Here is a 227337-nt window from a genome sequence, read left to right as displayed (position 1 = left end):
GGCAATGCCACTGGCGTGACAACCGGAACACCAGAGGTTCGTCCACTCCGGTCCTCTCGTACTAGGAGCAGCCCCTCTCAAATCTCAAACGTCCACGGCAGATAGGGACCGAACTGTCTCACGACGTTCTAAACCCAGCTCGCGTACCACTTTAAATGGCGAACAGCCATACCCTTGGGACCGGCTTCAGCCCCAGGATGTGATGAGCCGACATCGAGGTGCCAAACACCGCCGTCGATATGAACTCTTGGGCGGTATCAGCCTGTTATCCCCGGAGTACCTTTTATCCGTTGAGCGATGGCCCTTCCATACAGAACCACCGGATCACTAAGACCTACTTTCGTACCTGCTCGACGTGTCTGTCTCGCAGTCAAGCGCGCTTTTGCCTTTATACTCTACGACCGATTTCCGACCGGTCTGAGCGCACCTTCGTACTCCTCCGTTACTCTTTAGGAGGAGACCGCCCCAGTCAAACTACCCACCATACACTGTCCTCGATCCGGATAACGGACCTGAGTTAGAACCTCAAAGTTGCCAGGGTGGTATTTCAAGGTTGGCTCCACGCGAACTGGCGTCCACGCTTCAAAGCCTCCCACCTATCCTACACAAGCAAATTCAAAGTCCAGTGCAAAGCTATAGTAAAGGTTCACGGGGTCTTTCCGTCTAGCCGCGGATACACTGCATCTTCACAGCGATTTCAATTTCACTGAGTCTCGGGTGGAGACAGCGCCGCCATCGTTACGCCATTCGTGCAGGTCGGAACTTACCCGACAAGGAATTTCGCTACCTTAGGACCGTTATAGTTACGGCCGCCGTTTACCGGGGCTTCGATCAAGAGCTTCGCGTTAGCTAACCCCATCAATTAACCTTCCGGCACCGGGCAGGCGTCACACCCTATACGTCCACTTTCGTGTTTGCAGAGTGCTGTGTTTTTAATAAACAGTCGCAGCGGCCTGGTATCTTCGACCGGCATGAGCTTACGGAGCAAGTCCTTCACCCTCACCGGCGCACCTTCTCCCGAAGTTACGGTGCCATTTTGCCTAGTTCCTTCACCCGAGTTCTCTCAAGCGCCTTGGTATTCTCTACCCAACCACCTGTGTCGGTTTGGGGTACGGTTCCTGGTTACCTGAAGCTTAGAAGCTTTTCTTGGAAGCATGGCATCAACCACTTCGTCGTCTAAAAGACAACTCGTCATCAGCTCTCGGCCTTAAGATCCCGGATTTACCTAAGATCTCAGCCTACCACCTTAAACTTGGACAACCAACGCCAAGCTGGCCTAGCCTTCTCCGTCCCTCCATCGCAATAACCAGAAGTACAGGAATATTAACCTGTTTTCCATCGACTACGCTTTTCAGCCTCGCCTTAGGGACCGACTAACCCTGCGTCGATTAACGTTGCGCAGGAAACCTTGGTCTTTCGGCGTGGGTGTTTTTCACACCCATTGTCGTTACTCATGTCAGCATTCGCACTTCTGATACCTCCAGCAAGCTTCTCAACTCACCTTCACAGGCTTACAGAACGCTCCTCTACCGCATCACTTACGTGATACCCGTAGCTTCGGTGTATGGTTTGAGCCCCGTTACATCTTCCGCGCAGGCCGACTCGACTAGTGAGCTATTACGCTTTCTTTAAAGGGTGGCTGCTTCTAAGCCAACCTCCTAGCTGTCTAAGCCTTCCCACATCGTTTCCCACTTAACCATAACTTTGGGACCTTAGCTGACGGTCTGGGTTGTTTCCCTTTTCACGACGGACGTTAGCACCCGCCGTGTGTCTCCCATGCTCGGCACTTGTAGGTATTCGGAGTTTGCATCGGTTTGGTAAGTCGGGATGACCCCCTAGCCGAAACAGTGCTCTACCCCCTACAGTGATACATGAGGCGCTACCTAAATAGCTTTCGAGGAGAACCAGCTATCTCCGAGCTTGATTAGCCTTTCACTCCGATCCACAGGTCATCCGCTAACTTTTCAACGGTAGTCGGTTCGGTCCTCCAGTTAGTGTTACCCAACCTTCAACCTGCCCATGGATAGATCGCCCGGTTTCGGGTCTATTCCCAGCGACTAGACGCCCTATTAAGACTCGCTTTCGCTACGCCTCCCCTATTCGGTTAAGCTCGCCACTGAAAATAAGTCGCTGACCCATTATACAAAAGGTACGCAGTCACCTAACAAAGTAGGCTCCCACTGCTTGTACGCATACGGTTTCAGGATCTATTTCACTCCCCTCTCCGGGGTTCTTTTCGCCTTTCCCTCACGGTACTAGTTCACTATCGGTCAGTCAGTAGTATTTAGCCTTGGAGGATGGTCCCCCCATATTCAGACAAAGTTTCTCGTGCTCCGTCCTACTCGATTTCATGACTAAGAGATTTTCGCGTACAGGGCTATCACCCACTATGGCCGCACTTTCCAGAGCGTTCCGCTAATCTCAAAGCCACTTAAGGGCTAGTCCCCGTTCGCTCGCCACTACTAAGGGAATCTCGGTTGATTTCTTTTCCTCAGGGTACTTAGATGTTTCAGTTCCCCTGGTTCGCTCCATACACCTATGTATTCAGTGCAAGGTAACCATCTTATGATGGCTGGGTTCCCCCATTCAGACATCTCCGGATCAAAGTCTGTTTGCCGACTCCCCGAAGCTTTTCGCAGGCTACCACGTCTTTCATCGCCTCTGACTGCCAAGGCATCCACCGTATGCGCTTCTTCACTTGACCATATAACCCCAAGCAATCTGGTTATACTGTGAAGACAACATTCGCCGAAAATTCGATCATACTCAATTAAGAGCGACTCACAAATTTTACCTTAGCCTGAGCCGTTACCAGTGAAAGTAACGTCCAGTCTATCTTTCTATCACATACCCAAATTTTTAAAGAACGAACTAGTCAAAGACTAGAAATCAACATTCACCATCACAACGATGGAATGCTCATTTCTAAGCTTTCTACAAACAGAAGCAGTAGTGGTGGAGCCAAACGGGATCGAACCGTTGACCTCCTGCGTGCAAGGCAGGCGCTCTCCCAGCTGAGCTATGGCCCCGTATTTCTACAGGCGTTTCCCACACAAAATTGGTGGGTCTGGGCAGATTCGAACTGCCGACCTCACCCTTATCAGGGGTGCGCTCTAACCAACTGAGCTACAGACCCAATTTCGGGCTGCTTCTTTTCGTCTTCTTCAATGAATCAAGCAATTCGTGTGGGAACTTATGGAGCAGCTGATGTCGTCGATTAAGGAGGTGATCCAGCCGCAGGTTCCCCTACGGCTACCTTGTTACGACTTCACCCCAGTCATGAATCACACCGTGGTAACCGTCCTCCCGAAGGTTAGACTAGCTACTTCTGGTGCAACCCACTCCCATGGTGTGACGGGCGGTGTGTACAAGGCCCGGGAACGTATTCACCGCGACATTCTGATTCGCGATTACTAGCGATTCCGACTTCACGCAGTCGAGTTGCAGACTGCGATCCGGACTACGATCGGTTTTCTGGGATTAGCTCCACCTCGCGGCTTGGCAACCCTCTGTACCGACCATTGTAGCACGTGTGTAGCCCAGGCCGTAAGGGCCATGATGACTTGACGTCATCCCCACCTTCCTCCGGTTTGTCACCGGCAGTCTCCTTAGAGTGCCCACCATAACGTGCTGGTAACTAAGGACAAGGGTTGCGCTCGTTACGGGACTTAACCCAACATCTCACGACACGAGCTGACGACAGCCATGCAGCACCTGTCTCAATGTTCCCGAAGGCACCAATCCATCTCTGGAAAGTTCATTGGATGTCAAGGCCTGGTAAGGTTCTTCGCGTTGCTTCGAATTAAACCACATGCTCCACCGCTTGTGCGGGCCCCCGTCAATTCATTTGAGTTTTAACCTTGCGGCCGTACTCCCCAGGCGGTCAACTTAATGCGTTAGCTGCGCCACTAAGAGCTCAAGGCTCCCAACGGCTAGTTGACATCGTTTACGGCGTGGACTACCAGGGTATCTAATCCTGTTTGCTCCCCACGCTTTCGCACCTCAGTGTCAGTGTTGGTCCAGGTGGTCGCCTTCGCCACTGGTGTTCCTTCCTATATCTACGCATTTCACCGCTACACAGGAAATTCCACCACCCTCTACCACACTCTAGTCAGTCAGTTTTGAATGCAGTTCCCAGGTTGAGCCCGGGGATTTCACATCCAACTTAACAAACCACCTACGCGCGCTTTACGCCCAGTAATTCCGATTAACGCTTGCACCCTCTGTATTACCGCGGCTGCTGGCACAGAGTTAGCCGGTGCTTATTCTGTCGGTAACGTCAAAACAATCACGTATTAGGTAACTGCCCTTCCTCCCAACTTAAAGTGCTTTACAATCCGAAGACCTTCTTCACACACGCGGCATGGCTGGATCAGGCTTTCGCCCATTGTCCAATATTCCCCACTGCTGCCTCCCGTAGGAGTCTGGACCGTGTCTCAGTTCCAGTGTGACTGATCATCCTCTCAGACCAGTTACGGATCGTCGCCTTGGTGAGCCATTACCTCACCAACTAGCTAATCCGACCTAGGCTCATCTGATAGCGCAAGGCCCGAAGGTCCCCTGCTTTCTCCCGTAGGACGTATGCGGTATTAGCGTCCGTTTCCGAACGTTACCCCCCACTACCAGGCAGATTCCTAGGCATTACTCACCCGTCCGCCGCTCTCAAGAGAAGCAAGCTTCTCTCTACCGCTCGACTTGCATGTGTTAGGCCTGCCGCCAGCGTTCAATCTGAGCCATGATCAAACTCTTCAGTTCAAACATCTTTGGGTTTTTAAGAAACCCTAAACTTGGCTCAGCAATCGTTGGTTACATCTTTGATTTCTCGCGGAGTAACTTGTGATGCTGATAATCTTGTTGACTATCAGTCTGACCCCACAAGCACCCACACGAATTGCTTGATTCAGTTGTTAAAGAGCGGTTGGTTAAGAGCTATTCGTCTCAACCGAGGCGCGCATTCTACAGCAGCCTCATTTGCTGTCAAGCGGTTATTTTCAGAAGTTTTCGAAGAATTCTTCAATAACTTCAACCACTTGCGCTTGCGATCTCTCGTAAGCGGGAGGCGAATTCTACAGCGTTACACGCTGCTGTCAACACCTCTTTTTCAACTTCCTTTTGGCTTCGATGAACTGAAGCGGCTTGCTGTCGAAAACCACTTAACTCATTGTTTACCAAGGAGTTTTCCGTTTCGACTGCGCCGGAAGTGGGGCGAATTATAGGCGCACAGAATCTGCCGTCAACGTTTAATTTGAATTTCCTATCAAACAGCCCGAAACCCTTTAAATCCTCTGCACTTGAGCAGTATATTGCGCAGTGCGTGCCCCTTAAGCGCATCAGCGCTCTGCCCTTTATATGAAAGACTTCGGACGAAAACCTTCAATGACCACCCCACCCCGCAGCCTGGCCTCCAGACTGTTCCCTGTTGGCCTGCTGTTAATAGCGATGGCGTCCATCCAGTCCGGCGCCTCGCTGGCCAAAAGCATGTTCCCTGTCATCGGCGCGCAAGGTACCACCACCCTGCGCTTGATTTTCGCCAGCGTGATCATGCTGCTTCTATTACGCCCATGGCGCGCCAAGCTGACGGCCAAGTCCCTGCGCACGGTAGTTGTCTACGGCATGGCGCTGGGCGGCATGAATTTTCTCTTCTATATGTCGTTGCGCACCGTGCCCCTGGGTATTGCGGTAGCGCTAGAATTCAGCGGCCCGCTCGCCGTCGCCCTGTATGCATCGCGCCGGGCAGTGGACTTCTTGTGGATCGCGCTCGCAGTCGTCGGTTTACTCCTGCTGATACCGTCGGGCGAAACCAGCAGTGGCATCGACGCGATGGGTGCCGCCTATGCTCTCGGCGCTGGTGTCTGCTGGGCGCTTTATATTCTGTTCGGCCAAAAGGCAGGTAACGATAACGGTGTGCAGACCGCCGCGCTCGGCGTCATGATTGCCGCTTTGTTCGTCGCGCCAATCGGCATCGTGCACGCGGGGACCGCGCTGCTGACTCCCGCCTTGATCCCCATCGCCATCGGCGTCGCCATTTTATCGACAGCGCTGCCCTACACACTGGAAATGGTTGCGCTCACCCGCCTGCCCGCGCGTACGTTCGGCACCCTGATGAGTATCGAGCCGGCGTTCGGCGCCCTCTCCGGGCTGTTCTTCCTGCATGAACACCTGACGCTCGCGCAATGGCTGGCGATCACCTGCATCATTCTGGCCTCCGTTGGGGCCACACTGACAATGCGCAACGAATCCAAACCGCTGGTGCACGCCGACTGAGCTCTTTAAAAAGGCAGCACTGGTATTTACTGCTCATTTAGGCCATGTTTAGGCCGTAAATGAATGTCTTTCATGGAGAAACTCGACACGGACAGCATGAACGCTACGCTCGAGAGCGAGTAAAGGCCGGCTTCGTTTCTTTTGCGAAGCGGCTATTTAAGGATGGGAATGAAACGAATTTTGATACTGTTGCTGGTCGTAGGCATTGCCGGCTGTGCCGCGACCACGAAAACAGAAGTGAAACGAGGCAAGAAAGGGCTGCATATCAACTGCTCGGGCCTGTCCTCCTCCTGGGACCAGTGCTACACCAGTGCGGCTGACTCCTGTGGCACCAAGGGCTATCGGGTTATCGCCAAATCCGGCGATAACGCCGAAGAACCCGGCGATTACCCCTTCGGCCTCAATCCTGCCGGCTACACTAGTCGCAGCATGATCGTCATTTGCAAGTAGCCGCCTGAGTGCTGCCTTGATCGCTCGCGATCAAGGCAGCACAGCGCGAAGCCCTCAGTCAGCCCGCGATCAAATCGCCGCTGTGCGCACCTGTAACCACGTGAGCGCCTCGCCACTGAGTAGCGGGCTCAGGCGTTCACGCACCTGGGCGTGATAAGCGTTGAACCACTCGCGCTCATCCGCCGTGAGCAAGGAAGGCTCCAGGCAACGGGTGTCGATCGGGCACAAGGTCAGGGTTTCGAATCTGAGGAACTCACCAAATTCGGTGGTCCCCGCTTCACGGTTCAACACCAGGTTTTCGATGCGCACGCCCCAACGTCCAGGGCGGTAGGTGCCCGGCTCAATCGACGTGATCATGCCCGGCTGCATCGCCGTTTGCGGTGCAGCTGCAGCCTGGTAGGCGATCACCTGCGGGCCTTCGTGCACGTTGAGGAAATACCCTACACCGTGACCCGTACCGTGGCCGTAATCCACGCCCTCGGCCCAGATCGGCGCACGCGCGATGGCGTCCAGCAACGGCGACAGGATGCCCTTGGGGAAATGAGCGCGGGACAAGGCAATCACGCCCTTGAGCACCCGCGTGCAATCGCGTTTCTGCTCTGCACTCGGCGTACCGATGGGCACCATCCGCGTGATATCCGTGGTACCACCCAGGTACTGGCCGCCGGAATCGATCAGCAATAAGCCATCGCCTTCGATCACAGCATGTTCTTCTGGCGTGGCGTGGTAGTGCGGCATCGCGCCATTGGCATTGAAGGCCGCAATGGTATTGAAACTCAGCGACACATACCCCGGACGGCGGGCACGCGCTGCCGTCAGATGCTCATCGATAGTCAGTTCAGTGATGCGTTCACGTCCCAGGGCCGACTCCAGCCAGGCGAAAAATTCGCACAAGGCGGCGCCATCCTGTTCCATGGCCTGACGGATATGTTCGGCATCGGCCAGGCTTTTACGCGACTTGGCCAGCGTGGTGGGGTTCAAGCCCTCCACCCGTTTCACGCCGGCGTCGAGGTGCTCCAGTAAACCGGCCGTCACGCGGGCCGGATCAATCTGCAGGCTTGCTCCGGACGGTACGGCTCGCAGCGCATCAGCCACATCACTGTAGTCGCGCACGCTCACGCCATCGCGCTCAAGCGCAGCGCGCAACTCGGCATCGACCTTGCTCAGCGCCACGAACAAGGTGGCCTGCTGTTGGTTGATCAGGGCAAAGGATACGAACACTGGGTTGAACGATACATCGCCACCGCGCAGGTTGAACAACCAGGCGATGTCATCCAGGGTCGCGATGAAATGCCAGTCAGCGCCTTTTTCTTTCAGGCTGGCGCGCAGGGCCGTGAGTTTTTCGCTGCGGCTGAGGGTAGCCTGCGGCGGCAGGTGCTGATAGATCGGCTGGTTCGGCAGCGCCGGGCGGTCGTGCCAGACGGCATTGAGCAGATCGATGTCCGTACGCAAGCGCGCGCCACGCTGCGCCAGCTTGTCACCCAGGGTGCGCGCCGAGGCCACGGCCATTACCGCGCCATCCACCGCCACAACGCCGCCTTCCGGGGTTTGTTCAGCCAACCATTCCAGCGGTCCGGGCTGGCCCGGTTGCAGTTTCACCAGTTCGATGCCGCTGCCCTTGAGCTCCTTGTTCGCCTGTTCCCAGTAGCGGCTGTCGGCCCACACCCCGGCAAACTCCGCAGTGACGATCAGCGTCCCCACCGAACCATGGAACCCGGACAACCATTGGCGGCCCTGCCAGTATCCGGGCAGGTACTCGGACAAATGCGGGTCCGCAGACGGCACCAGCAGGGCATGAATCCCCTCTCGGCTCATCAGCTCACGGGTTTGCGCCAGGCGCTGGGGAACCGTTCCATGGGTCAAAGGCTGCGTAGTCATTGTGTCTCCTGCTAACCGCTAATAATTGTTATGCACTGCGAATGAAGTTTCAGACGGCCCAGAACGCCGGTGCGCTGGCCAGTGCCGACTTGATCAGTTGTACCGCTTCGTCGATATCCCGCTCGGTGGTAAACCGGCCCAGGCTCAGGCGAATGGTACGGCCGGCGCTGCGAGCGTCATGCCCGAGGGCCAGTAGCACATGGGACGGCGCGTTGCTGGCCGAATTGCATGCTGAAGTCGCCGAAAAGGCAATTCCTGCACTCAACGCAGCCGCGTTGAACTCGCCTTCATTGAACGTAAGGCTAAGGGTATGGGGGATTCGCTGTGTGGGGCTGCCGTTGAGGCGCACACCCGCGATCGACGCCAATTGATCCAGCAGACGCTGACGCAAGGCTACGATCTGTGCCTTCTCCTCGGCGAAAGACGCTGCTGCCAGGGCGAACGCCGTGCCCATGCCCGCAATCTGGTGAGTGGCCAGGGTACCCGAACGCAAGCCGCCCTCATGCCCGCCACCATGAATCTGCGCCAACACCTTCTGCTGCGCACGCGGTCCTACATACAACGCACCTATGCCCTTCGGACCGTAAAGCTTGTGCGCGGAAAACGACATCAAATCCACCGGCCACTGCGCCAGGTCGATGGCCACCTTGCCCGCCCCTTGCGCCGCGTCCACATGAAACAACGCGCCCTGTTCACGCACCCGTGCGCCGATGGCCGGGATGTCGTTCAACGTGCCCAGCTCGTTATTGACCAGCATCAGCGACACCAGAAAGGTGTCCTCACGCAGTGCCTCACTGACCGCCTCGACACTGATCAAGCCATCGGCATCAGGCACCAGATACGTCACCGCCACACCGGCTTCCTGCAATTGCCGCGCGGTGTCGAGTGTGGCCTTGTGCTCGATCTGGCTGGTGATGATATGCCCGCCCGCCACGCCACGCGCCTGGGCCACGCCCTTAAGTGCAAGGTTGTTGGACTCGGTGGCGCCGGAGGTCCAGACGATCTGCTCGGGCTGGGCGCCGACCAGTTCGGCCACCTGGTGACGCGCCTGCTCGACCGTTTGCCGGGCCGCTTGGCCGAACGCGTGGGAACTGGACGCCGGGTTACCGAAATTGGCATTGAAACCCAGACACTCAACCATCACCTGGATGACCCGCTCATCCACCGGTGTGGTGGCGGCGTAGTCGAAATACAACGGACGTTTATTCATGGCGTTAAAACTCGCAGAGCGTGTTCCCGAGAACAGTGTCGCGGGGGCATCGAACAGAACAGAGGTCGTCAGGTTTAACTGATCAGATGCCGTTATAGAAGGACCACTTTATGAAAATGTGCGTAGGAACGCTCCTGAAATTCAGCTTAACAGGCTGAAGTCACGCCATGGAAAACAAAAAACCCGAGTTTCCTTATGGGAACACTCGGGTTCTTCACCGCAACAGCGCCGCTCAACTGGGGCGATCCTTCAGGGCTACGTTGCGCTCGGCGTTCATCTCGCCCTGGTGATCAAAACCAAAGGTTTTTTGTGGCTGGCCGGTCAATGCCGCCCGCTGCTGTTGATAGTCATCGAAGGACAATCCGCGGCGGCTCAGCGCTTCCAACGCCAGCTGTCTGGTTTCCTGTTCCGTGTAAGGACGCAATTCAGGCGCCGGATGGGTTGCACATCCAGCGAGGACAGCGGTGACAAGCAACAGCGAGATGGCGAGTGAACGGTTCATGGCGGTAGCCCTGCGAAGGAGGTGTCGGGTCAATGAACACAGGCTACTCCCGCCCATGCCCAGGGAAAAATCACCGTCCTCGATAGTGGCTATCAACCGTTGCAGCAGTCTCAATAGGCACAGCCATATATTCCTTTAAGATCTATAAATATGTAAATCGATTAATTTACGGAATATAAGAATCCCTCTATAAACACCGCAATGCTGCCCGCCCACGCCCCAGCGTGCAGGCCACAGCACTGCTCAAAGCCCGCTGGATTACAAATTCCACGCATTGCATGACTGGGCGCTGAACCCGGCCCTGCCGATTCCCACGTTCTATTCCTGAGAGAGGTGCCCATGCAGCTGTTGACCCTCCCACCCTCGCCTGCCCTCGCGACCTCGATCCGTGCCACGGCTCAGGTGTTCGAAGACCCGAAATCCCAGGCCCTGCTCGACCATATCCAGCAAGTGGCGCCCAGCGAAGCCAGCGTGCTGATCATCGGCGAAACCGGCACCGGAAAAGAACTGGTGGCACGGCATATCCACAACCTCAGCGCGCGGCGCAACCGACCCTTCGTGGCGGTGAACTGCGGGGCGTTCTCTGAATCCCTCGTCGAAGCCGAGCTGTTCGGCCACGAAAAGGGTGCCTTTACCGGCGCCCTCAGCGCCAAGGCGGGCTGGTTCGAAGAGGCGGACGGCGGCACCTTGTTCCTCGACGAAATCGGCGATCTGCCCATGGCCATTCAGGTCAAGCTGCTGCGCGTGCTGCAGGAGCGCGAAGTGGTGCGCCTGGGCTCGCGCAAGAGCATTCCGATCAACGTCCGGGTACTGGCGGCAACCAACGTGCAACTGGAAAAGGCCATCAATGCCGGGCACTTCCGCGAAGATCTCTACTACCGTCTCGACGTGGTCAGCCTGGAGCTGAGCCCCCTGCGCGAGCGTCCCGGCGATATCCTGCCACTGACCCGTCACTTCATCGAAGCCTACAGCCAACGCCTCGGCTACGGTCCGATCACCATCAGCCGTGAGGCCGAGCAAAAACTGCGCAGCTACAGTTGGCCGGGCAATATCCGCGAGCTGGAAAACGTGATTCACCACACCCTGCTGATCTGCCGCAACAGCGTGATCGAACGCGACGATCTGCGCCTGTCGAACCTGCGCATCGAGCGCCAGGACGACAGCCAGCACGGCACCGACAACAGCGCCGAAGCGTTGCTGGCGCGCGCCTTTCAAAAGCTGTTCGAGGAACAGGCCGGCGCCCTGCACGAAAAAGTCGAGGATGCACTGTTACGCGCCGCGTACCGCTTCAGCCATTACAACCAGGTGCACACCGCCAGCCTGCTGGGCTTGAGCCGCAACGTCACGCGCACGCGCCTGATCAAAATCGGCGAGCTAGCGGTCAACAAGCGCCGACCTGGGGAAAACCTGCAGGGCGAGCGGATGCTGCACCTATCCATTTAGGCGGCAGTGCAAGGCGTCGTCATGGCTGCGCTCAAAACTGCGCAGCACCTGAAACGAATCAAAGGTCACCGCCCTGGCCTGGTGCGCCCGGATCAGCGTCCAGAGGTCTTCGCCGCCATGCTCGAAGCGCCGGAACGCCGCCTCGCCATCCTCGCGGGATTGCCATTGCAGGCAGTTGAGCACCCGCCGCCCATCATCGCTGACCTGCACGCTCGCACTCAAAAAGCCGCCATGGTTCACGGCCAGTCGCTCGCTTTGGACGGTCAGGGCCGCGACCAGGGCAGATTGCTGGCGGGGGTCGATCTGAAACTCGATCAATTGCGTGAAGCTGCGATTCTTCTCTGATACCTGCATGAACACTCCCCTTTCTCTGTAGGCAGAATCTTGCGATCCAGTGCTCGGCAGGGTAAAACCTCTAGTTAAGTCAAGGTCAAGTGATGAATCGGGGTTTTTATGCTCAACAAGGAACTCAGCGTTGGCCAATTGGCTGCCCGTAGCGGCGTCGCCGTCACGGCCCTGCATTTCTACGAAACCAAGGGGCTGATCAAAAGCAATCGCAACGCCGGTAACCAACGGCGCTACCCGCGTGACGTGTTGCGGCGAGTGGTAGTGATCAAGATCGCCCAACGCCTGGGCATTCCGTTGGCCACCATCGGCGAGGCGCTGCAAGCATTACCTGAAGGCCGCACACCGACGGCCAAGGATTGGGCACGCCTGTCGGCACGCTGGCGGGAAGACCTGGATGAGCGGATCAACAAGCTGGTGCAACTGCGCGACAAGCTCAATGGCTGTATCGGCTGCGGGTGCTTGTCGATGGACGCCTGCCCTTTGCGCAACCAGGGTGACCAACTCGGTGAGCGCGGGCCGGGAGCGCAGTTGCTTGAACCCAGTTGAGGCACTACCCAGGTGGGAAGGGGCTCACCCCCTCCCACCGATCGCTATCAACGCGCGGGCGGTGTGCCCGACACGTCCGGCCGGCGTCGGTAAGCCGTGCACCCCAGCCACAGGGTCATTACCGCCAGCGCCGTCAGCGGTAGCCCATGGAACAGCACAATCACCTGGGCCGGCGTCCACGTCAGGTAGAACGGCCCGACCACCAGCATCCCCACGCCGAAGCCCGCCATTTGAATCAGGGTCAATAAACTGAACAGCGGCAGGCGCAGGCTATCCGGCTCACTTTGCGCACGCGAGACCAACGCCACTTCAGACAGCCCGTCTCCCAACCCCGCCCACACCACCAACAGCAACGCCAACCACAATTCGGTTTGCTGGAACGTCAGGATAAAGCCGCTGGACATCAGCGCCACGCCGAACATGAACAGGCGTTCCATGCTCGGCGTGCCACGGCCTTTCAACAGCGCACTGGCAATACGCGCCCCGATAAATTTGCCACAGGCCCAGACCGCCAGCAGATACCCCATCACCGTTTTGGCCGTGTCCGGGGAAATGTACTGGGACAGCACCGGCCAACCGACGTTATGCGCCGCGCTGCCAAGGGTGTCGAGCATGCTGATCAACAACATCGCGGCCAATACCGGCGCGCCGCGCAGCCCCTTGGTCAACTCGCGCCATTCGGCCGAGAGCCCGCGATGGGCGGCGATGGCGACGCAGTACAACCCGCGCAATGGCAGCACCAGGCAAGCGGCGATCACATAGGTGCCGATATTCATCGCGAACACCGCCTCGAATCCCCCGGTGGCAATCAGCAACCCCGACAGCAGACTGCCGAACACCGCGCCGGTGGCGGCCGCCGAGGTGATCCAGGCGTTGGTGTTCACCCGCTGTTCAGGGGCAACCCAGGTGGGCAACTGACTGTTGAGGCCAATGGCAAACAGCGAATTGCATAGGCCGATACCAAAGGCAATGAACGGCAACAGGCTGAGTTGATGGGTGGGAATCAGCAGCAACAGCGGCGTCAACAACAACGCTCGCGCCAGGTCCAGCCCCGCCAACGTGCCGCGCCCGGCAAAGCGCCGGAAAAACGGGATGCCAAACAGGCTGGCGACAATGCCACCGGTGACGCGGCACGCCAGGAAGATGCTGACGAACACCACGCTCTGGCTGAGCCAGTAGACATAGGTGGACAGGGCCACCAGGTTGAGAAAGGCGCCAAAGTCCGAAACGCCGCGAGCAAAAATGATCAGCCGCGCGTTGCGGGTCGACAGGTACAGCTGTTGATCGAGGCTCATGCGGGCGGCGCCTCTTGATCGGCGGGCACGCTGCGCAGGCTGACCAACAGCATATCGCGCCACGCGGGTGTCGAATCGACCTTCGGCCGTACATCCCCGGCGCGATGGTAGAGCCTGCGGTCGTTGACCACGAGGGTTTCCAGGAAGTGCTCCATGGGCACATTCAACACCCGACTGTGCTCTGCTTCACCGGTGAACACTTCCGACACCACCGGCACCGTGTTGTGCTCGCCGATAAAATGCATGAACACCCAATCCAGGCCATCTTGATGAATCCCCGACGTGGTGGGGCTGCTCGCTTGCGCATCCGCACGCACGCGGAACTGGTGGATGTCGATGGTGTAGCTCTGTTCGCCCAGGTGCGGTGCGATCACTGCCAGGTCGGTGGCCAGCAGCTTGCGCATCAGTGGATGCTCGATAAAGCCCTCCTCGCTATAGCTCAAGTGGTTCACCCCCTGTTGATAATTGACGGCGTAGGTGACCGGCGACTTGAACGCGGTGCTCCTGTCGATCTGCAACTGCCGTGAAGGTGATAAACGATAGCGCAGGATCCGCCGTTCGCGATGGGTGTACGCCTTGAACGCCTCGTCGCGCACCAGGTTGGCCCAGTAGGCCCGGAAACTTTGCTCTTCTGCGGGCTCGACATTGAGCAATTCGCCAAAGTCACGGCGATGGCAGTAATGCTGCTCGCGCAACTGCGCGCTAATTCGTGGGATGTCCATATCGCTAGCCTGCCACTGGGTTGTCGATGATAACGCGCAGATGCTGACTGACCGCGTCATGCAGCGCGTGCGCGTCGGCAGCGTCGTCGACCTTGGCCCAGCACTTGAGCAGATAGTGCTCCTCGATGTCCGCATCGATCATATGGCCCGGCTCCTGCTGGGCGTACTCCAGCACCGCTGCGTTACGGTCCAGGTACTCCATGCCTTCGATGCCCTCGAACCGGCCGCTGTGCTGCGGGTAAATCGCTAGCATCGCGTAATGCTGCCCGGCCTCGGCAACCTTGCGTGCCCCCGCCTCCAACTGCGCAGTGACACCCTGCCCGCCCGTCAACAATGAGAGATACACCTGGTAGGGATCGATACCGGCCAGGTCACGCAACGCCGCGTTCACATAGAGCCCGCCCACGCGTGGGTTGATCTCGATCACCACGGGCCCTTGCTCTGTCATGCGGAACTCGAAATGCACCACGGCGTTGGTCAGGCCGACCGCCTGCAGGCACGCCACGGCGTACTCGCGGATCTGCGCGCACTGGCTGTCGGTGAAGGACGTCGGTGGGGTAATCAGCAGGTTTTCCAGGACCGTGCCACTGCGCTCGGTCAACAGCAGCTTTTCGTTGATCAGCAGCGGGTGCACACGCTCGCCGGCCACGACACATTCCACACTGCCTTCGATACCGGGGATGTACCCCTCCAATAACAGACTGCGCCCGGGAATGTAGTCGTGCCGTTGGCCGTCGTCTTCCGGCAGGGTGTGCACACAGCCGTAGAAATCCGCATACGCGGCGCCAGCGTGATCCCTGACGAACAGCACGTAGTGGCTGCGCAGCTCGGCCCAATTGGCGCACTTCTTGATAAACGCCGAAGCCCCGCCAAACGGCGGTTTGGCGATCAGCGGGTAACCCACCCGCTCGGCATTCTGCTGGAGTTGTTGTTCGTCATTGCACAGCGCAAACGGCACGGAACGAATGGCGTGCTGTTTCAATACCCTGCGCATCAGGAACTTGTTGTTGCACGCGGCAATCGCCTCGGGACTGCTGTGCACCAGGCCCAGGCGCCGGGACGCCCGTGCCACGATGCAGCCGACTTCACCTTGCGCAGACGGATGACCGGCCTGGCAGAAAATTCCGCGAATCTGATACTGCTCATCGAGCTGGCCAACCAGGTCGAGGATGGCCTCCTCGTTGAGTGCGTCGAGCAGGAACACCGCATCACTATCATCCCTGAGCCGTTGCAGATGCCTGCGCCCAGTCACCCCCGCCGTCAGGCACACCAGGCCCTGGGCGCGTGCAACCGCAAAATGCGGCTCTCGGTAGTTATAACGGACAGCAATACTGTCATCGACATCAATAAAAAGAATGGCGTCTTGTTTCATCACTTATACCGCCTCAGTCCATACGTTGATTCAGGCATCCTGCCAACTGCACCACTGCCCTTCCCAGTTACGGAAACGATAATGGCGCTGCCCATCGCGAACTTCGAAGTACGGCAAATTCTCAGGTTTTTCAAAGTCCAACAGCGGCACCGTGAACTTGCCTTGTGCGTGCGGTAGAACATATTCAGGCAGGGCGATATTAGACACTCGCCGTTTGAGGCGATCCATGATCGCGATGGCCTGGCTGATCGATGCCTTATATTCCGACGCACCGGGTGAAAACGGCATGAAGTGATATAAGTAATACGGTTTTACGCCCAGACGATAAAGATCGATAAACAGTTTATGCAGGGTCGCTTCATCGTCGTTGACGCCGCGCAACAACGGCATATTGGAAAACACGATCGGCACCACGCCCTGAATACGTTTGACCGCCACCGCAAAGTCAGCGCTGAGTTCGAGCGGATGGCAGACGTGCACGCCGAACGCATTGACCTTGTACTTTTCCAGCATCGCGATCAACTCATCGGTCACGCGAAACGGGTTGAAGCTCAGGGCCCGGGAGTGAATACGGATCAGCAAGTCATCACTGATCCCGCGCAGGGCGGCCAGGTATTCTTCGAGCTTGCGGTCGGCCAGCATCAACGGGTCGCCGCCGCTGAGAATCACTTCTTCAATAGCCGGGTTGGCGCGGATGTACTCGACCGATTCCATGAAGGAATCCTTGCTGGCGTTGGCCTTGTCAGTGCCCACCTGCAGCGTGCGCAGCGCTTCGAAGCAAAACTGGCAATAGGCATTGCAGGTATTGGTGGTGCGCAGGATGACGCGATTGTCGTACTTGTGCTGGCAGATGGGCGTCTTCATTTCATGGCCCAACTCCCAATTTTCGGAAGTGCCATCGTAATCACCCTCGATCTGCTCGCTCCAATACGGCACCACTTGCCGCCATAGCGGGTGGTCCGTAACCGCGCCGGTGGTAAGAGAACGCTTGATCAGCTCGATGTAGTAAGGCGTGATCTGCATCTTGCGCCCTTGCAGGTTGTGTTCGATATGCGCGGTGGTGTCCTCGCCCCACCCCCCGCAGGCATCGCGAAGTGTCGGTTCATCACGCAACGCATTCTTCTGCTGCCAGCGCCAGTCTTGCCACTGTACTGAGCGATGAATGTCTTGATCGTAAATTGACATGAGTGCGTACTCTCTGTTCAGGCATATGAATGCGCGCTTTCCCTGGCGGGAACAGCGATATTCGCAACAATGACAATCGACTCGGGCGACGGGCCGCGATCAAAAGGGGTGACTCAATCAGCCGCGCGGGGACGGTATAAGTTTATTATTCCAGGGTGCGGATAAACGACTGATACGGCCATGTAATAAACTTCCTTTTAGCGTTATTTGACTTCCAAGCCGACACCTACTTAAGCGGAAGGTCTCTACGCCGTCAATACAATATCTTTGCTTTTTTTCCGACTTATACCAGCCCTGCGCTCATCTACCTGTAAACAGGGGTATCTCATGGTTAAAATGGGTTAATTTAAAATCTAAATAATACTGACAAATAATTTTCCGGTGTTTGCCGGTGCATTTTTATACTTATACAACTACGTACTCCTGCGAATTCAACTTAGCCTTCAGTTTGCGCTTCGCATGCCCTATGAACCTCGGCGCCATCACCGAAGACCATCGCCCGCGCATACGACGCCCTTGGGTCCTTGAAACATTTTCTTTCATTTCCTTCTTGGGGATTTCTCATTCTCATCCGTCTTAACTTAGATACAGCCCGTCGCGTCAGCAAAAGCTACGACTGGCCTTTTCCGGGCTTCCATCGCCCCTCCGATCAAGACCCTCATTCACATGTCGAAGAAGTCACGCTCAAAACTCTGGTTTCTGGTACACAGCTGGCTGGCGCTGCCCATCTGGTTCTTTGTACTGATCGTCTGCGTCACCGGGACCCTGGCGGTGGTCAGCCAGGAAATCGTCTGGCTGGCCAACCCGGATATCCGTGCGACCAAGCCGTCGGATGATGCCCAGCCGCTGAGCTTCGACCAGGTAATCGCCGCCATCAAGCGCGACGAGCCTCAGGTCATCGTGCGCTCGATCATCCGCCCCGACGAATCACACTTCGCGTTGACCGTCGGCCTCAGCTACCCGGACGGGCGTTCCGTCGAGGCCTATGCCAACCCCTACACGGGCGCCATCCAGGGCATCAGCCCGTCGTTCGACTTCAAGCAATTTACCCGCGCCCTGCACGGCTGGTGGCTGGTGCCGTTCACCAATGGCTACAGCTGGGGCTGGTACCTGGTGTCGGCGCTCGGCCTGCCCTTGCTGGCCTCGTTGATCACTGGGCTTGTGGTGTACAAGCGTTTCTGGAAAGGCTTTTTGCGCCCTACCCTGCGCATCCGCCACGGCGCGCGCATCTTCTGGGGTGACTTTCACCGCCTGAGCGGTATCTGGTCGATCTGGTTCATCGCCGTCATTTCCATTACCGGCACCTGGTTCCTGATCGAGGCGACCCTGGCCGACAATCAGATTTCCATCTCCAGCGAGCCCATCGTGCCGGTGATTGCGCGGGAGAAGGTGCCGCTGTCCGCCCCCGGCGTGCCGGCCCCGATGATTGCCCTGGACGAAGCGATCAAGATCGCCACCCAGCGCATTCCCGGGCTGGAAGCCACGTTTGCCTTCCTGCCGCTCAATGCCTACAGCCACCTGCAGATCGGCGGGCGCGGCTGGTACCCGCTGATGTTCCAGACCGCGCAACTGAACCCCTACAGCGGTGAAATCGCGGTCTCGCACCTGCTGTCCGACCGCACCACGCTGGAGTTCGTCACCGAGTCCATGCGCCCGCTGCACACCGGTGACTTCGGTGGCCTGTGGATCAAGCTGATCTGGGCCTTCTTCGGCCTGGTGCTGAGCATGATGGTGCTGAGCGGCTTGCTGATCTGGACCAAGCGCACCGCCCTGGCCACCCTCCACGCCCTCAAACGCGAGGCCAAGACCCAGCGCCCGCCTGTGCCCATCCCTGCCCTGCAGGCTGAAACCTCGGAGACGCACTGATGAGCAAGGTCGCGGCCAAACCCTCTTCACCGCTGCGCGCATGCTGGCTGAAGTGGCGTTTTCATATAAACATCCTGCTGTTGCTGGTGCCGCTGGGGTTCATGCCCAAGTATTTTGCCGATGCCGCGCTGTTTCGCGGCGATGCCGGCATCGGCGAGCGGGTCGCCGGGGACGTTCAAGTCGGCCCCTGGAGCCTGACCCTCGCGGAATTTCGCAACGAAGGCCCGCGCCCGGACCCGGCCGGCCCGATGAAAACCTTTAACGCCGCCCTGTGCGCCACCTGCGCCGAGCAGGTCAAGGCCACTTACCTGCGCATCGGCAAACCGCGCAGCCTGCGGGCGGCCGGGGTGATCTTCTTTGGCACGCCCTACCGCATGGGGGCCGTCCTGCCGGTGCCGGAACGCACGCCGGTCGACGCTGAACTGTGGGTCACCATGGAAGGCTGGGACGGCAGCATGCACCAGGGTTCCATTCCACTGAGCCAGGCCTCCCCCGCCACTGTTGCCTGGCTGAACAAGCAAGGAGTCAAACCATGATGTTCAAGCGCCTGATGCGCGCCGCTGGCGTGCTAGTGCTGAGCGCCGGCTTCACTGACGTGGCCTTCGCCCACAACCCGATGTGCGAATGCAAGGAAATCCCCGGCGAGCAGATCCAGTGCAAAGGGGGGTTCTCCGATGGCAGCGGCGCTCCGGGCGTGACCCTGGATGTGATCGGCTACGACGAGACCATCCTGGTGCCGGGCAAGCTCGGTGAGGATTCGACCCTGACCTTCAAGAAACCCGCAGCCGAATTCTATGTGCTGTTCGATGCCGGCCCCGGTCACGTGGTGGAAATCGACCAAGCGGATATCCAGGCGCCATGAGTACCGTACAGGTAGTGCGCCCGGCCGGCGCGGGTCATGAAACCCTTTACGTGCTGTTGCTGTGCCTGATCATCCTGGCGGTGTCGGGAACGGTGGTGGCCTTGCACAGTGAGACCCAGCAGCTCGCAGCGGTGCCAAGCCACCAACTGGATGCCCGACGCGACCTGAGCGCCGCCGAACAGGGCATCTACGCCGACCTGCGGGTAACCCTGGATGAAATCCACTTGCTGCAGCAGGAGCAAAACGCCCTGCCGACACCGGACCAGTTGGCCCAGGAGGGCTTTGCGCCGTTTGCCCAGGACGCCAGTTCCGTCAGCCGTGGCGATCATCGCTGGCAGCTGCTCGCCCCCTCGGCCTACCTGGGCTTGAGCCAGGCATCGGGCACCAGCGGTTCGCTGTTGATGCGCGTGCACGGCGCCGAGCCGGATATCTGGCTCAACCGTGGCAACGACCTGGCTGCCCCCTCCGACCTCACTGACCAGGCGCTGATTGCTGCCGGCTGGCGGCAAGTGGTCGCGCAATTCGATGCTGGCGTGACCCGCCAGCACCGCCACTGAACGAGAAGACCGATTGCCCATGTCCATTTCATCTCCCCTGTTGCGCCTGTTGCTGGTTGGCCTGTTCAGCCTGGTGCTCGCGCCCCTGGCGAACGCCGAGGCGGGTAAACGCCTGCGCATCGGCATCACCTTGCATCCTTACTACAGCTACGTGGCCAACATCGTCGGCGACAAGGCCGAGGTGGTGCCACTGATTCCGGCGGGGTTCAACCCCCATGCCTACGAACCGCGCGCCGAAGACATCAAGCGCATCGGCACCCTGGACGTGATCGTGCTCAATGGCGTGGGGCATGATGACTTCGCCGACCGCATGATCGCCACCAGCGAGCGCCCGGACATCCCGGTGATAGAAGCCAACGCCAACGTGCCCTTGCTGGCCGCCACCGGCAATGCCGCGCGCGGTGCGGGCAAGGTGGTCAACCCGCACACGTTCCTGTCGATCAGTGCGTCGATTGCCCAGGTCAACAACATCGCCCGCGAGCTGGGCAAGCTCGACCCGGACAACGCCAAGACCTACACCCAGAACGCCCGCGCCTACGGCAAACGCCTGCGCCAGATGCGCGCCGATGCCCTGGCCAAGCTGACCAGTGCGCCCAACCCGGACCTGCGCGTGGCCACGGTACACGCGGCCTACGACTACCTGCTGCGCGAGTTCGGCCTGGAAGTCACCGCCGTGGTCGAACCGGCCCACGGCATCGAGCCCAGCCCCAGCCAGTTGAAGAAAACCATCGATGAACTGCGCGCCCTGGACGTGAAAGTGATTTTCTCGGAAATGGATTTCCCGTCTTCCTATGTCGACACAATCCAACGGGAATCCGGGGTCAAGCTGTATCCGCTGTCGCATATTTCCTACGGTGAATACAGCGCGCAAAAGTATGAGGTGGAAATGACCGGCAACCTCGACACCGTGGTCCGCGCGATCCAGGAGTCGGGAACATGACGGCGGCGCAACCGCTGAACCTGGCCTGTGGCCCGACCCTCGATTTTAACCAGGTGTCGCTGACCCTGGGCCGCACCGTGATCCTCGATGGGGTGAGCTTCCAGGTACGACCCGGCAGCATTCACGCGTTGGTCGGCCCGAATGGCGGCGGCAAAAGCTCGCTGATCAAGACCCTGCTCGGGCAAACGCCGCACCAAGGCCGCTTGAGCCTGGAGTGGCCGGGCACCCCTGGCACCATTGGATATGTGCCCCAGGCTTTGGAATTCGATCGGGGTTTGCCGATGACCGTGGATGATTTCATGGCCGCCATGTGCCAGCGGCGACCGGCGTTTCTCGGCCTGTCCCGGCACTACGCCGGTGCGATTGGCGAGGCGCTGGAACGGGTCGGCATGCAGGACAAGCGCAAGCGGCGCATGGGCGCCTTGTCCGGCGGTGAGCGCCAGCGGGTATTGCTGGCTCAGGGGCTGATTCCGGCGCCGCAATTGCTGGTGCTGGATGAACCGATGTCGGCCCTCGATGAGGCTGGTATCCAGGTGTTCGAGCGGCTGTTGAATGACTGGCGACTGGCCGGGATTACCGTGCTGTGGATCGAGCACGACCTGGAGGCAGTCGGGCGCCTGGCCGACCGCGTGACCGGCTTGAACCGCCGCGTACTGTTCGACGCCATGCCGAAACAGGCGCTCACCCCCGATCGCCTGCTGACCCTGTTCTCCACCCACCCTCGGAGCCTGGCGCAATGAGTTATGAAGCGTTTCGCCTGATGGTCCAGGGCTGGGCCTCTGCCGGTTATCTGCCCGAGGCACTGGCCTACGGCTTTGTGGTCAATGCCCTGCTCGCCGGTCTGCTGATCGGCCCGGTTCTGGGCGGGCTGGGCACGCTGGTGGTGGTCAAGCGCTTTGCGTTTTTCTCCGAAGCGGTCGGGCATGCTGCGCTGACCGGCGTGGCCGTGGGCATTCTACTGGGGGAACCCTATACCGGGCCCTACGGCAGCCTGTTCGGCTACTGCCTGCTGTTCGGCATCCTGCTCAACTACCTGCGCAACCGTACCGGCCTGGCGCCGGATACGCTGATCGGCGTGTTCCTGTCGGTGTCCCTGGCGCTGGGCGCAAGCCTGCTGCTGATCCTGGCCGGCAAGATCAATGTGCACATTCTGGAAAACGTGCTGTTCGGTTCGGTGCTGACGGTCAACGGCAACGACCTGCTGGTGCTGGCGGTCGTCGGTTCGCTGGTGATGGCCCTGGCGTTGCCGCTGTACAACCGCATCATGCTCGCCAGCTTCAACCCGCAATTGGCGGCGGTGCGCGGAGTGGCGGTGAAGACCCTGGACTATCTGTTCGTAATCCTGGTGACGCTGATCACCGTCGCGGCGGTCAAGGTGATCGGCGCCATCCTGGTCGGTGCGCTGCTGGTGATTCCGGCGGCGGCGGCGCGGCTGCTGAGCCAGTCGCTCAAAGGGTTCTTCTGGGTGTCGGTGGCGATTGCGACCGTCAGCACCCTGTGCGGCATCCTGCTGCCGATCATCTTCGACCTGCCGGTGCCTTCCGGCGCCGCAATCATCCTGGTCGCCGGTATCGCCTTCGCCCTCGCCGCGATCGCACGCGGTACAGTGCCCAGCCTCAAAGGGAATCTTGGATAATGCGCCCTGACTTTCGCCCACTGGCCCTGGCCATGGCTTGCCTGATCAGCACCTCGGCGTTCGCCGTCGTGGATGGCTTTCAAACCAGGGACTTCGTCGCCAACCATGGCCTTGGCCATGCCGCGCTGACCAAGCCCAACACAGTAAAACCGGTCAAGGTGCTGGCCTCGTTGCCGATCACCTACGGCCTCGCGCAAGTGCTGCTCAAAGGCACCGATGTGCAGCTCGAACGCGCCGCCCCCGCCAACCTGCCCGGTTCGCGGCAGGTTTCGTACTTCACCGGGCGCGGTGCGCCAGCGCTGAGCCAACTGGCCCAGGATGCCGATGCCGCCATCGGTCTGCGCTCGCTGTGGGCGGACGACCCGCTCTACCCCGTGGCGCGGCGCAGCAATATCCGCATTGTCGAAGTGGACGCCGCGCGCCCGGTGGATGGCGGCTTACCGGGCATCGCCGTACAGCCGGGCGTCAGCGATGGCTTGAACAGCCAACCGTGGCAATCGGGCAACAACATGGGGCGCATGGCCGATGTATTGGCGGCCGACCTGAGCCGCCTGGCGCCGGGCGCCAAACCGCAGATCGACGCGAACCTGGCCGCGCTCAAGCAGCGCCTGCTCAAGCTCGCCGCCGACAGCGAGGCGCGCCTGGCCCAGGCCGATAACCTGAGTGTGGTCAGTTTGAGCGATCACTTTGCCTATCTGGTCAGCAGCCTGAACCTGGAACTGGTCAGTACCGATGCACGGCCAGATGCGGACTGGACGCCTGAAGCGCTGCAACAGCTCAGTGCGCAGTTGAAAACCAATGATGTGGCGACAGTGCTGCACCACCGCCAGCCGAGTGAGGCGGTGAAAACGGCGGTCACGGCTGGCGGCGCCACCCTGCTGGTGTTGAATGTGGACGGTGTCGACCCGGTGACGGAGCTGCAAACCAATGTGGATCAGGTGATCAAGGCACTCACGCCCTGAGCCCCTCGACCAGCATCAAACCACGTCCACCCCCACATGAATCGCATCATGCCGCCAGAACTCCAGGTCGCAGTCGATCAAGCGCTGGTGTTGGTCATAGTTGACCCTGGCGATCCGCAAGCCCGGGCTGCCCACCGATACGCGCAACGCAGCGGCGGCCTCCACCGGCAGTGAGGTCGGTACGATCTCGAAACGCACCCGGCCATAGTGCAAGTCGTACTTGCGCGCATACAGTTCGGTCATCGACTGATTCAGGTCGCACGCCAGGATCCCAGGAAAATACTGCGGGTTCAGGTAGTGCTCGACGTACAGCACCAGCCGCCCATCGATCCGCCGCCCCCGACAGATCTGGATCACGCTGGACAGCGCCGGCAACTGTAACCAGGCGCAGACCGCCGCCGATGCCGGTTGCAGCCGTGCAGAAATCACCTGGGTCGATGCCACCCGGCCCTGGTCGTTGACCATCGCGTGAAAGTGGCTGCGCTGCATCAGGTTGTAAGCCAAGCGAGGCGGCGAGACGAACCAGCCTCGGCGCTCCTCGCGATAGATCTGCCCTTGGGCTTCAAGCTGTAACAAGGCTTCCCGCACGGTAATGCGAGTGGTACCAAACAACTCGCTGAGCTTGCGCTCGGCGGGCAGTTTGCTGGCGGGCGGCAACAGGCCGTGGTCGATCTGCTCCTGCAGCGCCAGCCCGATGGAGGTTACCGCTTTGATTGCCTCGTCACGCATCAACGTTACCTATCTGGACTAGACCAGCACCATTCGAGTGCACATAAAGCTGCATAAACGTCCCACCTCAATGTTGCGCCAGCCTAGGCATTGCAGATGACCGGCAGATGACAGCCGCATCACCCGCGTGCACCACACCCTGCAATACATCGGCCAAGTCCAGGCGTTACGGGCACTTGGGCATGGTCTACGCTAAGTCTGCGCCGAACGACATCGGCGCCTCAAAAACGACATCGACATGAAACTGTCATCCATCGCGTCTAGATTGGCTCAGGTATTGCTCTGACCTAGACCAACCACACCGCCTGCATAAAACGCCGCGTTGAAAACGCCCAAAGGAGCTTCGGATGAAACAGCTTTTCCTGGCATCACTGTTAGGCTCGACCATTGCCATGTGCACCGCAGCCATGGCCGCTGATACCGATCTAAAAACCCTGGAAGCCGCCGCCAAGTCCGAGGGCGCCGTGAACAGCGTCGGCATGCCCGATGACTGGGCCAACTGGAAAGGGACTTGGGAAGACCTGGCCAAGACCTATGGCCTCAAGCACATCGACACCGACATGAGTTCGGCCCAGGAAATCGCCAAGTTCAAAGCCGAAAAAGACAATGCCAGCGCTGATATCGGCGACGTGGGCGCGGCCTTCGGCCCCATCGCGGTGAAGCAGGAAGTGACCCAGCCTTACAAACCGTCCACCTGGGCCCAGGTGCCGGATTGGGCGAAAGACAAGGACGGCCACTGGGCGCTGGCCTACACCGGCACCATCGCGTTTATCGTCAACAAGAAGCTGCTGCACGGCTCCGAAGTGCCCACCAGCTGGGCCGACCTGCAAACCGGCAAGTACAAGGTCTCGGTGGGTGACGTAAGCACCGCAGCCCAGGCTTCCAACGCTGTGCTGGCAGCCGCCATCGCCAATAAAGGCGACGAGAAAAACATCGCGCCGGGCCTGCAATTTTTCACCAAGATCGCCCAGCAAGGTCGCCTCTCGCTGTCCAACCCGACCATCGCCACCATGGAAAAAGGCGAAGTCGAAGTGGGTATCGTCTGGGACTTCAACGGCCTGAGCTATAAAGCCAAGATGGCCAACCCGGATGACTACGTGGTGCTGATCCCGTCGGATGGCTCAGTGAAATCCGGCTACACCACCATCATCAACAAGTACGCCAAACACCCGAACGCCGCCAAGCTGACGCGCGAATACATTTTCAGCGATGCCGGCCAGATCAACCTGGCCAAAGGCAATGCACGCCCGATCCGCGCCGAAACCGACCTGAAACTGCCGGCTGACATCGCCAAGAACCTGATCCCGGGTGAGCAGTACACCAAGGCCAACCCGCAGCCGATCAAGGATGCCGATGCCTGGGAAGCCACGTCCAAAAAGCTGCCGCAGCTGTGGAACGAGCAGGTCATCGTAGAAATGAAGTAAGCCTGTCGCCCACATTGGAAATCCACTGGAGATCCAATGTGGGAGAGGGCTTGCCCCCGATAGCGGTGTGTCATTAAACAAATGTGTTAGCTGATCCACCGTCATCGGGGGCAAGCCCCCTCCCACACTTTTGACCTCGTTCCTCCAGGGAAATTGAGTCAAGTCTATTGCTGCGGAGCGCTCTCCCCCATGAAGCACCCTGTCATCCTTGTCGTGCTCGACGGCCTGAACTTCGCGGTTGCCCGGCACGCCATGGGGCATTTGCAGGCTTACGTTGGCGCAGGACGCGCAGCCCTCTACACACTGGAATGTGAACTGCCCGCCCTGTCCCGCCCGCTGTATGAATGCATCCTGACCGGCGTTGCGCCGATCCAGAGCGGCATCGTCCACAACAACGTCTCGCGCCTGTCCAACCAGCGCAGCATTTTTCATTACGCCAGCGACGCCGGCCTGACCACCGCAGCGGCGGCTTACCACTGGGTGAGCGAACTGTATAACCGCAGCCCCTTTCTCGCCGCCCGTGATCGTCATACCGACGATCAGGCGCTGGCGATCCAGCATGGGCATTTCTACTGGAATGACCACTACCCGGACTCCCACCTGCTGGCCGACGCCGAAAGCCTGCGCCTTGCGCACGCGCCGGACTTTCTGCTGGTGCACCCGATGAACATCGACGACGCCGGCCACAAGCACGGCCTCGACAGCGCGCAGTACCGCAACAGCGCACGCTCGGCCGACATCATTCTCGCCGACTACCTGCAGGGCTGGCTCGACGCCGGTTACCAAGTGCTGGTCACCGCCGACCACGGCATGAACAACGACCGCTCCCACAACGGCCTGCTGCCGGAAGAGCGCGAAGTGCCACTGTTTGTGCTGGGCGACGCCTTCAGCCTGGATGCCAACGCCGCGCCGAAACAGACCGAGCTGTGCGGTACCGTCTGCGAGTTGCTCGGCGTGCACCACGACAAGCCTGTCTGCCGGGAGTTGCTCAAGTGAATGCCATGAATCGCGGCAAATGGCTGGCCTTGCTGTGCCTGGTGCCCTTCGCGCTGTTCTTTATCGTGTTCGAAATCGCGCCGTTGGCCTGGGTGCTGATCAACAGCCTGCAAACCGAAGACAGCGGTTGGAGCCTGGAAAACTTCACGCGTATCTTCAGCTCGAAGTTCTACCTGCAGGCGATCCAGTTCAGCCTCGAGATCAGTTTCTACTCCAGCGTCTTCGGCATCATCATCGCCACCCTGGGCAGTTACTCCCTGCGCCGGGTCGATTCGCCGCTGCGCAACTTCGTCACCGCCTTCGCCAACATGACCAGCAACTTTGCCGGCGTGCCCCTAGCCTTCGCGTTCATCATCCTGCTGGGGTTCAACGGCAGCATCACCATCATGCTCAAGCAGGCGGGGATCATTGAGGACTTCAACCTGTACTCGAAAACCGGCTTGATCATCCTCTATACGTATTTCCAGATTCCCCTCGGCGTGCTGCTGCTGTACCCGGCCTTCGATGCATTGCGCGAAGACTGGCGTGAGTCGGCCGCCCTGCTCGGCGCTAATGGCTGGCACTTCTGGCGGCATATCGGCTTGCCGGTCCTGACGCCTGCGCTGCTCGGCACCTTCGTGATTCTGCTGGCCAACGCCCTGGGTGCCTACGCCACCGTGTACGCCCTCACCACCGGCAACTTCAACGTGCTGCCGATCCGCATCGCGGGGCTGGTTTCCGGCGACGTGTCGCTGGACCCGAACCTGGCCAGTGCCCTGGCCGTGGTGCTGGTGGCGCTGATGACCGTGGTCACGGTGGTCCATCAACTGCTGCTCAAGAGGAGCTACCATGTCTCGCGCTGAAGCCGGCCCGGCGTCGCTCTACCACCGGGTGGTGGTGTACATACTGTTCCTGATCCTGGTGCTGCCGCTGGTGGGCACCTTTGTCTATTCAATCTCCAGCAGCTGGTCGGCCACCATCCTGCCCGCCGGTTTCAGTTTGAAATGGTACACGCAGCTATGGAGCGACCCGCGCTTCCTGATGGCTTTCGCGCAATCGTTGCTGGTGTGCGTGGGCGCGCTGGTCCTCTCGGTGGTGCTGATCCTGCCGCTGCTGTTCGTGGTGCATTACCACTTCCCCAAGCTGGATGCGCTGATGAACATCCTGATCCTGCTGCCGTTCGCCGTGCCACCGGTGGTGTCGTCGGTGGGCCTGCTGCAGTTGTACGGTTCCGGCCCCTTGGCGATGGTGGGCACCCCGTGGATTTTGATCGGCTGCTATTTCACCGTGGCATTGCCTTTCATGTACCGCGCGATCACCAATAACCTGCAGGCGATCAACCTGCGCGACTTGATGGACGCGTCCCAACTGCTCGGCGCCAGCACCTGGCAAGCCGCGATCTTCGTGGTTCTGCCCAATCTGCGCAAAGGCCTGATGGTGGCACTGCTGCTGTCGTTCTCCTTCCTGTTCGGTGAGTTCGTGTTCGCCAACATCCTGGTCGGCACCCGCTATGAAACCCTGCAGGTGTACCTGAACAACATGCGCAACAGCAGCGGCCACTTCACCAGCGCCGTCGTGATCTCCTACTTCTTCTTTGTGCTGGTGCTGACCTGGGCCGCCAATATCTTGAACAAGGACAAAAGCCAATGAGCTTCGTCAGCGTCCAACACCTGCAAAAAGGCTATGCCGGCACGCCGGTATTCAGTGATATCAACTGCGAAATCGCCAAGGGCGAGTTCGTCACCCTGCTCGGCCCGTCCGGTTGCGGCAAGTCGACCCTGCTGCGCTGCATCGCCGGGCTGACCTCGGTGGACAGTGGGAAAATCCTGCTGGACGGCCAGGACATCGTCCCGCTGAGCCCGCAGAAACGCCACATCGGCATGGTGTTCCAGAGCTATGCGCTGTTCCCCAACATGACCGTGGAGCAGAACGTTGCCTTCGGCCTGCGCATGCAGAAGGTCAACGCCGACGAGAGTCACAAGCGGGTGCAGGATGTACTGCAATTGGTGGAGCTCAAGGACCTGGCCGGCCGTTACCCGCACCAGATGTCCGGCGGCCAATGCCAGCGCGTCGCCCTCGCCCGTTCCCTGGTGACCCGCCCGCGCCTGTTGCTGCTGGATGAACCGCTGTCGGCGCTGGATGCCCGGATTCGCAAACACCTGCGCGAGCAGATCCGCCAGATCCAGCGCGAATTGGGGCTGACCACCATCTTCGTCACCCACGACCAGGAAGAAGCCCTGACCATGTCGGACCGCATCTTCCTGATGAACCAGGGCAAGATCGTGCAGAGCGGCGATGCCGAGACCCTCTATACCGCGCCGGTGGATGTCTTCGCAGCCGGTTTTATCGGCAACTACAACCTATTGGATGCCGACAAGGCCAGCCAACTGCTGCAACGTCCAATCAGCGGGCGCATCGCGATCCGCCCCGAAGCCATCGAACTGAGCCGCAGCGGCGAACTCGATGCGCTGGTGCGCAGCCACAGCCTGTTGGGCAACGTGATTCGCTACCGTATCGAAGCGCGTGGCGTGGAGTTGGTGGTGGATGTGCTCAACCGCAGCGCCGACGATCTGCATCCGGACGGCCAGCGCCTGGCACTTTCCATCGACCCCAGCGCCCTGTGTGAAGTAGCCTGAAGGGCGACGATTGACTGAGAGAGCAGACGGATGGCATTGGTAATTTTTGATCTGGACGACACCCTGATCCACGGCGACTGCGCCACGTTATGGAGCGCACAGATGGGCCGCCTGGGCTGGGTCGACCCTGAATCCTTCATGCGCAGGAACGACGAACTGATGGCGGCCTACAGCCGGGGCGAGTTGCGCATGGAAGATTTCATGGATTTCAGCCTGGAGCCGATGATCGGCCGCACCCCGGAAGAAATCGAACACTTGGTGGAGCCCTGGGTCGAGGACGTGATCGAGCCGCTGATCTATAGCGACGCGACCAAGACCATCGCCCGGCACCGCGCCAATGGCGACCGGATCCTGGTGATTTCCGCCTCGGGTACGCACCTGGTCAAGCCGATTGCGGCGCGCATCGGTATCGACGAAGTGCTCGGCATCGAGCTGGATGTCAGCCATGGCGTGTACAGCGGTGGTACGGTAGGCGTACTGACTTACCGCGAAGGCAAGATCACACGGCTGCTGGCGTGGTTGGAGCAGGAAGGTGAAAACCTGGAGGGCGCGTATTTCTATTCGGATTCGCGCAATGACCTGCCGTTATTGCTCAAGGTGGACCATCCGCAGGTGGTCAACCCGGACCCGGTACTGCGCGAACACGCAGAAAACGCCGGCTGGCCGATCCACCATTGGGTCTGAACCCCCCGGGATCCCCCTGTGGGAGGGGGCTTGCCCCCGATCGCGGTCTATCAGATGAAACATTCTTCACTGATACACCGCCATCGGGAGCAAGCCCCGTCCCACTCTGGAATTCAGCGCGATGAGCGTTCGCTGTCACCTCAGGGATGCGAACTTGGCCTACATCCCATGTAGGAGTGAGCTATTCCACGACTCGACATGCCCCTCAACGCCTTGCAATGCTTTCACAGTGCCTCCATAGTGAGTCCGGACTGAGCCCGTAGCAGTAGCGCCGGGCTTTTTGCATTATGCGACCGGACCATATGGAACCGGCTCCCTCAAAGACGGCCTAATATGCGTTATCAATTGCCCCCGCGTCGAATCAGCATGAAGCATCTGTTCCCCAGCACCGCCCTCGCTCTTTTCATTGGTCTCGGCTTCGCGTCGATGTCGACCAATACGTTCGCAGCCAATAGCTGGGACAACCTTCAGCCTGATCGCGATGAGGTGATTGCCAGCCTTAACGTCGTCGAGTTGCTCAAGCGCCATCACTACAGCAAGCCGCCGCTGGACGACGCGCGCTCGGTGATCATCTACGACAGCTACCTCAAGCTGCTGGATCCGTCGCGCAGCTACTTCCTGGCCAGTGATATCACTGAGTTCGACAAATGGAAGACCCAGTTCGACGATTTGCTCAAGAGCGGCGACCTGCAGCCTGGTTTCACCATCTACAAGCGTTACCTGGACCGTGTCAAAGCGCGTCTGGACTTCGCTTTGGGTGAGCTGAACAAAGGCATCGACAAGCTCGACTTCACCGAGAAGGAAACCCTTCTGGTGGATCGCAAGGACGCCCCTTGGCTGACCAGCACCGCCGCACTCGACGACCTGTGGCGCAAGCGCGTCAAGGACGAGGTGCTGCGCCTGAAGATCGCTGGCAAAGAGCCTAAGGCCATCCAGGAACTGTTGACCAAGCGCTACAAGAATCAACTGGCGCGCCTGGACCAGACCCGTGCCGAAGACATCTTCCAGGCTTACATCAACACATTCGCGATGTCCTACGACCCGCACACCAATTATCTGTCGCCAGATAACGCGGAAAATTTTGATATCAACATGAGTCTGTCCCTGGAAGGCATCGGTGCCGTCCTGCAAAGCGACAATGACCAGGTCAAGATCGTGCGCCTGGTACCGGCAGGTCCGGCGGACAAGACCAAGCAGGTCGCCCCGGCCGACAAGATCATCGGTGTGGCCCAGGCCGACAAAGAGATGGTCGATGTGGTCGGCTGGCGCCTGGACGAAGTGGTCAAGCTGATCCGCGGACCCAAAGGCAGCGTGGTGCGCCTGGAAGTGATTCCGCACACCAATGCACCGAACGACCAGACCAGCAAAATCGTGTCGATCACCCGTGAAGCGGTGAAGCTCGAAGACCAGGCCGTGCAGAAGAAAGTCCTCAACCTCAAGCAGGATGGCAAGGACTACAAGCTGGGCGTGATTGAAATCCCGGCCTTCTACCTGGACTTCAAGGCCTTCCGCGCCGGTGACCCGGACTACAAGTCCACCACCCGCGACGTGAAGAAAATCCTCACGGAACTGCAGAAGGAAAAAGTCGACGGCGTGGTCATCGACCTGCGCAACAACGGCGGCGGTTCCCTGCAGGAAGCCACCGAGCTGACCAGCCTGTTCATCGACAAGGGCCCGACCGTGTTGGTGCGCAACGCTGACGGCCGTGTCGACGTGCTGGAAGACGAGAACCCGGGCGCCTTCTACAAAGGGCCGATGGCATTGCTGGTCAACCGTCTCTCGGCCTCGGCTTCGGAGATTTTCGCCGGCGCCATGCAGGACTACCACCGCGCGCTGATCATCGGTGGGCAGACCTTCGGCAAAGGCACCGTGCAGACCATCCAGCCGCTGAACCATGGCGAGCTCAAGCTGACGCTGGCCAAGTTCTACCGGGTTTCCGGGCAGAGCACCCAGCATCAGGGCGTACTGCCGGACATCGACTTCCCGTCGATCATCGACACCAAGGAAATCGGCGAGAGCGCCCTGCCCGAAGCCATGCCGTGGGACACCATCCGTCCTGCGATCAAGCCGGCGTCGGACCCGTTCAAACCGTTCCTGACCCAGCTCAAAGCTGACCACGACACGCGCTCCGCCAAGGACGCCGAGTTCGTCTTCATCCGCGACAAGCTGGCCCTGGCCAAGAAGTTGATGGAAGAGAAAACCGTCAGCCTCAACGAGGCGGATCGTCGCAAGCAGCACGCCGACATTGAAAATCAACAGCTTGTCCTGGAAAACGTGCGCCGCAAGGCCAAGGGCGAAGAGCCGCTCAAAGAGCTGAAGAAAGAAGATGAAGATGCACTGCCCACCGAGGCAGATAAAACCAAGCCGGAAGACGACGCCTATCTGGCCGAGACCGGTCGCATCCTGCTGGACTACCTGAAAATCACCAAGCAGGTGGCCAAGCAGTAAATGATGGCAATTTAATGTGATCGCTCCTCGGAGTGTCATCATATAGACATCATTCTGTCGTGAAATAAAGGACCGCAGGCTTCACGCATGCGGTCCTTTATTTTCGCTCGAGATTGCCATGACCATGACCGAACAGCTGGATGCACTGGGCTCTATCCTGGCTCAAGGCAGTTTGCACAGCCTGTTCCAACCCATCATCTGCTTGTCTGAACGGCGCGTTCTTGGCTACGAGGCCCTCAGTCGCGGCCCGTCCAACAGCCCGCTGCATTCCCCCGTCGCGCTGTTCTCCATCGCCAGCCATGCCGGGCGCCTGAGCGAACTGGAAATGGCCTGCCGTGCGAGCGCCTGCCGACGCTTCAGCGAACAAAAGCTGCCGGGCAAGCTGTTTCTCAATATCTCGCCGGAATCCCTGATGGAGACGGCGCACCAACCGGGACGTACGTTGCAGCTGCTGCGCGACTTCGGGATTGCCCCCAGCCAGGTGGTGATCGAACTCACCGAACAAACCCCCACCGATGATTTCCAGCTGTTGCAGACCGCGTTGCATCATTATCGCGACATGGGCTTTGCCATCGCCCTGGATGACCTGGGCGCCGGTTACTCCAGCCTGCGGTTGTGGTCGGAGCTGCGCCCGGATTATGTGAAGATCGACCGGCACTTTATCGACGGCATTCACCAGGACGCCCTCAAGCGCGAATTCGTCGGCTCGATCATGCAGATCGCCAAGGCATCCCGCGCCCAAGTGATCGCCGAAGGGATCGAACTGCCGGAAGAGTTGGCGGTGTTGACCGACATGGGCGTCGATCTGGTCCAGGGCTACCTGCTTTGCCGGCCCCAGGAACAGCCGCCGCAAGAAGCACGCTTGATGCTGCCCAAGCCGGATAACGCCAATATCGCCCTCAGTGAAGAAGGCAGTGACCTGAGCGCCCTGCTCAATGAACAGCCGGCGGTGGACCAAAACACCGCAACCGCCCAGGTGCTCGAATCCTTCCGCCGCCAGGCCAATCTCAACTCACTGGCGGTGCTCGATAGCCGCGGCCACCCGGTCGGCATTGTGCATCGACACTCGCTGTCGGACGCGCTGCTCAAACCGTTCGCTACCGACCTGTTCGCCCGCAAACCGATCAGCCGCCTGATGAGCGATGACTTCCTGGCCGTGGAGTTGAGCCAGTCCCTGCAGCAGGTCAGCCGCTTGCTGACCAGCCGCGCGCGGCAACGCATTGAAGAAGATTTCATCATTACCTTGAACGGTGATTATCTGGGGCTGGGCCGGGTCATCGATGTGCTCAAGCTGATCACCGAGCTGAAAATCCAGCAGGCGCGTTATGCCAACCCGCTCACCCTGCTACCGGGCAACGTGCCGATCCAGCAATGCCTGACGCGTCTGTTGCAGCAGCAGCGTGAATCGGTGATCTGCTACGTGGACATCGACAGCTTCAAGCCATTCAACGATATCTACGGTTATGGTCGCGGGGATGAGGTGCTGTTGTGCCTGGCGCAGTGCCTGAACGACCGGGTCGACCCCAGCCGCGACTTTGTCGGGCATATTGGCGGGGATGACTTTTTACTGGTGCTGGGCCCGCAGGACTGGCGCAAACGCCTCAATCAACTGCTGGATGACTTTCACACCCAATGCCGGCGCTTCTACCGCGCCGAGCACCTCGATGCCGGCTGCTTCGTCGCACTCAACCGCCAGGGCGTACGCCAGGAGTTCGCATTACTTTCACTGTCGATTGGGGTGGTGCATTTGTATCCACAGGCCTGTGCGCAACTCGATGCCAGCCAGTTGGCGGAACTGGCGTCGCAGGCCAAGCACCATGCCAAAGCAGTGGCCGGCTACAGCATCCATGTGATCGACAGCATGGACCTGCTGCCCGCTTAGGCTTCGGCGGATTCCGGGTATTCGTACTCGAACACCCGCACCACCTCCGAAGCGTGCCAGGAGGCGGCGGCTACGCCGTCGGAAGGCCCGCTGAAACGCCCCAGGCGCTCCACACATTCAAAGAACCCCGTACGCGGCAGGCGGCTGGCGCCCTGGCTGATCACCAGCGAGCTGCGCAGCGGCTGCTCGGCCTTGGCGTCCAGCGCCGCCAGGTGCTCCAGGGCGGCGGCCAGGGTCTGCATCGCCGGCGTCGGGAACTGCAAGCGCTCGAGCAGCGCACGGTAGGTCAGCAGATGGCGCTGGCGGCGTGCCTGGTCCAGTTCGTTGAGTAACCCATCCCAATGTTGACGGCTGATACGTAGACTCACGATTCTTCCCTCCAACCTGCAACGCCCAATTCCCAGGCCAGGCTGCGGCGAATGGCGGCATCCGGCTGGCGTTCACCCGTTTCAATCAAACCCAGGTACGAGGGGCTGATACCCACCGTGCGCGCCAGGGTTTCGATGGCCAGGCCCTTGGCTTCACGCAGGCCGCGCAGGGCTGCGAGCGGGCGCAGGTCCTGGTCGGTGACAGTGGGTGCGGCAGGGGAAGGAGCGAATGTGGGGGGTTGCTGACCGGCCGCTTTTAGCAGCGCCTGGTACTGGTCCCATGGCAACACCGCATATTCGGGTTCGCCATTGCGTGAAATGATCTGGATATCCATGACTGCCCCGTAGGATAAAAACACTTACTAAGTAAGTTCTTTCCTTAGAAGTGTAATCCTAACAGCCACAGAGGTCGCAGAGGATAGTCAATAGCATTAGTTTTTTTGCGGATTTTCCCGGGCGAGCAGCTCGGGCGTGGCGGGCAGGCGCTCGACCACGGCCAGCTTTTCCGGGCGCTGCGCGTCACGCCAGGCACGAAACGCGCTCAGCTCGCCGCTCAGGGTCTTCATGACCCATGCCAGCACGGCGATGTCATCGAGCATGCCGAACATTGGGATAAAGTCCGGGATCGCGTCAATCGGACTGAGGAAGTACATCAGCCCCGCCACCACCGAGATCAACGCCTTGGGGCTGATCGCCCGATATTCGCCGCGCCAGTAGGCCAGGCACAGGGCCTGGAGCAACTTGAGATCATCCTTGAGCTGGCCCAGGCGATTGCCCTGGCTTGAGCCCTTGGCAGCGACCGCGAACAGCAGCGTTGGCAAACGGCCACGCCCGAGCAGACGTGCGGCCATAGGCAGGAAGCGGGTGAAATTGAACGGTGGTTTCATGGGTCACTCCAGTTCCATACGACAGAAAGGTTATCCACACAAATTGTGGATAACCTTGTGAACAGAGCCTTTTTTCATGGCTGAAAGCCACGGACTACAAGGCTTGCAGTCAGATCGGGCGTTTTTTGCGCACATCAAAAAAACCCAAGATTTCATTGACTTGGCAGGCGTGTGCGGCTACCCGTGCTCGAGTTTTATATCAGACTGCTTCAGGTTGCGGACGTTCGTTTGGATTTGCCCGGGCGTTGTGCGGCGGCTCGCGAGCCTCACCGGGGGTTTGCAGCGCCTCAAACTCCATAAACGACAACGCCCCGTCGAAACGGGGCGTTGTCTGTTCAAGCGCCGATTACTTCTTGGCGGCAGGTGCAGCAGGTGCAGCGGGTGCGGCAGCGGCGTCAGCCTTGGCTGGGTCCTTGATGGCCAGCAGCTCCAGGTCGAATACCAGCACAGAGTTGGCTGGAATCGTCGGGCTCGGGCTCTGGGCGCCGTAAGCCAGGTCGGACGGGATGTACAGCTCGACCTTCTCGCCTACGTGCATCAGTTGCAGGCCTTCGACCCAACCTGGGATCACACCGCTGACCGGCAGGTCAATCGGGCTGCCACGGTCTACGGAGCTGTCAAAGGTGGTGCCGTTGGTGAGCTTGCCGGTGTAGTGAACAGTCACCACGTCGGTCGGCTTGGGCTGGGCGCCGTCGGCTTTCTTGACGATCTTGTACTGCAGACCGGAAGCGGTGGTGACGACGCCGTCTTTCTTGGCGTTGTCTTCGAGGAATTTCTTGCCGGCTGCGGCCGACTCTTCGCTCATTTTGGTCATGCGCTCTTCAGCGCGCTTTTGCAGCGCGGCAAAGGCTTCAACCAGTTCGTCGTCCTTGAGCTTCTGCTCTTTCTTGCCGACCGCATCTTCAATGCCTTGGGCTACCGCTTTGGAGTCCAGGTCATCCATGCCTTCCTGGGCAAGGCTTTTGCCCATGTTCAGGCCGATGCCGTAGGAAGCTTTTTGCGCCGGGGTTTTCAGCTCTACGCTGGTCTGCGAATCACAACCCGCAAGTACCAGGCTAACCAGGGCCACCGCCGCCGCCAACCGATGCTGTTTCATGCTATTTCCTTGTTCATGCGCCAAAAGGGCATTCGAATAAAGTCGCGAGCTTATCAGGCGGCCACGACCAATGGCTACCGGCATGTGAGCAGGAAACGTCTGATAAGTTCACGTGTTTAAAAGCATTTCATCCATGATGAAGGCCCGCGACGGATCGTGGGACGGCCACTACCAGGCTCATGGCCACTTGCCGCACCCTTGGCGTAGTGGCATAACAACGTGATAACTCGACAAGGATAGTTAACTTGCGCATTTTTTCCCGTGTTTTCCTCGTGATCCTCATCGCCCTGGGCCTGATTCTGGCCGTGGTGCTCTACTACATCGTCAACCCCAAGCTGCCGGATTACGTGCCCGTGGAGCAGGTGCACTACCAGGATCAATGGAGCGCCGCCGACCGCCAGACCTACTACTTCACACCCCAGGGCACCCAGGTCAAAGGCCTGCACTACGACTGGTTCAGCGCCCTGGAGCTGCCGTTTTCCGAGCGCCGTTTTGCCACGCCTGAGTACCTGGCCCGTTTCGGTTTCCTGGTCGACCCCAAGCAAGTGCCCACCACGCAAAACCCCGGCAACCTGCCTGTAGGTTTCGCCCGGCATAAAAATGCCGGCAGCGACGTTGAATACCTGGATATCACCTGCGCCGCCTGCCACACCGGTGAGTTGCACTTCAAGGGCCAGGCCCTGCGCATCGACGGCGGCTCAGCCCAGCATGTGCTGCCGTCAAGCGTGCCGACCTTGCGCGGCGGCAGTTTCGGCCAGGCCTTGGTCGCCAGCCTTGCGGCGACTTATTACAGCCCATGGAAGTTCGAGCGCTTCGCCCGCCAGGTCCTGGGCGACCGCTACGAAGCCGAGCACAGCCAACTGCGCCGGGACTTCAAACAGTCGCTGAACAGGTTCCTCAAGGTCGCCTGGAACGATACCCACCGTGGCCTCTACCCCACCGAAGAAGGACCGGGGCGCACCGACGCCTTCGGCCGCATCGCCAATGCCAGCTTCGGCGATGCCATTTCGCCGCAGAACTACCGCATCGCCAACGCCCCGGTGGACTACCCGCAGCTGTGGGATATCTGGACCTTCGACTGGGTGCAATGGAACGGTTCGGCCCAGCAACCCATGGCACGCAATATCGGTGAAGCCCTCGGCGTGGGCGCGACCCTGGACTTCTTCGACGCTGCCGGCCAGCCTTTGCAGGGCGACGCGCGCTACCCGTCCAGCGTACGCGTGCGTGATCTGAACCTGATCGAAGAAACCTTGCAGCGCCTCAAGGCGCCCACCTGGCCCGAAGACCTGTTCGGCGCCATCGACAAACCGCTCGCCGCTCGAGGCCGCGCACTGTTCGCGGAAAACTGCGCCGGTTGCCACGTGCCCAGCGCCATCGCGGACAAAGGTCGCCCGGTGCAACAATTGAAGATGCTGGCGGTGGACTACATCGGCACCGACCCCAGCACCGCCAACAACATTGCCGACCAGCGCTACGACCTCAGCGCCCTGCAATGGGATCCAGCGGAACTGGCCACGCTCAATGTGCAGCTGCACCCCACACCAACCAAGCCACTGGACCCCAAACACCTGTCCGTGGCCCAGGGCCTGGCATATGTCACCGCGCTCGTTGAAGAACACGCCTACCGCGCCGCAGGCGTGACTCCTGCCGAACGCCCCGGCCTGGATGGGTTTGGCCTGCCCATCGGGGTCAGGGAATTACGTGCTTACAAAGCCCGGCCGTTGGCGGGCGTGTGGGCCACCCCGCCGTTCCTGCACAACGGTTCCGTGCCGACGATTTACCAGTTGCTTTCACCCCAGGATGAACGCAGCAGCACCTTCTATAAAGGCACGTTCAACTATGATCCGCGCCATCTCGGCTTTGAGACCGACGCGTTCAAGAATGCCTTTGTGTTCGATACCAAAATTACCGGCAACCACAACAGCGGCCACGAATTCCGTGCCGGCCAGCGTGGCAACGGCGTGATCGGCCGGGGCTTGCTCCCCGAAGAACGCTGGGCGCTGCTGGAATACCTCAAAGTGCTGGGCGGCCCGCTGGAGCAACAGTTGCCATGATGATCCGATCACCCCACAAGGAATCCTCCATGCTCGCGCGTATCTGGCTGCGTCTCGGCGCCTTCGTTGGCAAAACACTGCTGTGGCTGGTGGGCCTGGGCTTGCTGGTATGGCTGGCCGCGAGCCTGTGGTTCGCCTGGCAGCACAGCGGCCCGGTGTCGCCGGACGAACAGATCCCTCCAGGTGAAGCCGCCATGACCCAGGGCATCATTCAGACGGCGGTACGCATCGTCGACCAGCACCGCGAAGGCACGCGCTACCTGCGCGATGCCCATGCCAAGGCCCACGGCTGTGTGAAAGCCGAAGTCAGCGTGCTGGCCGACCTCGACCCGGCCTTGCGCCAGGGTGTATTCGCCGAGCCGGGCAAGACCTGGCATGCGACGATGCGCTTGTCCAACGGCAACGCGTACCCGCAATTCGACAGCATCCGCGATGCCCGCGGCATGGCCATCAAACTGCTGGATGTACCGGGCAAACAGCTGATGGCCGATCAGCAAGCGCGCACGGAACAGGACTTCGTGATGTTCAGCCACCCGAACTTCTTTGTCAGCGACGTGGCCGAATATGCGCAGAACATCGGGGCCCAGGCGGATGGCAAGAAAGTGCTGGCGTTCTTCCCCAAGGCCGACCCACGCACCTGGCAGATACGCCATCTGTTCATCGCCCTGGCAACCCTCGCCCCCGCCCCGGCCAGCCCGACGCAGACCACCTACTTTTCGGTTTCGCCTTACAAGTTCGGTGCGGCCAACGCCAAGTTCCGCGTCGCCCCCGACCCGCAAAGCTGCCCGGAATATACGTTGCCCAAACAGAACCAGGACCTGCCGAACTTCCTGCGCAGCGCCCTGAACCAGCAGCTCTCCACCGACCGCGTACCGGCGTGCTTCGTGTTACAGATCCAGCGACAGAACCCGCAGACATTCATGCCCATCGAAGACACCAGCATCGAATGGAAGGAAAGCGACGCACCTTTTGAAACCGTGGCCAAGGTGCGGGTTCCGGCGCAGGACTTCGACACGCCTGCGCTGAATCTCGCCTGTGACAACCAGTCATTCAACCCCTGGTTCGGCGTGGAAGAACACCGCCCCATCGGCGGCATCAACCGGCTGCGCAAGGCGGTGTACGAGGCCGTCAGCGATTATCGCCACAGCCGCAACGCACCGTAGGCTCGGTGCCTGCATGCCAGCAGAGGAAACCGATGTGAATTGCGCTTACCTGTATCGCCCGGCAACCGCCGCCGACATGCCCGCCGCCCACGCACTGTCCGTGCACCTCAAATGGCCGCACCGCGAGGAAGACTGGGCGATGGTGCAGCGCACATCCGAAGGCTTCGTCGCCGAACAGGACGGTGTCTTGGCAGGCGTCGCATTCGCCTGCCATCAGGGGGCTTATTCGTCCATCGGCCTGGTGATCGTCAGTCATCAGCACCAGCGCAAAGGCATCGGGCGTCGCCTGATGAATCTGTGCCTGGACAGCGTGGGCCCGCGCACGCCGATCCTCAATGCCACCGAGTCAGGCGCGCCGCTGTACGCCAGCATGGGGTTCGTTGAATTTGCACGGATTCAGCAACATCAGGGCATGCCGCAGACGCCGGAGCCCCTACCCGAGACCCGCCACGCGCACTGTCGCGTACTGAACCGGGCCGACTACCCAAAGGTAATCGAACTGGCCAATGCCGCCAGCGGCCTGGACCGCACCGGTGTACTCAACGACCTGCTGCCGACGGCCGAGCACGTGGTGGGCATCGAGGTAGAGGGGCACCTGCAAGGGTGCGCCCTGCTCCGCCAGTTTGGTCGCGGCCACCTCATTGGCCCCGTCGTCGCGCAACACCCGGAGCAGGCCCGACACTTGATCACTCAACTTCTTCGGTTGATCCCGGGTGCGTTCGTGCGTTTGGATATTCCCACCGCATGCGGGTTGGCCGACTGGCTGGAAAACCTGGGGCTGCCCTGCGTGGATAACTCGCCACGGATGGTGCGCGGTGTGCCGCCCCGATCAAGCGCCGGGGTCACCGAGTTTGCGCTGGTGACCCAGGCGATCGGCTGAGGCACAAAGCCTGCCGGGCGGATTCAGCAGATTAGCCCTTGCCGGGTTGAATAACGGGGTCAGGCCCCGGGATTCTTGACGTAACGCATGACCACGAAACCCGCGACCAGAATCAGCGGTGCGATGGAGAGCATGCCCATGTAGGTAGAGCCGGTCAGATCGTTGATTTTCCCCACCATCACCGGGGCAACCATACCGCTCAGTTGACCGATGGAGTTGATCGCCGCAGTCCCCGTGGCGATCGCCAGTCCCGAAAAGGTCGATTGCGGGATGGTCCAGAAAATCGGGATCGCAATAAAGGTACCCGCAGTAGCGAGTACGAGCGCTGCCATCATGGCCCAGGATGAATCCGAGAACAGGCAAGCCAACAGATAGCCGACGGCTGCCGCCGCCAGGCACAGAACAAGGTAAGTCTTGCGCTCACCCGTACGATCGGAACGCCGGGTCAGCCATATCATGCCGATACAGGCCACGATGTAAGGCAGCGCCGAAAGCATCCCTATCCAGAATAGACTCTGTACACCGGACGACTTGATCAGGTGCGGCATCCAGAAATTGAGGCCATAAGAAGCTGTCTTGATCACAAAGTAGATGAACGCCATGATCGCGACTTCCCGGGTCAGCAACACACGCCACAAGGACCCCAATACCGGCTTATCGTTGACTTTGTCATGCGCCAGGTTCGCCGCCAGCAGATCCTTCTCGCTACGGCTTAACCATTTGGCCGATTCGATGTCTCGGTCCAGCTTCCACAGCACTAGCAGGCCGAGCACCACACAGGGCAGTCCGGACATCAGGAACAGCCAGTGCCAGCCAGCCAGACCGAACACGCCGTCCATTGTGCCCAACAGAATTCCCGCCGCTGGCCCCCCGACCGCGCCTGCCAGGGGTACGGCGAGGAACCAGAGGCCATTCATCTTCGCCAGGTGCTTCTTGGGAAACCAGCACGCCAGGTAGAACAGGATCGCCGGGCCAAAACCGGCTTCCATGACGCCGATCAGAAAACGCAGGAAGTACAGGGTGTATTGCGTGTAGGCGAACATTAACGCCGCCGTTGCCAGCCCCCAGGAGATCATGATTCGGCAGATCCAGGCAGGCGCGCCATAGCGCTTGAGCCCCAGGCTGCTGGGGACTTCAAATAGTACATAGCCGAAAAAGAACATGCTTGCGGCCAGGCCGTACGCCGCGTCGGACAAACCCAACTCTTGCTGCATCTGGGTCTTAGCGAAGCTGATGTTGATCCGGTCAAAATAGGAAAAGAGAAAGCAGATAATGGCCAGCGGCATGATTCGCCAGGCCACACGCCGATAGAGCAGCAGCTCGTTGATCGTTTCTGCGTTGCGCGCAAGCGCGATCTCGCCAGTCATGGCAACCATGATGTTTCTCCATTGTTGTAATTATTGGAGAGAGGCAGGGCTCTTGAGGAACCCTGCTCAATGGGTTCAGCCGATCAGAATAAGTTTGGCCTTGTAAGCCTGACCTTTGACGACATAGTCGGCGGCGTTTCGATGCATGCCGGCAATTGCTTCAGGTGTCAGTTCGCGCACGACTTTGGCAGGTGCGCCGAGAATAAGTGAGTTGTCCGGGAACACCTTGCCTTCGGTGACAACCGCCCCGGCACCGACCAGGCAATTGCTGCCGATGACCGCGCCATTTAGCACAACAGCCTGAATCCCGATCAGCGCTCCGTCGCCGATGGTGCAACCGTGCAACATGGCCTGGTGGCCGATAGTGACGCCCTCGCCCACCGTCAGCGCAAATCCCGGATCGGCATGCAGCACCGCCCCCTCCTGCACATTGCTGTGCTGACCGATGTGAATCGGCTCGTTGTCACCCCGCAGAACAGCCTGCGGCCAGACACTGACGCCCTGCGCCAGCGTGACATTGCCGATGACGGTAGCGTCTTGCGCGATGAAAGTTTCGGCGTGAATGACAGGAATAAGGGTGTCGTATTGATAAATAGCCATGGCAGTTCTTCCTCAAGGCTGAGCGTCGGTTTTCAGGACACCGGCGGCACACAGCTCGGCAATGTGTTCGTCGCTGTAGCCCAGTTCACGCATGACGTTGTGGGTGTGCTCGCCGATGCGTGGGATAGATCGACGGGGTTGCAGTCGCTCACCATCCAGGGACAACGGCAGCAGTGGCATGGCGGTGAACGATCCGTCTTCAAGTTCAAGATTTGCCAGGCCACCGCTGTGCAGCAGATGAGGATCCTCGAACAGTTCCTCGGGCCGTCGAATCGGAGCAAACGGAATACTGTTGGCCTCAAGTTCCAGGGCCAGCGCTTGAGCGTCCATGCTGGCAAAGACTTCAGCCAAGTGAGCCAGCAGACGTGGCCGCTGCAGCACGCGATCATTGTTGGTAGCAAGGGTCTGGTCGTCCAGCAATGCGGTCTGGCCGAGCAATTGACACAGGGCGGTCCACTGACCCTCACCCGTGGCGGCGACGAACATCTGCTCCCCATTGGCAAACTCGAATACATCGTAAATGGCCCATGCACTGATACGGTTTGGCATCGGTGCAGCCGCTTGGCCGGTCACGGCGTATTGCTGCATATGCTGAGCAGCGAGCAATACGCAGTTTTCGTAAAGCGCGCTTTGCACCTCACGACCGACGCCGGTGACATGACGATCGTTGAGCGCAGCAAGCACACCGATAGCACCGAACATGCCGCCCATGATGTCGTTCACCGAACTGCCGGCACGCAGAGGCCTGCCTACCGGGCCGGTCATATAGGCCAGGCCTGCCATCATTTGCACAACTTCATCCAGGGCCAGGCGATTGTCGTAGGGGCCGTTGAGAAAGCCTTTGTGCGAGGCGTAGATAATGCGCGGGTTACGCGCTCGAATCGCTGCGTAACCGAAGCCGAGTTCGCTCATGCGGCCTGGCTTGAAATTCTCGATGAATACATCAGCGGTATCGATCAGCTCCAGTACCGCATCTCGTCCTTGTTGAGTATTGACGTCGATGGCGATGCACTGTTTGTTACGGTTGAACGTGCGAAAAAAACCGGCACCGGCGCCCAGCAGACGGCGTGTACCGTCGCCACGGATCGGTTCAATCTTGATCACCTCGGCACCGAGGTCACCCAGGATCATTCCGCAGGTCGGGCCCATCACCATGTGAGAAATTTCAACGACACGAATGCCGTCCAATGGAAGCCTGGACATTAGGGTTCTCCTTGATCGGGCAGGTTCAGACGCGACCGGCGACTGATGCGTAATTGAGTGGCAGGCCAGCTCGTGCAATGCAGCCGTAGAGCGTCTCGTGCGGCAGTGCTTCGCTGAGCACGTGGCGGGAAGCGATCAGGGCTGCCAGGTCGATGCCCGTCTCGTAGCCCATGCTCTGCAGCATGAACACCAAGTCTTCTGTAACCGTATTGCCGGATGCACCTGGTGCAAACGGACAACCGCCCAACCCGGCCAGTGACGAGTCGAGCTCGGTGATACCTTGCTGAACGGCAACCAGGCTATTGGCAAGCGCCAGGCCTCGAGTGTCGTGGAAGTGCGCGGCCCTGAGCTTGTCACCTGCGATGGCGCGAACCGCCTGCAAGGTGGTCGCCACTTGGCCAGGATTGGCGTAGCCCGTGGTGTCTCCCAGGGACACCAGATCGCAGCCGGCTTGCAGCACATGCCCGGTCAACGCGCAGAGATCGCTCAATGGCACATCACCTTGGCGGGTACAGCCGAAGGCCACGGACATGCCGGCGATCACTTGAACGTTGTGCAAGCCGGATTCAGTACGCAGCTGGCACATTCGCGCCAGCTCTTCGACCATTTCCAACGGAGTACGGCGCACATTGGCCAGGCTATGGGCTGCGCTGACGGACACGGGCGCAATGATACGGTGCGCGCCGGATTCCAGCGCATCGCGACAGCCGCGCAGGTTAGGCGCCAGGACCGTGACAACCAGATCCGGAAAACTCAAGGCATGGGCGACGACTTCTTTGGCATCGGCCATCTGCGGCAACAGTTTGGCGGGAACAAAGGACGCGACCTCCATGTACCGCACACCTGCGGCATAGGCGGCATCAATCCATTGTCGTTTGGCAGATGTCGGCATAGTGGCTTGAAGGCTTTGCAAACCATCACGCATGCCGACTTCGTTGATTGTTATTTTTTTTGTCATGAAAAAAGCTCTCACAGGCTGAAGCGCACCTTCAGATTAGAGAGCCAGGGAGTCAGCAAAAAGACGTCATTTACGCGGTGATCCATCGCCAACGGCGACGGATACAGTCAGGTGCGGGACGCAAGCGACGTCGCGCGCAAAAGCAGATGATCCAGCAATCGCCGGGCCGACAGCGAAAGTGCATCCCGATCACGGACACAGATAACAAACTCACCCAATGCCCAATCGTCGGTCAGCGGGATGATCCGCAAGTCAAACAACCGCGCATACCGCTCCACTGCTTCCAGGGGGAATACGGCAAGTCCCAAGCCGAATTGCACCAGCCGAAAAGCTGCGTCAAATGACGACACATAGGAGCGAAACCGCAGCTCGTGGCCCTCCTTCGTCGCTTCACTGCGCATGAAGTTATTCAACGTGGCGAAAGCCGACAGCCCCAAGTGATCAAAGGCCAGGGTCTCTGCGAACGCAATATGGGTACGACCGGCCAGGGCATGGTTCGCCCCTACGACGACCGCCAGGTGATCCCGGCGATAGGGCAGAAATTCCAGATCGCCCACGGCCATTGATCGTCGACAAATACCTAAATCGGCATTGCCTTCGGCTACCCCGCGCACCACGTCGGGACTGAAACGCTCTTCGATGTCTGCCTGGATTCTTGGATGCTCGATCATGAAGTCCGACAGTTCTTCGGGCAGGAACTCCATGATTGATGAGATGTTTGCCAATACCCGCACATGTCCTCGGGCGCCTTCAGCGTATTCGCTAAGCTCGCTATCGAGCCGCTCCATGGCCCGCGTCAGGGACCGAGCGTGCCGAAGTAGCGCCAACCCCGCCGGCGTCGGTTCGACCCCGCGCTTGCTGCGGTTCAGCAGCGGCGTACCAAACCGCGCCTCAATATCGGAAATACGTTTACTGACCGCCGACGGCGCAATGAATGCCCGCTCGCTGGCGCGTGCAATCGTGCCCTCTTCACAGACCAGAATGAACAAGTGCAAGGATAAGTGATCCAGGTGCTGCATGACGCCCCTCCCGTTGTTCTAACGACACAGCTTAAGTGTCTTATTAAAAACCGTGGTTGGGGATGCAATTGCAGCGAAATTGTGCAGACGAAAAAAAGCCCGCTCAATGAGCGGGCTTCTTGTGGCGACCTGGCGTTCAGCGTTCCAGGTTGCCGAATATGGCGCAGCGGACGGGACTCGAACCCGCGACCCCCGGCGTGACAGGCCGGTATTCTAACCGACTGAACTACCGCTGCGCGTAACACATGAAGCGAATGGTGGGTGATGACGGGATCGAACCGCCGACCCTCTGCTTGTAAGGCAGATGCTCTCCCAGCTGAGCTAATCACCCTTCGTTTCGGTGTGGGCGCATCATACATCAAAAAATCGTAATGTCTTGATTTAAATGCACTTTATTCAAAAAAAGTTTACCGCACGACTTTTTGCCATATTTCGCACAATAAAAAGCCCGCTCAATGAGCGGGCTTCTTGTGGCGACCTGGCGTTCAGCGTTCCAGGTTACCGAATATGGCGCAGCGGACGGGACTCGAACCCGCGACCCCCGGCGTGACAGGCCGGTATTCTAACCGACTGAACTACCGCTGCGCGTAACACATGAAGCGAATGGTGGGTGATGACGGGATCGAACCGCCGACCCTCTGCTTGTAAGGCAGATGCTCTCCCAGCTGAGCTAATCACCCTTCGTTTCGGTGTGGCGCGCATTCTACGGAGCGACCCCAGGTCTGGCAAGCACTTTCTTAAATCTTTTTTTTCAGCCCTTCCAATGGCTTACGCAGGGTTGGCCTGGGGCGTGATCAAGAGAATAATGCCCCCCTTTGTATAGAGGAGAGACTCACCCCATGTGGTTCAAGAACCTGCTTATCTATCGCCTGACCCAAGATCTGCCCGTTGATGCCGAGGCGTTGGAAGCGGCCATGGCCACCAAACTGGCGCGTCCGTGCGCAAGCCAGGAGTTGACGACTTACGGTTTCGTCGCGCCTTTCGGTAAAGGTGAAGACGCGCCCCTGGTGCACGTCAGCGGCGACTTCCTGCTGATCGCCGCACGCAAGGAAGAACGCATCCTGCCGGGCAGCGTGGTGCGCGATGCGGTTAAAGAGAAGGTCGAGGAAATCGAGGCCGAGCAAATGCGCAAGGTCTATAAAAAGGAACGCGACCAGATCAAGGATGAAATCATCCAGGCGTTCCTGCCGCGCGCCTTTATTCGTCGCTCGTCGACCTTCGCCGCCATCGCGCCGAAACAGGGCCTGATCCTGGTGAACTCGGCCAGCCCGAAACGCGCCGAAGACTTGCTTTCTACCTTGCGCGAAGTGATCGGCACCCTGCCCGTTCGCCCACTGACCGTGAAAACCGCACCGACGGCGATCATGACCGACTGGGTCACCACCCAGAAACCCGCCGCCGACTTCTTCGTGCTCGACGAATGCGAACTGCGCGACACCCACGAAGACGGCGGCATCGTGCGCTGCAAGCGCCAGGACCTGACCGGCGAAGAAATCCAGCTGCACCTGACCACCGGTAAAGTCGTGACCCAATTGTCCCTGGCCTGGCAGGACAAGCTGTCCTTCATGCTCGACGACAAAATGACCGTCAAGCGCCTGAAGTTCGAAGACCTGCTGCAGGACCAGGCCGAACAGGACGGCGGCGACGAAGCCCTGGGCCAACTGGATGCCAGCTTTACCCTGATGATGCTGACCTTCGGCGAGTTCCTGCCAGCGCTGATCGAAGCACTGGGCGGTGAAGAGACGCCACAAGGTATCTAAGCCGGGTGAAGAGCGAAATGTGGGAGGGGGCTTGCTCCCGATGGCAGAGTGTCAGCCAACGTATCTTTGACTGAACCATCGCCATCGGGAGCAAGCCCCCTCCCACATTCGACCGCATTTACAAATTTCTATAACAAGGACTACCCCATGCGCGCACTCGCCGCCCTGAGCCGCTTCGTCGGCAATACCTTCGCCTACTGGGTGCTGATTTTTGCGGTGCTCGCCTTCCTCGAACCCGCGTGGTTCATCGGCCTGAAAAGCGCCATTGTGCCGTTGCTGGGCCTGGTGATGTTCGGCATGGGCCTGACCTTGAAACTTGAAGACTTCGCTGAGGTGGCCCGCCATCCGTGGCGCGTCGCCCTCGGCGTGGTCGCGCACTTTGTGATCATGCCAGGCGTGGCGTGGCTGTTGTGCCAGGTCTTTCACCTGCCGCCGGAAATTGCCGTCGGGGTGATTCTGGTCGGCTGCTGCCCGAGCGGCACTTCATCCAACGTGATGACCTGGCTGGCCCGTGGCGACCTGGCGCTGTCGGTGGCCATTGCCGCCGTCACCACCCTCCTCGCCCCGCTGCTCACGCCGGCGTTGATCTGGTTGCTGGCCTCGGCCTGGCTGCCGGTGTCATTCATGGAATTGTTCTGGTCGATCCTGCAAGTGGTGCTGCTGCCTATCGTGCTCGGGGTGGTCGCGCAGCGGCTGCTGGGGAGTCGGGTACGGCATGCGGTCGAGGTGTTGCCGCTGGTCTCGGTGGTCAGCATCGTGATCATCGTCGCCGCGGTGGTTGCCGCCAGCCAGGCGAAGATTGCCGAGTCGGGCCTGTTGATCATGGCGGTGGTGATGCTGCACAACAGCTTCGGCTATTTGCTCGGTTACTTCACCGGGCGCCTATTCAAATTGCCCTTGGCCCAACGCAAGTCACTGGCGCTGGAAGTGGGCATGCAGAACTCCGGGCTCGGCGCCGCGCTGGCGAGCGCGCACTTCTCGCCGCTGGCGGCGGTGCCCAGTGCGCTGTTCAGCGTCTGGCACAATATTTCCGGGGCGTTGCTCTCGACCTACTTTCGCCGCATGAGCGAGAAGGAAGACCGCCGCGCGTTGGAGAACCCCCCGTAAACTTGATCGTGGGGTGCATGTTCGGCACTCTAAGCGCTTCGCGGGGACGACCCCGCGACGCCAACGAGCGTTGAATCCGGGGACGACCCCGCCTGAAGAAGCGAGGTCATCATGTCCTGGATCATTCTGTTTTTTGCCGGGTTGTTCGAAGTCGGCTGGGCTGTCGGGCTGAAGTACACCGACGGTTTCAGCAAGCCCCTGCCCACCGCACTGACCATTGCCGCCATGGCCATCAGCCTTGGCCTGCTGGGGATGGCGGTGAAGGAGCTGCCGCTGGGCACCGCCTACGCCGTATGGACCGGGGTGGGTGCCGTGGGCACGGTGATCGCGGGGATTATCCTGTTTGGGGAATCCATGGCGCTGTTTCGGTTGGCCAGCGTGGCGTTGATCATCTGCGGGCTTATTGGCCTCAAGATCTCCACCTAGGCCACTACCGCCATCGGGGGCAAGCCCCCTCCCACATTTGAATGCGTTCACAAATCAAAGTGGGAGGGGGCTCGCCCCCGATGAGGCCAGTACATCCAGCACAGAACTACCTGACACTCCCACGCAGAACACCGACCACAGCCTGCAACTGCGCAGGTGTCGCCTCCTCTACAGGAACAGGCGCCCCCGCCACCAACACCACCCGCGACCAGATCCGATGGAACAACCCCTTGTTCGGATCGCGACTGAAAAAACTCCCCCACAACCCCTGCAATGCCATCGGAATCACCGGCACCGGCGTCTCTTCCAGAATCCGCGTCACGCCACCGCGAAACTCATTCATCTCGCCATCGCCGGTCAACTTGCCTTCCGGGAAGATGCACACCAGCTCACCGTCCTTCAAGTATTCGGCGATCCGAGTAAAAGCCTTTTCGTAGATCTGGATGTCTTCGTGACGCCCGGCAATCGGAATCGCCCCCGCGGTGCGGAAGACGAAGTTGAGCACCGGCAAGCGGTAGATCTTGTAGTACATGACAAACCGAATCGGCCGACGCACTGCGCCGCCAATCAGCAGCGCATCGACAAACGACACATGGTTGCAAACGAGCAAGGCCGCACCTTCATCCGGAATCTGCTCCAAATTGCGGTGCTCGACGCGGTACATGGAATGGCTGAGCAGCCAGATCATGAAGCGCATGGTGAACTCGGGCACGATCCTGAAGATGTAGGTATTGACCGCGATGTTGAGCAGCGACACCACCAGGAACAACTCGGGGATCGACAGCTTGGCCACGCTCAGCAGCAGGATCGACACAATCGCCGAGACCACCATGAACAGCGCATTGAGGATGTTGTTGGCGGCGATCACGCGCGCACGCTGATTCTCGGCGGTGCGCGACTGGATCAGCGCGTACAGCGGCACGATGTAAAAGCCACCAAACACGCCCAGGCCGAGGATATCGAACAACACCCACCAGGCTTGGCCGTAGCCGAGCACCGCAAGCCAGTCGTTGGGCTGGACATTCTGCGCGAAGCCGCCGGAATGCCACCACAGCAGCAGGCCGAACACCGTCAGGCCGAACGAGCCGAACGGTACCAGGCCGATTTCCACCTTACGCCCGGACAGCTTTTCACAGAGCATCGAACCAAGGGCGATCCCCACCGAGAACACGGTGAGGATCAGGGTGACCACGGTTTCGTCGCCATACAACCATTCCTTGGCGTAGGCCGGAATCTGCGTTAGGTAGATCGCGCCGACGAACCAGAACCATGAATTGCCGACGATCGAGCGCGACACCGCCGGGGTCTGTCCCAGGCCCATGCGCAGCGTGGCCCAGGACTGGGTGAAGATGTTCCAGTCCAGGCGCAATTGCGGCGTAGAAGCCGCCGCCCGTGGAATGCTGCGGCTGGCGAGGTAACCCAGCAGCGCCACGACGACAATCGCCACAGCCACCACCGGTGCGTAATGGGTGGACGACATCATGATGCCCGCGCCGATGGTGCCAGCGAGGATCGCCAGGAACGTGCCCATTTCCACCAGGCCGTTGCCGCCGACCAACTCATCGTCGTGCAGCGCCTGGGGCATGATCGAGTACTTCACGGGGCCGAACAGCGCCGAGTGGGTGCCCATGGCGAACAGCGCCAGCAGCATCAATTCCAGGTGATCGAACAGAAAGCCGGTGGCCCCCACCGCCATGATCACGATCTCACCGAGCTTGATCGCGCGGATCAACGCGTCCTTGTTGAATTTCTCGCCAAACTGGCCGGCCAGCGCCGAGAACAGGAAGAACGGCAGGATGAACAGCAAGGCGCACAGGTTGACCCAGATGGAACGGTCACCGTCGAGGGTGAGCTTGTAGAGAATCGCCAGGATCAGCGATTGCTTGAAGATGTTGTCGTTGAAGGCACCCAGGAGCTGGGTGATGAAAAACGGCAGGAAACGCCGCGTGCGCAGCAAGGTGAATTGTGAGGGGTGGCTCATCGTCCGTGTTCCTGCGTGGCCTGTTATTGATCAGGCCACGACTTTACCTAATCCGGCTTACTTATTCGCTAGCCCTGCAATGCAAGGTGAAACAAAAAGCTCGCCTTTATAGGCACCCTGCACCGTGCGCGTAGCCACGATCAGCCACATCAGTGCCAGGGCCACCACCAGCCCACTGCCCAATACGCTGAAGAACCCCAGGTGCAGCAGGCTTGCAAGCTTGAGCGTGGCCAGCGCGTAAACCCCCAGCGGAAAGGTAAAGCCCCACCAGCCCAGGTTGAACGGAATACCGGCGCGCAGGTAACGCAGGGTGATCAACACCGCCAGCAACATCCACCACAAGCCGAAACCCCACAGGGTGATGCCCGCCACCAGGCCGAGCCCGTTGGCCATCTCGCCGACACCCGGCAGGCCATTGGCGGCAAAGATCGCGGGCGCATCGCCGCCAAGCAGCAACATGCCCAGGGCACCGGTGCCGATGGGCCCCAGCGCCAGCCAGCTCGAGGCCGCCATGTTGGCGTGGGGCAGTTTGTGCAAAGCCATGCGCAGCATCAGGATGGTCAGGATGCTGAAGGCCACCGGCAGGGAGAACGCCCAGAGTACGTAGCTGGTCACCAGCATCACCAGTTGCCCATGGGCATCCGCCAGGTGCGGCGCCAGCAGGCCCCCGCTGGCGGCGGCGACTTCGGCGGCCACCACCGGGAGCAGCCACACCGCGGTCATCTGGTCGATGCTGTGCTCCTGGCGGGTGAACATCATGAACGGAATCAACACGCCGCAGGCCAACGCCATGGCCACGTCCACCCACCACAGGGCTTCGGCCAGGGGGATCACAGCGTTGCCCCAGCGTGGCAGGCCAAACAGCAGCAAACCATTCAGTAGAGTCGCCAGCCCCATGGGGATGGTGCCGAAAAACATCGAGACCGTGGAGTGCGCGAAAATCCGCCGCGCCTCGTGGAAAAACATCACCCAGCGTGCGGCATACAGCGCGCTGAACAGGATGAACAGGCCGATGGTAAACATCCACAGCCCTTCGGCGACGGCATGCACGCCGGGCAGTGCCACCGGCAGTTGCGCCAGGGCCAGCGCCAGCACGCCGGTGCCCATGGTCGCGGCAAACCAGTTGGGGGTGAACTGACGAATCACTTCCCGGGGACGGGCCAGGTGACTGAAGGGTTTATAGCTGATGGGAGTCAGGCAGGTCATGATGGCAATCCTCTTCCTCGCATGAGGTTGAAGCCATCATAGAAGCGGATCGAATATCTATATAACGGGTAATATCTCTATATGTTATCTGTTATGCAGATATAGCGAGCGCTGCAAGCGCATTCCGGCCAAAGCGCCCAGGGCCAGCAGGATCAGGAGCGCGCCGTACGCATCGGTGGTGGCGATCAGACCAAACGCCCGGCTCAAGTTACCCGCCAGCAGCGCCGGCAAGCAGAACGCCAGGTAACTCAACACGTAGAACGCCGACATCAACCCTGCGCGCTCATGGGGCAATGCCAACCCCACGATACTGCGCACACTGCCCATGAACCCGCCGCCAAAACCCAGGCCGGCCACCACACTGGCGACAAAGAACAACCACAGGCTGGCGCTTTGCACAGCCGTCAGCAACAGTGCCACGCCCGCCGCCAGCAACACCGCAGACAGGCGCATGACCTTATCCGCCGGGTGCTCGCGCAGGCTGTAGATCATCACTGCGCCACTCAAGGTAATTACGGCCACCAGTCCGCCGCCGATCAGGTGCGAAGTCGAACCCGTTGCTGCCCGCACCAGGGACGGCGCCAGGGATGAATAGAACCCACCCAGTGCCCATACCGCAACATTCAACGGCATCGCCAAGCCCAGGGCCCGGCGCGCCTGCTTCGGTACATGCAGGGTCGGCGCCAGGGATTTCAAAGCACCCGGTATGCGGCTTACAGTTTCCGACAAGCGCCAGACATACAGCGCCTGAAGCACCATCAACCCGAGCAGGGCGAAGTAGATCAACTGGGTCGGCCAGGGCGCATATTCCACCAATAAACCGCTGCCCAGGCCGCCGCTGGCCATCCCCAGCATCGGCGCGAGGCTATTGAGCATCGGGCCGCGCAGGCGGTCGGTGTCGAGCAGCGTCGCACTCAACACTGCCGTCGCCGTTCCCGTGGCGAAGCCTTGCAGCCCCCGCGCAGCAATCAGGCAAGCGGTGCTGTCGGCGTTGATAAACAACAGCATCGCCACGATATTCAGGAGCAGCGCGACGAAAATCACCGGCTTGCGCCCGATGTAATCCGACAGCGATCCCACCGTCAGCAGCGCCGCCAGCAGGCTCACGGCATACACGCCGAAGATCAGCGTCAGCATCGCTGCGGAGAAATGCAGGTTGTCCTGATACACCTGGTACAACGGCGTCGGCGCGCTGGAGGCGGCGAGAAAGGTCAGTACCGTAATCACCAGAAATGTCAGGCTGGACCGTTGAGACAGGTTGCTGGGCATAGGCACGCTCCACTAAAGCTAATATTTTGCTTTTGCGGAGTGTGCTACCCGTCGGCGCTTAAAGCAAATTCTTTGTGTTAAGGTTTTATCCATGGCAATCAAAGAAGGCCTTCGCCCGGGGGGCCGTAGTGCCCGGGTACAAGAATCGGTGCATTCGGCCGTCCGCGAACTGCTGGAAACCCATGAGCGCGCCAGCGTCACCGTGCCGATGATTGCGACACGCGCAGGCGTCACGCCCTCGACCATCTACCGGCGCTGGGGTGACCTCTCTGCGCTGCTGGCCGACGTGGCCCTGGCGCGCATGCGCCCGGACAGCGAGCCGGCCACTACCGGCAGCCTGCGCGGCGACCTGCAAGCCTGGGCGGAACAATATCTGGATGAAATGAGTTCGGAGCCTGGGCGCAACATGATGCGCGACGTGCAGTGCAGCGTGACGCCGGGGTATTGCGTGAGCATTCTGAGCGGGCAGTTGCAGGTGATCGTTGACCGTTACCCGGACCAGCCAGCCCCCAGCGTGGACCGTTTGATCAACCTGCTCGCGGCGCCCACAGTGTTTCGTATTCTGTTTTCGACAGAGCCCCTGTGCGTCGAAGAGCTGCATGCCCTGATCGACCTGGCACTGCAAGTCTGAAGGCCTTACACAAAACCAAATGTGGGAGGGGGCTTGCCCCCGATGGTGGTGTGTCAGCTGCAGATGAGCTGGCTGAACACCACCATCGGGGGCAAGCCCCCTCCCACATTTTGACCGAGTAGAAGCTGTATTTACGTACGCATCCCACGCCCGCTTACCAGCAACCGCGCACAACCGATATACAAGACGATGGTGGCGACAACCATGAACGTGATCGCCACGCTGATCTTGATATCCGACACGCCCAGGATGCCGTAGCGGAAAGCGTTGACCATGTGCAGCACCGGGTTGGCCAGGGACACGGTCTGCCAGAACGGCGGCAGCAGCGTGATGGAGTAGAACACCCCGCCCAGGTAGGTCAGCGGCGTCAGCACGAACGTCGGAATGATCGAGATATCATCGAAGTTGCGCGCGAACACTGCGTTGATAAACCCCAGCAGCGAGAAAATCGTCGCCGTGAGTACCACGACCAGAATGGTGACCCCCAGGTGATGCACTTGCAGGTGGGTGAAGAACAACGACAGCAGGGTCACGATCACCCCCACCATCAAGCCGCGCAGCACGCCGCCCAAGGTGTAGCCGATCAGGATGGTGTGCGGCGACACCGGTGACACCATCAGCTCTTCGATGGAGCGCTGAAACTTGCTGCCAAAGAAACTCGACACCACGTTGCCGTAGGAGTTGGTGATCACCGACATCATGATCAGGCCCGGCACGATGTACTCCATATAGGTGAAGCCACCCATGTCACCGATCTGCCGGCCGATCAGGTTACCGAAGATCACGAAGTACAGGACCATGGTGATCGCCGGCGGCAGCAAGGTCTGCGGCCAGATCCGGGTAAAGCGCTTCACTTCGCGGTAGACGATGGTCTGCAGCGCGACGAGGTTGGGTTGCAGTTCGGAACTCATACCGCCACCTTCGCCAGATTTTTCTCCACCAGGGACACGAACAACTCCTCAAGGCGATTGGTTTTGTTACGCAGGCTCAACACTTCGATGTTCTGGGCCGCCAGTTGGCTGAACAGCGCCGTAATGCCCATGGCTTTGTCCACCTGCACTTCCAGCGTGTGACTGTCCACCAGGCGGCTCGGGTAGCCCAACAGATTCGGCGGCGCCGACAGGTTGTTTTTCAGGTCGAGCAGGAAAGTTTCCACATGCAACTGGCCCAGCAGATTACGCATGCTGGTGTTCTCGACAATGGTGCCGTGGTCGATGATGCCGATGTTGCGGCACAGCTGTTCGGCCTCTTCCAGATAGTGGGTCGTGAGGATGATGGTGATGCCCTTCTCGTTCAGCTCGGTGAGAAAGGTCCACATCGAACGACGCAACTCGATGTCCACGCCAGCGGTGGGCTCGTCGAGGATCAGCAGGCGCGGTTCATGCACCAGTGCGCGGGCAATCATCAGGCGCCGCTTCATGCCGCCGGACAACGAGCGCGAAGGCACATCGCGCTTGTCCCACAGGCCCAGTTGGGTCAGGTACTGCTCGGCGCGTTCCTTGGCGATTTTCGGCGGGATGCCGTAGTAGCCGGCCTGGGTCACGACAATGTCGAAGGTCTTTTCGAACTGGTTGAAGTTGAATTCCTGAGGCACCACGCCGATGGAACGCTTGAGCGCCGCCGGGGATTTGTCCAGGTCATGGCCGAAGATATTCACCGTGCCGCTGGTCTTGTTGACCAGGGTCGAGAGGATACCGATGGTGGTGGATTTGCCGGCACCGTTGGGGCCGAGCAAGGCGAAGAAATCACCTTCGGCGACGTCCAGATCGATACCACTCAGGGCCTGGAAACCGTTGCCGTAGGTTTTGGTTAGCTGCCGGATGGACAGAGCGGAACTCATATCGGATTACGCACCAAGGAAAAGAATAGAAACAATAGATGAGGGCACAGCGCAGGTAGTTCAACCTGCGATGTGTTCCAGCATGGTGCGTGCCCGGGCCGCACAAGTACAGTCACCCTTGTTAATAGTGTGTATCAGGTCAACGCGGTCATCACTGCCTTGCGGTAGGCCGGACGTTGCTTCAGGCGCTGGTACCACGCCTCCAGGTTGGGCATTGCCGGGCGTTCGATGGGCATCTCGAACCAGGCATAGATAAAGCAGCCCAGGGGAATATCACCGATGCCGAAGGCTTTGCCGGAAAGGTAAGGTTGCTCGGCAAGGGCCTGGTCGACCGTTTTGAGTGCATCGATGCAGGCTTGGCGCCCGGCATTGATGCTGTCCCAGTTCTGTTTTTCCGGCGGTGTACGCAGGATGCCCCAGAACACCGCCTTGAAGGGATCGGCGAGCGTGGACGTGGTCCAGTCCATCCACTTTTCGGCGCTGGCCCGGATTTGCAGGTCACTTGGGTAAAAGTCCGACGCGTGCTTGGCGCACAAGTAACGCACGATGGTGTTGGATTCCCACAGTACGAAGTCGCCGTCTTCGATCATCGGCACCCGGCCATTGGGGTTCAAGGCCCGGTATTGCGGCGTGTCGACCACACCAAAAGCGCCGCCCGCATCAATCGCCTCATAGTCCAGGCCGAGTTCCTCGGCGCACCAGAGTGCCTTCCTGACATTTGATGAGTTTTTACGACCCCAGATTTTCAGCATGACCGCGCCTTATCGTTGGTGAACATGGCTTGATGAACGTTGCAGCATACGCCGGTTCACACGCGCCTTGAATCACTCTGCCCGCCGCCCGGCAAGCCTGGGTGTTCAAGGTGCAGGGGGTGCAGGGGGTGCAGCGCACCGTCTCATGCACGGCGCCGTCGGGATTGACTATCTGGTCATATAAATCCGCGCGGGTTCCACGATGTTTCCCGGCGAACTCCACCCCCGCAGGGTGGTCACTATCGATGAAGCGGCTGGGACTCAGGTATCCCCAGTACAACTTGTAACACCCTGATCACCCCGCTTGGCCGGACGCCGTCTAAGCTCCCTGGTGGTTTCGCCCCTGGTTTCACGGAGGATTGAATATGCTGTTGTTGTGGATACTGGTTCTGGTGGTCGGCATTGCCTACCTGGCACACCGCCGCACCGCGCCCCTGCCCGCCCTGGGTGTGGTCGCCGTTTACCTGTTGGCGATGGGCGCCTGGAGCCATGCACCGGGTTGGCTGCTGCTGATTTTCTGGGTGCTGATCGCGATCGTGGCCGTGCCCCTGCTGCTGCCCGACCTGCGCCGTCAATACTTTACCAAGCCGTTGTTCAGCTGGTTCCAGAAAGTCCTGCCGCCGATGTCCGAAACCGAGCGCGATGCTATCGACGCGGGCACGGTGTGGTGGGATGGCGAACTGTTCAGCGGGCGCCCTGACTGGGACAAATTGCTGGCCTACCCCAAGGCGCAATTGACCGAGGAAGAACAGGCCTTCATCGACGGCCCCACCGAAGAACTCTGCGCCATGGTCAGTGATTGGGAAATCGGCCAGGCCATGGATCTGCCCCCCGCTGCCTGGGAGCACATCAAGACCCATGGCTTCTTCGCCCTGATCATCCCCAAGGAATATGGCGGCAAGGGCTTCTCAGCCTATGCCCACTCCCAGGTCGCGATGAAACTGGCAACCCGCAGCGGCGACCTGGCTTCCACCGTCATGGTGCCCAACTCCCTGGGCCCTGCCGAATTGCTGTTGCACTACGGCACCGACGAGCAACGCAACCATTACCTGCCGCGCCTGGCGCGTGGCGACGATATTCCGTGTTTCGCCCTGACCGGCCCGCTGGCCGGCTCCGATGCCGGTGCCATGCCCGACACCGGCATCATCTGCAAAGGCGAGTGGCAAGGCAAGGAAACCCTCGGCCTGCGCCTGAACTGGGAAAAGCGCTACATCACCCTCGGCCCGGTCGCGACCTTGCTCGGCCTGGCGTTCAAGGCCCATGACCCGGACCATCTGCTGGGCGAGGAAGAAGACCTGGGCATCAGCCTCGCACTGATTCCTACCGACACCCCCGGCGTCGAAATCGGCCGCCGCCACCTGCCCTTGGGCGCTGCCTTCATGAATGGCCCCAACTCGGGCAAAGACGTCTTCATTCCGCTCGAATTACTCATCGGCGGCCAGGAGATGCTCGGCAAGGGCTGGATGATGCTGATGAACTGCCTGTCCGTGGGCCGTTCCATCTCTCTGCCTGCGGTGGGCACCGGCGCCGCCAAGTTCACCAGCCTGGTGACCGGCCAATACGCGCAAGTGCGTGAACAGTTCAACGTGCCGCTGTCGGCCTTCGAAGGTATCCAGGAAGCCCTGGCGCGCATCGGCGGCAACGCCTGGCTGATGGACAGCGCCCGCATGCTCACCGCCAATGCCGTGGACATGGGCGAGAAGCCCTCGGTGCTGTCGGCGATCCTCAAGTACCACCTCACCGAACGCGGCCGCGAGTGCATCAGCCACGCCATGGACGTGCATGGAGGCAAGGGCATCATCATGGGCCCGAACAACTACCTGGGCCGTAGCTGGCAAGGGGCGCCGATCTTCATCACCGTGGAAGGCGCGAATATCCTTTCGCGTAACCTGATGATCTTCGGCCAGGGTGCGATTCGCTGCCATCCGTTCGTGCTCAAGGAAATGGCCCTGGCCGGTCGTGAAGACCGTGACCAGGCATTGAAGGAATTCGATGGCCTGCTGGTGCAACACATCGGATTCGCCGTGAGCAACGCCGCCAGTACCTTGGTATTGAACCTGGGCATCGGTCACTTCGAAAAAGCCCCGGGCAACCGTTTGAGCCAGGGTTATTTCCGCGCGCTCAACCGTCAGGCCGCGGCGTTTGCCCTGCTTGCAGACCTGAGCATGATGCTGCTGGGCGGCGAATTGAAACGCCGTGAACGGCTGTCGGCGCGCCTGGGTGATGTGCTGAGCCACATGTACCTGGCGTCGGCGGCGCTCAAGCGTTACCACGACCTCGATTCGCCGGATCACCTGGAACCGCTGTTCGCCTGGGCCATGGAAGAAAGCCTTGGCCAGTCCGAGCGCGCACTGGATGAATTGCTGAGCAACTTCCCAAATAAAATCCTCGGCTGCCTGCTGCGGGTGATCGTGTTCCCGTTCGGACGTCGCCATACCGGGCCGTCCGATGCCCTGGATGCCGAGGTTGCCGCCGTGATCGGCCGTGCCAAGGGCGACCCGACCCTGGAAGAGCTGCTGGCTGGCTGCTATCGCCCACAATCGGCGCAAGACCCGGTGGGCGCACTGCAACATGCCTATGACCTGCTCGGTGCCAGCCATCCGCTGCAGAAAAAACTGCACGCCGCGCTCAAGAGCGGGCAAGTCAAACCGACTGCCGGCGAGCATGCCATCGACGCCGCGCTGCACGCTGGCGTGCTGCAACCCGCCGAAGCGCAAACCCTGCGTGACGCCGAAGCGGCTCGCCGCAAGGTGATTGATGTGGATGATTTCAGCAAGGAAGAGCTGCTGCAGGCTGAAGGTAAGGTCCGCTGATACCAGCGGTCATATAAAAACGGGCGCGAGAGGCCTATACTCTCGCGCCCGTTTTTGCTTTAGAGGACTTATCTCGTGTCCAACGTCGTTGCCGATCATCTCGTCTTGCTCGACCACCTGCGTAGCATCCTGGTTGCCGTCGGCGAAGCCGAACAGGTACCCGAGGAAAGCCATTTGTTGTTTCTGGAACGTTTCGACGAACTGCGCGCCCTGCTGCCGATCGATCCGATCGAAAGCCAATACCTTGGCCAGGACATGATGAGCCAGGTCATCCTGCGCTATCCGCAAATCGCCCACCTGGTACCGCGCGACCTGCTGTGGTTCTTTGGCGGCGATTGCCTGCACTTCATGCCCGACGAAGAACTGGACCTGTACCAGGCCCTGGAAGAGCGTCGCCATGAAGCCGAGTTGAACGACGAACCGTTCGACTGGAACCAGGAAAAGCAGCTGCTGGCCATGCCGGACGACCAGAGCAAGCACTGACTTGCAGAACACCCAATCCAAATGTGGGAGGGGCGGTGCGACGATTCGACTTGCCCCCGATAGCAGTGTGTCAGTCAGCTTACCTGTCACTGATCCGCCGCCATCGGGGTGTAGAACCGTCCCACATTTTTAACGGCGGCGCAGTGTCGGCTCCTTCGCCATGCACTCCACCAGATAATCAATGAACACCCGCAACTTCGGCGGCAAGTATCGCGTCGGTGAGTGCAGCAACCACGCTTCACCATGATACGACGCAATAAAATCCCATTCCGGCAATACCTGCACCAACTGCCCCGCCTCCAAAGCATGTCGCGCCGTGAAATACGGCAAGCTGCCAATCCCCACATGCTGCAACACCGCATCCAGCCGCACGCCCGTGTGGTTCGCCGCATATCGCCCGCGTACGCCGACCGTCACCGCCTTGCCGGCCCGGCGAAACTTCCAGCGTGAATCCCCTGGGGTTTCACCCAGGTAGATGCAACTGTGCTCCAGCAGATCATGGGGGTGACTGGGCGTGCCATGCTCGGCCAGGTATTGCGGCGTCGCACACAGCAAATGTTCAATCGGCAATAGCTGCCGCCCGATCAGACCGGGTGGCGGGCTGTCGGTGATGCGGATGCTCAGGTCGACATTGTCATCGATCAAATCCACATGCCGATCCTCAAGGATCAGTTGCACATCCACCTTGGGATAGCGCCGCAGAAATTCCGGCATATGCGGATGCACCACAAACCGCCCCACCGCCTTGGGCACGCTGACTCGCACCAGGCCTTCGGCTTCATGGGTAAATTGCCCGCTGATTTCCATCACCGAGCGCGCCGCGTTGACCATCTCCTGGCACCGCTTGAACACCTCTTCGCCGCCCTCGCTAAGGCGCAGCTTGCGCGTGGTGCGCTGCAACAACCGGGTTGCCAAGGCCTGTTCCAGGCGCGAAATGCTGCGGCTCACCGCCGAAGGTGAAACGCTCAGCTGCCTCGCCGCCTCGGAGAAGCTGCCGGTTTCCACCACTTTGACGAAAATCGCCATTTCGCCCAGCAGCGGCAAAGGAAGATTGATGCTCATGACGCACAGGTCCATTGATATTTGCATGGATTATCACCTATCAGCGCAGTATTTATACTGCCCGCAGAACCTGAATGCGGATGTAGACGACCATGACCCAGCGCCTGTTTTTCACCCACGATCACCTGACTGCCGAACTGGAAGTGCTCAGTTGCACCCCGCACGCTGAGCAATTCGCCGTTGTTGTGCAGTCGACGATTTTCCATCCCCAGGGCGGCGGCCAGCCATTCGACACCGGGTGGCTCGGCGACAGCCAGGTGCTGCGCGTCATGCAGGAAGCCGAGCATGTGGTGCACTACGTCAATCAACCTGTGGAACCCGGCCCGATCAATGCACGGGTCGATGCACAACGCCGCGCGCTGCACAGCCGCCTTCACTCAGCGGGGCATTTGATTGGCAATGCAGGCGAACGCCTGGGCTGGATGCCGATCAAGGCTCACCATTGGCCGGGGGAAGGAAAGATTACTTTTATCCGCGGCGAAGCCGCACAAACCATGGACGCCGAGGCAATCCAACAGCAAGTCAATCAGTGGATCGCCGCTGACTACTCACGGCAGATGTGGCTGGATGAAGGCACACGCGAAGTCGGCTTCGGCGAACTGCCGGCCTACGCCTGTGGCGGCACCCATGTCCAGGCGTTGGGGGAAGTGGGCCAAGTGACGATCCTGGCCGTGTCGGAGAAGAAAGGCGCATTGTCGGTGCGCTACGAAATCAACTGACATGTCGAGCTCAAAATGTGAAGGAGGCTTGCCCCCGATGGCCATAAGTATCTACACAACTTTGTAGCAGCCTACGTTAACCACGAAGCGAAGCGAGCCGCTTCAACCTGCCAAAAGCCGGTGCACGAGCTCAGGCTGTGGAAAGCAAAGCGTCAATAGGATGTTACCTAGAAACCGTCGAATCTAGGAAAGGCAGGACATGGCTATTTCAGGTCTGAATGGGCTGCGTGATTTCCGCTCACCAGAACAGCATCCTCAATGCCAACATAACCACGACTATATTGAAAACTGACTCCATCCACTGGTCGCCCTTCTTTATCGCAAACTTCGCGCCGGCATTTGCACCCAATAACGTGCCAATAACCAGACAACATCCGTACTGCCAGTTAATGATGCCGCTGACGCCGAAAATGATTAGTGAACCCACGGAGAGTACTAACCCGCCGACTTTGCGGGTCCCCACCGATTCGCTGATGGTTTTCCTAAAAAAGATAATGAATAAATACGTCGAAAGTTTAGCTTGTCCACCGAATAACCCGCCGATCATGCCTACTGGGATAAAGAGGATATAACCAAACAGACGCCTGATTGCTGAGGGAGGTGTTTCGCCGCTACGAGGTTTTTTTATAAGGGACAACGCGACGAGCAGCAATGTCAGCCCGCCAATTACTTTGTGCAACAGCGCAGGATCTATTTGAAGAAGAACGCTCGCTCCTCCCAGAGCCCCAACCAACCCCAGTGCCGCAGCTGGAAAGGCCAGTGCATAATCGACCTTTCCCTGATTATGAAAGTGTCGCAGTCCTGCAACCATAGTGCCTACCGAGGCCAAGCGCGCTGTGGCGATCGACGACTGAGGCGGAATCCCCAGCCAGATCATCACCGGAACGGTTAAAAACACACTCCCACCGGTATTGGTCCCGACGAATCCCGTTATTATTCCGAGAAAAACCAGACCGACGCCTGTCAACCACTCATGACTCATCATGTTGAGATGCTCGCATAAGATTCAAGGCGCCGTTTACTCGCTCAAGTAAGCAGGGTCTATCCAGTGATAGCAATTTCTGCTTCGGGAATTGGCGGTCACATGAAGCTTTGCGGTATGTACGAAGCTGTACTCGCCAATGATCGGGCGCCGTCGATCAAAGGCGTCGCCCAGCTCTTTCGAAACGATGTTGCTGAGCTTAAGAATTTTTGAGGCTTTGCCGCTGCAAGCTATCGAGTTGAAGTGCAAATTAGTAATCAGAAGGCATGTTTCGGTGATGCCGCATCGTTCGCCAATGCCATTGACCGTGCAGGAAATAAAAGTAGCACCCGCCTGAATGGAGGCCAAGGTATTTGCCATCGCCAAACCTCTATCGTCATGGAAGTTAACTTCGAGGTCAATGTCAGGTAATGATGTCCTGATTAGTTTAATAGTCGCCTGAACCTTGAAAGGTTCGCAAATCCCTAATGAGTCTGCATAGCAAATTCGGTCCGCTCCGGCAGCTTGAACAGATCCAGATCACTCATTATCACTTCAAACAGACATGGATTTTTACCAATTATTGCAGGGCACAAATAGGCTTCCAATACTGCAAGCATTGTTTCGGGAGTATCCCCTTGGGCAGGATACCCTCTCGATATAATCCCCGATTCTCCCCACCCAATGAGTCCTGTGTCTGTCGTAAGCTTTAACACTACATGCCGGCCTTTGGCGGTTATATTGGTTGCGGTTTGATAAGGATTTTTATAGGGCACTTCTGTCAAGAACACTTCAGCTTTAGCAACGAGCATAGAGTAACTTCCTGTTGGCGACCATGGATGCTGGAACTTAAGTGAAATGTACTTGGTTGATCGGAGCAATATCAAGCATCGCGGCTCGGGTATCGCCGCCCACCAACATGAATAAAATTTCATGTTTTCGCGTATTGATTTTTTTCAAACCACTGATTGGTTTTTTCCCTATTGAATTCAAAGCAATTTTATTTATGACACTTTTTCACACCAGGCGGTTTGCTATCCGTCCTTCCCGCTCTTTATAATCACTTCCGCCTCCGTACCCGCTAAATTATAGATATTTAATCTAAAAATCCAAGATAGGTTGGCGCTGATTAAAGGCTGGCCCCCCCACTCCACTTTAATTTTACTGGATCAATCTTCGGCAGCAGCAAAAGTTTGGACGGAGTTCGGTGGTCGCTATCTGGATGCAAAGAGCGAGAGCAATTGTCTGGTCAACCGGCTTTTTTACTCTTGCGGATGCATGTGACTGAGTCTGAAGGATGGGTAAAAATCGTATGCTGCGTTTTTGAGCCGCAATAACAGTCTGCTATCCGGTCTACCTGGTGGCCAGCCCGCAACGCTACAACCCGCCCGGCGTGGGTAGGCACCAGCGGGACAGCCCCTACGCTAGAGCCTTGAACGTGACGGATGAGTACCCCGCGCCTCATCCTGGCCAGCATTGACCTAGGGCATCTGGGTAATGGTAGTGTGTAGAAATGTTTCTGCCTTATCGGTCAGAAACACCCTACTCACGCCCTGCAAAGGAATGCCTCTAACCATGCACTTTCCACTGAAAAAACTCGCGGCCGCCACCCTGTTCGCCGCCAGCCTTGCAGCCGTCACCCCAGCTGCGCTCGCCAACATCACGCCTGAACAGAACACCGCGATTCTGAAGAGTTTCAGCGACACATCGGTCAGCGATTTTCGCAGTTTCCTCGGTGCCCTGGCTAAAGGCGACCTGGGCAAGAGCGGTGACATCGCCCCGGCCATCAGCGCCTTTCTCGATAACAAAACCCTGAGTGCCGACCAGCAGAACGAGATCAACCGCCTGCTGGGCATTTACACCCGCGTGAAGTACGGCAAAGCCGCGCTCGAGACCCTGCGCGAACTGGTGGAAATCCCGACGTTCAACGTCGACGGGCTACCGCAGTATAAAAACCCGGAATTCCTCAAGATCGCCGACAAAATCCAGGCCCTGGCCAAGTCTTTCAACCTGAACTTCCGTAACGTCGATAACCGCGTGTATGAAATTTCCCTGGAAGGCAGCAGTAAAGAAGTGGTCGGTGTGCATGCCCACGCCGATGTGGTACCGGTGACGCCGGAAAATTGGGTGCTGCCGGATGGCACCAAGCTCGACCCGTTCAAGGTCACGCTGATCGGCGACCGCATGTATGGCCGTGGCACCGAGGACGACAAGAACGCGATCGTCGTGGCGATGTACGCCATGAAAGTGATCAAGGAAGAAAAGCTGCCGCTGGCGCGTACGTTCAAGCTGCTGGTGGACACCACTGAAGAAACCTCCGGTGACGCCATTCCTTATTACTTTGAACGCAACCCCGTGCCGCAATACAACCTCGCGCTGGATGGCGGTTACCCGGTGGTGATTGCCGAGAAAGGCTCGGGCACTGTCATGGCCACCTTCCCGGTGCGCAAGGGAGAAGGCACCGGCGCGGAGATCATCGCAATGACCGGCGGCAAGGCCACCAACCAGATTCCGTCGGTATCGGTCGCCACATTGGTCAGCGATAACCCTGCTGAATTAGCGGCCAGCCTGCAGCAGGCCGGGGATGACTATGCCAAGCGCAATGGCGGCAATTTCCAGGTGACCGCCAAGGTCGACGGCAAGAACGTCAAACTCACCGTCACCGGCGTGTCGGCCCACTCTTCCGAGCCCGAATCCGGGGTCAACCCGGTGGCACGTATGCTGGAGTTGATCCACAGCCTCGATGGCAAGATTGCCCTCCAGCACAACCACATCACCGATGCTGCGAAGTATGCGGCGGACAACTGGGGCCTGGATTACCTGGGCGGCAAATTGGGCGTGGGCTTTGCCGATGACTTCATGGGGCCGCTGACCACCTCGCCTACCTTTGTCGGCCTGGATGACAAAGCCTTAAAGCTGGCGGTGAACCTGCGCGCGCCGAAGGGTAAAACCCCGGAGGCACTCAAGGCACAGCTCGAGCAGAAACTGAACGCCTGGAACGCGCACGCCAAGGTCAACGTGAACTTCACCTATTCGCTGGATAAACCGATGTACCGCAACCCCGAGGGGGAATGGGTAAAAGCGTTGCTGGCAGTGGCCACTGAAAACCTGGGCATGCAGCACAAGTTCGGCACATCCGCCGGCGCCACCTCCGTGCACGACCTGCCCAACGGCGTGCAATTCGGCCTGGCCCGCCCGGAACAGAAATACACCGGGCACACTGACGGTGAGTTCAAGACCGTCGAGCAGTTCCTGCTGGACCTGCAGATCGTTACGGAAATGATGGGGCGTGTCGGCCAGTTGCCTAAACTCTGAGTCTCTAATGTGGGAGGGGGCTTGCCCAGGGCTTGCACCATCAGCATATCTTCAAAGACCCCACCGACCGCTGAGTGGGATGGCACAGCTGGATCTCCAGCACCCAGGCCATTTCACTCAGTGCAATCTCCAGGTCGGCCAGTTGCTTGCTCTCGGGACCACAGACTAGTGGTGCGCAGCGGCCAGCAGTTCTCGCCGCTGGGCCAGCCGGAAAATGCGTTGCGGTTGGCTCAGCCGGCCAACAGCCTTCAGCGCCAATGACTTCAAGAGGTGGGCGCTGTTTTTCGCAGACAAAAAAAAGCCACTCGTTTGAGTGGCTTTTTCTTTGAATTGGAGCGGGAAACGAGACTCGAACTCGCGACCCCGACCTTGGCAAGGTCGTGCTCTACCAACTGAGCTATTCCCGCAAATGGCGTCCCCTAGGGGACTCGAACCCCTGTTACCGCCGTGAAAGGGCGGTGTCCTAGGCCACTAGACGAAGGGGACACGCTACTGAAACACATGGTGTGTATTTCAGTGCCCAGAGGCCTCGTCCGAAGACGTGGTCCTGGTTTCACTCAATGCCGCCCGAGGGCCACACTGCTTGTAAATTGGAGCGGGAAACGAGACTCGAACTCGCGACCCCGACCTTGGCAAGGTCGTGCTCTACCAACTGAGCTATTCCCGCATATGGCGTCCCCTAGGGGACTCGAACCCCTGTTACCGCCGTGAAAGGGCGGTGTCCTAGGCCACTAGACGAAGGGGACACACGTACAACATTCACTCCCTACCGCGTTTCGCTGTGTGCTTTACGCTGTAAGTGGCGCGCATTCTATGGATGGATTGAAAGGTCGTCAACCCCCAAGGATAAATTTATTTAAATCAATGACTTCGCCCCGTTGAGCGGCCTGCGCGGGCATTCTGCTGCGCCCAAGCCCTGGCGCCTATATTCTGACGCGCCACAAGGCGCTATAGTTGCCATAGGCAAATGATGGCAATGTGCATCCATGCAGGATCACTTTACCTATATAGAAGAAACTACCTGGGCAACTGGTCGAACAGTCCTATCCGCCGGTTAGCGCAGTCACTACACTCCACAGCAAACCCTATAAAGAGGTCACACCGGTGACACCACTCATGATCACCCTGCTGGTAATAGCCGGGATCGTAATACTGATCGCCATTGGCTACATGAACCATGTGGTGGAAAACAATAAGCTGGAAAAGAAGCGTACCGAGATCGAGCTCAATGATCGGCTGCGTCGCTGTGGTGAAATCACCGAGACCTTTCCCGGCCAGTTGATGACGCCGGCGCTCAAGCTGTTGCTGACCCGCCTGGAACTCAACGTCAACCAACGCCTGCTGAACCTCAACAAGTCCAGCGCCGCGCTCAAGGCGCGGATCGCCGAGCTGAATGCAATGATCGCCCAGGGCGAATCGATTCCGGTGGCCAACCCGCCCGCGCCGATCCAGACCGAAGCCAAGGCCAAGGATGTGCGCTTCCTGCTCGAAGCACTGCATGGCCAGGTCACCCGTGCAGCCCAGGACGGCTTTCTGCCGACCAACGAGGCCAAGCACTGGATCAAGGAAATCCGCCATATCCTGGTGCTGCTGCACATCGAGTTTTTCAACAACCTGGGCCAGCATGCCCTGCAGCAAGGTCAGCCGGGGCAGGCGCGCCTGGCGTTCGAGCGTGGCGTGCAGTACCTGCGCAAACAACCGGAGCCCGTGCTGTACAGCGCACAGCTGCAATTGCTGGAGTCGCAGTTGGCCCGCGCCAACTCCACGGTGTTGACCAACAGCGCGCCAGCCGAGAACGAAGTCAACGAACTGACCGAAGGCCTGAAAGTCGTCGACGCCGATGCCGAGTGGAAAAAGAAAGCCATTTACGATTGAGTGCCGCTGGCCCCGTCACGGGCCGGCCTTCCAGGTGCAGGAGCGAGCTTGCTCGCTCCTGTCTGCGCCGCACATGACGGTGCCATCAGTTTGCATCTATCCCCCCGCCCCCGACTAGCGTAAAAAAGTGCCCCTCACTCCGTGAAGTTAGAGGCCTGCTATGCCTGTCGCCGTGATTGATGGACAACCGCTGCACTATATCGACCAGGGCACCGGCCCGGTCGTCCTGTTGGGTTCGAGCTACCTGTGGGACCGCGACATGTGGGCACCGCAGATCGAAGCGCTGTCGCAGCAATACCGTGTGATCGTCCCTGAACTGTGGGGCCATGGCGAGTCGGGCACGCTGCCTGCGCAAACCCTGTCCCTTGATGACCTGGCACGTCACAACCTGGCTTTGCTCGACCAGCTGGACATCTCACAGGTCAACCTGGTGGGCTTGTCGGTCGGCGGCATGTGGGGCGCCCGCCTCGCCTTGCTGGCACCTGAACGCGTCAACAGCCTGGTGCTGATGGACACCTACCTCGGCGCCGAGCCGGACGCCACGCGCCAGTATTACTTCTCGCTGTTCAAGATGATCGAAGACGCCGGCGCTATCCCGCCGCCGCTGCTGGATGTGATCGCGCCGATTTTCTTCAGGCCGGAAATCGACCGCGAATCAGCGCTGTATCAGGATTTTCGTCAGTCGCTGCAGGATTTCCCCCGGGAACGCCTGCTGGACAGCGTGGTGCCCCTGGGCCGCTTGATTTTCAGCCGCGCAGACACTCTCGATCAGCTTCATCGCCTGGATTGCGATACCACCCTGGTCATGTGCGGCGAGCAGGACAAGCCGCGGCCACCTGCGGAATCCCGGGAAATGGCCGAGCTGATCGGCTGTGCCCTGACGTTGATTCCCGACGCCGGGCATATCTCCAGCCGGGAGAATCCGGACTTCGTCAATGAGGCGCTGCTGACGTTCTTCGCCAACAACGCCTGATCGCCTTCCCCTCTGATCGCGGCGCCCCGGCCGCGATCAGAGGCGAAAGTGCCCCACCATGCCCTTGAGTTCCGCGCCCAGCTGCGCCAGCTGGATGCTCGAGGCGGCATTGCCTTGCATGCTCAACGCCGATTGATCGGCACTTGCCCGGATGCTGGTGACGCTGCGGTTGATCTCTTCGGCCACCGAGCTTTGCTCTTCAGCCGCTGCGGCAATCTGCTGGTTCATCTGCTGGATCAATGACACCGCCGCTGCAATGCTGCCCAGGGCGCTCTCGGTTTCCAACGCATCGCTGACCGCCAGCTTCACCAGTTCGCCGCTTTGTTGAATCTGCTGCACCGACGACTGCGCCGCGCTGCGCAAGGTGCTGACCAGGCGTTCGATTTCTTCGGTCGATTGCTGAGTGCGCTTGGCCAGGGCCCGCACCTCATCGGCGACCACCGCAAAGCCGCGCCCTTGCTCCCCTGCGCGGGCCGCTTCGATCGCGGCGTTCAGGGCGAGCAAGTTGGTTTGCTCGGCGACGCTCTTGATCACGCCCAGGACCGTGCCGATGTTCTGGATCTCCGCGCTGAGGCTTTCGATACTGGCGCTGGCACTGTTGCTGGACGTGGCCAGCAATTCAATGCGCTGCAAACTCTGGCGCACCACCTGTTGGCCGCTGTCGACCTTGTCATCCGCCGTCTGTGCGGCTTGCGCGGCCTCTTCGGCGTTGCGCGCCACGTCGTGCACCGTGGCGGTCATCTGGTTCATCGCCGTGGCCACCTGTTCGGTTTCTTCCTTCTGGCTGCTGACTTCGACGTTGGTCTGCTCGGTAACGCTGGACAGCGTCTGCGCCGAGCTGGCCAGTTGCTCGATACCGGCCTGCAACCCGCTGACCATATGGCTCAGGCCGTTGCCCATCTGCTGCATCGCCTGCATCAGTTGGCCGATTTCGTCGCGGCGGCTGACCTCCATGCGCCCACTCAGGTCACCGGAGGCAATCTGCTGCGCCACTGCGATCACACTGCGCAGCGGCGCCACGATCAAGCGGGTAATCACCCAGGCCGCGATCAGCCCCACCAGCAGCGCCAGGGCGGATGAACCGATGATCAGCAGCGTGCTTTTGCCCAACTGCGCCTGCATCGACTGGTCTTCGGCGTCATAGGCCTGGTTGACTCGGCTGACCACCTGATCGGCGCGATCATGCAATTGTTTGTAAACCACTTTTTCCTGGGCCAACAGGCCGGTGTACTCGCCGAGCTTTTCGCTGAACGCCGCGATATGCCCGGACACTTCATTGAGCACGGTCTGGTAGCCGGGGTCCTTGACCGAGGTTTTCAGTTGTTCGGCCTGAGCCAGCGCCTGGTCGGCCTGTTCGATCTTGCCCTGCTCGGCCTCCTCCGCATCGGCCTTGCGGCTCTGATCCAGGCGTAGCCGCGCTTCGTTCATCGCCTGCAGCATCAACCGCGACACCTGGCTCACCTGCCCTGCCTGCTCGATAAACTCGGCACCCGCCTTGCCCTGGCTTTCCTTCAGGCCATAGGCGCCATCGTCCGCCAGGCCGGCCTGCAACACATCGAGGTTATTGGCCACGCTGGACACTGACCAACTGGCCATTTCCAGGGCCAGGTCCTTGGCCTGGGTCAGTTCGACGAACTCGTCGAACGCCTTGCGGTAGGCCGCCAGGGCTTGCTCGACATCGGTCATGACCGGCACGTTGGCAGCGGACTGGGCCTTGAGACTGGCCGCCAGCGCGGCCAGCGCGTCGACACTTTCATGCAGGGCGTCAACAGCCTTGGGGTCGGCGTGCAAGGCGTAATCCTGTTCGATCAGGCGCACCTTCTGCAGTTCACTGTTGAGCGAAGACATGCGCTTGAGGCCTTCGAAGCGCTGGCCAACGGTTTGCAGCGACCATACGCCAATGGCCGCTATCACTGCCGTCAGCAGCAGCACCAGGGTAAAACCCAAGCCCAGTTTTTTCGCCATACCGAGGTTGGCGAAACGTCGTTGCGCGCCCGAAATCATTGCACTTGAGTCCTCTTGCAATGGCAGATGCCATAAACCCGCTTACCAGCAGCGAGAGTCGCAATCACGGGGCACTGAACACAAGTCGTGGGCGCCACAATAATGGCAAAAAGCTACACACCCGTCGTTTTCAGAATGGTCGAGGTCGATCTGGCGGGCCCCAGGGCACGAAACAGCGCCAGCGCTCGCGGATCAGCTGCGTAGGCCACGTTGATGCGCAACCACTCGCAGCACTCACCCGCCGGGTTGAACAGCATGCCCGGCGCCAGCAGCACACCGAGATTGCGGGCACACGCCTGCACGCGCGAAGGGTTTTGCGCGCCAGGCCGCGCCCACAGGAACATGCCGCCGGCGGGTACTGCAAACACTTGCCATTCTTCATCCTCCAGCACCTGCAAGGTGGCGGCCATTTGCGTATTCAGGCGCTTGCGCAGGCGCTGCACCCACTTGCGGTAGGCGCCGTTGACCAGCAACGTGGCCACTATCGCTTCGGCAAAGCGTGAGGTGCCGATGCCCGTCAGGGTCTTGAGTTGCGCCAGTTGCGCGATGATCGCCGCACTGGCGCTCAGGTAGCCCACGCGCAAGGCGCTGCTCAGCGTCTTGGAAAAACTGGAGACGTAGATGACACGGTCATCATGGGGCAACGCCGACAACCGCGTGCAACTGGCGTGCTGCAGATCGCCGTAGACGTCTTCCTCGATGATCAGGAAATCCCGGCTGCATGCCAGCGCCAGCAAACGCTCGGCCACCGCACGGCATAGGCTGGTGCCGGTAGGGTTGTGATAGAGGCTGTTGATGAACAAGCATTTGGGCCGATGGCATTGCAGGTGCGCCTCCAGCACCTCGATATCCGGGCCGCTGCGCGTGCGGGGCACTTCCAGCAACGTTACCCCGTGAAACGCCAGTTGCCGGTAGAGGTTGCCATACCCGGGGGTCTCGACCACCACCGTATCGCCGGCCCTGAGCAGCGTGCGGATGAGCAGGTCCAGGGCATGGCTGGCGCCATGGGTGGTGAGAATGCAGTCGAGACTGCTGGGCACGTGAATCTGGGTCAGGCGCTTGAGCAATTGTTCACGCAGGGCCGGCAGGCCCAGAGGCGTGCTGTAGTTGAACAGGCCTGCGGTGTCGGTGCGGCTGACTTCGCGGATCGCATAGCTGATGTCATCGCTCTCGCGCCAGGCGTCCGGCAGCCAGCCACAGCTGAGCTTGAGCTCGCCTAAAGGGCTGTCGGTAAACCTGCCCCAGCCCTGTTCGGCGCCTTCGTACCACTGGTTCTCCTGAATGCTCGCGGGCTGCGCCACGACGAACCCCGAGCCTTTTTTCGAGGCCAGCATGCCTTGGGCCTCCATCCGTTCGAATGCCTCGATCACGCTGGACTGGCTGAGCAGGTTGTCGAGGGCCAATTGCCGCACAGACGGTAAGCGTGTGCCGGGGCTCACCCCATGCTTGCCAATCCATCCCGCGACTGCGCTGATGATTTGCTGCACCACCGGTACCGGGGCTTGTCGATCAATCCCTAAATCCATGAGCCACTCACTTCAACTGTTTGTTATTCAACCCAAACAGTTAAGCACAGAAGCCCAATAAAACCCGCTCCAAACTTTTATTAAAGTATTGATTTTATTGGGTTTTTTACCTGGTGATACACATTCGATCGCGGCTTTGTGCCAGCTATGGAAACACCCCACAACACCCCCAGTCCTTTTCGAACAGGTTGCAGTGTGAAGTCTTAAATCGCCGTGGCACCGCCGTCCACCGCCAGGGCCTGACCGGTGGTGAAGGCCGCACCATCACTGCACAGGTACAACACCGCGCTGGCAATTTCCTCGACCTTGCCAATGCGCCCGACCGGGTGCATCGCTGCGGCAAATTCGGCCTTGCGCGGGTCAGCTTCATAGGCGCGGCGGAACATGTCGGTATCAATCACCGCCGGGCAGACCGCATTGACGCGGATTTTCTTTTTCGCGTACTCGATGGCTGCCGACTTCGTCAGGCCGATCACCGCATGCTTGGACGCCGCATAGATGCTCATTTTCGGCGCCGCGCCCAGCCCCGCCACCGACGCCGTGTTGACGATGGCGCCACCGCCCTGGGCCAGCAACAGCGGCAGTTGATACTTCATGCACAACCACACGCCTTTGACGTTGACCCCCATGATGGCATCGAACTCATCCAGGCTGCCGTCAGCCAGCTTGCCCTTCTCGATCTCGATCCCGGCGTTGTTGAAGGCATAGTCCAGGCGGCCGTAGGCGGCGACGGTCTGCGCCATCAATTGCTGCACATCCGCCTCCAGGGTGACGTTGCAGCGCACAAACAAGGCTTCGCCACCCGATTGCTGAATCAATGCAACCGTGCCCTCGCCGCCCGCCACATCGAGGTCGGCCACCACCACTTTCAAGCCTTCGGCGGCGAACGCCAACGCGGTCGCGCGGCCAATACCGGCGGCGGCGCCGGTCACCAGGGCGACCTGGCCGGAAAACGTCATGCTCATGGGAATGTCCTTTTGGGGATTGATAGCCGTCGAGCGAGTCTAGCCAATCAGGAGAGTGACGCGTCAGCACTATCAGAAGGCCGGTTGGCGCTGCATGCGTCCGGGTGATAAGGCCACCGGGCTGACTATCAACCCCGTCTATCGGCAAGCATTCGCGTGGCTCGAACAACCTTGCTCACAGGCGGTTCCTTGTCTATCACTCATACTCCCCTCTAAAGAGTTGCCGCCATGACTGCCCAGACCAACCGCCAGTTCCTGCTTGCCAAACGCCCGGTCGGCGCCGCCACGCGGGACACCTTCACCTTTCAGGAAGTCCCGGTAGGCACGCCGCAGGACGGGCAGATACTGGTGCGCAACGAGTACCTGTCTCTGGACCCCGCCATGCGCGGCTGGATGAATGAGGGCAAGTCCTACATTCCGCCTGTCGGTCTCGGCGAAGTGATGCGCGCATTGGGAGTAGGCAAGGTGATTGCCTCCAACCACCCGAATTTTGCGGTCGGCGACTACGTCAACGGCGCCTTGGGCGTGCAGGATTATTTCCTGGGCGAGCCGCGCGGTTTCTACAAGGTCGACCCGAAACTCGCGCCCCTGCCGCGCTACCTGTCTGCGCTGGGCATGACCGGCATGACCGCTTACTTCGCGCTGCTGGACACAGGTGCCCCCAAGCCCGGCGAGACCGTCGTGATCTCCGGCGCGGCCGGTGCGGTCGGCAGCATTGCCGGGCAGATCGCCAAACTCAAGGGCTGCCGCGTGGTGGGCATCGCCGGGGGCGCCGACAAGTGCAGGTTCCTGGTGGACGAACTGGGCTTCGATGCCGCCATCGACTACAAACACGAAGACGTACCCGCCGCCCTCAAGCGTGAGTGTCCCAAAGGCGTGGATGTGTACTTCGATAACGTTGGCGGCGACATTCTCGACGCGGTGCTCAGCCGCCTGGCGCTGAAGGCGCGGGTGGTGATTTGTGGGGCCATCAGCCAGTACAACAACAAGGAAGCCGTGAAAGGCCCGGCCAACTATCTGTCATTGCTGGTCAACCGCGCACGGATGGAAGGCTTTGTGGTGATGGATCACGCAGCGAACTTTGCCGCTGCCGGGCAGGAAATGGCCGGTTGGATGGCGCAGGGCAAGCTCAAGAGCAAGGAAGATATCGTTGAAGGGCTGGAGACGTTTCCCGAGACGTTGATGAAGCTATTCAACGGCGAGAACTTCGGCAAGCTGGTGCTGAAGGTCAGCTGATACAGGATAGACAAATGTGGGAGCAAGCCCCCTCCCACAGGGGATCTTCATTGTTCAGGAAATGGCGTGGGCGCAATGGCTGTGCACAGTGATAACTGACGAAACCGAATCAAAATGTGGGAGGGGGCTTGCTCCCGATGGCGGTGGATCAGCCAGTACATCTGTTGACTGTCACACCGCTATCGGGAGCAAGCCCCCTCCTACATTTGGTATCAGGCGATTTCGGCAACGACGGCTGCCAGCGCCTTGGCCGGATCGGCCGCCTGGCTGATCGGACGGCCAATCACCAGGTAGTCGGAACCGGCATCGAGCGCCTGGCGCGGCGTCAGAATACGGCGCTGGTCATCCTGGGCGCTGCCCGCCGGGCGGATCCCCGGGGTCACCAGTTGCAGCGTCGGGTGAGCGCTTTTGAGCGCCTGGGCCTCGAGGGCCGAGCAGACCAGGCCGTCGAGGCCGGCTTTTTGCGCCAGCGCGGCCAGGCGCAACACCTGCTCCTGCGGCTCGATGTCCAGGCCGATGCCGGCCAGGTCCTCGCGCTCCATGCTGGTCAGCACAGTCACGCCGATCAGTAGCGGTTTGGGCCCGCGGCGCTGTTCCAGCACTTCCCGGCAGGCGCTCATCATGCGCAGGCCGCCGGAGCAATGCACATTGACCATCCACACGCCCATCTCGGCCGCTGCCTTGACCGCCATGGCGGTGGTATTGGGGATATCGTGGAATTTAAGGTCAAGAAACACTTCGAAGCCCTTGTCACGCAGGGTGCCGACGATTTCCGCCGCGCAACTGGTGAACAGTTCCTTGCCGACCTTGACCCGGCAAAGCGTAGGGTCCAACTGGTCAGCCAGCTTCAGTGCGGCGTCACGGGTGGGGTAATCCAGGGCGACGATGATAGGAGTCTGGCAGACGGACATTGGAATGGGCTCTCAGGCAAGTCGAAATCGGCGCGTATTGTAGCGCAAGCGGCGCCGTTGCGGGATCCGATGATCGGTAAATACTGATTTCGGCGTTGATAGGCACCGGTTTCCGGCAATTATTTCAAAGCCGATACATTCACGACATGCGCCCAACACGCCCCACCGTTAGCCTCGCCGCTTGACCGAGCGTCCAGCACTTCCAGCCATGGGGCTGGGCGCCTATGCTGGCCGTAACAATCAGGTAGATGATCGCACTATGCAGACTCCTTCCGTCCCGGTAAACGACGAGCACCCAGGCGCGGTGATCGCCGACGACAAGCGCTGGAACACCCGTGCGCTGATCGTCGATGACGATGCGCCGATTCGTGAATTGCTGATCGATTACCTGGCGCGCTTCAATATTCTCGCCACGGGCGTGACCGACGGCGCGGCGATGCGCCTGGCCATGCAAGCCGAGACCTTCGATGTGGTGGTGCTCGACCTGATGCTACCGGGCGAAGACGGCCTCACCTTGTGCCGCTGGCTGCGGGCTGAATCGGACATTCCGATCCTGATGCTCACCGCCCGCTGTGAGCCCACCGACCGTATTATCGGCCTGGAACTGGGCGCCGACGACTATATGTCCAAACCTTTCGAACCGCGCGAACTGGTGGCGCGTATCCAGACCATCCTGCGCCGGGTGCGCGATGACCGTACCGAGCAGCGCGCCAACATCCGCTTCGACAACTGGCGCCTCAACAGCGTGTTGCGCCAATTGGTGGCCGACAACGGCTTGGTGGTGCCGCTGTCCAACGCCGAGTTCCGCCTGCTGTGGGTGTTTATCGAACGGCCGCGCCGCGTGTTGAGCCGCGAGCAATTGCTGGATGCAGCGCGCGGTCGCTCCATCGAAGCCTTCGACCGCAGCATCGACCTGCTGGTGTCGCGCCTGCGCCAGAAACTCGGCGACGACCCCAAGGCCCCGCATTTGATCAAGACCGTGCGCGGCGAAGGCTATCTGTTCGACGCGCGGGATATCGGTTGATGCGCGCCACCTTCAATACGTTGTTCGGGCGGCTGTTCGGCGTGTTGCTGGTGGCCATCGTGCTGGCGCATGCGCTGGCGTTCTTCTGGTTCCATCATTACGGCCCTCCGCCGCCACCGCCACCGGAAACCTTCGTCGAGCAGCCGGATGGCTCGATGAAACCGTTGGCCAAGCATCAGCGCCCCTGGTTCGGCGGCCCGGTGGTGCCGCTGACGTTTCAATTCATCTCGCTGATCATCGCCGCCTGGTACGGCGCCAAGCTCTTGAGCCGGCCGATCCAGCGCCTGAGCGCGGCTGCCGAGCGTTTGAGCCTCGACCTCGACAGCCCGCCGCTGGACGAATCCGGGCCTCGCGAGGCACGCCAGGCCGCGTCAACCTTCAACCTGATGCAAAGGCGCATCCGCGAACAAGTCAGCCAGCGCGCACGCATGCTCGGGGCAGTCTCCCATGACCTGCGCACGCCGCTCTCCCGCCTGAAACTGCGCCTGGAACAGATCGAAGACACCAAGCTGCAAGGCCAGATGCGCCAGGACCTCAACGACATGATCGGCATGCTCGACGCCACCTTGAGCTACCTGCACGAACAGCGCACCAGCGAGACCCGCCACTGGCTCGACGTGCAGGCGCTGGTGGAATCGCTCAGCGAAAACGCCCAGGACCAGGGCAGCGATGTGCAGGTGTGCGGCACCTGCGCGCCCTTGCAGGTGCAACCGATGGCGTTGCGTTCGTGCCTCAACAACCTGATCGACAATGCCCTGCGCTATGCCGGCTCGGCGCGCGTGGAGCTGGCCGACAGCCGCGGCGCCCTGGTGATTCGGGTGATCGATCACGGCCCTGGCATCGCGGCCGATAAGCGCGAAGCGGTGTTCGAACCGTTCTTTCGCCTGGAGGGCTCGCGCAACCGTAATTCCGGCGGCGTCGGCCTGGGCATGACGATTGCCAAGGAAGCGGTCGAGCGCCTCGGCGGCCACCTGAGCCTGGACGATACGCCAGGCGGCGGTTTGACCGCCGTAGTGTGGCTGCCGAGGGCTTAAAGCGGTTTGTCTTCGCGCCGCGCCTGGGCCTGGGTGGCGCTCCAGTCGGTCAACAAGCTGTAGGCCACCGCGAGCAAGGTCGGGCCAATAAACAGGCCGATAAAGCCGAACGCGATCAAGCCGCCGAATACGCCCAGCAGCACGATCACCAACGGCAGGTTGCCGCCACGGCTGATCAGGTAAGGCTTGAGCACGTTGTCGACGCCGCTGATGATGAAGGTGCCCCACACGCCAAGGAACACCGCGTAGGTGTAGTCACCCTTCCACGCCAACCAGGCCGTGGCCGGAATCCACACCAGCGGCGGGCCCATGGGAATCAGGCTGAGCAGGAAAGTGACGCCCCCCAGCAGCAACGCGCCAGGCACGCCGGCAATCAGGAAGCCGATCAGCGCCAGCACGGCCTGGGCGGCAGCCGTGCCGATCACGCCATTGACCACCCGTTGCACCGTACCGGCCACCAGTTCGATGTAATAGCTGGCGCGGTCGCCGATCAGGCGCTCCAGCAGACGGTGCACGAACATCGCCAGGCGCGGCCCGTCGCGGTAGAAAAAAAACACGAAAACCAGGCTCAAGGTCAGTTCGAGAATGCCGCCGCCGATTTGCGCACTGCGCGCCAGCAACCAATTGCCGACCTGGCCCAGGTAAGGCTTGATGCTCAGCATCAGCGCCGCGCCCTGTTGGTCGATGCTGTCCCACGTCGCCACCAGCCGCTCGCCGATAAGCGGAATCGAGCCCAGCCAGGTGGGCGCATTGGGCAAGCCGTCGACCTGGATATCCTTGATCAACACGACGGCATCGCGCACATGGTCCGCCAGGTTGAACCCCAGCCACACCAGCGGCAGCGCGACCAGCAACATCCAGCCCAATGTCAGGATACCGGCCGCCAGTGATTCGCGACCGCCCAGCCCACGGGTCAGCAGTACCATCAGCGGCCAACTGGCAAACGCCAGCACCGCGCCCCAGAACAGCGCCGACCAGAACGGCGCCATGACCCAGAAGCTGGCACCGAACAGCACCAGCAGCAGGATTTGCACCAGCAGGCGATCGTTATTGAGCATCGGGTATCTCGAAAAGAGTCATGTAGGAAGACAGCTTAGGCGAACGGCGCGGGTCCGTTCGCCCTGTGGCGCTTAGCGTATCAGATGCACATGCAGGCCTTCAGCCTTGCCTGTGCCGGTTTCCAGGCGCGCGGCGCGTACGCCACTGTCGATCAGGCCCTGGCGCCAGGCTTCGGCGCTGGGCCCGGTCAGGCTGACGCGCAGGTTGGTGTCGAGGTTCAGCCCACGGGAAATCAAGGTCAACCAGGTGGCGTCGGGCTCGGCGCCGAGCGCGGGAAAGTCCAGCTCGCCGGTGCTTTTCAGCTCACGCAACAGCGTTGCCGACGTGGGCAGAAGAGTGCCCAGCGGGGTGCTGGCATCCAGTTGCTCGACATGCAGATAGGCGCGGCGATTGCCACGGGTGATGCCGTACAGCGCCACCAGCGAGTTGTCCTGGGGGGCCGCCAGGCGCAACAGCAGGTATTCCTGCTGGCCATCGGCGCCCACCAGCTTGGCGTTGCCGAACACTTCATTGGCCCACAGGCTGCTTTCGCCGCAATCGCGGGCCTGGCACCAGAACAACAGCTGCGCGCCCTGAGCCTGCAAGGCTTCGCGGGTGGCGGTAAAAGCGGTGCTGGAGCTGTGCTCGGCGGGCAGCTCGTAGGTGATCGCGGTGGTTGGACCGCGTGCGGTGGCCTGGGCTTCGGAGCGCAATTGACCGCTGATCTTGCGGATCGCGCCCATGGGGTAGATGCGTTCCTTTTCTTCAGCAGGGCGATAGTCGACGATCTGCGCGTCCACCTGGCGGGCAATGGCCGGTAAGTCCTGGCTTCCCGGTACATCGGCGGCGAACACCAGCGGGCTGAAACAGCACAGCCCAAAGGCACGGATACAGCCTTTACCCAGGCTCATCGGATCAATGAGCCGTGGCCATGGAGGGTCGCAGCGGTTTCAAGATGGTTCATGGTTGACTCCCTTTCAATCCGCCCAGCCTCGGCAGTTGACCGCGCCAAGTCAAGGCGCGGAGAAGAACCGATTGAAACAGTCTGCAACAAGAACCGCACCGGGCTCGTCATTCAGGTGCAAATGATGGCCACCCGGCAGCGTCGTCACGGTAAAGGGCAGCTGTGAAAGCAATTCGGAATGTTTCGCCAACAGGCCGTCAGCCGCGACCACCAGCTGCGTAGGGCAACTCACGCGTCGTACGAACGCCATGGCTTGTTCATCGGTCAGGCGCATCGGTGATGCCAGGGTCAGGCGGCTGTCGCTGCGCCAGGTGTAGCCACCCGGCACCGGCATCAAACCGCGCTGGGCCAGCAGTTCGGCGGCTTCGCGGCTGACCGCGACGAGGCCGTGCATGCGCGCCTCGACCGCCCGATCCAGGCTCGCATAGACCGGCTTGCGCTTGCCCTGCAGGCTCAATTGCGCCTGCAATGCCATGCCCAGCCGCTCGGCCGCGTTCTCGCCGCGGGCGGTCGGCGGGATCACCCCGTCGATCAACCCCAGGTGCGTCACGCGCTCCGGTAACGCTCCGGCCAGCACCAGGGAAACGATGGCGCCGAGGGAATGGCCAAGTAATGCAAAACGTTGCCAGCCCAGTTGCTCGGCCACTTGCAACACATCGTGGACGTAATCCCACACGGCGTAACCGGCCCCGGCCGGACGATGGGCCGAGTGCCCGTGCCCGGCCATATCCAGCGCGACGATGCGCAACCCCTGCAGCTTCGGCGCCAGGCGCGCAAAGCTGTTGGCGTTGTCCAGCCAACCGTGCAGGGCGATGACGGGCAAGCCGTCTTCAGGCCCGAACAGATGCGCCGCCAGCTCGATATGCGGCAGGCTCAGGCGTACTTCTTCCACGGGCGCGCTCATGCGCAACTGCGCTCACGGGCCTGCCAACGGGCAAACAGGTGCTTGATCAAGGTCGCGGTGTCCTGGGGTCGCTCAAGGGGAAACATATGGCCGCCGGGCATGGTGAGCATCTCACCCATGGGCAGGCGACCTACGCCGCTGACATGATGGCGCATCACCACACGGCTCTGCTGGCCGCGCACCACCGCCAGCGGCACTTTCAACTGGCGCACCTGGCCGGGGCTGGTGTGAGGCACGCCCCGATAGATGCTGATTTCCGTCGCGGGGTCGAAACGCAGACGCAGACGGTCGCCCACTGGCAGCAGACCATGTTGCAGGTACGCCTCGAAGCACTCGGGGTCGAAACCGCGAAACAGGGTCTTACCGGCGAAGTAAGCGCGCGCGGCGTCCAGGTCGGTGAATTCCTCACGGCGGCCCAGGGTGCGTCCGGCCGGGGTCAGGCGGTCGATGAAGCCAAAGCGTTTGGCGGCGCGAATCACCCAGCGATCCGCGCGGGTCAACACCGGCGAGTCCAGCATCACCACGCCACGGTACAGCTGCGGGCAGCGCATGGCGGCGTGCAAATGCAAGACCCCGCCCAGGGAATGGCCGACGCCCCACACCGGCTCCGGTTGCTGCTGCAGATGGTGGATCAGTTCATCCACCAGGTTCTGCCAGTTATCGTCCACCGGGAACCTGGGATCGTGGCCGTGCTGCGGCAGATGCCCCACCGTATATTCGGGAGCCAGGGCCGCGAACAACTTGCCGTAGGTGGCCGACGGGAAGCCATTGGCGTGGGCGAAAAACACATGCTGCGACATAGCGGCGCGCTCTTCAGGAACAGAGGTTGATTGTCACCATGCCTGGCGTTCACGGCAATGACCGTAACCGCCAGGAATGATGACACTCACGCCATGTCTATCGCGCCGGAGGCTGTTCGCCCAGGGGCACCACGGCCACGGTCAGGCGCGATACGCAACTGGCCTTGCCCTCGTCGTTGGTCAAGCGGATGTCCCACACTTGGGTCGTGCGGCCGATATGAATGGCCCTGGCCACCGCCGTTACGCGCCCGCTGCGCACACCGCGCAGGTGATTGGCGTTGACCTCCAGGCCCACGCAATAGAATTTGCTCGCATCGACGCACAGGTAGGCCGCCACGGAGCCCAGGCTTTCGGCCAGTACCACCGAGGCGCCGCCATGCAACAAGCCGTAGGGCTGATGGGTGCGGTGATCGACCACCATGCTGGCGGTGATGGATTCGTCGTCGAAGCTTTCGAAGCGAATATCCAGCAATTCACCGATGGTGTTTTTCTGGCTCGCGTTGAGCTGTTCGATATTCGGTTGCGTGCGCCACAGGCTCATGGGACTGTCCTTATTGGTTTTATTACGATCCTAATCCTGACACACAACGGCATTCCAGATAAGCGCTATAGCTTATGGATTTTCAACGCTGACCAGGCTCATCAACCCCGCCAATGGGAAGTCACCCTCCAACAGCGCGAGGCTGGCGGTATGCATCGGCTGCGGCTGACGCGAGTGACCGTGCTGCAAAAAGCTGATCAGGTTGCCCACCAGCGGCTGATGGCTGACCAGCAGCACGTTGTCATCGGTATCGAGTTTTTCCAGCACCTGCGCCGGGCTGTCCTCTGGCGTCAGCCACGGCACCGTACGGATCTGAGGCTCGAACCCCAACACCTCGCGCACCAGTTGCGCCGTCTGCTGCGCCCTCGCATAAGGGCTGGCGATGATGGCACTGAGCGGCTGGCCGATCAGGTGCGCGGCACTGCGCAATACTTCAGCCCGGCCATGCTCGGTGAGGTTGCGCTCGGCGTCAGTTGGCGCATGAGCTTGGGCTTGCCCGTGGCGCAGGATCCACAATTTCATAGCTTGGGCTCTTCATCACGCACCGGGTGCGGTGCTGGCGGCACGCTATGCGCGGCTTCGCCTTCCGGTGCACGCGGGGTTGGCCAATCAGCGAACGGCCAGGGTTTTTGCTCGGTATGGAAGCTGCCGAAGCGACCGATCTGCGCAAGGAACTGGCTGAGGCTGTCGCCAACGTTCATCAGGCTCAGGTTCGGCGCGCCATAGATCAACCGGTAAATCAGTTGCACCACCACCAAGGCGCCGAGCACGAACTGCGCCACCTGCCACACCAAGGCAAATACCAGCATCCACAGGATGCGCAGCACAATGGACTCATACTTGGGGGCTGCTTTCGAATCGTTCATGCCGCGTTCCTCAGTTGAAACCGCTGGTGGAAATAAAGTCGACATCGGTTTTCGGCTCGGCGCGCATCAGCAGCTCGATGACCTGGTCCAAGGTGCGCCCTTCAAACAGGATCGCGTGCAGCCCGGCAACCAGCGGCATGTACACCCCGACTTCCTGAGCCTTGGCCTTGAGCACCTTGAGGGTGTTGACCCCTTCGGCCACTTCGCCCAGGCGAGTCACGGCCTCTTCCAGGCTCAACCCCTGGCCCAGCGCGAACCCGACCTGATAGTTACGGCTTTTCGGCGACGAGCAGGTGACGATCAGGTCGCCGACGCCCGCCAGGCCCAGGAACGTCATCGGGTTGGCGCCCTGATTCACGGCGAAACGGGTCATCTCCGCCAGAGCACGGGTAATCAGCATGCTCTTGGTGTTTTCGCCCATCCCCAAGGCCACGGCCATGCCGGCGATGATGGCGTAGACGTTCTTCAGCGCACCGCCCAGTTCGACGCCGAACCGGTCGGCACTGGCGTAGACGCGGAAGGTGCGACCATGCAGCACCGCCTGGACGCGCTCGCACAGTTGCTCGTCTTCACTGGCGACCACCGTGGCGGTCAGCGCATGCTCGGCCACTTCCCGCGCCAGGTTCGGCCCGGACAGCACACCAATGCGCGCCTGGGGGGCGATCTCCTGGAGGATTTCGCTCATCAGCTTGAATGTCTGCGCCTCGATACCCTTGGTCAGGCTGACCAGCAGCTTGCCCGCCAGGCGTTCGGCGTGGGGCGCCAGCACCGAGCGCAAGGCGCTGGAAGGCAGCGCGACAAAGCACAGGTCGCAGGCGGTAAGGGTTGCCAACAGATCGGTAACGGGTTCGACCGCCGGATGAATCTTGATGCCTTTAAGGTAACGCGGGTTTTCCCGATGCACGCGAATGGCCTCGGCCTGCTCGGGATCACGCATCCACTGGCGCACGGCGTAGCCGTTCTCGGCCAGCAGGTTAGCCACGGCGGTACCAAAACTTCCGCCTCCCAGGACCGCGATAGGGCGCTGTTCAGTCATATGCAATCCGTTAATCCATACCAGTGGCGATGGCGGCATTATACGGGGCGACCTGCTTGCGGCCAGCCCCCGTGTGAATTCGTGCGCTTGTCGGAAAATGCCACACTTGAATGAAGTTATTGCAGGTCTCACGACTGGCAAAAGGCCTCACCTCAGTTAACATGGGCGGCTATCCGCAATTATCAAGGCCGCGCCGTGTACCTGGGCCCTCCTCCCCGCTCATCCCTGCTGTTGATGCTGCCGTTGACCCTGGCGTGCAGCGCCAGTGCGTCGGCCGACGATCTGTTCCTCGACAGCCAACCGCTGCCGCAGGTATTGACCGCCACCCGCCTCAAGCAATCGGCCGCGGCCGTACCCGGCAGCATGACTGTGATCGACAGCGAGTTGATCAAGGCCAGCGGTGCGCGTGACATTGCCGAGCTGTTGCGCCTGGTGCCGGGGATGATGGTCGGCTACACCACCGGCAATCAGGCGGCGGTGAATTACCACGGCACCAGCGCCAGCGATGCACGGCGCATGCAGGTGTTGATCGACGGACGCTCGGTGTACCGCGCAGGCCTGGCGACGGTGGACTGGAGCGATATTCCAGTGGCCATGGAAGACATCGAGCGTATCGAGGTGTTTCGTGGCCCCAATACCGTCAGCTACGGCGCCAATGCGCTGATGGCGGTGGTCAATATCCTCACCCGTTCACCGGCCAACAGCCAGGGCACGCGGGTGAAGGTCATCCGCGGTGAACGCGGGATCAACGATGTCTATGCCAGCCAGGGCGTGGGCTGGGAAACCGGCGACTTGCGCCTGTCGCTGTCCGGGCAACAGGACGATGGTTTTGACAGCGATGCCGCCGGTGCCGACCGCCGTGACAGCCGCCGCCTCAGCCGCTTCAGCCTGGCCGTCAGCCAAACGTTGAATGCGCAACAGAGCATCGACTGGCAGCTGGATGCCAAGGAAGGCACCAATCAGCGTCCCTATACCTACACTCCGGTGTTCGCCGGGATTACCGAGGGCGGCACCAATTCCGACGTCACCGCCAAGGACTACGCGGGCTCAATGCGCTGGAATTTCGACTTCAACCCCGACCACAGCCTGTATATCCAGGGGTCGGCCCAGCAATGGAACCGTCGGCAGATCTGGAAAGCCTGTGACGCCAAGGTCTCGTTCAGCCCCGAACTGACCCAGCTGTGGCAGCTCAACCCCAACTACGCCGAAAAGCTGGCGCGGCACATGGATCAGTTCAGCCAGGGTAGCGCTCCGCCCGGCAGCGCCGCCGAGCAGGCGTTGGGCAACCAGGTACTGGACCAATGGCGCAACGGCGCCAGCCAAAGCGTGTGCGGCGATATCGACCAGAGCACCCAGGAAAGCCGCTACGACCTGGAGCTGCAAGACACCCTCAGCCTCTCCGACAGCCTGCGCCTGGTCAGCGGAATGAATTACCGCTACGACCGCGCCGACTCCGACACCTACTTCAACGGAACGCTGGACGACACCACCTGGCGCCTGTTCGGCCACTTGGAATGGCGCGCCAGCGAACACTGGCTGCTGCAAGGCGGCGCGATGTACGAAGACACCCACTTGAGCGGTAACTCGCTGACACCCCGCGTGGCGGTCAACTACCTGATCAACCCGCGCCACGGTCTGCGGGCGGTGTACTCCGAGGCGATCCGTTCACCGGACATGTTCGAGAACAACGTCAACTGGAGCTACCGCGTCACCAACCTCAGTTCGCCGGTGTATGGGCAGAATTCCGGGCAATATTTTGTGGTAACACGCGGCCCGGGCAATCTCGATAAAGAGTTGATGCGCTCGCGCGAACTGGGCTACAACGGGTTCTTTGCCGACCTCGGGTTGAATGTCGACGTGAAGCTGTTCTATGACGAAATCACCGACATGATCAGCTCGCCGTTGCGCAACAACCAATACATCGCCAGCAACGCCAACAGCTCGCGCTTTACCGGTGCCGAATCCCAATTCGACTGGCGCGTGAGCAACGCCGACCGCCTGCGCCTGACCTACGCTTACGTCGACGCGAGCACCAGCAACCCGCTGGACAAAGCGCAGACCGCACGTAACAGCGGCTCGGCCGGCTGGTTGCGCGAATGGGGCCACGGCTGGTCCAGCGCCTTGTTCTACTATGGTGACGACGCACTCAACGAGTATCGCTTCGAACGGGTCGACCTGCGGGTGGCCAAGCGCATTGCCCTGGGCAAAACCAACGTGGAGCTGGCTGGCATGCTGCAACAACGCCTCGATAACCAGCCGACCACCTGGCCCGACAACCATTATGACCATCGCCATGTGCTCTACTTCAGCGCGCAGTTAGAGTTCTGACATGGGCGACCCGTCACGGATGACCCTCCCTGTCGTTTCAAGGCTGTGGCGCAAAGGCTTGCTGCTGGCGTGCCTGCTGTTCACGAGGCCCGTGTGGAGCGCGGAAATCCTGCTGACCGCCGCCGAGGACGGTGCCGGCGTCCAAGCCTTTACCCAGGCCCTCGCGCAGCAGCGCCCCGAAGACCATGTCTCCTTCACCCTGCTGCAAAACCTGCCGGCGCCGAGCCAGTTGCCCGCCACTACCCGCCTGATCCTGCTCGACCTGCCCGGCCTCGACTGGCGCTTGCAGGACAGCCAGGGCCCGTCGACCCTGGTGCTGCGCATCAGCCGTCTGCAAGCCCAGCAACGCCTGGGCGGCGCTCACCCGGCAAAAATCAGCCTGTTGTGGAGCGATCCGCCGCTGACGCGCCAGTTGCGCCTGATCGCCAGCATCTTGCCCCAGGCCCGGCGCATCGGTGTGCTTTACGGTGCCGACAGCGAATTCCTGCTGCCCGAGCTACACCGATACGCGGCGCCGCTGGGCCTGGAAATCGTGCCGCAACGCTGGGACAACACCAATGACAGCCGCCCCCTGCAAGCCCTGTTCAAGAACAGTGACGTGCTGCTGGGCCTGGACGATCCGCAACTGTACAACCCTAAAACCGCCAAGAACCTGTTATTGAGCAGCTATGCCCAGCAATTGCCGTTGGTGGGGCCCAATGCCGGGTTTGTCCGCGCAGGGAGCCTGGCCAGCACCTACAGCGACCAGCCTGACTGGCTCGCGGTACTCGATCGGCTGCTGGACCACCCGCCTGCCAACTGGCCGCGCACGCTCTACCCGGAACATTTCAAAGTGGTGGGCAACCCGCAAGTCGCGCGCTCACTGGGCATCGAACAGGTCGACGAAGCTGCCGTCGCCGCCCGCTTGGCCGAAGGAGACAGACGCCCATGACCTTGCGCCGTCGCTGGGACATCAACACCCGCACCCAGCTCATTACCCTGGGGCCCGCGCTGTTGCTGACCTTGCTGTTGATCAGCTTCTTTACCTTCGTGCGTATCCAGGACTTGCGCCAGGAACTGGACCACACCGGCCAGTTGATCGCCAACCAACTGGCGCCGGCCACCGAGTACGGCGTTATTTCCGGCAACAACGAGGTGCTCGACACCCTGCTGCGCGCGACGCTGGCCACCCCCCACGTGCGCTTCCTGGAGATTCAGGACAGCGCCGAGAACATTCTGGTGTACGTCGAGCAGCCGTCGGAGAAACACGACCGCTCACTGTCGGTGAAGGTGTTCCAGGCACCGATCCGCTTGCAACATATCCAGTTGGGCAATGACTTTTTCCAGGACAACCTCAACGAACCAACAGCGCCGCGCGCGGATTACCTGGGCCGAGTGATCGTCGGGATGTCCAACGATGCGTTCAGCCAGCGCCAGCAGGAAATTCTATTCAAGGCCGGCATCCTGGCGCTGTTCGCGCTGTTGTTCACCTGCCTGCTGGCGCGACGCCTGGCCGCCAGCCTGTCGCAGCCGATCAGCGCCATGGGGAATGCGGTGAAGGCCATCCAGCAGGGCGACTACAAGACACCGCTGCCGATTGTCGATGACTCCGAACTGGGCGATCTGGCGCGGCACATCAACAACCTGGCCGCCGGCCTCAACCAGGCCAGCCGTGAACAGCAGCAGGCCATGGCCCAGCTGATCCAGACCCGCGAAGAAGCCGAGCGCGCGAACAATGCCAAGTCGGACTTCCTGGCGATGATGAGCCATGAGCTGCGCACGCCCATGAATGGCGTGCTGGGCATGCTGCAACTGCTGGAAACCACCGAGATGACCGAAGAGCAGGCCGAGTACGCGGCGCTGGCCTCCGAGTCCACCGAGCACCTGCTCAAGGTGATCAACGACATCCTCGACTTTTCACGTATCGAGCGGGCCGCGTTGGAGCTGGAACATATTTCCTTCAACCTGGCCGAGCTGATCAGCAGTTGCGCCCAGGCGTTCCAGCACAGTGCGCAGCAACGCGGGCTGGCCCTGGAGCTGCCGATTCCATCGGGCATGGAAGCCCTGCGGGTGCGCGGTGATCCGACCCGTATCCGGCAGATTCTGGTGAACCTGATCGGCAATGCCTTGAAGTTCACCGAGCACGGCACGGTACACGTGCAGCCCCACTGGCAAACCCTGGACCATGAACTGGTGTGGTTCACCTGCACCGTGCGCGACAGTGGTATCGGCATTTCCGCCGAGCGCCTGGAGTTAATGTTCGACGCGTTCCAGCAAGCCGACAGTTCCATTTCAAGACGTTACGGCGGCACCGGCCTCGGCCTGCCGATTGCCCGTACGCTGGCCGAACGCATGGGTGGCACCCTGCGCGCCCAGAGCGAAGAAGGCCGGGGTTCGGTGTTCACCCTGGAAATTCCGCTGGCTATCGATCAACAGAGCCTGCCCGCCATCGCCCCGGACGCCGTGGGTAAAACCAGTGCAGGCGACGGGCGGCATATACTGCTGGTGGAAGACAACCCGGTTAATCGTACCGTGGTCGAAGCCATGCTGCGCAGCCTGGGCTTCGAAGTCAGCCTGGCCACCGATGGCGCCGAGGCGATCCGCAGCGCCGAAAGCCTGATCTTCACGGCCATCCTGATGGACTGCCGCCTGCCATTGATCGACGGCTACGAGGCCACCCGGCGCATCCGCCAGCTGCCGGGCTGCGCCGATCTGCCGATTATCGCCCTGACCGCCAACGCCTTGCAGGGCGACCGCGAAGCCTGCCTCGCTGCTGGAATGAACGATTACCTGGCCAAACCGTTCAAACGCACGGATTTGCAGCAAATCCTTCAGCGCTGGGTGAACTAGCTGTGGCGTTCAAGCCAAGTCCGACTGGCGTGGAAGACGAAAGTGCGGCAGTCTTAGGCACCCGAACGGGCCGATAAACAGGTCCGGTTTAACATTTCAGTGAACAAGTGTACATTGAGTACCTTGACGCTGTGACTTTCACTACAACGCAATAGTCTATGTGTAGGCTACCGCTATGAGGCATGAACGCTTCATTCGGTTCGGGAAGATTTGCCCTACCCTGCCGCATGGGATTATTGAGGAGCTCGCATGACCAAACAAAACGCCTTTACTCGGGAAGACCTGCTGCGCTGCAGTCGCGGTGAGCTGTTCGGCCCAGGTAACGCGCAACTGCCCGCCCCGAACATGCTGATGGTGGATCGCATCACCCATATCAGCGAAGAGGGTGGCAAGTACGGCAAAGGTGAATTGGTCGCCGAGCTGGATATCACCCCTGACCTGTGGTTCTTCGCCTGCCACTTCGAAGGAGACCCGGTGATGCCGGGCTGCCTGGGCCTCGATGCCATGTGGCAACTGGTCGGCTTCTACCTGGGCTGGCAAGGCCTTCCGGGTCGCGGTCGCGCCCTGGGTTCGGGCGAAGTGAAGTTCTTTGGCCAGGTCCTGCCGACCGCCAAGAAAGTCACCTACAACATTCAAATCAAGCGCGTCCTCAAGGGCAAGCTGAACCTGGCCATCGCCGACGGTTCGGTGACTGTCGACGGTCGCGAGATCTATACTGCCGAAGGCCTTCGGGTCGGCGTATTCACTTCCACTGACAACTTTTAAGGGTTATCCGCATGCGCCGCGTCGTTATCACTGGTCTGGGCATCGTTTCTTGCCTGGGCAATGACAAAGAGACCGTCACCGCTAACCTGCGTGCAAGTCGCCCTGGCATCCGCTTCAACCCGGAATATGCCGAAATGGGTCTGCGTAGCCAGGTTTCCGGCTCCATTGACCTGCCCCTCGAAGAACTGATCGATCGCAAGATCTATCGCTTCGTCGGCCACGCTGCCGCCTACGCCTACCTGGCCATGAAAGACGCGATCGCCGACTCCGGCCTGAGCGAAGACCAGGTGTCGAACGTACGTACCGGCCTGATCGCCGGCTCCGGCGGCGCATCCACCCTGAACCAGATGGAAGCGCTGGACATCCTGCGCGAAAAAGGCGTGAAACGCGTTGGCCCGTACCGTGTCACGCGGACCATGGGCAGCACAGTTTCGGCTTGCCTGGCCACGCCGTTCCAGATCAAGGGTGTCAACTACTCGATCTCCTCGGCCTGCGCCACCAGCGCCCACTGCATCGGCACTGCCGTTGAGCAGATTCAACTGGGCAAGCAGGACATCGTATTCGCCGGCGGCGGTGAAGAAGAACATTGGAGCCAGTCGTTCCTGTTCGACGCCATGGGCGCGCTGTCCACCCAGTACAACGAAACCCCGGAAAAGGCCTCCCGCGCCTACGACGCCAAGCGTGACGGTTTCGTCATCGCCGGCGGTGGCGGCATGGTCGTGGTCGAGGAACTGGAACACGCCCTGGCCCGTGGCGCCAAGATCTACGCGGAAATCGTCGGCTACGGTGCGACATCCGACGGCTACGACATGGTTGCGCCAAGCGGTGAAGGCGCCATCCGTTGCATGCAGATGGCGATGTCCACCGTGGACACCCCGATCGACTACCTGAACACCCACGGCACTTCGACTCCGGTCGGCGACGCCAAGGAAATGGAAGGCGTACGTGCGGTATTCGGGGACAAGGCGCCGAAAATCAGCTCCACCAAGAGCCTGTCGGGTCACTCCCTGGGCGCCGCTGGCGTTCACGAAGCGATCTACTGCCTGCTGATGATGGAAGGCAACTTCATGGCCGGTTCGGCCAACATCGACGAGATCGACCCGGTCGTCGCCGATATGCCGATCCTGACCAAGACCGTTGAAGATGTAAAAATCGACACCGTGATGAGCAACAGCTTCGGCTTTGGTGGCACTAACGCCACCCTGGTGCTGAAACGCTGGCAGGGCAAGTAAGGCCTGTAGCTTGATCCAATGAAAAGCCCCGACTGGTTCGGTAATGCTGTTCACTTAAGCGGAGCAGCATTGCGATCCACTGGAAATCGGGTTTTTGAGATCTTCACCGTCCTCGGCCTTGCAGGTCTGGGGCGGTGATCCAGAAACAAGCTGCCGATACCCTTCCTTAGTTCGGCCAAGCGTCTGCCTGTGGCTGAAACCGGATTGGCTGCTGCCATCACGATCAACTGCACGGCGATATACTGGCAAACGGGCTTAAAGCGTATGTCCGACGGAGCTCGACCAAATGCTACCGCTGCTTGACCGGCCTCCCGGCGAATCACGTTGTAAGCGAGTAAGAGTCCCCAGACCTCCTGATAGACCAAGTCGATTTTTTTACTGCGCAAGGTCACGGCATTCTGCTGCATAGAGCTTTTGATATCCCTAAAGCCCAATTCGATTTCCCAGCGTTCCTGATAAAGTTTGGCAACGACCTTGGTGCTGTAGGTGCTGGCTGGTAACGACGTCATGACAGTTTTTAATCTGCCTTGGATTTCATAGCTGACTTCGCGGGCTTCCCAGTGGGTGCCAAGAGCCGGATTTCTCTTTCTGGCTTGCGGTGAGACCTTCATGCGCACCAGGCGGTCGTGCTCGCCGTAACGGACCACTTCCTCACAGACCGTGCCTTTTTTGGCGGGGATCAACCAATGACGGTGGGTTCCGGTGTTACTCAGGCTCAACAGCATTTCTGCGCCCCAAAATCCTTTATCGAATAGCGTCACGGAGTGGTCGGGGACTTGCTGCAAAAACTCGTCGGCCAAGCGCATTTCACTGCGCCGGTAAGGTCCTAACTGCGCATCCAGGATCAAGTGCGAGCGTACGTTCATCAGCGCCACCAAGCGCATCATGGGGAAGGGAGTCTGACGATCACTGGGCGTATTTCCTGACCCGAAATGATCTCGAAGCTCAGGTGTGTCCGGTGTGCGCAAGAGCGCACCGTCCACCGCGAATACCTGCAAACCGTGCCAGTCGTCCTCGTCGTAGCGCTCCGAGCCCCATTGAGTGCCGGTTTTACGGAATAACCACTCAACGGGTTCGGCCCCTAGTCGCTTGCGGGCTTCAGTGACGCCGCTTCGGGCCAACAAGTGGTCGGAGGCGAGGCCTTGAGCGCAAATGTTCAACCGTCTAGCGACCTCATGGACAGGCTCATCACGAAACAACGCCATGCCAAGCACCAACCAAAGCACCTGATCGGCGGGCAAGCGACGCCGACGAATAGTGGCCTGACTGGATAGATCCAGCGCAGACGCTACCCACTCTATGGGGATGTTTTGGGTGAAAGTGCTTAGGTCGCAGAAGTTGAAAAGGTCGCCGAGGTCGAGCAGGTCCTGTTGAACAGACATAAAAAAATCCGATGCCAGAGGTCTGGCACCGGATTTTCTAGGAAGCCCCGCTTTAGCTCAAATGCTTAAGTGAACAGCATTACGACTGGTTCGGGGCTTTTTTATGGGCCATTGAATGAGACCGGGTCACCTGCATCGGGGGCAAGCCCCCTCCCACATTTTGGTCGCGGGGCGTCAGTTAGAGAGGCTTCGGCTCCTGAGCCGTCACAGGTTCAGGAGCGTGCCAAAATTGTGTAGATACCTATGCCCCGATAGGGCCACCTCAGCCCCAGCCCTACACAAAAACCGCGCCACCGCTGTACGTTAACGGCGTCTTACGTCATTACACAAAACCAAAACCCGCTATCAGTGCGCTCCCTCATCGCGAGGCGACTTGGGCAGAATGGCCAAAAAGTTATCCCGCGCGACCTTGTGGGCAACGTCTTCAGGCAATGCATCAAGGAAGGGATCAAAGCGGCGCATTTCCTTACCCAGCTTGTTGAAGCGTCCTACCACGTCAGAGCCCAGCATAAAGCGATCCGGGAAACGCTCTACCAGCTTGACCCACTCCGGCCGGGGCTTTCCGGCATCATCCAGCAAATACGGGGTAAGCATGCTCCACGATAGGTCGATATACAGGTTGGGGTAGGTTTCCAGCAGGCGATTCAAGGTGGGCAGCAAGAACTCCATTTGCACCTGATGGCGATGGATTTCCTTGCTGGTGCCGGCGTGGGCCCAGATAAAACGCGTGTGCGGATGGTTGCGCAGCGGCTGCTCGATTTCGGCCAGGTACAACGGGTTGCGCTCGCGCTTGGAGGTGATGTTGGAGTGCACCATCACCGGCAGGTCGTTCTCCGCCGCCAAGTGATAGATGCGCGTCATGGCTTCGTTGTTGGCACGTGGTGTGTCACCCGAGGTCAGCGCGGTGAGGTCGTCGTGGCGGGTAAACACCTCGCCTATGCCCTGCCACAGCCCCGGGTTGAGGTCGAGCATGCGCTGGATGTGGGCAGCGGAGTTCTTGTCGTTTGGATTGAAACCGGCCAGGAACGGATGAAAGTGCTGGCGCTGTTCGGGGGTCAGCTTATTGACCGCAGCGGCGACGATCACATCGGTGGCGCTGTACCAATAGGCATCGGCGTCATCGCCTGCGTAATAGCGCGGACGCTTGGGTTCGTCCTCATGCCATTTCTTGGCCACGGGAATGCCGGAAATCATCACATGGTCGATGCGATTCTCCGCCATGACCCTGAGCAGCTTGGCCATGCCTGCGGTTTCCTGGAAAAAATCCACGTAATGCAGGTGCGCATCGCTGTAGGCATACTCGCGAGCCTGCGCGGCAAGGCTGCTGGCGGCGAGCATCAGGGCAAAACTCACACGGGTCCAGAGCACGGTGATACCTCGATAGGGGCTGATACGGGTAGACCCTACGCCACGCATCAGGGTTCAGCACGGACAAAAACCTGGAACGCCCCACCGTCGGCATGTTCTATTACTGCATGACCGTCATCCACAGCCTTGTGAGGTTCGCCATGCCTGTTACCGTCAATACGTTGAACGCTGAGAATTTCCGTCACAGCGTCGCTATCAACAACCACGAGCTGTTTACCGACCTGCCCAAGAGCCTGGGAGGTGACGATTCAGCGCCATCTCCCCATGATTACTTCGATGCTGCGCTGGCATCGTGCAAGGCCTTGACCGTCAGGCTCTATGCGCAGAAGAAAGACATTCCGCTCACCGGCGTGACGGTAGAAGTTACCCACGACGCCGCCGAAGAGCAAAAAGGTAAGTACAGGCTCAACGTCAAGCTGACCCTCAAGGGCGTGCTCACCGATGCTCAGCGCGATGAGTTGCACCGTGTCGCCGACAAGTGCCCGGTGCACAAACTGATGACCACCGCCGAAGTCAGCATCGAGACCACACTTTCGGAAGGCGCCTTCAGCCAATAACGCCAACTTTGTCCGAGCGGGTTATGCTCAGCGTCATCCAACCCGCTCAGACAGGGATGCCCCCATGACCACGCTCACCGTGATCCGCCCTCGCCCCGAAGATGTCGAGGGCCAGCCTATCCTGCGCCCACTGCCCTCGCGTGAATGTCGCAGCGTCGGGCCTTTCGTGTTTTTCGACCATATGCTGCCGACCCGTTACGCGCCGGGCAGCGGGATGAATATCCGCCAGCATCCCCATATCGGGCTGTCGACCCTCACCTATCTGTTCGAAGGCACCTTGCAGCACAAAGACAGCCTGGGCTCGGACCAAGTGGTGCAGGCCGGCGAGGTCAGCTGGATGACTGCCGGCAGCGCGATTGCCCACGTCGAGCGCACGCCCGAGGCGGTCAAGGCCAGTGGTTTTACGCTGCATGGGCTGCAAGTGTGGCTGGCATCGCCCAAGCACCACGAAACCGGGCCGGGCCACTACAGCCATCATCCGGCGGCCAGTTTGCCGGTCAGCGATAACCTGGGCGTGCAGGTGCGCCTGATCGCCGGCAGCGGGTTCTGTCTCAAGTCGCCCGTACCGGTGCTGTCGCCCACGCTGTACGCCGACGTGCGCATGCAGACGGCCACTACCCTGCTGATTCCGGATGAGCACGAGGAGCGCGCGGTGTATGTACTGGAGGGTGAGGCGCAGTTGGACGGTGAGGTTCTGGAGGTACGCAGCCTGGTGGTCTTACCGACTGGACAGGAGATGACCCTGTCTGCCGAGAGTGCCTGCCACCTGGTGATACTTGGCGGCGCGCCGCTGGATGGGCCACGGCGGATCAACTGGAACTTTGTGGCGAGCGACCCGGCGGTGATTGAACAGGCGCGGCAGCGATGGGCGGCTGGGGATTGGCCGACGGTGCCGGGGGAGTCTGAAAGGATTGAGTTGCCTGTTAGATAGTCATCGGGGGCAAGTCGAATCGTCGCACCGCCCCTCCCACATTTGCACTGTATTCACAATCCAAGTGTGGGAGGGGGCTTGCCCCCGATAGCGTCCGAACAGACACTAAAAAATCAGCCCTTGAACACCTCATCCAGCAAGTTATGCATCGACCGGAACGCCCGCGCTGCGGTCTTGGCGTCATACATCATCTTGCCCGGCACATTGGCTTCGGGGTCGGTAAAGGAATGCACCGCGCCACCGTAGCTGAGCAATTGCCAATCCACACCCGCCGCGTTCATTTCATCTTCGAACGCCGGCAGTTGTTCTTTCGGTACCAGCGGGTCCGAGGCGCCGTGCAGCACCAGCACTGAACCCTTGATGTTCTTCGCATCTGCGGGGTTCGGTGTGTCGAGGGTGCCATGGAACGATACCGCCGCTTTCAACGGCGCACCGGTACGGGCCAGCTCCAGGGAGCAGCAGCCACCGAAGCAGAAGCCGAAGGTCGCCAGTTTCGACGTATCCACAGCCGCTTCAGTCTGGCTTTGCAGCTGTTCGAAGGCGGCTTGCATACGCTTGTTCAGCAAGGCACGGTCGTTCTTCAGCGGCATCATCGCCGCACCGGCCTCATCGCCGTTCGAAGGGCGCACGGTTTGCCCATAGAGGTCGGCGATCAACACCACATAGCCGTGGCCGGCCACGCTCTTGGCGATCTCTTCGGCCCCTGCGCTCACGCCCATCCAGTTCGGCGCCATCAACAGCCCCGGCAGCGGGCCTTTGTGGGTCGCATCGAACGCCAAGCGGCTTTCATAAGTCTGGCCATCAATCTGATAGACCACGGAACGTAGTGTGACTTGGCTCATGATTCACTCCAGTTGAGGTGCGCTAAAACGAAAAAACCCGCCGAAGCGGGTTTTTCTACAACGGTGTTAAACCGACAGTTCAACCAACAGCTTGTTCAGTCGGCGCACATAGGCGGCCGGGTCTTTCAGGCTGTCGCCAGCGGCCAGGGCCGCCTGATCAAAGAGGATGTGCGACAGGTCGCCAAAACGCTCTTCGCTCTGCTCACCGTCGAGCTTCTCGATCAGCGGGTGCGCCGGGTTGAATTCGAAGATCGGCTTGGAATCCGGAACCTTCTGACCGCTGGCTTCGAGGATCTGACGCATCTGCATGCCCAGGTCCTGCTCGCCGATGGCCAGGATAGCCGGCGAATCGGTCAGACGATGGGAAACCCGCACTTCGCTGACGGCTTCACCCAGGGACGCCTTGATCCGCTCAACCAGGCCTTCTTTGGACTTGGCGACTTCTTCAGCGGCTTTCTTGTCTTCCTCGGAATCCAGGTTGCCCAGGTCCAGGTCGCCACGCGCCACGTCCACAAACGACTTGCCGTCGAATTCGGTGAGGTAGCTCATCAGCCACTCATCGATACGGTCGGTCAGCAGCAGCACTTCGATGCCTTTCTTGCGGAAGACTTCCAGGTGCGGGCTGTTTTTAACCTGAGCGTAGGTTTCACCGGTGAGGTAGTAGATCTTGTCCTGACCTTCCTTGGCGCGTGCCAGGTAGTCGGCCAGCGACACAACCTGTTCACCGTCTTCACCTTGAGTCGAGGCAAAGCGCAGCAGGCCGGCGATTTTTTCCTTGTTGGCGAAATCTTCTGCCGGACCTTCTTTCATGACCTGGCCGAAGTTTTTCCAGAAGCCCTTGTATTTCTCAGGCTCGTTCTTCGCCAGTTTTTCCAGCATGTCGAGTACGCGCTTGGTCAACGCCGACTTCATGGAGTCGATGATCGGGTCTTTTTGCAGGATCTCACGCGACACGTTCAGCGACAGGTCGTTGGAGTCGACCACACCCTTGATGAAGCGCAGGTACAGCGGCAGGAACGATTCCGCCTGGTCCATCACGAACACACGCTGTACGTAAAGCTTCAGGCCCTTCGGCGCTTCGCGCTGGTACAGGTCGAACGGCGCACGGGCCGGCACGTAGAGCAGCGAGCTGTATTCCAGCTTGCCTTCGACCTTGTTGTGGCTCCAGCTCAGCGGGTTCTCGTAATCGTGGCCGATGTGCTTGTAGAACTCCTGGTATTCCTCGTCCTTGATCTCGGTACGCGGACGGGTCCACAGGGCGCTGGCGCGGTTGACGGTTTCCCATTCGACGGCCGGTGTTTCTTCGCCTTCGGCAGCCGTCTGTTCTTTCGGCAGCTCGATCGGCAGGGCGATGTGGTCGGAGTATTTCTTGATGATGTTGCGCAGGCGCCAGCCATCGGCGAATTCGTCTTCGCCATCTTTCAGGTGCAGCACGATACGGGTGCCACGGTCGGGCTTGTCGAGGGTGGCGATTTCAAACTCGCCCTCACCTTTGGAAGCCCAGTGCACACCTTCGCTGGCGTCAAGACCGGCGCGGCGGCTGAATACTTCTACCTTGTCGGCAACGATGAAAGCCGAATAGAAACCCACGCCGAATTGGCCGATCAGGTGAGAATCTTTTTTCTGATCGCCCGACAGGTTCTTCATGAAGTCTGCGGTGCCGGATTTGGCGATGGTCCCCAGGTGGGTGATCGCATCGTCACGGCTCATGCCGATACCGTTGTCTTCGAGGGTGACGGTCTTGGCGTCTTTGTCGTAGCTCACACGGATTTTCAGTTCGGCGCCACCTTCCAGCAACTCAGGCTTGGACAGGGCTTCGAAACGTAATTTGTCGACAGCGTCAGAGGCGTTCGAGATCAATTCGCGAAGGAAAATTTCCTTGTTGGAATACAGCGAATGGATCATGAGGTGCAGCAGCTGCTTCACCTCGGTCTGGAAGCCCAGGGTTTCCTTTTGAGTTTCCACACTCATGGTCATCAAACTCCAATTGGATGGCAATGGCCGCGCCCGAAAGGGTTGGCGGCGGGTTGTCATCAAAGTTGGGGGCTCCAACCTGGATTTCAAGGGCGCGGCGGTTCCTCGATCTTGAAATGTGCGCGAGCGGTGGCAATTGGTTCCGCTGACGTGGTTTGCCAGGCGGTGATCGCCACGTTGGCGACACGCCGGCCCTGGCGCCACACCTGACAGGTGGCGTAGGTGTCGCGAAAATGGCCGGCGCGCAGGTAATCCAGGGAGAAGTCGATGATTTTCGGCAGGCCCGGGGCGCCGGTAAATACGAGCAAGTGCAACGCCGCTGACAGTTCCATGAAGCCGGCGATCACCCCGCCATGCAGCGCCGGCAATATAGGGTTACCAATGTTGTCCTTGTTGGCTGGCAGGCGAAACAGCAATTCGTCCCCTGAGCGCGAGCATTGGACGCCAATCAGCTTTGCGTAGGGAACCAGATCGAGCAGTGCCGCGTAATCGCCGCGCCCAAGCGCTTGCTCCAGGCCGGTCTTGAATCGATGACTCATGCTGGCAGCCCCTTGAGGTGCTTGCCCATGCGCATGAAGGTGCCTACTACATGGGCAATGGGCTGCTGCGGATCGTCCTGATAGGCCACGCCGCGGGTGAAGATCACATCGGTGGTTACCCGGTAGCATTGGGCGAAGCCATACACCGGTTTATGCGGCTCGGCGGGATGCATGTAGTCGATGCGCAAATCCAGGGTCGGGCATACCTCGAACTCGGGCAGCACGCACAGGGTGGCCATGCCGCAGGCGGTGTCCATCAACGAAGTCAGCGCGCCACCGTGGATGACGCCGCTGCGGGGATCACCGACGATATGCGCGCCGTAGGGCAACACCAGCGTCATGCCCTCCTCCGTCGCAGCATGGACCGTAATCCCCAGTACCTGGCAATGGCGAAGCGCCGAAGCAAAGCGAGTGGCGCGGTCTAACAAGGGGGTTTCGGTCATTGTTTTTAAATTCTTATTAGTGTGGGTGGGCCGGATAGGTAATAATTTGGAAAGTTCCTGGCGAAAAGCTTTATATATCTGTGGAACAAAAGGAACTAATGCTGGCCCCTTGAGTTCGAAAGGCCAGTAGATATCTTCAATAAGGAGAAACACCATGCGCAACACATTAGCTATTTCCATGATGCTGGCCGCTACCCTCGGCCTGGCTGCCTGCGACAAGAAATCCGAAGACAAAGCCCAAGACGCCGCTGCACATTCTGAGCAAGCTCAGCAAGACATGGCGAAAGCACAGGATAAAGTGAACGACGCTGCGAAAGAAAACGCCGATGCTGCCAAAGCTCAGGCCGAATCGAACGCTGCCGCCGCGAAAGAAGCTGCACCTGCCGCACCTGCAGAGCCTGCCAAGCAGTAATCGCACGGTGTAAAGCTGTAGTGCTGCAAAAGATAGCCCGCTTATATAGCGGGCTTTTCTTTGCCTGCTGTTTTATCCGGCGTTCAAGACACGTTGTCTTTTGCCGGATCCGGGACGTGCATCTCCGTCGGGGTATACACCATCACCTGTAGAACGTCGGAATGGAACTCACGGCGGTATAGCACTAGTACCACCCCGCTGCTCATCGACATGAACAACCACGGGCTGACAAACCAGGCCAGCATGGTCATGCCGAAGTAATAAGCGCGCAGGCCAAAGTTGAACTGGTTGGCCGCCATCGAAATCACCCGCGCCGCCCGCAAGGCAAACGCATTGCGCTCCTGCTCCGACACATGCCGCTCACCAATCATCGGCGCCGAGCCCACCAGCACTGCGGCAAAGTTGTACTGACGCATGCACCAGCTGAAGGTGAAGAAGGCGTAGACGAACACCAGCGCCAGGCACAGCAACTTGATCTCCGACATACCCTGGGAGGCCTGCTGCACCATCGGGATATCCGCCAGCAGCGATACCGCCCGCTCGGAGGCGCCCAGCACGGTGAGGATGCCGGCGAGGATGATCAAGGTGCTGGAGGCGAAGAACGAGGCGTTCCGCTCCAGGTTACCGATCACGCTGGCGTCGGCGATGCGGTTATCGCGCAGCAACATGCGGCGCATCCAGTCTTCGCGATACAGATGCAACACGCTGGCCAGGCAGGCCGTGTCGCGGGCCTTCCAGGTGGCGTAACGGGTATAACCGCCCCAACACAGGATGAACCATAGGGCAGCAAGCAGGTGGACTTGATTGGTTTCGACAAACGACATGTGGGCCCTTGTTCACGGTTTCCATTTGAGAAATGAGTCACCTGTTCGACGCTAGCTCAAGCAAAAAGACACTGCATGACGCCCATAAAAAATGCCCCGTATCGATTGATACGGGGCATTTCAGCAATGCGTTGAAACCGGTACTACGCGATGGCTTCGCTGCGTTTGCCCAGCATGCGATCCACCACCACCGCCACCACCAGGATCATCACCGATGGCACCAACCACGCAAGGCCCTGCTCGCTCAACGGCAGGTGCATCAGTTGCGACGGCATCCAATCCGCCAGGCCCGCGCCTTTGAGCGCATCGATGCAGCCAAAGATAAACGACACCAGCATGACCGGGCCAACGATACGGCCCTGCTCCTGCCAGAAATCCTTACAGAAGCTCAGGGCCACCAACACGATGCATGGCGGGTAGATCGCGGTGAGCACCGGGATGGAGAACGCGATCAGCTTGGTCAGGCCCAGGTTGGACACGAACAGCGAGAACAGCGCGAGGATCACCACCAGGGTCTTGTAGGACAGCGGCAGCACACGGCTGAAGTACTCGGCGCAGGCGCAGGTCAGGCCCACGGCGGTGACCAGGCACGCCAGGGAAATCAGCACCGCCAGGAAACCGCTGCCCAGTGAGCCGAAGGTATGTTGTACATAGGCGTGCAGCACTGCGGCACCGTTGCTGGCACCTGCGGCCACGGCATGACTGCCCGAACCCAGGCGGAACAGGCTGATGTACACCAGCGCCAGGCCCACGCCGGCAATCAGCCCGGCAATAATCGCGTAACGCGTGATCAGCTTGGGCGACTCCACGCCACGGGAGCGAATCGCGTTGACGATGACAATGCCAAATACCAGCGCACCCAGGGTATCCATGGTCAGGTAGCCATTGATAAAGCCCTGGGAGAATGGCGCGGCGACGTATTCCGGCGTGGCGACACCGACTTCACCGGCCGGCAAGGCAAACGCGGCGATGCCAAGGATGGCCAGGGCGATGATCTTCAGCGGCGCGAGGAAACGCCCCACGGTGTCCAGCAGGCGCCCTGGGTACAGCGACACGAAAAACACCACCAGGAAATACACCGAGCTGTACAGGAACAGCGCCAGCGGGCTTTCGCCGGTCAGCGGCGCCAGGCCCACTTCGAACGAAACGGTGGCGGTACGCGGCGTGGCGAACAGCGGCCCAACCGCCAGGTACGCCGCCGCCGCGAGCAGGCCGCCAGCGATCTTGCCGATCGGGCTGCTCAGCGCATCCATACCGCCGCCGACCTTGGCCAGTGCGATCACGGTGACGACCGGCAGGCCAACTGCGGTAATCAGGAACCCCAAGGCGGCCATCCAGACGTGTGGCCCGGACTGCAAGCCCACGATAGGCGGGAAGATGATGTTGCCGGCGCCCACGAACAGGGCAAAGGTCATAAAGCCCAACGCCAGGATATCCTGGCTTTTCAACACTTTCATTTGAGGAAATACCACACTACTGAATCGGAATTTAGAGAGGGCTTCCCTATGGATGAGGGAAAAGCTGCCGGTCCTGATCGGGACCGACCGGTCCAGCGCGGGGCTTCCTTTTGGGAGGCGCACGCATAAAGAGGCGGCTAGGGTACAGAATTAGCCTGACAAACGCACTGTTGCAGGGCGAACTGTCCGATAAGCGACATTTCAATGTCGTGTTTTCATACTTAATTTGGCAATACAGACAAAATGTGGGAGGGGGCTTGCTCCCGATGGCAGTGTGCCAGTCAATATATCAGTGACTGATTCACCTTCATCGGGAGCAAGCCCCTCCCACATGGGACCGAGTACATTTCAATAAATGGGCGGCCCAAATGCACAAAGGCCACCCGAAGGTGGCCTTTGCTGGTAAAGCGTCAGCTAAGCGCGAGGCTTACTTGACAGCCCAACCGGTCAGCTCGGACAAAGCCTTGCCGATGTCTGCCAGCGAACGCACGGTTTTCACGCCTGCGTCTTCCAGGGCAGCAAACTTCTCGTCTGCAGTGCCTTTGCCGCCAGAGATGATTGCGCCAGCATGGCCCATGCGCTTGCCCGCAGGGGCAGTCACACCAGCAATGTAGGAAACAACCGGCTTGGTCACGTGTGCCTTGATGTAGGCAGCGGCTTCTTCTTCGGCCGAACCGCCGATCTCACCGATCATGACGATCGCTTCGGTCTTCGGGTCTTCCTGGAACAGCTTCAGGATGTCGATGAAGTTGGAGCCTGGGATCGGGTCACCGCCGATGCCGACGCAAGTCGACTGACCGAAACCGGCGTCAGTGGTCTGCTTCACAGCTTCGTAGGTCAGGGTGCCGGAACGGGAAACGATACCGACTTTGCCTGGCAAGTGAATGTGACCTGGCATGATGCCGATCTTGCATTCGCCTGGAGTGATCACGCCTGGGCAGTTAGGGCCGATCAGGACAACGCCCAGTTCGTCGCACTTAACTTTAGCGTCCAGCATGTCCAGGGTAGGAATGCCTTCGGTGATGCACACGATCAGCTTGATGCCGCCGAATGCCGCTTCCAGGATGGAATCTTTGCAGAAAGGTGCTGGAACGTAGATCACGCTGGCGGTAGCGCCAGTGGTTTCTACAGCTTCTTTCACGGTGTTGAACACTGGCAGGCCCAGGTGCTCGGTGCCGCCTTTGCCCGGAGTTACGCCGCCAACCATCTTGGTGCCGTATTCGATGGCTTGCTGGGTGTGGAAACTACCTTGCGAACCGGTAATACCCTGGCAGATAACTTTGGTGTCTTTATTGATCAGGACGCTCATTATTTGCCCTCCGCAGCTTTGACAACTTGTTGAGCAGCGTCGGTCAGGCTGGTAGCCGCGATGATGTTCAAACCGCTTTCTGCCAGTACTTTAGCGCCCAGTTCAGCGTTGTTACCTTCAAGGCGAACAACAACCGGGATTTTAACGCCAACTTCTTTCACTGCACCGATGATGCCTTCGGCAATCATGTCGCAACGAACGATGCCGCCGAAGATGTTGACCAGTACTGCAGCGACGTTGGAGTCGGACAGGATGATCTTGAACGCTTCGGTAACACGTTCCTTGGTAGCGCCACCACCTACGTCGAGGAAGTTGGCTGGTTTGCCGCCATGCAGGTTGACGATGTCCATGGTACCCATGGCCAGGCCGGCACCGTTGACCATGCAGCCGATGTTACCTTCCAGGGCTACGTAGTTCAGTTCGAACTTGGCAGCGTGCGCTTCGCGCGGATCGTCCTGGGACGGATCATGGAAAGTCTTCAGCTTAGGCTGACGGTACATGGCGTTGGCGTCGATGTTGATCTTGGCGTCGAGGCAGTGCAGATCGCCGTCAGCCTTGATCACCAGCGGGTTCACTTCCAGCAGGGCCAGATCGTGATCCTGGAACAGTTTGGCCAGACCGACGAAGATCTTGGCGAACTGGGCAACTTGCTTGCCTTCCAGGCCCAGCTGGAAAGCCAGCTCGCGACCCTGGAATGGCTGAGCGCCAACCAGTGGATCGATAGTGGCTTTCAGAATTTTTTCTGGGGTTTCGTGAGCGATCTTCTCGATGTCCACGCCACCTTCGGTGGAAGCCATGAACACGATGCGACGGCTCGAACGGTCAACGACAGCGCCCAGGTACAGCTCTTTAGCGATATCAGTGCACGATTCAACCAGGATCTTGGTGACTGGCTGGCCATTGGCATCAGTCTGGTAAGTCACCAGACGCTTGCCCAGCCACTGCTGTGCGAAGGCCTTGGCGTCTTCTTTGCTGCGAACCAGCTTAACGCCGCCCGCTTTACCGCGACCACCGGCGTGGACCTGGGCTTTGACAACCCACTCGCTGCCGCCGATTTTGTCGCAAGCTTCTGCTGCTGCTTCCGGGGTGTCTACTGCGTAGCCCTTGGAAACTGGCAGGCCGTATTCAGCGAACAGCTGCTTACCCTGATACTCGTGAAGATTCATGCTTTTTACCGTCTTCGTTAGGTACTGCGCATTCGGCGCTGCGCTCATTATGAGTGCCGCGCCACCTGTGACTGCTGCTTGCGCAACTTGCAGGGCTTAAGGCCCGTAAAGCTGCGCAAGGCTGCGTCCAGCGGATATTCCGCGGTGAGTCTTGCGCGCAAGGCTCACGACGGGCAACTCCGCCGTGGTTTCTTATTATCTCGCTTAGCGCTTCTTGCGGTTGGCGATGTGGATGGCGCCGCCATTCACAGCCAACGCTGCTTCGTGCAACGCTTCGGACAGGGTCGGATGGGAGAAGACCATCATGCCCAGGTCTTCGGCGCTGGTGCCGAATTCCATACCGATAGCGCCTTGCTGAACCAGTTCTGCAGCGCTTGGGCCAATCACGTGGACGCCCAATACGCGGTCAGTCTTGGCATCAGCGATGACTTTGACAAAACCACCGGTGTCGTTGGCTGCCATGGCACGGCCAGAAGCGGCAAACGGGAAGGTGCCGACGTTAACTTCAACGCCTTCAGCTTTCAACTGCTGTTCGTTCTTGCCGACCCATGCAATTTCCGGGTGGGTGTAGATAACCGATGGAATCAGGTCGTAGTTCATCTGGGTCTTGTGACCCTTGATGCGCTCGACAACCATGATGCCTTCTTCGGAAGCCTTGTGGGCCAGCATCATGCCACGAACCACGTCGCCGATCGCGTAAACGCCCGGCACGGTGGTTGCGCAGTGATCGTCAACGTGAATGAAACCACGCTCGTCGATGCTCACGCCGCTGTCGGAAGCCAGCAGGTCGGTGGTCACTGGACGGCGACCAACGGCTACGATCAGCTTGTCGAAGGTGATGGTCTGCTCGCCTTCCTTGTCGGTGTAGGTCACGACCACTTCTTCGCCGTTGACTTTAGAACCGGTAACACGGGCGCCCAGCTTGATATCCAGACCTTGCTTGGTCAGGGTCTTGTAGGCTTCCTTGGACACGGCGGTGTCGGCAGCCAGCAGGAACGTGTCCAGAGCTTCGAGCACGGTCACTTCGGAACCCAGGCGGGACCATACCGAACCCAGCTCCAGGCCGATCACGCCGGCGCCGATCACGCCCAGGCGCTTAGGTACGGCCTGGAATTCCAAAGCGCCGGTCGAATCAACGATCACGTTCTGGTCAACCGGTGCAGGCGGGATGTCGATTGGGCGCGAACCAGGGGCCAGGATCACGTTTTCGGCTTCGATGATTTCTACCGAGCCATCCGGCTTGGTGATTTCAACTTTCTTGCCGGCCAGCAGCTTGCCGTGACCTTGCAGGGAAGTAACGCCGTTGGCCTTGAACAAGGTGGCAACGCCGGAAGTCAGGCCTTTGACGATGTTGGCTTTACGGCCGACCATCGCTGGCACGTCCATGGTCACGCCAGCATGGTTGATACCGTGAATCGCGAAGCCATCCTGGGCTTCGTGGAATTTCCAGGAGCTGTCCAGCAGCGCCTTGGACGGAATGCAACCCACGTTCAGGCAGGTACCACCCAGCGCCAGTTTGCCTTCCTTGTCGGTGTACTTTTCGATGCAAGCAGTCGAGAGGCCCAGTTGTGCGGCCTTGATGGCGGCAACATAGCCGCCAGGGCCTGCACCAATCACTACAACGTCAAATTTCTGTGTCATAAAAAGGTTCCCTTTTTAGCTGCAAGCTACAAGCCGCACGCCGCAAGTTGAAAGCACCGCTCGCCGCTTTGGGCTTGGCGCTTGCAGCTTGCGACCTGCAGCTGCTTTTTAGATATCCAGAAGCAGGCGAGCCGGGTCTTCCAGCAGGTTCTTGATGGTCACCAGGAACGTCACGGCTTCTTTACCATCGATCAGACGGTGATCGTAAGACAGCGCCAAGTACATCATTGGGCGGATCACGACCTGGCCATTGATGGCCATCGGACGCTGGATGATGTTGTGCATGCCCAGGATCGCAGCTTGCGGTGGGTTGACGATCGGCGTCGACATCATCGAACCGAAGGTACCACCGTTGGTGATGGTGAAGGTACCGCCGGTCATCTCGTCGATGGTCAGCTTGCCGTCACGGGCTTTCTTGCCGAAGCCGGCGATGCCGCCTTCGATTTCGGCCAGGCTCATCAGCTCGGCGTTACGCAGAACCGGAACCACCAGGCCACGGTCGCTGGACACGGCAACGCCGATGTCTGCATAGCCATGGTAAACGATGTCGGCGCCGTCGATGGAAGCGTTGACTGCCGGGAAGCGCTTCAGCGCTTCGGTGGCCGCTTTCACGAAGAACGACATGAAGCCCAGGCGCACGCCGTTGTGGGACTTCTCGAACAGATCCTTGTACTTCGAACGCAGGGCCATGACTTCGGTCATGTCGACTTCGTTGAACGTGGTCAGCATCGCCATGTTCGACTGAGCTTCAACCAGGCGCTTGGCCACGGTGGCACGTACACGGGTCATCGGTACGCGCTTCTCGGTACGGTCGCCGGCGGCGAATACAGGCGCGGCGGCAGCTGGAGCAGCGGCCTTGGCAGGTGCGGCAGCCGGAGCGTTTTTCTTGGCTTCAATAGCAGCAACCACGTCTTCCTTGGTAACACGGCCGTCTTTGCCGGTGCCTTTGATGGAAGCCAGGTTGATACCGTTCTCTTCAGCCAGTTGACGCGCAGCCGGTGCAGCGATTGGGTCTTCGCCACCTGCAGCCGGAGCGGCGGCCGGGGCAGCAGAGGCAGCGGCAGCCGGTGCGGCAGCAGCAGGCGCGGCAGCAGCGCTGCCCTCTTCGATCGAGCCCAGTACCTGGTTCGACAGAACGGTAGCGCCTTCTTCTGCAACGATCGCGCCCAGCACGCCGTCGGCTTCGGCCAGCACTTCCAGCACAACCTTGTCGGTCTCGATGTCGACGATCAGGTCGTCACGCTTGACGGCCTCGCCTGGTTTCTTGTGCCAGGTGGCAACGGTGCCATCGGCAACCGATTCCGGGAATGACGGGGCTTTGATTTCGATAGCCATTATCTGTAGGTCCTTAAAATTCGGTTTCAGTCAGCGCGAAGGCGTTAAACAGTGAAAGCATCTTGCAGCAGTTTTTCCTGCTGCTCGGCGTGCATCGACGCGTAGCCACAAGCAGGTGCAGCAGATGCATCACGACCGGCGTACTCCAGGCCCAAAGCCTTGTTGTGATTGCCGATGCTGCGACGCAGGTGATGCTGGCTGCTGTACCAGGCGCCCTGGTTCATCGGTTCTTCCTGACACCACACGACATTCGTGAGGTTGGTGTAAGGCGCGATGATCTCCATGAGGTCATCTTCCGGGAACGGGTAAAGCTGCTCGATACGCACGATGGCGATGTCTTCGCGGCCTTCGGCACGGCGTTTTTCCAGCAGATCGTAGTAGACCTTGCCGCTGCACAGGATCAGGCGAGTGACCTTGGCGGCGTCCAGCGTATCGATTTCTGGAATAACGGTCTGGAACGAACCTTCGGCCAGGTCTTCCAGGGTCGAAACGGCCAATTTGTGACGCAACAGCGATTTGGGAGTCAACACGACCAGCGGCTTGCGCAGCGGGCGGATTACCTGGCGACGCAGCAAGTGGTAGATCTGCGCCGGGGTCGTCGGTACGCACACCTGGATGTTGTGCTCGGCGCACAGCTGCAGGTAACGCTCCAGACGGGCCGAGGAGTGCTCCGGACCCTGCCCTTCATAACCATGGGGCAACAGCATGGTCAGACCGCACAGACGGCCCCACTTGTGCTCGCCGCTGGTGATGAACTGGTCGATAACCACCTGGGCACCGTTGGCGAAGTCGCCGAACTGGGCTTCCCAGATCACCAGCGCCTGCGGCGTGGTGGTCGAGTAACCGTATTCGAACGCCAGTACAGCTTCTTCGGACAGGAACGAATCGTACAGGTCGAAACGCGGCTGGCCTTCGTACAGGTTCTGCAACGGGATGTAGGTGCCCGCGTCTTTCTGGTTGTGCAACACGGCATGACGGTGCGAGAACGTACCGCGGCCGATGTCCTGGCCGGTCATGCGGATCGGGTGACCTTCGAACGCCAGGGTCGCGTACGCCATGGTTTCGGCGTAACCCCAGTTGATCGGCAGGCCGCCGGCTTGCATCTTCTGACGGTCTTCGTAGATCTTCGCAACCTGGCGCTGAACCACGAAGCCTTCAGGGATTTCCAGCAACTTGGCAGACAACTCCTGCAAGGTCTTCAAGTCGAAGCTGGTGTCATGGCGCGCGGTCCAGGTGTGACCCAGGTACGGACGCCAGTCGACGAACAGCTCTTTGTTCGGCTCTTTGACCAGGCTCTTCACTACATGCAGGCCGTTATCCAGAGCGTTGCGGTATTCATCGATTTTCGCCTGAACACGCGCATCATCCAGCACGCCGGCCTTGGTCAGGCTTTCGGCGTACAGCTCACGGGTGGTGCGCTGCTTGGTGATCTGCTGGTACATCAACGGCTGGGTGCCGCTTGGTTCGTCCGCTTCGTTGTGACCGCGACGGCGGTAGCAAACCAGGTCGATCACCACGTCACGCTTGAATTGCATGCGGTAGTCAACGGCCAACTGGGTCACGAACAGTACGGCTTCCGGATCATCGCCATTCACATGGAGAATCGGCGCCTGGATCATCTTGGCAACGTCGGTGGCGTACTCGGTGGAGCGCGCATCCAGCGGGTTGCTGATGGTGAAGCCAACCTGGTTGTTGATGACGATGTGAACCGTACCGCCGGTCTTGAAGCCGCGGGTCTGCGACATCTGGAACGTTTCCAGGACCACGCCTTGACCGGCGAATGCCGCGTCACCGTGGATGGAAATCGGCAGCACCTTTTCACCGGTGGTGTCGTTACGACGATCCTGGCGAGCGCGCACCGAACCCTCGACCACTGGAGATACGATTTCCAGGTGGGAGGGGTTGAAGGCCATGGCCAGGTGAACTTCACCGCCGGTGGTCATGACGTTGGACGAGAAGCCCTGGTGGTATTTAACGTCACCGGAACCCAGTTCGACCTTCTTCTTGCCTTCGAACTCGTCGAACAGCTCGCGCGGGTTCTTGCCGAAGGTGTTGACCAACACGTTCAGGCGACCACGGTGGGCCATGCCGATCACGACTTCCTTGGTGCCGTAGGAACCGGAACGCTGGATCAGCTCGTCGAGCATCGGAATCAGGCTTTCGCCGCCTTCCAGGCCGAAACGCTTGGTGCCCGGGTATTTGGTACCCAGGTATTTTTCGAGACCTTCAGCGGCAGTCACGCGCTCAAGCAAGTGGCTGCGCACATCGGCGGACAATACCGGACGGCCACGCACGCCTTCCAGACGGTGCTGGAACCACTGGCGTTGCTCGGAATCGGTGATGTGCGTGAACTCAGCGCCGATGGTGCGGCAATATGTCTGCTGCAACGCTTCGTGAATTTCGCGTAGGCTCGCTTCCTCTTTGCCGATGAACAGGTCGCCGGCACGGAAGGTCGTATCAAGATCGGCATTGGTCAAGCCGTAATGATTGATCGACAGGTCAGCAGGTGCAGGACGCTGCCAGAGCCCCAGCGGGTCAAGCTGGGCCGCCTGGTGGCCACGCATACGGTAAGCCTGGATCAGTCGCAGTACTTCAACTTGCTTCTTCTCGTGCTCACTGCTCACGCTGCCGGCGGAAACCGGTTGGGCGCGGCGCTGGTTCTTTGCCAGCAGCACGAAATGATCGCGAATCGCAGCATGCGATACATCGGTGGCAGCGTTGCCGTCTGAAGACAACGTCTGAAATTTGGTGCGCCATTCTTCTGGCACAGCGTTAGGGTCGTGCAGGTAGAGCTCATAAAGCTCTTCCACATAGGCAGCGTTACCACCTGAAAGATAGCCGCTGTTCCACATGCGCTGCATCACGCTTTCTTGCATGCTTGGTCACCCTCGATTTGGGGACACCACCGGCGAAAACACCGAGTTTGCTTGCAAAAGGCCAAGTGCAGCGACCAAAACAAGCCACTTAGGATCACGCTGATAGTTCGGGTACCAACCCGAATGCCCCTGCTTGTCTCATTTCTTCAAAATAAGAGCCGCGGCTTTGTAAGTCGCTGCTCAAGTTAAAACTACGGCGCCGGTTGAAGCCTGCGCCGCAGCATTTACGGGCACAACGGTCCTGCTTTTACGTCAGTTACACGCCGCTTTGCAGCAGCATGTTACGGATGTGACCAATGGCCTTAGTCGGGTTCAGGCCTTTGGGACATACGTTGACGCAGTTCATGATCCCGCGGCAGCGGAATACGCTGAACGGGTCATCCAGTGAAGCCAGACGCTCGGACGTCTTGGTGTCGCGGCTGTCTGCCAGGAAGCGGTAGGCTTGCAGCAGTGCAGCCGGGCCCAGGAACTTGTCCGGGTTCCACCAGAAGGACGGGCAGGACGTCGAGCAGCAAGCGCACAGGATGCACTCGTACAGGCCGTCGAGTTTTTCACGCTCTTCCGGGGACTGCAGACGCTCGATGGCCGGAGCCGGCGTATCGTTCTGCAGGAACGGCTTAACTTTCTCGTATTGCTTGTAGAAGATGCTCATATCGACAACCAGGTCACGGATAACCGGCAAACCTGGCAGTGGACGAACGATCAGCTTGTTGCCTTTGACCACGGCGGACAGCGGCGTGATGCACGCCAGGCCGTTTTTGCCGTTGATGTTCATGCCGTCGGAACCGCACACACCTTCACGGCAAGAGCGACGATAGGAAAAACCTTCGTCCTGCTCTTTGATCAGTGCCAGTACATCCAGCACCATCAGGTCTTTACCACCGGTATCGACCTGGAACTCCTGCATGAACGGCGCGGCGTCCTGATCAGGGTTGTAGCGATAAACACTGACTTTCAACATGGCAGCCACCCTTAGTAAGTCCGAATCTTCGGTTCAAACGTCGGCACCGTCTTCGGCGAGAAGTTCACGGCACGCTTGGTTACGCGCTTGTCACCCGGGAAGTACAGGGTGTGGCACAACCAGTTCTCGTCGTCGCGGTCTTCAAAGTCTTCACGAGCGTGGGCGCCACGGGATTCCTTACGAACCTCGGCGGCGATCGCAGTCGCTTCTGCCACTTCCAGCAGGTTCTGCAGCTCAAGGGCTTCGATACGAGCGGTGTTGAACGCCTGGCTCTTATCGTTGATCTTGACGTTGGCGATGCGCGTGCGCAGGTCGGCCAGCTGGGCGATGCCCTTCTGCATGTATTCGCCGGTACGGAACACACCGAAGTAGTTCTGCATGCAGCTTTGCAGCTCGCGACGCAGGGTTGCCACGTCTTCGCCGTCAGTGCGCTCGTTCAGAGCGTTCAGGCGCGCCAGGGCGGTTTCGATGTTGGCGTCGGTGGCGTCATCGTATTCGATGCCGTCGGTCAGGGCTTTTTCCAGGTGCAGGCCGGCAGCGCGGCCGAATACCACCAGGTCGAGCAGCGAGTTGCCACCCAGGCGGTTGGCACCGTGAACCGATACGCAGGCCACTTCGCCTACCGCGAACAGACCATGGATGATCTCGTCCACACCATCGGCGTTCTGGGTGATCGCCTGGCCATGAATGTTGGTCGGCACGCCGCCCATCATATAGTGGCAAGTCGGAACCACTGGCACCGGCGCAACCACCGGGTCAACGTGAGCAAAGGTCTTGGACAGCTCGCAGATACCTGGCAGACGGCTGTGCAGCACTTCTTCGCCCAGGTGATCGAGCTTGAGCAGTACGTGGTCGCCGTTCGGGCCACAGCCGTTGCCGGCGATGATTTCCTTGACCATCGAACGGGCCACGACGTCACGACCAGCAAGGTCTTTCGCGTTCGGCGCATAACGCTCCATGAAACGCTCGCCGTGCTTGTTGATCAGGTAGCCACCTTCACCACGGCAACCTTCGGTCACCAGTACGCCGGCACCGGCGATGCCGGTCGGGTGGAACTGCCACATTTCGATGTCTTGCACCGGAACGCCTGCACGCAGTGCCATGCCGACGCCGTCACCGGTGTTGATCAGGGCATTGGTGGTCGACGCGTAGATACGCCCTGCACCGCCGGTCGCCAGCACGGTAGCCTTGGCGCGGATGTAGGTGGTTTCACCGGTTTCGATGCAGATGGCGATCACGCCGACGAACTCGCCCTTGCCGTTCTTCACCAGATCGACAGCGTAGTACTCGTTCAGGAACGTGGTACCGGCTTTCAGGTTGCCCTGATAAAGGGTATGCAGCAGCGCGTGACCGGTACGGTCGGACGCGGCGCAGGTACGGGCAGCCTGGCCACCTTTACCGTAGTCCTTGGACTGGCCGCCGAACGGACGCTGATAGATACGGCCTTGCTCGGTACGGGAGAACGGCAGACCCATGTGGTCCAGCTCGAACACCGCAGCCGGGCCTTCCTGACACATGTACTCGATAGCGTCCTGGTCACCGATGTAGTCGGAACCCTTGACGGTATCGTACATGTGCCAGCGCCAGTCATCGTTCGGGTCGGCGGAAGCGATGGCGCAGGTAATGCCACCCTGGGCCGATACGGTGTGCGAACGCGTCGGGAACACCTTGGTGATCACGGCGGTCTTGTGGCCACCCTGGGCCAGCTGCAGCGCAGCGCGCATGCCAGCACCGCCGCCACCAATAATGATGGCGTCGAATGAAATAGTAGGAATGTTAGCCATGAATCAGATACCCCAAAGAATCTGCACACCCCAGACGAAGTAAGCGAACATCGCGATGCCGCATACTGCCTGGAAGAGGAAACGGACTGCGGTCGCGGACTTGCCCAGCGCCATTGGCGTCAGGTAGTCGGTCGCGATGGTCCACATGCCGACCCAGGCGTGAGCGCCCAGGGCCACAAGGGCCAGCAGACTGAAGATTCGCATCGCATTGTGGGCGAACAGGCCGTGCCATTGCTCGTAGCCGATGCCCGGGTTTGCGACGAGGTATCCGATCAGGAAAATGAAATAAGCCGCGAGAACGACCGCAGACACACGCTGTGCCATCCAGTCATAGAGGCCCGAACGCGACAGATTCGTTACGCTGGTTACCATATCCAAACTCCTGCCAGAACGATCAGCACCACGGAAATGGCGATGATGATTTTCGAGCCCAGGCGGCCGCCTTCCAGCGTCTCACCGATACCCGCATCCATGATCAAGTGGCGCACACCGGCTACCAGGTGATACAGCAGAGCGGACAGCAGGCCCCACGCTACGAACTTGGCCAGTGGGCTGGTCAAGGTTGCCTTCACCTCGGCGTAACCTTCCGCGGAACCCAGGGATTTGCTCAATGCGTAAAGCATGATGCCCAGGCCCAGGAACAGGATGATGCCGGAAACACGGTGCAGGAACGACGTAACGCCGGTGATGGGGAGTTTGATGGTCCTTAGGTCTAGGTTTACAGGTCGTTGGCTATTCACGGCTTTTTTTCACACTGAAGAGCCCCTAACAATCAGGGCAAAGTTGTTGGGGAGTGCGACTGGTCAGGTAAGCACCACCCAGGGAGTGCGACCCCCAATGAAAGCAAGCCCAAAAGCCCTTGGCGGTCGGTGGCCGAGTATAGACAGTTAGGTTACTAATGACAACGCGCACACCTCACCCTAATAGCTGATTGCGCTGACGCGATAAAAGGCGTAAATGGCAGGCAATTTCGACGAAAAAGTACGGTTAAAGCCTTCTGGAGCAAGACTTTAGGCAAATTGACATCTGAATTTATCTCACTATAGTGGTGCGGGCCCTGCGTGGGGGGTCTGTCTGATGATTTGAAGCATAAATAGGAGGCCACATGGCTGACAAAAAAGCGCAGTTGATCATCGAGGGCGCAGCCCCCGTCGAGCTGCCCATTTTAACCGGCACCGTTGGTCCCGATGTTATCGACGTACGGGGCCTGACGGCCACGGGCCGTTTCACTTTCGACCCAGGCTTCATGTCGACCGCTTCTTGCGAGTCGAAGATCACCTATATCGACGGCGACAATGGCATCCTGCTGCACCGCGGCTACCCGATCGAACAACTGGCTGAACAGTCGGACTACCTGGAAACCTGCTACCTGCTGCTAAATGGCGAACTGCCAACAGCCGAGCAAAAGGCCCAGTTCGTCAGCACCGTGAAGAACCACACCATGGTTCACGAGCAGTTGAAGACCTTCTTCAACGGCTTCCGTCGCGACGCCCACCCGATGGCCGTCATGTGCGGCGTGGTCGGCGCCCTGTCGGCCTTCTATCACGACTCCCTGGACATCAATAACGCCGAGCATCGCGAAATTTCCGCGATCCGCCTGGTCGCCAAAATGCCAACCCTGGCCGCGATGGTTTACAAGTACTCCATGGGCCAACCCATGATGTACCCGCGCAACGACCTGACGTACGCGGAAAACTTCCTGCACATGATGTTCAACACCCCGTGCGAGATCAAACCGATCAGCCCGGTGCTGGCCAAGGCAATGGACCGGATCTTCATCCTCCACGCCGACCACGAGCAGAACGCCTCCACCTCTACCGTGCGTCTGGCAGGTTCGTCGGGTGCCAACCCGTTCGCCTGTATCGCCGCCGGTATCGCCGCACTCTGGGGCCCCGCCCACGGCGGTGCGAACGAAGCCGTCTTGACCATGCTCGATGAAATCGGCGATGTGTCCAACATCGACACCTTCATCGCCAAGGCCAAGGACAAGAACGATCCGTTCAAGTTGATGGGCTTCGGTCACCGGGTCTACAAGAACCGCGACCCGCGCGCCACCGTAATGAAGCAGACCTGCGACGAAGTGTTGAAGGAACTGGGTATCAAGAACGATCCGCAACTCGAACTGGCCATGCGCCTGGAAGAGATCGCCCTGACCGACCCATACTTCATCGAACGCTCGCTGTACCCGAACGTCGACTTCTACTCGGGGATCATCCTCAAGGCGATCGGCATTCCAACCAGCATGTTCACCGTGATCTTCGCCCTGGCGCGGACCGTGGGCTGGATCTCCCACTGGAAGGAAATGCTCTCGAGCCCGTACAAGATTGGCCGCCCGCGCCAGCTGTACACCGGCTACGAGTCGCGTGACATTACCAAGCTGGAAGATCGCAAGTAAGCATTGCCCAGCTGTATTGAAAACGGCCTCCCTCAGTGGAGGCCGTTTTTGTTTGGGTCGCCTGACATACCGCTATCGGGAGCAAGCCCCTCCCACAGTTGACCGCATTCTCATGTTGGAACTCGGTCAACTGTGGGAGGGGGCTTGCTCCCGATGACCATCACCCAGACACCACTAAATCCAAGGCAAAAAAATACCCCAGCCTTTCGACCGGGGCATTTCTCATCCAGCTACAGGCTTAGTGGTTAACCGCCCCACTCGCCCCCAGGCCAGTCTGCGAACGCACAAACTGCGGGAAGTACAGCGCACGCTCTTTCTCTGCCGCCGCCGACTTGTCGGTGATGGAGAAGAACCAGATACCCACGAACGCGATGATCATCGAGAACAACGCCGGGTATTCATACGGGAAGATCGCCTTCTCGTGGTGCAGGATCGACACCCAGATGGTCGGGCCCAGGATCATCAGGCCCACGGCGCTGATCAAGCCCAGCCAGCCGCCGATCATGGCGCCACGGGTGGTGAGGTTTTTCCAGTACATGGAAAGCAGCAGCACAGGGAAGTTACAGCTGGCCGCAATCGAGAACGCCAGGCCGACCATGAACGCGATGTTCTGGCTTTCGAACAGGATACCCAGACCGATAGCCAGCACTGCCAGGGCGACCGTGGTGATCTTCGACACACGAATCTCATCTTTCTCGTTGGCCTTGCCCTTCTTGATCACGCTGGCATACAGGTCATGGGACACCGCCGAGGCACCGGCCAGGGTCAGGCCGGCAACCACCGCAAGGATGGTGGCGAAGGCCACGGCCGAGATGAAGCCCAGGAAGATACTGCCGCCCACCGCGTTGGCCAGGTGCACCGCCGCCATGTTGTTGCCCCCCAGCAAGGCGCCTGCTGCATCCTTGAACGCCGGGTTGGTGCTGACCAGCAGGATCGCGCCAAAGCCGATGATGAACGTGAGGATATAGAAGTAGCCGATAAAGCCGGTGGCATACAGCACGCTCTTACGCGCTTCCTTGGCGTCGCTCACAGTGAAGAAGCGCATCAGGATGTGCGGCAGGCCCGCAGTACCGAACATCAGCGCCAGCCCCAGGGAGAACGCCGAGATCGGATCTTTCACCAGGCCGCCCGGACTCATGATCGCTTCACCTTTGGGGTGAACCTTGATCGCCTCGGAAAACAGCATGTTGAAGTCGAAGTTGACGTGCTTCATCACCATCAGCGCCATGAACGAGGCACCGGACAGCAGCAGCACCGCCTTGATGATCTGCACCCAGGTGGTCGCCAGCATGCCGCCGAACAGCACGTACATGCACATCAGGATACCGACCAGGATCACCGCAACGTGGTAATCGAGGCCGAACAGCAGTTGGATCAGCTTGCCCGCGCCGACCATCTGCGCGATCAGGTAGAACGCTACCACCACCAGCGAACCACAGGCCGACAGGCTGCGGATCTGGGTTTGCCCGAGGCGATAGGACGCCACGTCAGCAAAGGTGTACTTGCCCAGGTTACGCAGGCGCTCGGCGATCAGGAACAGAATGATCGGCCAGCCTACCAGGAAGCCGATCGAATAGATCAGGCCGTCGTAGCCGGAGGTGAACACCAGCGCGGAAATCCCCAGGAAGGACGCCGCCGACATGTAGTCGCCGGCAATCGCCAGGCCGTTCTGGAAACCGGTGATCTTGCCGCCGGCCGCATAGTAGTCGGCCGCCGATTTGTTGCGCTTGGACGCCCAGTAGGTGATGCAAAGGGTAGCGCCGACGAACGCGACAAACATCACGATGGCCGAGACATTCAGGGGTTGCTTTTGCACTTCGCCGGTCAATGCGTCGGCCGCCCAGAGGGCCGGAGCAAACAGCGAAGCGCCGAGTACCGCTAATAGACGCCGAATCATTGCGCAGCCTCCTTGAGAATCGCATTGTTCAGGTCGTCAAATTCGCCATTGGCCCGGCGTACGTAGATGCCGGTCAGGATGAAGGCGGACACAATCAGTCCGACGCCCAGGGGAATGCCCCAGGTAATCGACGAGCCGGGGCTGATCTTGGCCCCCAGCACGTGTGGCCCGTAGGCAATCAACAGGATGAAACCGGAGTAAAGCCCTAGCATGATCGCCGAGAGAATCCAGGCGAACTTTTCTCTTTTTCTGACCAGCTCCTTGAAACGCGGGCTGTTTTGAATCGAGAGGTAAATGCTGTCGTTCATTGTTTTTATCCTCGCAGCACAGCTTTTTTATTATTGGAACGTATCCACTGTATGCGGCTGTGGAAAGGGTTCCAGACGACCTTAGTAGTAGATCGAGTGTAGCGAGGGATTGCTGGAGCACAGAAAAATTTGAGGTGGTGCAAAACTAATGTGGGAGGGGGCTTGCTCCCGATGGCGGTAGGTCAGCCAAGAATGCTCTGACTGAACCATCGCCATCGGGGGCAAGCCCCCTCCCACAGGGTATTGCATCAACAGGGAAAGTTACTTAGCGGTCCACTCAGCGACACGCTCAGGGTGCTTGGCCACCCAATCCTTGGCCGCTGCATCAGGCTTGGCGCCCTCCTGGATAGCGAGCATGACTTCACCGATTTCATCCTTGGAGGCCCACTGGAACTTCTTCAGGAAGGCCGCGACTTCCGGCGCTTTCTTCTCCAGGCCCTTGCTGCCAATGCTGTTGACGGTTTCAGCAGCACCATAAATTCCTTTTGGGTCATCCAGGAAACGCAGTTTCCACTTGGCAAACATCCAGTGCGGCACCCAACCGGTGACGGCGATGGATTCCTGCTTGTCTTCGGCGCGGGTCAGTTCGGCGATCATTGCGGCGCCCGAGCTGGCTTGCAGTTTGTAGTCGAGGCCGTATTGCTTGATGGCTTCGTCGGTCTTGAGCATCACGCCTGAACCGGCGTCGATGCCGACGATCTTGTTTTTAAACGTGGTGTCGGTCTTGAGGTCTTCGATGGACTTGGCCTTGACGTACTCCGGCACGATCAAGCCAATTTTTGCATCCTTGAAGTTGGGGCCGTAGTCGACCACTTTATCCTTGTTCTTGGTCCAGTATTCACCGTGAGTCACCGGCAGCCAGGCGGACAGCATGGCGTCGAGCTTGCCGGTGGCAACGCCCTGCCACATGATCCCGGTGGCGACCGCTTGCAGTTTCACGTCATAGCCGAGCTTCTGCTTGATCACTTCTGCCGCCACATGGGTGGTGGCAACGCTGTCGGACCAGCCGTCCACGTAACCGATGCTCAGGGTTTTGCTGTCGGCGCTGGCCAGCGTGGAGCCCATCGCAACTACCAGAGTGGCAGCTGCGCCCAAGAGTCGTCGCATCTTCATATGTACTTCCCCGAAAGTGCTGCGCCCGACGAATGCCGAGCGACGTCAACCTGTTGTTATACGGTGCACCGCGCCCCCTTCACGCGCATCGATCCGGTTGCTGAGGCATCAGTGGAGTACTGACAGTTTTATCATCAACCTGCGTAGGCCTTTGCCCTGCTCTGTCAGCGACCTTGGTTGAGCAAGAAACGACATCACATCGCCAGCAGACCACTTTGTAGGACTTGCCCACCTGTTCCCGCCCGAACTTTGCATGTCAAAAGTATGCGGCCCCACTGGAACGCGACAATTACGGGTAAGATGCGCGCCTTTGCTCCCCCAGATAAGCCGACCATGCCCGCGACTGCCCGCCTCCCTGCCCTGCCCTATGTTTTCGCCTTGATCCTTGGCTTGCTTGCCCTCGTCGGCTACTGGTATGGCCTCGGCCGGCCGGTGGTGCTGCCGGATGTGGCGAGCGCCAGCCACAAGCTGCAATGTGCGTCCTATACGCCGTTCGACAAGGACCAGTCGCCGTTCGACCAGCCATTCCAGCTGCGCCCCGAGCGCATGGACGCCGACCTGGCGCTGCTGGCCACACGCTTTGAATGCATCCGCACCTATTCCATGACCGGCCTGGAAGCCTTGCCGGGCATGGCGCGCAAGCATGGCTTGAAGGTGATGGCCGGCGCCTGGGTCAGCAGTGACCCGGTAGCCACTCAAAAGGAAATCGACGAGTTGATCACGGCGGCCAATGCCAACCCGGACGTAGTGACCTCGGTGATCGTCGGCAACGAAGCGCTGTTGCGCAAGGAAGTCACCGCCAAACAACTGGTGACGCTGATCCAAACGGTCAAGCGCCAGATCAAGCAACCGGTCACCTACGCCGATGTGTGGGAGTTCTGGCTGCAACACCCGGAAATTGCCCCGGCGGTGGATTTCCTGACCATTCACCTGCTGCCGTACTGGGAAGATGAGCCGTCCGGCATCGACCAGGCGCTCAAGCACGTAGGCGATGTGCGCCAGACCTTCGGTCACAAGTTCGCGCCCAAGGACATCCTGATCGGCGAAACCGGTTGGCCCAGTGAAGGCCGCCAGCGCGAAACTGCCTTGCCAAGCCGGGTCAACGAAGCCAAGTTCATGCGTGGTTTTGTCGCCATGGCCGAAGCCAATGGCTGGCGTTACAACCTGATCGAAGCCTTTGACCAGCCCTGGAAGCGCGCCAGTGAAGGCGCAGTGGGCGGTTATTGGGGCCTGTTCGATGCTGATCGCCAGGACAAGGGCACCCTCGCCGGGCCAGTCAGCAACGTACCGTACTGGCCGCTGTGGTTGGGCGTTGGTGGGATGATTCTGCTGGGCACATTGGTTTTAGGCGGGCGCGTGCGCACAACCCGCGCGGCCCTCGCACTGCCGCTGCTGGGTGCGATTGCCGCATGCTCCCTCGGCACCTGGGCCGAATTGACCCGCGTCACCGCGCGCTTTAATGATGAATGGGTGTGGGCCGGCTTGCTGGTGGTGTTGAACTTGCTGGTACTGGCCCACGCCGCCCTGGCACTCAGCGCCAGGGACGGCTGGCGTGAACGCGCATTCAACTGGCTGCAGCAACGTGCGGGCTGGCTGGTGGCGATTGCCGGCTTTGCCGGTGCGGTGATGATGCTGGCGCTGGTGTTTGACCCGCGTTATCGCAGCTTCCCCAGCGCGGCACTGGTGTTGCCTGCCCTGGTGTACCTGGTGCGCCCGGTGAGCGGGCCGCGTCGGGAGATTGCGTTGCTGGCCTTCATCATCGGTGCCGGCATTGCGCCGCAGCTGTTCCGGGAAGGTTTATTGAATCAGCAGGCGTGGGGGTGGGCGGTGGTGAGTGTGATGATGGTTGCAGCTTTGTGGCGTTGCTTGCGAGTGCGCAAGTCCTAACACCGCCATCGGGGGCAAGCCCCCTCCCACATTTGACCGTATTCACAAATGGAAATGTGTGAACCCAATCAACTGTGGGAGGGGCGGTGCGACGGTTCGACTTGCCCCCGATTGCCCTGTCAGGCGACGCGAGGCTTCCTGACCAACCGCAACCCCGCAATCACCACCGCAAACACTGCAAACGTGGTGTTGTACAACGCCAGCGCCGGCAGCCCAAACACCAGCCCCAGCACCGCCAGGCTCCATCCCACCCGGCCCGGCACGAAAAACGCCAGCACCGAGGTCACCAGCGCGCCCCAGCCCAGTACCTTGAAATGAATCATCAAGCCCAGGTTCGAACGCACCTGGCATTCCCAACGGCTGGCCTCATCCGCACAGATGCCGACCCACTGCCCGTCTTCCATGAAGCCGTAACGCGCGGCGTAACTGGCCGCCAACCATAACGGCAGGGCGATAAGCAGCAGGATCAACGGCAAACGACGGGACATGGGGCACTCCGATAGGCAAAAACGGCGCTCAGCTTAATCCCACGGCGGCCGTTAGCAAGGTGTCTGCGCAGATATCTGTTCATCAATGCGTGGCAAAGTGTATCTTCTGCCAGCTATTACTCCGATTCCGACGTTTTTTTCCGACTTTTCGTGCCGAGGGCTGGCACTTCGGTGGCAACGCGGTGGTCATAGCCTGCGAATTTCATTCAGCACCTTTCCTCCTAGGGATTAAGTCATGCTCCGTTCCTTGCGCTGTGCTGCCTTGCTGGGCAGCCTTTTTTTGAGTGCGTCAGCACTGGCCGTCGATATCGACCAGGCCAGCTATGGCTACCCTTTGACGAACCCGTTCGAAGCGACCATCGCCACCACGCCGCCCGATCTTCGGCCAACCCTGCCGACTGACGACCAGATCAATCAATCCGACTACACCTTGAACATGCGCCCCGAGCGCGAGTTCAGCCTGCCGGACAACTTCTGGGCGGTAAAGAAACTCACCTACCGCATTGCCAAGCAGGACCGCGCCGCGCCGCTGATCTTCCTGATCGCCGGCACCGGTGCGCGGTTTGACAGCAGCATCAATGAATACCTGAAGAAACTGTATTACCAGGCCGGCTACCACGTTGTGCAGCTGTCGTCGCCAACCAGCTTCGACTTCATCAGCGCCGCGTCGCGCTTCGCCACCCCGGGCATCACCCAGGAAGACGCCGAAGACATGTACCGCGTGATGCAAGCCGTGCGCGCGCAGAACGCCTCGCTGCCAGTCACCGACTTTTACCTGACCGGCTATAGCCTGGGCGCCCTGGACGCGGCGTTTGTCAGCAAGCTCGACGAAACCCGTCGCAGCTTCAACTTCAAGAAAGTCCTGCTGCTCAACCCACCGGTCAACCTCTACACCTCGATCACCAACCTCGACAAGCTGGTACAGACCGAGGTCAAGGGCATCAACAACACCACCACCTTCTATGAGCTGGTGCTGAGCAAGCTGACCCGCTACTTCCAGCAAAAGGGCTACATCGACCTCAACGACGCCCTGCTCTACGACTTCCAGCAATCCAAGCAGCACCTGACCAACGAACAGATGGCCATGCTGATCGGCACCTCGTTCCGTTTCTCCGCTGCCGACATCGCCTTTACCTCGGACTTGATCAACCGTCGCGGCCTGATCATCCCGCCGAAATACCCGATCACCGAAGGCACCAGCCTCACGCCGTTCCTCAAGCGTGCCCTGCAGTGCGACTTCGACTGCTACCTCACCGAACAGGTGATCCCGATGTGGCGCGCCCGCTCCGACGGCGGCAGCCTGCTGCAACTGGTTGACCAGGTCAGCCTGTACGCGCTCAAGGACTACCTGCACGCCAGCCCGAAGATCGCCGTGATGCACAACGCCGACGACGTGATTCTGGGCCCGGGCGACCTGGGTTTCCTGCGTAAAACCTTCGGCGATCGCTTGACCGTCTACCCGCTGGGCGGCCACTGCGGCAACCTCAATTACCGCGTCAACGCCGACGCCATGCTGGAGTTCTTCCGTGGCTAAATATCTTCTGCTGCTTGCCGCACTGATGTGCGCGGGCGTGGCCAATGCCGACAACAGCAAGGCCCATGAACCGGTCAAGGTCGATGCCGACGGTTTCAAGGAGCCGTTGACCAAACTCAAGTTCAACGCCGGCCTGGACCAGCGTGAATTCGAGCGCTCGTCGCTGACCGCGCTCAACGTCTACGATCCACTGGAGTCGTGGAACCGCCGCGTGTACCACTTCAACTATCGCTTCGACCAATGGGTGTTCCTGCCGGTAGTGGACGGTTACCGCTACGTCACACCGAGCTTCCTGCGCACCGGCGTGAGCAATTTCTTCAACAACCTGGGCGATGTGCCCAACCTGTTGAACAGCCTGCTGCAACTCAAGGGCCATCGCTCCCTGGAGACCACCGGACGCCTGCTGGTCAACACCACTATCGGCATCGCCGGCCTGTGGGACCCGGCCACCGCCATGGGCCTGCCGCGCCAGAGCGAAGATTTCGGTCAGACCCTGGGCTTCTACGGTGTGCCGGGCGGCGCCTACGTGGTTCTGCCGATCTTCGGCCCGTCGAACCTGCGCGATACCGCAGGCTTGCTGGTGGACTACACCGCCGAGTCGCAGATCAACTTCCTCAACGTGTCCGAGGTCAGCTCCAACCACCCGGAAATCTGGGCCCTGCGCGCCGTAGACAAGCGCTACCAGACCAGCTTCCGCTACGGCCAGATGAACTCGCCGTTCGAGTATGAGAAGGTGCGCTATATCTACACGGAATCGCGCAAGTTGCAGATTGCCGAGTAAACAGCGCCCCTTACAAGATCGTTCTCACGCTCCGCGTGGGAATGCCACCCAGGACGCTCCGCGTCCCGCTTTCAGCGCAAAATCCAGCACCTGCGCAAGAGTGACGCGGAGCGTCACGGGATGCATTCCCACGCGGAGCGAGGGAACGATCATCTCTTGACCACAAAAAAGGCCATTCGACTGAATGGCCTTTTTTATTGCACTGGCTTTACTCAATTACTTAGCTGACATTTTTATTAGGAGGTACACCGTAATCGTTATTCCCCTTATCGCCCTGAGTGAGCAACTGGATGGACACCATTATAAAACCAACGACCGGTATCAAAAACCAAAGTGCATACGCCCCCGTGATGTTCACATCATGAAGCCTCCGGAATGTCACTGACACCGCAGGGGGGATCATAAACAGCACATAAAAGCCAAATGGGACGATAAACCAAGGACTCGAAGAAACATCTGCCAGGTACGCTATCAAAATAGAGCCCCAAATCACCATGATGTCCATCACCACAAACGCCCAGTACTCTCTTCTACAGGCTCGCCCACTGAACTTGATATAGTTTTTCATCGCTTGAAAACACCAGTTCATCCTTAACCCCCTGTCGATCCATTTTTTTATCGCGCCTCTACACATGAAGAAGCGCAACGCATCCTATAAATGCCTGAAAAATCGAACTGTAGGATTAAGCTTAAACAGCGTTTCAAGCTGTACTCGATGCGAACTAATCAGCGTTTCGCTGCTCGCCATGCTTTGCCAAGTATTGATACAACCGCCAGCACGACGGCCCCTGCAATAATCCCCGCCACCGCATTCAGCAATGTCGGCATCAACCACGCCAGCGCCCCGGTGTTCTGGCTCACGGTTTCGATCCAATGATGCACCACCGGCACGCCATGAGTCAGGATCCCGCCGCCGACCATGAACATCGCCGCCGTGCCGATCACCGACAGGCTTTTCATCATGTACGGTGCCGCACTCAAGATGGCGCCGCCAATACTGCGCGCCACTTGGCCCGGCTTCTGTGTCAGCCACAGCCCAAGGTCGTCGAGCTTTACGATACCCGCGACCAACCCGTAGACGCCTGCGGTCATGACAATGGCGATGCCCGACAGCACGATCACCTGCTGGGTAAGCTGGGCGTCAGCGACGATGCCCAGGGTGATGGCGATGATTTCGGCCGACAGGATGAAGTCAGTGCGGATCGCGCCTTTGATCTTGTCCTTTTCGAAGGCCACCAGGTCCGTCGCCGGGTCGGCCACCGCTTCGCTTAACTGCGCGTGATCGGCCTGGTCTTCTGCCTTGCTGTGCAGGAACTTGTGCGCGAGTTTTTCAAAACCTTCGAAGCACAGGTAAGCGCCGCCCAGCATCAATAACGGGGTCACAGCCCTGGGGGCGAAGGCGCTGATCAACAACGCCGTGGGCACCAGGATCAACTTGTTGACGAAAGAGCCCTTGGCCACCGCCCACACCACGGGAATTTCGCGCTCGGCGCGCACGCCGGAAACTTGCTGGGCGTTGAGCGCCAGGTCATCACCGAGCACACCCGAGGTTTTCTTCGCCGCCATTTTTGTCATCAGTGCAACGTCATCGAGTACCGCGGCGATATCGTCGAGCAAAACCAACAAGCTGCTTCCTGCCATGAATCGGGTATCCGTAAAGTGAGAGATGGCGCGAGCATAGCGCGGCGCAACGCTTTGCGGGCACATTGTTGAGGCCCGCGGATGGCCGGTGCTACCATGCGCGACCGCCTGTCCTGGCAAGGAAGTTCCTGGTTTATGAGCACCATTCGCGAGCGCAACAAAGAAAAGATCCTGCGGGCGGCAAGCGAGGAGTTTGCCGACAAGGGCTTCGCCGCGACCAAAACCAGCGACATCGCCGCCAAGGCAGGGCTGCCCAAGCCCAACGTCTACTACTACTTCAAGTCCAAGGACAACCTCTACCGCGAGGTGCTCGAGAGCATTATCGAACCGATCCTGGCCGCTTCCACGCCATTCAACCCCGAGGGCGAGCCCAAGGAAGTATTGAGCAACTATATTCGCTCGAAAATCCGCATCTCCCGCGACCTGCCGTTTGCTTCCAAGGTGTTCGCCAGCGAAATCATGCACGGCGCTCCCCACCTCAGTGCCGAGCAGGTCGAACAGCTCAATGCCCAGGCCAAGCACAATATCGACTGCATCCAGCATTGGGTGGAACGTGGCCTGATCGCGAAGATCGAGCCTAATCACCTGATGTTCAGCATCTGGGCGGCGACCCAGACCTATGCCGATTTCGACTGGCAGATTTCGGCGGTGACCGGCAAGGCCAAGCTGGATGAGGCGGATTATGAAGCGGCGGCGCAGACGATTATTCGGTTGGTGCTCAAGGGGTGTGAGCCGGACTGATGCACCGCAGTGCCTGGGCTAATCGGGGGCAAGCCCCCTCCCACACTTTGATTGGGTTCGCAGATTTCTGTTTGTGAATACAGTCAAATGTGGGAGGGGGCTTGCCCCCGATGAGGTTCTGACAGTCACTCAATACTCAAGCTGACACCCCCGCATCCGCCATCAACCCCACCCCCTCGATCGCCGTGATCGCGCACTGCTCATCAATATCCGATGTATCCCCGCTGATCCCGATCGCCCCCAGCACCACACCGTCCTGATTCCGGATCAATACCCCACCCGGCGCCGGCACCACGCTGCCCTGCCCCAGGCTGTTCAGCGCCGCGATAAACGCCGGCCGCTGCTGCGCATCCAGCGCCAGCAGCCGTGAGCCTTTGCCCAGGGCAATCGCGCCCCAGGCTTTGCCGATGGCGATCTGCGGGCGCAGCAGGCTGGCGCCGTCTTCGCGTTGCAGGGCGACCAAGTGGCCGCCACTGTCGAGCACCGCGATGGTCAGTGGCGCGGCGGCTATGGTGCGGCCTGCGACCAGGGCCTGGCTGGCCAGTTGGGTGGCAAGTTTCAAGGTTAAAGCGCTCATGGTGCCGTCCTTCTTTTTATTGGAAATGCGGTGGAGGTCTGTTTGATCAGCTGCTTGATCGAACAAATAGAACACAATGACATTTGTTTTTGTATACAATATTTGCAAACAAATCGTCCATACGTCGAAAAAAGCCGTTCCGACGAACGCAAAGGCCAATTTATAAAATGCATTGACCTGCGCAGCTCGCCGTGAATACACTTTGTCCAGACACCACTTGTATACAATTACAAAACGCAAGAGGCACCAAAACCATGAGCAAAATGAGAGCAATCGAAGCCGCCGTCCTGGTGATGCGCCGTGAAGGGGTAGACACCGCCTTCGGTATCCCAGGCGCCGCGATCAACCCGTTGTATTCGGCCTTGCAGAAGGTGGGTGGCATCGATCACGTCCTTGCTCGCCACGTTGAAGGCGCCTCACACATGGCCGAGGGCTACACCCGCACTAAGGCCGGCAATATCGGCGTGTGCATCGGCACCTCGGGCCCGGCGGGCACTGATATGGTCACCGGCCTGTACAGCGCCTCGGCCGACTCGATCCCGATCCTGTGCATCACCGGACAAGCGCCCCGCGCGCGGATGCACAAGGAAGACTTCCAGGCCGTGGACATCACCAGCATCGTCAAGCCGGTGACCAAGTGGGCGACCACCGTGCTCGAACCCGGCCAGGTGCCCTACGCGTTCCAGAAAGCCTTCTATGAAATGCGCTCCGGCCGTCCTGGCCCAGTGTTGATCGACCTGCCGTTCGACGTGCAGATGGCCGAAATCGAATTCGACATCGACGCCTACCAGCCGCTGCCCCTGGCCAAGCCATTGGCGACACGCATCCAGGTGGAAAAGGCCCTGGCCCTGCTCGACCAGGCCGAACGCCCACTGCTGGTGAGCGGTGGAGGTATCATCAACGCTGACGCCAGCGAGTTGCTGGTGGAATTCGCCGAGTTGACCGGCATTCCGGTGATCCCGACCCTGATGGGCTGGGGCACTATCCCTGACGATCACCCGCAGATGGTGGGCATGGTCGGCCTGCAAACCTCCCACCGCTATGGCAACGCGACGATGCTCAAGTCGGACGTGGTGCTGGGCATCGGCAACCGCTGGGCCAACCGCCACACCGGTTCGGTAGAGGTGTATACCGAAGGCCGCAAATTCATCCACGTCGACATCGAGCCGACCCAGATTGGCCGCGTATTCACCCCAGACCTGGGCATCGTGTCCGACGCCGGCGCCGCGCTGACGATGTTCATTGAAGTCGCCCGCGAGTGGAAAGCCGCCGGCAAGCTCAAGGACCGCAGCGCCTGGCTCCATGATTGCCAGCAGCGCAAGGCCACTCTGCACCGCAAGACCCACTTCGACAACGTGCCGGTCAAGCCGCAACGGGTGTACGAAGAGATGAACCAGGTGTTCGGCAAAGACACCTGCTACGTGAGCACCATCGGCCTGTCGCAGATCGCTGGCGCGCAGTTCCTGCATGTATACAAGCCACGCCACTGGATCAACTGCGGCCAGGCCGGGCCCTTGGGCTGGACGATTCCGGCGGCGCTCGGGGTGGTCAAGGCCGACCCGAGCCGCAAAGTGGTGGCCCTGTCGGGCGACTACGACTTCCAGTTCATGATCGAAGAGCTGGCCGTGGGCGCGCAATTCAAGCTGCCGTATATCCACGTGGTGGTGAACAATTCCTACCTGGGTTTGATCCGCCAGGCGCAACGCGGTTTTGAAATGGACTACTGCGTGCAGCTGTCTTTCGACAACCTCAACGCTCCCGAACTCAACGGCTATGGCGTGGACCACGTCGCGGTTGCCGAAGGCCTGGGTTGCAAAGCCTTGCGCGTGTTCGAGCCGAGCCAGATCCAGCCAGCGCTGCGCCGCGCCCAGGAAATGCTCGAAGAATTCAAGGTGCCGGTGATCGTTGAGATTATTCTGGAGCGCGTGACCAATATTTCCATGGGCACCGAGATCAACGCCGTCAACGAATTCGAAGACCTGGCCCTGGTCGGCAATGACGCCCCGACCGCCATTTCCCTGCTCGATTAAGGAGAACCCTATGCCGCGCTTTGCCGCCAACCTGTCCATGCTGTTTACCGAGCAGGATTTCCTTGCCCGCTTCAAAGCGGCCGCCGATGCCGGCTTCGAAGGGGTGGAGTACCTGTTCCCGTACGAATTCAGCTCAGCTGAGATCAAGGCGCAGCTCGACGCCAACGGCCTGACCCAGGTTCTGTTCAATCTGCCGGCCGGTGACTGGGCCAAAGGCGAACGCGGCCTGGCCTGCCACCCCGACCGGGTCGAGGAATTCCGCGCCGGAGTCAAGCTGGCCATCGCCTACGCCCAGGTGCTGGGCAATACCCAGGTCAACTGCCTGGCGGGCATTCGGCCGCACGGCGTGGATGACGAAACCGTGGAGAAAACCTTCGTCGCCAACCTCAAGTACGCCGCCGACAAATTGCAGGCAGCGGGCATCAAGCTGGTGATGGAGATGATCAACACCCGCGACATTCCGGGTTTCTACCTCGACACCACCGCGCAGGCTCTGTCGATCCGCGAGCAGGTGGGCAGTGACAATCTGTTCCTGCAATACGACATCTATCACATGCAAATCATGGAGGGCGACCTAGCCCGCACCATGGCCACGCACCTGGGTGTGATCAACCACATTCAGTTGGCCGACAACCCAGGGCGCAACGAGCCGGGCACCGGTGAGATCAACTACCGCTTCCTGTTCGAGCACTTGGACCGCATCGGTTACACGGGATGGGTCGGCTGTGAGTACAAGCCGCTGACCACCACCGAAGCGGGGCTTGGCTGGCTCAAAAGCCACAATGCCATCTAGCAGACACAACACCAAACAATGTGGGAGGGGGCTTGCTCCCGATAGCAATGTTTCATTCGAAAGGTGTGTCGACTGATGCACCGCTATCGGGAGCAAGCCCCCTCCCACATTTGGACCCGCTGTGTTTGGCAGACCTCACCCAGTCTGCCTATCGAATAAAAAAGAGGACTTCATCATGGCTAAAATCGGATTTATCGGCACCGGCATCATGGGCCAACCCATGGCCGCGAACCTGCAGAAAGCAGGTCACCAACTGTTTCTCTCCGAACATCATGGCAAGGCCCCGGCTGAACTGATCAGCGCCGGCGCGGTGGCCTTGGCCAACCCCCAGCAAGTCGCCCAGGAAGCCGAGTTCATCATCGTCATGGTGCCCGACACTCCACAGGTCGAGGACGTGCTGTTGCGCGCCGACGGCGTGGCCGCCGGCCTGTCGCCGAACAAGGTGGTGATCGACATGAGCTCGATCTCCCCCACCGCCACCAAGGCGTTCGCTGCGAAGATCAATGCGACCGGCGCGCAGTACCTGGATGCCCCAGTGTCCGGTGGTGAAGTCGGCGCCAAGGCCGGCACCCTGAGCATCATGGTCGGTGGCGAACCACAGACCTTCGAGCGCGCGCTGCCGCTGTTCCAGGCGATGGGCAAGAACATCACCCTGGTGGGCGGTAACGGGGATGGCCAGACCGCCAAGGTCGCCAACCAGATCATCGTGGCCCTGAATATCCAGGCGGTGGCCGAAGCGCTGCTGTTCGCCTCGAAAAACGGCGCCGACCCGGCCAAGGTGCGTGAAGCGCTGATGGGCGGCTTTGCCTCGTCGAAGATCCTGGAAGTGCATGGCGAACGCATGATCAAGGGCACCTTTGACCCAGGCTTTCGTATCAACCTGCACCAGAAGGACTTGAACCTGGCCCTGGCCGGGGCGAAAGAGTTGGGGATCAACTTGCCGAACACCGCCGGCACCCAGCAAGTGTTCAGCACCTGCGCGGCGCTTGGTGGCGGTAACTGGGACCATTCGGCACTGATCAAGGGGTTGGAGCATATGGCGAATTTCTCGATTCGCGATAAATAAGCCGCAATGAAATGCGACTCAGTGTGGGAGGGGGCTTGCCCCCGATAGCAGTGTTTCAGTCACATCATCTAAACCTGACACACCGCAATCGGGGGCAAGCCCCCTCCCACATTTGGCCCTCATTTCATCGTTGGATTGTTGCACCTCTAATAACAAGAATTTCCCCCGGAGCCCGCTTATGTCGGTCGATCCGCAACACCTGCTTCGCGAGCTGTTTGCCACAGCCATCGACGCCGCCCACCCCCGGCAAGTCCTTGAACCTTACCTGCCCGCCGACCGCAGCGGCCGGGTGATCGTGATCGGCGCCGGCAAGGCCGCAGCCGCCATGGCGCTGGTTGTGGAGGACTGCTGGCAGGGCGAGGTTCGCGGCCTGGTCGTCACCCGCTACGGCCATGGTGCGCCGTGCCAGAAAATCGAAGTGGTCGAGGCCGCCCATCCCGTGCCCGACGCTGCCGGCCTCGCCGTGGCCAAGCGCGTGCTGGACCTGATCAGCCATCTGACCGAAGACGACCGCGTGATTTTCCTGCTCTCCGGCGGCGGTTCCGCGTTGCTCGCCCTGCCCGCCGAAGGCATCACCCTGGCCGACAAGCAAAGCATCAACAAAGCCCTGCTCAAATCCGGCGCCACCATTGGCGAGATGAATTGCGTGCGCAAGCACCTCTCGGCGATCAAGGGTGGGCGGTTGGCCAAGGCCGCGTGGCCGGCCACGGTCTATACCTACGCGATTTCCGATGTACCGGGCGACCAGGCCACGGTGATCGCCTCCGGCCCCACGGTCGGCGACCCGAGCACTTCGCAACAGGCCCTGGCAATTCTCAAGCGCTACGGCATCGACGTGCCCGCCTCGGTGCGCAACTGGTTGCAGGACCCTGCGTCGGAGACCGTCAAGCCTGGTGACCCGCTGCTCGCCCGCAGCCACTTCCAGTTGATCGCCCGGCCGCAGCAATCCCTGGAAGCGGTGGCGGTAAAAGTACGCCAGGCCGGGTTCAGCCCGCTGATCCTCGGCGACCTCGAAGGTGAAGCGCGCGACGTGGCCAAGGTGCACGCCGGCATTGCCCGGCAAATCGTGCAGCACGGCCAGCCATTAGCGGCACCCTGCGTGATTCTCTCCGGCGGCGAAACCACCGTCACCGTGCGCGGCAATGGCCGTGGCGGGCGCAACGCGGAGTTTCTGCTCAGCCTCACCGACAGCCTCAAGGGCCTGCCCGGCGTCTATGCCCTGGCCGGCGATACCGATGGCATCGACGGCTCGGAAGACAACGCCGGCGCGATCATGACCCCGTGCAGCTACCGCCGCGCCGAAGCCCTGGGCCTGAGCGCCAGCGACGAGCTGGACAACAACAACGGCTACGGTTATTTCGCCGCGCTCGACGGGCTGATCGTCACCGAGCCGACCCGCACCAACGTCAACGACTTCCGCGCCATCCTGATCCTCGAGACTGCCAAACATGACGCCTGACAAGAAGGTCAAAATCCTCGCCACCCTGGGCCCGGCCACTGATGGGATCGATGACATCCGCGAGCTGGTGGAAGCCGGGGTGAATATCTTTCGCCTCAACTTCAGCCATGGCGACCACGCCGATCACGCGCAGCGCTACCAGTGGATTCGCCAGGTGGAGCGCCAGTTGAACTACCCGCTGGGCATCCTCATGGACCTGCAAGGGCCCAAGCTGCGCGTCGGGCGCTTTGCCGAGGGCAAGGTGCAACTGGTGCGCGGCCAGGCGCTGCGCCTGGACCTGGATGAAACACCGGGCGATCAGCGTCGGGTCAACCTGCCCCACCCGGAAATCATCGCGGCACTGGAGCCGGGCATGGAGCTGTTGCTGGACGACGGCAAGCTGCGCCTGCGCGTGCTCACCAAGCATGCCGATGCCATCGACACCACGGTGCTCAATGGCGGCGAGTTGTCCGATCGCAAAGGCGTGAACGTGCCGCAGGCGCTGCTGGAACTCAGCCCGCTCACCGCCAAGGACCGTCGCGACTTGGCGTTCGGCCTGGAATTGGGCGTGGACTGGGTGGCGCTGTCGTTCGTGCAGCGCCCGGAAGATATCCGCGAAGCCCGCGAGCTGATCGGCGACAGGGCGTTCCTGATGGCCAAGATCGAGAAGCCCTCGGCGGTGCAACGGCTGCGGGAAATCGCCGAATTGAGCGACGCGATCATGGTGGCCCGCGGCGACCTGGGCGTGGAAGTGCCGGCCGAAAGCGTGCCGCAGATCCAGAAGGACATCATTAAAACCTGCCGCCAATTGGGTAAGCCGGTGGTGGTGGCGACACAGATGCTCGAGTCCATGCGCTTTTCCCCGGCGCCGACCCGCGCCGAAGTCACCGACGTGGCCAATGCGGTGGCAGAAGGCGCGGACGCGGTGATGCTGTCGGCGGAAACCGCGTCGGGCGAGTACCCGCTGGAAGCCGTGCAGATGATGAGCAAGATTATCCGGCAAGTTGAAAACGGCCCGGACTATCAGGCCCAGCTGGATGTCAGCCGGCCCAGGGCGGACGCCACGGTGTCGGACGCCATCAGCTGTGCGATCCGGCGTATCAGCAGCATCCTGCCGGTGGCGGTGCTGGTGAACTACAGCGAGTCGGGCGCCTCCAGCCTGCGCGCGGCCAGGGAGCGGCCGGTGGCGCCGATCCTCAACCTCACGCCGAACCTGTCCACGGCGCGGCGTTTGAGCGTGGCGTGGGGGGTGTACTCGGTGGTCAATGATCGGCTGCGCCAGGTGGATGAGGTGTGTTCGACGGCGCTGGAGATCGCCCAGGCCCAAGGGATGGCGCAACGCGGGGATACGCTGGTGATTACCGCCGGGGTGCCGTTTGGACAGTTGGGGTCGACCAACTCGCTGCGTATCGAAACCCTACTGTAGGAGCGAGCTTGCTCGCGAAGAACGTCAACGATGACGCAGGCATCCTGAATGCACGCGGTGCCCTTGGGTTTTTCGCGAGCAAGCTCGCTCCTACAGGGAGCTGCCATGCACAACTCCACCTGCCCCGACTGGGCCGAAGCCCTGCTCAACGGCTTCAGCCAGATTTTTCTCCAGCGCCATCCGCTGTGTGGCCTGCTGTGCCTGCTGGCGATCCTGATCGGCGCCCCGGCGTTGCTCGGCGGTGCCTTGCTGGGCGGCGTCGCGGGTTTGCTCACGGCCCAGCGCCGGGGTTACCCCAAGGCCGAACGCCAGGCCGGGCTGTATAGCTACAACGGCGTATTGCTGGGCTTGTTGATCAGCCAGCACTTCGCCTGGTCGGCCCTGGTGCCGCCGCTGATTCTGGCGTGCGGCGGTGTGAGCGCGATGCTGGTGCGGCAGTGGTTGAAATACGCCGCCCAACCCCAGGATCTGCCCGCCTACACCGCACCCTTTGTCGGCCTGGGCTGGTTGTTGCTGGGCACCATGGCGCCCGCTACCTTGGCCCTGATCGAGCCCGATACCCTGACGGTACTCGGCGCCCCGTTCACCGGCCTGGCCCAGGTGATGCTGCTCGACCACCCCCTGGCCGGGGCCTTGATCGCCGTCGGTCTGCTACTGGCTGACCGCCGCGCCGTCGCGTGGTCACTGCTCGGCGCCATCGCCGGCGTACTGGTCGCCTTGCTGCTGGGCGAAACCAGCGGTGCCCTGCTCGGCCTGCACAGCTACAACCCGGCGCTCGCCGCCCTGGCGCTGAGCCAGGCACGACGCCAACCCTGGTTGCCGCTGCTCGGCATCGGGCTGGCCATTCTGCTCACCCCAGGTTTTGCCGCGCTGCACCTGCCGGCGCTGACCGCGCCGTTCATTCTCAGCTGCTGGCTGGTGCGCGCCAGCCAGCGAATGCTGCGCACACCGCGCATGGACAGGCCGTTCGAATCCCCCTAGGCTTTGCCGATATTCACTTCAGGCGGGATTTATGGACAGCAACAACGACTGGCGCCAGCGGCTCTACGTCATGGTTTTTCAAAGCGACACCGTCGCCGGGCGACGCTTTGACGGCATCCTGTTGTTGATCATCCTCGCCAGCCTGGTGATCGTGATGCTCGACAGCATCGACCAGATCCACCAGAACTACGCCGACGTGCTGGCGTATATCGAGTGGGGCTTCACCCTCATCTTCCTGATCGAGTACGGCCTGCGGCTTTACTGCTCGCCCAAGCCGTTGCGCTATGCGTTCAGCTTTTATGGGCTGGTGGATCTGCTCGCCATCGTCCCCGGCATCCTCGCGTTGTACTACAGCGACGCGCAGTACCTGCTGATTATCCGCATCATCCGTATGCTGCGGATCTTCCGCGTACTCAAGCTCAGCCCCTACCTCAAGCAGGCCAACTACCTGATGGCGGCGCTGCGCGGCAGCAAGCAGAAGATCGTGGTGTTCCTGGTGAGCGTGTGCACCCTGGTGACGGTGTTCGGCACCTTGATGTACGTGATCGAGGGCCCGGAACACGGGTTTACCAGCATTCCCAAGGGCATCTATTGGGCGATCGTGACGCTCACCACCGTGGGCTTTGGCGACATCGTGCCCAAGACACCGCTGGGCCAGGTGATTTCCTCGCTGGTGATGATCACCGGTTACTCGATCATTGCCGTGCCCACCGGGATATTCACCGCAGAGCTGGCGAGCGCCATGCGCGGTGAGCAGCTGCAAACCGACTGCCCGGTGTGCAAGAAGAACAGCCACGAGCCGAATGCGGCGTTTTGCTCACGCTGTGGCAGCAATCTCTTTAAGAAAGTGGAATAAGCAAAGTTCTTTTTAATCTTTAAGCGACTATGCGGCCCCGGCTATAGTTGCTGGCATTGTGCCTCCCCTCTTCTCTCGAACAACAAGGAATGAGCAGTGAAAAACATCCTCAGCGCCTCTCTCCTGGCCGCCGGCCTGGCCCTGGCCGGCGCCGTCCAGGCGGCACCGGTTACCCTGCTCAACGTCTCCTACGACGTGATGCGCGATTTCTACAAGGACTACAACGCCGCCTTCCAGAAGCATTGGGACGCCGAGCACCCGAATGACAAGCTGACCCTGCAGATGTCCTTCGGCGGCTCCAGCAAACAAGCGCGCTCGGTGATCGACGGCCTGCCGGCGGACGTGATCACCATGAACATGGCCACCGACATCAACGCCCTGGCCGACAACGGCAAACTGGTACCGGACAACTGGGTCACCCGCCTGCCGAACAACAGCGCGCCGTTCACCTCGGCCACGGTGTTCATCGTGCGCAAGGGCAACCCCAAAGCCCTGAAAGATTGGCCCGACCTGCTCAAGGACGGCGTACAGGTGATCGTGCCCAACCCGAAGACCTCGGGTAACGGCCGCTACACCTACCTGTCGGCCTGGGGCTATGTGCTGAAGAACGGCGGCGATGAAGAAAAAGCCAAGGCCTTCGTCGGCAAGCTGTTCAAACAGGCGCCGGTACTCGACACCGGTGGCCGTGCCGCTACCACCACCTTCATGACCAATCAGATCGGCGACGTGCTGGTCACCTTTGAAAACGAAGCGGAAATGATCGCCCGCGAGTTCGGGCGTGATCAGTTCGAAGTGATCTACCCAAGCGTCTCCGCCGAAGCTGAGCCGCCGGTGTCGGTGGTGGACAAAGTGGTCGAGAAAAAAGGCACCCGCGAGGCCGCTGAAGACTACCTGAAGTACCTGTGGTCTCCCGAAGGCCAGGAAATCGCCGCCAACAACTACCTGCGCCCGCGTGACCCGGCAGTGCTGGCCAAGTACACCGACCGTTTCCCGAAAGTCGACTTCCTGTCGGTAGAGAAAACCTTTGGTGACTGGCGCACGGTGCAGAAAACCCACTTCAATGATGGCGGCGTGTTTGACCAGATTTACTCCGGTCAGTAAGCGTTTCAGTCGGATATACGCGCTAAAACTGTGGGAGGGGGCTTGCCCCCGATAGCGGTGGGTCAGTCAGCACAGGCATTGACTGATGCACCGCCATCGGGGGCAAGCCCCCTCCCACATTGGTTTTGTGTAGCGTCATTATTTCGCGGCATGACAGGTATCACCGCAAGCGACCTACTCACTGCCGGCCGATGTCTTTACTCTCTCATCCCATCGTCCTTCGCCTGTATGAGAACCCCATGAATGCTACCCCCCACGCTACCGGCACCATGACCCGAGGCATGGTCATGCTGTTTGCGTTTTGCTGCGGCGCCATCGTCGCCAACATCTATTACGCGCAGCCGATCATCGAACTGATCGCCCCGGACATCGGGCTCACGCCGGCCATGGCCAGCCTGATTGTGTCGCTGACGCAGATCGGCTATGCCCTGGGCCTGTTCTTCCTGGTGCCGCTGGGCGACCTGCTGGAAAATCGCAGGCTGATGATCATCACCACCGTAGTGGCCATCGCCAGCCTGCTGGGCGCCGCGTTCACCGAGCAGCCCAACCTGTTTTTGCTGGTGTCGCTGCTGATCGGCTTCAGTTCGGTGTCGGTGCAGATCCTGATTCCGTTGGCCGCGCACCTGGCGCCTGCCGAGTCCCGTGGCCGGGTGGTCGGCAGCATCATGGGCGGGTTATTGCTGGGCATTCTGCTGGCGCGGCCGGTGTCCAGCGTGGTGGCGGACCACTTCGGCTGGCGCGCGATGTTCATGGCGGCGGCAGCATTGATGGTGTTCATCAGCGTGGTGTTGATGCTGACCATTCCCAAGCGCCAGCCGGACCACAGCGCCAGCTACGGCCAATTGCTGGGCTCGCTGGGCAGCCTGTTGCGCCACCAGCCGGTACTGCGCCAGCGCGCGTTTTACCAGGGTTGCATGTTCGCCACCTTCAGCCTGTTCTGGACCGCTGCCCCACTGGAGCTGGCACGAAACCATGGCCTGACCCAGAGCGAAATCGCGCTGTTCGCCTTGGTCGGTGCCCTGGGTGCCATCGCGGCGCCCATCGCCGGGCGCCTGGCGGACGCCGGCCACACCCACCGTGCGTCGCTGCTGGCGATGCTGTTTGCCGCGTTGAGCTTCCTGCCGGCCTTCGTGCACCCGCTGTACAGTGTGATCGGCCTGGCGGTGACCGGCGTGGTGCTGGACTTCTGCGTGCAGATGAACATGGTCCTCGGCCAGCGCGCCGTCTACGCCCTCGACGCTCAAAGCCGCAGCCGCTTGAACGCGCTGTATATGACCAGCATCTTCATTGGCGGCGCCTTCGGCTCGGCGATTGCCAGCAGCGTGTATGAACACGGCGGTTGGCTGGGGGTGATGCTGGTGGGCAGTGCGTTCCCGCTGGTGGCGTTGTTGCGGTTCCTCAGTGCGTCGCGGCAGGTGACGGTCGCAACCGCTTAAGACCGCACCAACTTCTCCAACGCCGCGTCCGCCAGAAATGACGAGCGGCTTTTGACTTTATGCTCGCGCACGTAACGGTCGATACGCTGGATGACATAGCCGGGCAAGGTCACATTGACCTTCTCGGTCTTGCCCAGATAGGGCGAGATATCCAGTTCCAACATGCCCCAGCCCATGCCGGCGTAGTCTTCATGGGCGTGATGATTGGCGACTGAGGTTGGCATCGGAATCACTCCGCCCTCGGCGGCGATCTCCTGCAGCATGATGTGTGCAACCTCCACGGCCGCGTTATACGCCTCTTCAAAACTGTCCCCGGCGGTGACAGCACCCGGAATATCGGGGATCTGGATACCGGTGGCGGTGAAGTCATCGCCCCATTCGATACAGATTGGGTATTGCATGCATGCTCTCCTTAAAACTGAAACAGCCCGGCGCGTTTCCTGATGCTTCTGACGGTGCCCAAGGGAAGATCCTTCTTCGGATGAGGCACCGGGATCGTGTACGGGTTATAGCGGTGGGTAAAAATGTGATGGCTGCCGGTGACGCGATCCAGCACCCAACCCGCTTCCAGCAATTCCTTGATCAATAGCCTGCTTTGCACCGCCGCCTCCTTGGCTCGGACCGGATAAAAATAACTCTAGAGTTATCTTTACTCAAGCACAGAATTGACTGGTCTGACTGGCGGTTGTTTTACTGAATATGCACAACGGAAGGCGCGCCTGGTGGCGCGGTGGGTGATATCAAAGAGATCTAGGATAGGCGTTTCGACGCAGTATCGGGCTCAGGCCGAGTGCCCATGGGCCAGGCAACACAGCAAACGCTCGACGGTATGCTCCAACGGGCCGGAATTATCCAACACGAATAACCCTTCGCCATTGGCGGTGATCAGTTCCTCGGTGAACCGCACGTTGCGTGCCAGGCGTTCCTCAATATCGGCCAATGACTCACGTGCGCGTGCGATCAAACGCTGGCGCAACACCACCTGATCGACCGTCAGCAACAACACCAGCAACGTCGGATAACGCTCACGGGTTTGCGCCAGGTGTGCGCGCGAACCATTGACCAGCACGTCCTCCCCGGCCGCCAGCCATTCATCGATCTGCTTGGGAATGCCGTAGGACAACCCATTGGCCTGCCAACTGAGGGCAAATTCGCCTTGCGCCTGCATCGCCGCAAACTGCGCCGGGCTCACGCCCAACGCCGCTTCACCCACCGCTTCCGCAGACCGGGTGATGACGCGGCGCACAATGCGGCAACCGCGCTCGGCCAACCGTGGGCGTGCGGCCTCCAGCAAGCTGTCCTTGCCCGAACCTGAGGGTCCGATGAGATAGATCAACCTGCCTGCCATTACCACATCCTCTTTGCTTGCTTGCGCACTGGTTGGCCCACTGTACCGGTTTGCCCGGTACCGCAGAGTATATCCAGCGATTGCTCGGCAACCAGGTCGGCGGTGGTCACCTTACCGGGAAAGCGTGAGCCATGACAGACGTGGGTGGCTGAGCTGCTTGCTGGTCTCACGCTTGAGCCAGACAGGATCGTTCCCACGCTCTGCGTGGGAATGCTGCCCTGGACGCTCCGCGTCCTGCTTTTTGCGCACTGGTGACGCCAAGCGTCACGGGATGCATTCCCACGCTCTGCGTGGGAACGATCAAGCGTGGGCCGTGACAGGCGTGGATGGTCGCGCTGCTTCCTCGTCTCAATCAGACGGCGCAACGCTTGATCCAGACAGGAATTTTCCTACGATCTGCGTGGCTTGCAGTTGCTATAACGCACCGTTAGCCTCTCGCAGTCGCTGCTCATCAGCGATCAGGCTTGGTCGCCTGGGTTAGAATGGCGCACCGTGCCGCGCAAGCGGCATTCTTGTGTTCGCGTTATGGCGAGCTGTGCGCGGGAGGGCTTAGGGCCCTGCCGGGTTTCCATTCCCTGGTCGACCAACCTGCGTACAGCTCGCCACCCTTCTGCTTGGTCGCGGATGGGGTGAGCTCCAACTGAATGGAGACTGACTGCATGAAAAAGGTTACGCCAAATCCCCCATCATTCCGCTCGGATGACCTTTCACAAACCCCACCCAACCTCATCTTCACCGTCCGACCCGGCCTCGCGTTGAGCAATGCCTGCGAGATGCTGGAGTCGGCGACTGTCTGTGCGTACGACTGCGCCGAGCGTCTGGATGGCTCAGGCCGCAAGCAGGTGCTGGCGGTCGTACAGATGATGGAAATTGCGCAGTTGTTGGTGAATGAAGCGTTGAACCGGGAGTGTCCCGTAGCTTGATAACAAGATCGTTCCCACGCTCTGCGTGGGAATGCCGCCCTGGACGCTCCGCGTCCTGCTTTTTGCGCACTGGTGACGCGGAGCGTCACGGGATGCATTCCCACGCGGAGCGAGGGAACGATCAGATTAGAAAAAGGCGACCCTCAGGTCGCCTTGTGTCATTGCGCGTACTGCTTGCTCAACCCCGGCGGCACGCCTTGCACGTTGGTTTCTTCCCACGGCCCGTTCGGGCTGATGGAGCGGCTCCAGCCGTTGCTCCAGCGGTAGTAGGTGCGCTGGCGGTAGAAGGTGTCGGGCTGGTCGTCGAGTACGTAGACCTGCATCTTGCCGTCCCAGTGGCTGGCCGCGCCCGGTGGTGGGGCGAAGGTCGGCGATTTGGTTGGCAGTGGTTTCGGCGGCGGAGTGACCGGGCCGGAGGGTTTGGTGGTCGGTTGCGTCGACGGGCCGGACGGCGGGATGGTCGGGCCGGAAGGCGCAGGAGGTGGCCGGTGGACCGCACAGGCGCTCAGGCCCAGCACAAGGCTGAGCAGGGTGATACGTGCAAATGCGGTCATGGGCGTTTCCTCGAATTACTTATCCGGACTGTCGATGGTCAGCTGCTGCAGTGCAGTGGTGTTGCTGGCCAGGGGTTGGCTGCGGCCGATCCACTCGCCAGCGGTTGGAACACCTGCCCGGGATATGCGCGCAACCAGTTGGACTTCAGGGAAGTTGGACAGTTTCAACTGCGGCATCATCGCGTCGGCATCGCCCAGTTCCACGGTGACGGGCAGTTCGGCAACGCTGACACGCTTGGCCGCCAGAGGCGCCGGCGGGCCGCTGACGGCGCGGGCAAAGATGAACACGCTGTCGCCGGGCAGGGCCTTGGCTTTCACTTCGGCGGACAGGCCCACGCGCACTTTCAGCACGGCTTTTTGCGCGACAGTGCCGCCACTCTCCCTGAGCTTTTGCGCCGCGCGATCGATACCGCCTTGCAGCGCAACGCGGGAATTGTCTTCGGGGGGCAGTTGCGCCAGCAGACGATTCCAGTAATCGATAGCCTCCTGATAGCGCTGGCCTTCGAAGGCGGCGATGCCAAGCAGGCCAAGGCTGGTGACTTCCTTTGGATCGAGCTTCAAGGCTTCGTCGGTCAGCGCCTGGACCTTGGGTGACCACTGCTTGTTGTCAGCAAAATATTGCGCCTGAGCCCACTGCCCGAGCAGTTCGGGCTGGCGCCCGGCCAGGGCCACGGTGCGTTCGAAGACGTTGGCGGCATCGGCCGCACGGTCCTGGGCCATGTAGGCGCGCCCCAGGAAGTACAACCCTTCTGCTGAATCCGGCTGCGCGGCGGCGGCGCGTTCCAGGCGTCGGGTCATGTCGGCCATGGACACTGGGGGTTGGGAGAACTCACGGGCCAGTTCGACTTTGTCACTCGCGCCAAAATGCAGATACATGCCCAAGCCCAGCACCGGTACCAACACCGCCGCCAGTAATGGCAGCGGTTTGCCCAGGCGGGATTCGCGAGGCTTTTCCAGGCCCTCGGTGTCGGCCAGCAACTCACGCGCCGCTTCGGCGCGGCCGGTATCGAGTTGCGCGGCATTCAACACGCCTTCGTCCTGCTGCACTTGCAGCTCAGCGACACGTTCTTGATACAGCGCCACGTTCAGCGCGGTGCGGTCCTCTTCACGCTGGGCGCGGCGGCCGCGCAAAACAGGGATCAACAGGAAACTCAGGGCAATCAACAGCAGCAGGCCGGCTGCGAGCCAGAAATCAATCATCAGTCTTGGTGTCCAGCAAGTGGTCGAGACGTTTACGCTCTTCAGGGGACAGCGCATCGGCGCCATCGGCAGGCGCGGCACGGCGGCGGCGCACGATCACGGCCATCACCACCACGCCGGCCAGCAACAGCCCGGCAGGGCCGAACCAGAGCAGCGCGGTCTTGCCGGTCAGGGCCGGTTTATAGCGCACGAAATCACCGTAGCGGTCGACCATGAAGTCGATGATCTGCTGGTTGTCCTTGCCCTCCCCCAGCATGCGGAAGATCTCTTTGCGCAGGTCGGCAGCGATGGGCGCGTTGGAATCGGCGATGTCCTGGTTCTGGCATTTGGGGCAGCGCAGTTCCTTGGTCAGCTCGCGAAAACGCTCACGCTCGGCGTCGTTGGCAAATTCATAGGTGTCGATGGCGGCGTGGGCCACACCGATCAGCCCCAGCGCCAGGACAGCGGCAGCCAACAGGCGCTTCATGGTTTGGCCTCATCAACCAGGGCCTGGTATTTGGCGGCCAGTTGTTCGCGCCAGACCACTTCGTCGATCACGCCGACATACTTGTCGCGGATCACGCCCCTGGCATCGATAAAGAAGGTTTCCGGGGCGCCGTACACGCCCAGGTTCAGGCCGAGGTTACCGTCCTCATCGCGAATATCCAGCTGGTACGGGTTGTGGAATTCGGCCAACCACTTCAAGGCCGCGGCATTGTCGTCCTTGTAGTTGATGCCGTAGATCACCACACCGTTCTCGGCCAGTTTATTCAGCACCGGGTGTTCGACGCGGCAGGAGATGCACCAGGTGCCCCACACGTTGACCAGCGCCGGTTTGCCCAACAGGTCGGCGCGGGACAGCTGCTTGTCGCCCTGCACATTGGGCAGCGAGAATTCCGGGAACGGCTTGCCGATCATTGCCGACGGCAACTCGGCCGGGTCCAGGTACAGGCCGCGATAAAGGAACACCGCCACCACCAGGAACGCGGCCAGCGGCAACACCATCAACCAACGCTTCATACCGCTGCTCCCATACCGAGGGCTTCACGCACCCGACTCTTGACCTTGACCCGATAGCGCCGGTCCAGCGCGGCAAGCAAGCCACCGAAACCGGTCAGCAAACCGCCAAACCAGATCCAGCGCACGAACGGTTTCACATGCACGCGCACCGCCCAGGCGCCGTCGCCCAGCGGTTCACCGAGCGCCACATATAGATCACGGGTGAAACCCGCGTCGATGCCCGCTTCGGTCATCATTGAGCTCTGCACCGTGTACAGGCGTTTCTCCGGATGCAGCACGGCGATTTCCTTGCCGTTGCGCACGACGCGCACAGTGCCTTTGTCTGACGTGAAGTTCGGCCCTTCGAAATGCTTGGCGCCTTCAAAGATGAAGTGATAACCGGCCAGATCCATGGACTCACCCGGTGCCAGACGCAGGTCGCGCTCGGCGCTGTTCTGGCTCGACAGCACCACACCCAGGGCACACACGGCGATGCCGAGGTGGGCGATCTGCATGCCCCAATAGCTGCGAGTCAGCGTCGGCAGGCCTTTGATCAAGCCCTTGTGGCGGGTCTTGTCGGCGATGTCGCGCACACCGGCCAACAATACCCAGGCCGCGAGCAGGAACGTGGCGAGCACCGCCCAGTTGAAATCGCCGTAGGCCACCCCGGCGATCACGGCCAGGGCCACACTGCCCAGCAGCACCGGCATCAGCATGCCGGCCAGCCATTTCACCGGGGTGTCTTTCCAGCGCACCAGCATGCCGACCGCCATCACCACCATCAACAGGCCCATCAACGGAATGAACAAGGCGTTGAAGTACGGCGGGCCGACAGACAGCTTGGCCCCGCTCAAGGCATCCAGCACCAACGGGTACAGGGTGCCGAGCAGGATCATCGACGCGGCCACCACCAGTACCAGATTGTTACCGAGCAGCAAGGTTTCCCGCGACCACAGGTTAAAGCCGACCTGGCTCTTGACCACCGGTGCACGCAGGGCGAACAGCGTCAGCGAACCGCCGACCACAAACAGCAGGAAGATCAGGATGAACACACCGCGCGCAGGGTCCGACGCAAACGCGTGCACTGACGTCAGCACGCCCGAACGCACGAGGAAGGTGCCGAGCAGGCTGAGGGAAAATGCCGCGATGGCCAGCAGCACGGTCCAGCTCTTGAACACGCCACGTTTTTCGGTGACGGCCAGGGAGTGAATCAGCGCGGTGCCGACCAGCCAAGGCATGAAGGACGCATTTTCCACCGGGTCCCAGAACCACCAGCCGCCCCAGCCGAGTTCGTAGTAGGCCCACCACGACCCCAGGGTGATGCCGATACCCAGGAAGGCCCAGGCGACGATGGTCCAGGGACGCGACCAGCGTGCCCAGGCCGCATCCAGGCGCCCGCCGAGCAACGCGGCGATGGCGAAGGCAAAGGCCACCGAAAAGCCGACATACCCCATGTAAAGCATCGGTGGGTGCACGATCAGCCCGATGTCTTGCAGCAGTGGGTTGAGGTCATGCCCGTCCATCGGAACCTGCGGCAGGATGCGGCTGAACGGGTTGGACGTCATGATCAGGAACAGCAGGAACCCGATGCTGATCATGCCCATCACCGCCAGCACCCGCGCCAGCATCACTTGCGGCAATTGGCGCGAGAACACCGATACGGCGAAGGTCCAGCCGCCGAGGATCAACGCCCACAGCAGCAGCGACCCTTCGTGGGCGCCCCACACGGCGCTGAACTTGTAGTACCAGGGCAGCGCGCTGTTGGAGTTATTGGCCACATAGGCGACGGAAAAATCGTCGGTCATGAAGGCGTAGGTCAGGCAGCCGAAGGCGAACAGCAGGAACGCGAACTGGCCCCAGGCGGCCGGCTGCGCCAGGCTCATCCACAGGCGGTCGCCGCGCCAGGCACCGAGCAGCGGCACCACGGCCTGGACGACGGCGAAGCACAGGGCGAGGATCATCGCCAACTGGCCCAGCTCAGGAATAAACAGTGCGGACGTCATCGCTTAGCCCTCCTTGGCAGGTGTTGGCATTGAGCCAGGCGCGGATTGGCCGCTGTCTTTCAACGCTTTGGTGACTTCCGGCGGCATGTATTTTTCATCGTGCTTGGCCAGCACTTCATCGGCCACCACCACGCCGTTGGCGTTGAGCTTGCCCAAGGCGACGATGCCCTGGCCTTCGCGGAACAGGTCCGGGAGGATGCCGCGATAGGTGATGGTCACGGCTTTGTTGAAGTCGGTGACGACGAAGGTCACGTCCAGGGAATCGCCGGAGCGTTTCAGCGAACCCTTCTCCACCATGCCGCCGGCGCGGATGCGCGTGTCCACCGGCGCTTCGCCATTGGCGATCTGGGTCGGGGTGTAGAACAGGTTGATGTTCTGCTGCAGGGCACTCAGGGCCAGGCCCACGGCAATGGCGACGCCGGCGAGGATGGCAAGGATGATCAACAGACGCTTTCGGCGCAACGGATTCACTTATCGGTCTCCCGGCGCAGACGACGCGCCTCTTGTTGCAGGTAACGCTTGCGCGCCAGGATCGGCGCGGCGACGTTGAGGGCCAGCACCGCCAGGCAGATGCCATAGGCCGTCCAGACATACAGGCCGTGATGGCCCATGGCGAGAAAATCGCTGAATGAAGCAAAACTCATGCAGGCGCTCCCAGGCTGGCTTGAACTTCGGCCTTGACCCAGCTGGTGCGAGCCTCACGCTTGAGCACTTCCAGGCGCATGCGCAGCAGCAGCACCGCGCCGAAGAAACAGTAGAAACCCAGCACCATCAGTAGCAACGGCGCCCACATTTGCACCGGCATTGCCGGCTTTTCGGTGAGGGTGAAGGTGGCGCCCTGATGCAGGGTGTTCCACCACTCTACCGAGTATTTGATGATCGGGATGTTGATCACGCCGACAATCGCCAGCACCGCGCAGGCCTTGGCGGCGCTGTCACGGTTGCTGATCGCGTTGCCCAGGGCAATCAGGCCGAAGTATAGGAACAGCAGGATCAACATCGACGTGAGCCGCGCATCCCACACCCACCACGAACCCCAGGTGGGTTTGCCCCAGATCGCGCCGGTGACCAGCGCCACGGCGGTCATCCACGCACCGATCGGCGCGGCACATTGCAGGGCGACGTCGGCAAGCTTCATCTTCCAGACCAGGCCGACGATGCCGCACACCGCCAGCATTACGTAGCAGGACTGCGCCAGCATGGCGGCGGGCACGTGGATATAGATGATGCGAAAGCTGTTGCCTTGCTGGTAGTCCGGCGGCGCGAAGGCCAGGCCCCAGACCAGGCCGGTGCCGATCAGCAGCACGGCGGCGACGCTCAACCACGGCAGCAGCCTGCCGCTGATGCCATAAAACCATTTGGGCGAGCCGAGCTTGTGAAACCAGGTCCAGTTCATTGCTGTTTCTCACGGTTGCTGCTTGTCGTGGCAAGCAGCTTAGGGTCTTTACTGGCCAAGCGTGTAACGCCTGACCAGACCTCATTATTCGCCGACGCTGATCTTCAGGCCGGCCGCTATGGCAAAGGGTGTCAGGGTTACCGCCAGGGCGGCCAGGCTGCCAAGCCACAGGAGGTAACCGGTCGCCGGCATGCCCATCAGCGCAGCCTGCAAAGCACCGCTGCCGAGGATCAGAACCGGGATGTACAACGGCAGAATCAGCAGGGCCAGTAACAGGCCACCGCGCTTCAACCCGACGGTCAACGCTGCGCCCACCGCCCCCAACAGGCTGAGCACTGGCGTACCGAGTAACAAGGACAGGAGCAACACCGGCAAGCATTCAACCGGCAAACCCAGCATCAGCGCCAGCAGCGGCGAAAGCAAGACCAGCGCGAGGCCGGAAAAGGCCCAGTGTGCCAGTACCTTGGCCAATACCAGAAGGGGCAAAGGGTGCGACGAAAGGACCCATTGCTCCAGGGAACCGTCTTCGAAATCACTGCGAAACAGCCCGTCCAGCGAGAGCAGCACGGATAAAAGCGCCGCGACCCACACCAGTCCGGGGGACAAGGTTTGCAACAGTTTAGTCTCGGGACCGACCGCCAAGGGGAACAAGGCAACCACGATGGCGAAGAACACCAGCGGGTTGGCCAGTTCTGCCGGGCGACGGCACAACAGGCGGGCTTCGCGGGCGACCAGCAGCGCAAAGACGCTCATGCCGACCACCGCCCCAGATCCAGTTCACGGTAACCGGCGGGCCTGCGCGCCAGGGTGTGGTGGGTGGTGAGCACCACCAACCCGCCCTGCTCGCAATGCCGGGCCAGGTGTTCTTCCAATTGGGTCACGCCTTGTCTGTCGAGAGCGGTGAACGGCTCGTCGAGAATCCACAGCGGCGGGCCCGGCAAGTACAGGCGCGCCAGCGCGACACGACGCTGCTGGCCGGCGGAGAGGGTGTAACAGGGCACGTCTTCAAAGCCCTTGAGACCGACAGCGGCCAGGGCCTGCCAGATGGCATCGCGGCCAGCGGGATGATGCAACGCGCTGAGCCAACTGAGGTTTTCTTCTGCGGTGAGTACGTCCTTGATCCCGGCGGCGTGGCCGATCCAGATCAGGTTGCGGGCCAACTCGGTGCGCTGTTCATGCAGGGGCTTGCCGTTAAGCCGAACCTCGCCTGCCGTCGGCTGCATCAACCCGGCCAGCAAGCGCAGCAGGCTGGTCTTGCCACTGCCGTTGGGGCCGCTGATTTGCACCATGTCGCCACCCGCCAGGCGCAATTCGAGGTGTTCGAACAGCAGGCGCAGGTCGCGTTCACAGGCAAGCGCTACGGCTTCAAGAAGAGGGCTGGTCAAGAGATCGCGGGCCTTTACGGTTCAAGTCGGCGGTGCAGCGGCCGTTATAGAGAAATGCACAATAACGGCTTTGGCGACCGATTTTAGAGAGCTGGATCAAATAGTTGTGAGGTTTTTACCGCTCTCGTTGCAGACGGGCGGCATTATACATGCGATGCCCTACTCTAAAGAGGGCAATTTCCCCAGAGACGATGCGCACGATGACCGGTGAGATCAACCTTCCTACCCTGCCGCCAACCGCGACTTCAGGCCCCGCCCCGCTGCCTGCGGCCGGCGAACTGCTCAAGCTGCTGGAGCCGCAGACCGGCTTGATCGCGCCTGGAAAAACCGTCAACGCCGAGGTGATCGCGCTTAAACAAGGCGGCGAAGCCTTTCAGTTACTGTTGAAGTTGACGCTTGATGGCGGTCGCCAGACCCTGGTGCAAGCCAGCAGCGCCCAGCCGTTACCGTTGGGCAGTAACGTGGCCGTGGGCCAGACGCAAGCGGGCAACCTGACCCTCTCGCTGCAGCAGGCGTTGAGCGCCAATGTCGCCGCCCTCACCCGCATCGACACCGCCCAAATGCCGGTAGGCACGCTGCTGCAAGCCAAGGTGCTGACCACCCAGCTGCTGCCCCAGGGCAGCGCGCAGCCGGCGGTCTATCGCTCGCTGGTGAGCGTGCTCAATAACGCAATGACCACTGCCACCCTCACCGTGGAAAGCCCGCAGCCGTTAAGGGTTGGCAGCCTGCTCAGCGCGGTCGTGCAGGACGCGCAGACCCTGAGCTTCGTGCCCTTGAGCGGCATGAAGGATCAACTGGCTGTCGCGCAGCAGCTCTCGACCCAGCAAAGTCGCCAAGGCTCGCTGGATGCGGTGTTTACCGCCCTGCAAAACCTGCCCCGTGGCGACAGCACCTCCGCCGACCTGCGTGGGGCGGCCGAGCGTTTACTTGCGGCATTGCCCGACCTGGCGCAAGTCAGTAACCCCAAGGTATTGGCGCAACTGGTGCAGAACAGCGGGGCCTTTCTGGAGGCCAAGCTGCTTGCCGGGCAGAATCCGCAAATACCACCGCTGGACATGAAGGGCGCGCTGCTGCGCTTGGTCGCGGACCTGCTGCCTGCCCTGCCCGCCAGCACCAATCTGAATGCCATCCTCGCCGCCAATACCCTGGCCCAGGTATTGCCCAATTTTGTGCGCAGCCCGTTGGGCACCCTCGGTCAGGTCAGTGCGCGTCAGACGCCCGCGAGTTTCCCGCTGCCCGAGCGGCTGATGGCAAAACTGGAAGGCGAAGGCGACCTGGAAAACCTGCTGCGCCTGGCCGCCGGGGCGATCGCGCGCTTACAGAGCCATCAATTGTCGAGCCTGGAACAGACCGGCACCACCGCCGATGGCCGCCTGCAAACCACCTGGCAACTGGAAATCCCCATGCGCAACCTGCAGGACATCGTACCGCTGCAGGTGAAATTCCAGCGCGAGGAGCCGCCCGCGGATAAAGAGCAGCCCGACCGCAAAGAGCGCAAAGACCCCAAGCAGATGCTCTGGCGCGTGGAACTGGCGTTCGATATGGAGCCGTTGGGGCCGTTGCAGGTGCAGGCGCAACTGACTCAGGGCAAACTCTCAAGCCAGTTATGGGCGACACGGCCCTTTACCGCCAGCCTGATCGAAAACCACCTGGGCAGCCTGCGCGAACGCCTGGTGGCGTCCGGGCTTAACGTTGGCGACCTGGATTGCCACCTCGGCACCCCGCCGCGCGGGCCCAAAACCGGACTGGAACAACGCTGGGTGGATGAGACCGCATGAAGAACCCCTCACCTCCCCGCCAGGCGATCGCCCTCAAGTACGACGGCCAGCAAGCCCCCACCCTGACCGCCAAGGGCGATGAGGCCCTGGCTGAAGCGATCCTCAAGCTGGCGCGGGAAAATGAAGTGCCTATCTATGAAAACGCCGAATTGGTGAAGCTGCTGGCGCGCATGGAACTGGGGGACAGTATTCCGGAAGAGTTGTACCGCACGATCGCCGAAATCATCGCGTTTGCCTGGACCTTGAAGGGCAAGTTCCCAGTGGGCTATGACCCCGACGCGGGGCCGGTGGAGCGGGATGTGACGGAACGTGGCGACGACTACTGAATAAAGCCAGGCCAACACCGATTCAAATATGGGAGGGGGCTTGCTATGTAGGAGCGAGCTTGCTCGCGAAAGACTCAGAGCCCCCGCGTTTATCCAGAATGAACACGTTGCCTGGACGTTTTTCGCGAGCAAGCTCGCTCCTACAATGAGCCCCTTTCGCTCAACTGATCGGCGTTGAGGCTTGCCCCGATAGCGGTGTATCAGTCACCTGAACCTGCGCTATCGGACCAAGCCGATAAACCTCAGCGGCGCAGGAGACGGTCCAGCACCAGCAGGGCCACCGCGCCAATCGCGAGCGCGGCGACTGGTTTTTCTTTAACGAACGTAGATACGCTGTCCAGCGCGTCGCCATAGGTCTGGGACAGCTGACCGGCAGCTTGTCGACCAACACCTTCTGCTTCGATCTTCGAATCACCCAACAACTTCCCGACCGCACTTTGTGCCTTGCCGGCGAGTTTTTGTGCAACACCTTCTGCTTGTTCACTCTTCATGATTCACCACACCTTTGCGTGTCATTGATCAGCTCAGGGTCGACCCAAGCCAGGGGTTATCTGCACAGCGTTAGGGGGATGGGCGTCATGATTAGTTCAAAGTTGATGAACCCCAGGAATCGAAGACCCCGAGCTTGGAGAAGCTAGGGCACGAGGCCCTAGCAGGTATCATTTTTTCTTTTTCGCCGGCTTTTCTGCTTTCTCTGACTTCTTCTCTGTCTTCTCTGACTTCTTCGCCTTTTCTGGCTTGCTGTCAGCTTTTTTCACGGACTTCTTGGGTTCGGCATCTTTTTTCTTGTCTTTCTTTTCCGAAGATTTTGAAAGAGCCGATGCCGCTGCGGATTTTTTTGCGGGTGAAGACTTTTTGTCTTTCAATTCCTTGCTGGCTTTCGAACCTTCACCTTTGCTTTTCTTCTCGTCTTTAGCCACGTTCCCCACCTCTCGGAATATGCCGATATTGGCAAATTGCCTGTGCGATTCGTCACAAGCTAATCATTAGGTAAGCGCGTTCACGGGCGGTTCAAATTTTTGCTGCGTCGAAATAGGCTGGCTGAGGGGGTCGTCGGCTCCCGGTCACTTCGATTGAACGATCAATTGGACGCTCCCTCTATCGCTTAACCAGTGAATGGAGGATGTGACCATGATCGACTCAGCAACCGGCATGAAGCCAGGGGAGCGGTATTTAATCGAGAGCCAGGAGCGAACTCATCATTTTCCAGGCTTTTTCCTCGATGGAAAATACTACTTGAGCCCCGAGCTTATGACTGCCGTAGGATGGCTTGAAGGTCAGAAATTCCTGTACGACGAACTCGACGCGCTGGGAGACCCAGTGTTCCCTGAGCGGGTCGCGGGTGTTATCGAAGACCTGACGTTGACGCTCAATGACGGCGCGCGCCTCAATTTGAAGGAGGTTCGCTTTCACGCACCGCTGGAACAGCCCGACCCGAAATCGACGAGGAAGATCGAAGGCGGCTGGAGAGATCGTCCACTGCTCATCGCAGGTGTCACCGCTTTGGCATTCGGCGTTATTGCGTTTGCACTCGCTCGACAGAAACGCGAAAAACGTGAACTGCGAAGATAATGTGAGCCGTTGCCTGGGTTCCATCTGCAGTAGATGGAACCCAGGCCTTTACGATGGCCCACATTGAGTAGGCGGAATCAATCCAGGACTTCACTCAGCGGAATGAAATTGACCTGATCGCCCACCGCCAAGGTCGTCCCTTCCAGCACTTCCACCAACCCTTGCGCCCACGCTGCACTGCGCAACACGCCGGAGCTCTGGTTGCCGTAGATGAGCGCCTGGCCCTGCTCGATACGCCCGCGCAGATACTCGCGGCGGTTGCCTGGTTTGGGCCATACGAACCCCACCGGCACTTTGAAACGTAGCGGCGCAACGTCTTGCACACCTTGGCGGCGCAGCAGGTAAGGCCGCGCCAACAGGGCGAACGTCACCAGGGTCGACGCGGGGTTACCCGGCAGGCCGATCACCGGCACGCCACGAAAATGCCCGAAGGTCAGCGGCTTGCCCGGTTTGATCGCCAATTTCCACAGCGCCAGCTCGCCCTCTTCACGCAAGGCAATACCGAGGAAATCCGCCTCGCCCACGGATACACCGCCGGTGGACAGGATCAAGTCGACGCTGCCCACGCCGGCCAATCGCGTACGCGTCTGTTGCAGATCGTCCGGCAAGATGCCGGCATCGATCACTTCACAGCCCATTCGCGTCAGCCAACTGCACAGCACGCGGCGGTTGCTGTTATAGATCTGGCCTGGCCCCAGCGGCAAACCGGGCTCGATCAGCTCATCGCCGGTCGACAGCACGGCCACCCGCACCCGGCGCACCACGTCCAGGTGATCGCGCCCAAGCGAAGCGGCCAGGCCCAACTCGATCGGGCCCAGGCGCGTGCCCGCGGGCAACACCAACTCGCCGACCGTGGTTTCCTGGCCTTGTGGGCGGATGTTCTGGCCCGCGTGCAGCGGCTCGCTGAAACTCACGCGCTCATCGCCGTGAAGGGTCGCGTTTTCCTGCATTTCCACGCAGTCCGCACCCTGGGGCACCGGCGCGCCGGTAAAGATGCGCGCGCAGGTGCCGGCCGCCAGAGGCTCTGGCGCATTGCCGGCGAAAATGCGTTGGCTGACCGGCAAGGGTTCGCCGGTCCAGTCCGTCACGCGCAACGCGTAGCCGTCCATGGCGCTGTTGGGCCAGGGCGGCAGGTCGAGGGTGGAGACCAGGTCTTGCGCTAATACGCGGCCATCGCACTCGGCCAGGCGCAGGCTTTCGTGCTCGCGGATCGGCGACGCGTCGGCCATGTCCAACAAACGCTGCAAGGCCACTTCCACCGGCATCAAGGCACCGGACTTGCCGGGCTTATCCACGCGATTCACAAGGCTCGGCCTGTTTCAGGTGGGGGACGAAGTTGCACGGCCGATGACGGTTGTCCAGCTGTTCCGCCAGGATGCCGTCCCAACCGGTGCGCACCGCATTGGTGGAACCCGGCAGGCAGCACACCAGGGTGCCATTGGCCAGGCCGGCCAAGGCGCGGGACTGCACCGTGGACGTGCCGATGTCGGCTACGGATATCTGGCGAAACAGCTCGCCGAAACCATCGACTTGCTTGTCCAACAGGCAGCTCACCGCTTCGGGCGTGCTGTCGCGGCCAGTGAAGCCGGTGCCGCCGGTGATCAGCACGACCTGCACCACGTCCTCGGCGATCCAATGGGCAACCTGGGCGCGAATTTTGTAGAGGTCGTCCTTGAGCAGCACCCGTTCGGCCAGGGTGTGGCCGGCGGCGGTCAGGCGGTCGACGAAGACCTGGCCCGACGTGTCGGTGTCCAGGGTACGGGTGTCGCTGACGGTCAATACAGCGATATTCAGGGGTACGAAGGGCGCATCGGCCTTGGCGTTCATGGCACGGTCCGGTTGTCGAAGGAACAGCCCGATGTTATATCACAGGCCCCTATTTCCATGCCGCAGCGGAACCGCCATGTCTGTTGAATCTTCACCCCTGCCTTGCTCGATTTTATTGTTGGCCGGTGGGCGTGGCCAACGCATGGGCGGCCAGGACAAGGGGCTGCTGGAATGGCGCGGCGAGCCCTTGATTGCGCACCTGCAACGCCTGGCGCGGCCGCTGACGGACGACCTGATCATCTCGTGCAATCGCAACCACGCGCGGTATGCGCCCTATGCCGACCAACTGGTGAGCGACGACAGCTCGGACTTTCCCGGGCCACTTGCCGGCATCCGCGCGGGACTGTTCGCTGCACGCCATGGGCATCTGCTGATCCTGCCCTGCGATGTGCCGCGCATCGATGCACGACTGCTGGCCGACTTGCGTGCCACAGCGCGCTGCAACCCGCAGGTTCCGGTGATGATTCGCCACGGCGAGTTCTGGGAACCCTTGCTCTGCATCCTCCCCACCGCCCTTAAAGAACAAGTGGAACGAGCCTGGCAAGCGGGCGAACGCAGCCCGCGGAAAATTTTCCTGCAACTGGGTGGCGTGGCGCTCGAATGCGCCACCGATGACCCGCGCCTGGCCAATCTTAATACCCCCGAGCTGTTGCACCCACAGGCTGGCGTGTCAGAATGAGTCTTGCATCAGGAACTTTGCCGGCGTTGCACACGTCACAAGGTCAGCATTTCAAAAGTATTCTCTCGGAGACACACTCATGACTCAACGGACCATCGCCGCTCTCATGCTTGCACTGGGCCTCGCCACCCTCGCCGGTTGCGCTTCGCCAACAGTGATCACCCTGAATGACGGTCGCGAAATCCAGGCCGTCGACACCCCGAAATACGATGAAGATTCGGGCTTCTACGAATTCGAGCAGTTGGACGGCAAACACACCCGTATCAACAAAGATCAGGTTCGTACCGTTAAAGACCTGTAAGCCAGCGCTTGCACACAAGGCCCGCCTCGCGCGGGCCTTGTCGTTTCTGGCGTTTACCAGTCCAGGGTGATTTCGCTGCGAAAGGTGCGTTGCTGGCCGCTGACCGGGTCGATGAAACGTACGCCCTGGGCCAGCAACTTGAGCGGGTTGGCGTAGTCGTCCACCGCGTCCTTGATCACGTTGGGATAGAACGGGTCATTGCAGATGCTCGCCCCGAGCGCAGTCATGTGGACGCGCAACTGGTGCTTCTTGCCGGTGACCGGGAACAGGCCATAGCGCCATAAATCGCCGTGTTTCTCGCGCACTTCCACTGCCGTTTCGGTATTGCTGGCACCGGGGCCTTCCTGCATGCGGAAGAACGGTTCGCCGTCCACCAGCCGGCTCTTGTGCACCAGCGGGAAGGCCAGATCAGGTAAGGCCGGGGCAATGGCTTCGTAGAATTTATCGATGCGCCGCGTGGGAAACAGCTGCTGATAGGCCGCGCGGCTGTCGGGATTGGCCGAGAACAGCACCAGCCCTGCGGTATGCCGGTCGATGCGGTGCAGGGGCACCAGGGCGGGATTGTCCAGACGCCGGATCAAACGGCGCAACAGGGTTTGTTCGACGTACTCGCCGGCGGGGGTCACCGGCAGAAAATGCGGTTTGTCGGCCACCACCAAGTGTTCATCGGCGTACAGGATGGTTTCCTGTACCGGGATTACTTTCTCGTTGGGCACTTCGCGAAAGTAATAAATGCACAGGCCTTCCTTGTACGCCAGGTCCAGGCGGATGGGGCGACCGTTGATATCCAGCACCCGGCCACGAGCAATGCGGTCCAGCCAGTGTTCACGGGCGATTGCCGGGAAATGATCGCACAGGCAATCGAGCACCGTCGCCCACGGGCCAGGCGGCAGGTATAAGGTGCTGGCTTGGTGCTGTGACGGGGAAAAACCGGAAGTGGACATGCAGATGCTCAAAGCCTGGAATAAACAGGCAGGTATTATCCCGCATGGCGCGGGATTGAGCCTAGGAGAGATCTCAGGCCTTGACCAATTGCGTGCGCAAAACCTTCGAAGCGCTCGCCGCGTCGGTAAACTCCTTGAGCCAGCGCAGCACGTCTACGGCCTCCCAACGGCCCGGATCGTACAGGGCGTAGAGCAAGCCCTGGTAACCCACCACATCCAACTGCTTGTGATAACCGGCACGCTGGAACAGCGCCTCGATTTCCGCAAAGCAGGTATTGAAATGCACTTTGTTGAAGGGCGTCTTGCCTTCCGTGACCAGGCCATCGAGGCGCAGCTCGCTCACCGCATCGCGCACGACGTCGGCGGACATGCGATTGACGCTGCTTTTCAGTTGTTCGACATTCACCACGGGCGTTCCCTCTATTCATCGCTGTACAAACATACAGTAACGTAATATTGGAGACCCCGCCATGGCCTAAACATCAGCGCAGGAAAGCGACCACCTGCTCGGCGTCGAACGGCCAATCCAGTTCAGCCCCGGTGTCCACCCGTCTAAGCACCGGAATCCGCAGGCCGTAGACCTCGGTCAAGTCGTCGGGATCAGTGATATCCACCAGCTCCACGAGTAACCCGTGTTCGACGAGCGGCATGATTTCGGCTTCGGCAATTTCACACAGATGGCAACCCAGGGTGCCGAACAGCTGGCATTCAGGAAGCATGGCAAATCAACTCGAATGGAAAACACGCCACCATTCTAAACCCAACATTGGGCAACCGGCGCGCCGATCAGTCCTGGCTGACAGCGCCGATCTTGTGGATCGACAAGTCCGCCCCGTAATACTCCTCTTCCTGGCTCAGGCGCAGCCCGCACACGCGCTTGATCACACCGTACACCAGCAGGCCGCCGCCCAGCGCCACGGCGACACCGAGGGCAGTGCCGATCAACTGACTGACCAGGCTCACACCGCCCAACCCACCCAGCGCCGTCTGCCCGAAGATCCCGCAGGCAATGCCGCCCCATACCCCACACAGGCCATGCAGTGGCCATACGCCCAGCACGTCATCGATTTTCCAACGGTCCTGGGCCGCCATGAAGCACCACACGAACAAGCCCCCCGCGACCACACCGGTGACCAACGCGCCCACCGGATGCATCAGGTCGGAACCGGCACAGATCGCCACCAGCCCGGCCAGCGGGCCGTTGTGCAGGAAGCCGGGGTCATTGCGGCCGATTACCAGCGCGGCGACGGTGCCGCCGACCATGGCCATCAACGAGTTGACCGCCACCAGGCCGCTGACGCCATCGAGGGTTTGCGCGCTCATCACGTTAAAACCGAACCAGCCCACGATCAGGATCCACGAGCCCAACGCCAGGAACGGAATGCTCGAGGGAGCAAACGCCACCAGGCGCCCTTCGCGGTAACGTCCGTTGCGCGGGCCGAGCAACAGCACCGCCGCCAACGCCAGCCAGCCGCCCATGGCATGGACCACCACGGACCCGGCGAAGTCATGGAAGCTGGCGCCAAAGGTCGCGAGCAGCCAGGCTTGCAGGCCGAAGTTGCCGTTCCACACCATGCCTTCGAAGAACGGGTAGATGAACGCCACGATCAATGCCGTCGCGCACAACTGCGGCGCGAACTTCGCGCGCTCGGCAATCCCCCCGGAAATGATCGCCGGGATCGCGGCGGCAAAGGTCAGCAGGAAGAAAAACTTCACCAGGCCGTAGCCATGATCCGCGCTGATCACCGCCGCCGGCTGCATGAAGCTGACCCCATAGGAGATCCAATAGCCTATAAAGAAATAAGCCAGGGTGGAGATCGCGAAGTCGCTGAGGATTTTCGACAACGCGTTGACCTGATTCTTCTGGCGCACCGTACCGACTTCCAGAAAGGCGAAACCGGCGTGCATGGCCAGGACCATGACCGCGCCGATCAGGATGAACAGGGTGTTGGAGCTATGGACAAGGGTGTCCACCGCACTTTGCAGATTTTCCATGGAGGTTGGCAGGCCTGCGGTAAGGCAAACAGCACCAAAGCGGTTCAAGCCGGGGTTGATCGCACCAAATTGGCACCAAAGCCGCCGTCCTTCTTCAGAGGACGTGAACTGCTTTAGCGCAGCGATCAACACAACCGGCGCTCCCCGACGGGGTATTTGCGCGAGTTTCAGTTAATTAGGGTAAGGTTTTTCAAGGTTTTCACCTCGACCGCCCGGATTCAGCGCAGGCCCCAGGGCATGCGCACCAAGGCAAAGCAAAAGCTGTACCACACAATCGCAGTGAACCTTCGGCGAACCCGGCGACTCGAAACCACACGTACAGAACAGCCACACACGGAGATAACCATGGCCGGCAAAACAGCAAAGACTGCTCAAGAAATACTGATGGCGGATTTCCAGACCCTGGTCAGCGATACTGAAAGGTTGCTGGACGACACTGCCATCCTGGCCGGTGACCAGGCCGATGAGCTGCGCACCAAGATTCACGAAAGCCTGCTCAAGGCCCGCGAAACCCTGCAATTGACCGAAGACTCCCTGCGCGAGCGCGGGCAGGCGGCCATTACCGCAACCGAAGATTACGTGCAGGCCAACCCATGGCAGTCTGTCGGCATTGCGGCGGGCGTGGGCTTTTTGATCGGTCTGTTGGCTACCAGGCGTTAATATCATGGCTATCGACGAATCCAGCTCGTCTAAGGGCGCAGGTACCACCTCCCGCCGCCTGGGCGCTGCCGTGCTCGGCTTACTGCACAGCCATGTCGAACTGTTTGGCATCGAGTTACAGGAACAGAAGGCACGCACGGTCAGCCTGCTGCTGTTTGCCGGCTTGGCCTTGGTGTTTGCCCTGCTGTTACTGGTAGGCCTATCGACGTTGGTGATGATCCTGGTATGGGACACCGGCTACCGCCTGACCGGGATCATCTGTCTGTGCGTGTTTTACAGCCTGGCCGCAGCATTCTGCGGGGTACGTTTGAAAGCGGCAGTGTTCGATGAGTCCACGCCCTTCCACGCCACCCTCGAAGAATTGGCCAATGACCGGGAGCGCCTGTTGCCATGAGCCTGCCTGAAATCCCGCAAAACTCGTCCCGTCGGGAGATGCGCAAGGCGTTGATCCGCCTGCGCATGGAAATGCACCGTCAGGAAATCCGTCACGAGTCCCAGCAACTGATGGCGCCGCTGCACAAAGTGCGCGACCTGCGTCACAACTGGCAAGACAGCCTGGGCATCAAGCACGCGCCGCTGTGGGGCGTGGCGGCGGTGACATTGATGGGGTTCTTCACCGGCAAGGGCGCCAAGGGCGGCAGCATCAGCAGCGTGACGCGCCTGGTACGGCTGGGTGCCGGGTTGATCCCGCTGATCAAACTGGCCATGCAAGGCGCTTCGCGCAGAAAATAAGCCCCGCTCGCTGGCCCCACGCTACAACCTGACCGCCGGGCAACTGCGCAACGGCGGTCAGCGCCTGTTGTTTGCCGCTGTCCACCTGAAGATTTCCGCTTGCCCCGCCCGCGTGGAAACGGGAAGCTGCAGGTGTCATTCACCGTACGGAGAGTACCTGCCTTGGATTGGCCTACCCTGCTGACCCGCGAACGTCTTGGCAAGCCCCTGCATAGCCCTGAAGAGCTGGGCCGCAGCCCTTTTCACAAAGACCATGATCGCATTATTTTTTCCGGCGCTTTCCGTCGCCTGGGCCGCAAGACCCAAGTGCATCCGGTTTCGAGCAACGACCATATCCACACGCGCCTGACTCACTCGCTGGAAGTCAGCTGTGTGGGCCGCTCCCTTGGCATGCGCGTCGGTGAAACGTTGCGCGGCGCCCTGCCCGACTGGTGCGATCCAAGCGATTTGGGCATGGTGGTGCAATCGGCCTGCCTCGCCCATGACATCGGCAATCCGCCATTCGGGCACTCCGGCGAAGACGCCATTCGCCACTGGTTCCAGCAGGCCGCCGGGCGCGGCTGGCTGGATGACATGAGCAACGCCGAGCGCAATGACTTCCTCAACTTTGAAGGCAACGCCCAGGGTTTCCGCGTATTGACCCAGCTTGAATATCATCAATTCGACGGCGGCACGCGGCTGACCTATGCCACCTTGGGCACTTACCTCAAGTACCCCTGGACTGCCCGCCACGCGGACTCGCTGGGCTATAAGAAACACAAGTTCGGCTGCTACCAGAGCGAGCTGCCGATTCTGGAACAGATCGCGCATAAACTCGGCCTGCCTCAACTGGAGGAGCAACGCTGGGCCCGCCACCCGTTGGTGTACTTGATGGAAGCCGCCGACGACATCTGCTATGCGCTGATTGACCTGGAAGATGGCCTGGAGATGGACTTGCTGGAGTACGCCGAAGTCGAGTCACTGCTGCTCGACCTGGTGGGTGATGACCTGCCGCAGACGTATCGACAATTGGGCCCGCAGGATTCCCGTCGGCGTAAGCTGGCGATCCTGCGCGGCAAGGCCATCGAGCACCTGACCAACGCAGCGGCGCGCGCATTCGTCGAACAACAGGACGCCCTGCTTGCCGGCACCCTGCCTGGCGACCTGGTTGAGCATATGCACGGTCCGGCGAAGCGTTGCGTACTGGATGCCAAAGACATGGCGCGCAAGAAAATCTTCCAGGACAAACGCAAGACCCTGCATGAAATCGGCGCCTACACCACCCTGGAAATTCTGCTGAACGCTTTTTGCGGTGCGGCGTTGGAGCAACACGGCGGGCGTACGCCGTCGTTCAAGCACCGGCGCATTCTTGACTTGCTGGGCAACAGCGCGCCGGACCCTGCCTGGCCGTTGCACGCCTCGTTCCTGCGCATGATCGACTTCATCGCCGGCATGACCGACAGCTATGCCACCGAGATGGCGCGAGAGATGACCGGGCGCTCCAGCCCTCAATAACGACTCGATCGACTCGCTCTGTTGCCTGAAACGAATCGCCCTACGATGGGAACAGAGCGGCCTGATCGAATTCGTACATATTCCCGAGGAATAATCACGCACGCCATCGCAGACAAGACGAGCAGTTCCTACGCTCCCATCGACGCTTGACTCACTGTGTACTCTCTATGCCCAACTATCCCCTTCGTATTCTTTTGGTGGAGGATCACCCTTTTCAACTCCTCGCCACCCAATGCTTGCTTAGAAGCTTCGGCTTCCACCAGCTCACCCCCGTCGAAAATGCCGAACAGGCCATACGCACCATGACCCAGTCTGAATTCCCCTTCGACTTGATGTTATGCGACCAATGCCTGCCCGACCTGCCCGGACTTGAGTTGGTAGAAATCGCCAGCCGTGGTCAGTTTATTACCCGAGCGATTCTATTGAGCGGGCTACCAACGACGGAATTACTCAAACTGACCGCACAAGCTGCGCAGCGTAATCTGCCACTTCTGGGTTGTTTATCAAAACCGTTAAATAAAGATGAACTTGAGCGTTTAATGAGTTCAACTCACCCATTATAAGTGTAGGAATTTATACCTTAGTAATTGCGAAAAACAACGAGAGAGCCGTCGCAAAATACCCGTGACCGTTAGCTACGCCAACCGCCCTGAAAACACACACACTTAGTGTCACAATTACCTAGCAACTCGTAGGCCTATGCCTTTCTTTGTGTAGGAAACTTCCTGTTTTGCGCTTGTCGCCCCCACGCTTCATGCTGCTGCCTCGTCTTCTGAGCTAATGTGAATGCTTTATTTGCACCTGCATGGAATGTGATTATGAACACCGTTTTTATTATCGACGACCACCCCGTTATACGGCTCGCCATCAGAATGTTATTGGAACATGAAGGTTACAAAGTCGTTGGAGAAACGGATAACGGGTGCGACGCCATACAAATGGTCCGCGAATGCCTGCCGGACTTGGTAATCCTGGACATCAGCATTCCGAAACTTGACGGCCTCGAAGTTCTCTGCCGATTCAACGCCATGAACACTTCGATGAAAACCCTGGTACTTACCGCCCAATGCCCGACGCTGTTTGCCACGCGCTGCATGCGTTCGGGCGCGGACGGTTACGTCTGCAAGGAAGGCGACCTGAGTGAACTACTGAGTGCTATCCGCGCCGTACTATCCGGGTACAACTACTTCCCCAGCCAGGCATTGAATGCAAATGGAACGGAAGGCATGGACACGCAGGAGCTGGACTTGTTCAGGGCTGTTAACGACCGAGAACTCATGGTCTTGCAACTTTTTGCACAAGGCCGCACCAACAAAGAAATAGCCAAGGGCATGTTCCTGAGTAATAAAACCGTCAGCACGTATAAAAAGCGACTAATGCAAAAACTAAAAGCCCAGTCTTTAGTCGAGCTCATCGAGATGGCAAAACGAAACGCGCTAGTGTGAGAAAACGGATGCCCAGCCGTATCAAGGACTATTTGATCATATTGAGTGCCGGTTTGTACTTCAGCACTACCGTGCTTGCGGACGACTCCACCGACCCGCAACACTTCACTTTATTGAGCCGCGCCGGAATCGTTCAACTGAACACTCAACTGGACAGGACCCAGCGCCAGTGGCTGCAATACAAGCGCGAACTGGTGCTGGGTACTGCCGCGCCTGACTACCCGCCGTTCGACCTCACCTCCAGTGGTCGCGATTACGAAGGCCTTACCGCAGATTATGCAGGCCTGCTGGCCAAGGCACTGGCCATACCGGTGAAGGTCCTGCGCTACCCTACCCGGGTGGCCGCCATTCAAGCCCTCGAAGCTGGCGACATCGATTTGCTGGGCTCCTCCAACGGCTTTGAGGCCGCGAACCCCAATCTCACATTGTCGGCACCTTACGCCGTGGACCAGCCTGTACTGGTCACTCGCGAGGGGGAAACCCGCAGCCTCAGCGATGGCCTTGAAGGGCTGCGCTTGAGCCTCGTCTATCATTACCTGCCGTTCGATGAAGTGGAGAAGCTGTACCCCAAGGCGGATATCCGCACCTATCCCTCTTATCAAAATGCCCTGAATGCAGTGGCGTTTGACCAGGCGGATGTATTTCTTGGCGATACGATTTCCACCCACTTCATGATTAACAAGGGCTACCTCAAAAACGTTCGCATGGCCAACTTCGGCAAGCATGAGGCCTATGGCTTCAGCTTTGCCCTGCGCCACGACAACCTCGTTCTCCTGAGCATTGTCGACACGGTGCTGGCGGCCGTGCCCATCAATGAGCGGGATAGCATCGCCAAGCGTTGGAGCGCCGGCAGCGATATCTTGCTGACCGACGAGAAACTGCAACTGACCCCGCGCGAAGAACGCTGGTTGAAGGCGCACCCGGTGGTAACGGTCATCGTGAATGAAACCTTTGCCCCGCTCACCTTCTTCGATGCGGAGGGCAATTTTCGCGGCATCACCGCCGACCTTCTTGAACTCATTCGCTTGCGGACCGGCTTGCGTTTTGCGGTGCAGCGCGGACGTAAAGTCGACGATATGATCGAGCAGGTCGCCACGCAGAAAGTCGATATGATCGGGGCGATCGTGCCGAGTAACCAACGGGAGGCGCAGCTGAATTTCAGCCGTCCCTACCTGGAAAACTCGTACGTGCTATTGACCCGCAAAGAACCCGGAGCACCGCTGAACCTGGAGCAGATGGCGGGCAAGCGCCTGGCGGTGACTCTGGGCACTCCGCTGGCCGAAATCCTGCGCAAAGACTTTCCGCAGATTCAACTGGTGGAAACCGGCGATACCTTCAGGGCCTCCGAGTTGCTTGCACAAGGGCAAGTGGATGGCGCTGTGAACACACTGTTGATCGCTAACTATTTCCTGTCCTCGAAGGTTTTCCGGGACAAGCTGCAGATCACCACGAGTATTGGCACCACGCCAGCGACGTTCGCCCTGGCCACCTCTCGCCATGCCACCGAGTTGGGCTCGATCCTCGATAAAGCGCTGCTCAGTATCGCCCCGGATGAAATGGGGGTGATCAACAGTCGCTGGCGTGGCTACACAGTCGAATCCGATAGCTACTGGCGCAATTACAACCAACTGATTGCCAAAATCGTCATCGGTACCGGTTTGCTGCTCCTGATTTCCCTGACCTGGAATGCCTACATGCGGCGCCAGATCAGGCAACGAAAAATGGCCGAGCGCGCCCTCAACGATCAGTTCGAATTCATGCGCGCGCTGGTCAACGAAACACCGCACCCCATCTATGTACGCGACCGTAATGGCTTGCTGCAAACCTGCAACGACAGTTATCTGCAGGCCTTCGACGTCAAGCGGGAGGACGTGATCGGCAAAAGCGTGACCCAGATGAGCATGGCCCTCGCGCCCGAAGCAGCGCAGTACCATGCCGACTACCTGCGGGTGGTGGCTGAGGGCAATCCATTGATTCTGGACCGCACCCTGCATATCGAGGAGAGGAAGCTGACGATCTACCACTGGATCCTGCCCTACCGCGATTCCACTGGCGAAGTCCAGGGCATCATCGGCGGCTGGATCGACATCAGTGAACGGCGTCAGTTGTTCGATGAACTGCGCGCCGCCAAAGAGCGCGCCGACGAGGCCAACCGCGCCAAAAGCACGTTCCTTGCCACCATGAGCCACGAGATCCGCACCCCCATGAACGCCGTGATCGGCATGCTCGAACTGACGCTCAAGCGGGCCGACCAAGGGCATCTCGACCGTCCGGCGATAGAAGTGGCCTACAACTCAGCCAAGGATCTCCTGGAGCTGATAGGCGACATTCTCGACATCGCGCGCATTGAGTCCGGCCGTCTCAGCCTGGCGCCGGAACGCGTCAATCTGCGCGAGGTGATCGAGTCCGTGGTACGCGTGTTTGACGGTCTTGCGCGCCAGAAAACCCTCAGCCTGCTACTGGAGTTCAAGCCCGACCTGAACGACATCGAAGTCCTCATAGACCCGCTGCGCTTCAAGCAAGTGCTGTCCAATCTTGTGAGCAACGCCATCAAGTTCACCGAACACGGCCAGGTGAAAATCAAGGTGGAGGTGCAACCGAGCCAGACCCAGGAACAGGTCGACGTGAAGCTGGTCGTGGAAGACACCGGTATCGGCATCAACCGGGACGACCAACTGCGCCTGTTCGAGCCGTTCGCCCAGGCCGACAATTCCGGGCACCTGGCCAGAAGCGGTGCCGGCCTGGGCTTGGTGATCTGCCGCAGCCTTTGCGCAATGATGGGCGGCCAGCTGAGCCTGAGCAGCGTGCCCATGGTCGGCACCCAGGTGCACGTCAACCTGAAAATGCCGCGCCTGCATCCGATCACCCCCCAGGGTGAACACACGCCTGCGAAGCCGGTCTCTACCCCGGTGCTCAATGTACTGGTAGTAGACGACCATCCGGCGAACCGCCTGCTGATGTGCCAGCAACTGGGCTACCTGGGTCATCAATTCACTGCCGCCGAGCATGGTGCCGCCGGGTTCCAGGCCTGGCGCCAGGAACAGTTCGACCTGGTGATCGCCGACTGCAACATGCCCATCATGAATGGCTACGAGTTGAGCCGTTCCATCCGTGAGTACGAGCAACGCGAACAGTTGGCGCACTGCGTGGTACTGGGGTTTACCGCCAATGCACAACCGGAGGAAAGACAACGCTGCATGGAAGCGGGCATGGATGACTGCCTGTTCAAACCTATCAGCCTCACCGTGCTGGAACGGCAGTTGGCACAGATCATCCCCCAGCCCACGAGCCCGCAGCTGGACCTGGGATGCCTGGACGCGCTGACCGGAGGGGATTCGCAATTGAGTCGACGCCTGCTCGAAGAACTGCTGACCAGCAGCGTTGATGATCGTCAGGCACTCATTGCGCTGCTGGATCGCAAGGCTTCATCCACCGACATCATCGAACAGGCCCACAAGATCAAGGGGGCCGCACGCATAGTCCAAGCCAATGCCTTGGCCGGGCAGTGCGAAACACTGGAGCAGGCCTGCTCGCGCAACGATGATCGGCGAGTGATCGAGACGGGGGTCAAATCCCTGGAAAAGCTCATGCTCGAGCTGGAACGGGCACTGCAGGTTCAACTGCATGACCTGGACGGCCAATAGGAGGCAGGGGCTTGCCCTAATGCCAGTCAGTTAAGGGCGAACACTGTACCTGTGGCGAGGGAGCTTGCTCCCGCTGGGCCGCGAAGCGGCCCCAAAGATGGGACTGCTGCGCAGTCCAGCGGGAGCAAGCTCCCTCGCCACAGGTTACTTTTTACCCTTTCTACTTCTTAACTCACTGGCATTAGGGCTTGCCCCCCGCCTCGCTCGCTCAGCAATCGGTCAAGCGCAGGAAGATAGCCGCGAGTTGTTCGATACCCGCCTGGTCCTGAGGCGTAAAACGCGCCAGCGACGGGCTGTCGAGGTCAAGGACGCCAATCAATTGGCCGTTCTTGACCAGCGGCACCACCAACTCACTGTTGGAGGCGCTGTCACAGGCAATGTGCCCGGCAAACGCATGCACGTCTTCCACTCGCTGGGTTTGCCGGGACGCCGCTGCGGCACCACACACGCCACGACCAAAAGGGATGCGCACGCAGGCGATCTGGCCCTGGAAGGGTCCAAGAACCAGCTCATCATTGCGATTGAGATAGAAACCCGCCCAGTTCAGGTCGTCCAACTGATTGAACAGGAACGCGGAAAATTGCGCGCTGTTGGCGATGAAATCCCGCTCATCCGCCAGCAGCGACTCCAGTTGCGCACACAGCAGCGCATAGCCCTCGAGGCCGGTGCCGGCCTGTTGTAAATCGATCATGGTTGACGCTCCAGCAATTTGAGACCCACCCAGTAACGAGCGAACTGATAGGCGCAGCGGCCATTGCGGTTGCCGCGCCCGGTCGCCCAGCGCACGGCGAGAATGTCGAGTTGTTCATCACGCTGCCACTGCAGGCCGGTCTTGCCGGCCAATTCGCCGATCCAGTGCTCCACCACATTCAGGAAGTGCTCCTGGGTAAACGGGTAGAACGACAGCCACAAGCCAAAACGGTCGGACAAGGCAATCTTGTCTTCTACCGCCTCGCTCGGGTGCAGTTCGCCATCCACGCGCTTCCAATTGTCGTTGTCGCTCTGGTTCTCCGGCACCAGGTGACGACGATTGGAGGTGGCATACAGCAACACGTTTTCCGGCGCCTGCTCCAGGGAGCCATCCAGCACGCTCTTGAGCACGCGATAGTCACCTTCCCCGGCATCGAACGACAGGTCATCGCAGAACAGGATGAAACGCTGCGGCAGCTTGAGCAGTTGCTCGACCACGCGCGGCAGGTCGGCCAGGTGGTCACGCTCGATTTCGATCAAGCGCAGGCCGGCCTCGGCGTGCTGGGCGAGCAAGGCGCGTACCATGGATGATTTCCCGGTGCCACGCGAACCCCATAGCAGCGCATGGTTGGCAGGTAAGCCGTCGAGAAACTGTTGGGTGTTACGCGCCAGCTGTTCACGCTGCTTGTCGACGCCGATCAGGTCCGACAGGCGCATGTCCAGGCTGACTTCCAGCGGCAACAGGAAGCCTGTACGGCCTTCGCGCTGCCAGCGGGCGGCCAGGCACTGGTTCCAGTCGATGGCTTGACGCGGTGCGGGTAACAGGGGCTCCAGGCGCGCCAGCACGGCGTCAGCCCGTTCAAGAAAGGCATTCAATCGAGAATCCACATCTATTCCTCTGGCAAGTTCTTGTAAAAGATGGCGTATTGGCAACCCTGTGGCAGACCGCACAAGGCTGCGTCAAGAAAATCGATTTATGCCGGGCAAGTCAGCGCTGGTGGGATGTTCAGCTATGCTTGCCGGGCGAAGGGAAACGTGAAGTGGTTCAACACTCGATGGATATCAAGTTCGCCCACCGCTTGTCTTATAAACAAGCCAGATTGACTGTGCTGGTCGGTTTCGTCTTGGGAACCTTGCTCAGTTTTATCCAAATCGGCATTGATTATGCCAGTGAAGACGCATCCATCAACCGTGAAATACGCTCGCTGATCGAAATCAGCCATAACCCTGCCTCGCGTATCGCCTACAACATCGATGCCGAACTTGCCCAGGAACTGACCCTGGGCCTGCTGCACTCCCCTGCCATCGCCCACGCACAGCTGGTCGACAACAACGGCATGGTGCTGGCCGACGTCGAGCGGCCGCGCAAGGAAAGCCATTATCGGCCTGTCAGCGATTTTCTGTTCGGTGCCAACCGTCAATTCGAAGACCGCCTGTACCTCAGCCATATGCCCAACGAATCCCTGGGTGTGCTGCGCCTTGATGTCGATACCTACGCGTTTGGCAGCCGTTTCCTGCGCCGCGCCGAGGTCACGTTGCTCAATGGTTTTGTGCGCAGCCTGCTGCTGACCGGGATCTTGCTGGGCTTGTTCTACGTCATGCTCACCCAGCCGCTGGTGCGCATTATTCGCGCGTTGAGCACGCGCAAACAGGCGCGTCTGGACTGCCCGCCAGGGCATGAGCACGACGAAATCGGCGTGCTGGTCAACGTTGCCAACCAGCAATTCGAAAACATGGAAACCGAGATCCAGCAGCGTCGCCATGCCGAAGATCGTCTCACCGAATACCTGGGCCAACTGGAAGACATCGTTTCTGCGCGCACCCTTGAGCTCAAGACCAGCAACCAACGCTTGAGCCAGATCAATGATGAGCTGGAAGCAGCACGGATGACCGCCCTGGGCATGGCCCAGGCTCGGGCGGCGTTCCTGGCCAATATGAGCCATGAAATCCGCACCCCGCTCAATGGCCTGCTGGGCATGATTGCCCTGTCGCTGGACAGCCCGCTCAACGCCGAGCAGCGCCAGCAATTGTCCATTGCTCATGACTCCGGCAAGGTATTGGTGGAGTTGCTCAACGATATCCTCGACCTGTCCAAGTTCGACGCGGGTCAACTGGAGCTTGAACGAATCCCGTTCGACCTCGGCTCACTGGTGGAAGACACCGCCAACCTGTTGTCGCAAAACGCCGCGCCCAGCGTGGAACTGACCTGCCTGATCGACCCGCTGTTTGCTGCCCAAGTCATTGGCGACCCGACGCGGGTACGGCAAATCGTCAGTAACCTGCTGTCCAATGCCTTGAAGTTCACCCGCTTCGGCCGGGTGGATGTGCGCCTGAGCCACCACGGCGACGGAGTGCGCATTGAAGTTTGTGATACCGGTATCGGGATTGCCCAGGATGCACAGGTCAAGATTTTCCAGCCGTTCACCCAGGCCGGCGCTGGTATTACGCGCCAATTCGGCGGCACCGGCCTGGGGCTCGCATTGACCCATAACCTCTGCGAAGCCATGCAGGGCCGCTTGAGCATCAGTTCGGAGGTCGGCTTCGGCAGCCAGTTCTGCGCCGACCTGCCGTTGCCCACACACCTGCCGGCGGCAGCTCGGGTGCCATTGGTGGGGGATGTGATCGTCATCACCCACCACAGCAGTGGCCTGGGGGAGTTGCTCACGACCCTGCTGCCCCATTGGGGGTTGGCGCCGCGTTGCTACTCCATGGAAGACGACCTGAGCGGACAGTACCCCGACCTGTTGATCACCGACTGCCCGGAGTGCCTGTTCCGCCTGAGGCCGGGCATCAGCGCGCCGATTCTGGTGGTGACTGCCTATGGCAACTTCATGCCCAGCGAAGAAGTCGCGGCCCTGGCGCCGCTGCAGCAACAAGCCCGCCCGCTGAGCCGTAACGCGCTGTACCAAATCCTGCAGCGTAATTTGCGCAGCGACACGCAGCCAATTCTGGACCCGGTCCAAATCGACGCCGCGCCCCTCAGCCAACGTGCGCGCATCCTGCTGGTGGAGGACAACCCGGTCAATCAACTGGTGGCCAAGGGCATGCTCGGCAAGCTCGGCTGCGAGGTCATCGTGGCCGCCCATGGTGGCGAAGCCCTCAAGTTCCTTGAGGACCAGCGTTTCGATCTGGTGTTGATGGACTGCAACATGCCGGTGATGGACGGCTACGAGGCCAGCCGGCAAATTCGCCAGAGCGGTCGCTGGCCGGACCTGCCGATTGTCGCCCTGACCGCCAACGCCCTGTCCGAAGAACGTGAGCGTTGCCGTGCCGCGGGGATGAATGATTACCTGGCCAAGCCGTTTCGCCGCGAGGAACTCAAGGCCCTGCTGGACCTGTGGGTGCCTGAGACGACACGTCTCATTTGAGCAGGGCTTCGATCTCTTGGCTCAGGTCCTGGGGCTTGGTGGTCGGGGCGAAACGCTTGACCTCTTTGCCGTCACGCCCGATGAGGAATTTGGTGAAGTTCCACTTGATGTTCTTCGAGCCCAGCAGCCCTGGCGCAGCCCTTTTGAGCTGCACGAACAGCGGGTGGGCATCGCTGCCATTGACGTCGATTTTCTTGAACAAGGGAAAACTGACGCCGAAGTTCAATTCGCAGAACTCGGCTATCGCGCCTTCGTTGCCCGGCTCCTGCTTGCCGAACTGATTGCACGGAAAGCCCAGCACCACCAGGCCCTGGTCCTTGTATTGCTGCCAGAGCTGTTCCAGGCCCTTGTACTGCGGGGTAAAACCGCACTTGCTGGCGGTGTTGACCACCAGAATGGCCTTGCCGGCGAAATCGGCCAAGGTCTTTTGCTCACCGGTGATGGTGGTGCAAGGGATGCTCAGCAAGTTGTCGCTCATGGCAGTGCCTTTGATTAAGGGAAGAAGCAGAAAGGTAACTCGCCATTCAATAGCGTCAACTCAATTGACGGCAATGATGACGTGCAATCAACCCAGGGCCTCACATGGGGGGAGCGAGCCCCCGCCCACATTTGACCACGCGGGTACTCGCCTAGCGCGGCACCAGGTCCAGGCACACCGAGTTGATGCAGTAGCGCAGCCCGGTCGGTGGCGGACCGTCCGGGAACACATGCCCCAGGTGCGCGTCGCACTTGGCGCAGGTGACTTCGGTGCGGATCATGCCGTGGCTGATGTCACGGATCTCGACCATCGCGTTATCGGCAATCGGCTCGTAGAAGCTTGGCCAGCCGCAGCCCGAGTCAAACTTGGCCTTGGAATCGAACAACGGTTCATTGCAGCAAATGCAGTGGTACACGCCGTCGGTCTTGGTCTCGTTGTACTTGCCGGAGAACGGCCGCTCGGTGCCTTTGAGCCGACACACGTTATATTGCTCCGGGTCGAGCATCGCTTTCCATTCTTCAATGGTTTTCTGCAGCTTTTCCATCGGTACACCTCGGCAACTGAAAAACCCTGATCTGTGTCTTTTCCGTGGATCAGGCGGCACGTATGATTGCGCCTCTTCAAAACGCCAGTCTGGCACCCGCGCCATCACCATTCAAACGTATTTATGGGTGCGCGGTGCGCGGGATTCACAGTACGGTAGTGCCTGTGCCGTCTGGATCGTTCATTTTCAGGATCACATCACCATGCAGGTCAGCAAATCGAACAAGCTCGCCAACGTCTGCTACGACATTCGCGGCCCGGTGCTCAAGCACGCCAAACGCCTGGAAGAGGAAGGCCATCGCATCCTCAAGCTGAACATCGGCAACCCGGCGCCCTTTGGTTTCGAAGCGCCAGACGAAATCCTCCAGGACGTGATCCGCAACCTGCCCACGGCCCAAGGCTACAGCGACTCCAAGGGCCTGTTCAGCGCGCGCAAGGCGGTGATGCAGTATTACCAGCAAAAACAGGTCGAAGGTGTCGGGATTGAAGACATCTACCTGGGCAATGGCGTGTCCGAGCTGATTGTGATGTCGCTGCAGGCCTTGCTCAACAACGGCGACGAAGTGCTGGTGCCGGCGCCGGATTATCCGTTGTGGACCGCCGCCGTGACCCTGGCCGGTGGCCACCCGGTGCACTACCTGTGCGACGAAGGGGCCGACTGGTTCCCGGACCTGGCCGATATCAAGGCCAAGATCACCCCGAACACCAAGGCCCTGGTGATCATCAACCCGAACAACCCCACCGGTGCCGTGTACTCCAGGGAAGTGCTGCTGGGCATGCTCGAACTGGCGCGCCAACACAACCTTGTGGTGTTCTCCGACGAGATCTACGACAAGATCCTCTACGATGACGCCGTCCACGTGTGCACCGCCTCCCTGGCGCCAGACCTGCTGTGCCTGACCTTCAACGGCCTGTCCAAGTCCTACCGCGTGGCGGGATTCCGCTCCGGCTGGATCGCCATTTCCGGGCCCAAGCACAACGCCCAGAGCTATATCGAGGGCATCGACATGTTGGCCAACATGCGCCTGTGCGCCAACGTGCCGAGCCAGCACGCGATCCAGACCGCCCTCGGCGGCTACCAGAGCATCAACGACCTGGTACTGCCCCAAGGTCGTTTGCTGGAGCAACGTAACCGCACCTGGGAGTTGCTCAATGCGATCCCGGGCGTCAGTTGCGTAAAGCCCATGGGTGCGTTGTACGCGTTCCCGCGGATCGATCCGAAAGTCTGCCCGATCCTCAACGACGAAAAGTTCGTGCTCGACCTGCTCCTGTCGGAAAAGCTGCTGGTGGTGCAAGGCACCGCCTTCAACTGGCCGTGGCCGGATCACTTCCGCGTGGTGACGTTGCCGCGCGTGGATGAACTGGATATGGCGATCGGTCGCATCGGCAACTTCCTGAAGTCCTATCGCCAGTAACGCAAATGATGCCGTACGACCTGCATTTGGTCGTACAGCGATTATCTGGCAACACTTCTCTGGCGCGGGCGACCTCGAACGGGGTGATAGCACCGCGCCAGGCGCCCTACCCTAGCGTTAACGGGGGTGCGACACGCTTGGCGGCGAACCGGCGAGGCTAATTGTTGTGGGAAAATCCCTTCAAGGCGCTACATTTTCGCTGTAGGACACAGTTTGAAATAGTCGCTCGGTTGAATCACCCCATGCCGCACCTTATATACCCCGCAGTAAGCGACATATTAAGCATGAGGAGAATTCTACAACCATGATGCGCATCCTGCTGTTCTTGGCCACTAACCTGGCGGTCGTACTGATTGCCAGCGTCACCCTGAGCCTTTTTGGCTTCGACGGGTTCATGGCGGCCAACGGGGTTGATCTGAACCTCAATCAGCTGCTGATTTTCTGTGCGGTCTTCGGTTTTGCCGGTTCGCTGTTCTCGCTGTTCATCTCCAAGTGGATGGCGAAAATGAGCACCAGCACCCAGATCATCACTCAACCACGCACTCGCCATGAACAATGGCTGATGCAAACCGTGGAGCAGTTGTCTCAAGAAGCAGGCATCAAAATGCCCGAGGTGGGGATTTTCCCTGCTTATGAGGCCAACGCCTTCGCCACCGGCTGGAACAAGAACGACGCGCTGGTCGCTGTCAGCCAGGGGCTCCTGGAGCGTTTTTCGCCCGACGAAGTCAAGGCGGTGCTGGCCCACGAGATCGGCCACGTGGCCAACGGCGACATGGTCACCCTGGCGCTGGTTCAGGGCGTGGTGAACACCTTCGTGATGTTCTTTGCGCGAATCATCGGTAACTTCGTCGACAAGGTGATCTTCAAGAACGAGGAAGGCCGCGGTATCGCCTACTTCGTGGCAACCATCTTCGCCGAGTTGGTCCTGGGCTTCCTGGCAAGCGCCATCGTAATGTGGTTCTCGCGTAAACGTGAGTTCCGCGCAGACGAAGCCGGCGCGCGCCTGGCGGGCACCAGCGCGATGATTGGCGCACTGCAACGCCTGCGCTCCGAACAAGGCCTGCCGGTGCATATGCCGGACAGCCTGACCGCCTTCGGCATCAACGGCGGCGTCAAGCAGGGCCTGGCTCGCCTGTTCATGAGCCACCCACCGCTGGAAGAGCGGATTGACGCATTGCGTCGTCGCGGCTGATAGCGCAGGGCAACACAGAAAGGGGCGATTGGATCGCCCCTTTTTCGTGGGCGTGATTTACCGCCTGGTCAGGCGATAAACACGCTCATCAAGCCGAGTAACGCCATCCGCCTTGAATTTGCTGCTTTCACTCAAAATGTCCCGCTCTTGCAGCGTGACCACATTCCAGTGCGGGCCCAGCAGCGACTGCACTTCCTCATCCGGGACAGCGAAGGGCGGGCCAGCCCTTTGCGCCTGGTCGTAGTCGACGCTGATCAACAGCCCCTCACAGACAGGGGTCAGCAGGGTATCGAGGTGCTCGGTGTATCGTGAGCGCATTGGCTGCGGCAAGGCGATCAGTGCCGCACGGTCATACAACGCCACGCAATCAGCCACAGCACTTGCGTCAAGGGCGAAGAAGTCACCGCACCACACTTCGATCAGGCCCGCCTGATACACCTTGAACACGCCTCTCTGATCGATCTGCGGCGTAAGTCCCTGTTCGCTGAAGAATGCCTCAACGGCTTTATCCGACACCTCCACACCCACCACGCGATGCCCGCGATCCGCCAACCACTTCATGTCCAGGCTCTTGCCACACAAAGGCACGAAAACCCTGGCACCATCGACCAGAGCCAACGTTGGCCAATGCCGCTGCAAGTAAGGATTAACGTCGGTCTGATGAAAACCGATCTGATTGGTTGCCCAGCGTTCCTGCCAAATTTTTGCGTCCATGCATCACCCCGAAAAATCGATCAAAAGACACTAAATCTTATATTAGATCTGGATTAATGATCTGAATGAAGATAGCCCGATATTAATCTTCAGGACTCTTCTTATGTTCCCCAGCCTGTTTATCTCCCATGGCTCCCCAATGCTGGCTCTGCAACCCGGTGCCAGCGGCCCGGCGCTGCAGGCCCTGGCAGCCGCGCTGCCACGGCCCAAGGCGATTGTGGTGGTATCGGCGCATTGGGAAAGCCACGGACTGCTGGTCAGTGGCAGCGCCGCGCCCGAAACCTGGCACGACTTCGGCGGCTTCCCTCGCGAACTGTTTGCGGTGCAATACCCTGCGCCGGGTGATCCACGGCTGGCGAATGAAATTGCCGAGTTATTGCAGGCTGACGGCCTGACTGCACAGGTAGACAACCAACGGCCCTTCGACCATGGCACCTGGGTGCCCCTGTCGCTGATGTACCCGGCGGCGGATATTCCGGTGGTGCAAGTCTCCCTGCCAAGCCGCATGGGTCCGGCTTTTCAAACCCGGGTTGGACATGCCCTCTGCAGGCTGCGCGATCAAGGTGTGCTACTGATCGGCTCCGGCAGCATCACCCATAATCTCGGTGAGCTGGACTGGCGCGCCGGGCCGGAAACCATCACGCCATGGGCGCAAGCCTTTCGCGACTGGGTAGTCGAAAAACTCGCTGCCGGTGACGAAACAGCCTTGCATGACTATCGCCTCCTGGCGCCCCATGCAGTGCGCAGCCACCCCAGCGACGAGCATTTGTTGCCGCTTTACTTTGCGCGAGGTGCCGGCGGTGATTTCAGCGTGGCGCATCAGGGCTTCACCCTCGGCGCCTTGGGCATGGACATCTATCGCTTTGGCTAACACAGGTGCACTGCCTGAAATCCCAGGCAAAAAAAATCCCCGAACCAGTCGGGGATTTTTTATGTGCGATCAATCAGCCCAAGGGCGGATCAATCTTCGCGGTAGCGACGCAGCTTCAACTGCTTGCCGGCAACGCGTGTGTCTTTGAGCTTGGCCAGCAGTTTTTCCAGACCGTCTTCCGGCAGCTCCACCAGGGAGAAGCTGTCACGGACCTGGATCCGACCGATGGCTTCACGTGCCAGGCCACCCTCGTTGAGGATAGCGCCCAGCAGGTTCTTGGCAGCGATACCGTCACGCGCACCCAGCGCAGTACGGCAACGAGCACGGCCTTCAGCCAATGGAACCGGAGCACGACGCTCACGATCACCACGGTCCGGACGGTCGCCGGTACGCTCTGGACGATCACCGCGTGGCGCGTTGTTCGGTACCAGTGGGCGTTCTTTCTCGATCGCTGCCAAGGTCAGTGCCTGACCGTTGGTAGCCTTGCGCAGCAACGCTGCAGCCAGGGCACGGGGGGTGCAACCGATATCGGCGGTCAGGCGGTCCAGCAGTTCGCCGTGGGTCGATTCAGCGTCAGCCACCAGTGGCGCCAGGCTGTTGGTCAGTTTCTTGATGCGGGCATCGAGAACGGCCTGGGCATCCGGCAGGCGCACTTCGGCCACTTTCTGGCCGGTAACACGCTCGATGACTTGCAGCATGCGGCGCTCACGTGGCGTGACCAGCAGCAATGCCCGACCTTCGCGACCGGCACGGCCGGTACGGCCGATACGGTGAACGTAGGACTCTGGGTCGTACGGCATATCAACGTTGAATACGTGGGTGATACGTGGAACGTCGAGGCCACGGGCGGCAACGTCGGTCGCCACAACGATGTCCAGGCGGCCATCCTTGAGGGAGTCGATCACGCGCTCACGTTGGTTCTGGGCGATGTCACCGTTCAGCGCAGCGGCCTTGTAGCCTTTGGCTTCCAGGGCACTGGCCAGGTCCAGGGTCGCTTGCTTGGTGCGCACGAACATGATCAAGGCGTCGAAGTCTTCGACTTCCAGCAGGCTCAATACAGCCGAGGTCTTCTGGTCAGCGTGAACCAACAGGTGAGCCTGTTCGATCGCGGTAACGGTCTGGGTCTTGGTCTGGATCTTCACGTGTTGCGGATCGCGCAGGTGGCGTTCGGCAATGGCACGGATCGACTGCGGCAGGGTGGCCGAGAACAGTACGGTCTGACGGGTTGGTGGCAGTGCCTTGAAGATGACTTCCAGGTCATCCATGAAGCCCAGCTTCAACATTTCGTCGGCTTCGTCGAGAACCAGGTGGTTCACGGTCGACAGGACTTTCTCGTCGCGACGCAGGTGGTCGCACAGACGGCCCGGGGTGGCGACAACGATCTGTGCGCCGTTACGGATGGCTTTCAGTTGTGGGCCCATAGGCGCGCCGCCGTAAACGGCCACAACGGTTACACCCGGCATTTGCTTGGCGTAGGTTTCGAAAGCGGTTGCTACTTGCAGCGCCAACTCACGGGTTGGCGCCAGGATCAGGGCTTGCGGTTCGCGCTTGGCAGGATCGATGCAGTGCAGGATAGGCAGGGCGAACGCGGCGGTTTTACCGGTACCGGTCTGCGCCTGGCCAATCATGTCCTGGCCGGCCATGATGATCGGGATCGATTGCTGCTGAATAGCCGAAGGTTCTTCGTAGCCGGTCGCGATGACGGCGGCGAGAATGTTCGGATTAAGATTAAAAGCGGCGAAGCCGCCGGTTTCCTGGGTCATGGGTCTGCCTCTAAGTGCATCCGCAAAGACCCATGCTCCAAAGCTGCGCATGCCGTGTTGAGACTCAAGAGTCGCCCTGGCTGCTTTGTCGGCGGGGATTTGCGAAAACGAATGAATGAAAAAGATTCGTCAAGGAAGAGTCCGCTGTGCGGACGTGCAGCCGAAGCTGACTTCGGGGAATTGCGCTACCTAAACGCGGCCCGGTTAAAGACCGGCGCGCACTATACCGGAAATAGCTGAAAAAGGGAGCTTTTTTTATCGCAAAGCACCGATAAACCGCGCTGCGTCACAGCCTTTGCAGATAACTGCGCCAGGGTCTATTTTGCAAAGGCCCGGCCCTGTTGGTCATCACGCTTAAACGGTTCACCTGTCCAGGCCTGCCCCTTGGTCTGAAACCTTAATCCGCGCCCCGAGGGCACACCCGATGAATCAAGCCAGCACCAGCCGCGTTACCCGTGAACTCCAGGGCCATGTCCTGTTGCTGGGGCTGGACCGAGTGGCAAAGCGCAATGCTTTCGACCTCGACCTGCTCAACGAACTGAGCATGGCCTATGGCGATTTTGATCGAAACCCGGACGCGCGCGTTGCCGTGGTGTTTGCCCATGGCGACCACTTCACCGCCGGGCTCGACCTGGCCAATGTCAGCGGCGTCATGGCGGGAGGCTGGCAACCGCCCCTGGGCGGCTGCGACCCCTGGGGCGTGTTCGCCGGTCCCAGGGTCAATAAACCGGTAATCGTGGCCGCCCATGGCTACTGCCTGACCCTCGGCATCGAGCTGATGCTGGCGGCGGATATCAATCTTTGCGCGAGCAACACGCGCTTTGCGCAGATGGAAGTGCAGCGTGGGATCTTTCCGTTTGGCGGTGCGACATTACGCTTTCATCAGATCGCCGGCTGGGGCAATGCGATGCGCTGGCTGCTGACCGGCGACGAGTTCGACGCTCACGAAGCCCTGCGCCTGGGCCTGGTGCAGGAAGTGATGGCCAGCGAAGACCTGCTGCCCCGCGCCATCGAGCTGGCCAATCGCATCGCGCGCCAGGCGCCGCTTGGGGTGCAGGCAACGTTGATGTCGGCGCGATTGGCGCACAAGGAAGGCGAGACCGTGGCGGCCGCCGCGTTGCCGCCGATGGTGAACAAGTTGCTGAACAGCGAAGACGCCAAGGAGGGCGTGCGGGCGATGATCGAGAAGCGGCCTGGGGTGTTCAAGGGTATTTGAGTGGGCAGTGCCGGCCTCATCGGGAGCAAGCCCCCTCCCACAGTTGAAATGCGTTCCAAATGTGGGAGGGGGCTTGTTCTGGTCAAGTTTTTCCGGACACCGATTACGGTGATCAAGCCGCCTCCTGCTCCATGGCTATTGGCGACAGGTAGTTGTTGTAGCTGTGGAGCCTGATTCGGTTGTATCGCATGAAGAAGCTGGTCATATCCTGCTTGGCTTCTTCAACTGTCATATAGCCCTTGGTGGGCACCCACTCTGATTTGAGCGTCCCAAAGAAACGCTCTGTTGGTGCATTGTCCCAGCACTGCCCTCTGCGGCTCATGCTTTGGGTTATCCCATACTCCAGCAACGCGGACTGAAAGAGCTGGCTGGTGTATTGGCAGCCTTGATCCGAATGAAACATCAAGCCTGCATGTTTGCCTCGAACCTCCACCGCCATTCTCAGCGCCTTGCTAACCAGGTTGGCGTCATTGATCAGAGAAAACGCCCAGCCAACGATTCGGCGGGCGAACAGATCAATGACCACTGCCAAGTGATACCAGCGTTTCCCAACCATTAGGCTGGTAACGTCGCCGCACCAGACTTGATTAATTGCGGTTGGCTCGAAGTTACGCTCAAGCAGGTTCTTGGCCACAAATGCTTCAACGCCTCTAGAGCGATATTGATGGCGGCGGCGCTGTCTGCTGGCCAGATTTGCCTCCGCCATAAGTTTTCCGGCCAGATGCCGACCTACCTTGATCTGCTGGGCCTTCAAGTGCTGAGAGATCATCCGTGCACCTGCACTTCCCCGGCTTTCGTCATGCAGTTGCACGACTTTTGCTCTAAGCGCGTCACGCTTGGTATTCGGCTCTGAGCGACGCTTAAGCCAGTCATAAAACGCGCTGCGGGAAACGTTCAGCGCACTACAAAGAAGGCGGGTCGGATATGAGCTCGACTCTCTCAGCTCCTCGATCAGGAAAAACGATCGGGATCCGACATCAAGAGAGCCGTAGCTTTTTTTAAGATTTCAGCCTCGGTCTCCAGGCGCTTGACCTTGGCTCGCAGCTGTTGAAGCTCTCGCTGTTCGTCGCTGATTGCCTTGGTACCTGCCACTGGCTGCCCTTTCTGACGCTCTTTGCGAACCTGATCAATCCAGCGGCGCAGAGCCGTAGGCCCAACGCTCATCGACGCGCAGACGTCAGGAACTGAGCAGTTATCATCAAGAACCATACTTGCAGCACGTTGCTTGAACTCGCGGGTGTAGGTCTTTCGTTCTTGCATGGAACCTCCTGATTGGGCGAATCATATCGCCCTTAAGAGGTGTCCGGGATCATTAGGCCAGTTCAGCTTGCCCCCGATAGCCATGGGTATCTACACAACTTTGGCGTAGCCCTGAACCTGTGGCGAGGGAGCTTGCTCCCGTGGCGTCCTGGCGGCCTATAGCTATCTGACTGATGCCCCGCGTTCCAAATGTGGGAGGGGCGGTGCGACGATTCGACTTGCCCCCGATGGCGGCCTGACAGCCGACCAGGATGTTGGATCAGAGCGAGTACATATCCGTTGCTGCGGTAACGGCGGCTTAGGGGTCCGCCCTGACGGCGGGTCACCTTGGAAAAGAGCCCCAAAGTAACCAAAGGGCTCTTGCCCCACCACTCGGCACCTCGCCTAGGCTCGGTGTGCCCGTAATCCGACAGTGATTTGGGGGGTCGCCGCCACGCGCCATCCATGGCGCGGGGCGGCTAAACCGGCATCCCTGCCGGTTTACCCCCCAAATCACTATCGGATTACGGCCAGCGTGGTTTAACGGGGCGCCTAGATCAAAAGCAAGATCAAGAGCGGCTCGCTTCGCATCGTGGTTACCGTAGGCTGCTACAAAATTGTGTAGATACCCATGCCCCGATAGCGCCAGAACAGACGCCTAGGTCGCCGGCCGAATCGCCTTGATCAACGCCTGCAACGAATACCCCAGTCGCGGCGCCAAGGCCTCGGCGCGAGCGGACAGCGCCTCCAGGTCCAGCTCCTGATCCAGCTCCGAAGGCACCAGCAGGATCACGTTGCCCTCCTTCACCGGCAGTTCCCAGTAATGCCGGTGATACAACCCGCGCAACAACGCCGCGCCCAGCGGCTTGCCATCATCGGTGGCCCACTGGTTGATCACCAGCCAACCGCCGGGATTGAGCTTTTTCTGGCAATTCTCCAGGAACGTCCAGGCCAGGTGACCGACGCCAGGCCCCACGTCGGTGTACAGGTCGACGAAGATCAGGTCGGCCGATTCGGCGCTGTCGAGCAACTCCAGGGCATCGCCGATACGGATATACAGGCGTGGATCATCGTCCAGGCCCAGATATTCAATCGCCAGGCGCGGTACGTCGGGGCGCAGCTCGATGGCTTCGACGTCCTCAAGCGCCAGGAACTTGAGGCAGGCCTGGGTCAGCGTGCCGGCGCCAAGGCCAAGGAACAGCGCGCTCTCCGGCTGTTCATGGCACAACGCACCGACCAACATGGCGCGGGTGTAGTCATACTCCAGCCAGCTCGGGTCGGCGGTGAACACGCAGCTTTGCTCGATGGCATCGCCAAATTCGAGAAAACGGTAATCGGCCACTTCCAATACACGGATCATGCCGAAATCATCATGGACTTCGGCCAGCAGGCGCTCGACACGCTCCTCGCTCATCACTACTCCTAACGGGTTGGCTGCGGGGCAAAGTGCGCGATTGTCGGCCAAGCGACGGCAGCAGGTCACGCACTAATTGCTGCTAACATTGACGCCCGAGCGTCAACCTACCCAACGAGTGCATGATGAGCCAACCCTGGAGCCCCGACAGCTGGCGTGCCCTGCCGATCCAGCAACAACCCCGGTACCCGGATGCCGCGCACCTGCTGCAAGTGGAGCAGAGCCTGGCCAGTTACCCGCCGCTGGTGTTTGCCGGGGAAGCCCGCGAATTGCGTCGTCAGTTTGCCGAAGTCACCCAGGGTCGCGCCTTCCTGCTGCAAGGCGGTGACTGCGCCGAGAGCTTTGCCGAGTTTTCCGCCGCAAAAATCCGCGACACCTTCAAGGTGCTGCTGCAGATGGCGATCGTCATGACCTTCGCCGCCGGCTGCCCGGTGGTGAAGGTCGGGCGCATGGCCGGCCAGTTCGCCAAGCCGCGCTCGTCCAACGATGAAACCATCGACGGCGTTACCCTGCCCGCCTACCGCGGCGATATCGTCAATGGCATCGGCTTCGACGAAAAGAGCCGCGTCCCGGACCCGGACCGCCTGTTGCAGAGCTACCACCAGTCCACCGCCACCCTCAACCTGCTGCGCGCGTTTGCCCAGGGTGGCTTCGCTGACCTGCACCAGGTGCACAAGTGGAACCTGGACTTCATTGCCAACTCCGCGCTGGCCGAAAAGTACAGCCAACTGGCCGACCGCATCGACGAGACCCTGGCCTTCATGCGCGCCTGCGGCATGGACGATTCGCCGCAACTGCGCGAGACCAGCTTCTTCACCGCTCACGAAGCGTTGCTGCTCAACTATGAAGAAGCCTTCGTGCGCCGTGACAGCCTGACCAACGACTACTACGACTGCTCAGCCCATATGCTCTGGATCGGCGACCGTACTCGTCAGCTGGATGGCGCCCACGTCGAGTTCCTGCGCGGGGTGAACAACCCGATCGGGGTCAAGGTCGGCCCGAGCATGAACCCGGACGACCTGATCCGCCTGATCGACATCCTCAACCCGGACAACGACCCTGGCCGCCTGAACCTGATCGCACGCATGGGCGCCAATAAGGTCGGCGACCACCTGCCTGACCTGATTCGCACCGTGCAGCGCGAAGGCAAGCACGTGCTGTGGAGCAGCGACCCGATGCATGGCAACACCATTAAGGCCAGCAGCGGCTACAAGACCCGCGACTTTGCGCAGATCCTCGGCGAAGTGAAAGAGTTCTTCCAGGTACACCAGGCTGAAGGCAGCTATGCCGGCGGCATTCATATCGAGATGACCGGGCAGAACGTCACCGAGTGCATTGGCGGCGCACGGCCGATCACCGAGGACGGCTTGTCGGACCGCTATCACACCCACTGCGACCCGCGGATGAATGCTGATCAGTCGCTGGAACTGGCGTTTTTGATTGCCGAAACCTTGAAACAGGTTAAACGCTGAAGACGTTGTCGCCTGGACTGATGCCATCGGGGGCAAGCCCCCTCCCACAGGTTGGAATGCATTTCAAAATGTGGGAGGGGGCTTGCCCCCGATGGCGCCCTAAAAACCAACATCCAGACCGAGCATTGCCACCCGTAACCGCGCGGCGCTCGGCCGCTGGCAATTGAGCACGACCTGTTGCAGCCCCAACCAATCGGCCATCTGCCGCAGGTTCAGCGCCAACGCCAACATCCCCTGCTCATCCAGCCCCCGCTCTTCCTCGTGCACCGCATGCACCGCCAGGCACCCGTTGGCTCGTTCGGCACGCACGTCGACGCGCGCAGCGATCCGCTCGTTGTGCAAAAACGGCAGCACGTAGTAGCCGTACACCCGCTTGTGTTGCGGGGTGTAAATTTCCAGCCGGTAACGGAAATCGAACAGGCGCTCGGTGCGGGCACGCTCCCAGATCAACGAATCAAAGGGCGACAGCAAGGCGCTGGCCGGCACGTTGCGTGGCACTTTGGGTGCCGGCAAGCAATACGCCGGCTGCTTCCAGCCTTGCACTTGGCAGTTCAGCAACTGTCCATCCTCGATCAGCTCGGCCAGGCGCTGGCGGCTGTCGACGGGTTCGAGGCGAAAGTAATCGCGCAGGTCTTTTTCAGTGGCCACTCCCAGGGCGGTTGCGCTGTGCAACAACAAGCCCCGCTGGGCCTCGGCTTCGCTCAGGTTGGCTTGAAGGACTCCGGCGGGGAATACCCGTTCGGGCAAATCATAGAGGCGTTCAAAGCCACGCCGCCCGGCAACGGTGACCAGACCGGCCGCGAACAGCCATTCCAACGCGTGCTTCTCGTCGCTCCAGTCCCACCAGGGCCCGGCACGCACCTCGCGGGTCGACAAACTGCCCGCGCCCAAGGCGCCCTGCTCTTCGACGGCGCGCAGTACGCGCTGGACAGTGCCCTGCTGCTCACGCCCGAATCGCGCCATTTGCGCGTAGATCCCCTGCCCTTGTTTGGCCCGCTCCATGCGCCAGCGCATCATTGGGTACAGCGCCATGGGCAGCAACGAGGCTTCGTGCCCCCAATATTCGAACAGCGAGCGCTGCCGCCCCTGGCTCCAGGCGGCCTGTTCGAGCATCAAGGGAGAATAACGGCCCAACCGAGAAAACAGCGGCAGGTAATGGGAGCGCACCACGGCATTGACCGAATCGATCTGCAGCACACCGAGGCGCTCGATCACACGGTTGAGGTGCGCGGCTTTTATCTGTGCCGGCGGCTGGCGCCCGGAAAACCCCTGGGCTGCCAGCGCCATGCGTCGTGCTTGCTTGAGGGAAAAGGACAGGACGGCGGGCATGGATAGCTCCTTGAATACGCGCGTCCTACCCTACTGTATTCCCGGTTACTTTCGCAGCGGGTCTTCCCAGAAATGTCGATGGATTTCCTGCTCCACATCGATACGGTTAAGACCGATATCCTTGAGCGCGTCGTCGCTCATGCCCGCCAGCATCTGGCGTTCACGATGCAGCGCCTGCCAACGCGAAATCGTATGAAGAAGCCCGGAAAGCGGCCACTTTGCCATCAATACAACATCTGTTTGACCTTTCATCTTCTCGCCCTCCAGTGGGGATGACGCCAGTGTGTGCCTGGGCATATGATCAATCCAACGAATGTTTCTTATGAAACACATCTCGGAGATTGATCAATTGTCCACGTACCCCAGCATCGACACCGAAGTGCTGCGCACCTTCGTCGCCATCGCCGATCAGGGCGGTTTTACCCGGGCAGGCGAGCTGGTCAACCGCACCCAGTCGGCGGTGAGCATGCAGATGAAACGCCTGGAAGAAGACGTGCTGCAGCGCAAGCTGTTCGAACGCGATGGCCGTCAGGTGCGGCTGACCCCCGAGGGCCAAGTGTTGCTGGGTTATGCGCGGCGCATCCTGAAATTGCACAGCGAAGTGTTCAACACCCTGCGCGAGCCGCATATGGTGGGCCTGGTACGCATCGGCACGCCGGACGATTACGTGATGCGCTTCCTGCCGGGCATCCTCAAGCAGTTTTCCAAGGCTTACCCGCTGATCCAGATCGAACTGCACTGCGAGTCGTCAACGGTGCTGATGCAGCGCCGGGACCTGGCACTGACCGTGATCAGCCGCGAGCCCGGCAATGATCTCGGTGAATTCCTGCGCACTGAGCGCATGGTGTGGGCCGCCTCGCCGTGTTTCTGCGTGGACGAGCATGACGCCATGCCGCTGGCGGTTTCCGGCGAAGACTGCGTTTACACGCAGTGGGCGCGAGCGGCACTGGATGCGGCCGGACGGGATTATCGCCTGGCCTATCACAGCTCCAACGGCGCGGCGATCCTGGCAGTCGTCAGTGCCGGCCTGGCGGCAATGATCAGCATGGAAAGCCTGGTGCCCCAGGACCTGCGCGTACTCGGCAGCGACGAAGGCTTCCCACCCTTGCCGTCGATGCACCTGCGCTTGTTGCGCAATCCGCAGATGACGTCGCCCATCACCGAATGCCTGGCCGACTACATCCTCGAAGGCTTCAGACTTTAAAGGTCAGCATCACCGCGCACACCACCAGGAAGCCGCAGAACAGGCCACGCAATACGCGCTCGGGCAGCGCATGGGCAACTTTCACGCCCCAGCTGATACTGAGCAGGCCGCCCACCGCCAACGGCACGCCGATCAGCCAGTCCACCTGGTGGTGCCAGGCGTAGGTGACCAGCGTCACTCCGGTGCTGGGCAGCGCCAACGCAAGGGACAAGCCTTGGGCGACGACCTGGGTGGTGCCGAAAACACTGGTCAGCACCGGCGTGGCCACCACCGCGCCACCCACGCCAAACAGCCCGCCCATGGCGCCCGACGCTGCGCCGAGTACGCCCAACCAGGGCCAGGAATAGCGCATTTGCGCGGTCGGCGGTGCGTTGCGGGTGAACATGCGCAACAGGTTATAGGCCGCCAGCACCACCAAAAACACGATAAACCCAATCCGCATCGCCCCGGCATCCAGGCCTACCGCCCAGATCGATCCTAGCCAGGCAAAGCTGAAGCCCATCACACCCAGCGGCAAGGCGTGGCGCAGCTCGATGCGGTTGCGCTGGTGATAGCGCCACAGGGCCAGCATCACGTTGGGGACTACCATGACCAGCGCAGTGCCTTGGGCGATCTGCTGGTCCAGGCCGAACAGCACCCCCAGCACGGGGATGGCAATCAGCCCGCCTCCAATGCCAAACAAGCCGCCCACTGTGCCAAGGGCCGCACCCAATACCAGGTACATCGCTAAATCCAACACCGCTCGCTACTCCGTCATCCCAAGCCTCGCATGCTACGCAGTCGGCCCTGGTACGGAAACGCACAGCAACGCACAATGGTTGTGCCAACCTCGCATAAGCATGAGCCGATGAATCCCAATACCCTCACCGACCAACTGTGCCTGTTTCTCGATGTACTCGAAACCGGCAGCTTTTCCGCCGCTGCACGCCGCCATCCGCTGACCCCCTCGGCCGTGGCGCGGCGTATCGACAGCCTGGAAAACTCAGTCGGCAGCCGCCTGTTCCAGCGCAGCACCCATGCCGTGGTGCCCACCCCGGCTGGCCTGGCCTTTGCCGAGCGGGCGCGACGGATTGTGAGTGAATTGCAACTGGCGCGCGCCGAAGCCGTGTCGTTGAGCCATGCGCCGGAAGGCCTGATCCGCATGGATGCACCGGCGGCTTTCGGGCGACGGCACCTGGCGCCGGTGATTGCAGATTTCCTGAAGGTGTACCCTGGACTGGATGTGCACCTGCATCTGATCGACAGCTTTGTTGATATGCAGGGCGCGCATTTGGGCAAGGTCGACCTGGTACTGCGCGCCGGGCATATAGCCGACACCCGGCTGATCGCCACGCCGCTCGCCAGTATTGTGCGCATCGCCTGCGCCAGTCCGGGCTACCTGAAAAGCCGCGGCACGCCGACGCACCCGCGGGAGCTGAGCGAACATGACGGCCTGGATTGGGACGGGTTGGCGCCGATGTTCGCCTGGCGCTTCGAACTGGACGGGCGCCGTGCCATCTACCGCCCTCGCCGTATCCGTATGAGCGCCAACAATGCCGAAGCTCTGCTCAGCGGCGCCCTGGCGGGGTTGGGTATTGCGCACCTGCCGACATGGCTGGCCAGCGAATACCTGGTGCGCGGTGAACTCTTGCCCCTGTTTTGTGAAAACGGCTTGCCCAGCCCGGAAACCACTGGCATTTACGCGCTACGCCTGGAACAACAACCCAATGCGCGCAGCCGATTGCTGCTGGAATACCTGAAGTCCCGTTTCAGCCCGGTGCCACCCTGGGATCTGGCGCTGCGAAGCACCATGGTCTGACCGTCCGGGTAGAATTATCTGGTGCATTAAAGATTTGCCCGCTAGATTCCAGCCCATACAGGCTTTTTTCGAGGCAACGCCATGAGCAAGAATCCCACACCCTGCGAATCCTTGATGCTGGATAACCAGCTATGTTTCGCGTTGCATTCCACCTCGCTGCTGATGACCAAGGTCTACAAGCCTCTCCTCCAGGCGCTCGGCCTGACTTATCCGCAGTACCTGGCCATGATGGTGCTGTGGGAAGAAGATGGTTTGACCGTCGGTGAAATCAGCAATCGCCTGCTCACCGACCCCGGCTCCCTGACGCCGCTGCTCAAGCGCCTTGAAGCCGAAGGCCTGTTGAGCCGCACCCGCAGCCGCGAAGACGAACGCGTGGTGGTGGTGGAGTTGACCGACGCCGGGCGGGCGCTGCAGGACCGTGCGATGGGTATTCCCCAGTGCATCCTGGGAGCCAGCGGACTGGAACTGGAGCAGCTACGCAAGCTGCAGGCGGATTTGATTGCCCTGCGCACCAACCTGCAGAACGCAATCTAAAGACGCAACTGAACATGTGGGAGGGGGCTTGCTCCCGATAGCGGTGGGCCAGATACGCATTGAGTGGCTGGCGCACCGCTATCGGGAGCAAGCCCCCTCCCACATTGTTTTCCATCGCCCAAAAATATTTATAAAATTATCTTGCGCGCTAAACATTAGCGCTATACATTCACTTCACCAACTACTTAGCGCACAAACATTTAGCGCTAACAACACAGAGGACGACACCATGCAAACGCTCTATACCGCAGTAGCCACCGCCACCGGCGGCCGTGATGGTCGCGCTGTCTCCAGCGACAACATCCTCGACGTCAAACTCTCCACCCCCAAGGAATTGGGCGGCGCTGGCGGCCAAGCCACCAACCCTGAGCAACTGTTCGCTGCCGGCTACTCGGCCTGCTTTATCGGCGCGCTGAAATTCGTCGCCAGCCAGACCAAACGCAAGATCCCGGATGGCGCTTCGATCACCGCCCATGTGGGCATCGGCCAGATCCCTGGTGGCTTCGGCTTGGACATCGACCTGCACATCAGCCTGCCAGGCCTGGCGCAAGACGATGCGCAAAGCCTGGTCGACGCCGCCCACCAGGTCTGCCCGTACTCCAACGCCACTCGCGGCAACGTTGATGTGCGCCTGCACGTAACCGTTTAACCACGCGCCCAGATCGGAGAAGACCATGAACACCTTTGCTAAAGCGCTCACCGGCAGCCTGCTTGCCCTGTCCATCAGCACCGCCTTCGCCGCTAGCGGTGATGTGGAGCACAGTACCCAGGGTTTCCTGGATGCGCTGAACGCCGGCACCGGCAAGCCCATCGAGCAATTGACGCCCCAACAGGCCCGTGCGGTGCTGACGGGTGCCCAGGCCGGGGTGAAGTTGAGCCTGCCCAAGGCAGACGTGAGCCAGAAGGCCATTCAGGTCGACGGCCAGCCGCTGGACCTGACCATTGTGCGTCCAGCCGGGGCCAAGGGCGCTTTGCCGGTGTTCATGTTCTTCCACGGCGGTGGTTGGGTGCTGGGGGATTACCCCACCCATGAACGCCTGGTGCGGGACCTGGTGGTGGGTTCGGGGGCAGTGGCGGTGTTCGTCAACTACACGCCGTCACCGGAAGCGCATTACCCCGTGGCGATCAACCAAGCGTATGGCGCGACAAAATGGGTGGCCGAGCACGGTAAAGAGATCAACGTCGATGGCAAGCGCCTGGCGGTCGCGGGCAACAGTGTCGGCGGCAACATGGCAGCGGTGGTCAGCCTGATGGCCAAGGACAAGGGTACGCCGGCGATCAAGTTCCAACTGCTGCTGTGGCCGGTGACCGATGCCAACTTCGACACGGGTTCCTACAACCAGTACGCCGAGGGGCACTTCCTCACCCGGAACATGATGAAATGGTTCTGGGACAATTACACCACCGACGCCAACCAGCGCGCCGAGATCTACGCCTCGCCACTACGAGCCACCCCTGATCAACTCAAGGGGTTGCCACCTGCGATGGTGCAAACCGCTGGCGCCGATGTACTGCGTGACGAGGGTGAAGCCTACGCCCGCAAGCTGGATCAGGCCGGCGTGCCGGTGACTACCGTACGCTACAACGGCATGATCCACGACTACGGTTTGCTGAACGTGGTCAGCCAGGTACCGGCGGTGCGCTCGGCATTGCTGCAAGCGTCGGACGAACTCAAGCAACACCTGAAGTAAACCCCGCAGGCACAAAAAAGCCCGACGCATGGTCGGGCTTTTCCGTTCGTAAGGCAGGGCCAGAATTACTTCTTGGCGCGACCTTTGTACGAACCACCTTCGCGGGTGTCGATCTCGATCAGGTCGTCGATTTCGATGAAATCGGCTACTTGCAGCTCGGTACCGTTGCTCAGTTTGGCAGGCTTCATCACCTTGCCGGAAGTGTCGCCGCGAGCGGAACCTTCGGTGTAGGCCACTTTACGCACGATGGTGGTCGGCAGCTCTACGGAAACCAGGCGCTCTTCGAAGAAGATCGCTTCGCAGACGTCTTCCATGCCTTCTTCGATGAACGGCAGAACGGCTTCGATATCTTCAGCGTTCAGCTCGTACATGGTGTAGTCGGTGGTGTCCATGAACGTGTAGGTGTCGCCGCTGATGAAGGACAGGGTCGCTTCCTTGCGGTCGAGGATCACGTCGTCCAGTTTGTCATCGGCGCTGTAGACGATCTCGGTCTTGTAACCGGTCAGCAGGTTCTTCAGCTTGGTCTTCATGATGGCGCTGTTACGACCAGACTTGGTGAACTCAGCTTTCTGAACCAGCCAAGGGTCGTTTTCGAGACGGATCACTGTACCGGGTTTCAGTTCTTTACCAGTTTTCATTGCATATATCCGAAATTTGGATGGGATTTACAAAAATCAAGGTGGCGTATCATATCCAACTTTCATAAAACTGTACCAGCGCCGTCGCAAGATCGGCCTGCAAGCCCTGTTCCAGACACCAGTCTTGCGCATGCTGGCTGAGTTCCGGCCAGTGCTCCAGCAGCATTTTCCAGGGTTGGGCCATATCGCCCTCGGTATTCCAGGCTTGCCAGAGTGCAACCAGCGCCGCCTTGGCCGCCGGCGACAATGCGGCGGTGTACAGCTCGAGGAACGCATCGAGCTTGTCGAGATGGATGTCGTCGTCCTGACGATAGATGTGCCACAGCAACGGGCGCCCGGCCCACTGGGCGCGCACGAACGAGTCTTCGCCACGCACGGCATTGATGTCACAGCACCACAGCAATAGGTCGTACTGGGCCTGGCGCACGAACGGCAGCACTTGCACAGTCAAGGCCCCGCGCTGGTGAACAACACCTGCCGTCAACCCCTCCTCGCCCAGCCAGCGCTGCACGTCACCCAGGATGCGCCCTTCCGGCACCAACAGATGAGTGGCACGCCCGTCTGTCGACAACACGTCCAGCCAACTGCCGAGCCCGGCGTTTTCGTAGGCGAACAGTGAGATCAGGCGCGCATCGGCTAGCGGAAATACGCCCAGGCTTTGCAGGAATTGTCGCTGCGCATCGGCATCCTGCTGAAAAGCCTGACGCTGTTGCAGCAGCCCCGCCTCACGCAACAGCCCGCCGGTGCCTGGACGAAAGCCCGGAAAAAAGAAGTACTTCTGCACACCCTTGAACTTCACCGACGGCAGGCGGTGACAGCCCACCACCCAGTCTTCGGCGCTGAGGTAATCCAGGTTCATCCACAACGGCGTGCGTTCACGCGCGGCCATGGCTTCCATATAGTCAGGCGGCAGCTGGCAAGCGAACGCGGCAATCACCACATCGGCCGCAGGCGTTGTCGACCAGTCAAACGGCCAGTGGCGCACATCCACACCCGCTTGCCATTGCTGCGCCAGGTTTACATCGATCTGTGGGCACATGCGCTCGAAGGCGCGCAGGTCATCGACCCACAGGCGCACATCGCACGCGTGCTCCGCGACCAATTGGCGGGCCAGGCGCCAGGTCACGCCGATGTCGCCGTAGTTATCGACGACGCTGCAAAAAATATCCCAGCGGGCTTTCATTCCGGGCTCCACGGCTCAAAGGCTCGATTGTCCGCATAAATGCGCCGATGCAGAAGGCTTGATCGCGATTATTCTGCGCAGTGGCTGTGCGACAATCGCTGCCACGCCGTCAATGCCTGCCAGGAGGCCACCATGTCTGACCGTCCGCTGTCGCTGTTCAAGCTGTGTATCGCCATTGCCGCGGGCGTGTGGCTGGGGTTTATCGCCATCGCGCTGACCAGCTGGCTGGCATCGCGCTACCTGTTCCCGCAGAGCCTCGCACCCGTGGCCCAGGCGGTGCAGCAACTGGGTAAGCCGACCGTGGTCGCGCCGGAGCCGCCGAACCGTATGTTCGAGCAGTACCAGCAGAACCTGCAAAAGCAGGAGCAGCAACAAGCCCTGGACCAGGCCCGAAGCAATGCGCGCAACCTGGCCAACCCCAAATGCCAGTTCTGGCTGCAACAGGATCAGAACGCTCCAAATGAAAAATCCAAAGCCAATGTCCTGCAATTCTGCGATTAGAGATCATGAATAAACACGCCGTCCTCCAGCTGATCCTGGAAAAACTCTGCGCCGACCTCGACATCGCCCAGCGCGCCGCGCAAACCGCCTACGAGACAGCGACACACGAGGAGAACATCGCAGAAAACAAGTACGACACTTTGGGGCTGGAGGCTTCGTATCTGGCGGCCGGCCAGGCCAAGCGGGTCGAAGAGATCAAGCAGTCGCTGGCGCTGTGCCAGAACCTGCAGGTGCGTGCGTACGATGACCAACGCGGGATCGAAGTGGGTACGCTGCTGGGCCTGGAAGACGAGAACGGTCGCCAGCAATGGCTGTTCCTGGCGCCGGATGCCGCGGGGTTAAAGGTTGAAGTGGTCGGCCAGCCGGTAACCGTCATCACCCCGCGCTCGCCCTTGGGCAAAAGCCTGCTGGGCAAGCGTGTCGAGGATGAGGTAGAGATTCTGGTGGCGGGCGCCCGGCAACATTTCACGGTTACCGAGGCCAGATAAAGCGCGGTGGCGAGGGCGCTGGCTCCCTCGCCATAGGGATCAGTGAACCGGCAGTTCAACGCCGTCGAACAGCTCTTCGAGTTCCTGCTTGTTGTGGCACTGGATCGCCTTGGCCATCACTTCGCGGGTCAGGTGCGGGGCGAATTTCTCGATGAAATCGCACATGAAACCGCGCAGGAAGGTGCCACGACGGAAGCCGATCTTGGTCACGCTGGACTCGAACAGCTCGCTGGCATCGAGCACCACCAGGTCTTTATCGAGCTGGGTGTCGACCGCCATCTTGGCGACGATGCCCACGCCCAGGCCCAGGCGCACGTAAGTCTTGATCACGTCGGCGTCGGCTGCGGTGAACACCACTTTCGGCGTAAGGCCACGGTGGCTGAAGGCTTCGTCGAGCTTCGAACGACCGGTGAAACCAAACACGTAGGTGACGATGGGGTATTCCGCCAGGGCTTCCAGGGTCAGCTTCGACAACTTGGCCAGTGGGTGCCCCTGGGGCACGACCACGCAACGGTTCCAGCGGTAGCACGGCATCATCACCAAATCACCGAACAGCTCCAGGGCTTCGGTGGCGATCGCGAAATCGACGGTGCCATCAGCGGCCATCTCGGCAATCTGCATCGGCGAGCCCTGGTGCATGTGCAACGCCACGTCCGGGTATTGCTTGATGAAATCACGGATCACCGGCGGCAAGGCGTAGCGTGCCTGGGTGTGGGTGGTGGCAATCGACAGGGTGCCCTTCTTCTCGTTGGAGAATTCCTGGGCGATCTGCTTGATGCTTTCGACTTTGCGCAGAATCTCACCGGCGGTGGTGATGATGCGCTCGCCGGCCGGGGTGACGCGGGTCAGATGCTTGCCGCTGCGCGCGAACACTTCAACGCCCAGCTCGTCTTCGAGCAGGCGGATCTGCTTGCTGATACCGGGTTGCGACGTGTAAAGGCTTTGAGCGGTAGCGGAAACGTTGAGGTCGTGGTGCGCCACTTCCCAGATGTAGCGCAGTTGTTGAAGCTTCATATGAATCCCTCAAAGCAGATAGACGCCACGGGTATCAGCGACGGTATATAACTATATTAAAGGTAAGATATATAAATCTAGAACTTTTTATCGTTTTTTACCGATCCCTATCATCGCTGCGTCGACGTTGCAGCGACGGCACCAGGTAAACCGGCACGCTCGCCAGCTGCAGCAACCGTGCGGCGGTACGCCCAAGCGGTGTCGCCGCCGCGCTGGCTTGGCTATGACTCCCTACGATCAACAGGTCCACGGAAAGTTTATGCAGTTGGTCGAGAATCACCTCGCAAGGGTCGCCCTGGATCACCCGCACCGAACGAATCAACTCCAGGTCCTGCTCTCCGTCCCCCAACTCCTCGCGAAAGCTGTCGAGCACCCGCTGCTCGATCGTTGCCATGACCGTGCTCAGCCCCTGGCTCTGCCATTCGCTGAGCGCCTTTTCATCAAGGTAGCTCTGCAACACCGACTCTGCGAACAGCCCGATGGGCTCTACCACATGAATCACATACAAATCTGCCTTGAACGTTCGCGCCAACGCCAGGGCATGTTGCATGACGTACGGCGCATACAGGCCAAGATCCGTGGCGTACAGTATCGAACGAATCATAGAACCCCCTGGACTGCCAGGATGGCGGAGATTAAATCAGCTTAGCAGCGCCCAGGGGGTACGACTCAGCGCTCGCCCTGGATTTTCAACTCATTACTGATGCCGTGCGGCACATGCCCGGTGGCCACGACCTGCCTGGCTCTTTCGCAATGGCCGGCCTGGTCATCGAAGAACACATCGGCGGCGAATGCTTCCAGGAACGCGGATTTATCCAGGCCACCCAGGAACAGCGATTCATCCAGGCGGATATCCCATTCGCGCAACGTACGAATGACCCGCTCGTGGGACGGCGCCGAGCGCGCGGTGACCAATGCGGTGCGAATCGGGCAGGCCTCGTCGGCGAACTCACGCTGCAACAGGTTGAGTGCCGCGAGGAACCCCTTGAACGGGCCACCGTGCAAGGGCTGGCGCGCCGACTCGCGCTCGCTGGCCTGGAATGCTTCCAACCCGCCAGCCTGGTAGACGCGCTCGGACTCGTCGGAAAACAGCACCGCATCACCATCGAAGGCGATGCGCAATTCCTCGCTCGACGCCCGACGCGCACCACCGGACAAAATAGTCGCCGCCGCAAAACCGGCGTCGAGGGCACTGCGCACATCCTCGGCATGGGTCGACAGAAACAGATGACAACCAAAAGCGGCCAGATACGGATAGGGACTACGCCCTCCGACGAAAGCGGCGCGGGAAATATCCAGACCGTAATGCTGGATCGAGTTGAACACTCGCAAGCCGGTATCGGCGCTGTTGCGTGACACCAAGACCACCTCGACACGGGCACGCCCGAGGCTGGCGTTGAGGCTCAGCAGTTTCTTGACCAGCGGAAAGGCATCGCCGGGTTCGAGGATTTCCTCCTCGTGCTCGATCTGGTATTTGCGATAGGGCTCAACCCCTTCGGCGAGGTACACCGTGTGGCTCTCGCTCAAATCGAACAAGGCCCGCGATGAAATCGCCAGCACCAGTTTGTCGCTCAATCCTGTCGCCATGTGCTTGCCCCCCGAATCAGCGAGTGTGCCGATCAATAAAACTCAAGGCCTGGTAAAGCGCCTGCATGCGCGGCAATTCGCAGCCGGCCGCTCTGGCGGCAGCCAGCGGTCGGGCGTAGATGGCCTCCAGTTCCAATGGGCGCTTGTGCGCGTGATCGTGGTACATGCTGGGCAGGTAGTCGTCCATGGTTTCGGTCATGGCGAACATCTGCTCGGCGTAACTTGCCGCAATGTCATGGCCGCAGGCGCGGGCGCCCTGTACCACTTCGGCCATCAGCGCTTGAATCAGCGCGCGGCTGGACTCATCCGCCATCATCGCGCGGGTCCCCGTGCCCAGCAAGACGGAGAGGCCGTTGAACGGCACGTTCCACACCAGCTTATGCCAGCGCGCCTGATGCACGCTGGCCATGGCCTGGGATTCGATGCCCGCTTGATGAAACAGAGCGGCCCCCTCTTCGACAATCGCTTGCTGGCGCGCTTGATCGTTGGCTGCCATGCCACTGTGATAGCCCAGATTGACCCGCCCGAGCGCTTGATGCTCGACGACGCCCGGCGCAGCGCGATGCACGCCGATGTAGCACAGGCCACCCAGCAAATGCAGCGACGACGGCAGGTGCGCGCGCAGGCTGTCTTCCACATCCAGTCCGTTTTGCAGCAGCACCACCTTGGCGTCCGGCGCCGCAACCTGGGCGAGGGTCGGCGCCAGCTCGGGGTTGCCGGTGGATTTGGTCCCCACCAACAACCAATCGCACGGCGGCATATCGGCAGGGCTGGCATACGCTTGCACCGGGTGCAGGTGCAGGTTGCCATGCACGCTACTGTTGACGCGCAGGCCGTGCTCGCGGACCGCCGCGTATTCGCTGCGCAGCAGGAAATGCACATCGAACCCGGCACGCGCCAGCATCAGGCCGTAGAAACCGCCAATGGCACCGGTGCCAATGATGCCAATGCGTGGCGAAGGGTGTGCAAGTGCGGTCATGGCAAATCCTCTGGTGTGCGGGTGAGCGCCTGGTTTATCGCGTCGACAAGGTCGGGCGGTGTAAGACGCGTCTGTAATTGCCCAAGAAATTGACCCTCGCACACGAGGAACAACGCGGGCAAATGAAAGATCTGGTAACGTTCGACCGCGCCGCCGTTGTGCCCGGCATCCACCCAGCACAGCCGGTCCACCGGCAAGCGCCAGCCCGGCAACTGCTGGCGTGCCCAGCGGCAACTGGAACAACCGACACTGGTAAACACGACCAGCGAACACCCTGGCAGCCCCAGCAATTGCTGGTCGATATCCAGGTCGGTCAATTCCAGTTGTTTCACTATACTGCTGCCACTGCCGTCCATTGGACGGTGTTCGGAGTCCGTGTACATGGGTCGTTTTCTACCTCACCCTGATGATGTCGCTGTCGAGTTGATCCAACGTCCCTCTCCTGCCCTGCCCTCCCAACGCCTGCGCACTATCGGCCGTGGTGGCATTGCCTGCAACTGGCCGCGTGCCTGGCGCCCTGGCACGGCGGTGGACCTGCATATTCCCTCCCTGGGCGCCAGCGCCCGCTATCCAGGCTATGTCGCGTGGTGCCGCAGGGTGGAGGCCGGCTATCGCATCGGCATCTGTTTTGCCGACGAACATGCACTGTTCGGCGCACGAATGGGTGAGCAAGTGTGCCAGATCGAACGCTACTGCCGCCTGCACGACGCCGCCGAGCCCACGCCCCAGCAACTCGAAGCCCTGGCTCGCGACTGGGTATCGCGCCACGCCAATGAGTTCTCCCATGAGACGGTTGTGCAGCCAGTGCTGGATTAAAGCGGGCTTTGCCCATTGTCGCGGGCCCGTGTTACGCGCTAAGGTTCCTCCCCCCTGCATCCAAATCATGCTGTGCTCCGCCGCACGGGGATGGCTGGCGGCCGGCACCCGTGACCCTGACGAGTAACACGATGGCTGATTTACCGATCAATGACCTTAACGTTGAATCCAACGAGACCCTGATCACGCCCGATCAGCTCAAGCGCGAAATCCCCCTGAGCGACGCTGCCCTGCAGACCGTCACCAAGGGCCGCGAAGTCATCCGTGACATTCTCGACGGCACCGACCACCGCCTCTTCGTCGTGATCGGGCCTTGCTCGATCCACGACCTCAAGGCGGCCCACGAATACGCCGAACGCCTCAAGGTGCTGGCGGCGGAAGTGTCCGACACCTTGTACCTGGTGATGCGCGTGTATTTCGAGAAGCCGCGTACAACGGTCGGCTGGAAAGGCTTGATCAACGACCCGTACCTGGACGACTCGTTCAAGATCCAGGACGGCTTGCACATCGGTCGTCAACTGCTGCTGGACCTGGCGGAAATGGGCCTGCCCACCGCTACCGAAGCGCTGGACCCGATCTCCCCGCAGTACCTGCAGGACCTGATCAGCTGGTCGGCCATCGGCGCCCGCACCACCGAGTCCCAGACGCACCGCGAAATGGCGTCCGGCCTGTCCTCGGCCGTGGGCTTCAAGAACGGCACCGACGGCGGCCTGACGGTGGCGATCAACGCGCTGCAATCGGTCTCCAGCCCTCACCGCTTCCTGGGCATCAACCAGGAAGGCGGCGTGTCCATCGTCACGACCAAGGGCAACGCCTACGGTCACGTGGTGCTGCGCGGCGGCAACGGCAAGCCCAACTATGACTCGGTCAGTGTTGCGCTGTGCGAACAGGCGCTGAACAAGGCCGGGATCAAGCCCAACATCATGGTTGATTGCAGCCACGCCAACTCCAACAAGGACCCGGCCCTGCAGCCGCTGGTGATGGAAAACGTCGCCAACCAGATCCTCGAAGGCAACCAGTCGATCATCGGCTTGATGGTCGAGAGCCACCTGAACTGGGGTTGCCAGGCCATTCCAAAAGACCTGGCCGACTTGCAGTACGGCGTGTCGATCACCGATGCGTGCATCGACTGGGCCGCTACCGAGAACACCCTGCGCAGCATGCACGCCAAGCTCAAGGACGTATTGCCCAATCGCAAACGTACCTGAAGCTGAATCAGGCACACACAAAAACGCCGGGCTAAACCCGGCGTTTTTTTATGGCTGCTCGTTCAGAGCTTTGCGGCATGGCGCTGGTGGCGCTCCATGTAGCGTTCCACATAAGAACAGGACGGGATGACCGTATAGCCTGACTCTTCGGCGAACTTCAACGCCTCTTCGGTCAATGCGGCCGCAATGCCACGCCCACGCAACGCGTTGGGCACGAACGTACGATAGATATCCAGGGTCTGTTTCCCGAGGTCCATGTAGGTCAGATAGGCACGATGACCGTCCACATTGGTCTCGAACTGATGACCAGCCTGGTCATGGTGGATGGACAACGCCTCGCTCATCACTACTCCTCGCGGGTCTTGAATATTGACCCTACCTTACCGATGTTTTTCCGGCGAAGGAACATCTACGCCACCCCGTGCCGGTTTCGACAACGAGAAAACCCTGAGCGCTCACACCTGCACGTAGGGAATAGTAGGCACCAATCCAGCAATTGCTCAAGGCACACTCGTCATCCCCTGCCACAGGTGCAATATTAGAAAGCGCCTCGATCACCCGGTGATCGAACGCCTGAACATTGCCGGCAGTTGAAGCGTGAGACGAACTGGCGCCGTTAAAGTCACCTCTAGATGAGCGAAAGATGCCCGGTGCGAGACAACCCACCGCAACGAAAGTGCCGGCTTGGATATATAAAATTTCATCTGTTTACACCGCTCGACGCATGCGGGCCGGCCCTTTCAGCCTGGATCCAATCTTCGGCAGAATGGAAAAATCTGGCGGGTTTTTATACAAACCTTCAAAAGATTAGCCAAAATAGATTCGGTGCAAGAATTTTTTTTGCTTCTTGCGCTACGTCAGTTTACTTACTACAAGTAATGGGTAGTATGTACGCCGGCTATTAGCTCACTCTGAGACAGTAGCCATCTAATAGAAAGTCCTTGAAGGGGAACACGATGAACAACGTTCTGAAATTCTCTGCTCTGGCTCTGGCCGCAGTTCTGGCTACCGGTTGCAGCAGCGTCTCCAAAGAAACCGAAGCTCGTCTGACTGCAACGGAAGACGCAGCAGCTCGCTCCCAGGCTCGTGCAGACGAAGCTTACCGTAAAGCTGATGAAGCGCTGGCTGCTGCTCAAAAAGCACAACAGACTGCTGACGAAGCTAACGAGCGCGCTCTGCGCATGCTTGAAAAAGCAAGCCGCAAGTAATAATCCCTCGGGGTTGTTATCAAGCCGATCCATTTATGGGTCGGCTTTTTTTTACCTGAAATCCGCTGCGCTTGACGGCATGTGCGGGCTTGAGGGTTTTATTGAAAGTCCACCGGCGCGCTGGACGCGACAGGCGCGACGCCAGGCACACCGATTTCAGTCGGCAAACCATCCTCCGCCGCCACCACATCACGCACCTGATCCCAATTCACCCGCAGGCTATTGGCCAGGTCCTCACGCTTGAGCAAGGCATTGATCACCGCCGTGTGCTTGTCGACCACCGACGGCGTGCCATCGTCGTTCAACGGCGTATGGGCTTCCAGGTAGACCTTGCCGCCGGCGCTGCCGAACTTATAGGCGTCGTTGATGATGCGTACCGAGGTGCCGACCGGCACCATGCTGGCCATTTCCAACACGTTGTTGTTGAACATACGGAAGCAACCGTGGCTGGTACGCGTGCCGATACCAAATTTCATGTTGGAGCCATGAATCAGATAACCCGGCGTGCCCAGGGTGAACTTGAACGGGCCCAACGGGTTGTCGGGGCCGGCAGGCACCACGTTGGGCAGCGGGTCACCGTTGGCGGCGTGTTCGGCCTTGATCGAGGCGGGCGGTGTCCAGGTAGGGTTCGGCGTCTTCGCGATGATGCTGGTATGGGCAATGGGCGAGCCCCAGCCTTCACGACCAATCCCCAACGGAAAGGTGTAGACCACGTTCTGACCCTTGGGGTAGTAGTAGAGCCGATATTCCGCAAGGTTGATCACAATGCCTTCGCGCGGGCCCGGCGGCAGGATGAAACGCGTCGGCAGCACGATGTCCGTCCCCGCACCTGGCAGCCAGGCATCGACGCCCGGGTTGGCCGCGACCATTTCCGAATACCCCAGGTCATACGTGGTGCCCAGGTCGGCAAACGTATCTTCGTATTTGGCCTTGATCACCTGGACCTGGCCGACGATGTCCTCACCAGGGGGCGGCAACGGCAACTGCAAGGCTTGCGCCGCGCCGGCCGCACAGAGCGCGGCAAGAGACAGGCAGCAGGTAACGACGGAGAGGCGCGACAACATCCGGAAAATCCTTCGCAGACGACGGTAGGAAAAAACTGATTGTATACGTGAAGCGAGCGCCTGGCATCAAGCCGACCGCGCTAGAGCTCGAAGCGCAGCTCTGGCCAGATCGGCGGTGTACCGCGCTTTTGCGACTCGAGAATCGCCCTGCACAACGGGCACAGCCGCTGGTCCTGGAAGATCGAACGATCCACCGAGGACCAGAGCGGTTGCGCCGGCAATAAGGTGCCGCAGAGCGTGCGGTCAATCGAGCCGCCCAACTCCAGTTGACGCGCCACCAGATGCACCCGGACTTCCTGGCAGGCGAACAGATCCAGCTGTTCGTCCGGCTCGATCAGTTGGTAATTAAACAGGGACCAGGCAGGACGCGACATCAGGGGCTCCAAATCGGGGGGGCGCCACCTTAGCCGAAAGCCTGCCGGTAGAAAAGCGTCATAACAGCGGTTTTAGCGTTGGCCAGACATTTTCCAGCAACTTGCCCTGGGCCGGGACTGCCGGGTGCAGGCCGTCCGCTTGCATCAGGTCGGGATGACCGCCCACCCCCTCCAGGAAAAACGGCACCAGCGGCACCTTTTTTTCCTCTGCTACTTCGCCGAATACCTTGGCGAACGCTTCGACGTAACGCTTGCCATAGTTGGGAGGAATCTGCATGCCCAGCAGCAGCACCTTGGCACCGCTGTCCTGGGACGCCTGAATCATCGAAGCAAGATTTTGTTTCAATTGCGCCGGCGGCTGACCACGCAGCCCATCGTTGCCGCCCAACTCGATCACCACCACATCCGGTTTATGCGCTGCAAGCGCCGCAGGCAACCGCGCGAGGCCTCCGGCACTGGTGTCGCCACTGATCGAAGCATTCACCACTTTATCGTCAAAACCCTCCTGCTTGAGCCGTTGCCCCAGCAGGGCAACCCACCCTTTGCGGGTATCCAGGCCGAAACCGGCACTGATACTATCGCCAACGATCAGGACTGTACCCGCCGCTGCGTTCTGGGCCATGCACATCAAGGCCAGGCCAGCACTCAAAAACCACATTCGCATCGGATTCTCCATGGGCGCAAGCATTCTCACCGCGCGAAACCTCAGCAAAGTGGTTCCCAGCGCGGAAGGTGAACTGACTATCCTGCACGAACTGAGCCTGGAACTGAACAAGGGCGATAGCCTGGCTATCGTCGGCAGCTCCGGTTCCGGCAAATCCACCCTGCTCGGCCTGCTGGCCGGCCTTGACCTGCCCAGCAGCGGTGAAGTCACCCTGGCGGGCCAAGCGTTGAGCAGCCTCGACGAAGACCAGCGCGCGCGGATCCGTGCCGAACACGTGGGCTTCGTATTCCAGTCCTTTCAGTTGCTCGACAGCCTCAATGCACTGGAAAACGTCATGCTGCCACTGGAGCTCGACGGCCGCAAAGATGCCCGCGAGCGCGCCACGCATCTGCTGGAGCGCGTCGGCCTTGGCAAGCGCCTGACCCATTCGCCGCGCCAGCTGTCCGGCGGCGAGCAGCAACGTGTGGCGATTGCCCGCGCGTTTGCCGCCGAGCCGGACGTACTGTTTGCCGATGAGCCCACCGGCAACCTCGACAGCCACACCGGCGAGCGCATCAGCGACCTGCTGTTCGAACTCAATAAAGAGAGCGGCACGACGTTGGTACTGGTCACCCATGACGAGCGCCTGGCCCATCGTTGCCGACGCCTGATCCGCCTTGAAGCCGGCCTGATGGTCGCGCCCCTGGAGCCTTGATGGCACGCCTGCCGTTGTTACGTCTGTTCAGCCTTGCCATGCGCCAATTACTGCGCGATGCCCGCGCCGGTGAACTGCGTGTATTGTTCTTCGCGCTGCTGGTGGCCGTGTCCGCCAGCACCGCTATCGGCTATTTCGGCGCGCGCCTCAACGGCGCCATGCTGTTGCGCGCCACCGAGTTCCTGGGCGCGGACCTGATACTCGAAGGCAGCTCGCCGGCCCGCCCCGAGCAGGTCAGGTCCGGCACCGAGCTGGGCCTGGATCATGCGCGCATCGTCGAATTTTCCAGTGTTATCGCTGCGGACAACGGCATCCAGCTCTCCAGTATCAAGGCGGTCAACGAGCAGTACCCACTGCGTGGCGAACTCAAAAGTACGGGTGAGCCTTTTGGCGCCGAAACCCCAGGCGGCGGCCCCAAACCCGGTGAAGCCTGGGTGGAAGCGCGGCTGCTGACAGCGCTGGACCTGAAGGTCGGCGACAGCATCGACGTGGGCATGAAGACCCTGCGGCTGGCACGCATACTGACGTACGAGCCCGACCGCGCCGGCAATTTCTACAGCCTCACGCCCAGGGTAATGATCAACCTGGCGGACCTGGATGCCACCGGCGTAGTCCAGCCTGGCAGCCGCGTGAGCTATCGCGAACTGTGGCGCGCACCACCGGGCAGCACGGCGCTGCAAACCTATCGCGACCTGGTCAAGCCGGGCCTGGCGGCCAACCAGCGCCTGCAGGACTCGCGCGATGGTAACCAGCAGATCGGCGGTGCCCTGGGCAAGGCCGAGCGTTACCTGAATATGGCCAGCCTGGTGGCGGTGTTACTGGCCGGCGTGGCCGTGGCGCTGTCGGCCAACCGCTTTGCCAGCCGCCGCTTCGACGCCAGCGCCCTGCTGCGCTGCCTGGGGTTGTCACGACGCGAAACCATGCTGCTGTTCAGCCTGCAACTGAGCGTACTGGGCCTGTTGGCGAGCCTGGCCGGCGCCCTCCTCGGCTGGCTCGCGCAATTTGGTCTGTTCTACTTCCTGCACGACCTGTTGCCCGCAGACGTGCCACCTGGCGGGCTGCTACCGGCCGTTGCAGGGATCGGCACCGGGCTGGTTGCCCTCGCCGGCTTCGCCCTCCCGCCCCTGGCCGCACTGGGCCGGGTGCCGCCGCTGCGGGTACTGCGTCGTGACCTGCTGCCTATCCCCTCGAGCACCTGGATGGTTTATGGGGCGGCGCTCTTCGCCCTGGGCCTGATCATGTGGCGCCTGAGCCTCGACCTGGTGTTGACCTTCGCGTTATTGGGCGGCGGCGTGGTAGCCGCACTGATCCTCGGCGGGTTGTTGCTGCTGTTATTGCAAAGCCTGCGCCGGTTACTTGCGCGCGCCTCCTTGCCGTGGCGACTGGGCCTGGGGCAATTGCTGCGGCATCCACTGGCCGCCGCCGGCCAGTCCCTCGCGTTTGGCTTGATCCTGTTGTCCATGGGCTTGATCGCCCTGCTACGCGGTGAACTGCTCGACACCTGGCAGAACCAATTGCCCAAGGATGCGCCCAACTACTTCGCGCTCAATATCCTGCCAGCCGACAAAGACGCCTTTGGCGCCCGCCTTCTGGAAGTCCAGGCGCAATCGGCACCGCTCTATCCCGTCGTGCCCGGTCGGCTGATCAGCATTAACGGCGAACCCGTACAAGAGATTGTCAGCAAGGATTCCAGCGGTGATCGCGCCGTGCAACGGGACCTGAGCCTGACCTGGGCGGCCGACTTGCCCCCAGGTAACGTACTGACGGCGGGTGCCTGGTGGACCGCGCAACCGGGCGATGACATTCCCGGGGTGTCGGTGGAAGCCAAGGTGGCTGAAAGCCTGAAACTCAAGCTCAACGACCATCTGGTATTCACCATCGGCGGGGAGAATCGCGAGGTACGGGTCACCAGCCTGCGGACCATCAACTGGGATAACTTCCAGCCCAACTTCTTCATGATCTTCCAACCGGGCACCTTGAAGGATTTGCCGACCACCTACCTGACCAGCTTCTACCTGGCGCCTGGGCATGACCAACAGATTGTCGACCTCTCCCGAGCCTTCCCGGCCGTCACTATCCTGCAGGTCGAGGCCCTGCTGGAGCAGCTGCGCAGCATCCTCGCCCAGGTGACCCTTGCGGTGGAATACGTACTGCTGTTCGTGCTCGCCGCGGGCATGGCCGTGCTGTTTTCCGGTTTGCAGGCCACCCTGGACGAGCGAATCCGCCAGGGTGCGCTGCTGCGTGCACTGGGGGCCGAGCGCAGGCTGCTGATCAAGGCCCGGCGCATCGAGTTCGGCCTGCTGGGGGCGGTCAGTGGTTTGCTGGCGGCACTGGGCACGGAACTGGTGACCTGGGTGTTGTACCGTTATGCCTTCGATCTGGCCTGGCACCCTCACCCCTGGCTGTTGCTGCTGCCAGTGATCGGTGCGGTGCTGATCGGTGGCGCCGGGGTATTCGGTACACGCCGTGCGTTGAACGCCAGCCCGCTGACGGTGCTGCGCGAGGGCTGAAACACGAATGGCGCTTGCTCCACTCGGAGCAAGCGCCATTCGTTGCTATTTCACATATTCAATCCGGGTAATCCACCAGCACACCTCACCGCCGGGGGTCTGCACGATGGCTTCATCGTCCACCTCTTTGCGCAGCAGCGCACGCGCCATGGGAGAGTCGATAGAGATGTAATCCATCCGGTCGTAGATCTCGTCATACCCCACAATGCGAAAACGCTTGGTCTCGCCCTGCTCGTTCTCGACATCGACCCACGCCCCAAAAAACACCTTGCCCTCCTGCTCGGGCATGTATTCCACCACGCGCATATCTTCGAGGCGTTTGCGCAGGTAGCGCACCCGCCGATCGATCTCACGCAACAGCTTCTTGTTGTACTGGTAATCCGCGTTTTCGCTGCGATCTCCCAGAGAAGCCGCCCACGTCACCTTGCGCGTCGTGTCCGGGCGCTTCTCACGCCAAAGGTAGTCCAGCTCCTTTTTCAGCGCTTCATGGCCTTCTTTGGTAATCAGCTTGGTACTCAAACGCGCACATCCCCAGGCAATGTCCATTAGTGTCGACAGGCCACGGCATCATACCCTGGCGTCGGCTGGCGGGGAGCGATGATAAATCAACGGCGCAAAGTTTCCAGATCGACAGGCTCATCGACTCAGCCCTGTCCATCGAGTACCTGGTCCAGTTCAACGAGCGTGCCTTGCAGGCGCTGTCGCATCAGCGATAGCTGCGACATCATCAGCACCATTTTTTCGGTCTTTTGACTCACCTCCAGTTCTTGCTCCTGCAGTCTCGAATGGCGTTGGTCCAACGCCCGGCTTTTTTCATCCTGCTGGGTCTGCTGTTGTTGCAGCCGAGCCTGCCACTGTTCAAGCATCTCTTCGCGTTCGGTAACGGCCTGTTTTTTCTGCGTCAGTTCCTGGGCAACCCTTGCGAGATTGCTCAGCGTACTGTCTATCTCGAGCATGGAGGTATGCTCTCTAGGAGAGAGGGAGGACGACGGGGTTCCGAGGTGTTCTGCCTGAACGGACTGCGCTCGAGGTTCGGCTGGCACCTGCGGCACCTCCGGCACCTCGGGTTCCGTGACCGGTGAATGAGGTGGCTCTTCAACGAGGGCTTCTTCCACTGGCGGCGGGGCGGACTTGGGCTGGCTCTTGCCTCGGGGCGGTGCAACCATTTGCGATGAAAAGCGAATGGAAGGCACGATGACTGCGCTGCTTTCGATCGCAGGCGCAGCAGGGGCGGACATGCCCAATGTAATCACCTTCATCACCAGCGCTTTCTTGACGATCACCGAGTGATGGTCCTCGGGCCTGGCAGGCGGCAACCTGCAGCCTTTCAGGTCAATGAAATGAAACGGAACCTGAGATTCGCTGAGGGCGCTGTCCTTATTGCCCGATGCCGCCGCCATCATCAGGATTTGCTTGAAGACTTGCATCGCTACTTGCAAATCGTCTTTGGACTCGACGCCGCCAAGGAAATACCGCTCGAGTTTTTTGCGCAAGGCCGCGATATACACCCTGGAATGACCAGGCTCGGCTTCTTCATCAAGGCTATACACCAGGAAGTTGGAAGCAGTCTGTTCGACAGCGAACCCACACAGCAGTGCGCCGTTGACCGGGGCATTCTCGCCGCTGCGCTCAAGAACAAGGGTACGTAAAAGCATCATGGCAGTCAGGCCTCATTATAAAAAGAAAACCTTATATAAATATCAGACAAATATCCGACCATTATTAAGTACTCAACACACAACAATTGTTTCAGTACGTAATCAACTCAAACGTAGGACTTTACTTATTAAGTGCACCCAGCGTTCCCAAGCACGGGTATTGAACGTAGTCTTTTTAAGGCACCGCCACACACTAACAAAACTTTCTTCAGGCACCGCCCAATAGATTCGGTAATCCTATGATCGAGGTCAGCAACCTGACAAAGCACCTGGGCAAAAAAAGCGTGATCAGCGACTTTTCGTTCTGTGCCCAACGCAAGGAATGCGTGGGTTTGCTGGGCGAGCATGGCGCCGGTAAAACAACATTGCTGAATTTGCTTTCCGGCATGATCAAGCCCACCAGTGGGCATATCAGCATTCAGGGTTTCAGTACCCAGACCGATTCAGTTCTCGCCAGGCAAGCCGTTGGCTACCAGCTTCAAGGGGGAATCACCCATCACACGCTGTCGGTCAAAAGCATCCTCAACTTCGTTGCCGCCGCTCGAGGGTTCAGCGGTGCCGAAAAACGCAGGCACGTGGACCGGGTCGCCACGCGACTGGAGCTACTTCCTGTACTCAACTGCCCCATCGATGTGCTCAGCCAGGACTTGAAGCGCAGAGTCGCGATTGCGCAAGCCATTGCGCATTCCCCCAGCGTGCTCCTGCTGGACGAGCCCATGGAAGGGATGAACGCCGAGCAACGGCTCAAATTCAGGGCGCTTGTTCAGTCCCTTAACGAGGAAATGAGCGTCATCATTGCCTCCCGCCATTACGACTGGCTGTCCGACATCTGCACCCGCGCCCTGGTCATCGCAAGCGGGCGACTGATTATCGACGCTTCGCTGGAGGATTTGCAGCGCAGTTCCCGGCACTTCCAGGCGGTGACACTCGCAGCGGATCCGCCCCTGGATCTACTCGCGCTTGCGGTATTACCAGGGGTTGCAGGCATCGAAGAAGACCGTCTAAACCCAGGCAAAGTGACGGTTCTGGCCATGCCCGGGCACGCCATCTTCCCCGCCATCAATTCACTCATTACCCATCGCGGCTGGAACATAACGTCACTGCATCTGGAGCCAGGTCGCTTGAACGATGTCGTTCACCCTCTGAGCCACGAGGTATCGCCTTGAAACTGCTGCCCCTCATTTTCAAACGCCAACTCGCCAGTTATGCCAGCACCCCCATCACTTACCTGAGCGTGGCGTTTTTCCTGGTGCTATGTGCGGCGCTGGGATTGCACACCTACCGCTGGATGGAGCGAGACAGCAGCGACTTGCAGGCTTTTTTCGAGCTGCACCCCTGGCTCTATCTGCTACTGATACCCAGCTTATCCATGCAAATGTGGTCTGATGAACACAGCGCCGGATTTTCCAACATGATCAAAACCCTGCCCGTCACCTCAGCAGAACGGGTGATCGGAAAATTCCTGGCAGCCTGGGCGGTATGCAGTGCTGCGTTGTTGTTGAATTTTCCTATAGTGATCGCCGCCCATTATCTTGGAACGCCTGATAACGGGGTGATCGCATCACAATTTCTGGCAAGCTGGCTGCTGGCAGGAAGTTATCTAGCTGCCGGTTGTTTTATCTGTGTACTCACGCACCAGCGCCTTGTAATTTTCCTATTGACGACGGGCTTGCTGCTGACCATCAGCGGGCTTTCTTCAATCCTGGATGCACTTGAACATCAGGCACCGATCTGGATAGTTGATAGCGTGATGAGGCTTGACCCGATTTCCCGCTTCAGCTCAATGGACAACGGCAAAATAACACTTCATGACTGTTTATATTTTGTCAGCATGATCCTTGCTTTTCTCTCTGCATCCATTGTCACACTCAACTATAAAAACAGCTGAGAAGGAAAGTCGCTGATGCGATCCGCTCTTCGTACGGGTATGACATTGATCGTCATATCATTACTGTTCCTGGCATTCAATCTGGTCTGGATAAACAAACTACCCGATATTCGCTGGGACTTTTCACAACAGAAAATTCACACCTTATCGCCATCCACGCGGCAACTGCTCGCAACACTTGATAGCCCGCTGGACTTGTATTATTTCAACTCGCTTACTGCACCGAAGAAAAGCCGCATTATGAAACGCTTCGGCCAACGCGTAGAAGACGTGCTCCAGGAATTTGAAGCAGCCGCCGAGGGCATGATCAATTTGCACGTTATTGACCCCACTCCTTTTTCAGAAGACGCCTACAAAGCCAGCTTATTCGGCCTGGATGACACACAGGGATACCTCGGCCTTATAGGCACGCGTGCCGGCCAGGGCACGCAACGTATCGAAGCGTTCAACCCCGACGACGAGCCGTTGCTCGAGTATCAAATCAGCCAGCTGATCCATAAATTGATGCACCCCCAGCGTCCCAGCGTCGGCCTCCTGTCCGGGTTGCCGTTGGATGAGTCCGCCGGACACCTTTTGGAGCAAATGCGCGAGCATTTCAACCTGGTGGAGTTGGCATCGAACATTACCCAGGTGCCTCCATCTGTAGGTAGCTTGATGGTGGTACAGCCACGGGCGCTAGCCGAACAAACGCTTTACGCCATCGAGCAATTTGCCTTAAGCGGCGGCAAGCTGATGGTTTTCATCGACCCGGTGAGCGAGATGGGGGCTGAAACCGTAGCGGTAGACTCCGAGCTGGATGGCCTGTTGACCACATGGGGCATACGGATGCCCGCGAACAAGCTGTTGGTTGACAGTCTTTACGCCTCCTCGGCCTCGCTCGGCCCAGGCATGCCTACCGTATTGCACCCAGCCAGGTTGAAACTGCCACGCCTGGCAATGACCGCGCACGACGTCAGCACCTGGAAACTCGACAGCCTGAGCGTATCAAGCAGTGGCGCACTCTTGCGCACGCGAAAAAGCCGGATGACGTTCACCCCGCTGCTACAAAGCTCCCGGCAGTCTGCGCTGCTGGACGCCGGGCGTTTCGCTTCAGCGACGGCGTTCGATTCACTCATCGACGAAGCTTCCACCTCGGGTCAGCGCCATGTGATCGCCGCTCGCCTGGAGGGGCCGGCCTACTCGGCATTTCCTGACGGTCTCAGGGGGCAGCCGCCAGGCTTACAAAAGGCTGCCCGAATCGAGGTGGTGGTAGTTGCCGATACCGATTTACTCGCGGACGCTGTCAGCCAGACAACGGCCAACAGCAACGTGCAGTTCGTATTGAATACCCTGGATAACCTGGCGGCTCCCGCAGAACTGGCGAATATTCGTCCGCGCCTCACTTCGCATTCACTCAGTACCCTGGAACCCATGCGCGAAGCCGCCGCACAGACCTATCGGGAAACGGCCGCAGAACTGGAACGTCGCCTTGAGCGTACCGAGCAAGCGTGGCAGCGGTTGAATCCACAGCCCACACACTTGGGCACCCAGGCCGTGGACACCAATACCCAATTGCAAGCGCTCAACAAAGAGCGCCTGCGCCTGCCCATGGAACTCCATGCCCTCAAGACTCAGGCGTACGCGCCGCTGCACCGCTTCGAGCGGAACCTGAAGCTGCTGCTGATCGTAACGGTACCGCTGGTTTTATGCCTGATCGCCTGGGTACGTTATCGCTGGCTGTGTCGACGCCGATGGCCGCCCGCGGGCTTCAGCTGAACATTTGGGGTTGGTAATCAGCGACGGGCGATCAGCCCTTGCCGCGCAATCCGCGTCAGTTGGCGGATCACTTCTTCGGCGTTGTCCGCACTCGGCGCCTGGATCACCGCGAGGTCAAAGCTGTTACTGGCAAAACGGGCCAGGGAGTCGCCGTCTTCCACGAACTGGATCAAGAACGCCGAAGGCCGCCCGGTGCGACGTGGCCAGCCGTCCAGGTAACGCAGCAGCGTCGGCTGGTGCTTGCCGCCCAGGAGGATTTTCGGGTTGCGTTGAGTCAGGTCCGCAGTGATCGGGGCCAGGCGTATCAGGGGGCGTAGTGCATTCATCGTGTCGTGTCTCTGCCTCAAAAGTCTGCGGGCAGGTGAGAGGCAACACCGAACCAGCGCTTTAGCGGTATTTCGACCCGTGCCTCCTGACGAGTGCATGGTTCTGTCGGACTGCATCGAGTCCAGTGGCGCCCCGCAATTAGCTGTTTAAATCGGCGCATGAGCAGCATCCTAGAGAAGCTGGCGGGGCAGTGTCAAGAATCCCGAGCAACGAAAAAGGCCCGCACAGGGCGGGCCTCTCATGAGGTGCGAAACGCTCAGCTGGCGATGGCGCGGTCGGCCGACAGTTTGCCGGCGCCTTCGAACAGCACCGCCAGCGAGCCGCCAAGCAGGGCCAGGGCGAATTCATACCCATTGTTGGCCATGAACAGCCCGTTATGAATGTGCACCGAAAGGATCGCCACCAGTGTCAGGAAGGTCAGGCCCAAAGCTGCTGGACGTGCAAGCAGGCCGATGATCAGCGCCAGGCCGGCAAAGAACTCGGTGCCACCCGACAGCACGGCCATCAGCGTGCCCGGCGCCAGGCCAATGCTCTCCATCCACTGTGCGGTTCCCGCCAGACCACCGCCGCCAAACCAGCCGAAAAGTTTTTGCGAGCCGTGGGCAGCGAAGATAATGCCGACGAAAATGCGCAGAACAGTCAGGCCGTAGCCGGCACGGGTGGACAGGACGCGGGTAATCAGTGGGCGCATGGGGTAAATCCTTTTTCAGGTAGGGGTTGGTTGGCCGCTATATTAATCAGTTTAAACAATGATAAAAGCCGAAAAATTGCCTTATCAACATCGATAAAATCGATTATTTGCGAGACGCAACTTTCGCCGCTGGCGGCTCCAGGGACTCCCGCTCCCGATCGAACGCCAGATAGTATTTGTTGACACTATTAACATAGCTGACGCCGCCCATCCCCACCTGCTCCATGGCAATGCGTTCAACCTGAAAGAACCACTGATTGGGGTTGAGCCCCCGGCGCCTGGCTTCGGTGCGCATGCCCTGCACCCGCTCCGGCCCCATGTTATACGCCGCCAGCACAAAGGCCATGCGTTCGCGCTCATTGAGCTTGGGGCTGGCGAAAAACTTACGGCGGATCATCGCCAGGTAGCGCGCACCCGCCTGCACATTACTGTCCAGATTCTCGATATTGTTGACGCCTACCCGCTGCGCCGCCGAAGGCGTGATCTGCATCAGCCCGGTAGGCCCACCGCTATTGCGTGCGCCAGGGTCCAGCGCAGACTCCTTGAAGGCCAGCGCAGCCAGGTTCAACCAGTCCATGCCTTGCTCGCGTGCATGCTTTTGCAGAATCGGGCGCAGTTTCTCCAGGCGTTGACGATCGGCGCGGGCCAACGGGTTGCGCACTTGATAGAGACGTCGATAGATACGCTGGAACGCCACATCCTGGTCGGAGGGGGTGTGATAAGTCTTGAGGAAGCGATCGATGCTCGCCCGCAGCATTGACGCATCCTGGCGTACGAACCAGTACTCGTCACCCGGCTCACTGATGGCCACCTGCTTGTCAAAGCGCAACTTGGGCAGAATTTTCGACCAGCGTTCGGCAATCGGCTTTTCCACGATGGTCAGGTGAAAGATCCCGGCCTGCACCATCTCCAGCACGTCTTCCACCGCCAGGCTCGGGTCGACCCATTCCACCTTGATCGGCGGCTGCTTGTGCAGGGCCAGCTTCTGGTTGACCTGGCTGATCGCATCCGCCGCCGCGCTGCCGGTGGTCAGCGTCAGGGTGCGGCCCGACAACTGCTCCAACCTGGTAAACCGGCGTTCACCCTTGACGCCGACCAGCCACAACGGCACATCGCTGGCAATCGGGGCACTGGCGCTGATCTTGTGCGCGGCCTTCACGTCCAGCAATTCGCCAGGGGCAACCAGGTCGCCTTCGCCACGGGCCAGTGCGCCAAGCAACTGCTCCTTGGCCTTGGGGATGATCTTGAGGTTGATTTGCTGGCCATCACGGGCATGGCCATTGAGGTATTGCTCGAACGCACGCAGGCGATGGTATTCGACACCGATGGCCTGGCCCTGCACTTCACCGGAGCTGTTACGGCTCTGGTTGACCAGTACGCGCAGGGTGCGGCTGGAACGAATGTCTGCCAGGTCACGCACCTTGCCGGGCTTTGTCACTTCCAGCGGCCCATCCAGACGCGCGACCGCCGCCATGGGCAGCAGCAACGTCACGCACACTAAAAGCAAAGCCGAGGGTCGGATCATCCGCTCTCCGGAAAGAATACTGGCCAACGCCTTCGTGAAAAGCGAGGTGTTGGGCGTCAGAAACAGAGCGCTTTAAGCGCTGGCAAGGCGCGCAACGGCGACACAGTGAGAGGCAGCAGGCCCGGCACAATGTCGCTTGCGACGTTCAAAGACAGCGATAACGCGTTGTAGTTCTTCGTTTTTCTTATAAATCTACAGCTCTGATATGCTTTCCGGCCGCAGGCGGAGATAGCACCATGCAACTCATTGATATCGGCGTCAACCTGACCAACCCCAGTTTCGACGAGAGGCACTCGGCCGTTCTAGAGCGTGCTTACGCCGCTGGCGTGCAACAATTGGTGCTCACCGGCACCAGCGTCGAAGGCAGCGAGCAGGCCCTGGAACTATGTGTAAAACTCGATGAAAGCGCGCAACGCCTGTTCAGCACCGCCGGCATCCACCCCCACTCCGCCAGCGCTTGGAACCGCGACAGCGCCCAGCGTTTGCGCGGTTTGCTCAGCGAAACACGCGTGCGCGCCGTCGGCGAGTGCGGACTGGATTTCAACCGTGATTTTTCGCCGCGCCCGCAGCAGGAAAAAGTCCTCGAGGAACACCTGGCCCTGGCCGTCGAGCTGAAACTTCCCGTGTTCCTTCACGAGCGCGATGCCAACCAACGCCTGCTGGAGATTCTCAAGGACTACCGTGACCATCTGCCCGCCGCCGTGGTGCATTGCTTCACTGGCGAACAAGCGGCGCTCTTCAGCTACCTCGACCTTGACCTGCACATCGGCATCACCGGTTGGATCTGCGACGAGCGCCGTGGGACGCATCTGCACCCGTTGGTCAGGGAAATTCCCCGTGGCCGTCTGATGCTGGAAAGTGACGCGCCCTACCTGCTGCCGCGCACGCTGCGTCCGAAGCCGAAGAACGGCCGCAATGAGCCCGCCTTCCTGACCGAAGTGCTACGCGAGGTTGCCCTGCATCGCAATGAAACGATGCAAGAGCTGGCGATGCACAGCACCGCCTGTGCCCGCGCCTTTTTCGGCCTGCCTGCCGTGGAGTGATGCGGCGCATTGACCCATGTCAAAAACGCTTTCCTGAGTAGCGGCACAATAATGGCACCTTGCCAATGCTGTTTCCGCTATCAGAGAAAACCTTCCATGGGTGCCTGGCTTAGCAATATCTCGCTTAAATACAAATTCTGGGCCGTCAATGCGGTGGCCTTCATCACCACCCTGTTGCTGGTGCTGTATGCCGTCCAGCTCGAACAACAGGCGCGCAGCCATGCCTCCCAGGTGTCGGCCCAGGCCCAGGGGCAGTTGCTCAACGCCTGGCCGGCTGACACGCCACTGCCCACTGGCGAGAACTGGCTGACCTTCACCCGTGGCCAAGTCCCACAACGCGCAGGCGAGGATCTCTCAGCCTTGCAAGACGCGAGCGGCTGGATCGAGCTCAGTCACCTGCCATTGTTCGGCGTCAATCCGCTGGTGGGCGCCGAGGTCATCCGCCGTGCCGACGGACAGCAAGTCGCCGTACTCGCATACGCGCCAAGCCTGCGCCAGGTGTTCGGCGAACGTTTCGTCAACTATGCGCTGGCGGTGGCGATCCTGATGCTCGCGATGCTTGGCGCCTCACAACTGCTGATCCGCTTCCTGCTCAGCCAGCTCAACACTCTCAAGGACGTGATGCTGCATGTGGAGAAGACCGGCGATTTGTCCGCCCGCGTGCCCCTGGCCTGCAAGGATGAAGTCGGGCAGATGGCCAGCGCCTTCAACGCCATGCAGGCCGGCTACCAGCGGGTGGTCAACACCGTGGCCCATACTGCCAAACAATTGGACGAGGGCGCCGCGCGGCTGGCCAGCAGCATGAACGAGGTGCAGCGCGGCATGCTCGGCCAGCAAAGCGAGACCGACCAGGCCGCCACGGCGATCAACGAAATGACCGCCACCGTCTACCACATTGCCCAGCACGCCGGTGCCACCCGCGACCTCTCGCAAACCGCCGACACCCTCGCCGGCAGCGGGCAGGAAGTGGTCACCCGCGTGCAACGTTCGATTGCCGGGCTGTCCAGCGGCGTGCAACAGACCGCTGAGATGATCCAGAAACTCGCCGAAGACAGCCAGAAAATCAACAGCGTGGTCGGGGTGATCCACAGCATCGCCGAACAGACCAATCTGCTCGCCCTCAACGCCGCCATCGAAGCTGCCCGCGCCGGAGAAATGGGCCGTGGCTTTGCGGTGGTCGCCGACGAAGTGCGCAACCTGGCCAAGCGCGTACAAAGCTCCACCGACGAAATCACCCGCATGGTCTCGGCGCTGCAAGCCGGCACCCGCGACGCGGTGGACTTCATGCAGGAAAGCTCGTTCAAGGCTGACGACTGCGTAAAACAGGCCCAGGAAGCCGGTGCCGCACTCGCCGACATCACCGGCGCCGTGGCGCAGATGCGCGAGAGCAATACCCAGATCGCGGTGGCCGCTGAACAGCAAAGCCATGTCGCCGAAGAGATGAACCGCGCAGTGGTGAGTATTCGCGATGTAACCGAGAACACCGTGCGGCAGACCGTAGATTCGGCGACCACCAGCCATGCACTGGCGGCGTTGGCGGGAGAATTGAGCACAGCGATTGGGCAGTTGAAGCTGTAGGGCCGTTCAGACCGTAATCCGATTCCTACGACCAAGCCGCAGCCTACCTGAGATTAAGACGAAACTTCCTCGCCACTCCCGCGAATAACGCCGACTTCTTTTACCGACGAACCTCTGCAAAGTCCCTCGCCTGATCAAACAGTGCGAGGGAGTGCAGATGGTTTTTTTCGTTAGAGCCCAGGTCGCCAGGGCCGTCTTTTGATTCCGGTGATTGCCAGCTTTGTGCTGGCCCCCATGGACCCCGAAGCGCCAGATGTTGAAAGCATTCTTCGGAATTTGCGCGACTGCCTGAATACGTTCGACGACTGGGCCGACAGCTTTTTAAGTGGCTCGGCACTGGAAGTGGAGCAGGTGTTCAAGGTCGGGGAAGACGTCGCACTGGTTGCGCCGATCTCTTCCGACATGCCCAGTCGCACCGTCGCCATGTGCAAAGCCCAGGGTGGGCTGACCCTGGTGCACCTGTTCGAAAGCACCCGGTTCGTGCCGATCGGCAACACGCCGGTCACGCTGCAAGCCATCGCCAAGGACGGCAATCCCATTGGCGCGCCGCTGCAGCGAACCATCGGCCCCAGCGGCATTCTTGAAGTCCCAGAATGCACTCGCGACCAGCGGTACCAGGTCACCTTTTACCCCAACGTTTCCAAAGATCACGTCAAGGCGCTGTATGCGTCCTACCAGTCGGTGATCGCCGGGCTGGAAGCTGAACTGCGCCAGCAATGGAACGAGCGCTTCAAGCTTCAGTGGACAGATTTTGCAAACGCCCCGCCCTTCACACGCAGCGCGAAACAGGGCGCGGCCTTTGCAACCGGGATTGGCAAGGCTTTTTACAACCTGTGGGACAACATTACCGAGCTGTACGACCTGCTGGCGAACCTCAAGTCCAACAGCGAACGGTTGTTGAAGTACATCTCCCAAGCCGAACTGGATCAGTTACTCAAGCTGGGTAAAGACACGCTCGCCCAGGGTTTACTGGTGCTGAGTGATGAGCCGCTGTTGTTCATTTATCTCTCGGCGGCGGTGGCCTGGATGCGCATGTTGCCGCCGCCCGAGATGTATGAACTGCTGGGTGAGATTACCGGCGAAGTGTTGATCAATCTGTTGCTGATATGGGCGACGCGGGGAATTGGGGTACAGCTTCGGTTGGGGGCTCAGGTGCTCAGCCAGGTCAAATCCGGACGGGCGCGGGCGCTGTTGGAGCTGCTGGCCAAGCAGGTTGTGGGGCCTGGGCTGGAAACCCATGTGGAGGCGGCCAAGCCGGTGTTGCTAAGCAGTGCGGCGACGCTGGTCAAGGCAGTGCCGGTGGCGCCGTTGAAGGCGGGTGACACGCTGGTTTCGAACCCGGTGCCGGCGGTGCGCAGCAAGACCCAGCGTACGGCGTTGGTTCGGCAGGAGGCGGTGGATGATGTGCCTGCCGTGGCTTCGAACCCGAAGGGTGATGCGGCGGCCTCTGCGGATAAAACCGTTACTAACGGTTGCCCGGTGTCGATGGTCACTGGCGAGGAATTGCTGACGCTTACCGATGGCGCGCTGGATGGGGTCTTGCCGTTCGAGTGGACGCGCTTGTATCGCAGCAGTGCGGTGGAAGTGGACTGTGGGCTGGGGTTTGGCTGGAGTCATGCGCTGGCGCAGCGGCTTGTGGTGGCGGGCGATTCGGTGGTGTGGACGGACCATGAGAATCGCTCGACCACCCTGCCCTTGCCGACGGCTGCTCGGCCGGCGATTACCAACAGCCTGGCGGAAGCGGCGATTTACTTGGGGTCGTTGCCTGATGAACTGGTGCTGGCCCAGGGGTCGCGGTTCTACCACTTTCGCGACGGTGGGCTGACGGCGATCAGCGATGCGTATGACAACCGGCTGTTGGTTGTCCGGGATCGGTTGGGGCGGATCGAGCGGTTGGATAACGGTGTGGGCCGTTCGCTTTTGTTGCGTTATGAATTCGACCGCATCGTGGCGGTGGACTACCAGATTCATCGCGCCACGGGGCATGAACCCTTTGTTTGGGTGACCGAGCAGAACGTCGTTGCCTACGCCTATGACGGCGCCGGACGACTGGTTTCAGCGACCAATGCTGTCGGTGAAAGCGAAGTTTATCGGTACGACGAGCAGCACGTCATTCTTGAACGGCAGTTGGCCGGTGGGGCGCGTTTCTTTTGGGAATGGGAGCGCGTTGGCAAGGCGGCGCGCTGTGTCCGCCATTGGGCCAGTTTCTCGCAGATGGACACACGGTATGCCTGGGGCGATGACGGTCGAGTCACCGTGCACAACGCCGACGGCAGCCAGGAAGTTTACGTACATGACCAGCGGGCGCGATTGGTACAGCGCATCGATCCCGACGGCGCCCAGCATTTCAAATCCTACGATGACAAGGGCCGTCTGACCGTCGAGCAGGACCCGCTGGGTGCGGTGACGGCCTATCAATACGACGAAGCCGGACGCTTGGTCGCGCTGTTTCCGGGGGATGACGAGCCAACATCCTACGAGCATGACAACGGTTTCGTACGGGTTGTAAGACGTGGTGAGGCGGTCTGGAAATACGAGCGTAATGACCAGGGAGATGTCATTCGCCAGATCGATCCGGATGGCAACGCGACCGACTACAGCTACGACAAACAGGGACAACTGACCGGGGTTTGGTACCCCGACAACAGCTGCCATCGCTTGGTGTGGAATGAGCGCGGGCAGCTTGTTGAAGAGCAATTGCCCAATGGCGGGATCAAGCGCTATCGCTATGACGACCTGGGCCGGCAGGTTGCGCTTGAGGATGAACAGGGCGCGCTGACCCAGTATCAATGGGACGCCGTAGGCCGGTTAGCTCGCTTGGTACTGCCGGACGGTGCCACACGAGAATTCAGCTACAACCCCTACGGAAAAATCATCGCCGAGCGCGACGAACTCGGCCACGTCACCCGCTACGAATACGCCGACGGCCTGCACCTGATCAGCCGCCGCATCAATGCCGACGGTACCCAGGTCAAGTACCGCTACGACAACGCTCGCTTACTGCTCACCGCCATCGAAAACGAAGTCGGCGAAACCTACCAACTCGACTACCACCCCAACGGCCTGATCCAACAGGAAACCGGCTTCGACGGCCAACGCACTGCGTATGCCTACGACCTCAACGGCAACCTGTTGGAGAAAACCGAATACGGCGACGATGGCAGTCAGCTTGTCACTCAATACCAGCGCGACCATGCCGGCCGCCTCGTAAGAAAAACCCTGCCCGACGGCAGCGTTGTCGACTATGCCTACGACCGCCAAGGCAACCTCCTCAGCGTCGACGACGGCCACTGGTTTCTGGCCTACGAATACGACCGCCAAAACCGCCTCACCGCCGAACACCAAGGCTGGGGCACGTTGCGCTATGGCTACGACGCCTGCGGCCAGTTAAAAAACCTGCGCCTGCCGGACAACAACCGCCTCACCTTCAACCACGACAAAGGCGGGCATCTCGCCACCGTCGAACTGAACGGTGCGCTGCTGACTTCCCACCTGTTCAAAGCAGGCCGCGAACACCAGCGCCAACAAGGCCAACTCCTCAGCCACTACCACTACGACGACCAAAACCGGCTACATACCCACGCCGTCACGCAGCAGGAAAACCACCTCTACCAACGCCACTACGACTACGACAAAACCGGCAACCTCACCCGCCTGCACGACACCCGCAAAGGCGAACACCTTTACCACTACGACCCACTCCACCGCCTGACCCGCGCCGATCACTCGCAAGACATACAAGAACGTTTCGGCCACAACCCTGCCGGCAACCTGCTCATGCAAGACAGGCCGGGCCCGGACATCGTTGCGGGTAATCGGCTGATGATCCAAGGCGATCACCATTACGACTATGACGCCTTCGGCAACCTGATACGCGAGCGACGTGGCAAGGGTCATTCACTCGTTACCGAGTACCGCTACGACTGTCAGCACCGGCTGATCGGCATCACCAAGCCCAACGGCCAAACCGCCAGTTATCGCTACGATCCGTTTGGGCGGCGCATCAGCAAAACCGTGGATGGAATCACCACAGAGTTCTTCTGGCAAGGCGACAAGCTGATCGCCGAACACCATGCAGATCGTCATCGCAGCTACCTCTACGAACCCGACAGCTTCCGCCCATTAGCACTGCTGGAAGGCTTCGGCCCACAAGAAACCAAGCCCTACCACTACCAACTCGACCACCTCGGCACACCGCAAGAACTCACCACGCCCGAAGGCGAAATCGTCTGGTCCGCCCACTACCGCGCCTACGGAGAAATCAGCCGTCTCGACGTAGGCAAAGTCGACAACCCGCTTCGTTTCCAAGGCCAATACTTTGACCCGGAAAGCGGCCTGCACTACAACCGCCATCGCTACTACAATCCGGACATTGGTCGTTACCTGACGCCTGATCCGGTGAAGCTGGCGGGTGGGATCAATGCATACCAGTACGTGCCCAATCCTACTGGATGGGTGGACCCGTTAGGGCTGAGCGCTAACTGCCCGCCTAAAGGCAGGCATCATTCAGCCTGTAAAACTCCAAATGAACCCGACGCACCCGATGTTTCACGCAAAGGTGCCTTCAGACAAGCGAAGAGAGACGCCGGGATACCGATGGTTCAAAACCCAGACATGGTAGTAGACCTAGACACAGGGAAAACTAAACAATACGTCACTGAAAAAATGACGGACAAAAACGGAAAAACAGTTCTGGATGATGCAGGGAGATCCATCGAAACAAAGGTTTATCAATTTACAAGATCAAATGGCTCTAAGGTTCTTATCCAAGACCACTCAGCAGGACATAAATTCGGCAGAGTAGATGGTGTTGGGGACCATTCGTCACACTTCAACTTACGCCCGATCGAAAAGCCTCGAAAAGGCTATCTTGAAGGAGCAAAGAAACATTATTCATTCAGGAAATAAGTATGAAGCACTGGAACGAATTAGATGGAAGCATATTTTTTAGTAAACTTTTCAGCTCTCCAGTTGAAATTGGAAAAATAGCTCTGTTTTCTATAACTATAGAAAATGATCAACCATCAATAGACATGGGTTTTGACATACCTGAATTCCCAGACGACCTGCCAGAAAAATGGAGAAATAAAGGATATAACATGTGTAGAGTTGGCCTAACTTGCAATGACATTGACAACCTGAAAATCTTAAATATTCCTGCCCATGAGGTATTTACTGCACGCATCAAAAGAGCCAGCAATCATTTTACATTTGAAGCCATCAGCGACAGCGCCTCCATAACATTCAACGCAAAATTTATTTCACTTAAAGGCCCTAGTGTTTACATCAACGGACCGGACGACTACTACTTCAAATAACCCAACATAACCATCCCAAATTGAAAACAATCTCAAATCGCGGCACCCCGTTGAGTCACCTGAAAAGTTATTTTACATAAAGGTGGCTCTATGGACTCCATAGCCAACCCTAATTCGCCGCCCTATCCTCTCCCACCTAAACTCCCTCCAAGTTGTTTAAACGGACAGAGGATTCACCACCATGGGCAAACGTCACCCCAATCTCCCCGCCTGGCAATGGCGTAATTACCCACAAAACCATCAGCACCCGACCAATCTGGCTTTGCACCTGATTGCCGTTCCGCTGTTCATCATCGGCTTTCTGTTGATCGTTTCCGGTGTGTTCAGCCTGAGCCTGGTGAGTTTTGCCGTAGGCGTGATCGGCATTTTGGCGGGCCTGGCGCTGCAGCGTCATGGCCACAGCCTGGAAGCCCAGGCGAGCGAGCCGTTCAGTGATCGTAACGACGCGGTGCAGCGCCTGGTGGTCGAGCAGTTCGTGACGTTTCCGCGCTTTGTGCTCAGCGGCGGCTGGTGGCGGGCGTGGCGCCAGCGTCACCGGCATTGAGGGTCAGGCGAAGACCACCACGGTCTGGCGACTGAGGGCGATCAACTCGCCGGTCGGGCTCCAGAGCGCGGCGGCGGCATGGCCGTAGCCGTCCCGGGCGTGTTCGATGTTGACGTGGTATTGGCACCAGTCGAGGGTGGTCAAGTGCTGCAGGGGCTGGATGAATTCGATGGTCCAGGTCAGGGTGCTGCCCGGCGCCGGTTTCTTCAAATGCGGAAGTAACGCCGGCGGCCAGGCGTCGACCAGTGCGAGGATGTGCGCCTCGGTCAGGGGCTCTTCTTTCACGTCCCCACACAACCGTACCCAACCGCCCATGTCGCGGGATTTATTGCCGGTAAACGGCAGGCCGCCGACGCTCCAGCGCATTGCCAGATGCCGCATGAATTCAGGGGTGACGCCCTTGATATAGGGCAGCTCCTGGCATTCATCCCAATGTTTGAACACGGGTGGCGGCTCGCTCGCGACGTCAATTTCCGAGGTGCGGGGCGCACCGAAACTGGCCTGGACCAAGGTCGCCACTTCACCGTTCTGGACCACACGGCCCAGCAATTGGCTGACAGCCTTGCCTTCGCGCAGCACTTCAACCTGATAGCTAGCGGGTACATCCGGCGCGACCGGGCCAACGAAAGTGATCGCCAGGGAGCGCAGCGGCCGCTCCGCCGGCACCTGGGCGCGCAACGCTTCGTATTGCAACGCGGCGACCAGGCCACCAAAGGTGGCGCGGCCTTGGGCCCATTCGGCAGGAATGGTGACATCCTGTGGGTTTTGACGGGCAGCGTCGAGCAAATCACTAAAGCGCATGGCGACCTCACATCAAGAAAATCGATGAGGGAATCTTAACCACCAAGCCCGCCAGATACAGCACCTATTCCGGCCAAAAACCGGACCGGTTCAGAAACAATCGGCGCTGAGCTTATCCAGAACCCGGTCCGCCTGCCGCTCGGCCTTGGCCATGGTTTGACGCCAGGTGGCGACGAAGGGCTCAAGATCGGCCTGATGCTCGGCCAGCATCAACCACTGCCAGCAGTCGTGCCAGTCACCCAGGGCGCCCTGGGCTTTTTTCAGACCGGACAGGGCCTTGGCGGGCAATTTATCCAGCTCGGGATACGCCTCGGCAGCGTAGCGCACGCGCTTGATCAGCAAGCGTAAACGGTGGCGATCATGCTCGGGGTCTTTCAGCGCGTGGTCGAGTGCGTTCCATTGCTTGGTCAGGCGTTTCCGGATGCGCGAGCGCAGGCCCTTGAGCAATTTCTGCCGTTGGGAAGCGCGGATAAACCGTGGAAACGCATCGAGGATCTGCAGCAGGTGCGCCAGCTGCAGGCTCTGCGCCACTTGGCGATAAGCCTCAGGCTGCAGGCGCAGACGCCGCTCAGCCGCCTCATGGTGACCCAGCTGTTGCAAGTACGCAGCCAGCACCTCACGGTCACGCAACGGTGTGGTCAACTGGCCGACCGCGCGGGCGGCCGATTCAAGCTGTTCGACACCCGGTAACCCGCGCAAGGGGCGCAACAGGCTGCGCAAGCGGCGCACGGTAGTGCGCAGATCATGCAAGGCTTCATCATCGGTGACGGCGGCAAGACGCGCCTGACAGCTCAGTAACCCTACTTCCAGGCCAATGACCTGAGCGACCAACTGATTGACCAGCGCTGACATCCTGCCCTCCCTGTGTGATGAAACAGCCTACTCGCGGCTAGCGAATCAACGCCCGGCGCGTGACTCACGGATATAGAAGCGCGCTTTCTCGGCCTTGTTGGAGCACCCTTCGAACGCTTCGAATTGCTGTTGGGTCTTGGCCCCGGTCAACAACGACAAAGCCTTGGAGTAGCTGACGGTGCCCGCGAAGCCCTCGGCCTTGGCCAGGTCCAGTTCTTTCCAGGCGGCATCCAACTGCGACCCGCAGCTGTCGCGATACGCGGTTTTCCCGGCACAGCCAGCCAAGGCCAACAGGATCACGGGAACACACATCCAGGCTTTCATCGATGACACCTCAAAATATACAAAATCTGTCGTAGCCTGTAGACGTTGCCTACAGGGAAAAGTGCCTTGTCCTTAGCCTGAAATCAGTAGTACCCATTGCCAGAGCATACCCGAGCCTAGACGCGATTCTGGAAAAATATTGCCAAGGCTTACCGAGGATTGTAGCGGCCCCCTTGATGGGTGCATTGTGGGCACCTGTTTCACGAAGGATCTGGTCATGAAGAAACGTGTTGCCTTAGTGCTGGGCTCCGGCGGAGCCAGGGGCTACGCCCATATCGGGGTGATCGAAGAGATCGAACGGCGCGGCTATGACATCGCCTGTATTGCCGGCTGCTCGATGGGTGCCGTGGTCGGCGGGATCTATGCCGCCGGCAAGCTGGACGAGTACCGAAACTGGATCGAAAGCCTCGATTACCTCGACGTGTTGCGCCTGGTGGATGTGAGTTTTCGCCTGGGCGCGATTCGCGGTGAAAAGGTGTTCGGGCAGATCCGCAAGATCGTCGGCGAAATCAATATCGAAGAGCTGCGCATCCCCTACACCGCCGTGGCTACCGACCTCACCAACCAGCAGGAAATCTGGTTCCAGGAAGGCTGCCTGCACCAGGCCATGCGCGCCTCGGCCGCGATCCCCAGCCTGTTCACGCCGGTGATGCAGGGCAACCGCATGCTGGTGGATGGCGGCTTACTCAACCCGTTGCCCATCGTGCCGGTGGTGTCGAGCCATTGCGACTTGATCATCGCGGTCAACCTCAACGCCACCAACCAGAAACATTATCACTTGCCGGTGATCCAGCGCCCGCCGGCATTCAAGAGCCGCTTTAACAGCCTGGCAAAATCATTGGGTTCGCACCTGCCGTTTCGACGCAAACAGGCCGAGCAGTTGATGAAGCTCGAGCAGGAAGCGTTGCAGGCCCAGGCCGCCGAGATCAACCCATGGCTGGAGTCGGCCGAGCCCGAATCCCAGCAACCCGCCGCCGCGCCGGAAAAACCCGGCACGCCGAAGTCGGCCACAGGCTCGTTCATTATCGATAACGTCGGGCCTGCATCGCTGCTGGACCTGATCAACCAGAGTTTCGAGGTGATGCAGACGTCATTGGCACAGTACAAAATCGCCGGCTACCCACCGGATGTGCTGATCAACGTGCCCAAGCGGGTGTGCCGTTTTTTCGAGTTCTACAAGGCGCCGGAGTTGATCGCGTTGGGGCGGGAAATTGCCAGTGATACGTTGGATCGGTATGAGAGTGAGCAGTCTTGAGATTGTAGGCGCTGCTGGTGGCCTCATCGCGGCATAGGTATCTACATAACTTTGTAGCAGCCTAAGTAACCACGATGCGAAGCGAGCCGCTCTTGATCTTGCTCTTGATCTAGGCGCCCCGTTAAACCACGCTGGCCGGAATTCGACAGTGATTTGGGGGGTAAACCGGCAGGGATGCCGGTTTAGCCGCCCCGCGCCATGGATGGCGCGTGGCGGCGGCCCCCCAAATCACTGTCGGATTACGGGCACACCGAGCCTAGGCGAGGTGCCGAGTGGTGGGGCAAGAGCGTTTTGCTTACTTTTGCGCTTTTCAAAAGTGAGACGCCGTAAGGGCGGAACCCTAAGCCGCCGTTACCGCAGCAACGGATATGTACTCGCCCTGATCCAGCATCCTGGTCGGCTGTCAGGCCGCCATCGGGGGCAAGCCCCCTCCCACATTTAGGTCGCGGGGCATCAGTTAGAGAGGCTTCGGCTCTTGAGCCGTCACAGGTTCAGGGCCGTGCCAAAGTTGTGTAGATACCAATGCCCATCGCGGGCAAGCCCACTCCCACAATTAGACTGAGTTCAACATGAGCATGCGGTCGAATGTGGGAGTGGGCTTGCCCGCGATGACGCTAGTTGAGGCAGCGAAACTCTATCCACCCTAAGTATTCAGCAATCGATACCCCACCCCCGCCTCAGTCACGATAAACCTCGGCTGCGTCGGGTCATCCGCCAGCTTCTGCCGCAAATGCCCCACCACAATGCGCAGATAGTGGCTGTCTTCGGTGTGGGTCGGCCCCCAGATATCCTTGAGCAATTGTTGCTGGGTAATCACCCGCCCTGGATGCCGCGCCAGTTGCGCCAGCACCGCGTATTCCTTGCGGGTCAACGCCACCTCGGCACCGTCCAGCAGAACGCGGCGGTAGGCCAGGTCTACCGTCAGCGGGCCGAAACTAAGGGCGGCTTCCTGAGACTCGCCCGTCGGTGCCTGGCGCAACAGCGCACGCACACGGGCGAGAAATTCCTGGATGCCGAAAGGCTTGGTTACGTAGTCATTGGCGCCGCCGTCGAGGGCATCGACCTTTTGGCTCTCGCTGGCCCGTACCGACAGCACCAGCACCGGCACCGTCGACCACTCGCGAAACTCGCGCAGCACTTGCTGGCCGTCCATGTCGGGCAAGCCCAGGTCCAGCACCAGCAGATCCGGCTTGCTCAATGCCGCTTGGGCCAGGCCTTCGTTGCCGGTGCCGGCCTCGATCACCTTATAGCCCTGGGAGGCCAGGCTGATGCGCAGGAATTTGCGGATCTGCGGTTCGTCATCAATGACTAGAATCGTCGCGGTCTGGCTCATGGTGTCCAATTAAAATCCATTAAAAACAAACCATTGTAGAAACGAACCTGTTGTGGCGAGGGAGCTTGCTCCCGCTGGAGTGCGAAGCGCTCCCAAACTAGTCAGGCGGGTGATGCGTCGCGACCGAATGGTTTTGGGGCTGCTGCGCAGCCCAGCGGGAGCAAGCTCCCTCGCCACAGTAGGCATACGTTTTCAAAGGTCAGTGTCCAAGCCCGGCTGAGATTGTAGCGGCAGAAACAGGGTGATGCAGGTGCCGCGCCCCTCAATGCCATCCGCCACGCTGATATGCCCCCCATGTGCGCCGACCATGCCCTGGCAGATCGCCAGGCCAAGGCCGGTGCCCTGCCCGCCCCGATCACCACGGGCAGCGGTGTAGAACATGTCGAAGATCTTCGCACGTTCATCCTCGGGAATCCCCGGCCCTTCATCGGCCACGGCGAAAAACAACTGGTTGTCCGCGACACCGGCGCTCAACTGCAAACGGCCCTGGGGCGGCGAAAAACGTGCGGCGTTCTCCATTACATTGACCAACGCCTGCTCGATCAACGCAGCGTGCACGTAGAGCAACGGCAGCTCCGGCGGCACATGGGTACTCACTTGCAACGGTGCCAGCACCGCGCGCAAACGCCCGAGGGCGCTGCCGACGATATCGCCGGGCGAGACCCAATCGCGCGCCAGCTTCAGCGCGCCGTGGCCCAAGCGAGTCATGTCCAACAGGTTCTGGATATAGCGGTCGAGGCGCTCGGCTTCATCGCGGGTGCCTTCGAGCAATTCGCGACGATCCTCCAAAGGGATCGCTTCGCCCAGCGCCAGCAGGCTGTCGATACTGCCGCGCATGGAGGTCAACGGTGTGCGCAAATCGTGGGATACGGAAGCGAGCAAGGCGCTGCGCAGTTGTTCGGTTTCGCCGTGCAAACGCGCCGACTCCAACTCCTGTCCCAACTGCGCCCGCGCCAGCGCCTGGGCCAGCGGCTGGCTCAAGGCGGTGAGCAGGCGGCGGCGTTGCCCGCTCAACTCCAAGCCCGGCTTGGCACTGACACCGAGCAAACCCAAGGGCCCCTCTTCGCCCGACAACGGCCACCACCACCAACGTCCAAACGGCAAGGTGCCGGTGCCCACACCCGCCGGCTGATCGTGCTGCCAGGCCCAATCGGCGGCAGCGCGTTCGGCTTCGGTAAGGGTCAACGGGCCACCGGTCTCGATTGTCCAGCCGCCCTCGCCGTCGCGATTGACCAGGCATACATCCAAATCATTCCAACCTTGCAGGTGGTGAGCCGCCGCACTGATAACGGCCTGGCGATCCGTGGCTGCAGTGAGCTTGCGCGACAGGTCGAGCAGCTCGCTGGTTTCTTCTTGGGTATCGCGCAACGCCTGCAACTGGCGACGCTGGCGCGCAGCCAGGTTGCCGGTGAGCGCTGCCATCAACAGGAAGAACAACAGGGTCAGCACATCCTCTTCACGCTGGATGGCAAAGGAGAAATTCGGCGGAATAAACAGAAAGTCATAGGTCATGAACGACAACGCCGCGCACACCAGCGAAGGCCCCAGACTGCTGCGCACCGCCACCAGCAGCACCGCCGCAAGAAACACCAGTGAGATATTCGGCAACGGCAACACGCTGGACACGCCCCAGGCCAAGCCGGCCGCAACCACGGTTGCCACCACGGCCAAGGCGTAGTCGAACCAGCGCAGTCCACGCGCATCCGGCAAGCGCGGCGGAGCAGGCATATCGTCGCTGTCGAGCACGTTGATTTCCAGGCCCCGCGCATTGCGCAACAAGCGTGCGGCGAGGCCGCCGCCGAACAGCCGTCGCCGCCAGCGCATGCGCGACTGCCCGACCAGTACCAGGCTGGCGCGGCGCTCGGCGGCATGCTGGATCAACGTCCTGGCCACCTCCCCCGCCCGCAGCAACACCACCTCGCCGCCCAGACGCTCCGCCAGTTGCTGGGCATTTTGCAGGCGCAGCCGTGACTGTTCATCCCGCGCGTGGCCGTTGTCGATATGCACCAGGCTCCAGGGTAAATGCCGCCGCTGCGCGACCCGGCTGGCATGGCGCACCAGGCGTTCGGCCTGTGCGTCGCCATCGACCCCCACCAGCAAACGACCACGCACCGCCGGCGCAGCTTGGCCGAGTTGGCGATACCCTTGGGCCAGGTCGTCGTCGACGTGGGCGGCCGCGGTCTGCATGGCCAGTTCGCGCAGGGCCATCAAGTTGGTCTGGGTGAAAAACGCATCGATGGCCGCCCGCGCCTGTTCCGGCACATACACCTTGCCGTCACGCAGGCGCTCCAGCAATTCGCGGGACGGCAAGTCGATCAGCAGCAACTCGTCGGCCTCTTGCAGCACCCAGTCCGGCAGGGTTTCACGCACCTGCACACCGGTAATGCCCCGCACCTGGTCATTGAGGCTTTCCAGGTGCTGGACGTTGACGGTGGTGAATACGTTAATGCCGGCAGCGAGCAATTCCTGAATGTCCTGCCAGCGCTTTTCATGCCGGCTGCCGGGGGCGTTGCTATGGGCCAGTTCGTCGACCAGCACCAGCTTGGGCTTGGCCGCAAGCAGGCCGTCGAGGTCCATTTCTTCGAGCATCACGCCACGGTATTCACTGCGCAACAGCGGTTGTTGCAGCAGGCCGCTGAGCAAGGATTCCGTCTCGGCGCGGCCGTGGGTCTCGACCACCCCGGCAATCAACGGGACGCCCTGGCGCAGTTGAGCATGGGCCGCCTGGAGCATGGCGTAGGTCTTGCCCACGCCGGGCGCGGCGCCGAGGAAAACCTTGAGCCGGCCACGGCCGTTGCGGGGTAGATCGGCTAACAAGGCATCGGCGCGGCCGGAGTCGCTCATGCAAGGGTTTCCTTAGGTGTTCAGGTAATCAGGCTCAATGACGATCAACTGTGGGAGGGGGCAAGTCCTAATGTCAGTCAGTTAAGCAAAAGTGGTTCCCTGTAGGAGCGAGCTTGCTCGCGAAGAACTCAAGGCCCTCTCGTTCATCCAGAATGAACGCGTTGTCTGGGCGTTTTTCGCGAGCAAGCTCGCTCCTACAGTGAAGCCGCTTAACTGACTGGCATTAGGGAAAGCCCTCTCCCACAGGGGTTCAGAGTTTTTCCAGGGCCATGTTCAGTGCCAGTACGTTGACTACCGGCGGCCCCACCAACGGGCTTTCGGTGTGTTCATCCAACATCCGCTGCAAGGTCGACACCGGCACATTCCGTGCTGCCGCCACTCGCGCCAGTTGATAGGCAATTGCCGCGGGTGGCAAGTGTGGATCAAGTCCGCTGCCGGAGGTCGTCAGCGAGGCCAACGGTACGGGCCCCTGGCCGGGCACCTGTTGTTTATTCGCGTCATCGAAGATGCGCGTGGCCAGCGCGGGATTGCTCGGGCCAAGGTTGCTGGCACTGCTGGAGACCGTCGCGAACGCCCCGGCCGAGGGGCGCGGATGGAACCAGCCGTCACCGCTGAATTCCTGGGCGATCAGGCTGGAACCGCGCACCTTGCCGCCGGCATCGCGCACCAGGCTGCCATTGG

216 protein-coding genes, 10 tRNA genes, 2 rRNA genes and 2 pseudogenes (2 of these 230 cut by a window edge) are annotated in these 227337 nt (G+C 60.2%); 98 read left to right on the top strand and 132 right to left on the bottom strand.

The features are described from left to right. The 4 genes from C4J86_RS09815 to C4J86_RS09800 form a co-directional block, all read right to left on the bottom strand. A 23S ribosomal RNA gene (locus C4J86_RS09815) occupies positions 1-2704 on the bottom strand; it reaches 188 nt to the left of the window's first position. Between the two features lie 249 nt (positions 2705-2953). Beyond that, positions 2954-3029: transfer RNA gene (locus tag C4J86_RS09810), tRNA-Ala, on the bottom strand. 30 nt (positions 3030-3059) lie between these two features. Beyond that, positions 3060-3136: transfer RNA gene (locus tag C4J86_RS09805), tRNA-Ile, on the bottom strand. 82 nt (positions 3137-3218) lie between these two features. Beyond that, a 16S ribosomal RNA gene (locus C4J86_RS09800) occupies positions 3219-4755 on the bottom strand. Together the 16S and 23S rRNA genes with 2 tRNA genes alongside form the textbook arrangement of a ribosomal RNA operon. A gap of 621 nt (positions 4756-5376) precedes the next feature. Here C4J86_RS09800 and rhtA point away from each other — a divergent pair. Together rhtA and C4J86_RS09785 are read left to right on the top strand one after the other, a co-directional pair. Further along, the gene (rhtA, locus tag C4J86_RS09790) at positions 5377-6264 is read left to right on the top strand and encodes a threonine/homoserine exporter RhtA (RefSeq protein WP_124370237.1); all 888 of its coding nucleotides are present in this window, start codon (positions 5377-5379) and stop codon (positions 6262-6264) included. Between the two features lie 168 nt (positions 6265-6432). Beyond that, positions 6433-6714 (top strand): hypothetical protein, encoded by a 282-nt coding sequence (locus C4J86_RS09785; protein ID WP_124370236.1) that lies wholly within the window; start codon positions 6433-6435, stop codon positions 6712-6714. Between the two features lie 69 nt (positions 6715-6783). Here C4J86_RS09785 and C4J86_RS09780 read toward each other — a convergent pair whose 3' ends face one another. From C4J86_RS09780 to C4J86_RS09770, 3 genes are all read right to left on the bottom strand, one after another. Beyond that, positions 6784-8592: an aminopeptidase P family protein gene (locus tag C4J86_RS09780; RefSeq protein ID WP_124370235.1), complete on the bottom strand. Its 1809-nt coding sequence runs from the start codon at positions 8590-8592 to the stop codon at positions 6784-6786. A gap of 49 nt (positions 8593-8641) precedes the next feature. Beyond that, positions 8642-9802: a cysteine desulfurase family protein gene (locus C4J86_RS09775; protein ID WP_124370234.1), complete on the bottom strand. Its 1161-nt coding sequence runs from the start codon at positions 9800-9802 to the stop codon at positions 8642-8644. A 232-nt stretch (positions 9803-10034) separates the two neighbouring features. Further along, positions 10035-10304, bottom strand: coding sequence for a hypothetical protein (locus C4J86_RS09770; protein WP_124366498.1), 270 nt, complete (start codon positions 10302-10304; stop codon positions 10035-10037). 339 nt (positions 10305-10643) lie between these two features. Here C4J86_RS09770 and C4J86_RS09765 point away from each other — a divergent pair, with 339 nt between their 5' ends. Further along, entirely contained in the window at positions 10644-11747 is a 1104-nt protein-coding gene (locus C4J86_RS09765) for a sigma-54-dependent Fis family transcriptional regulator (RefSeq protein WP_124370233.1), read from the top strand. Here the strand turns inward: C4J86_RS09765 and C4J86_RS09760 are convergent. Beyond that, positions 11736-12101 carry an antibiotic biosynthesis monooxygenase gene (locus C4J86_RS09760; protein WP_124370232.1) on the bottom strand — a complete coding sequence of 122 codons (366 nt, stop codon included), beginning with the start codon at positions 12099-12101 and terminating at the stop codon, positions 11736-11738. The two genes, C4J86_RS09765 and C4J86_RS09760, sit on opposite strands and share 12 nt — an antisense overlap. Positions 12102-12200: 99 nt before the next feature. Between C4J86_RS09760 and soxR the strand changes: the two genes are divergently transcribed. Further along, a complete protein-coding gene (gene soxR, locus C4J86_RS09755; protein WP_124370231.1) occupies positions 12201-12641 on the top strand; it encodes a redox-sensitive transcriptional activator SoxR in 441 nt (146 codons plus the stop codon). Between the two features lie 47 nt (positions 12642-12688). Here soxR and C4J86_RS09750 read toward each other — a convergent pair whose 3' ends face one another. Genes C4J86_RS09750 through C4J86_RS09735 form a run of 4 tightly spaced genes read right to left on the bottom strand, consistent with a single transcriptional unit; the run spans position 12689 to position 17215 of the window. After that, positions 12689-13936, bottom strand: coding sequence for an MFS transporter (locus tag C4J86_RS09750; RefSeq protein ID WP_124370230.1), 1248 nt, complete (start codon positions 13934-13936; stop codon positions 12689-12691). After that, entirely contained in the window at positions 13933-14658 is a 726-nt protein-coding gene (locus C4J86_RS09745; protein ID WP_124370229.1) for a 2OG-Fe dioxygenase family protein, read from the bottom strand. The genes C4J86_RS09750 and C4J86_RS09745 overlap by 4 nt, the downstream gene beginning before the upstream one ends. Before the next feature lie 4 nt (positions 14659-14662). Further along, entirely contained in the window at positions 14663-16030 is a 1368-nt protein-coding gene (locus C4J86_RS09740) for an acetyl-CoA carboxylase biotin carboxylase subunit family protein (protein ID WP_124370228.1), read from the bottom strand. Positions 16031-16060: 30 nt separating this feature from the next. After that, positions 16061-17215: a KamA family radical SAM protein gene (locus C4J86_RS09735; protein ID WP_124370227.1), complete on the bottom strand. Its 1155-nt coding sequence runs from the start codon at positions 17213-17215 to the stop codon at positions 16061-16063. Between the two features lie 666 nt (positions 17216-17881). Between C4J86_RS09735 and C4J86_RS09730 the strand changes: the two genes are divergently transcribed. From C4J86_RS09730 to C4J86_RS09695, 8 genes are read left to right on the top strand one after another with little or no spacing between them, the layout of a single operon-like run. Further along, complete coding sequence (locus C4J86_RS09730) at positions 17882-19081, top strand: PepSY domain-containing protein (RefSeq protein WP_124370226.1); 1200 nt, start codon at positions 17882-17884, stop codon at positions 19079-19081. Further along, positions 19081-19617 (top strand): thiamine pyrophosphate-binding protein, encoded by a 537-nt coding sequence (locus C4J86_RS09725; protein WP_124362054.1) that lies wholly within the window; start codon positions 19081-19083, stop codon positions 19615-19617. Before C4J86_RS09730 ends, C4J86_RS09725 begins: the two co-directional genes overlap by 1 nt. A gap of 14 nt (positions 19618-19631) precedes the next feature. Further along, positions 19632-19943 (top strand): hypothetical protein, encoded by a 312-nt coding sequence (locus C4J86_RS09720; protein WP_256658985.1) that lies wholly within the window; start codon positions 19632-19634, stop codon positions 19941-19943. Continuing rightward, positions 19940-20500, top strand: coding sequence for a DUF6162 family protein (locus tag C4J86_RS09715; protein ID WP_124370225.1), 561 nt, complete (start codon positions 19940-19942; stop codon positions 20498-20500). Before C4J86_RS09720 ends, C4J86_RS09715 begins: the two co-directional genes overlap by 4 nt. A 19-nt stretch (positions 20501-20519) precedes the next feature. Then, the gene (locus tag C4J86_RS09710; RefSeq protein WP_124370224.1) at positions 20520-21440 is read left to right on the top strand and encodes a metal ABC transporter substrate-binding protein; all 921 of its coding nucleotides are present in this window, start codon (positions 20520-20522) and stop codon (positions 21438-21440) included. Further along, positions 21437-22180 (top strand): metal ABC transporter ATP-binding protein, encoded by a 744-nt coding sequence (locus C4J86_RS09705; protein ID WP_124370223.1) that lies wholly within the window; start codon positions 21437-21439, stop codon positions 22178-22180. The genes C4J86_RS09710 and C4J86_RS09705 overlap by 4 nt, the downstream gene beginning before the upstream one ends. After that, entirely contained in the window at positions 22177-23076 is a 900-nt protein-coding gene (locus tag C4J86_RS09700) for a metal ABC transporter permease (RefSeq protein ID WP_124362049.1), read from the top strand. Before C4J86_RS09705 ends, C4J86_RS09700 begins: the two co-directional genes overlap by 4 nt. After that, positions 23076-24038 carry a metal ABC transporter solute-binding protein, Zn/Mn family gene (locus C4J86_RS09695; protein WP_124370222.1) on the top strand — a complete coding sequence of 321 codons (963 nt, stop codon included), beginning with the start codon at positions 23076-23078 and terminating at the stop codon, positions 24036-24038. The genes C4J86_RS09700 and C4J86_RS09695 overlap by 1 nt, the downstream gene beginning before the upstream one ends. Positions 24039-24053: 15 nt before the next feature. On the opposite strand, the gene C4J86_RS09690 is transcribed toward C4J86_RS09695, so the two are convergent. Then, complete coding sequence (locus C4J86_RS09690) at positions 24054-24767, bottom strand: UTRA domain-containing protein (protein WP_124362047.1); 714 nt, start codon at positions 24765-24767, stop codon at positions 24054-24056. Positions 24768-25114: 347 nt separating this feature from the next. Here C4J86_RS09690 and C4J86_RS09685 point away from each other — a divergent pair, with 347 nt between their 5' ends. The 8 genes from C4J86_RS09685 to C4J86_RS09650 all read left to right on the top strand — a co-directional run bounded on the left by C4J86_RS09685 (position 25115) and on the right by C4J86_RS09650 (position 34816). After that, positions 25115-26191: an ABC transporter substrate-binding protein gene (locus C4J86_RS09685; RefSeq protein ID WP_124366480.1), complete on the top strand. Its 1077-nt coding sequence runs from the start codon at positions 25115-25117 to the stop codon at positions 26189-26191. A gap of 189 nt (positions 26192-26380) precedes the next feature. Further along, positions 26381-27187: an alkaline phosphatase family protein gene (locus tag C4J86_RS09680; protein WP_124370221.1), complete on the top strand. Its 807-nt coding sequence runs from the start codon at positions 26381-26383 to the stop codon at positions 27185-27187. A gap of 5 nt (positions 27188-27192) precedes the next feature. Next, positions 27193-28029 (top strand): ABC transporter permease subunit, encoded by an 837-nt coding sequence (locus tag C4J86_RS09675; RefSeq protein ID WP_164485241.1) that lies wholly within the window; start codon positions 27193-27195, stop codon positions 28027-28029. Continuing rightward, positions 28016-28816 (top strand): ABC transporter permease, encoded by an 801-nt coding sequence (locus C4J86_RS09670; RefSeq protein ID WP_124370219.1) that lies wholly within the window; start codon positions 28016-28018, stop codon positions 28814-28816. The genes C4J86_RS09675 and C4J86_RS09670 overlap by 14 nt, the downstream gene beginning before the upstream one ends. Further along, a complete protein-coding gene (locus C4J86_RS09665; RefSeq protein WP_124370218.1) occupies positions 28813-29802 on the top strand; it encodes an ABC transporter ATP-binding protein in 990 nt (329 codons plus the stop codon). Before C4J86_RS09670 ends, C4J86_RS09665 begins: the two co-directional genes overlap by 4 nt. Positions 29803-29832: 30 nt before the next feature. Further along, complete coding sequence (locus tag C4J86_RS09660) at positions 29833-30486, top strand: HAD family phosphatase (RefSeq protein ID WP_124370217.1); 654 nt, start codon at positions 29833-29835, stop codon at positions 30484-30486. A 366-nt stretch (positions 30487-30852) separates the two neighbouring features. Then, complete coding sequence (locus C4J86_RS09655; protein ID WP_177412744.1) at positions 30853-32934, top strand: carboxy terminal-processing peptidase; 2082 nt, start codon at positions 30853-30855, stop codon at positions 32932-32934. Positions 32935-33052: 118 nt separating this feature from the next. Then, positions 33053-34816, top strand: a complete 1764-nt coding sequence (locus C4J86_RS09650) for a bifunctional diguanylate cyclase/phosphodiesterase (RefSeq protein ID WP_124370215.1) — start codon at positions 33053-33055, stop codon at positions 34814-34816. Here the strand turns inward: C4J86_RS09650 and C4J86_RS09645 are convergent. The 4 genes from C4J86_RS09645 to C4J86_RS09630 form a co-directional block, all read right to left on the bottom strand. Continuing rightward, positions 34813-35184 carry a hypothetical protein gene (locus tag C4J86_RS09645; RefSeq protein ID WP_005786715.1) on the bottom strand — a complete coding sequence of 124 codons (372 nt, stop codon included), beginning with the start codon at positions 35182-35184 and terminating at the stop codon, positions 34813-34815. The genes C4J86_RS09650 and C4J86_RS09645 overlap by 4 nt on opposite strands. Next, the gene (locus tag C4J86_RS09640) at positions 35181-35519 is read right to left on the bottom strand and encodes a helix-turn-helix transcriptional regulator (protein ID WP_124370214.1); all 339 of its coding nucleotides are present in this window, start codon (positions 35517-35519) and stop codon (positions 35181-35183) included. The genes C4J86_RS09645 and C4J86_RS09640 overlap by 4 nt, the downstream gene beginning before the upstream one ends. Positions 35520-35615: 96 nt before the next feature. Next, positions 35616-36071, bottom strand: a complete 456-nt coding sequence (locus C4J86_RS09635; protein WP_124362037.1) for a YkvA family protein — start codon at positions 36069-36071, stop codon at positions 35616-35618. 346 nt (positions 36072-36417) lie between these two features. Beyond that, positions 36418-37167 carry an FKBP-type peptidyl-prolyl cis-trans isomerase gene (locus C4J86_RS09630; protein WP_124370213.1) on the bottom strand — a complete coding sequence of 250 codons (750 nt, stop codon included), beginning with the start codon at positions 37165-37167 and terminating at the stop codon, positions 36418-36420. A gap of 245 nt (positions 37168-37412) precedes the next feature. On the opposite strand from C4J86_RS09630, the gene C4J86_RS09625 reads away from it, so the two are divergent. The 3 genes from C4J86_RS09625 to C4J86_RS09615 are packed head-to-tail and all read left to right on the top strand — an operon-like array spanning position 37413 to position 41264. Further along, the gene (locus tag C4J86_RS09625) at positions 37413-39221 is read left to right on the top strand and encodes a cytochrome c (RefSeq protein WP_124370212.1); all 1809 of its coding nucleotides are present in this window, start codon (positions 37413-37415) and stop codon (positions 39219-39221) included. Positions 39222-39250: 29 nt separating this feature from the next. Continuing rightward, on the top strand, positions 39251-40384 hold the full coding sequence (locus tag C4J86_RS09620; protein WP_124370211.1) for a catalase family protein: 1134 nt from the start codon (positions 39251-39253) through the stop codon (positions 40382-40384). Between the two features lie 13 nt (positions 40385-40397). Next, positions 40398-41264 (top strand): GNAT family N-acetyltransferase, encoded by an 867-nt coding sequence (locus tag C4J86_RS09615; protein WP_177413158.1) that lies wholly within the window; start codon positions 40398-40400, stop codon positions 41262-41264. A gap of 59 nt (positions 41265-41323) precedes the next feature. On the opposite strand, the gene C4J86_RS09610 is transcribed toward C4J86_RS09615, so the two are convergent. The 9 genes from C4J86_RS09610 to C4J86_RS09570 form a co-directional block, all read right to left on the bottom strand. Next, positions 41324-42640: an MFS transporter gene (locus C4J86_RS09610; protein ID WP_124370210.1), complete on the bottom strand. Its 1317-nt coding sequence runs from the start codon at positions 42638-42640 to the stop codon at positions 41324-41326. A gap of 66 nt (positions 42641-42706) precedes the next feature. Next, entirely contained in the window at positions 42707-43231 is a 525-nt protein-coding gene (locus C4J86_RS09605; protein WP_124370209.1) for a gamma carbonic anhydrase family protein, read from the bottom strand. A 12-nt stretch (positions 43232-43243) separates the two neighbouring features. Next, positions 43244-44434 (bottom strand): CaiB/BaiF CoA-transferase family protein, encoded by a 1191-nt coding sequence (locus tag C4J86_RS09600; protein ID WP_124370208.1) that lies wholly within the window; start codon positions 44432-44434, stop codon positions 43244-43246. A gap of 25 nt (positions 44435-44459) precedes the next feature. Then, complete coding sequence (locus C4J86_RS09595; RefSeq protein WP_124370207.1) at positions 44460-45392, bottom strand: hydroxymethylglutaryl-CoA lyase; 933 nt, start codon at positions 45390-45392, stop codon at positions 44460-44462. Between the two features lie 107 nt (positions 45393-45499). Further along, complete coding sequence (locus C4J86_RS09590; RefSeq protein ID WP_124370206.1) at positions 45500-46411, bottom strand: LysR family transcriptional regulator; 912 nt, start codon at positions 46409-46411, stop codon at positions 45500-45502. A 159-nt stretch (positions 46412-46570) separates the two neighbouring features. Continuing rightward, positions 46571-46647: transfer RNA gene (locus C4J86_RS09585), tRNA-Asp, on the bottom strand. A gap of 19 nt (positions 46648-46666) precedes the next feature. Further along, positions 46667-46742: transfer RNA gene (locus C4J86_RS09580), tRNA-Val, on the bottom strand. Between the two features lie 177 nt (positions 46743-46919). After that, positions 46920-46996: transfer RNA gene (locus C4J86_RS09575), tRNA-Asp, on the bottom strand. A 19-nt stretch (positions 46997-47015) separates the two neighbouring features. Then, positions 47016-47091: transfer RNA gene (locus C4J86_RS09570), tRNA-Val, on the bottom strand. Positions 47092-47250: 159 nt separating this feature from the next. Between C4J86_RS09570 and rdgC the strand changes: the two genes are divergently transcribed. The 3 genes from rdgC (at position 47251) to sugE (ending at position 49704) form a co-directional block, all read left to right on the top strand. Then, positions 47251-48171, top strand: a complete 921-nt coding sequence (rdgC, locus tag C4J86_RS09565; RefSeq protein WP_065893686.1) for a recombination-associated protein RdgC — start codon at positions 47251-47253, stop codon at positions 48169-48171. A gap of 147 nt (positions 48172-48318) precedes the next feature. Further along, on the top strand, positions 48319-49278 hold the full coding sequence (locus C4J86_RS09560) for a bile acid:sodium symporter family protein (RefSeq protein ID WP_124370205.1): 960 nt from the start codon (positions 48319-48321) through the stop codon (positions 49276-49278). Positions 49279-49389: 111 nt separating this feature from the next. Further along, positions 49390-49704: a quaternary ammonium compound efflux SMR transporter SugE gene (gene sugE / locus C4J86_RS09555; protein ID WP_124362026.1), complete on the top strand. Its 315-nt coding sequence runs from the start codon at positions 49390-49392 to the stop codon at positions 49702-49704. Between the two features lie 106 nt (positions 49705-49810). Here sugE and C4J86_RS09550 read toward each other — a convergent pair whose 3' ends face one another. From C4J86_RS09550 to C4J86_RS09540, 3 genes are all read right to left on the bottom strand, one after another. Further along, the gene (locus C4J86_RS09550; RefSeq protein ID WP_124370204.1) at positions 49811-51685 is read right to left on the bottom strand and encodes an MFS transporter; all 1875 of its coding nucleotides are present in this window, start codon (positions 51683-51685) and stop codon (positions 49811-49813) included. A 57-nt stretch (positions 51686-51742) separates the two neighbouring features. Further along, positions 51743-52891 carry a TDT family transporter gene (locus tag C4J86_RS09545; RefSeq protein WP_124370203.1) on the bottom strand — a complete coding sequence of 383 codons (1149 nt, stop codon included), beginning with the start codon at positions 52889-52891 and terminating at the stop codon, positions 51743-51745. Positions 52892-52975: 84 nt separating this feature from the next. Next, positions 52976-54160: an MFS transporter gene (locus C4J86_RS09540; protein WP_124370202.1), complete on the bottom strand. Its 1185-nt coding sequence runs from the start codon at positions 54158-54160 to the stop codon at positions 52976-52978. A gap of 91 nt (positions 54161-54251) precedes the next feature. Between C4J86_RS09540 and C4J86_RS09535 the strand changes: the two genes are divergently transcribed. Beyond that, a complete protein-coding gene (locus C4J86_RS09535) occupies positions 54252-54791 on the top strand; it encodes a TetR/AcrR family transcriptional regulator (RefSeq protein WP_124370201.1) in 540 nt (179 codons plus the stop codon). A 131-nt stretch (positions 54792-54922) separates the two neighbouring features. On the opposite strand, the gene C4J86_RS09530 is transcribed toward C4J86_RS09535, so the two are convergent. From C4J86_RS09530 to C4J86_RS09520, 3 genes are all read right to left on the bottom strand, one after another. Next, positions 54923-55702, bottom strand: a complete 780-nt coding sequence (locus C4J86_RS09530) for an ABC transporter permease (protein ID WP_124370200.1) — start codon at positions 55700-55702, stop codon at positions 54923-54925. Further along, entirely contained in the window at positions 55699-56631 is a 933-nt protein-coding gene (locus C4J86_RS09525; RefSeq protein ID WP_124362020.1) for an ABC transporter ATP-binding protein, read from the bottom strand. Before C4J86_RS09525 ends, C4J86_RS09530 begins: the two co-directional genes overlap by 4 nt. 134 nt (positions 56632-56765) lie before the next feature. Beyond that, complete coding sequence (locus tag C4J86_RS09520; protein WP_124370199.1) at positions 56766-57383, bottom strand: glutathione S-transferase family protein; 618 nt, start codon at positions 57381-57383, stop codon at positions 56766-56768. Between the two features lie 365 nt (positions 57384-57748). Between C4J86_RS09520 and C4J86_RS09510 the strand changes: the two genes are divergently transcribed. Both C4J86_RS09510 and C4J86_RS09505 read left to right on the top strand, forming a co-directional pair. After that, positions 57749-60196, top strand: coding sequence for an acyl-CoA dehydrogenase (locus C4J86_RS09510; RefSeq protein WP_124370198.1), 2448 nt, complete (start codon positions 57749-57751; stop codon positions 60194-60196). Between the two features lie 75 nt (positions 60197-60271). Beyond that, the gene (locus C4J86_RS09505) at positions 60272-60679 is read left to right on the top strand and encodes a PA2817 family protein (protein WP_124362017.1); all 408 of its coding nucleotides are present in this window, start codon (positions 60272-60274) and stop codon (positions 60677-60679) included. Between the two features lie 129 nt (positions 60680-60808). Here the strand turns inward: C4J86_RS09505 and C4J86_RS09500 are convergent, their stop codons facing one another. Further along, on the bottom strand, positions 60809-61741 hold the full coding sequence (locus C4J86_RS09500) for a LysR family transcriptional regulator (RefSeq protein WP_124372408.1): 933 nt from the start codon (positions 61739-61741) through the stop codon (positions 60809-60811). Between the two features lie 92 nt (positions 61742-61833). Between C4J86_RS09500 and C4J86_RS09495 the strand changes: the two genes are divergently transcribed. Then, positions 61834-62460, top strand: coding sequence for an alanyl-tRNA editing protein (locus C4J86_RS09495; protein ID WP_124370197.1), 627 nt, complete (start codon positions 61834-61836; stop codon positions 62458-62460). Between the two features lie 238 nt (positions 62461-62698). Here the strand turns inward: C4J86_RS09495 and C4J86_RS09485 are convergent, their stop codons facing one another. The 3 genes from C4J86_RS09485 to C4J86_RS09475 are packed head-to-tail and all read right to left on the bottom strand — an operon-like array spanning position 62699 to position 64233. Next, positions 62699-63445: a sulfite exporter TauE/SafE family protein gene (locus tag C4J86_RS09485; protein ID WP_124366456.1), complete on the bottom strand. Its 747-nt coding sequence runs from the start codon at positions 63443-63445 to the stop codon at positions 62699-62701. Positions 63446-63478: 33 nt separating this feature from the next. After that, the gene (locus tag C4J86_RS09480) at positions 63479-63904 is read right to left on the bottom strand and encodes a hypothetical protein (RefSeq protein ID WP_256681416.1); all 426 of its coding nucleotides are present in this window, start codon (positions 63902-63904) and stop codon (positions 63479-63481) included. Positions 63905-63906: 2 nt separating this feature from the next. After that, on the bottom strand, positions 63907-64233 hold the full coding sequence (locus C4J86_RS09475) for a hypothetical protein (RefSeq protein WP_164487768.1): 327 nt from the start codon (positions 64231-64233) through the stop codon (positions 63907-63909). Between the two features lie 763 nt (positions 64234-64996). Here C4J86_RS09475 and C4J86_RS09470 point away from each other — a divergent pair. Then, entirely contained in the window at positions 64997-66736 is a 1740-nt protein-coding gene (locus C4J86_RS09470) for a dipeptidase (protein WP_124370194.1), read from the top strand. 331 nt (positions 66737-67067) lie between these two features. Here the strand turns inward: C4J86_RS09470 and C4J86_RS09465 are convergent. From C4J86_RS09465 to C4J86_RS09450, 4 genes are all read right to left on the bottom strand, one after another. Next, positions 67068-67143, bottom strand: a tRNA-Gly gene (locus tag C4J86_RS09465). 3 nt (positions 67144-67146) lie between these two features. Then, a tRNA-Glu gene (locus C4J86_RS09460) sits at positions 67147-67222 on the bottom strand. A gap of 105 nt (positions 67223-67327) precedes the next feature. Continuing rightward, a tRNA-Gly gene (locus C4J86_RS09455) sits at positions 67328-67403 on the bottom strand. A 3-nt stretch (positions 67404-67406) separates the two neighbouring features. Continuing rightward, positions 67407-67482 (bottom strand) — tRNA-Glu (locus C4J86_RS09450). Positions 67483-67852: 370 nt separating this feature from the next. Here C4J86_RS09450 and C4J86_RS09445 point away from each other — a divergent pair. Continuing rightward, positions 67853-68611: a hypothetical protein gene (locus tag C4J86_RS09445; protein ID WP_124370193.1), complete on the top strand. Its 759-nt coding sequence runs from the start codon at positions 67853-67855 to the stop codon at positions 68609-68611. Positions 68612-68771: 160 nt separating this feature from the next. After that, positions 68772-69584 (top strand): alpha/beta fold hydrolase, encoded by an 813-nt coding sequence (locus C4J86_RS09440; protein ID WP_124370192.1) that lies wholly within the window; start codon positions 68772-68774, stop codon positions 69582-69584. Positions 69585-69620: 36 nt separating this feature from the next. Here C4J86_RS09440 and C4J86_RS27340 read toward each other — a convergent pair whose 3' ends face one another. From C4J86_RS27340 to C4J86_RS09425, 4 genes and pseudogenes are all read right to left on the bottom strand, one after another. Continuing rightward, entirely contained in the window at positions 69621-70463 is an 843-nt protein-coding gene (locus C4J86_RS27340; RefSeq protein ID WP_372238205.1) for a methyl-accepting chemotaxis protein, read from the bottom strand. 18 nt (positions 70464-70481) lie between these two features. Next, positions 70482-70706: pseudogene (locus tag C4J86_RS27335) on the bottom strand (HAMP domain-containing protein); the annotation flags it as partial. Positions 70707-71701: 995 nt separating this feature from the next. Beyond that, entirely contained in the window at positions 71702-73114 is a 1413-nt protein-coding gene (locus tag C4J86_RS09430) for a PLP-dependent aminotransferase family protein (RefSeq protein ID WP_124370190.1), read from the bottom strand. 203 nt (positions 73115-73317) lie between these two features. Further along, entirely contained in the window at positions 73318-74079 is a 762-nt protein-coding gene (locus tag C4J86_RS09425; protein ID WP_124370189.1) for an SDR family oxidoreductase, read from the bottom strand. Positions 74080-74307: 228 nt separating this feature from the next. On the opposite strand from C4J86_RS09425, the gene C4J86_RS09420 reads away from it, so the two are divergent. Further along, entirely contained in the window at positions 74308-75315 is a 1008-nt protein-coding gene (locus C4J86_RS09420; protein ID WP_124370188.1) for an NADP-dependent oxidoreductase, read from the top strand. 212 nt (positions 75316-75527) lie between these two features. On the opposite strand, the gene pyrF is transcribed toward C4J86_RS09420, so the two are convergent. Beyond that, positions 75528-76226: an orotidine-5'-phosphate decarboxylase gene (gene pyrF, locus C4J86_RS09415; RefSeq protein ID WP_124370187.1), complete on the bottom strand. Its 699-nt coding sequence runs from the start codon at positions 76224-76226 to the stop codon at positions 75528-75530. A gap of 259 nt (positions 76227-76485) precedes the next feature. Here pyrF and C4J86_RS09410 point away from each other — a divergent pair, with 259 nt between their 5' ends. Both C4J86_RS09410 and C4J86_RS09405 read left to right on the top strand, forming a co-directional pair. After that, positions 76486-77250 (top strand): response regulator, encoded by a 765-nt coding sequence (locus tag C4J86_RS09410; protein ID WP_124370186.1) that lies wholly within the window; start codon positions 76486-76488, stop codon positions 77248-77250. Beyond that, positions 77250-78284 carry a HAMP domain-containing sensor histidine kinase gene (locus C4J86_RS09405; protein ID WP_124366446.1) on the top strand — a complete coding sequence of 345 codons (1035 nt, stop codon included), beginning with the start codon at positions 77250-77252 and terminating at the stop codon, positions 78282-78284. The genes C4J86_RS09410 and C4J86_RS09405 overlap by 1 nt, the downstream gene beginning before the upstream one ends. Here C4J86_RS09405 and C4J86_RS09400 read toward each other — a convergent pair. The 8 genes from C4J86_RS09400 to C4J86_RS09365 form a co-directional block, all read right to left on the bottom strand. Then, positions 78281-79342: an AI-2E family transporter gene (locus C4J86_RS09400; RefSeq protein ID WP_124362003.1), complete on the bottom strand. Its 1062-nt coding sequence runs from the start codon at positions 79340-79342 to the stop codon at positions 78281-78283. The two genes, C4J86_RS09405 and C4J86_RS09400, sit on opposite strands and share 4 nt — an antisense overlap. A gap of 72 nt (positions 79343-79414) precedes the next feature. Continuing rightward, positions 79415-80233, bottom strand: a complete 819-nt coding sequence (locus tag C4J86_RS09395; RefSeq protein ID WP_124370185.1) for a DUF4892 domain-containing protein — start codon at positions 80231-80233, stop codon at positions 79415-79417. A 102-nt stretch (positions 80234-80335) separates the two neighbouring features. After that, on the bottom strand, positions 80336-81190 hold the full coding sequence (locus C4J86_RS09390; protein WP_124362001.1) for an alpha/beta hydrolase: 855 nt from the start codon (positions 81188-81190) through the stop codon (positions 80336-80338). After that, positions 81187-81990, bottom strand: a complete 804-nt coding sequence (locus C4J86_RS09385) for an alpha/beta fold hydrolase (protein ID WP_124370184.1) — start codon at positions 81988-81990, stop codon at positions 81187-81189. The genes C4J86_RS09390 and C4J86_RS09385 overlap by 4 nt, the downstream gene beginning before the upstream one ends. Before the next feature lie 97 nt (positions 81991-82087). Continuing rightward, positions 82088-82531, bottom strand: a complete 444-nt coding sequence (locus C4J86_RS09380) for a hotdog fold thioesterase (RefSeq protein WP_124361999.1) — start codon at positions 82529-82531, stop codon at positions 82088-82090. A 72-nt stretch (positions 82532-82603) separates the two neighbouring features. Beyond that, positions 82604-83053, bottom strand: a complete 450-nt coding sequence (gene sixA / locus C4J86_RS09375) for a phosphohistidine phosphatase SixA (RefSeq protein WP_124370183.1) — start codon at positions 83051-83053, stop codon at positions 82604-82606. Next, a complete protein-coding gene (locus C4J86_RS09370) occupies positions 83050-83397 on the bottom strand; it encodes a DUF4389 domain-containing protein (RefSeq protein ID WP_124361997.1) in 348 nt (115 codons plus the stop codon). Before C4J86_RS09370 ends, sixA begins: the two co-directional genes overlap by 4 nt. A gap of 10 nt (positions 83398-83407) precedes the next feature. Then, positions 83408-84433, bottom strand: a complete 1026-nt coding sequence (locus C4J86_RS09365; RefSeq protein WP_124370182.1) for an NAD(P)H-dependent glycerol-3-phosphate dehydrogenase — start codon at positions 84431-84433, stop codon at positions 83408-83410. A gap of 195 nt (positions 84434-84628) precedes the next feature. Here C4J86_RS09365 and C4J86_RS09360 point away from each other — a divergent pair, with 195 nt between their 5' ends. The 5 genes from C4J86_RS09360 (at position 84629) to fabB (ending at position 91587) form a co-directional block, all read left to right on the top strand. Next, entirely contained in the window at positions 84629-86761 is a 2133-nt protein-coding gene (locus tag C4J86_RS09360) for a TonB-dependent siderophore receptor (protein WP_124370181.1), read from the top strand. A gap of 1 nt (position 86762) precedes the next feature. Continuing rightward, on the top strand, positions 86763-87692 hold the full coding sequence (locus tag C4J86_RS09355) for an ABC transporter substrate-binding protein (RefSeq protein WP_124370180.1): 930 nt from the start codon (positions 86763-86765) through the stop codon (positions 87690-87692). Continuing rightward, a complete protein-coding gene (locus C4J86_RS09350; RefSeq protein ID WP_124370179.1) occupies positions 87689-89590 on the top strand; it encodes an ATP-binding protein in 1902 nt (633 codons plus the stop codon). The genes C4J86_RS09355 and C4J86_RS09350 overlap by 4 nt, the downstream gene beginning before the upstream one ends. Positions 89591-89839: 249 nt before the next feature. After that, positions 89840-90355, top strand: a complete 516-nt coding sequence (gene fabA, locus C4J86_RS09345) for a 3-hydroxyacyl-[acyl-carrier-protein] dehydratase FabA (protein WP_003210552.1) — start codon at positions 89840-89842, stop codon at positions 90353-90355. An 11-nt stretch (positions 90356-90366) separates the two neighbouring features. Next, a complete protein-coding gene (gene fabB, locus C4J86_RS09340; protein ID WP_124366438.1) occupies positions 90367-91587 on the top strand; it encodes a beta-ketoacyl-ACP synthase I in 1221 nt (406 codons plus the stop codon). A 50-nt stretch (positions 91588-91637) separates the two neighbouring features. Here fabB and C4J86_RS09335 read toward each other — a convergent pair whose 3' ends face one another. Beyond that, a complete protein-coding gene (locus C4J86_RS09335; protein ID WP_124370178.1) occupies positions 91638-92969 on the bottom strand; it encodes an IS4 family transposase in 1332 nt (443 codons plus the stop codon). A 345-nt stretch (positions 92970-93314) separates the two neighbouring features. Next, positions 93315-94307, bottom strand: a complete 993-nt coding sequence (locus tag C4J86_RS09330; RefSeq protein ID WP_372238204.1) for an amidohydrolase family protein — start codon at positions 94305-94307, stop codon at positions 93315-93317. Positions 94308-94477: 170 nt separating this feature from the next. Between C4J86_RS09330 and C4J86_RS09325 the strand changes: the two genes are divergently transcribed. After that, positions 94478-94894 carry an OsmC family protein gene (locus tag C4J86_RS09325; protein WP_124361989.1) on the top strand — a complete coding sequence of 139 codons (417 nt, stop codon included), beginning with the start codon at positions 94478-94480 and terminating at the stop codon, positions 94892-94894. Between the two features lie 64 nt (positions 94895-94958). Beyond that, a complete protein-coding gene (locus C4J86_RS09320; protein ID WP_124370177.1) occupies positions 94959-95825 on the top strand; it encodes a pirin family protein in 867 nt (288 codons plus the stop codon). A gap of 113 nt (positions 95826-95938) precedes the next feature. On the opposite strand, the gene C4J86_RS09315 is transcribed toward C4J86_RS09320, so the two are convergent. From C4J86_RS09315 to C4J86_RS09300, 4 genes are all read right to left on the bottom strand, one after another. Further along, on the bottom strand, positions 95939-96667 hold the full coding sequence (locus tag C4J86_RS09315; RefSeq protein ID WP_124370176.1) for a dienelactone hydrolase family protein: 729 nt from the start codon (positions 96665-96667) through the stop codon (positions 95939-95941). Between the two features lie 66 nt (positions 96668-96733). After that, on the bottom strand, positions 96734-98638 hold the full coding sequence (htpG, locus tag C4J86_RS09310; RefSeq protein WP_124366434.1) for a molecular chaperone HtpG: 1905 nt from the start codon (positions 98636-98638) through the stop codon (positions 96734-96736). An 89-nt stretch (positions 98639-98727) separates the two neighbouring features. After that, entirely contained in the window at positions 98728-99180 is a 453-nt protein-coding gene (locus tag C4J86_RS09305) for a PaaI family thioesterase (protein WP_124370175.1), read from the bottom strand. Further along, positions 99177-99623 carry a PaaI family thioesterase gene (locus C4J86_RS09300; RefSeq protein ID WP_124370174.1) on the bottom strand — a complete coding sequence of 149 codons (447 nt, stop codon included), beginning with the start codon at positions 99621-99623 and terminating at the stop codon, positions 99177-99179. The genes C4J86_RS09305 and C4J86_RS09300 overlap by 4 nt, the downstream gene beginning before the upstream one ends. Before the next feature lie 154 nt (positions 99624-99777). Between C4J86_RS09300 and C4J86_RS09295 the strand changes: the two genes are divergently transcribed. Next, a complete protein-coding gene (locus tag C4J86_RS09295; protein WP_124370173.1) occupies positions 99778-100035 on the top strand; it encodes a hypothetical protein in 258 nt (85 codons plus the stop codon). A gap of 83 nt (positions 100036-100118) precedes the next feature. Here C4J86_RS09295 and C4J86_RS09290 read toward each other — a convergent pair whose 3' ends face one another. The 11 genes from C4J86_RS09290 to sdhC form a co-directional block, all read right to left on the bottom strand. Next, on the bottom strand, positions 100119-100859 hold the full coding sequence (locus C4J86_RS09290; RefSeq protein ID WP_124370172.1) for a DUF599 domain-containing protein: 741 nt from the start codon (positions 100857-100859) through the stop codon (positions 100119-100121). Positions 100860-101002: 143 nt separating this feature from the next. Beyond that, positions 101003-102316: a branched-chain amino acid transport system II carrier protein gene (brnQ, locus tag C4J86_RS09285; protein ID WP_124361981.1), complete on the bottom strand. Its 1314-nt coding sequence runs from the start codon at positions 102314-102316 to the stop codon at positions 101003-101005. 427 nt (positions 102317-102743) lie between these two features. After that, the gene (sucD, locus tag C4J86_RS09280) at positions 102744-103625 is read right to left on the bottom strand and encodes a succinate--CoA ligase subunit alpha (RefSeq protein WP_048729999.1); all 882 of its coding nucleotides are present in this window, start codon (positions 103623-103625) and stop codon (positions 102744-102746) included. Then, positions 103625-104791 carry an ADP-forming succinate--CoA ligase subunit beta gene (gene sucC / locus C4J86_RS09275; RefSeq protein ID WP_003190011.1) on the bottom strand — a complete coding sequence of 389 codons (1167 nt, stop codon included), beginning with the start codon at positions 104789-104791 and terminating at the stop codon, positions 103625-103627. Before sucC ends, sucD begins: the two co-directional genes overlap by 1 nt. A 204-nt stretch (positions 104792-104995) precedes the next feature. Beyond that, the gene (lpdA, locus tag C4J86_RS09270; protein ID WP_124370171.1) at positions 104996-106432 is read right to left on the bottom strand and encodes a dihydrolipoyl dehydrogenase; all 1437 of its coding nucleotides are present in this window, start codon (positions 106430-106432) and stop codon (positions 104996-104998) included. Between the two features lie 108 nt (positions 106433-106540). Further along, the gene (odhB, locus tag C4J86_RS09265) at positions 106541-107767 is read right to left on the bottom strand and encodes a 2-oxoglutarate dehydrogenase complex dihydrolipoyllysine-residue succinyltransferase (protein ID WP_124366429.1); all 1227 of its coding nucleotides are present in this window, start codon (positions 107765-107767) and stop codon (positions 106541-106543) included. Between the two features lie 44 nt (positions 107768-107811). Beyond that, the gene (locus C4J86_RS09260) at positions 107812-110643 is read right to left on the bottom strand and encodes a 2-oxoglutarate dehydrogenase E1 component (protein WP_124361978.1); all 2832 of its coding nucleotides are present in this window, start codon (positions 110641-110643) and stop codon (positions 107812-107814) included. 256 nt (positions 110644-110899) lie between these two features. After that, positions 110900-111604, bottom strand: coding sequence for a succinate dehydrogenase iron-sulfur subunit (locus C4J86_RS09255; RefSeq protein WP_003172807.1), 705 nt, complete (start codon positions 111602-111604; stop codon positions 110900-110902). 11 nt (positions 111605-111615) lie between these two features. Next, entirely contained in the window at positions 111616-113388 is a 1773-nt protein-coding gene (gene sdhA, locus C4J86_RS09250; protein ID WP_124370170.1) for a succinate dehydrogenase flavoprotein subunit, read from the bottom strand. Between the two features lie 3 nt (positions 113389-113391). Beyond that, complete coding sequence (gene sdhD / locus C4J86_RS09245) at positions 113392-113760, bottom strand: succinate dehydrogenase, hydrophobic membrane anchor protein (RefSeq protein WP_003233245.1); 369 nt, start codon at positions 113758-113760, stop codon at positions 113392-113394. Then, a complete protein-coding gene (gene sdhC / locus C4J86_RS09240) occupies positions 113754-114128 on the bottom strand; it encodes a succinate dehydrogenase, cytochrome b556 subunit (RefSeq protein WP_124361976.1) in 375 nt (124 codons plus the stop codon). The genes sdhD and sdhC overlap by 7 nt, the downstream gene beginning before the upstream one ends. A gap of 365 nt (positions 114129-114493) precedes the next feature. Here sdhC and gltA point away from each other — a divergent pair, with 365 nt between their 5' ends. Beyond that, positions 114494-115783 carry a citrate synthase gene (gene gltA / locus C4J86_RS09235; protein ID WP_124361975.1) on the top strand — a complete coding sequence of 430 codons (1290 nt, stop codon included), beginning with the start codon at positions 114494-114496 and terminating at the stop codon, positions 115781-115783. A gap of 238 nt (positions 115784-116021) precedes the next feature. Here gltA and C4J86_RS09230 read toward each other — a convergent pair whose 3' ends face one another. From C4J86_RS09230 to C4J86_RS09220, 3 genes are all read right to left on the bottom strand, one after another. After that, positions 116022-117680 (bottom strand): cation acetate symporter, encoded by a 1659-nt coding sequence (locus C4J86_RS09230; protein WP_124361974.1) that lies wholly within the window; start codon positions 117678-117680, stop codon positions 116022-116024. Beyond that, complete coding sequence (locus C4J86_RS09225) at positions 117677-117988, bottom strand: DUF485 domain-containing protein (protein WP_124361973.1); 312 nt, start codon at positions 117986-117988, stop codon at positions 117677-117679. Before C4J86_RS09225 ends, C4J86_RS09230 begins: the two co-directional genes overlap by 4 nt. Before the next feature lie 261 nt (positions 117989-118249). Further along, positions 118250-119101, bottom strand: coding sequence for a glycine betaine ABC transporter substrate-binding protein (locus C4J86_RS09220; RefSeq protein WP_003233255.1), 852 nt, complete (start codon positions 119099-119101; stop codon positions 118250-118252). 333 nt (positions 119102-119434) lie between these two features. Between C4J86_RS09220 and C4J86_RS09215 the strand changes: the two genes are divergently transcribed. Then, positions 119435-120988: a glycosyl hydrolase family 17 protein gene (locus C4J86_RS09215; protein WP_124370169.1), complete on the top strand. Its 1554-nt coding sequence runs from the start codon at positions 119435-119437 to the stop codon at positions 120986-120988. A gap of 119 nt (positions 120989-121107) precedes the next feature. Here C4J86_RS09215 and C4J86_RS09210 read toward each other — a convergent pair whose 3' ends face one another. Then, positions 121108-121476: a hypothetical protein gene (locus tag C4J86_RS09210; RefSeq protein WP_124370168.1), complete on the bottom strand. Its 369-nt coding sequence runs from the start codon at positions 121474-121476 to the stop codon at positions 121108-121110. Positions 121477-121711: 235 nt separating this feature from the next. Here C4J86_RS09210 and C4J86_RS09205 point away from each other — a divergent pair, with 235 nt between their 5' ends. Further along, positions 121712-123010 (top strand): serine/threonine protein kinase, encoded by a 1299-nt coding sequence (locus tag C4J86_RS09205; protein ID WP_124370167.1) that lies wholly within the window; start codon positions 121712-121714, stop codon positions 123008-123010. Continuing rightward, a complete protein-coding gene (locus C4J86_RS09200) occupies positions 123003-123791 on the top strand; it encodes a VacJ family lipoprotein (protein ID WP_124366425.1) in 789 nt (262 codons plus the stop codon). The genes C4J86_RS09205 and C4J86_RS09200 overlap by 8 nt, the downstream gene beginning before the upstream one ends. Before the next feature lie 220 nt (positions 123792-124011). On the opposite strand, the gene C4J86_RS09195 is transcribed toward C4J86_RS09200, so the two are convergent. Continuing rightward, positions 124012-124359 carry a DUF805 domain-containing protein gene (locus C4J86_RS09195; protein ID WP_124370166.1) on the bottom strand — a complete coding sequence of 116 codons (348 nt, stop codon included), beginning with the start codon at positions 124357-124359 and terminating at the stop codon, positions 124012-124014. A gap of 158 nt (positions 124360-124517) precedes the next feature. After that, a complete protein-coding gene (locus tag C4J86_RS09190; protein WP_124370165.1) occupies positions 124518-125432 on the bottom strand; it encodes a DUF808 domain-containing protein in 915 nt (304 codons plus the stop codon). Positions 125433-125567: 135 nt separating this feature from the next. Between C4J86_RS09190 and C4J86_RS09185 the strand changes: the two genes are divergently transcribed. After that, positions 125568-126173 (top strand): TetR/AcrR family transcriptional regulator, encoded by a 606-nt coding sequence (locus C4J86_RS09185; protein WP_124370164.1) that lies wholly within the window; start codon positions 125568-125570, stop codon positions 126171-126173. Between the two features lie 136 nt (positions 126174-126309). Here the strand turns inward: C4J86_RS09185 and C4J86_RS09180 are convergent, their stop codons facing one another. After that, positions 126310-126750, bottom strand: coding sequence for a heme-binding protein (locus C4J86_RS09180; protein ID WP_124370163.1), 441 nt, complete (start codon positions 126748-126750; stop codon positions 126310-126312). A 254-nt stretch (positions 126751-127004) separates the two neighbouring features. Between C4J86_RS09180 and gcl the strand changes: the two genes are divergently transcribed. From gcl to C4J86_RS09135, 9 genes are all read left to right on the top strand, one after another. Further along, complete coding sequence (gene gcl, locus C4J86_RS09175) at positions 127005-128780, top strand: glyoxylate carboligase (protein WP_124370162.1); 1776 nt, start codon at positions 127005-127007, stop codon at positions 128778-128780. 10 nt (positions 128781-128790) lie between these two features. Next, complete coding sequence (hyi, locus tag C4J86_RS09170; RefSeq protein WP_124370161.1) at positions 128791-129573, top strand: hydroxypyruvate isomerase; 783 nt, start codon at positions 128791-128793, stop codon at positions 129571-129573. A 175-nt stretch (positions 129574-129748) separates the two neighbouring features. Further along, positions 129749-130639, top strand: a complete 891-nt coding sequence (locus C4J86_RS09165; protein ID WP_124361963.1) for a 2-hydroxy-3-oxopropionate reductase — start codon at positions 129749-129751, stop codon at positions 130637-130639. A gap of 178 nt (positions 130640-130817) precedes the next feature. After that, positions 130818-132098, top strand: a complete 1281-nt coding sequence (locus C4J86_RS09160) for a glycerate kinase (RefSeq protein WP_124370160.1) — start codon at positions 130818-130820, stop codon at positions 132096-132098. Then, on the top strand, positions 132088-133503 hold the full coding sequence (gene pyk / locus C4J86_RS09155) for a pyruvate kinase (protein WP_124370159.1): 1416 nt from the start codon (positions 132088-132090) through the stop codon (positions 133501-133503). Before C4J86_RS09160 ends, pyk begins: the two co-directional genes overlap by 11 nt. A gap of 105 nt (positions 133504-133608) precedes the next feature. Then, a complete protein-coding gene (locus C4J86_RS09150; RefSeq protein WP_124370158.1) occupies positions 133609-134484 on the top strand; it encodes an urea transporter in 876 nt (291 codons plus the stop codon). A gap of 31 nt (positions 134485-134515) precedes the next feature. Then, positions 134516-135340 carry an ion transporter gene (locus C4J86_RS09145; protein ID WP_124361959.1) on the top strand — a complete coding sequence of 275 codons (825 nt, stop codon included), beginning with the start codon at positions 134516-134518 and terminating at the stop codon, positions 135338-135340. Between the two features lie 96 nt (positions 135341-135436). Next, positions 135437-136441 (top strand): sulfate ABC transporter substrate-binding protein, encoded by a 1005-nt coding sequence (locus tag C4J86_RS09140; RefSeq protein WP_124370157.1) that lies wholly within the window; start codon positions 135437-135439, stop codon positions 136439-136441. Between the two features lie 239 nt (positions 136442-136680). Next, positions 136681-137877 carry an MFS transporter gene (locus C4J86_RS09135; RefSeq protein ID WP_124370156.1) on the top strand — a complete coding sequence of 399 codons (1197 nt, stop codon included), beginning with the start codon at positions 136681-136683 and terminating at the stop codon, positions 137875-137877. Here the strand turns inward: C4J86_RS09135 and C4J86_RS09130 are convergent. The 3 genes from C4J86_RS09130 to phnN all read right to left on the bottom strand — a co-directional run bounded on the left by C4J86_RS09130 (position 137874) and on the right by phnN (position 139225). Beyond that, on the bottom strand, positions 137874-138278 hold the full coding sequence (locus C4J86_RS09130) for a type II toxin-antitoxin system HicB family antitoxin (RefSeq protein ID WP_048729935.1): 405 nt from the start codon (positions 138276-138278) through the stop codon (positions 137874-137876). The genes C4J86_RS09135 and C4J86_RS09130 overlap by 4 nt on opposite strands. 11 nt (positions 138279-138289) lie before the next feature. Then, positions 138290-138478 (bottom strand): type II toxin-antitoxin system HicA family toxin, encoded by a 189-nt coding sequence (locus C4J86_RS09125; RefSeq protein ID WP_057722727.1) that lies wholly within the window; start codon positions 138476-138478, stop codon positions 138290-138292. Between the two features lie 180 nt (positions 138479-138658). After that, positions 138659-139225 carry a phosphonate metabolism protein/1,5-bisphosphokinase (PRPP-forming) PhnN gene (gene phnN, locus C4J86_RS09120; protein WP_124361954.1) on the bottom strand — a complete coding sequence of 189 codons (567 nt, stop codon included), beginning with the start codon at positions 139223-139225 and terminating at the stop codon, positions 138659-138661. 659 nt (positions 139226-139884) lie between these two features. Here phnN and C4J86_RS09115 point away from each other — a divergent pair. Then, positions 139885-140148 carry a DUF6124 family protein gene (locus C4J86_RS09115; RefSeq protein WP_124370155.1) on the top strand — a complete coding sequence of 88 codons (264 nt, stop codon included), beginning with the start codon at positions 139885-139887 and terminating at the stop codon, positions 140146-140148. A 158-nt stretch (positions 140149-140306) separates the two neighbouring features. Here the strand turns inward: C4J86_RS09115 and C4J86_RS09110 are convergent, their stop codons facing one another. The 10 genes from C4J86_RS09110 to ccmA form a co-directional block, all read right to left on the bottom strand. Beyond that, positions 140307-140702 carry a hypothetical protein gene (locus C4J86_RS09110; protein WP_124370154.1) on the bottom strand — a complete coding sequence of 132 codons (396 nt, stop codon included), beginning with the start codon at positions 140700-140702 and terminating at the stop codon, positions 140307-140309. Positions 140703-140717: 15 nt separating this feature from the next. After that, positions 140718-141902, bottom strand: a complete 1185-nt coding sequence (ccmI, locus tag C4J86_RS09105) for a c-type cytochrome biogenesis protein CcmI (RefSeq protein WP_124370153.1) — start codon at positions 141900-141902, stop codon at positions 140718-140720. After that, on the bottom strand, positions 141895-142368 hold the full coding sequence (locus tag C4J86_RS09100; protein WP_124366413.1) for a cytochrome c-type biogenesis protein: 474 nt from the start codon (positions 142366-142368) through the stop codon (positions 141895-141897). The genes ccmI and C4J86_RS09100 overlap by 8 nt, the downstream gene beginning before the upstream one ends. Next, on the bottom strand, positions 142365-142901 hold the full coding sequence (locus tag C4J86_RS09095) for a DsbE family thiol:disulfide interchange protein (protein WP_124361949.1): 537 nt from the start codon (positions 142899-142901) through the stop codon (positions 142365-142367). The genes C4J86_RS09100 and C4J86_RS09095 overlap by 4 nt, the downstream gene beginning before the upstream one ends. After that, positions 142898-144883 carry a heme lyase CcmF/NrfE family subunit gene (locus C4J86_RS09090; protein ID WP_124366411.1) on the bottom strand — a complete coding sequence of 662 codons (1986 nt, stop codon included), beginning with the start codon at positions 144881-144883 and terminating at the stop codon, positions 142898-142900. The genes C4J86_RS09095 and C4J86_RS09090 overlap by 4 nt, the downstream gene beginning before the upstream one ends. 3 nt (positions 144884-144886) lie before the next feature. Next, positions 144887-145354 carry a cytochrome c maturation protein CcmE gene (gene ccmE / locus C4J86_RS09085; RefSeq protein WP_124370152.1) on the bottom strand — a complete coding sequence of 156 codons (468 nt, stop codon included), beginning with the start codon at positions 145352-145354 and terminating at the stop codon, positions 144887-144889. Further along, positions 145351-145527 carry a heme exporter protein CcmD gene (ccmD, locus tag C4J86_RS09080; RefSeq protein WP_071487711.1) on the bottom strand — a complete coding sequence of 59 codons (177 nt, stop codon included), beginning with the start codon at positions 145525-145527 and terminating at the stop codon, positions 145351-145353. The genes ccmE and ccmD overlap by 4 nt, the downstream gene beginning before the upstream one ends. Next, a complete protein-coding gene (locus tag C4J86_RS09075) occupies positions 145524-146279 on the bottom strand; it encodes a heme ABC transporter permease (protein ID WP_124370151.1) in 756 nt (251 codons plus the stop codon). The genes ccmD and C4J86_RS09075 overlap by 4 nt, the downstream gene beginning before the upstream one ends. Before the next feature lie 84 nt (positions 146280-146363). After that, positions 146364-147032 (bottom strand): heme exporter protein CcmB, encoded by a 669-nt coding sequence (gene ccmB / locus C4J86_RS09070; protein ID WP_124361944.1) that lies wholly within the window; start codon positions 147030-147032, stop codon positions 146364-146366. Continuing rightward, on the bottom strand, positions 147029-147664 hold the full coding sequence (ccmA, locus tag C4J86_RS09065) for a cytochrome c biogenesis heme-transporting ATPase CcmA (RefSeq protein WP_124370150.1): 636 nt from the start codon (positions 147662-147664) through the stop codon (positions 147029-147031). The genes ccmB and ccmA overlap by 4 nt, the downstream gene beginning before the upstream one ends. A 200-nt stretch (positions 147665-147864) precedes the next feature. Between ccmA and C4J86_RS09060 the strand changes: the two genes are divergently transcribed. Both C4J86_RS09060 and C4J86_RS09055 read left to right on the top strand, forming a co-directional pair. After that, a complete protein-coding gene (locus C4J86_RS09060) occupies positions 147865-149442 on the top strand; it encodes a flagellar hook-length control protein FliK (RefSeq protein ID WP_124370149.1) in 1578 nt (525 codons plus the stop codon). Continuing rightward, the gene (locus C4J86_RS09055; RefSeq protein ID WP_124366406.1) at positions 149439-149768 is read left to right on the top strand and encodes an EscU/YscU/HrcU family type III secretion system export apparatus switch protein; all 330 of its coding nucleotides are present in this window, start codon (positions 149439-149441) and stop codon (positions 149766-149768) included. The genes C4J86_RS09060 and C4J86_RS09055 overlap by 4 nt, the downstream gene beginning before the upstream one ends. A 242-nt stretch (positions 149769-150010) precedes the next feature. Here C4J86_RS09055 and C4J86_RS09050 read toward each other — a convergent pair whose 3' ends face one another. After that, positions 150011-150259, bottom strand: coding sequence for a CsbD family protein (locus tag C4J86_RS09050; RefSeq protein ID WP_124370148.1), 249 nt, complete (start codon positions 150257-150259; stop codon positions 150011-150013). A gap of 168 nt (positions 150260-150427) precedes the next feature. Beyond that, a complete protein-coding gene (locus C4J86_RS09045; RefSeq protein ID WP_164487767.1) occupies positions 150428-150697 on the bottom strand; it encodes a hypothetical protein in 270 nt (89 codons plus the stop codon). A 202-nt stretch (positions 150698-150899) separates the two neighbouring features. On the opposite strand from C4J86_RS09045, the pseudogene C4J86_RS27240 reads away from it, so the two are divergent. Further along, positions 150900-151164, top strand: a pseudogene (locus C4J86_RS27240) (short-chain dehydrogenase); the annotation flags it as partial. Positions 151165-151417: 253 nt separating this feature from the next. On the opposite strand, the gene glp reads toward C4J86_RS27240, so the two are convergent. Both glp and moaB read right to left on the bottom strand, forming a co-directional pair. Beyond that, the gene (gene glp, locus C4J86_RS09035) at positions 151418-152644 is read right to left on the bottom strand and encodes a gephyrin-like molybdotransferase Glp (protein WP_124370145.1); all 1227 of its coding nucleotides are present in this window, start codon (positions 152642-152644) and stop codon (positions 151418-151420) included. Further along, a complete protein-coding gene (moaB, locus tag C4J86_RS09030) occupies positions 152628-153167 on the bottom strand; it encodes a molybdenum cofactor biosynthesis protein B (RefSeq protein WP_048729884.1) in 540 nt (179 codons plus the stop codon). The genes glp and moaB overlap by 17 nt, the downstream gene beginning before the upstream one ends. Positions 153168-153243: 76 nt before the next feature. On the opposite strand from moaB, the gene mobA reads away from it, so the two are divergent. Together mobA and C4J86_RS09020 are read left to right on the top strand one after the other, a co-directional pair. After that, a complete protein-coding gene (gene mobA, locus C4J86_RS09025; protein ID WP_124366401.1) occupies positions 153244-153846 on the top strand; it encodes a molybdenum cofactor guanylyltransferase MobA in 603 nt (200 codons plus the stop codon). A 79-nt stretch (positions 153847-153925) separates the two neighbouring features. After that, complete coding sequence (locus C4J86_RS09020; protein ID WP_003189935.1) at positions 153926-154147, top strand: YgdI/YgdR family lipoprotein; 222 nt, start codon at positions 153926-153928, stop codon at positions 154145-154147. A 53-nt stretch (positions 154148-154200) separates the two neighbouring features. Here C4J86_RS09020 and C4J86_RS09015 read toward each other — a convergent pair whose 3' ends face one another. The 4 genes from C4J86_RS09015 to C4J86_RS09000 all read right to left on the bottom strand — a co-directional run bounded on the left by C4J86_RS09015 (position 154201) and on the right by C4J86_RS09000 (position 157086). Further along, positions 154201-155091 (bottom strand): pseudouridine synthase, encoded by an 891-nt coding sequence (locus tag C4J86_RS09015; protein ID WP_124370144.1) that lies wholly within the window; start codon positions 155089-155091, stop codon positions 154201-154203. Positions 155092-155164: 73 nt separating this feature from the next. Further along, the gene (locus C4J86_RS09010; protein WP_124370143.1) at positions 155165-155500 is read right to left on the bottom strand and encodes a transcriptional regulator; all 336 of its coding nucleotides are present in this window, start codon (positions 155498-155500) and stop codon (positions 155165-155167) included. A 73-nt stretch (positions 155501-155573) separates the two neighbouring features. Then, positions 155574-155810, bottom strand: coding sequence for a glutaredoxin family protein (locus C4J86_RS09005; RefSeq protein WP_124370142.1), 237 nt, complete (start codon positions 155808-155810; stop codon positions 155574-155576). A 67-nt stretch (positions 155811-155877) separates the two neighbouring features. Then, a complete protein-coding gene (locus C4J86_RS09000) occupies positions 155878-157086 on the bottom strand; it encodes an ammonium transporter (RefSeq protein WP_124370141.1) in 1209 nt (402 codons plus the stop codon). Between the two features lie 345 nt (positions 157087-157431). Here C4J86_RS09000 and C4J86_RS08995 point away from each other — a divergent pair, with 345 nt between their 5' ends. The 7 genes from C4J86_RS08995 to C4J86_RS08965 all read left to right on the top strand — a co-directional run bounded on the left by C4J86_RS08995 (position 157432) and on the right by C4J86_RS08965 (position 165061). Next, the gene (locus C4J86_RS08995; protein ID WP_124361931.1) at positions 157432-157746 is read left to right on the top strand and encodes a YqjD family protein; all 315 of its coding nucleotides are present in this window, start codon (positions 157432-157434) and stop codon (positions 157744-157746) included. Between the two features lie 4 nt (positions 157747-157750). Continuing rightward, positions 157751-158140, top strand: a complete 390-nt coding sequence (locus C4J86_RS08990; protein WP_124366397.1) for a phage holin family protein — start codon at positions 157751-157753, stop codon at positions 158138-158140. Continuing rightward, complete coding sequence (locus C4J86_RS08985; RefSeq protein ID WP_124361929.1) at positions 158137-158478, top strand: hypothetical protein; 342 nt, start codon at positions 158137-158139, stop codon at positions 158476-158478. The genes C4J86_RS08990 and C4J86_RS08985 overlap by 4 nt, the downstream gene beginning before the upstream one ends. Before the next feature lie 162 nt (positions 158479-158640). Continuing rightward, positions 158641-159972 carry a deoxyguanosinetriphosphate triphosphohydrolase gene (locus C4J86_RS08980; protein ID WP_124361928.1) on the top strand — a complete coding sequence of 444 codons (1332 nt, stop codon included), beginning with the start codon at positions 158641-158643 and terminating at the stop codon, positions 159970-159972. A gap of 167 nt (positions 159973-160139) precedes the next feature. Next, complete coding sequence (locus C4J86_RS08975) at positions 160140-160535, top strand: response regulator (RefSeq protein WP_124370140.1); 396 nt, start codon at positions 160140-160142, stop codon at positions 160533-160535. Between the two features lie 255 nt (positions 160536-160790). Continuing rightward, the gene (locus C4J86_RS08970; protein ID WP_124366395.1) at positions 160791-161417 is read left to right on the top strand and encodes a response regulator transcription factor; all 627 of its coding nucleotides are present in this window, start codon (positions 160791-160793) and stop codon (positions 161415-161417) included. A gap of 8 nt (positions 161418-161425) precedes the next feature. Continuing rightward, complete coding sequence (locus C4J86_RS08965; protein ID WP_124370139.1) at positions 161426-165061, top strand: transporter substrate-binding domain-containing protein; 3636 nt, start codon at positions 161426-161428, stop codon at positions 165059-165061. A 208-nt stretch (positions 165062-165269) separates the two neighbouring features. Here C4J86_RS08965 and C4J86_RS08960 read toward each other — a convergent pair whose 3' ends face one another. Both C4J86_RS08960 and C4J86_RS08955 read right to left on the bottom strand, forming a co-directional pair. Next, on the bottom strand, positions 165270-165752 hold the full coding sequence (locus C4J86_RS08960) for a GAF domain-containing protein (protein ID WP_124361924.1): 483 nt from the start codon (positions 165750-165752) through the stop codon (positions 165270-165272). Further along, positions 165749-166639: an ATP-binding protein gene (locus tag C4J86_RS08955; RefSeq protein WP_124370138.1), complete on the bottom strand. Its 891-nt coding sequence runs from the start codon at positions 166637-166639 to the stop codon at positions 165749-165751. The genes C4J86_RS08960 and C4J86_RS08955 overlap by 4 nt, the downstream gene beginning before the upstream one ends. A 167-nt stretch (positions 166640-166806) precedes the next feature. Between C4J86_RS08955 and C4J86_RS08950 the strand changes: the two genes are divergently transcribed. Continuing rightward, positions 166807-169119, top strand: a complete 2313-nt coding sequence (locus C4J86_RS08950; protein WP_124372406.1) for a response regulator — start codon at positions 166807-166809, stop codon at positions 169117-169119. Here the strand turns inward: C4J86_RS08950 and C4J86_RS08945 are convergent. Beyond that, a complete protein-coding gene (locus C4J86_RS08945) occupies positions 169112-169597 on the bottom strand; it encodes a glutathione peroxidase (RefSeq protein WP_124370137.1) in 486 nt (161 codons plus the stop codon). The two genes, C4J86_RS08950 and C4J86_RS08945, sit on opposite strands and share 8 nt — an antisense overlap. Before the next feature lie 151 nt (positions 169598-169748). Beyond that, the gene (gene msrB, locus C4J86_RS08940; protein ID WP_124370136.1) at positions 169749-170141 is read right to left on the bottom strand and encodes a peptide-methionine (R)-S-oxide reductase MsrB; all 393 of its coding nucleotides are present in this window, start codon (positions 170139-170141) and stop codon (positions 169749-169751) included. A gap of 202 nt (positions 170142-170343) precedes the next feature. On the opposite strand from msrB, the gene C4J86_RS08935 reads away from it, so the two are divergent. Then, a complete protein-coding gene (locus C4J86_RS08935) occupies positions 170344-171555 on the top strand; it encodes a pyridoxal phosphate-dependent aminotransferase (RefSeq protein WP_065885153.1) in 1212 nt (403 codons plus the stop codon). Positions 171556-171859: 304 nt separating this feature from the next. Further along, positions 171860-172747: a protease HtpX gene (gene htpX, locus C4J86_RS08930; RefSeq protein ID WP_124361920.1), complete on the top strand. Its 888-nt coding sequence runs from the start codon at positions 171860-171862 to the stop codon at positions 172745-172747. A 57-nt stretch (positions 172748-172804) separates the two neighbouring features. Here htpX and C4J86_RS08925 read toward each other — a convergent pair whose 3' ends face one another. Then, the gene (locus tag C4J86_RS08925; protein ID WP_124370135.1) at positions 172805-173461 is read right to left on the bottom strand and encodes a thiopurine S-methyltransferase; all 657 of its coding nucleotides are present in this window, start codon (positions 173459-173461) and stop codon (positions 172805-172807) included. Positions 173462-173564: 103 nt separating this feature from the next. On the opposite strand from C4J86_RS08925, the gene C4J86_RS08920 reads away from it, so the two are divergent. Continuing rightward, entirely contained in the window at positions 173565-174332 is a 768-nt protein-coding gene (locus C4J86_RS08920) for a class III extradiol ring-cleavage dioxygenase (RefSeq protein ID WP_124370134.1), read from the top strand. Between the two features lie 89 nt (positions 174333-174421). Here C4J86_RS08920 and C4J86_RS08915 read toward each other — a convergent pair whose 3' ends face one another. Then, on the bottom strand, positions 174422-176095 hold the full coding sequence (locus C4J86_RS08915) for a DEAD/DEAH box helicase (protein WP_124366387.1): 1674 nt from the start codon (positions 176093-176095) through the stop codon (positions 174422-174424). A gap of 424 nt (positions 176096-176519) precedes the next feature. Here C4J86_RS08915 and C4J86_RS08910 point away from each other — a divergent pair, with 424 nt between their 5' ends. Continuing rightward, positions 176520-177311, top strand: a complete 792-nt coding sequence (locus C4J86_RS08910) for a crotonase/enoyl-CoA hydratase family protein (protein ID WP_124370133.1) — start codon at positions 176520-176522, stop codon at positions 177309-177311. 112 nt (positions 177312-177423) lie between these two features. Here C4J86_RS08910 and C4J86_RS08905 read toward each other — a convergent pair whose 3' ends face one another. From C4J86_RS08905 to C4J86_RS08895, 3 genes are all read right to left on the bottom strand, one after another. Beyond that, on the bottom strand, positions 177424-178254 hold the full coding sequence (locus tag C4J86_RS08905; protein ID WP_256660197.1) for an IS3 family transposase: 831 nt from the start codon (positions 178252-178254) through the stop codon (positions 177424-177426). A gap of 8 nt (positions 178255-178262) precedes the next feature. Beyond that, on the bottom strand, positions 178263-178571 hold the full coding sequence (locus tag C4J86_RS27035) for a transposase (protein ID WP_256660109.1): 309 nt from the start codon (positions 178569-178571) through the stop codon (positions 178263-178265). Between the two features lie 637 nt (positions 178572-179208). Continuing rightward, positions 179209-179964: a spermidine synthase gene (locus C4J86_RS08895; RefSeq protein ID WP_124370132.1), complete on the bottom strand. Its 756-nt coding sequence runs from the start codon at positions 179962-179964 to the stop codon at positions 179209-179211. A gap of 125 nt (positions 179965-180089) precedes the next feature. On the opposite strand from C4J86_RS08895, the gene C4J86_RS08890 reads away from it, so the two are divergent. Continuing rightward, entirely contained in the window at positions 180090-181436 is a 1347-nt protein-coding gene (locus C4J86_RS08890) for a class II 3-deoxy-7-phosphoheptulonate synthase (protein ID WP_124370131.1), read from the top strand. Positions 181437-181535: 99 nt separating this feature from the next. Here the strand turns inward: C4J86_RS08890 and C4J86_RS08885 are convergent, their stop codons facing one another. Together C4J86_RS08885 and C4J86_RS08880 are read right to left on the bottom strand one after the other, a co-directional pair. Then, a complete protein-coding gene (locus C4J86_RS08885; protein ID WP_124370130.1) occupies positions 181536-182765 on the bottom strand; it encodes a winged helix-turn-helix domain-containing protein in 1230 nt (409 codons plus the stop codon). Positions 182766-182810: 45 nt separating this feature from the next. After that, a complete protein-coding gene (locus C4J86_RS08880; protein ID WP_164487521.1) occupies positions 182811-183017 on the bottom strand; it encodes a DUF1127 domain-containing protein in 207 nt (68 codons plus the stop codon). A 70-nt stretch (positions 183018-183087) separates the two neighbouring features. Between C4J86_RS08880 and C4J86_RS08875 the strand changes: the two genes are divergently transcribed. After that, positions 183088-183969, top strand: coding sequence for a LysR family transcriptional regulator (locus C4J86_RS08875; protein ID WP_124370128.1), 882 nt, complete (start codon positions 183088-183090; stop codon positions 183967-183969). On the opposite strand, the gene C4J86_RS08870 is transcribed toward C4J86_RS08875, so the two are convergent. Continuing rightward, on the bottom strand, positions 183959-184708 hold the full coding sequence (locus C4J86_RS08870; protein WP_124366380.1) for a sulfite exporter TauE/SafE family protein: 750 nt from the start codon (positions 184706-184708) through the stop codon (positions 183959-183961). The genes C4J86_RS08875 and C4J86_RS08870 overlap by 11 nt on opposite strands. A 108-nt stretch (positions 184709-184816) precedes the next feature. Between C4J86_RS08870 and C4J86_RS08865 the strand changes: the two genes are divergently transcribed. The 4 genes from C4J86_RS08865 (at position 184817) to C4J86_RS08850 (ending at position 187992) form a co-directional block, all read left to right on the top strand. Beyond that, positions 184817-185767, top strand: a complete 951-nt coding sequence (locus C4J86_RS08865) for a LysR family transcriptional regulator (RefSeq protein WP_124370127.1) — start codon at positions 184817-184819, stop codon at positions 185765-185767. 81 nt (positions 185768-185848) lie between these two features. Then, complete coding sequence (locus C4J86_RS08860; RefSeq protein WP_124370126.1) at positions 185849-186301, top strand: MarR family winged helix-turn-helix transcriptional regulator; 453 nt, start codon at positions 185849-185851, stop codon at positions 186299-186301. A gap of 229 nt (positions 186302-186530) precedes the next feature. Further along, a complete protein-coding gene (locus C4J86_RS08855; RefSeq protein ID WP_124370125.1) occupies positions 186531-186950 on the top strand; it encodes an organic hydroperoxide resistance protein in 420 nt (139 codons plus the stop codon). A gap of 25 nt (positions 186951-186975) precedes the next feature. Next, positions 186976-187992: an alpha/beta hydrolase gene (locus C4J86_RS08850; protein ID WP_124370124.1), complete on the top strand. Its 1017-nt coding sequence runs from the start codon at positions 186976-186978 to the stop codon at positions 187990-187992. Between the two features lie 65 nt (positions 187993-188057). On the opposite strand, the gene C4J86_RS08845 is transcribed toward C4J86_RS08850, so the two are convergent. After that, positions 188058-188630: an elongation factor P gene (locus C4J86_RS08845; protein ID WP_003172723.1), complete on the bottom strand. Its 573-nt coding sequence runs from the start codon at positions 188628-188630 to the stop codon at positions 188058-188060. A 49-nt stretch (positions 188631-188679) separates the two neighbouring features. Continuing rightward, positions 188680-189813, bottom strand: coding sequence for an elongation factor P maturation arginine rhamnosyltransferase EarP (gene earP / locus C4J86_RS08840; RefSeq protein ID WP_124370123.1), 1134 nt, complete (start codon positions 189811-189813; stop codon positions 188680-188682). Between the two features lie 132 nt (positions 189814-189945). Between earP and C4J86_RS08835 the strand changes: the two genes are divergently transcribed. Together C4J86_RS08835 and C4J86_RS08830 are read left to right on the top strand one after the other, a co-directional pair. Beyond that, positions 189946-190314, top strand: coding sequence for a hypothetical protein (locus C4J86_RS08835; protein WP_124366375.1), 369 nt, complete (start codon positions 189946-189948; stop codon positions 190312-190314). A gap of 5 nt (positions 190315-190319) precedes the next feature. Further along, positions 190320-190802 carry a GreA/GreB family elongation factor gene (locus C4J86_RS08830; protein ID WP_124370122.1) on the top strand — a complete coding sequence of 161 codons (483 nt, stop codon included), beginning with the start codon at positions 190320-190322 and terminating at the stop codon, positions 190800-190802. 39 nt (positions 190803-190841) lie between these two features. On the opposite strand, the gene cysB is transcribed toward C4J86_RS08830, so the two are convergent. The 5 genes from cysB to C4J86_RS08805 form a co-directional block, all read right to left on the bottom strand. Beyond that, positions 190842-191816: an HTH-type transcriptional regulator CysB gene (cysB, locus tag C4J86_RS08825; RefSeq protein WP_124370121.1), complete on the bottom strand. Its 975-nt coding sequence runs from the start codon at positions 191814-191816 to the stop codon at positions 190842-190844. Positions 191817-191913: 97 nt separating this feature from the next. Next, positions 191914-192420, bottom strand: coding sequence for a universal stress protein (locus C4J86_RS08820; protein ID WP_124366373.1), 507 nt, complete (start codon positions 192418-192420; stop codon positions 191914-191916). Between the two features lie 65 nt (positions 192421-192485). After that, positions 192486-193403, bottom strand: coding sequence for a 5'-nucleotidase (locus C4J86_RS08815; protein WP_124361901.1), 918 nt, complete (start codon positions 193401-193403; stop codon positions 192486-192488). Positions 193404-193419: 16 nt separating this feature from the next. Beyond that, the gene (locus tag C4J86_RS08810; RefSeq protein ID WP_124370120.1) at positions 193420-194382 is read right to left on the bottom strand and encodes a putative 2-dehydropantoate 2-reductase; all 963 of its coding nucleotides are present in this window, start codon (positions 194380-194382) and stop codon (positions 193420-193422) included. After that, positions 194379-194765, bottom strand: coding sequence for a thioredoxin (locus C4J86_RS08805; protein WP_124361899.1), 387 nt, complete (start codon positions 194763-194765; stop codon positions 194379-194381). The genes C4J86_RS08810 and C4J86_RS08805 overlap by 4 nt, the downstream gene beginning before the upstream one ends. Here C4J86_RS08805 and C4J86_RS08800 point away from each other — a divergent pair. Beyond that, a complete protein-coding gene (locus C4J86_RS08800) occupies positions 194764-195198 on the top strand; it encodes a PilZ domain-containing protein (protein ID WP_124370119.1) in 435 nt (144 codons plus the stop codon). The two genes, C4J86_RS08805 and C4J86_RS08800, sit on opposite strands and share 2 nt — an antisense overlap. 131 nt (positions 195199-195329) lie before the next feature. Beyond that, positions 195330-196406, top strand: coding sequence for a 3-deoxy-7-phosphoheptulonate synthase (locus C4J86_RS08795; protein ID WP_124361897.1), 1077 nt, complete (start codon positions 195330-195332; stop codon positions 196404-196406). Positions 196407-196468: 62 nt separating this feature from the next. Here C4J86_RS08795 and C4J86_RS08790 read toward each other — a convergent pair whose 3' ends face one another. After that, positions 196469-196750 (bottom strand): GNAT family N-acetyltransferase, encoded by a 282-nt coding sequence (locus tag C4J86_RS08790; protein WP_003233387.1) that lies wholly within the window; start codon positions 196748-196750, stop codon positions 196469-196471. Between the two features lie 612 nt (positions 196751-197362). Between C4J86_RS08790 and oprI the strand changes: the two genes are divergently transcribed. Next, entirely contained in the window at positions 197363-197614 is a 252-nt protein-coding gene (gene oprI, locus C4J86_RS08785; protein ID WP_003172710.1) for an outer membrane lipoprotei OprI, read from the top strand. 98 nt (positions 197615-197712) lie between these two features. Here oprI and C4J86_RS08780 read toward each other — a convergent pair whose 3' ends face one another. The 3 genes from C4J86_RS08780 to C4J86_RS08770 all read right to left on the bottom strand — a co-directional run bounded on the left by C4J86_RS08780 (position 197713) and on the right by C4J86_RS08770 (position 199716). Continuing rightward, entirely contained in the window at positions 197713-198678 is a 966-nt protein-coding gene (locus C4J86_RS08780) for a L,D-transpeptidase family protein (RefSeq protein WP_124370118.1), read from the bottom strand. Between the two features lie 80 nt (positions 198679-198758). Then, positions 198759-199052, bottom strand: coding sequence for a hypothetical protein (locus C4J86_RS08775; protein ID WP_057722836.1), 294 nt, complete (start codon positions 199050-199052; stop codon positions 198759-198761). 58 nt (positions 199053-199110) lie between these two features. Further along, positions 199111-199716 carry an arylesterase gene (locus C4J86_RS08770; RefSeq protein ID WP_124370117.1) on the bottom strand — a complete coding sequence of 202 codons (606 nt, stop codon included), beginning with the start codon at positions 199714-199716 and terminating at the stop codon, positions 199111-199113. A 10-nt stretch (positions 199717-199726) separates the two neighbouring features. Here C4J86_RS08770 and C4J86_RS08765 point away from each other — a divergent pair, with 10 nt between their 5' ends. Both C4J86_RS08765 and C4J86_RS08760 read left to right on the top strand, forming a co-directional pair. Further along, positions 199727-200410 (top strand): ABC transporter ATP-binding protein, encoded by a 684-nt coding sequence (locus C4J86_RS08765; protein WP_065885127.1) that lies wholly within the window; start codon positions 199727-199729, stop codon positions 200408-200410. Then, positions 200410-202920 (top strand): ABC transporter permease, encoded by a 2511-nt coding sequence (locus tag C4J86_RS08760; protein ID WP_124370116.1) that lies wholly within the window; start codon positions 200410-200412, stop codon positions 202918-202920. The genes C4J86_RS08765 and C4J86_RS08760 overlap by 1 nt, the downstream gene beginning before the upstream one ends. A 45-nt stretch (positions 202921-202965) precedes the next feature. Here the strand turns inward: C4J86_RS08760 and greB are convergent, their stop codons facing one another. Further along, complete coding sequence (greB, locus tag C4J86_RS08755) at positions 202966-203439, bottom strand: transcription elongation factor GreB (protein WP_065892558.1); 474 nt, start codon at positions 203437-203439, stop codon at positions 202966-202968. Positions 203440-203564: 125 nt separating this feature from the next. Then, positions 203565-204578, bottom strand: a complete 1014-nt coding sequence (locus C4J86_RS08750; protein WP_124370115.1) for a hypothetical protein — start codon at positions 204576-204578, stop codon at positions 203565-203567. A 239-nt stretch (positions 204579-204817) separates the two neighbouring features. On the opposite strand from C4J86_RS08750, the gene C4J86_RS08745 reads away from it, so the two are divergent. Genes C4J86_RS08745 through C4J86_RS08735 form a run of 3 tightly spaced genes read left to right on the top strand, consistent with a single transcriptional unit; the run spans position 204818 to position 208221 of the window. Then, complete coding sequence (locus C4J86_RS08745) at positions 204818-205744, top strand: ABC transporter ATP-binding protein (RefSeq protein WP_124370114.1); 927 nt, start codon at positions 204818-204820, stop codon at positions 205742-205744. Next, on the top strand, positions 205741-206466 hold the full coding sequence (locus tag C4J86_RS08740; RefSeq protein ID WP_124370113.1) for an ABC transporter permease: 726 nt from the start codon (positions 205741-205743) through the stop codon (positions 206464-206466). The genes C4J86_RS08745 and C4J86_RS08740 overlap by 4 nt, the downstream gene beginning before the upstream one ends. A 15-nt stretch (positions 206467-206481) precedes the next feature. Beyond that, the gene (locus C4J86_RS08735) at positions 206482-208221 is read left to right on the top strand and encodes a Gldg family protein (RefSeq protein WP_124370112.1); all 1740 of its coding nucleotides are present in this window, start codon (positions 206482-206484) and stop codon (positions 208219-208221) included. Positions 208222-208238: 17 nt separating this feature from the next. Here C4J86_RS08735 and C4J86_RS08730 read toward each other — a convergent pair whose 3' ends face one another. The 3 genes from C4J86_RS08730 to C4J86_RS08720 form a co-directional block, all read right to left on the bottom strand. Next, positions 208239-208547, bottom strand: a complete 309-nt coding sequence (locus tag C4J86_RS08730; RefSeq protein ID WP_124366363.1) for a class I SAM-dependent methyltransferase — start codon at positions 208545-208547, stop codon at positions 208239-208241. Positions 208548-208804: 257 nt separating this feature from the next. Beyond that, the gene (locus C4J86_RS08725) at positions 208805-209239 is read right to left on the bottom strand and encodes a DoxX family protein (RefSeq protein ID WP_124370111.1); all 435 of its coding nucleotides are present in this window, start codon (positions 209237-209239) and stop codon (positions 208805-208807) included. A 103-nt stretch (positions 209240-209342) separates the two neighbouring features. Continuing rightward, entirely contained in the window at positions 209343-210764 is a 1422-nt protein-coding gene (locus tag C4J86_RS08720; RefSeq protein ID WP_124370110.1) for a transglycosylase SLT domain-containing protein, read from the bottom strand. Between the two features lie 236 nt (positions 210765-211000). Here C4J86_RS08720 and C4J86_RS08715 point away from each other — a divergent pair, with 236 nt between their 5' ends. From C4J86_RS08715 to C4J86_RS08695, 5 genes are all read left to right on the top strand, one after another. Beyond that, positions 211001-211807 carry a TatD family hydrolase gene (locus tag C4J86_RS08715; RefSeq protein WP_124370109.1) on the top strand — a complete coding sequence of 269 codons (807 nt, stop codon included), beginning with the start codon at positions 211001-211003 and terminating at the stop codon, positions 211805-211807. A gap of 96 nt (positions 211808-211903) precedes the next feature. Then, entirely contained in the window at positions 211904-213385 is a 1482-nt protein-coding gene (locus C4J86_RS08710) for a methyl-accepting chemotaxis protein (protein WP_124370108.1), read from the top strand. Between the two features lie 198 nt (positions 213386-213583). Next, on the top strand, positions 213584-218293 hold the full coding sequence (locus tag C4J86_RS08705; protein WP_124370107.1) for an RHS repeat-associated core domain-containing protein: 4710 nt from the start codon (positions 213584-213586) through the stop codon (positions 218291-218293). 2 nt (positions 218294-218295) lie between these two features. Continuing rightward, positions 218296-218703 carry an Imm50 family immunity protein gene (locus C4J86_RS08700; RefSeq protein WP_124370106.1) on the top strand — a complete coding sequence of 136 codons (408 nt, stop codon included), beginning with the start codon at positions 218296-218298 and terminating at the stop codon, positions 218701-218703. Positions 218704-218884: 181 nt separating this feature from the next. Beyond that, positions 218885-219247 (top strand): Mpo1-like protein, encoded by a 363-nt coding sequence (locus C4J86_RS08695; RefSeq protein ID WP_124361884.1) that lies wholly within the window; start codon positions 218885-218887, stop codon positions 219245-219247. Positions 219248-219250: 3 nt separating this feature from the next. Here the strand turns inward: C4J86_RS08695 and C4J86_RS08690 are convergent, their stop codons facing one another. The 3 genes from C4J86_RS08690 to C4J86_RS08680 form a co-directional block, all read right to left on the bottom strand. Then, positions 219251-220048, bottom strand: coding sequence for an acyl-CoA thioesterase II (locus C4J86_RS08690; RefSeq protein ID WP_124370105.1), 798 nt, complete (start codon positions 220046-220048; stop codon positions 219251-219253). A gap of 90 nt (positions 220049-220138) precedes the next feature. Then, positions 220139-220900, bottom strand: a complete 762-nt coding sequence (locus tag C4J86_RS08685) for a CHAD domain-containing protein (protein WP_124370104.1) — start codon at positions 220898-220900, stop codon at positions 220139-220141. 45 nt (positions 220901-220945) lie between these two features. Further along, entirely contained in the window at positions 220946-221224 is a 279-nt protein-coding gene (locus C4J86_RS08680; protein ID WP_003238638.1) for a hypothetical protein, read from the bottom strand. Between the two features lie 217 nt (positions 221225-221441). Between C4J86_RS08680 and C4J86_RS08675 the strand changes: the two genes are divergently transcribed. Next, positions 221442-222479, top strand: a complete 1038-nt coding sequence (locus C4J86_RS08675) for a patatin-like phospholipase family protein (RefSeq protein WP_124361881.1) — start codon at positions 221442-221444, stop codon at positions 222477-222479. Between the two features lie 643 nt (positions 222480-223122). Here C4J86_RS08675 and C4J86_RS08670 read toward each other — a convergent pair. The 3 genes from C4J86_RS08670 to kdpC form a co-directional block, all read right to left on the bottom strand. Then, positions 223123-223812 carry a response regulator gene (locus tag C4J86_RS08670; protein ID WP_124370103.1) on the bottom strand — a complete coding sequence of 230 codons (690 nt, stop codon included), beginning with the start codon at positions 223810-223812 and terminating at the stop codon, positions 223123-223125. A gap of 192 nt (positions 223813-224004) precedes the next feature. Continuing rightward, positions 224005-226656 (bottom strand): sensor histidine kinase KdpD, encoded by a 2652-nt coding sequence (locus C4J86_RS08665; protein ID WP_124370102.1) that lies wholly within the window; start codon positions 226654-226656, stop codon positions 224005-224007. Positions 226657-226906: 250 nt separating this feature from the next. Beyond that, positions 226907-227337, bottom strand: the 3' portion of a protein-coding gene (kdpC, locus tag C4J86_RS08660) for a potassium-transporting ATPase subunit KdpC (RefSeq protein ID WP_124370101.1). The gene runs 115 nt beyond the window's last position; only the last 431 of its 546 coding nucleotides appear in the window; its start codon lies off the right edge, out of view; the stop codon is at positions 226907-226909.

Origin of the sequence: Pseudomonas sp. R2-7-07 (assembly GCF_003852355.1) — a bacterium.
In the GTDB taxonomy this organism is placed as follows: Bacteria; Pseudomonadota; Gammaproteobacteria; order Pseudomonadales; family Pseudomonadaceae; genus Aquipseudomonas.
This window is presented reverse-complemented; position numbering and strand designations above follow the sequence as displayed.

Bases quoted from the DNA above. Each gene is read 5' to 3' on its own strand.
- C4J86_RS09210 (WP_124370168.1), bottom strand. From the start codon at position 121,476: ATGTCCCGTCGTTTGCCGTTGATCCTGCTGCTTATCGCCCTGCCGTTA.
- C4J86_RS09330 (WP_372238204.1), bottom strand. From the start codon at position 94,307: ATGCTCGCCGCCAGCAGCCTTGCCGCGCAGGCTCGCGAGTATGCCTAC.
- sixA (WP_124370183.1), bottom strand. From the start codon at position 83,053: ATGAAATTGTGGATCCTGCGCCACGGGCAAGCCCAAGCTCATGCGCCA.
- C4J86_RS09110 (WP_124370154.1), bottom strand. From the start codon at position 140,702: ATGACCGCATTTGCACGTATCACCCTGCTCAGCCTTGTGCTGGGCCTG.
- C4J86_RS09160 (WP_124370160.1), top strand. From the start codon at position 130,818: ATGTCGGTCGATCCGCAACACCTGCTTCGCGAGCTGTTTGCCACAGCC.
- C4J86_RS08950 (WP_124372406.1), top strand. From the start codon at position 166,807: ATGGATATCAAGTTCGCCCACCGCTTGTCTTATAAACAAGCCAGATTG.
- C4J86_RS09445 (WP_124370193.1), top strand. From the start codon at position 67,853: ATGATCACCCTGCTGGTAATAGCCGGGATCGTAATACTGATCGCCATT.
- C4J86_RS08835 (WP_124366375.1), top strand. From the start codon at position 189,946: ATGTCTGACCGTCCGCTGTCGCTGTTCAAGCTGTGTATCGCCATTGCC.
- brnQ (WP_124361981.1), bottom strand. From the start codon at position 102,316: ATGAAAGTGTTGAAAAGCCAGGATATCCTGGCGTTGGGCTTTATGACC.
- C4J86_RS09530 (WP_124370200.1), bottom strand. From the start codon at position 55,702: ATGAGTTCCGAACTGCAACCCAACCTCGTCGCGCTGCAGACCATCGTC.
- C4J86_RS08890 (WP_124370131.1), top strand. From the start codon at position 180,090: ATGAGCCAACCCTGGAGCCCCGACAGCTGGCGTGCCCTGCCGATCCAG.
- C4J86_RS09760 (WP_124370232.1), bottom strand. From the start codon at position 12,101: ATGCAGGTATCAGAGAAGAATCGCAGCTTCACGCAATTGATCGAGTTT.
- C4J86_RS09720 (WP_256658985.1), top strand. From the start codon at position 19,632: ATGCGCGCCGCTGGCGTGCTAGTGCTGAGCGCCGGCTTCACTGACGTG.
- phnN (WP_124361954.1), bottom strand. From the start codon at position 139,225: ATGGCAGGCAGGTTGATCTATCTCATCGGACCCTCAGGTTCGGGCAAG.
- C4J86_RS09635 (WP_124362037.1), bottom strand. From the start codon at position 36,071: ATGAAACCACCGTTCAATTTCACCCGCTTCCTGCCTATGGCCGCACGT.
- C4J86_RS08750 (WP_124370115.1), bottom strand. From the start codon at position 204,578: ATGATGCTTTTACGTACCCTTGTTCTTGAGCGCAGCGGCGAGAATGCC.
- C4J86_RS08795 (WP_124361897.1), top strand. From the start codon at position 195,330: ATGGCTGATTTACCGATCAATGACCTTAACGTTGAATCCAACGAGACC.
- C4J86_RS08765 (WP_065885127.1), top strand. From the start codon at position 199,727: ATGGGCGCAAGCATTCTCACCGCGCGAAACCTCAGCAAAGTGGTTCCC.
- C4J86_RS09470 (WP_124370194.1), top strand. From the start codon at position 64,997: ATGCACTTTCCACTGAAAAAACTCGCGGCCGCCACCCTGTTCGCCGCC.
- C4J86_RS08725 (WP_124370111.1), bottom strand. From the start codon at position 209,239: ATGCGCCCACTGATTACCCGCGTCCTGTCCACCCGTGCCGGCTACGGC.
- C4J86_RS09060 (WP_124370149.1), top strand. From the start codon at position 147,865: ATGACCGGTGAGATCAACCTTCCTACCCTGCCGCCAACCGCGACTTCA.
- sdhA (WP_124370170.1), bottom strand. From the start codon at position 113,388: ATGGCTAACATTCCTACTATTTCATTCGACGCCATCATTATTGGTGGC.
- C4J86_RS09100 (WP_124366413.1), bottom strand. From the start codon at position 142,368: ATGAAGCGCCTGTTGGCTGCCGCTGTCCTGGCGCTGGGGCTGATCGGT.
- C4J86_RS08845 (WP_003172723.1), bottom strand. From the start codon at position 188,630: ATGAAAACTGGTAAAGAACTGAAACCCGGTACAGTGATCCGTCTCGAA.
- earP (WP_124370123.1), bottom strand. From the start codon at position 189,813: ATGAAAGCCCGCTGGGATATTTTTTGCAGCGTCGTCGATAACTACGGC.
- C4J86_RS09675 (WP_164485241.1), top strand. From the start codon at position 27,193: ATGAATCGCGGCAAATGGCTGGCCTTGCTGTGCCTGGTGCCCTTCGCG.
- C4J86_RS09500 (WP_124372408.1), bottom strand. From the start codon at position 61,741: ATGAGCATCAATCTTCCTTTGCCGCTGCTGGGCGAAATGGCGATTTTC.
- C4J86_RS09430 (WP_124370190.1), bottom strand. From the start codon at position 73,114: ATGGATTTAGGGATTGATCGACAAGCCCCGGTACCGGTGGTGCAGCAA.
- C4J86_RS08760 (WP_124370116.1), top strand. From the start codon at position 200,410: ATGGCACGCCTGCCGTTGTTACGTCTGTTCAGCCTTGCCATGCGCCAA.
- C4J86_RS08965 (WP_124370139.1), top strand. From the start codon at position 161,426: ATGCCCAGCCGTATCAAGGACTATTTGATCATATTGAGTGCCGGTTTG.
- C4J86_RS09705 (WP_124370223.1), top strand. From the start codon at position 21,437: ATGACGGCGGCGCAACCGCTGAACCTGGCCTGTGGCCCGACCCTCGAT.
- C4J86_RS09520 (WP_124370199.1), bottom strand. From the start codon at position 57,383: ATGCTGAAAATCTGGGGTCGTAAAAACTCATCAAATGTCAGGAAGGCA.
- C4J86_RS08970 (WP_124366395.1), top strand. From the start codon at position 160,791: ATGAACACCGTTTTTATTATCGACGACCACCCCGTTATACGGCTCGCC.
- C4J86_RS09385 (WP_124370184.1), bottom strand. From the start codon at position 81,990: ATGTCGCAGCATGTGTTTTTCGCCCACGCCAATGGCTTCCCGTCGGCC.
- C4J86_RS27340 (WP_372238205.1), bottom strand. From the start codon at position 70,463: ATGGTCAGCGGGTTGCAGGCCGGTATCGAGCAACTGGCCAGCTCGGCG.
- C4J86_RS09590 (WP_124370206.1), bottom strand. From the start codon at position 46,411: ATGCAGCACCTGGATCACTTATCCTTGCACTTGTTCATTCTGGTCTGT.
- C4J86_RS09020 (WP_003189935.1), top strand. From the start codon at position 153,926: ATGACTCAACGGACCATCGCCGCTCTCATGCTTGCACTGGGCCTCGCC.
- C4J86_RS09610 (WP_124370210.1), bottom strand. From the start codon at position 42,640: ATGGTTGCCATGACTGGCGAGATCGCGCTTGCGCGCAACGCAGAAACG.
- C4J86_RS08670 (WP_124370103.1), bottom strand. From the start codon at position 223,812: ATGAGCCAGACCGCGACGATTCTAGTCATTGATGACGAACCGCAGATC.
- C4J86_RS09600 (WP_124370208.1), bottom strand. From the start codon at position 44,434: ATGTCCAGGCTTCCATTGGACGGCATTCGTGTCGTTGAAATTTCTCAC.
- C4J86_RS09075 (WP_124370151.1), bottom strand. From the start codon at position 146,279: ATGAACTGGACCTGGTTTCACAAGCTCGGCTCGCCCAAATGGTTTTAT.
- C4J86_RS09370 (WP_124361997.1), bottom strand. From the start codon at position 83,397: ATGAACGATTCGAAAGCAGCCCCCAAGTATGAGTCCATTGTGCTGCGC.
- C4J86_RS08820 (WP_124366373.1), bottom strand. From the start codon at position 192,420: ATGATTCGTTCGATACTGTACGCCACGGATCTTGGCCTGTATGCGCCG.
- C4J86_RS08680 (WP_003238638.1), bottom strand. From the start codon at position 221,224: ATGAAAGCCTGGATGTGTGTTCCCGTGATCCTGTTGGCCTTGGCTGGC.
- C4J86_RS08730 (WP_124366363.1), bottom strand. From the start codon at position 208,547: ATGAATGCACTACGCCCCCTGATACGCCTGGCCCCGATCACTGCGGAC.
- C4J86_RS09305 (WP_124370175.1), bottom strand. From the start codon at position 99,180: ATGAGTCATCGATTCAAGACCGGCCTGGAGCAAGCGCTTGGGCGCGGC.
- C4J86_RS09090 (WP_124366411.1), bottom strand. From the start codon at position 144,883: ATGACGTCCGCACTGTTTATTCCTGAGCTGGGCCAGTTGGCGATGATC.
- C4J86_RS09615 (WP_177413158.1), top strand. From the start codon at position 40,398: ATGCCAGCAGAGGAAACCGATGTGAATTGCGCTTACCTGTATCGCCCG.
- C4J86_RS08745 (WP_124370114.1), top strand. From the start codon at position 204,818: ATGATCGAGGTCAGCAACCTGACAAAGCACCTGGGCAAAAAAAGCGTG.
- C4J86_RS09605 (WP_124370209.1), bottom strand. From the start codon at position 43,231: ATGGCTATTTATCAATACGACACCCTTATTCCTGTCATTCACGCCGAA.
- C4J86_RS09000 (WP_124370141.1), bottom strand. From the start codon at position 157,086: ATGGAAAATCTGCAAAGTGCGGTGGACACCCTTGTCCATAGCTCCAAC.
- C4J86_RS09525 (WP_124362020.1), bottom strand. From the start codon at position 56,631: ATGAGTTCCGCTCTGTCCATCCGGCAGCTAACCAAAACCTACGGCAAC.
- C4J86_RS09420 (WP_124370188.1), top strand. From the start codon at position 74,308: ATGACTGCCCAGACCAACCGCCAGTTCCTGCTTGCCAAACGCCCGGTC.
- C4J86_RS09620 (WP_124370211.1), top strand. From the start codon at position 39,251: ATGCTCGCGCGTATCTGGCTGCGTCTCGGCGCCTTCGTTGGCAAAACA.
- C4J86_RS08995 (WP_124361931.1), top strand. From the start codon at position 157,432: ATGGCCGGCAAAACAGCAAAGACTGCTCAAGAAATACTGATGGCGGAT.
- C4J86_RS09690 (WP_124362047.1), bottom strand. From the start codon at position 24,767: ATGCGTGACGAGGCAATCAAAGCGGTAACCTCCATCGGGCTGGCGCTG.
- C4J86_RS08885 (WP_124370130.1), bottom strand. From the start codon at position 182,765: ATGCCCGCCGTCCTGTCCTTTTCCCTCAAGCAAGCACGACGCATGGCG.
- C4J86_RS09115 (WP_124370155.1), top strand. From the start codon at position 139,885: ATGAAAAAGGTTACGCCAAATCCCCCATCATTCCGCTCGGATGACCTT.
- C4J86_RS09300 (WP_124370174.1), bottom strand. From the start codon at position 99,623: ATGACCGAAACCCCCTTGTTAGACCGCGCCACTCGCTTTGCTTCGGCG.
- C4J86_RS08960 (WP_124361924.1), bottom strand. From the start codon at position 165,752: ATGATCGATTTACAACAGGCCGGCACCGGCCTCGAGGGCTATGCGCTG.
- C4J86_RS08945 (WP_124370137.1), bottom strand. From the start codon at position 169,597: ATGAGCGACAACTTGCTGAGCATCCCTTGCACCACCATCACCGGTGAG.
- C4J86_RS09350 (WP_124370179.1), top strand. From the start codon at position 87,689: ATGACCTTGCGCCGTCGCTGGGACATCAACACCCGCACCCAGCTCATT.
- C4J86_RS09405 (WP_124366446.1), top strand. From the start codon at position 77,250: ATGCGCGCCACCTTCAATACGTTGTTCGGGCGGCTGTTCGGCGTGTTG.
- C4J86_RS08800 (WP_124370119.1), top strand. From the start codon at position 194,764: ATGGGTCGTTTTCTACCTCACCCTGATGATGTCGCTGTCGAGTTGATC.
- C4J86_RS09715 (WP_124370225.1), top strand. From the start codon at position 19,940: ATGAGTACCGTACAGGTAGTGCGCCCGGCCGGCGCGGGTCATGAAACC.
- C4J86_RS09230 (WP_124361974.1), bottom strand. From the start codon at position 117,680: ATGATTCGGCGTCTATTAGCGGTACTCGGCGCTTCGCTGTTTGCTCCG.
- C4J86_RS08675 (WP_124361881.1), top strand. From the start codon at position 221,442: ATGAAGAAACGTGTTGCCTTAGTGCTGGGCTCCGGCGGAGCCAGGGGC.
- rhtA (WP_124370237.1), top strand. From the start codon at position 5,377: ATGACCACCCCACCCCGCAGCCTGGCCTCCAGACTGTTCCCTGTTGGC.
- htpG (WP_124366434.1), bottom strand. From the start codon at position 98,638: ATGAGTGTGGAAACTCAAAAGGAAACCCTGGGCTTCCAGACCGAGGTG.
- C4J86_RS27035 (WP_256660109.1), bottom strand. From the start codon at position 178,571: ATGCAAGAACGAAAGACCTACACCCGCGAGTTCAAGCAACGTGCTGCA.
- C4J86_RS09145 (WP_124361959.1), top strand. From the start codon at position 134,516: ATGGACAGCAACAACGACTGGCGCCAGCGGCTCTACGTCATGGTTTTT.
- C4J86_RS08695 (WP_124361884.1), top strand. From the start codon at position 218,885: ATGGGCAAACGTCACCCCAATCTCCCCGCCTGGCAATGGCGTAATTAC.
- sucC (WP_003190011.1), bottom strand. From the start codon at position 104,791: ATGAATCTTCACGAGTATCAGGGTAAGCAGCTGTTCGCTGAATACGGC.
- C4J86_RS08860 (WP_124370126.1), top strand. From the start codon at position 185,849: ATGAGCAAGAATCCCACACCCTGCGAATCCTTGATGCTGGATAACCAG.
- fabA (WP_003210552.1), top strand. From the start codon at position 89,840: ATGACCAAACAAAACGCCTTTACTCGGGAAGACCTGCTGCGCTGCAGT.
- soxR (WP_124370231.1), top strand. From the start codon at position 12,201: ATGCTCAACAAGGAACTCAGCGTTGGCCAATTGGCTGCCCGTAGCGGC.
- C4J86_RS08780 (WP_124370118.1), bottom strand. From the start codon at position 198,678: ATGTTGTCGCGCCTCTCCGTCGTTACCTGCTGCCTGTCTCTTGCCGCG.
- C4J86_RS08910 (WP_124370133.1), top strand. From the start codon at position 176,520: ATGAATCAAGCCAGCACCAGCCGCGTTACCCGTGAACTCCAGGGCCAT.
- C4J86_RS09785 (WP_124370236.1), top strand. From the start codon at position 6,433: ATGAAACGAATTTTGATACTGTTGCTGGTCGTAGGCATTGCCGGCTGT.
- C4J86_RS09475 (WP_164487768.1), bottom strand. From the start codon at position 64,233: ATGCTCGTTGCTAAAGCTGAAGTGTTCTTGACAGAAGTGCCCTATAAA.
- lpdA (WP_124370171.1), bottom strand. From the start codon at position 106,432: ATGACACAGAAATTTGACGTTGTAGTGATTGGTGCAGGCCCTGGCGGC.
- C4J86_RS09560 (WP_124370205.1), top strand. From the start codon at position 48,319: ATGCGCGCACTCGCCGCCCTGAGCCGCTTCGTCGGCAATACCTTCGCC.
- C4J86_RS09660 (WP_124370217.1), top strand. From the start codon at position 29,833: ATGGCATTGGTAATTTTTGATCTGGACGACACCCTGATCCACGGCGAC.
- C4J86_RS09595 (WP_124370207.1), bottom strand. From the start codon at position 45,392: ATGACAAAAAAAATAACAATCAACGAAGTCGGCATGCGTGATGGTTTG.
- C4J86_RS09780 (WP_124370235.1), bottom strand. From the start codon at position 8,592: ATGACTACGCAGCCTTTGACCCATGGAACGGTTCCCCAGCGCCTGGCG.
- sugE (WP_124362026.1), top strand. From the start codon at position 49,390: ATGTCCTGGATCATTCTGTTTTTTGCCGGGTTGTTCGAAGTCGGCTGG.
- C4J86_RS08975 (WP_124370140.1), top strand. From the start codon at position 160,140: ATGCCCAACTATCCCCTTCGTATTCTTTTGGTGGAGGATCACCCTTTT.
- C4J86_RS08700 (WP_124370106.1), top strand. From the start codon at position 218,296: ATGAAGCACTGGAACGAATTAGATGGAAGCATATTTTTTAGTAAACTT.
- C4J86_RS09695 (WP_124370222.1), top strand. From the start codon at position 23,076: ATGCGCCCTGACTTTCGCCCACTGGCCCTGGCCATGGCTTGCCTGATC.
- C4J86_RS09545 (WP_124370203.1), bottom strand. From the start codon at position 52,891: ATGACCTGCCTGACTCCCATCAGCTATAAACCCTTCAGTCACCTGGCC.
- C4J86_RS09650 (WP_124370215.1), top strand. From the start codon at position 33,053: ATGACCATGACCGAACAGCTGGATGCACTGGGCTCTATCCTGGCTCAA.
- C4J86_RS09485 (WP_124366456.1), bottom strand. From the start codon at position 63,445: ATGATGAGTCATGAGTGGTTGACAGGCGTCGGTCTGGTTTTTCTCGGA.
- C4J86_RS09095 (WP_124361949.1), bottom strand. From the start codon at position 142,901: ATGAAGCGTTGGTTGATGGTGTTGCCGCTGGCCGCGTTCCTGGTGGTG.
- C4J86_RS09180 (WP_124370163.1), bottom strand. From the start codon at position 126,750: ATGAGCGCTTTAACCTTGAAACTTGCCACCCAACTGGCCAGCCAGGCC.
- C4J86_RS09215 (WP_124370169.1), top strand. From the start codon at position 119,435: ATGCCCGCGACTGCCCGCCTCCCTGCCCTGCCCTATGTTTTCGCCTTG.
- C4J86_RS08710 (WP_124370108.1), top strand. From the start codon at position 211,904: ATGGGTGCCTGGCTTAGCAATATCTCGCTTAAATACAAATTCTGGGCC.
- hyi (WP_124370161.1), top strand. From the start codon at position 128,791: ATGCCGCGCTTTGCCGCCAACCTGTCCATGCTGTTTACCGAGCAGGAT.
- gcl (WP_124370162.1), top strand. From the start codon at position 127,005: ATGAGCAAAATGAGAGCAATCGAAGCCGCCGTCCTGGTGATGCGCCGT.
- cysB (WP_124370121.1), bottom strand. From the start codon at position 191,816: ATGAAGCTTCAACAACTGCGCTACATCTGGGAAGTGGCGCACCACGAC.
- C4J86_RS09015 (WP_124370144.1), bottom strand. From the start codon at position 155,091: ATGTCCACTTCCGGTTTTTCCCCGTCACAGCACCAAGCCAGCACCTTA.
- C4J86_RS09325 (WP_124361989.1), top strand. From the start codon at position 94,478: ATGCCTGTTACCGTCAATACGTTGAACGCTGAGAATTTCCGTCACAGC.
- C4J86_RS09290 (WP_124370172.1), bottom strand. From the start codon at position 100,859: ATGTCGTTTGTCGAAACCAATCAAGTCCACCTGCTTGCTGCCCTATGG.
- C4J86_RS08985 (WP_124361929.1), top strand. From the start codon at position 158,137: ATGAGCCTGCCTGAAATCCCGCAAAACTCGTCCCGTCGGGAGATGCGC.
- htpX (WP_124361920.1), top strand. From the start codon at position 171,860: ATGATGCGCATCCTGCTGTTCTTGGCCACTAACCTGGCGGTCGTACTG.
- C4J86_RS09055 (WP_124366406.1), top strand. From the start codon at position 149,439: ATGAAGAACCCCTCACCTCCCCGCCAGGCGATCGCCCTCAAGTACGAC.
- C4J86_RS09765 (WP_124370233.1), top strand. From the start codon at position 10,644: ATGCAGCTGTTGACCCTCCCACCCTCGCCTGCCCTCGCGACCTCGATC.
- C4J86_RS08665 (WP_124370102.1), bottom strand. From the start codon at position 226,656: ATGAGCGACTCCGGCCGCGCCGATGCCTTGTTAGCCGATCTACCCCGC.
- C4J86_RS09190 (WP_124370165.1), bottom strand. From the start codon at position 125,432: ATGGCAGGAAGCAGCTTGTTGGTTTTGCTCGACGATATCGCCGCGGTA.
- C4J86_RS08770 (WP_124370117.1), bottom strand. From the start codon at position 199,716: ATGCGAATGTGGTTTTTGAGTGCTGGCCTGGCCTTGATGTGCATGGCC.
- gltA (WP_124361975.1), top strand. From the start codon at position 114,494: ATGGCTGACAAAAAAGCGCAGTTGATCATCGAGGGCGCAGCCCCCGTC.
- C4J86_RS09640 (WP_124370214.1), bottom strand. From the start codon at position 35,519: ATGGATATCCAGATCATTTCACGCAATGGCGAACCCGAATATGCGGTG.
- fabB (WP_124366438.1), top strand. From the start codon at position 90,367: ATGCGCCGCGTCGTTATCACTGGTCTGGGCATCGTTTCTTGCCTGGGC.
- C4J86_RS09150 (WP_124370158.1), top strand. From the start codon at position 133,609: ATGCACAACTCCACCTGCCCCGACTGGGCCGAAGCCCTGCTCAACGGC.
- C4J86_RS09725 (WP_124362054.1), top strand. From the start codon at position 19,081: ATGAGCAAGGTCGCGGCCAAACCCTCTTCACCGCTGCGCGCATGCTGG.
- mobA (WP_124366401.1), top strand. From the start codon at position 153,244: ATGTCTGTTGAATCTTCACCCCTGCCTTGCTCGATTTTATTGTTGGCC.
- C4J86_RS09050 (WP_124370148.1), bottom strand. From the start codon at position 150,259: ATGAAGAGTGAACAAGCAGAAGGTGTTGCACAAAAACTCGCCGGCAAG.
- C4J86_RS08875 (WP_124370128.1), top strand. From the start codon at position 183,088: ATGAAACACATCTCGGAGATTGATCAATTGTCCACGTACCCCAGCATC.
- pyk (WP_124370159.1), top strand. From the start codon at position 132,088: ATGACGCCTGACAAGAAGGTCAAAATCCTCGCCACCCTGGGCCCGGCC.
- C4J86_RS09775 (WP_124370234.1), bottom strand. From the start codon at position 9,802: ATGAATAAACGTCCGTTGTATTTCGACTACGCCGCCACCACACCGGTG.
- C4J86_RS08915 (WP_124366387.1), bottom strand. From the start codon at position 176,095: ATGACCCAGGAAACCGGCGGCTTCGCCGCTTTTAATCTTAATCCGAAC.
- C4J86_RS09670 (WP_124370219.1), top strand. From the start codon at position 28,016: ATGTCTCGCGCTGAAGCCGGCCCGGCGTCGCTCTACCACCGGGTGGTG.
- C4J86_RS09225 (WP_124361973.1), bottom strand. From the start codon at position 117,988: ATGAACGACAGCATTTACCTCTCGATTCAAAACAGCCCGCGTTTCAAG.
- C4J86_RS09320 (WP_124370177.1), top strand. From the start codon at position 94,959: ATGACCACGCTCACCGTGATCCGCCCTCGCCCCGAAGATGTCGAGGGC.
- C4J86_RS09700 (WP_124362049.1), top strand. From the start codon at position 22,177: ATGAGTTATGAAGCGTTTCGCCTGATGGTCCAGGGCTGGGCCTCTGCC.
- C4J86_RS09540 (WP_124370202.1), bottom strand. From the start codon at position 54,160: ATGCCCAGCAACCTGTCTCAACGGTCCAGCCTGACATTTCTGGTGATT.
- C4J86_RS08815 (WP_124361901.1), bottom strand. From the start codon at position 193,403: ATGGCGACAGGATTGAGCGACAAACTGGTGCTGGCGATTTCATCGCGG.
- C4J86_RS08805 (WP_124361899.1), bottom strand. From the start codon at position 194,765: ATGTACACGGACTCCGAACACCGTCCAATGGACGGCAGTGGCAGCAGT.
- C4J86_RS09680 (WP_124370221.1), top strand. From the start codon at position 26,381: ATGAAGCACCCTGTCATCCTTGTCGTGCTCGACGGCCTGAACTTCGCG.
- msrB (WP_124370136.1), bottom strand. From the start codon at position 170,141: ATGGAAAAGCTGCAGAAAACCATTGAAGAATGGAAAGCGATGCTCGAC.
- C4J86_RS08855 (WP_124370125.1), top strand. From the start codon at position 186,531: ATGCAAACGCTCTATACCGCAGTAGCCACCGCCACCGGCGGCCGTGAT.
- C4J86_RS09535 (WP_124370201.1), top strand. From the start codon at position 54,252: ATGGCAATCAAAGAAGGCCTTCGCCCGGGGGGCCGTAGTGCCCGGGTA.
- C4J86_RS09410 (WP_124370186.1), top strand. From the start codon at position 76,486: ATGCAGACTCCTTCCGTCCCGGTAAACGACGAGCACCCAGGCGCGGTG.
- C4J86_RS09425 (WP_124370189.1), bottom strand. From the start codon at position 74,079: ATGAGCATGACGTTTTCCGGCCAGGTCGCCCTGGTGACCGGCGCCGCC.
- C4J86_RS09740 (WP_124370228.1), bottom strand. From the start codon at position 16,030: ATGAAACAAGACGCCATTCTTTTTATTGATGTCGATGACAGTATTGCT.
- C4J86_RS09510 (WP_124370198.1), top strand. From the start codon at position 57,749: ATGCTGTTGTTGTGGATACTGGTTCTGGTGGTCGGCATTGCCTACCTG.
- sucD (WP_048729999.1), bottom strand. From the start codon at position 103,625: ATGAGCGTCCTGATCAATAAAGACACCAAAGTTATCTGCCAGGGTATT.
- C4J86_RS09205 (WP_124370167.1), top strand. From the start codon at position 121,712: ATGCTCCGTTCCTTGCGCTGTGCTGCCTTGCTGGGCAGCCTTTTTTTG.
- sdhD (WP_003233245.1), bottom strand. From the start codon at position 113,760: ATGGTAACCAGCGTAACGAATCTGTCGCGTTCGGGCCTCTATGACTGG.
- C4J86_RS09400 (WP_124362003.1), bottom strand. From the start codon at position 79,342: ATGCTCAATAACGATCGCCTGCTGGTGCAAATCCTGCTGCTGGTGCTG.
- C4J86_RS09440 (WP_124370192.1), top strand. From the start codon at position 68,772: ATGCCTGTCGCCGTGATTGATGGACAACCGCTGCACTATATCGACCAG.
- C4J86_RS08685 (WP_124370104.1), bottom strand. From the start codon at position 220,900: ATGTCAGCGCTGGTCAATCAGTTGGTCGCTCAGGTCATTGGCCTGGAA.
- C4J86_RS09685 (WP_124366480.1), top strand. From the start codon at position 25,115: ATGAAACAGCTTTTCCTGGCATCACTGTTAGGCTCGACCATTGCCATG.
- C4J86_RS09260 (WP_124361978.1), bottom strand. From the start codon at position 110,643: ATGCAAGAAAGCGTGATGCAGCGCATGTGGAACAGCGGCTATCTTTCA.
- C4J86_RS08690 (WP_124370105.1), bottom strand. From the start codon at position 220,048: ATGCGCTTTAGTGATTTGCTCGACGCTGCCCGTCAAAACCCACAGGAT.
- C4J86_RS08895 (WP_124370132.1), bottom strand. From the start codon at position 179,964: ATGAGCGAGGAGCGTGTCGAGCGCCTGCTGGCCGAAGTCCATGATGAT.
- C4J86_RS09655 (WP_177412744.1), top strand. From the start codon at position 30,853: ATGAAGCATCTGTTCCCCAGCACCGCCCTCGCTCTTTTCATTGGTCTC.
- C4J86_RS08850 (WP_124370124.1), top strand. From the start codon at position 186,976: ATGAACACCTTTGCTAAAGCGCTCACCGGCAGCCTGCTTGCCCTGTCC.
- C4J86_RS09220 (WP_003233255.1), bottom strand. From the start codon at position 119,101: ATGAAGATGCGACGACTCTTGGGCGCAGCTGCCACTCTGGTAGTTGCG.
- pyrF (WP_124370187.1), bottom strand. From the start codon at position 76,226: ATGTCCGTCTGCCAGACTCCTATCATCGTCGCCCTGGATTACCCCACC.
- ccmD (WP_071487711.1), bottom strand. From the start codon at position 145,527: ATGAGTTTTGCTTCATTCAGCGATTTTCTCGCCATGGGCCATCACGGC.
- C4J86_RS09165 (WP_124361963.1), top strand. From the start codon at position 129,749: ATGGCTAAAATCGGATTTATCGGCACCGGCATCATGGGCCAACCCATG.
- C4J86_RS08715 (WP_124370109.1), top strand. From the start codon at position 211,001: ATGCAACTCATTGATATCGGCGTCAACCTGACCAACCCCAGTTTCGAC.
- C4J86_RS09295 (WP_124370173.1), top strand. From the start codon at position 99,778: ATGCGCAACACATTAGCTATTTCCATGATGCTGGCCGCTACCCTCGGC.
- C4J86_RS09005 (WP_124370142.1), bottom strand. From the start codon at position 155,810: ATGCTTCCTGAATGCCAGCTGTTCGGCACCCTGGGTTGCCATCTGTGT.
- C4J86_RS09255 (WP_003172807.1), bottom strand. From the start codon at position 111,604: ATGTTGAAAGTCAGTGTTTATCGCTACAACCCTGATCAGGACGCCGCG.
- C4J86_RS09730 (WP_124370226.1), top strand. From the start codon at position 17,882: ATGTCGAAGAAGTCACGCTCAAAACTCTGGTTTCTGGTACACAGCTGG.
- C4J86_RS08920 (WP_124370134.1), top strand. From the start codon at position 173,565: ATGTTCCCCAGCCTGTTTATCTCCCATGGCTCCCCAATGCTGGCTCTG.
- C4J86_RS09550 (WP_124370204.1), bottom strand. From the start codon at position 51,685: ATGAGCCACCCCTCACAATTCACCTTGCTGCGCACGCGGCGTTTCCTG.
- rdgC (WP_065893686.1), top strand. From the start codon at position 47,251: ATGTGGTTCAAGAACCTGCTTATCTATCGCCTGACCCAAGATCTGCCC.
- odhB (WP_124366429.1), bottom strand. From the start codon at position 107,767: ATGGCTATCGAAATCAAAGCCCCGTCATTCCCGGAATCGGTTGCCGAT.
- C4J86_RS08775 (WP_057722836.1), bottom strand. From the start codon at position 199,052: ATGTCGCGTCCTGCCTGGTCCCTGTTTAATTACCAACTGATCGAGCCG.
- C4J86_RS09355 (WP_124370180.1), top strand. From the start codon at position 86,763: ATGGGCGACCCGTCACGGATGACCCTCCCTGTCGTTTCAAGGCTGTGG.
- C4J86_RS09750 (WP_124370230.1), bottom strand. From the start codon at position 13,936: ATGAGCCTCGATCAACAGCTGTACCTGTCGACCCGCAACGCGCGGCTG.
- C4J86_RS08810 (WP_124370120.1), bottom strand. From the start codon at position 194,382: ATGACCGCACTTGCACACCCTTCGCCACGCATTGGCATCATTGGCACC.
- C4J86_RS09365 (WP_124370182.1), bottom strand. From the start codon at position 84,433: ATGACTGAACAGCGCCCTATCGCGGTCCTGGGAGGCGGAAGTTTTGGT.
- C4J86_RS08880 (WP_164487521.1), bottom strand. From the start codon at position 183,017: ATGAAAGGTCAAACAGATGTTGTATTGATGGCAAAGTGGCCGCTTTCC.
- C4J86_RS09130 (WP_048729935.1), bottom strand. From the start codon at position 138,278: ATGCAATACCCAATCTGTATCGAATGGGGCGATGACTTCACCGCCACC.
- C4J86_RS08720 (WP_124370110.1), bottom strand. From the start codon at position 210,764: ATGATCCGACCCTCGGCTTTGCTTTTAGTGTGCGTGACGTTGCTGCTG.
- C4J86_RS09735 (WP_124370227.1), bottom strand. From the start codon at position 17,215: ATGTCAATTTACGATCAAGACATTCATCGCTCAGTACAGTGGCAAGAC.
- C4J86_RS08865 (WP_124370127.1), top strand. From the start codon at position 184,817: ATGAATCCCAATACCCTCACCGACCAACTGTGCCTGTTTCTCGATGTA.
- oprI (WP_003172710.1), top strand. From the start codon at position 197,363: ATGAACAACGTTCTGAAATTCTCTGCTCTGGCTCTGGCCGCAGTTCTG.
- C4J86_RS09665 (WP_124370218.1), top strand. From the start codon at position 28,813: ATGAGCTTCGTCAGCGTCCAACACCTGCAAAAAGGCTATGCCGGCACG.
- C4J86_RS09335 (WP_124370178.1), bottom strand. From the start codon at position 92,969: ATGTCTGTTCAACAGGACCTGCTCGACCTCGGCGACCTTTTCAACTTC.
- C4J86_RS09395 (WP_124370185.1), bottom strand. From the start codon at position 80,233: ATGAGCCTGGGTAAAGGCTGTATCCGTGCCTTTGGGCTGTGCTGTTTC.
- C4J86_RS09770 (WP_124366498.1), bottom strand. From the start codon at position 10,304: ATGAACCGTTCACTCGCCATCTCGCTGTTGCTTGTCACCGCTGTCCTC.
- C4J86_RS09380 (WP_124361999.1), bottom strand. From the start codon at position 82,531: ATGAGCCTGTGGCGCACGCAACCGAATATCGAACAGCTCAACGCGAGC.
- C4J86_RS08790 (WP_003233387.1), bottom strand. From the start codon at position 196,750: ATGAGCGAGGCGTTGTCCATCCACCATGACCAGGCTGGTCATCAGTTC.
- C4J86_RS09195 (WP_124370166.1), bottom strand. From the start codon at position 124,359: ATGAAAAACTATATCAAGTTCAGTGGGCGAGCCTGTAGAAGAGAGTAC.
- C4J86_RS09135 (WP_124370156.1), top strand. From the start codon at position 136,681: ATGAATGCTACCCCCCACGCTACCGGCACCATGACCCGAGGCATGGTC.
- C4J86_RS08735 (WP_124370112.1), top strand. From the start codon at position 206,482: ATGCGATCCGCTCTTCGTACGGGTATGACATTGATCGTCATATCATTA.
- C4J86_RS09390 (WP_124362001.1), bottom strand. From the start codon at position 81,190: ATGAGCGCGCCCGTGGAAGAAGTACGCCTGAGCCTGCCGCATATCGAG.
- moaB (WP_048729884.1), bottom strand. From the start codon at position 153,167: ATGAACGCCAAGGCCGATGCGCCCTTCGTACCCCTGAATATCGCTGTA.
- C4J86_RS08830 (WP_124370122.1), top strand. From the start codon at position 190,320: ATGAATAAACACGCCGTCCTCCAGCTGATCCTGGAAAAACTCTGCGCC.
- C4J86_RS08990 (WP_124366397.1), top strand. From the start codon at position 157,751: ATGGCTATCGACGAATCCAGCTCGTCTAAGGGCGCAGGTACCACCTCC.
- C4J86_RS09185 (WP_124370164.1), top strand. From the start codon at position 125,568: ATGAGCACCATTCGCGAGCGCAACAAAGAAAAGATCCTGCGGGCGGCA.
- C4J86_RS09745 (WP_124370229.1), bottom strand. From the start codon at position 14,658: ATGGACATCCCACGAATTAGCGCGCAGTTGCGCGAGCAGCATTACTGC.
- C4J86_RS09315 (WP_124370176.1), bottom strand. From the start codon at position 96,667: ATGAGCCAAGTCACACTACGTTCCGTGGTCTATCAGATTGATGGCCAG.
- C4J86_RS09630 (WP_124370213.1), bottom strand. From the start codon at position 37,167: ATGAAACAGCATCGGTTGGCGGCGGCGGTGGCCCTGGTTAGCCTGGTA.
- ccmI (WP_124370153.1), bottom strand. From the start codon at position 141,902: ATGATTGATTTCTGGCTCGCAGCCGGCCTGCTGCTGTTGATTGCCCTG.
- C4J86_RS09495 (WP_124370197.1), top strand. From the start codon at position 61,834: ATGACCCAGCGCCTGTTTTTCACCCACGATCACCTGACTGCCGAACTG.
- C4J86_RS08925 (WP_124370135.1), bottom strand. From the start codon at position 173,461: ATGGACGCAAAAATTTGGCAGGAACGCTGGGCAACCAATCAGATCGGT.
- C4J86_RS08935 (WP_065885153.1), top strand. From the start codon at position 170,344: ATGCAGGTCAGCAAATCGAACAAGCTCGCCAACGTCTGCTACGACATT.
- ccmB (WP_124361944.1), bottom strand. From the start codon at position 147,032: ATGAGCGTCTTTGCGCTGCTGGTCGCCCGCGAAGCCCGCCTGTTGTGC.
- C4J86_RS09710 (WP_124370224.1), top strand. From the start codon at position 20,520: ATGTCCATTTCATCTCCCCTGTTGCGCCTGTTGCTGGTTGGCCTGTTC.